Origin of the sequence: Pseudobacteroides sp. (assembly GCF_036567765.1) — a bacterium.
Lineage (GTDB): Bacteria > Bacillota > Clostridia > Acetivibrionales > DSM-2933 > Pseudobacteroides.
This window is the reverse complement of the sequence record NZ_DATCTU010000007.1, coordinates 57,672-227,437: the sequence shown is the minus strand read 5'-3', so window position 1 is coordinate 227,437 and position 169,766 is coordinate 57,672. Positions and strand designations below refer to the sequence as shown.

203 protein-coding genes, 1 other RNA gene and 1 riboswitch (1 of these 205 only partly in view) are annotated in these 169,766 nt (G+C 42.0%); of the genes, 20 read left to right on the top strand and 184 right to left on the bottom strand.

Annotated features, from left to right (window positions below; all coding sequences use genetic code 11):
- Window positions 1-701 precede the first annotated feature (701 nt).
- Window positions 702-935 (bottom strand): hypothetical protein, encoded by a 234-nt coding sequence (locus VIO64_RS02540; RefSeq protein WP_331914813.1) that lies wholly within the window; start codon window positions 933-935, stop codon window positions 702-704.
- A 181-nt stretch (window positions 936-1,116) separates the two neighbouring features.
- Between VIO64_RS02540 and VIO64_RS02535 the strand changes: the two genes are divergently transcribed.
- Complete coding sequence (locus tag VIO64_RS02535) at window positions 1,117-1,464, top strand: helix-turn-helix transcriptional regulator (RefSeq protein WP_331914811.1); 348 nt, start codon at window positions 1,117-1,119, stop codon at window positions 1,462-1,464.
- Window positions 1,465-1,748: 284 nt separating this feature from the next.
- Here VIO64_RS02535 and VIO64_RS02530 read toward each other — a convergent pair whose 3' ends face one another.
- The 6 genes from VIO64_RS02530 to VIO64_RS02505 all read right to left on the bottom strand — a co-directional run bounded on the left by VIO64_RS02530 (window position 1,749) and on the right by VIO64_RS02505 (window position 4,207).
- Window positions 1,749-2,108, bottom strand: a complete 360-nt coding sequence (locus VIO64_RS02530) for an MmcQ/YjbR family DNA-binding protein (RefSeq protein WP_036937338.1) — start codon at window positions 2,106-2,108, stop codon at window positions 1,749-1,751.
- Between the two features lie 77 nt (window positions 2,109-2,185).
- Window positions 2,186-2,518 (bottom strand): hypothetical protein, encoded by a 333-nt coding sequence (locus VIO64_RS02525; protein WP_160317749.1) that lies wholly within the window; start codon window positions 2,516-2,518, stop codon window positions 2,186-2,188.
- An 87-nt stretch (window positions 2,519-2,605) separates the two neighbouring features.
- A complete protein-coding gene (locus VIO64_RS02520) occupies window positions 2,606-3,007 on the bottom strand; it encodes a helix-turn-helix domain-containing protein (protein ID WP_050753683.1) in 402 nt (133 codons plus the stop codon).
- 142 nt (window positions 3,008-3,149) lie between these two features.
- A complete protein-coding gene (locus tag VIO64_RS02515; RefSeq protein ID WP_036937332.1) occupies window positions 3,150-3,353 on the bottom strand; it encodes a hypothetical protein in 204 nt (67 codons plus the stop codon).
- Between the two features lie 138 nt (window positions 3,354-3,491).
- Window positions 3,492-3,827, bottom strand: a complete 336-nt coding sequence (locus tag VIO64_RS02510; RefSeq protein ID WP_036937330.1) for a hypothetical protein — start codon at window positions 3,825-3,827, stop codon at window positions 3,492-3,494.
- A gap of 206 nt (window positions 3,828-4,033) precedes the next feature.
- A complete protein-coding gene (locus VIO64_RS02505; protein WP_154673425.1) occupies window positions 4,034-4,207 on the bottom strand; it encodes a hypothetical protein in 174 nt (57 codons plus the stop codon).
- Window positions 4,208-4,526: 319 nt separating this feature from the next.
- Between VIO64_RS02505 and VIO64_RS02500 the strand changes: the two genes are divergently transcribed.
- Window positions 4,527-4,745 carry a hypothetical protein gene (locus VIO64_RS02500; RefSeq protein ID WP_036937327.1) on the top strand — a complete coding sequence of 73 codons (219 nt, stop codon included), beginning with the start codon at window positions 4,527-4,529 and terminating at the stop codon, window positions 4,743-4,745.
- Window positions 4,746-4,835: 90 nt separating this feature from the next.
- Here VIO64_RS02500 and VIO64_RS02495 read toward each other — a convergent pair whose 3' ends face one another.
- The 60 genes from VIO64_RS02495 to VIO64_RS02200 form a co-directional block, all read right to left on the bottom strand.
- Window positions 4,836-6,425 carry a recombinase family protein gene (locus tag VIO64_RS02495; protein WP_036937324.1) on the bottom strand — a complete coding sequence of 530 codons (1,590 nt, stop codon included), beginning with the start codon at window positions 6,423-6,425 and terminating at the stop codon, window positions 4,836-4,838.
- A complete protein-coding gene (locus VIO64_RS02490; protein WP_036937322.1) occupies window positions 6,404-7,732 on the bottom strand; it encodes a recombinase family protein in 1,329 nt (442 codons plus the stop codon). Before VIO64_RS02490 ends, VIO64_RS02495 begins: the two co-directional genes overlap by 22 nt.
- A gap of 65 nt (window positions 7,733-7,797) precedes the next feature.
- Entirely contained in the window at window positions 7,798-7,953 is a 156-nt protein-coding gene (locus VIO64_RS02485) for an SHOCT domain-containing protein (RefSeq protein ID WP_162838935.1), read from the bottom strand.
- Complete coding sequence (locus VIO64_RS02480) at window positions 7,934-8,359, bottom strand: hypothetical protein (RefSeq protein WP_036937319.1); 426 nt, start codon at window positions 8,357-8,359, stop codon at window positions 7,934-7,936. Before VIO64_RS02480 ends, VIO64_RS02485 begins: the two co-directional genes overlap by 20 nt.
- A gap of 130 nt (window positions 8,360-8,489) precedes the next feature.
- Window positions 8,490-8,774: a DUF6809 family protein gene (locus tag VIO64_RS02475; protein WP_036937317.1), complete on the bottom strand. Its 285-nt coding sequence runs from the start codon at window positions 8,772-8,774 to the stop codon at window positions 8,490-8,492.
- Window positions 8,759-9,157 carry a hypothetical protein gene (locus VIO64_RS02470; protein WP_036937314.1) on the bottom strand — a complete coding sequence of 133 codons (399 nt, stop codon included), beginning with the start codon at window positions 9,155-9,157 and terminating at the stop codon, window positions 8,759-8,761. Before VIO64_RS02470 ends, VIO64_RS02475 begins: the two co-directional genes overlap by 16 nt.
- A gap of 254 nt (window positions 9,158-9,411) precedes the next feature.
- Window positions 9,412-9,558, bottom strand: coding sequence for a hypothetical protein (locus tag VIO64_RS02465; RefSeq protein WP_154673424.1), 147 nt, complete (start codon window positions 9,556-9,558; stop codon window positions 9,412-9,414).
- Window positions 9,559-9,663: 105 nt separating this feature from the next.
- Window positions 9,664-9,861 (bottom strand): holin, encoded by a 198-nt coding sequence (locus tag VIO64_RS02460; protein WP_036937312.1) that lies wholly within the window; start codon window positions 9,859-9,861, stop codon window positions 9,664-9,666.
- A gap of 2 nt (window positions 9,862-9,863) precedes the next feature.
- Window positions 9,864-10,574, bottom strand: a complete 711-nt coding sequence (locus tag VIO64_RS02455) for an N-acetylmuramoyl-L-alanine amidase family protein (RefSeq protein WP_036937310.1) — start codon at window positions 10,572-10,574, stop codon at window positions 9,864-9,866.
- A 12-nt stretch (window positions 10,575-10,586) separates the two neighbouring features.
- On the bottom strand, window positions 10,587-10,889 hold the full coding sequence (locus VIO64_RS02450) for a hypothetical protein (RefSeq protein WP_036937304.1): 303 nt from the start codon (window positions 10,887-10,889) through the stop codon (window positions 10,587-10,589).
- A 23-nt stretch (window positions 10,890-10,912) separates the two neighbouring features.
- Window positions 10,913-11,200, bottom strand: a complete 288-nt coding sequence (locus VIO64_RS02445) for a hypothetical protein (RefSeq protein WP_036937302.1) — start codon at window positions 11,198-11,200, stop codon at window positions 10,913-10,915.
- 12 nt (window positions 11,201-11,212) lie between these two features.
- On the bottom strand, window positions 11,213-12,385 hold the full coding sequence (locus VIO64_RS02440; RefSeq protein WP_036937300.1) for a hypothetical protein: 1,173 nt from the start codon (window positions 12,383-12,385) through the stop codon (window positions 11,213-11,215).
- A gap of 14 nt (window positions 12,386-12,399) precedes the next feature.
- Window positions 12,400-13,512 (bottom strand): hypothetical protein, encoded by a 1,113-nt coding sequence (locus VIO64_RS02435; protein WP_050753685.1) that lies wholly within the window; start codon window positions 13,510-13,512, stop codon window positions 12,400-12,402.
- A 12-nt stretch (window positions 13,513-13,524) separates the two neighbouring features.
- Window positions 13,525-15,984, bottom strand: coding sequence for a hypothetical protein (locus tag VIO64_RS02430; protein WP_036937297.1), 2,460 nt, complete (start codon window positions 15,982-15,984; stop codon window positions 13,525-13,527).
- A gap of 4 nt (window positions 15,985-15,988) precedes the next feature.
- Entirely contained in the window at window positions 15,989-17,413 is a 1,425-nt protein-coding gene (locus tag VIO64_RS02425; protein WP_036937293.1) for a hypothetical protein, read from the bottom strand.
- A gap of 19 nt (window positions 17,414-17,432) precedes the next feature.
- Window positions 17,433-17,783 (bottom strand): hypothetical protein, encoded by a 351-nt coding sequence (locus tag VIO64_RS02420; protein ID WP_036937291.1) that lies wholly within the window; start codon window positions 17,781-17,783, stop codon window positions 17,433-17,435.
- A gap of 11 nt (window positions 17,784-17,794) precedes the next feature.
- Window positions 17,795-20,626, bottom strand: coding sequence for a phage tail tape measure protein (locus VIO64_RS02415; protein ID WP_331914797.1), 2,832 nt, complete (start codon window positions 20,624-20,626; stop codon window positions 17,795-17,797).
- A gap of 33 nt (window positions 20,627-20,659) precedes the next feature.
- The gene (locus VIO64_RS02410; RefSeq protein ID WP_036937285.1) at window positions 20,660-20,923 is read right to left on the bottom strand and encodes a phage tail assembly chaperone; all 264 of its coding nucleotides are present in this window, start codon (window positions 20,921-20,923) and stop codon (window positions 20,660-20,662) included.
- 17 nt (window positions 20,924-20,940) lie between these two features.
- On the bottom strand, window positions 20,941-21,282 hold the full coding sequence (locus VIO64_RS02405) for a hypothetical protein (RefSeq protein ID WP_036937283.1): 342 nt from the start codon (window positions 21,280-21,282) through the stop codon (window positions 20,941-20,943).
- A gap of 5 nt (window positions 21,283-21,287) precedes the next feature.
- Complete coding sequence (locus VIO64_RS02400) at window positions 21,288-21,905, bottom strand: hypothetical protein (RefSeq protein WP_036937279.1); 618 nt, start codon at window positions 21,903-21,905, stop codon at window positions 21,288-21,290.
- Window positions 21,905-22,066: a hypothetical protein gene (locus VIO64_RS02395; protein ID WP_154673423.1), complete on the bottom strand. Its 162-nt coding sequence runs from the start codon at window positions 22,064-22,066 to the stop codon at window positions 21,905-21,907. The genes VIO64_RS02400 and VIO64_RS02395 overlap by 1 nt, the downstream gene beginning before the upstream one ends.
- Before the next feature lie 13 nt (window positions 22,067-22,079).
- Entirely contained in the window at window positions 22,080-22,466 is a 387-nt protein-coding gene (locus tag VIO64_RS02390; RefSeq protein ID WP_050753689.1) for a phage tail tube protein, read from the bottom strand.
- Window positions 22,467-22,471: 5 nt separating this feature from the next.
- Window positions 22,472-22,873, bottom strand: a complete 402-nt coding sequence (gp17, locus tag VIO64_RS02385; protein ID WP_036937276.1) for a tail completion protein gp17 — start codon at window positions 22,871-22,873, stop codon at window positions 22,472-22,474.
- A 5-nt stretch (window positions 22,874-22,878) separates the two neighbouring features.
- On the bottom strand, window positions 22,879-23,325 hold the full coding sequence (locus tag VIO64_RS02380) for an HK97-gp10 family putative phage morphogenesis protein (protein ID WP_331914792.1): 447 nt from the start codon (window positions 23,323-23,325) through the stop codon (window positions 22,879-22,881).
- On the bottom strand, window positions 23,325-23,717 hold the full coding sequence (locus VIO64_RS02375) for a phage head closure protein (RefSeq protein WP_050753690.1): 393 nt from the start codon (window positions 23,715-23,717) through the stop codon (window positions 23,325-23,327). The genes VIO64_RS02380 and VIO64_RS02375 overlap by 1 nt, the downstream gene beginning before the upstream one ends.
- A 3-nt stretch (window positions 23,718-23,720) precedes the next feature.
- Window positions 23,721-24,005 carry a head-tail connector protein gene (locus VIO64_RS02370; RefSeq protein WP_050753691.1) on the bottom strand — a complete coding sequence of 95 codons (285 nt, stop codon included), beginning with the start codon at window positions 24,003-24,005 and terminating at the stop codon, window positions 23,721-23,723.
- 29 nt (window positions 24,006-24,034) lie between these two features.
- Window positions 24,035-24,259, bottom strand: a complete 225-nt coding sequence (locus VIO64_RS02365; RefSeq protein ID WP_036937270.1) for a hypothetical protein — start codon at window positions 24,257-24,259, stop codon at window positions 24,035-24,037.
- 10 nt (window positions 24,260-24,269) lie between these two features.
- Window positions 24,270-25,445, bottom strand: a complete 1,176-nt coding sequence (locus VIO64_RS02360; protein ID WP_036937269.1) for a phage major capsid protein — start codon at window positions 25,443-25,445, stop codon at window positions 24,270-24,272.
- Between the two features lie 5 nt (window positions 25,446-25,450).
- Window positions 25,451-26,263, bottom strand: coding sequence for a head maturation protease, ClpP-related (locus VIO64_RS02355; RefSeq protein WP_081926765.1), 813 nt, complete (start codon window positions 26,261-26,263; stop codon window positions 25,451-25,453).
- A 95-nt stretch (window positions 26,264-26,358) separates the two neighbouring features.
- The gene (locus VIO64_RS02350; RefSeq protein WP_036937268.1) at window positions 26,359-27,591 is read right to left on the bottom strand and encodes a phage portal protein; all 1,233 of its coding nucleotides are present in this window, start codon (window positions 27,589-27,591) and stop codon (window positions 26,359-26,361) included.
- A 97-nt stretch (window positions 27,592-27,688) separates the two neighbouring features.
- Complete coding sequence (locus VIO64_RS02345) at window positions 27,689-29,269, bottom strand: terminase large subunit (protein ID WP_036937267.1); 1,581 nt, start codon at window positions 29,267-29,269, stop codon at window positions 27,689-27,691.
- Between the two features lie 118 nt (window positions 29,270-29,387).
- A complete protein-coding gene (locus tag VIO64_RS02340) occupies window positions 29,388-29,609 on the bottom strand; it encodes a DUF4314 domain-containing protein (RefSeq protein ID WP_036937265.1) in 222 nt (73 codons plus the stop codon).
- Window positions 29,610-29,899: 290 nt separating this feature from the next.
- Entirely contained in the window at window positions 29,900-30,667 is a 768-nt protein-coding gene (locus tag VIO64_RS02335; protein WP_036937263.1) for a hypothetical protein, read from the bottom strand.
- Window positions 30,668-30,867: 200 nt separating this feature from the next.
- A complete protein-coding gene (locus VIO64_RS02330; RefSeq protein ID WP_036937261.1) occupies window positions 30,868-31,332 on the bottom strand; it encodes a hypothetical protein in 465 nt (154 codons plus the stop codon).
- A 44-nt stretch (window positions 31,333-31,376) separates the two neighbouring features.
- Window positions 31,377-31,667 carry a hypothetical protein gene (locus VIO64_RS02325; protein WP_036937259.1) on the bottom strand — a complete coding sequence of 97 codons (291 nt, stop codon included), beginning with the start codon at window positions 31,665-31,667 and terminating at the stop codon, window positions 31,377-31,379.
- Between the two features lie 130 nt (window positions 31,668-31,797).
- Window positions 31,798-32,130 carry a DUF6329 domain-containing protein gene (locus VIO64_RS02320; RefSeq protein ID WP_081926764.1) on the bottom strand — a complete coding sequence of 111 codons (333 nt, stop codon included), beginning with the start codon at window positions 32,128-32,130 and terminating at the stop codon, window positions 31,798-31,800.
- A 98-nt stretch (window positions 32,131-32,228) separates the two neighbouring features.
- Complete coding sequence (locus VIO64_RS02315) at window positions 32,229-34,106, bottom strand: DNA cytosine methyltransferase (RefSeq protein ID WP_331914779.1); 1,878 nt, start codon at window positions 34,104-34,106, stop codon at window positions 32,229-32,231.
- A 15-nt stretch (window positions 34,107-34,121) separates the two neighbouring features.
- Entirely contained in the window at window positions 34,122-35,381 is a 1,260-nt protein-coding gene (locus VIO64_RS02310) for a site-specific DNA-methyltransferase (protein ID WP_010244640.1), read from the bottom strand.
- 23 nt (window positions 35,382-35,404) lie between these two features.
- Window positions 35,405-36,280, bottom strand: a complete 876-nt coding sequence (locus VIO64_RS02305; RefSeq protein ID WP_050753695.1) for a hypothetical protein — start codon at window positions 36,278-36,280, stop codon at window positions 35,405-35,407.
- 175 nt (window positions 36,281-36,455) lie between these two features.
- Complete coding sequence (locus VIO64_RS02300; protein WP_010244643.1) at window positions 36,456-37,817, bottom strand: site-specific DNA-methyltransferase; 1,362 nt, start codon at window positions 37,815-37,817, stop codon at window positions 36,456-36,458.
- A complete protein-coding gene (locus VIO64_RS02295) occupies window positions 37,798-38,733 on the bottom strand; it encodes a phosphoadenosine phosphosulfate reductase family protein (RefSeq protein WP_010244645.1) in 936 nt (311 codons plus the stop codon). The genes VIO64_RS02300 and VIO64_RS02295 overlap by 20 nt, the downstream gene beginning before the upstream one ends.
- A 31-nt stretch (window positions 38,734-38,764) precedes the next feature.
- The gene (locus VIO64_RS02290) at window positions 38,765-39,271 is read right to left on the bottom strand and encodes a hypothetical protein (protein ID WP_010244647.1); all 507 of its coding nucleotides are present in this window, start codon (window positions 39,269-39,271) and stop codon (window positions 38,765-38,767) included.
- 270 nt (window positions 39,272-39,541) lie between these two features.
- Entirely contained in the window at window positions 39,542-40,312 is a 771-nt protein-coding gene (locus tag VIO64_RS02285) for a sigma-70 family RNA polymerase sigma factor (protein ID WP_010244648.1), read from the bottom strand.
- A gap of 67 nt (window positions 40,313-40,379) precedes the next feature.
- A complete protein-coding gene (locus tag VIO64_RS02280) occupies window positions 40,380-40,739 on the bottom strand; it encodes an HNH endonuclease (RefSeq protein WP_010244650.1) in 360 nt (119 codons plus the stop codon).
- Complete coding sequence (locus VIO64_RS02275; RefSeq protein ID WP_010244652.1) at window positions 40,732-41,193, bottom strand: hypothetical protein; 462 nt, start codon at window positions 41,191-41,193, stop codon at window positions 40,732-40,734. Before VIO64_RS02275 ends, VIO64_RS02280 begins: the two co-directional genes overlap by 8 nt.
- A gap of 161 nt (window positions 41,194-41,354) precedes the next feature.
- A complete protein-coding gene (locus VIO64_RS02270; RefSeq protein ID WP_036937252.1) occupies window positions 41,355-41,939 on the bottom strand; it encodes a hypothetical protein in 585 nt (194 codons plus the stop codon).
- A complete protein-coding gene (locus VIO64_RS02265; protein ID WP_010244656.1) occupies window positions 41,869-42,204 on the bottom strand; it encodes a hypothetical protein in 336 nt (111 codons plus the stop codon). The genes VIO64_RS02270 and VIO64_RS02265 overlap by 71 nt, the downstream gene beginning before the upstream one ends.
- Entirely contained in the window at window positions 42,201-43,559 is a 1,359-nt protein-coding gene (locus VIO64_RS02260) for a DEAD/DEAH box helicase (RefSeq protein ID WP_010244658.1), read from the bottom strand. The genes VIO64_RS02265 and VIO64_RS02260 overlap by 4 nt, the downstream gene beginning before the upstream one ends.
- Window positions 43,556-43,870, bottom strand: a complete 315-nt coding sequence (locus tag VIO64_RS02255; RefSeq protein WP_409372119.1) for a VRR-NUC domain-containing protein — start codon at window positions 43,868-43,870, stop codon at window positions 43,556-43,558. The genes VIO64_RS02260 and VIO64_RS02255 overlap by 4 nt, the downstream gene beginning before the upstream one ends.
- 202 nt (window positions 43,871-44,072) lie before the next feature.
- Entirely contained in the window at window positions 44,073-46,445 is a 2,373-nt protein-coding gene (locus tag VIO64_RS02250; protein ID WP_010244662.1) for a virulence-associated E family protein, read from the bottom strand.
- Window positions 46,442-46,711 (bottom strand): sporulation transcriptional regulator SpoIIID, encoded by a 270-nt coding sequence (locus VIO64_RS02245; RefSeq protein ID WP_010244665.1) that lies wholly within the window; start codon window positions 46,709-46,711, stop codon window positions 46,442-46,444. Before VIO64_RS02245 ends, VIO64_RS02250 begins: the two co-directional genes overlap by 4 nt.
- Window positions 46,712-47,788 (bottom strand): DUF932 domain-containing protein, encoded by a 1,077-nt coding sequence (locus VIO64_RS02240; protein WP_010244670.1) that lies wholly within the window; start codon window positions 47,786-47,788, stop codon window positions 46,712-46,714.
- A gap of 14 nt (window positions 47,789-47,802) precedes the next feature.
- Window positions 47,803-49,752, bottom strand: coding sequence for a DNA polymerase (locus VIO64_RS02235; protein ID WP_010244674.1), 1,950 nt, complete (start codon window positions 49,750-49,752; stop codon window positions 47,803-47,805).
- Window positions 49,749-50,297, bottom strand: a complete 549-nt coding sequence (locus VIO64_RS02230) for a DUF2815 family protein (protein WP_010244676.1) — start codon at window positions 50,295-50,297, stop codon at window positions 49,749-49,751. Before VIO64_RS02230 ends, VIO64_RS02235 begins: the two co-directional genes overlap by 4 nt.
- A 24-nt stretch (window positions 50,298-50,321) precedes the next feature.
- A complete protein-coding gene (locus VIO64_RS02225; RefSeq protein WP_010244678.1) occupies window positions 50,322-51,446 on the bottom strand; it encodes a DUF2800 domain-containing protein in 1,125 nt (374 codons plus the stop codon).
- Window positions 51,447-51,800 (bottom strand): hypothetical protein, encoded by a 354-nt coding sequence (locus VIO64_RS02220; RefSeq protein WP_010244682.1) that lies wholly within the window; start codon window positions 51,798-51,800, stop codon window positions 51,447-51,449.
- The gene (locus VIO64_RS02215) at window positions 51,784-52,119 is read right to left on the bottom strand and encodes a DUF4406 domain-containing protein (protein WP_010244684.1); all 336 of its coding nucleotides are present in this window, start codon (window positions 52,117-52,119) and stop codon (window positions 51,784-51,786) included. The genes VIO64_RS02220 and VIO64_RS02215 overlap by 17 nt, the downstream gene beginning before the upstream one ends.
- A gap of 76 nt (window positions 52,120-52,195) precedes the next feature.
- A complete protein-coding gene (locus VIO64_RS02210) occupies window positions 52,196-52,360 on the bottom strand; it encodes a hypothetical protein (protein WP_154673422.1) in 165 nt (54 codons plus the stop codon).
- Window positions 52,361-52,645 (bottom strand): hypothetical protein, encoded by a 285-nt coding sequence (locus VIO64_RS02205; protein WP_010244688.1) that lies wholly within the window; start codon window positions 52,643-52,645, stop codon window positions 52,361-52,363.
- A 21-nt stretch (window positions 52,646-52,666) separates the two neighbouring features.
- Window positions 52,667-52,870, bottom strand: coding sequence for a helix-turn-helix domain-containing protein (locus VIO64_RS02200; protein ID WP_010244691.1), 204 nt, complete (start codon window positions 52,868-52,870; stop codon window positions 52,667-52,669).
- A 241-nt stretch (window positions 52,871-53,111) separates the two neighbouring features.
- On the opposite strand from VIO64_RS02200, the gene VIO64_RS02195 reads away from it, so the two are divergent.
- From VIO64_RS02195 to VIO64_RS02185, 3 genes are read left to right on the top strand one after another with little or no spacing between them, the layout of a single operon-like run.
- A complete protein-coding gene (locus VIO64_RS02195; protein WP_010244694.1) occupies window positions 53,112-53,570 on the top strand; it encodes a helix-turn-helix transcriptional regulator in 459 nt (152 codons plus the stop codon).
- Between the two features lie 20 nt (window positions 53,571-53,590).
- Entirely contained in the window at window positions 53,591-53,950 is a 360-nt protein-coding gene (locus tag VIO64_RS02190; RefSeq protein ID WP_010244697.1) for an ImmA/IrrE family metallo-endopeptidase, read from the top strand.
- A gap of 32 nt (window positions 53,951-53,982) precedes the next feature.
- On the top strand, window positions 53,983-54,336 hold the full coding sequence (locus tag VIO64_RS02185; protein ID WP_010244700.1) for an MmcQ/YjbR family DNA-binding protein: 354 nt from the start codon (window positions 53,983-53,985) through the stop codon (window positions 54,334-54,336).
- 196 nt (window positions 54,337-54,532) lie between these two features.
- Here the strand turns inward: VIO64_RS02185 and VIO64_RS02180 are convergent, their stop codons facing one another.
- Both VIO64_RS02180 and VIO64_RS02175 read right to left on the bottom strand, forming a co-directional pair.
- Entirely contained in the window at window positions 54,533-54,676 is a 144-nt protein-coding gene (locus VIO64_RS02180; protein ID WP_154673421.1) for a hypothetical protein, read from the bottom strand.
- Window positions 54,677-54,751: 75 nt separating this feature from the next.
- Entirely contained in the window at window positions 54,752-54,943 is a 192-nt protein-coding gene (locus tag VIO64_RS02175; RefSeq protein WP_010244702.1) for an aspartyl-phosphate phosphatase Spo0E family protein, read from the bottom strand.
- A gap of 200 nt (window positions 54,944-55,143) precedes the next feature.
- Between VIO64_RS02175 and VIO64_RS02170 the strand changes: the two genes are divergently transcribed.
- From VIO64_RS02170 to VIO64_RS02155, 4 genes are all read left to right on the top strand, one after another.
- On the top strand, window positions 55,144-55,398 hold the full coding sequence (locus VIO64_RS02170) for a helix-turn-helix domain-containing protein (RefSeq protein ID WP_010244704.1): 255 nt from the start codon (window positions 55,144-55,146) through the stop codon (window positions 55,396-55,398).
- Window positions 55,399-55,566: 168 nt separating this feature from the next.
- Window positions 55,567-55,818, top strand: coding sequence for a helix-turn-helix domain-containing protein (locus VIO64_RS02165; RefSeq protein WP_010244708.1), 252 nt, complete (start codon window positions 55,567-55,569; stop codon window positions 55,816-55,818).
- A 193-nt stretch (window positions 55,819-56,011) separates the two neighbouring features.
- Window positions 56,012-56,455 (top strand): helix-turn-helix transcriptional regulator, encoded by a 444-nt coding sequence (locus VIO64_RS02160; RefSeq protein ID WP_010244710.1) that lies wholly within the window; start codon window positions 56,012-56,014, stop codon window positions 56,453-56,455.
- A gap of 151 nt (window positions 56,456-56,606) precedes the next feature.
- Window positions 56,607-57,767: an HD domain-containing phosphohydrolase gene (locus VIO64_RS02155; RefSeq protein WP_010244713.1), complete on the top strand. Its 1,161-nt coding sequence runs from the start codon at window positions 56,607-56,609 to the stop codon at window positions 57,765-57,767.
- A gap of 58 nt (window positions 57,768-57,825) precedes the next feature.
- Here the strand turns inward: VIO64_RS02155 and VIO64_RS02150 are convergent, their stop codons facing one another.
- Window positions 57,826-58,281: an Hsp20/alpha crystallin family protein gene (locus VIO64_RS02150; protein WP_010244715.1), complete on the bottom strand. Its 456-nt coding sequence runs from the start codon at window positions 58,279-58,281 to the stop codon at window positions 57,826-57,828.
- A 41-nt stretch (window positions 58,282-58,322) separates the two neighbouring features.
- A complete protein-coding gene (locus tag VIO64_RS02145) occupies window positions 58,323-58,712 on the bottom strand; it encodes a hypothetical protein (RefSeq protein ID WP_010244718.1) in 390 nt (129 codons plus the stop codon).
- A gap of 254 nt (window positions 58,713-58,966) precedes the next feature.
- On the opposite strand from VIO64_RS02145, the gene VIO64_RS02140 reads away from it, so the two are divergent.
- From VIO64_RS02140 to VIO64_RS02125, 4 genes are read left to right on the top strand one after another with little or no spacing between them, the layout of a single operon-like run.
- Window positions 58,967-60,745, top strand: coding sequence for a spore germination protein (locus tag VIO64_RS02140; RefSeq protein ID WP_331914755.1), 1,779 nt, complete (start codon window positions 58,967-58,969; stop codon window positions 60,743-60,745).
- Window positions 60,742-61,839: a GerAB/ArcD/ProY family transporter gene (locus VIO64_RS02135; protein WP_010244723.1), complete on the top strand. Its 1,098-nt coding sequence runs from the start codon at window positions 60,742-60,744 to the stop codon at window positions 61,837-61,839. Before VIO64_RS02140 ends, VIO64_RS02135 begins: the two co-directional genes overlap by 4 nt.
- Entirely contained in the window at window positions 61,830-63,098 is a 1,269-nt protein-coding gene (locus VIO64_RS02130; protein WP_242853058.1) for a Ger(x)C family spore germination protein, read from the top strand. The genes VIO64_RS02135 and VIO64_RS02130 overlap by 10 nt, the downstream gene beginning before the upstream one ends.
- Window positions 63,098-63,259 carry a hypothetical protein gene (locus VIO64_RS02125; RefSeq protein ID WP_154673420.1) on the top strand — a complete coding sequence of 54 codons (162 nt, stop codon included), beginning with the start codon at window positions 63,098-63,100 and terminating at the stop codon, window positions 63,257-63,259. The genes VIO64_RS02130 and VIO64_RS02125 overlap by 1 nt, the downstream gene beginning before the upstream one ends.
- 24 nt (window positions 63,260-63,283) lie before the next feature.
- On the opposite strand, the gene VIO64_RS02120 is transcribed toward VIO64_RS02125, so the two are convergent.
- The 18 genes from VIO64_RS02120 to VIO64_RS02035 all read right to left on the bottom strand — a co-directional run bounded on the left by VIO64_RS02120 (window position 63,284) and on the right by VIO64_RS02035 (window position 82,151).
- A complete protein-coding gene (locus VIO64_RS02120) occupies window positions 63,284-63,859 on the bottom strand; it encodes a 50S ribosomal protein L25 (protein WP_010244729.1) in 576 nt (191 codons plus the stop codon).
- A gap of 50 nt (window positions 63,860-63,909) precedes the next feature.
- Window positions 63,910-64,995, bottom strand: a complete 1,086-nt coding sequence (locus VIO64_RS02115) for a type I phosphomannose isomerase catalytic subunit (RefSeq protein WP_010244733.1) — start codon at window positions 64,993-64,995, stop codon at window positions 63,910-63,912.
- A 46-nt stretch (window positions 64,996-65,041) separates the two neighbouring features.
- Complete coding sequence (locus VIO64_RS02110) at window positions 65,042-65,557, bottom strand: NDP-sugar synthase (RefSeq protein WP_160317750.1); 516 nt, start codon at window positions 65,555-65,557, stop codon at window positions 65,042-65,044.
- 71 nt (window positions 65,558-65,628) lie between these two features.
- The gene (locus VIO64_RS02105) at window positions 65,629-66,378 is read right to left on the bottom strand and encodes a hypothetical protein (RefSeq protein ID WP_010244739.1); all 750 of its coding nucleotides are present in this window, start codon (window positions 66,376-66,378) and stop codon (window positions 65,629-65,631) included.
- A gap of 328 nt (window positions 66,379-66,706) precedes the next feature.
- The gene (clpB, locus tag VIO64_RS02100) at window positions 66,707-69,298 is read right to left on the bottom strand and encodes an ATP-dependent chaperone ClpB (RefSeq protein ID WP_010244741.1); all 2,592 of its coding nucleotides are present in this window, start codon (window positions 69,296-69,298) and stop codon (window positions 66,707-66,709) included.
- A 21-nt stretch (window positions 69,299-69,319) separates the two neighbouring features.
- Window positions 69,320-70,258, bottom strand: a complete 939-nt coding sequence (locus VIO64_RS02095) for a DnaJ C-terminal domain-containing protein (RefSeq protein ID WP_010244744.1) — start codon at window positions 70,256-70,258, stop codon at window positions 69,320-69,322.
- 66 nt (window positions 70,259-70,324) lie between these two features.
- Complete coding sequence (locus VIO64_RS02090) at window positions 70,325-71,008, bottom strand: zinc metallopeptidase (RefSeq protein ID WP_010244747.1); 684 nt, start codon at window positions 71,006-71,008, stop codon at window positions 70,325-70,327.
- A 108-nt stretch (window positions 71,009-71,116) separates the two neighbouring features.
- Complete coding sequence (locus VIO64_RS02085; protein ID WP_010244750.1) at window positions 71,117-72,391, bottom strand: S1C family serine protease; 1,275 nt, start codon at window positions 72,389-72,391, stop codon at window positions 71,117-71,119.
- 102 nt (window positions 72,392-72,493) lie between these two features.
- On the bottom strand, window positions 72,494-72,958 hold the full coding sequence (locus VIO64_RS02080) for an Hsp20/alpha crystallin family protein (protein ID WP_010244753.1): 465 nt from the start codon (window positions 72,956-72,958) through the stop codon (window positions 72,494-72,496).
- Between the two features lie 45 nt (window positions 72,959-73,003).
- A complete protein-coding gene (locus tag VIO64_RS02075; protein WP_010244757.1) occupies window positions 73,004-73,459 on the bottom strand; it encodes an Hsp20/alpha crystallin family protein in 456 nt (151 codons plus the stop codon).
- 215 nt (window positions 73,460-73,674) lie between these two features.
- Window positions 73,675-74,259, bottom strand: a complete 585-nt coding sequence (locus tag VIO64_RS02070) for a putative ABC transporter permease (protein WP_010244760.1) — start codon at window positions 74,257-74,259, stop codon at window positions 73,675-73,677.
- A 102-nt stretch (window positions 74,260-74,361) separates the two neighbouring features.
- Complete coding sequence (groL, locus tag VIO64_RS02065) at window positions 74,362-75,984, bottom strand: chaperonin GroEL (protein WP_010244763.1); 1,623 nt, start codon at window positions 75,982-75,984, stop codon at window positions 74,362-74,364.
- 15 nt (window positions 75,985-75,999) lie between these two features.
- Complete coding sequence (locus VIO64_RS02060) at window positions 76,000-76,284, bottom strand: co-chaperone GroES (RefSeq protein WP_010244766.1); 285 nt, start codon at window positions 76,282-76,284, stop codon at window positions 76,000-76,002.
- A gap of 66 nt (window positions 76,285-76,350) precedes the next feature.
- On the bottom strand, window positions 76,351-77,715 hold the full coding sequence (locus tag VIO64_RS02055) for a phosphomannomutase/phosphoglucomutase (protein ID WP_010244769.1): 1,365 nt from the start codon (window positions 77,713-77,715) through the stop codon (window positions 76,351-76,353).
- An 18-nt stretch (window positions 77,716-77,733) separates the two neighbouring features.
- The gene (locus VIO64_RS02050; RefSeq protein WP_010244773.1) at window positions 77,734-78,768 is read right to left on the bottom strand and encodes a glycosyl transferase; all 1,035 of its coding nucleotides are present in this window, start codon (window positions 78,766-78,768) and stop codon (window positions 77,734-77,736) included.
- Window positions 78,765-79,940 carry a glycosyltransferase family 4 protein gene (locus tag VIO64_RS02045; RefSeq protein ID WP_010244776.1) on the bottom strand — a complete coding sequence of 392 codons (1,176 nt, stop codon included), beginning with the start codon at window positions 79,938-79,940 and terminating at the stop codon, window positions 78,765-78,767. Before VIO64_RS02045 ends, VIO64_RS02050 begins: the two co-directional genes overlap by 4 nt.
- Before the next feature lie 99 nt (window positions 79,941-80,039).
- Window positions 80,040-81,083 (bottom strand): sugar phosphate nucleotidyltransferase, encoded by a 1,044-nt coding sequence (locus VIO64_RS02040; RefSeq protein ID WP_010244779.1) that lies wholly within the window; start codon window positions 81,081-81,083, stop codon window positions 80,040-80,042.
- Window positions 81,084-81,149: 66 nt separating this feature from the next.
- Window positions 81,150-82,151: a glycosidase gene (locus VIO64_RS02035; RefSeq protein ID WP_010244782.1), complete on the bottom strand. Its 1,002-nt coding sequence runs from the start codon at window positions 82,149-82,151 to the stop codon at window positions 81,150-81,152.
- A 382-nt stretch (window positions 82,152-82,533) separates the two neighbouring features.
- Between VIO64_RS02035 and VIO64_RS02030 the strand changes: the two genes are divergently transcribed.
- A complete protein-coding gene (locus tag VIO64_RS02030; protein ID WP_010244785.1) occupies window positions 82,534-82,812 on the top strand; it encodes a hypothetical protein in 279 nt (92 codons plus the stop codon).
- A 515-nt stretch (window positions 82,813-83,327) separates the two neighbouring features.
- On the opposite strand, the gene VIO64_RS02025 is transcribed toward VIO64_RS02030, so the two are convergent.
- The 17 genes from VIO64_RS02025 to VIO64_RS01945 all read right to left on the bottom strand — a co-directional run bounded on the left by VIO64_RS02025 (window position 83,328) and on the right by VIO64_RS01945 (window position 97,761).
- Window positions 83,328-84,983 (bottom strand): FAD-dependent oxidoreductase, encoded by a 1,656-nt coding sequence (locus VIO64_RS02025; RefSeq protein ID WP_331914723.1) that lies wholly within the window; start codon window positions 84,981-84,983, stop codon window positions 83,328-83,330.
- Between the two features lie 17 nt (window positions 84,984-85,000).
- Complete coding sequence (locus tag VIO64_RS02020; RefSeq protein WP_331914721.1) at window positions 85,001-85,717, bottom strand: metallophosphoesterase family protein; 717 nt, start codon at window positions 85,715-85,717, stop codon at window positions 85,001-85,003.
- A complete protein-coding gene (arsB, locus tag VIO64_RS02015; RefSeq protein ID WP_331914719.1) occupies window positions 85,714-86,793 on the bottom strand; it encodes an ACR3 family arsenite efflux transporter in 1,080 nt (359 codons plus the stop codon). Before arsB ends, VIO64_RS02020 begins: the two co-directional genes overlap by 4 nt.
- A gap of 17 nt (window positions 86,794-86,810) precedes the next feature.
- Window positions 86,811-88,550: an arsenical pump-driving ATPase gene (gene arsA / locus VIO64_RS02010; RefSeq protein WP_331914829.1), complete on the bottom strand. Its 1,740-nt coding sequence runs from the start codon at window positions 88,548-88,550 to the stop codon at window positions 86,811-86,813.
- Window positions 88,551-88,560: 10 nt separating this feature from the next.
- Entirely contained in the window at window positions 88,561-88,926 is a 366-nt protein-coding gene (gene arsD / locus VIO64_RS02005; RefSeq protein WP_331914717.1) for an arsenite efflux transporter metallochaperone ArsD, read from the bottom strand.
- A gap of 28 nt (window positions 88,927-88,954) precedes the next feature.
- On the bottom strand, window positions 88,955-89,281 hold the full coding sequence (locus VIO64_RS02000) for a metalloregulator ArsR/SmtB family transcription factor (RefSeq protein WP_331914715.1): 327 nt from the start codon (window positions 89,279-89,281) through the stop codon (window positions 88,955-88,957).
- 210 nt (window positions 89,282-89,491) lie between these two features.
- Window positions 89,492-89,683: a CooT family nickel-binding protein gene (locus tag VIO64_RS01995; RefSeq protein ID WP_331914713.1), complete on the bottom strand. Its 192-nt coding sequence runs from the start codon at window positions 89,681-89,683 to the stop codon at window positions 89,492-89,494.
- Window position 89,684: 1 nt separating this feature from the next.
- Window positions 89,685-90,101 carry a DUF3842 family protein gene (locus tag VIO64_RS01990; protein WP_331914711.1) on the bottom strand — a complete coding sequence of 139 codons (417 nt, stop codon included), beginning with the start codon at window positions 90,099-90,101 and terminating at the stop codon, window positions 89,685-89,687.
- Window positions 90,102-90,181: 80 nt separating this feature from the next.
- The gene (locus tag VIO64_RS01985; RefSeq protein ID WP_331914709.1) at window positions 90,182-90,940 is read right to left on the bottom strand and encodes an ABC transporter ATP-binding protein; all 759 of its coding nucleotides are present in this window, start codon (window positions 90,938-90,940) and stop codon (window positions 90,182-90,184) included.
- A complete protein-coding gene (gene cbiQ / locus VIO64_RS01980; RefSeq protein ID WP_331914707.1) occupies window positions 90,941-91,750 on the bottom strand; it encodes a cobalt ECF transporter T component CbiQ in 810 nt (269 codons plus the stop codon).
- A gap of 104 nt (window positions 91,751-91,854) precedes the next feature.
- Window positions 91,855-92,907: an energy-coupling factor ABC transporter permease gene (locus VIO64_RS01975; protein ID WP_331914705.1), complete on the bottom strand. Its 1,053-nt coding sequence runs from the start codon at window positions 92,905-92,907 to the stop codon at window positions 91,855-91,857.
- Between the two features lie 202 nt (window positions 92,908-93,109).
- Window positions 93,110-93,715 carry a class I SAM-dependent methyltransferase gene (locus VIO64_RS01970; RefSeq protein ID WP_331914703.1) on the bottom strand — a complete coding sequence of 202 codons (606 nt, stop codon included), beginning with the start codon at window positions 93,713-93,715 and terminating at the stop codon, window positions 93,110-93,112.
- 170 nt (window positions 93,716-93,885) lie between these two features.
- Complete coding sequence (locus tag VIO64_RS01965; RefSeq protein WP_331914701.1) at window positions 93,886-94,461, bottom strand: ferritin-like domain-containing protein; 576 nt, start codon at window positions 94,459-94,461, stop codon at window positions 93,886-93,888.
- A gap of 87 nt (window positions 94,462-94,548) precedes the next feature.
- On the bottom strand, window positions 94,549-94,998 hold the full coding sequence (locus VIO64_RS01960) for a hydrogenase maturation protease (protein ID WP_331914699.1): 450 nt from the start codon (window positions 94,996-94,998) through the stop codon (window positions 94,549-94,551).
- A complete protein-coding gene (locus tag VIO64_RS01955; protein ID WP_331914697.1) occupies window positions 94,995-96,407 on the bottom strand; it encodes a nickel-dependent hydrogenase large subunit in 1,413 nt (470 codons plus the stop codon). The genes VIO64_RS01960 and VIO64_RS01955 overlap by 4 nt, the downstream gene beginning before the upstream one ends.
- Window positions 96,404-97,303, bottom strand: coding sequence for a hydrogenase small subunit (locus VIO64_RS01950; RefSeq protein WP_331914695.1), 900 nt, complete (start codon window positions 97,301-97,303; stop codon window positions 96,404-96,406). The genes VIO64_RS01955 and VIO64_RS01950 overlap by 4 nt, the downstream gene beginning before the upstream one ends.
- Window positions 97,303-97,761 carry a cytochrome b5 domain-containing protein gene (locus VIO64_RS01945; protein WP_331914693.1) on the bottom strand — a complete coding sequence of 153 codons (459 nt, stop codon included), beginning with the start codon at window positions 97,759-97,761 and terminating at the stop codon, window positions 97,303-97,305. Before VIO64_RS01945 ends, VIO64_RS01950 begins: the two co-directional genes overlap by 1 nt.
- A 181-nt stretch (window positions 97,762-97,942) precedes the next feature.
- On the opposite strand from VIO64_RS01945, the gene VIO64_RS01940 reads away from it, so the two are divergent.
- Window positions 97,943-98,257, top strand: coding sequence for a demethoxyubiquinone hydroxylase family protein (locus tag VIO64_RS01940; protein ID WP_331914691.1), 315 nt, complete (start codon window positions 97,943-97,945; stop codon window positions 98,255-98,257).
- 50 nt (window positions 98,258-98,307) lie between these two features.
- On the opposite strand, the gene VIO64_RS01935 is transcribed toward VIO64_RS01940, so the two are convergent.
- From VIO64_RS01935 to VIO64_RS01585, 71 genes are all read right to left on the bottom strand, one after another.
- A complete protein-coding gene (locus VIO64_RS01935; protein WP_331914689.1) occupies window positions 98,308-98,922 on the bottom strand; it encodes a class I SAM-dependent methyltransferase in 615 nt (204 codons plus the stop codon).
- A 36-nt stretch (window positions 98,923-98,958) separates the two neighbouring features.
- Window positions 98,959-99,927, bottom strand: a complete 969-nt coding sequence (locus tag VIO64_RS01930; protein ID WP_331914687.1) for a ketopantoate reductase family protein — start codon at window positions 99,925-99,927, stop codon at window positions 98,959-98,961.
- The gene (locus VIO64_RS01925) at window positions 99,924-100,577 is read right to left on the bottom strand and encodes a DUF6064 family protein (RefSeq protein ID WP_331914685.1); all 654 of its coding nucleotides are present in this window, start codon (window positions 100,575-100,577) and stop codon (window positions 99,924-99,926) included. Before VIO64_RS01925 ends, VIO64_RS01930 begins: the two co-directional genes overlap by 4 nt.
- 40 nt (window positions 100,578-100,617) lie before the next feature.
- Complete coding sequence (locus tag VIO64_RS01920) at window positions 100,618-101,292, bottom strand: DedA family protein (protein ID WP_331914683.1); 675 nt, start codon at window positions 101,290-101,292, stop codon at window positions 100,618-100,620.
- Between the two features lie 24 nt (window positions 101,293-101,316).
- Window positions 101,317-101,592 (bottom strand): hypothetical protein, encoded by a 276-nt coding sequence (locus VIO64_RS01915; protein ID WP_331914681.1) that lies wholly within the window; start codon window positions 101,590-101,592, stop codon window positions 101,317-101,319.
- Window positions 101,593-101,605: 13 nt separating this feature from the next.
- Entirely contained in the window at window positions 101,606-102,337 is a 732-nt protein-coding gene (locus VIO64_RS01910; RefSeq protein WP_331914679.1) for a protein kinase family protein, read from the bottom strand.
- Window positions 102,328-102,597: a hypothetical protein gene (locus VIO64_RS01905; RefSeq protein WP_331914677.1), complete on the bottom strand. Its 270-nt coding sequence runs from the start codon at window positions 102,595-102,597 to the stop codon at window positions 102,328-102,330. Before VIO64_RS01905 ends, VIO64_RS01910 begins: the two co-directional genes overlap by 10 nt.
- 24 nt (window positions 102,598-102,621) lie before the next feature.
- Window positions 102,622-102,990: a flagellar basal body rod protein FlgB gene (gene flgB, locus VIO64_RS01900; RefSeq protein WP_331914675.1), complete on the bottom strand. Its 369-nt coding sequence runs from the start codon at window positions 102,988-102,990 to the stop codon at window positions 102,622-102,624.
- A 42-nt stretch (window positions 102,991-103,032) separates the two neighbouring features.
- Window positions 103,033-104,445, bottom strand: a complete 1,413-nt coding sequence (locus VIO64_RS01895) for a cation diffusion facilitator family transporter (protein WP_331914673.1) — start codon at window positions 104,443-104,445, stop codon at window positions 103,033-103,035.
- 623 nt (window positions 104,446-105,068) lie between these two features.
- Window positions 105,069-105,162, bottom strand: a riboswitch (NiCo riboswitch).
- 225 nt (window positions 105,163-105,387) lie between these two features.
- Entirely contained in the window at window positions 105,388-106,440 is a 1,053-nt protein-coding gene (locus tag VIO64_RS01890) for a recombinase family protein (protein WP_331914671.1), read from the bottom strand.
- 238 nt (window positions 106,441-106,678) lie between these two features.
- The gene (locus VIO64_RS01885; RefSeq protein ID WP_331914669.1) at window positions 106,679-108,196 is read right to left on the bottom strand and encodes a recombinase family protein; all 1,518 of its coding nucleotides are present in this window, start codon (window positions 108,194-108,196) and stop codon (window positions 106,679-106,681) included.
- Window positions 108,181-109,125: a recombinase family protein gene (locus VIO64_RS01880; protein WP_331914667.1), complete on the bottom strand. Its 945-nt coding sequence runs from the start codon at window positions 109,123-109,125 to the stop codon at window positions 108,181-108,183. The genes VIO64_RS01885 and VIO64_RS01880 overlap by 16 nt, the downstream gene beginning before the upstream one ends.
- Window positions 109,103-110,728, bottom strand: a complete 1,626-nt coding sequence (locus VIO64_RS01875; RefSeq protein ID WP_331914665.1) for a recombinase family protein — start codon at window positions 110,726-110,728, stop codon at window positions 109,103-109,105. Before VIO64_RS01875 ends, VIO64_RS01880 begins: the two co-directional genes overlap by 23 nt.
- On the bottom strand, window positions 110,725-112,014 hold the full coding sequence (locus VIO64_RS01870; RefSeq protein ID WP_331914663.1) for a recombinase family protein: 1,290 nt from the start codon (window positions 112,012-112,014) through the stop codon (window positions 110,725-110,727). The genes VIO64_RS01875 and VIO64_RS01870 overlap by 4 nt, the downstream gene beginning before the upstream one ends.
- A gap of 27 nt (window positions 112,015-112,041) precedes the next feature.
- The gene (locus tag VIO64_RS01865; protein WP_331914661.1) at window positions 112,042-112,236 is read right to left on the bottom strand and encodes an SHOCT domain-containing protein; all 195 of its coding nucleotides are present in this window, start codon (window positions 112,234-112,236) and stop codon (window positions 112,042-112,044) included.
- The gene (locus tag VIO64_RS01860) at window positions 112,233-112,646 is read right to left on the bottom strand and encodes an RNA polymerase subunit sigma-70 (RefSeq protein ID WP_331914659.1); all 414 of its coding nucleotides are present in this window, start codon (window positions 112,644-112,646) and stop codon (window positions 112,233-112,235) included. Before VIO64_RS01860 ends, VIO64_RS01865 begins: the two co-directional genes overlap by 4 nt.
- A 219-nt stretch (window positions 112,647-112,865) precedes the next feature.
- Window positions 112,866-113,066, bottom strand: a complete 201-nt coding sequence (locus tag VIO64_RS01855) for a holin (RefSeq protein WP_331914657.1) — start codon at window positions 113,064-113,066, stop codon at window positions 112,866-112,868.
- 1 nt (window position 113,067) lies between these two features.
- A complete protein-coding gene (locus VIO64_RS01850; RefSeq protein WP_331914655.1) occupies window positions 113,068-113,754 on the bottom strand; it encodes an N-acetylmuramoyl-L-alanine amidase in 687 nt (228 codons plus the stop codon).
- Between the two features lie 10 nt (window positions 113,755-113,764).
- Window positions 113,765-114,052 (bottom strand): hypothetical protein, encoded by a 288-nt coding sequence (locus VIO64_RS01845; RefSeq protein ID WP_331914653.1) that lies wholly within the window; start codon window positions 114,050-114,052, stop codon window positions 113,765-113,767.
- Entirely contained in the window at window positions 114,052-114,339 is a 288-nt protein-coding gene (locus VIO64_RS01840; protein ID WP_331914651.1) for a hypothetical protein, read from the bottom strand. Before VIO64_RS01840 ends, VIO64_RS01845 begins: the two co-directional genes overlap by 1 nt.
- Window positions 114,340-114,352: 13 nt before the next feature.
- Complete coding sequence (locus tag VIO64_RS01835) at window positions 114,353-115,525, bottom strand: hypothetical protein (RefSeq protein WP_331914649.1); 1,173 nt, start codon at window positions 115,523-115,525, stop codon at window positions 114,353-114,355.
- A gap of 15 nt (window positions 115,526-115,540) precedes the next feature.
- Entirely contained in the window at window positions 115,541-116,650 is a 1,110-nt protein-coding gene (locus tag VIO64_RS01830) for a hypothetical protein (protein WP_331914647.1), read from the bottom strand.
- A gap of 10 nt (window positions 116,651-116,660) precedes the next feature.
- Window positions 116,661-119,123: a hypothetical protein gene (locus tag VIO64_RS01825; protein WP_331914645.1), complete on the bottom strand. Its 2,463-nt coding sequence runs from the start codon at window positions 119,121-119,123 to the stop codon at window positions 116,661-116,663.
- A 3-nt stretch (window positions 119,124-119,126) separates the two neighbouring features.
- Entirely contained in the window at window positions 119,127-120,554 is a 1,428-nt protein-coding gene (locus tag VIO64_RS01820; protein ID WP_331914643.1) for a hypothetical protein, read from the bottom strand.
- Between the two features lie 3 nt (window positions 120,555-120,557).
- On the bottom strand, window positions 120,558-120,908 hold the full coding sequence (locus VIO64_RS01815; RefSeq protein WP_331914641.1) for a hypothetical protein: 351 nt from the start codon (window positions 120,906-120,908) through the stop codon (window positions 120,558-120,560).
- A gap of 10 nt (window positions 120,909-120,918) precedes the next feature.
- On the bottom strand, window positions 120,919-123,747 hold the full coding sequence (locus VIO64_RS01810; RefSeq protein WP_331914639.1) for a phage tail tape measure protein: 2,829 nt from the start codon (window positions 123,745-123,747) through the stop codon (window positions 120,919-120,921).
- A 34-nt stretch (window positions 123,748-123,781) separates the two neighbouring features.
- Window positions 123,782-124,045 carry a phage tail assembly chaperone gene (locus VIO64_RS01805; protein WP_331914637.1) on the bottom strand — a complete coding sequence of 88 codons (264 nt, stop codon included), beginning with the start codon at window positions 124,043-124,045 and terminating at the stop codon, window positions 123,782-123,784.
- Between the two features lie 17 nt (window positions 124,046-124,062).
- On the bottom strand, window positions 124,063-124,404 hold the full coding sequence (locus VIO64_RS01800; RefSeq protein WP_331914635.1) for a hypothetical protein: 342 nt from the start codon (window positions 124,402-124,404) through the stop codon (window positions 124,063-124,065).
- A 5-nt stretch (window positions 124,405-124,409) separates the two neighbouring features.
- Complete coding sequence (locus VIO64_RS01795) at window positions 124,410-125,027, bottom strand: hypothetical protein (RefSeq protein ID WP_331914633.1); 618 nt, start codon at window positions 125,025-125,027, stop codon at window positions 124,410-124,412.
- Between the two features lie 13 nt (window positions 125,028-125,040).
- A complete protein-coding gene (locus tag VIO64_RS01790; RefSeq protein ID WP_331914631.1) occupies window positions 125,041-125,427 on the bottom strand; it encodes a phage tail tube protein in 387 nt (128 codons plus the stop codon).
- Window positions 125,428-125,832, bottom strand: a complete 405-nt coding sequence (gp17, locus tag VIO64_RS01785; RefSeq protein ID WP_331914629.1) for a tail completion protein gp17 — start codon at window positions 125,830-125,832, stop codon at window positions 125,428-125,430. It abuts the gene before it with no gap.
- A gap of 4 nt (window positions 125,833-125,836) precedes the next feature.
- Complete coding sequence (locus VIO64_RS01780) at window positions 125,837-126,244, bottom strand: HK97-gp10 family putative phage morphogenesis protein (protein ID WP_331914627.1); 408 nt, start codon at window positions 126,242-126,244, stop codon at window positions 125,837-125,839.
- Complete coding sequence (locus tag VIO64_RS01775; RefSeq protein WP_331914625.1) at window positions 126,244-126,630, bottom strand: phage head closure protein; 387 nt, start codon at window positions 126,628-126,630, stop codon at window positions 126,244-126,246. The genes VIO64_RS01780 and VIO64_RS01775 overlap by 1 nt, the downstream gene beginning before the upstream one ends.
- A 4-nt stretch (window positions 126,631-126,634) precedes the next feature.
- A complete protein-coding gene (locus VIO64_RS01770; protein WP_331914827.1) occupies window positions 126,635-126,919 on the bottom strand; it encodes a head-tail connector protein in 285 nt (94 codons plus the stop codon).
- Between the two features lie 16 nt (window positions 126,920-126,935).
- Window positions 126,936-127,157 (bottom strand): Head fiber protein, encoded by a 222-nt coding sequence (locus tag VIO64_RS01765; protein ID WP_331914623.1) that lies wholly within the window; start codon window positions 127,155-127,157, stop codon window positions 126,936-126,938.
- A gap of 7 nt (window positions 127,158-127,164) precedes the next feature.
- Complete coding sequence (locus VIO64_RS01760; protein WP_331914621.1) at window positions 127,165-128,358, bottom strand: phage major capsid protein; 1,194 nt, start codon at window positions 128,356-128,358, stop codon at window positions 127,165-127,167.
- A gap of 13 nt (window positions 128,359-128,371) precedes the next feature.
- The gene (locus tag VIO64_RS01755) at window positions 128,372-129,073 is read right to left on the bottom strand and encodes a head maturation protease, ClpP-related (protein ID WP_414705224.1); all 702 of its coding nucleotides are present in this window, start codon (window positions 129,071-129,073) and stop codon (window positions 128,372-128,374) included.
- On the bottom strand, window positions 129,057-130,301 hold the full coding sequence (locus tag VIO64_RS01750; protein WP_333783857.1) for a phage portal protein: 1,245 nt from the start codon (window positions 130,299-130,301) through the stop codon (window positions 129,057-129,059). Before VIO64_RS01750 ends, VIO64_RS01755 begins: the two co-directional genes overlap by 17 nt.
- Window positions 130,302-130,376: 75 nt before the next feature.
- The gene (locus VIO64_RS01745; RefSeq protein WP_331914617.1) at window positions 130,377-130,709 is read right to left on the bottom strand and encodes a hypothetical protein; all 333 of its coding nucleotides are present in this window, start codon (window positions 130,707-130,709) and stop codon (window positions 130,377-130,379) included.
- A gap of 113 nt (window positions 130,710-130,822) precedes the next feature.
- Complete coding sequence (locus VIO64_RS01740; RefSeq protein ID WP_331914615.1) at window positions 130,823-132,427, bottom strand: terminase large subunit; 1,605 nt, start codon at window positions 132,425-132,427, stop codon at window positions 130,823-130,825.
- Between the two features lie 73 nt (window positions 132,428-132,500).
- A complete protein-coding gene (locus VIO64_RS01735) occupies window positions 132,501-132,947 on the bottom strand; it encodes a gamma-glutamylcyclotransferase family protein (protein WP_331914823.1) in 447 nt (148 codons plus the stop codon).
- A 131-nt stretch (window positions 132,948-133,078) separates the two neighbouring features.
- On the bottom strand, window positions 133,079-133,981 hold the full coding sequence (locus tag VIO64_RS01730) for an amidoligase family protein (protein WP_331914613.1): 903 nt from the start codon (window positions 133,979-133,981) through the stop codon (window positions 133,079-133,081).
- 126 nt (window positions 133,982-134,107) lie between these two features.
- Window positions 134,108-134,338 (bottom strand): DUF4314 domain-containing protein, encoded by a 231-nt coding sequence (locus VIO64_RS01725; protein WP_331914611.1) that lies wholly within the window; start codon window positions 134,336-134,338, stop codon window positions 134,108-134,110.
- The gene (locus tag VIO64_RS01720; protein ID WP_331914609.1) at window positions 134,335-135,009 is read right to left on the bottom strand and encodes a virulence factor; all 675 of its coding nucleotides are present in this window, start codon (window positions 135,007-135,009) and stop codon (window positions 134,335-134,337) included. Before VIO64_RS01720 ends, VIO64_RS01725 begins: the two co-directional genes overlap by 4 nt.
- A 110-nt stretch (window positions 135,010-135,119) precedes the next feature.
- The gene (locus VIO64_RS01715) at window positions 135,120-137,072 is read right to left on the bottom strand and encodes a DNA cytosine methyltransferase (protein WP_331914607.1); all 1,953 of its coding nucleotides are present in this window, start codon (window positions 137,070-137,072) and stop codon (window positions 135,120-135,122) included.
- On the bottom strand, window positions 137,065-138,294 hold the full coding sequence (locus VIO64_RS01710) for a site-specific DNA-methyltransferase (RefSeq protein WP_331914605.1): 1,230 nt from the start codon (window positions 138,292-138,294) through the stop codon (window positions 137,065-137,067). The genes VIO64_RS01715 and VIO64_RS01710 overlap by 8 nt, the downstream gene beginning before the upstream one ends.
- Complete coding sequence (gene metK, locus VIO64_RS01705; RefSeq protein WP_331914603.1) at window positions 138,275-139,453, bottom strand: methionine adenosyltransferase; 1,179 nt, start codon at window positions 139,451-139,453, stop codon at window positions 138,275-138,277. The genes VIO64_RS01710 and metK overlap by 20 nt, the downstream gene beginning before the upstream one ends.
- A 23-nt stretch (window positions 139,454-139,476) precedes the next feature.
- Window positions 139,477-140,016, bottom strand: coding sequence for a P27 family phage terminase small subunit (locus tag VIO64_RS01700; RefSeq protein ID WP_331914601.1), 540 nt, complete (start codon window positions 140,014-140,016; stop codon window positions 139,477-139,479).
- A 125-nt stretch (window positions 140,017-140,141) separates the two neighbouring features.
- Window positions 140,142-140,492, bottom strand: a complete 351-nt coding sequence (locus tag VIO64_RS01695; RefSeq protein WP_331914599.1) for an HNH endonuclease — start codon at window positions 140,490-140,492, stop codon at window positions 140,142-140,144.
- Between the two features lie 122 nt (window positions 140,493-140,614).
- On the bottom strand, window positions 140,615-141,031 hold the full coding sequence (locus tag VIO64_RS01690; RefSeq protein ID WP_331914597.1) for a DUF1492 domain-containing protein: 417 nt from the start codon (window positions 141,029-141,031) through the stop codon (window positions 140,615-140,617).
- Complete coding sequence (locus tag VIO64_RS01685; protein WP_331914595.1) at window positions 141,028-141,264, bottom strand: hypothetical protein; 237 nt, start codon at window positions 141,262-141,264, stop codon at window positions 141,028-141,030. The genes VIO64_RS01690 and VIO64_RS01685 overlap by 4 nt, the downstream gene beginning before the upstream one ends.
- Window positions 141,261-142,619 (bottom strand): DEAD/DEAH box helicase, encoded by a 1,359-nt coding sequence (locus VIO64_RS01680; RefSeq protein WP_331914593.1) that lies wholly within the window; start codon window positions 142,617-142,619, stop codon window positions 141,261-141,263. Before VIO64_RS01680 ends, VIO64_RS01685 begins: the two co-directional genes overlap by 4 nt.
- Window positions 142,600-142,881, bottom strand: a complete 282-nt coding sequence (locus VIO64_RS01675) for a VRR-NUC domain-containing protein (protein ID WP_331914591.1) — start codon at window positions 142,879-142,881, stop codon at window positions 142,600-142,602. Before VIO64_RS01675 ends, VIO64_RS01680 begins: the two co-directional genes overlap by 20 nt.
- Window positions 142,882-143,033: 152 nt before the next feature.
- Window positions 143,034-145,283, bottom strand: a complete 2,250-nt coding sequence (locus VIO64_RS01670) for a phage/plasmid primase, P4 family (protein WP_331914589.1) — start codon at window positions 145,281-145,283, stop codon at window positions 143,034-143,036.
- Window positions 145,276-145,716 (bottom strand): DUF4406 domain-containing protein, encoded by a 441-nt coding sequence (locus tag VIO64_RS01665; RefSeq protein ID WP_331914587.1) that lies wholly within the window; start codon window positions 145,714-145,716, stop codon window positions 145,276-145,278. The genes VIO64_RS01670 and VIO64_RS01665 overlap by 8 nt, the downstream gene beginning before the upstream one ends.
- Window positions 145,717-145,720: 4 nt before the next feature.
- Window positions 145,721-146,482 (bottom strand): phage antirepressor KilAC domain-containing protein, encoded by a 762-nt coding sequence (locus VIO64_RS01660; protein ID WP_331914585.1) that lies wholly within the window; start codon window positions 146,480-146,482, stop codon window positions 145,721-145,723.
- A 103-nt stretch (window positions 146,483-146,585) separates the two neighbouring features.
- On the bottom strand, window positions 146,586-148,526 hold the full coding sequence (locus VIO64_RS01655) for a DNA polymerase (RefSeq protein ID WP_331914583.1): 1,941 nt from the start codon (window positions 148,524-148,526) through the stop codon (window positions 146,586-146,588).
- Between the two features lie 78 nt (window positions 148,527-148,604).
- Window positions 148,605-149,153 carry a DUF2815 family protein gene (locus VIO64_RS01650; RefSeq protein ID WP_331914581.1) on the bottom strand — a complete coding sequence of 183 codons (549 nt, stop codon included), beginning with the start codon at window positions 149,151-149,153 and terminating at the stop codon, window positions 148,605-148,607.
- Window positions 149,154-149,157: 4 nt separating this feature from the next.
- Complete coding sequence (locus VIO64_RS01645; protein WP_331914579.1) at window positions 149,158-150,297, bottom strand: DUF2800 domain-containing protein; 1,140 nt, start codon at window positions 150,295-150,297, stop codon at window positions 149,158-149,160.
- Window positions 150,287-150,631, bottom strand: coding sequence for an rRNA biogenesis protein rrp5 (locus VIO64_RS01640; protein WP_331914577.1), 345 nt, complete (start codon window positions 150,629-150,631; stop codon window positions 150,287-150,289). Before VIO64_RS01640 ends, VIO64_RS01645 begins: the two co-directional genes overlap by 11 nt.
- Window positions 150,594-150,830: a hypothetical protein gene (locus VIO64_RS01635; protein WP_331914575.1), complete on the bottom strand. Its 237-nt coding sequence runs from the start codon at window positions 150,828-150,830 to the stop codon at window positions 150,594-150,596. Before VIO64_RS01635 ends, VIO64_RS01640 begins: the two co-directional genes overlap by 38 nt.
- An 87-nt stretch (window positions 150,831-150,917) precedes the next feature.
- Entirely contained in the window at window positions 150,918-151,448 is a 531-nt protein-coding gene (locus VIO64_RS01630) for an RNA polymerase sigma factor (protein ID WP_331914573.1), read from the bottom strand.
- Window positions 151,449-151,848: 400 nt separating this feature from the next.
- A complete protein-coding gene (locus VIO64_RS01625; protein WP_331914571.1) occupies window positions 151,849-152,037 on the bottom strand; it encodes a hypothetical protein in 189 nt (62 codons plus the stop codon).
- A gap of 197 nt (window positions 152,038-152,234) precedes the next feature.
- Window positions 152,235-152,612: a hypothetical protein gene (locus tag VIO64_RS01620; protein WP_331914570.1), complete on the bottom strand. Its 378-nt coding sequence runs from the start codon at window positions 152,610-152,612 to the stop codon at window positions 152,235-152,237.
- Window positions 152,613-152,728: 116 nt separating this feature from the next.
- On the bottom strand, window positions 152,729-153,928 hold the full coding sequence (locus VIO64_RS01615) for a hypothetical protein (RefSeq protein ID WP_331914569.1): 1,200 nt from the start codon (window positions 153,926-153,928) through the stop codon (window positions 152,729-152,731).
- Between the two features lie 54 nt (window positions 153,929-153,982).
- Window positions 153,983-155,866, bottom strand: a complete 1,884-nt coding sequence (locus VIO64_RS01610) for a hypothetical protein (RefSeq protein ID WP_331914567.1) — start codon at window positions 155,864-155,866, stop codon at window positions 153,983-153,985.
- A gap of 21 nt (window positions 155,867-155,887) precedes the next feature.
- The gene (locus tag VIO64_RS01605; protein WP_331914565.1) at window positions 155,888-157,144 is read right to left on the bottom strand and encodes a hypothetical protein; all 1,257 of its coding nucleotides are present in this window, start codon (window positions 157,142-157,144) and stop codon (window positions 155,888-155,890) included.
- A gap of 31 nt (window positions 157,145-157,175) precedes the next feature.
- A complete protein-coding gene (locus tag VIO64_RS01600; RefSeq protein WP_331914563.1) occupies window positions 157,176-158,123 on the bottom strand; it encodes an AAA family ATPase in 948 nt (315 codons plus the stop codon).
- A 27-nt stretch (window positions 158,124-158,150) separates the two neighbouring features.
- Window positions 158,151-158,993, bottom strand: a complete 843-nt coding sequence (locus tag VIO64_RS01595; RefSeq protein ID WP_331914561.1) for a hypothetical protein — start codon at window positions 158,991-158,993, stop codon at window positions 158,151-158,153.
- A gap of 16 nt (window positions 158,994-159,009) precedes the next feature.
- A complete protein-coding gene (locus VIO64_RS01590) occupies window positions 159,010-160,863 on the bottom strand; it encodes a DNA adenine methylase (RefSeq protein WP_331914559.1) in 1,854 nt (617 codons plus the stop codon).
- Between the two features lie 22 nt (window positions 160,864-160,885).
- Window positions 160,886-161,101, bottom strand: a complete 216-nt coding sequence (locus tag VIO64_RS01585; RefSeq protein WP_331914557.1) for a helix-turn-helix transcriptional regulator — start codon at window positions 161,099-161,101, stop codon at window positions 160,886-160,888.
- Between the two features lie 694 nt (window positions 161,102-161,795).
- Between VIO64_RS01585 and VIO64_RS01580 the strand changes: the two genes are divergently transcribed.
- The 3 genes from VIO64_RS01580 to VIO64_RS01570 are packed head-to-tail and all read left to right on the top strand — an operon-like array spanning window position 161,796 to window position 163,030.
- Window positions 161,796-162,263: a helix-turn-helix transcriptional regulator gene (locus VIO64_RS01580; RefSeq protein WP_331914555.1), complete on the top strand. Its 468-nt coding sequence runs from the start codon at window positions 161,796-161,798 to the stop codon at window positions 162,261-162,263.
- A gap of 17 nt (window positions 162,264-162,280) precedes the next feature.
- Window positions 162,281-162,799 carry a hypothetical protein gene (locus VIO64_RS01575; protein ID WP_331914553.1) on the top strand — a complete coding sequence of 173 codons (519 nt, stop codon included), beginning with the start codon at window positions 162,281-162,283 and terminating at the stop codon, window positions 162,797-162,799.
- Between the two features lie 24 nt (window positions 162,800-162,823).
- Window positions 162,824-163,030, top strand: coding sequence for a hypothetical protein (locus VIO64_RS01570; protein WP_331914551.1), 207 nt, complete (start codon window positions 162,824-162,826; stop codon window positions 163,028-163,030).
- 317 nt (window positions 163,031-163,347) lie between these two features.
- Here the strand turns inward: VIO64_RS01570 and ssrA are convergent.
- The 4 genes from ssrA to VIO64_RS01550 all read right to left on the bottom strand — a co-directional run bounded on the left by ssrA (window position 163,348) and on the right by VIO64_RS01550 (window position 165,740).
- Window positions 163,348-163,728: a transfer-messenger RNA gene (gene ssrA / locus VIO64_RS01565) on the bottom strand.
- Between the two features lie 46 nt (window positions 163,729-163,774).
- Entirely contained in the window at window positions 163,775-164,239 is a 465-nt protein-coding gene (gene smpB, locus VIO64_RS01560) for an SsrA-binding protein SmpB (protein ID WP_036937233.1), read from the bottom strand.
- A 109-nt stretch (window positions 164,240-164,348) separates the two neighbouring features.
- Window positions 164,349-165,194: a PHP domain-containing protein gene (locus tag VIO64_RS01555; RefSeq protein WP_331914543.1), complete on the bottom strand. Its 846-nt coding sequence runs from the start codon at window positions 165,192-165,194 to the stop codon at window positions 164,349-164,351.
- Window positions 165,195-165,257: 63 nt separating this feature from the next.
- Window positions 165,258-165,740, bottom strand: a complete 483-nt coding sequence (locus tag VIO64_RS01550; protein ID WP_331914541.1) for a DUF402 domain-containing protein — start codon at window positions 165,738-165,740, stop codon at window positions 165,258-165,260.
- Window positions 165,741-166,010: 270 nt separating this feature from the next.
- On the opposite strand from VIO64_RS01550, the gene VIO64_RS01545 reads away from it, so the two are divergent.
- The gene (locus VIO64_RS01545) at window positions 166,011-166,328 is read left to right on the top strand and encodes a hypothetical protein (RefSeq protein WP_331914539.1); all 318 of its coding nucleotides are present in this window, start codon (window positions 166,011-166,013) and stop codon (window positions 166,326-166,328) included.
- A 119-nt stretch (window positions 166,329-166,447) separates the two neighbouring features.
- Window positions 166,448-167,143 (top strand): lytic transglycosylase domain-containing protein, encoded by a 696-nt coding sequence (locus VIO64_RS01540; protein WP_331914537.1) that lies wholly within the window; start codon window positions 166,448-166,450, stop codon window positions 167,141-167,143.
- A gap of 171 nt (window positions 167,144-167,314) precedes the next feature.
- Here VIO64_RS01540 and tsaD read toward each other — a convergent pair whose 3' ends face one another.
- The 3 genes from tsaD to lonB all read right to left on the bottom strand — a co-directional run.
- A complete protein-coding gene (gene tsaD, locus VIO64_RS01535) occupies window positions 167,315-168,343 on the bottom strand; it encodes a tRNA (adenosine(37)-N6)-threonylcarbamoyltransferase complex transferase subunit TsaD (RefSeq protein ID WP_331914535.1) in 1,029 nt (342 codons plus the stop codon).
- Window positions 168,344-168,374: 31 nt separating this feature from the next.
- Window positions 168,375-169,163 (bottom strand): undecaprenyl-diphosphate phosphatase, encoded by a 789-nt coding sequence (locus tag VIO64_RS01530; protein ID WP_331914533.1) that lies wholly within the window; start codon window positions 169,161-169,163, stop codon window positions 168,375-168,377.
- A gap of 307 nt (window positions 169,164-169,470) precedes the next feature.
- Window positions 169,471-169,766: the 3' portion of an ATP-dependent protease LonB gene (gene lonB, locus VIO64_RS01525; protein WP_331914531.1), read on the bottom strand. The gene runs 1,384 nt beyond the window's last position; only the last 296 of its 1,680 coding nucleotides appear in the window; the start codon falls outside the window, past its right edge; its stop codon occupies window positions 169,471-169,473.

The window sequence follows — 169,766 nt, the reverse complement described above, 5'->3', positions numbered from 1 at the left end:
GCATTTCCATACCATATGCCTTTGAGGCTCCCAATATTATTTCAGTCATAAGCACAAAAATAAGAATAACTGAAATAAACCTCTTAGTTCCCACAAAATTTCCCCCTTTACTTTTGTGATGATAAATAATTTAGAATAATGCTTCGAATATTGTTTTAGATACCAATATCACATTATATATAAACATCCATATAGTATCAATACCTAAAATCATTGACACATGGAAAACAGTTTATATGTAAATAAAAATATCTACCTGCTTTTTATCTTTTTGCACGAATGAATATAACATATTTTACTTTTTATGTCACCGAAGAATCCCTGCTAATTTTCGTAAATATCTTTTGCGGAATCTAGCAATTTTATTGCGGTATCCCATAAAATGCTGTCATTTACCTCATATACTCGGTCCTTCAGAAACCTGTCCATTAAGATGTTGTGATGTTAACATAGCGTTTGCCTGTATACAAGTTATTTCTGGTTATTTTTGGTTATTTTATCGTTAATTCGAAAAGTACTGATTTATTGGAACCATCCTTCAGTTATCTTCTTTTAATGGTTCTCTTCGCCCACTCTGTAAACTTTTTGTCACATCTTTTTCTATCACAAACAAATACAAGTGCCAACACTCACGTTATCCCAATAAAAGTCAAATTACTTTTTAAATTATAAAATTCCCAAACCATATATACCGCCTCAACCTACGGCTTTTCAAACATTTGAATTTCTAATCCATCCAATAAAACCTTAATAAGTAACAACTGTTCCTGGAACCATTTATTATTGTTAGTTTTAATTGCTTCATTCATTTCATTAAATGTATCTTCGATTGTTGCCATGAGACTAGCCGTTTCTACTTTCACAATCGAAAGAGTGGCTACTTTTTCCTTCAAACTATTGTATCGCTTTAACGCTTCCTCAAAAAGCTGTTTCATATGACCTCCAATTTACAATTCTAAATCAATTAATGTATTGGATATTATATCCATGGTAATATGGTACAGAAACTTATCCCTTATGTCAATATAATTTGTAGATTTAGTATATATTTTTTACATTCCATATCTACTTGTAGCATTCTCGCTAAAAAGTTATTTTTTTCTTAGAGGTGAGCGAATGAGCGAATTGATAAAAAGTATAGGAGCTACAATACGGAAACTTAGAAAAGCAAAGAACTGGAGTCAAGAAGAACTTGGCTTTCAATCAAATGTCCACCCTTCATATATAGGAGTTATAGAACGTGGAGAAAAAAGTATAAGTATAGACAGCTTAGAAAAAATACTTAATGGACTTAATATTACTTTTGAGGACTTTTTTAAGATAGTCGGTTCTACAGAAATTATTAATACTGATTTTACCATTTTGCCTTACATAACACAGAGACTGAGTAGAAGAGATATAAAAGATCAGCGAATAATTATGACTCTTATTGAAGTGTTGTTTCCATGGAAGGATGATGTGTGAGCTTTGATTTAACATTAGGCTTAACCGCCAAAAAGTATGCACCCTTTTATGCTAAAAATCAAATAAAGAGGGTGCATTTTTACCACATATTTACATCACAATCAACTGAGTACACCCAAATTCTCACTCAATTTTACCCCATAAATGCCGAAAAACCCTTATAATAAGGGTTCTCGATTGTATCAAAATCAGAGTCTACTTTTGTCTAATAACTAACTTTTTGATACAATTTATCGCTATGACAAACTGCTGTCGCTTGGAATAGCGTTAAAAAGTATCCCTACTTAACCCCCGACCACTTCTTTTTGAAGCTTTTTACTGAGAGAGGACAAGACCAATGAATAAGATTTGTCCAACATGTCCTTAACAATCTCATCAGAAACCTCGCCTTCTAAATAAATCGAGTTCCAATGTTCTTTATTCATATAATATCCGGGTACAATATCCTTGTACTGCTGCCTTAAAAATTCACCATGTCCAGGTTCTAATTTTACTGTAGCAATTGGTTTTCCTTCTTTATCACCACCCAGTAAAACAAACATTTTACCTTTTATCATATATCTCGTTGCATCCCATTCTAATTTATATTCTTTTTCCACGCCTACTTTTGACAGGCAGTATTCATCCATCCAAGCGTATCTCATTTGCTATCCTCCAGATATTTTTATTGTCTTGCTCTTCCGAAACTATATGCTCCACAATATGTATAAAAACTATAAATTTATTCTTTATTTATATACTTTTCAATTAGCCATTTGGGGCAAGGTGTTGATGCTTGAATGTACTTTGTATAGCCGCACGAGCATATCTGCACCATAAGATTTTCTCCATATAAAGCAATCCCCGTTATAGATTGCTCTAAGTCTGACTCTTTCAGAAAATAGACCTTTACAACACTGCAGAGTTCATGCCAATTATATAATGTAAAGTGTCCTGGGAATGAATCGTCTTTAGATATAAAAGAAAGCACCCTTTTATTATCAATTATCACTTCACCTAGATCGAATTCATTTGACCTAAATACATATGGAACATTAATTATCTTGTCTGCCATACAAAATACAACCACACCCTTTTCAAAACAAAACATAGTTAGGGAAGAGAAGCCAACCTTCTTCCCAACTTGATTCTGTTTATAACATCATTTTGTATCTCCTATTTTTACACCATAAAGTTTCTCCATGGCATTCATTGTAATCAACCACACCTTGCCGCTTTTCCTATAATCAACACCTTCAATAAGTTTTTCGCCAGTAACCTTGTGCCTTAGAGTGCTAGGATCAATACCCCAAATCTCTGCAGCTTCGGAAAATGTAAGTACCTCTGAGATTATGCTAGGGCAGGAGGGACCTTGCGTGGCATTTATCTCTACATGATGCACTTTAAAATTTGAATCAGAAACAGACTCAAACATGATTGCTTGGTAACCATCTTCCTTTATGGCATTAACCTCTCCTGAAATGCTTCTATTGTTTATATTATTAATAGTAAGCTTATCTCCAACCTTAACTACTATTTCTGATATTTTTTGCCTCTTCCCCACTTTTCCTCCACAACCATCACGCAACCGTGAATATTTATTATATATTATCACTCAATCGTGAAAATCGCAATGCTGTTTTCACGAAAAAATTAAAGCTACAGGCATAATATTAACACTCATAGCTGTAGCATTTAAACCATTTTTAACCAACATATTCTTGGCAAAGCATTATTTCTTCAATTTCATTTAATGGTAGCAATCCTAATCTTAACAGTTTTTTAAGTATTTCTGTTGAGGTTTTTCTTCCATTTATAAAATTTAATTCTGCCCTTATACCTGTGAATTTATCATGATAAATGAGCTGATAGCCATTAGTAAGTTTTATTATATTAAACTTGCTATTCACTTTCTAACCGCCTCCAAATATTCCAATAAAATTACTGGATTATATCATCTTTTCACCTTAATTTTACAACAAATCATATCAATTAACGATATTTAATAACAAAAAACTCCCGGCTTTAATTCGAGAGTTCAACTATCTTTATTCAATAAACCTTATGTACTGTTTTAGCCCATCATTTTCTTCTGTTATGTCGATATAACCCTGTTCCTCATAGAAACTACATAGTTTTTTCGAAGGCTTGCATTCAAGCAAAATTAGTCTTCCTCCAACAATATCTCTTGCCTCACTAATAAGCCTGTAGCAATCCTCAAGCATCCTTGTCCCCGGAAGCATACCCTTTGTGTAATGTGTATCTCTTCCCAATTGCCCAATCAGGTATACCACAAGGTTTTGCTCTTTATCCGACTGATTACCCAGCCTTTTTCTGAGCGTTTTAGACATCGTTTCAAAAACAGGAATTTTCATTGTTTTCATTGCGATTGAAAAGTAGCCTATTATTTTAAACTCGCCTGTTTCTTCAAGCCTTGCTTCATCAAAATATACATAAGTACGGCACTTATCCCTTTTTTCATACTCTACCGCCTTATTCCTTATAAAATCTGTTATATCATCATCCTTATCACAACAAAAAAGAGAGAACGCGTCTCTCCATAAATCCTCATTAATATCCTCTGCTTTTATTAAGCTTTGGAGCGAAGCATACCCAATAATTTTTCCTCACTCCTTCTCATATCAGCAATGGCATTTTTAGAATCTATATGCAAAGGCTTTGTAGTGTCAACAGCCTTTTCAAGTCTCTCAACGGTCTCTTTTTTTGTTATAGCAAAATCCTTTGTAAATGAAACAGTAGCCATTTTAAAACACCTCTTTCTATCTTGTGGCTCTAGTATTATTATACGCCAAAGTGAAGAAAAAATCAAAATTTTTATTAATAAATCAAATTTCTTAAGGTCGGTTATAAAAGCACCTCCCTAATTGACGATCATGCTTTTACTTCAATTTATAAAAGCATGATTGTCAAAATAATTTTATGCAATTGCTAAGGCTTTTTCCAGCATAAATACATCAAAAAACTTCTCAAGGAATTCAATACTTGAAACCGCCATTGAAGAATTTGTCCTATCCTCAAAGGAGAAAAAAATCAATTACATTAAATATGTTGCTTGCTACAGGATGTCTCCTATTCAAGCTATAACCCATTATGCAAAGGTAAAGAGCATAGAAGCATCACCCATTAAACCTTCTAAAAAACTGATTACATTTGATGGCTGTCCAATAGAACTTGACTTACCTATAGTTCTTGGGGAGGCAAACGCAAATTCAATGAGGTCTCCAAGATATACTACTCTTGAAAGGCTTATGAACCCAAAGGAAATCTCAGACCTGTTATGAAGCAGAACATTCTAACTCAAATGACCGCAAACGAAAAAATCACCCGCAAAGACGTTTTTGTGTACCATCTTTGCGGGTGATTTTTTCGTTTTATATTTTCCATTCCAGTTCAATACCGTTTTTAAAGGCGAATTTAATCTCACATTCAGAATATACGGTAACATTTTCAACAGTGTTATTCCAAAGTTCCTCGTCAAAGTCGGCCAGAAGCTGGTCACTCTGCCTTATGCTGTTTATAAAGCTTCTCATGCTTTCACGCTTTGCATTACGCTCCAGCCTTTTATCATTGATTTTTGAAAGACCTGTTCTGGCGGTTTCATACCGGTTCGCAAGGGCTGTATATCTTCTCTGGTACTCTTTCTGGTCTAAGGCTGAATGTGCATTTTCCTCCACACATTTTCTTAGAAGTTCAGCCACAACCTCGCATTCACTCTGAAGCTTGGCAGTTTCCTTATCAAGCTCTGAGGTATCCGCCAAGACATTAATTATCTCTTCATAGCACTGTAGTATTTCATCCCTGTTTTTTATTAGGCTGTTGAAAGCCTCCAAAAATGCCCCCTTGATTTTATCCTCATAAAGATGCGGTGTCATGCATTTCCTGTCATTCTTAAACTTGCTGTTGCACTGCCAGATTGTCCTTCTATATTTGCTGGTGGAATGCCACACCTTGCTTCCATAGAAGCTTCCGCACTCACCGCACACAATTTTACCTGAAAAGCTGTTTATACCAGTCTTATAGCCCTTTACTTCTTTTCGTTTTTTAATCTCGTGCTGTACAAGGTCAAAAGCCTCTGCAGAAATAATGGCAGGATGGCTGTTTTCAACATAATACTGTGGAACTTCTCCTTCGTTGAGTTTCTTTTTCTTAGTGAGAAAATCCACTGTAAATGTCTTTTGAAGCATAGCCGCTCCTTTGTACTTCTCATTTTGCAGGATGCTCATAACGGTGCTTTGCTGCCAATTATCTTTACCGGAAGGCGTCGGGACTCCGTTTTCTGTTAAATATTTTGCTATGCCCGATGAGGTCTTTCCTTCAAGGAACATCTTATATATCAGTCTAACAACCGCTGCTTCCTTCTCCACTATTTTCGGCAGGCCGTCTTCGCCCTTTTCATAGCCGAGGAACTGTCCATACGGAAGCATCAGCTTACCATCAGCAAAGCGTTTCCTGTGTCCCCATGTGACATTTTCCGAAATGCTTCTGCTTTCTTCCTGGGCAAGGCTGGACATAATCGTTATCAGCAGTTCACCCTTGCTGTCCAAGGTATATATATTCTCCTTCTCAAAATACACCTCAACGCCCTTTTCCTTAAGCTGTCTGACTGTGGTAAGCGTATCAACGGTATTTCTGGCAAACCGGCTGACCGATTTGGTTATAATAAGGTCTATTTTGCCATTTAAAGCATCGGCAATCATCCTGTTAAAGCCGTCACGTTTTTTAGTGCTGGTAGCTGAGATACCCTCATCGGTGTAAACCTCTACAAACTTCCATGCGGTATTTGACTGTATATGCTTTGTATAATAATCAACCTGTGCTTCGTAGCTTGAAAGCTGCTCATCATTGTCGGTTGAAACCCTTGCATAGGCGGCCACTCTTTTTAACGAAGCCCTTACAGCCGTTGCTGTCGCTAACCTTCCTGTTGTGGCAGGTATGACCGTTACTGCTCTTGCTGGCTGCATATTGAATTCCTCCTCTCCAAGTAATCCAGCTGGCGCATCCTTGCCTTTTCCCGGTCTTCCTCACTCCAGCTTTCACTCCGTGATTTATGCTGCCACTGCTTGTCAATCATTTGTCCGTCTTGAAAAACAAACCTGACCAAATTATGCTCTAATACTTGAATTTCTTTAATTTGCTTCAAAAAATATGTATCATCAAACTCCTGTAGCTCCAAAACCTCTGTCGCTATTGAAAGCAGTATGTCCTCTGGTATTTGTCTGGCATTGCAGGCTTCCTTCCCAAGCTTCAAATAAGTAGAACAACTCCAAGAAGCCTTTCCTTTTCTGTTTTTCCGTTTATAGTTCTTACCGCAATTGGTGCAAACAATCTTAGATGTGAAAGGGTAAACACCTGCAACATTTTTCCCTGCATTTCTTTTTCTATTCCTATCCATAATCTCTTGCGCTTTTTGGAATGTGTCGGGGTCTATAATTGAAGCATGCGTTTCTTCAGCATAGTATTTAGGAAGAACACCTTTGTTTTTCAGTAGTGATTTTGTCAAATGGTTATCTACATATTTTTTCTGAAGCAGGGCATTCCCTGCATATTTTTCATTTTTAATAATATCCGCTACTTTATTCGATGTCCAAGTACCTCCCCTGGGTCTATCAACATTCATTCCCCGGAGTTTCTTGGCTATCAGCGTACAGCCCATTCCGCTGATATAGTCATTAAAAATCATTTCTACAACCTCTGCTTCTTCAGGATTAATTTCAATCTCCCCATTTTTAATATGGTATCCAAAAAGAAAGCGCAGGTTTACTATTTCACCTTCAGCAAAACGCTTGCGTATCCTCCACTTGCAATTCTCGCTGACCGATCGGCTTTCCTCCTGCGCAAATGAAGCGAGGATGGTTAGCATCAGCTCTCCATCCCCGCTCATTGAATGAATATTCTCTTTTTCAAAAAACACATCGACTTCCAAACTCTTTAGTTCCCGCACTGCTTCCAGCATAGTGACCGTATTTCTCGCAAACCTGGAAATCGATTTAGTAATCACCATGTCTATCTTGCCGTTCCTACAGTCTTTCAGAAGTCTTTGGAACTCAGCCCTGCTCTCCTTGGTTCCGGTTACCGCCTCATCCGCATATACTCCTGCATACTCCCAGCCACGGTGTTTTTGTATAAAGTCACTGTAGTAGCTGACCTGTGCCGAGAGGGAGTGCAGCATGGCATCCTTCCCGCTGGACACTCTGGCATATGCAGCAACACGTTTTTTTGACGGGAGCCTTGCTGCCAAAGGCTCTATTTTTCTCACTGTTCTTAGCATAAAAACCACCCCCTTGCTTGCTCCAATGATAACTCTGTTTTTGATACAAAGCAAGCTAAAAAGGCTTATATTCCGCCTATTACAGGCTTATATTCCGTTAAAAGAATTTTGTTGATCCTTTTAAAATCATTCATGGTAATAATGCCTTTTGCCAGCATTGCTTTTGCTATTGACATAGAAACTCTGTAATTTTTCTCACGTTCAAACTGCTCCTTTGTCACATTCATCCCTCCTCGTACCAAACCTGCTGGCTATATAGCATTCATGCCCGCAGAACTTTCGTTTCTGATTGCCATAGCTGTCAAACTTCTTTCCGCAGCAAGCACAGTCAATGGTATACCATGCTCTTTTCTCAATAATTTCTGCATTTGCCTTCCACCATGCTTCCCGGCACTTCTGTGAACAAAATTTTGACGGGTGGCCTACTTTGCCTTTTACCAGCAGCCTTCCGCACTGTTTGCAATAGTCACCCTTTTCATTTAGTTCTCTTCTAACAGAACCAAGATTGTTTCGTATACAATATGATTTAATTGTGTTTTCAGAAATTCCAAGCTCTATAGCAATCTGCCTGTAGCTCTCACCCATGTGCCTCATCCGGCTAATTTTTTCTTTTTGCAAATCAGTCACTTACCTCACCCCCAAAACGTAAAAAAGAAGGCACTAAGCCCTCTCAACCAGATTTCAGACAAAAAAATAGAGGGGTTATTTAAAACCTCTCCAGAAAAGCTTCCTTATTAATGCTATTCCTAATATATTATCATTTACATTTAAACATCATCCTTACTGCTTTGACCCCATCCCTGAATGCATATCGATAAAGCATATCGTGGACAATTCCTGACTGTTCGCTTTCAAAGTCTTCAAGCTTTACAAACATTCCCTGCTGTTCTTCTGTCAGTGTCGCCATGAACTCCTGCTGCAATTCATATGCTTGCACTTTTAACTTTTCATATCTGTTGCTATTTTTCCCAATAAGGTAGCGCAGCTCCTCTACCCTCTTATCTGCAATTTCTTCAAGATATTTTTTTAATCCGCCAGGCATGGTTGAATCCCTCCATTCCTTTTGGATTCAATATTTTCATTATATATGATTAGATGATGGTGTCTGACTGTTCCCTTCATTTCTTGAGCCATAATCACACGAAAACATATGCCTTCCTTCGTTCCATGCAGGTATATGATCTCCGACATGGTGCTCTCCGCTGCTTTCAACCTTTCATTCAAGCTCTCAAAAAGAGCGTCAAATTCAGCTGCAGTTCCTTTGAAATCAAATGCCTTTACGTCTTCTCGCTGCTTATAAAACTTAAGATTTTCCCGGTTCTCCGTTATAAGGCATTTGTTTGCATCTGCCCTCATTCGGTTTACAGCCTTCTCCTCCAGCATTTCCCTAAAGACTTCCTCAAAGCTTTTTAAAATGTTCTGCATAAATTCACGACCCCTTTCATTTTTTATGAAAGGAAAATAAGCAAGGCGCACTGCAGGATTAATGGTAACCCCACACTGCGCCTGTAGTATCATTGTGAAAATTGATAGGATAAAGTATAATATTTACAGGGTCGTTGTGGCAGCAATAGCTGTCGGTGTTAGGTAGTTTGGTTACCTGCATTGGCTTCCGGGTGTTCCTGCACCCGCAAGACACGGCGGCCTTATTTAGTTTCCTTTTGATGCGTTACCTGTTTTCAAGCCATCAGCCTCTTCAGCAAGGCAGGCTTATTGGCATTTGCCAGTGCCCGCCTGAGCCTTAATGACTCTTCATCTGTTTTCTTGTTTTCATTAATTTGGGCTAAAGCTTTTTTCACCAGCATATCCACAAATGCCTGTTTCATGATAGAACACCGTCCTTTATTTTCGCAATTTACATATCCTTCCTGATATATTACTGTACATGATAACTCTTAATGCCTTACAATGCAAGCGTTTCATGACATTTATCAAAAGCTGTCCTTGCTGGTTGGATCATTGAAAAAGGCAAATGCCGAAAGAACACCAAATATTAAAGCAGTAAGCTCTTTAAAGCTATCCTCCGTGAGTCCGACAGGTGCCAACAGTCCGTAATTTTTCAGTACAAATAAAACCAGTGCCACTACGGCACTCCATGCAACAGGGCTTCTCCATCTTGATTGGTTCATTACTAAATTCCTCCCTTCATTAATAAAGCCGCTACCCTTTGTATCAGGATAGCGGCATATTCACCAGCTACATATTTACCTTTTACTGCATTTTCACTCCAATAATCCGGCGACTTTATGATACCGAATTCCTGAAGCACCTCAAGTTCTTTGTCCAAATTCGGACTTTCTTCCTTATATAATATACCGAAGTAATTCAGTATCCCTTTGGCAATGGCAGTCCCGATTGCCTCTATATGGGATATAATCCACTTGGCATCCTCCTGGTTATCATGGTAGGCTGTTTCCACCAATGCGGCAGGCGCTTTGGTATATGCCAGCTCATACATATGCTTGCCCTGTCCATAAAAGTTGTACCCTTCCTTGACTCCTCTATCCGCTGTCGGTGTCAAAGGTGAAAGCTCCGCATATACAGCCCTTGCCAGCTTTTCGCCGTTGCCTCCGAACCTGTGGCAGTAAACCTCGCATCCCCTGCCACCGCCCGCATTGCTGTGAACGGCAAAATGGATGTCGGGATTCTTGGAGTTGCTATCGACCACTACCTGTGAAAGCGGCCACTCCGGCTTATTCCTGTAGACTGTTACGCTATGCCTCTCAAGCACCTGCTGTGTGACATCCGCCACCTGGTTCATCCGCTGCTCTTCTGTGCCATAGCCGCCTGCACCTAGATTGTTTTCCTGTGTAGACGGGCTTAGATAAACGCTTTTAGCCATTGCCATCTCCTCCTATTCATCCGAACCTCGTTTTTCAATAATGTCAATCCTGCGATGTGCTGATTTCGTGCTTTCCTCCACCCTTGTAACCCTCTCTGAAAGAATGGATACGCTCTTGTTGGTGTCCTTTTGCTCCAGAAGGACATCGTCAATCCTTCGTTTGATATACTCGGTATCAGCTTTCAGTTCCCCACGCTCCCTTCCCATAGTGTCACAATCCTTCTGCACCGACCTTTTTAAAGTAATGCCTCCAAAGATGATGCTACATAATGCCGCTACAGCTGCAATAATTGTATAAACCACCTCCGGCTTCATCCTCATCCCCTCCCGTCTTTACGTTACTTTCGCCTTATCCTGAGTCCTATTATTAGCCCGTTGTTAAATCCGTTATTGTAAGCACCGGTTGTATCACCGCCGCCTGAACCAACCTGCGGCATCATAGGAGCAAACTGCTCACCAACAGTCCAATTGCATAGTATGTTATCAACATACTGCTTCAGCCATTCCCTGTAGGAAAAATTATTCTCATCCCACTGGATTGCACCTGTATTTTGTAAAAACCATAAATAAATATCAACAGGACCAGTCTCAAGGGCTGTCTTGCTCTGGTTCACATCATATGCCACAATGCATCACCCCTAAGCTTTAAGAAGGACACGCTGACCGACATTCGCTCCACCTCCAGGCAATTGGATATGGTTGTCGAAGGTGCCCAGCCCGTAATAGCTGTCCCCGTTGATGGTATAGTACTGGTTGCTGACAATAAAGGATTGAGGCACAATGACAAGGTTGGAGGTATACCCTCTCATTCCAAGGTCAGCAACTCCCGCCCAAACCCTCGCCAGCGGAATCTTCTGATTGTAGAAGTTCTTAGTAAAGTTTGTTCCTTCCGGTATAAGAGTGTCACAGGTTATTTCGCATATCTGCCCGAGAGCTTCACCGTTGAACTGTCTGGTAAACCTAGTTTTTGTAGCATCATTCTGTCCAAACATAAACCATGCGTTGGTATCGGTTGCCTCAACAGGCGAGTCCAGCTTAACCACACCATAATAATAGGTGTTGCCGGAGGTCGCTGAGGGATTGGCATCCTTGGAAATAATTTTGTACCCGTTGCTCTTGTCTGCAATAAGTAAAATAATCGTTTCATTGTGATTCAAATATACATTGTCTATGGTATCGGGCTGATACCTTGTTATCTCCCCGTAAACCACCTGCCCGCTTGCTGCATTATTCCTTATCCCAACAACAATAGCGCCATACTTGGTTGTCGAGCCGTCATAGGTTGTGCAAATAACCCAATCAGACTGGCTTTCTGCATGCGTGAAAGTAATTACACCTGTAACAAACCTGTAGCTGCTTGCATCAGGGAATGCCGCTTTAAGCCAATCAGGTACCCAAGTTTCCTTAATGGAGTAGGTGGTTGACGAGGTGGGTGTTGCGCTGAAGTTAGTGTCTACTGTGGCAATCTTGGTAGTACCGTCATACGCTGTTATATTCCTTACATCACCGGCACCCGGTCCTCCCGTCAGGGTTATTTGCTGGCCGACATAGAATCCGTTTGTTGACGAAGCACCCGAAGCAAGCTTGATGGTATTTGCAGAACCTCCATTCTGAGCGGTTCCTGTCACTGCATTCCAAGCCCTGCTTACTGTATCTACATTGGGTGTCTGCGTATTTTTTGTCATGGTCTCCCCACCGGGCATATTGGCATAAAGCCAGTCAAGAAAATCCTTCCCAAATTCAATAATTTTTCCTACTGTAGAAACCCCCACATCTATGTTAACTGTATGTGTATATTTGGTTATAGCCACCTGTCCATCCCTCCTTATGGTTTGTTCCCTGAGTTATAGCTGATGCTTGTGGTCTCGTCAGGGTTTGGTGTTGTATTTACAAGGCTTGTGATTCTTCCCTGGTCATCCTTTACCCAGGAATAATTTGCAGTTGATGAGTCTGAAAAGGTTATAACCACTCCATCCTCATAAAAGTCAATGTCGGCTGCATATACCTTTAAGTCTGCAGAAGCGGCAAAATATGATGCAGGATGCCCTTCAAGCAGGGCCGCATTTGAAGCGTTATCTGCAGAGCCTGCAAGGTCAGCGGTATCGGCATGGCTTGCGTTGTCAGCGGCTAATGCATGCTCTGCATTCTCAACAATACCATCCTCGTCAGGGTCATACACCGATTTTGTCATGTCGCCCGAGCCTGCCCCGCCACCCTGGTCTATATTTTCAAACACTATATTGGTGTTGCCGATTACCACCGTTCCAGCCGTTGTCATATGGAACAGCTTCTTTTTATTTACTGTACCTTCAGATATATAAACAAAAACACCGGCTTTAAAGTCGGAGCTATCATTGAAATCATCCGCCCTTGCCCATGAACCGGAAGATACAATATATACGCCGTTTTCCTTCTGGTCCGTCTGGTTCTTCACAAGCACCCGGTCTCCTGCAGATAAAGATACGCCATCGATGGTTTGCAACCCTGAGAGGCTAATATTGGCTGTAGCTGCCACTCTGCAGCCTAAATGAAGGTGAGCCCCGCTCTCCTTCATATGGTCTGAAGCATCCTGGAGCGAAATCTCGGGAGCAGTCCTCCAATTCCCCTTTCCAGTAATCGTCTTTACCATAGCGGCAAGCCAGCCAAGAAGTGTAGTCAACAGCCCTGTGTTTCCTGTTGGGGAACTGCTGTCATCAATTGTCCTTTCAGCTATCATGCTGTCGGATACGGCTATGGTATCAGCTCCGCCATCCTCGTGGCCGGCATGATGATATTGCGAATGGTGGGCGTCAGGATTGGACACATGGGAGGTTAAGTCAGTAAAGCCTGCCTCCGGCTCCTCCTGCTCCGATCTTACCGGGACAGCCACAGTGCTTTTCTGGTCTCTTGCCCCCATAATTTTAATAATCTCACCCGCTGCATTCCTGTGTCCTGCCAATTCCATCACCTCCTACGTTGTAAGCGGGGTATACCCAACATGAAATGTCTTAAGCTCCATCGTGAATCCATCCGTGGATAAGTCAAAGCTGATGCTTAATATCTTGTATACCTCGGATATAGTGGTGCTGGATTCAACAACCATGATATTGTCGCCTACCTGAAGCCACGGGTTACCTACAGCCACAAATTCGGCACAGGTATACCTCCTGACCATGTCCTGCTTCAAGCGCGCTGCACATTCGTTGCATTCCTCCTGCGAATCAAGGTGCTGGTTGTCTGCAAACAGAACCTTGCTCTTATGGACCTTGCTTGTGTCCCACATGGTAGAAGGAGAGGTTGCAACACCCTCTTTTTTCTTTCCTGCCACCCTTATGGTTCCATAGATATTTCTCCTGCTTACTCCGAATTTAAGGCTGAATATATCCTCACCCTCCCGGAAGACCCAGCCTGCATACACATAGCTTGCCTTTACTGTTGACCCGCCAGGAATACTACTGCCTGAAAGCCTCCGTATTTTTCCGTTTTCAAGGTCTATTTCATAGTCAACATCCCTTGAGTAGGTTACAGCTCCATTTGAAGAGGTAACTTTGTCAGAGCCGGATACCAGATGGTTGTGCTCCAATGACACCCAGGCCGTTCCGTTTAGTGCATGCTGCTCGTTTGTAACCGAAGGCTCCCTGTCTGTAGGGAAGTAAAACCTTGCTATGCCATCCTCGTCAATAAAGAACTCAAAGCCTGAAACGGTACACATTTCATTGATTGCATCCATGTAGGTGGTCTTTTCAAAGGTTGGATCAAGCTTTATTCCTGTAGCCTCTACAATTACATCTGCCGCCTTAAACCCTGCCCTCATGCAGAGGTCTTTGACAATATCGGCAACATCCGGCTTTGTGGACCCTCCTGGCGTAATCCAATACTTTTTGACACCTGAAGGGAGAGGGTACTTAATGTAGTATTTTGTTTTGCCCTGTATGACAAGGCTTATCTCCCTGTCAATAAACCAGCAGGCCAAATCCCTGCAGTCAGCGCTGATATTGTAATCCCTTGGCTGGGCGGACATGGTAACATCATCTATTTCTCCTGTAAAAACTGTGGCAAGGTCTATACCGTATCCTATTTTTGCTACCACCCTGCGGCTCGGAATGATAACGCAGTACCATTCATTCAATGCCTTGTCAAACTCATGCCCGCCACGGTAAGGTGTGTAATATCCCGCATCGGTCGGGTCTGACGGATTGATATTGGGCAGGGAAAAGGTAAGCCTCTGGCTGTCGGCGGCTTCCTCCCTTTGTACGCTTATCTGCTCAACCTGGAGCTTTGCAGCTCCTTCTGAAAGCTCAAACTCAATCAGCCTTGGTGTATAAGACGGTGCCGCCTGGCCGATTCCATACAGCTTGCCTGTTACGCTGAACACAAACAGGTGCTTTATTGCAATGCTCTGCTGCTGGGGTATGTTCATCTGCACCAGCCTTGAGCCGTTATAATAGTCAAGATTTAAGCCGGTTCCTCCAACTTGAGGCGCAATATAAAGCACCTTGTTATGGACAACCGTATCTTCAACCAATGGAGTATATCCGTTTTGTGTTACAGAAACCTTTGATATCGTGCCATCCTCATTTACCTTGTAAACATCGCCGGTATCTCCGTCTACTGCATGAAGCCCGCTATCCAGCCATGCAAAGGTGGAATTCCCTCCCCTGCCGTCCCTGAACACATCCAGCCCCTCAGCGACAGTCTCCCATCCGCTTCCTCCATTGGTGTCATACCTTACAATTGTTACCAAAGAGTCTGCATCCTCCGGATCACTTCTTCCAAAAGCGTAAAGGCAATCATCCTCTGTATTGAACCAGAGCCTGCCGGGAAAGGTCTGGTTTCCCGTTGTGCCGCACACCTTGGACCATCCACCACCAGAGCTTGTATAAAGACAACCTCCCCATTCTTCACCATAGTGGTATATATTAGACAAAGCCCAAAAGGCTCCGTTGGCATATACAAGCCCGACCAAGGGAAGCGAGCCTGAGCCTCCGCTCCCATCAGGATAAGTTGGTGTTTCTGTGATTTCGCTCCATGAGCTTCCACTTTTTACATAGAATTTGTTATCATGAGCACTCAAGCCGTTTGAGCTTAACAGATATATTCCTGTACCATCACTTGCTATCCATAGGTCCGCTGTTACCATGGACGGATTTGCAAACACAACCTGTGCAAGCGAAATATTTCCGTCCCATTCCCACAACCCTCCGTTTTTAGGGAATGTGTCATTGTTGGTGGCTGCTATGTATATCCTGCCGTTATGCTCTATAATATTCCGAAACCATCTGTAATCGGCACTTCCTTCACCCACTGAATCAACTCCGTCAATGGTTGACATGGCTATTTCGGGAAATTCAATCCTGCCTGTCGGGGCATCGCTGCCGATCATGGAGCGTGACTTAAGAAGTGTCATTGTATTTTCCGGCATTATTCTCAAAGGTCTACACCTCCAAAAAGGTTATTTCATAAAAAACAATTTCCGTCCCCTGCTGCCTTGTACCCGAAAGCTCCTCTATTATTGCAGGGTTAATTACCGTACCGTCATGAAACTCCGCTTTGTTTTTCACAAATGCCTCATAATCCGCTTCAAGGCTGTCAAAGTCTGCTTTTAAAGCCCAGCCAGAAACAGTTCTCCTTTCACGGAGCCGTCCTGCCGAAAGGAGCCTGCTCTGCGGCGCTGTTACGGCGGTAAACGGAATCAACTCCTTTTCTGAGGCAAGCATCGCTATTTCGTCACGGTTATACTCGGTGATGTTCAACCTGAGGCTCCCCCACCTGTCGGAATATTCCGCTGGCGCACCTCCTGCAAACCATCCGCAGATATGGGTGTAGTCGTAGTTCATTGCCATTGCGCCGCATACCGTTGAATCCGCCCACACTACCGGATAAGCCCAGCCGCTTAAAGTATCATCGTTGGAGACATTTATTGACTGTTCCCATCCCCCGGCTTCATTAGACATGAGGAAAACCTGCTGGTTGTCAAATCCGGGTGTCGGCGATTGCCCCCAGGCAATGTATATCTTATCATTTGCCGATATGTGGATATTAGGATGAATATTATCTGGCATACTGCTTATCTGCTGCTCCGACCATGAGGCAGATTTCGTAAACAGTGACAGTTCGCTTCCCCTTGCGATGACAATATATGGCTTGCCTGTGCTGTCCACTCCAATGTCAGAGCCGTTTGCATCGTTACCTCCAAAAACCATCTCCCAAGGCAGCCACGCTCCGCTTTTTCCTTTTGTGTAATAGATGTGAAAATCACTGAAGCTCACCATGGTGATATGCATATTATCGTCCTTGTCAATTGCAGCACTGTCCAGGTAGTACCTTGGAACCGAAGGCTGTACTGCCTCATAATTGCTCCATGCTCCCGATACCTTGTTTGAATAATACACCTTCCCACTGGAGCCGCCTGTGGCAAATACAACATGGGGCTTGCCTGCGCTGTCAACCAGCACAATAATATCGGCATCCACATACCCGTTTCCCGGAAGCTGCGGAAGTGTATCAATCGTTCCCCACGCTCCGTTTTCATAAACACAATACTTTATCCTGTTGTTTGAACTGTCATTGGCGGCAAGGTGAATCCTTCCTTCGCTGTCCATTGCCATGTTGGGGTATGCAAAGCTTACCCCTGCTCCCGGTGTGAAGGGAAAGCCGGTATCCTCCCAAGTAACGCCGTCCACACTTTTCATTACAACCGTCTGGTACTGCCAGTCATCATCCCCATAGCGGTCAAAGCAGGCAAACCAGTATCCACCGTTATGGACTAGCTTGCGGTGACCGTACCAGGTTGCATTTGCAAGCGTATATGGTTCATCAGTCCAGATATCAGTTCTTTGCTCCGTTCCGTTCAATACCATTAGATTTGCCTCCCTCCCGCTATGATTCAATAAAGGTCGCCTGGTACCAGACCAGATCGCTTCCCTTTTCCTCTTTGCCTGACAGCTTCCACAGCCTTGCCGTCATGGTAAAGCCGTCATCAAAAGCCAGGGGCTTTGCCTCCGAGCTATGATAGTCTATAAGCAGTTGACTATACTCAAGCCGGGTGCAAAAACCCTCCACCTCTCTTGTTTTTCTCTTTCTTCCTGTTCCCATAAGCACTGAATTGGGTGTCTTTTTATCCCTTGCATCATAAGGAGCCAGAAGCTCCTTTTCGGAAAAATATCTTTCGGCCCCGGCTCTCTTGTATGCTGTTATATTGAGCTCCAATGCTCCCCAAACATCCGCCATTGGTTCACCTCCTACCTGAAGGCTTTGTGTGCGCTTGGATTTTTACCATATCTGTCCTTGTTTGCCGCCAAATCCGCTGCAATTATTTCAACCACACCCATCAGCTCGCCCTTGTCATTGACACCTTTCACAGTAATTGTGCCTGTGTGGTCAACCACCATGCTGCCGTTTGCTCCCCCACCCGCCCCTTCAAACGCAGGCCGGTTGAACTGCGGGTTCAAAACAGCGTTAAGGTTTGCCTCCAAAGCAGGAACACCCGCCTTGATGCCATCCTTCAGCATATTTATTAAATTTGGCGCCCAAGTGTCGGCGTTTGAGCCCGGACCTTCTTTAGTTGGGGAGCCAAAGCCAAGGAAATTCTTGATTTTGTCCGCCACTCCACTGACAGCATCCTTGACTCCTCCAGCCATGGATTTGATTCCATCCACCAGATTACCCATCATGTTTTTGCCCCAGTTCCATGCACTGCCTACAACATCACCTACTACAGACCCTATCTTGCCAAATGCACCGGACACTGCTCCCACTAGGTTACCTACAAAATTGGTGACTCCTGAAACCATATTGGAGAAGCAGCCAAGGACACCGTTTACAAGGTCAGGCACGATGGAGCCTCCGACCAAGGTATACCATAAGCCCTTAAAGAATGAAATGATTCCTTCCACAAAGCCCTTTACCAGATTTACTATGGTCATAAACAGGTTTGACAGCATGCTCCATGCCGCCTTTGCCGCTTCAACAAGGAAATTCCATGCCCCAGCCCAGTCACCGTTAATGATGGCGATGACAAACCCGATAAGGTTGACTATAAAATTCACTGCGCCGAGCACCGCTCGTATGAACGGACCAAGCGCCTGTATGATCCCATTCAGCACACCGACTGCTATTCCGAGTATTACGGCAATAGCTGCTCCAAGGGCAATGAACACCGGTTGAAGCAGCGTCCAAAGCTGTTGTATTACTCCCCATAGCGAGAAAATCAAGGTCTTTATGCTCTCCCAAATCGGGGTCAGATAGCCTGCGAACTGTGCAAAGGATGCAAAAAGCTGTGCAAGTATTGGCTGAATAAAGGCAAGGATGCCGTTGAATATATTGACCGCGGTGTCAATTATCTGCTGACCGTAGGTGTTCCAAAAGTTCCATATGCCTGTAACCACATCGCTTACTATCTTAAAGATTGTCTGCATGACCGGCTGGATTACCGATACCAATCCGTTAAAAATGGTGCTTACTACAGAGCCTATACGGTAAAATGCCGTCTCCCATCCGCTTGCCATGGCTCCGGGATCTCCTGTTCCCTTAAAGCCGTTGATAAACATTTGAAAGGCTTTTATTGCATTTGCCGCAAAATCCTGCAGAAATGCCAGTACGTTGCCAAGCACCTCGGTGAATTTTGCCTTTATACCCGGCAGTACCTCTGCGGTCTTGCTCTGAATGAAGCCAAGCGCTTCCTTGAACTTTGACTGTATTTGCTCCCAAATGGCAAGCACAGAGTTCCTGAAGCCCTCATTGGTTTTCATCAGCCACACAAACCCTGCCACCAATCCTGCAATTGCCACCACAACAAGCCCTATGGGGGAAGCAATGGCGGCAAAAACTCCTGACAGCACCGAAAGCCCTGTTGAAAGTCCTCCCAGCACCATAAGCAGGGGACCGACCGCTGCTACTGCGGCCAGTATGATTGTTACCCATTTGCGTACTTCAGGATTAAGCTCCATATATTTATTGACTAGAATGGTAGCCTTGTCTGCAAGCATCTTTAATATTGGAAGGAATGCCTTGCTGGATACAATCTGCAGCGTTTCAATGGAGCCCTTCAGCTGTTCAAGGGAGCCTTTTAGGTTGTTCATCCTTTCGGCTGCCACCTCTTCAGCGGTTACCTTTCCCATCTCCGACTGCATTTTATTGAAGCCGTCAGCACCTTCCTTATATAAAATATTTGCTGCACGGATAGCATCAGAGCCGAATAGCGTCTCCATTGCCTGCAACCTTTGCGCATCAGTTAGGTTTTTCATGCTTTTTTGCAGCAAGCCTGCAATTTCAGCCATGCTCTTCAGCTTACCCTGAGCATTATAGAAAGCACTTGTACCTTGAGCGGTTGTAAGCCCCAGCTTTTTGAAAAGCTCCACCTGCTTGTCAGTGGAAGGCTGGAGGTTCATCAGCATGGTTTTTAATGATGTGCCTGCATCAGAACCCTTTAGCCCGTTTTGGGCGAATACCGCAAGCGCCGTGCTGGTATCCTTGAAGGACAACCCAACCGCACTTGCTACAGCAGAACACATGGAAAGACTGAATTTCATCTCCTGTACGCTTGTTGCAGATGCATTGGCCGCACCGGCAAGGATGTCGGCAGCCTGTGCAACATTCAGCCCATCAGCCTTGAAGGAGTTTAATACTGTAGATGCTATTTCAGCTGCATCGGCAAGCTCAATTTCTCCTGCCGCTGCAAGAGACAGCGCTCCCTTCAAGCCTCCGCCCATGATATCCTTCACACTGACACCTGCTTTGATTAGTTCTTCAATACCCGATGTGGCTTCCTTTGCTGAATACTTGGTTTCCGCTCCCATTTTGAGCGCCAGTTCTTCAAGCTGTTTCATTTCTTCGCCTGTAGCGCCCGATACTGCTTTTACACTGCTCATCCCGGCTTCAAAATCGGCTCCGGCTTTCAAAGAAGCTGCCGCCATGCCTGCAAGAGGTGCGGTCAATGCAGCAGACATCACCTTTCCTGCTCCCGACAGCTGGCTGCTTACATTCGCCATGGCATCCTGCGCCTCTTGGAGCCCTTTTTTCAAAGCACCGATGTCTGCCGTTATCTTGACTACCAGATTTCGTATGACTGCCATACCCACACCTCCCCACAGGCAGCAAAAAAGGCATTACCATGGTCCGGCAAGCCCTTTCTTCTTTGCAATAAATATTAACTGTTCTTTTGTTAATGTTTGATTTTGAGATTTTGGTTTCCGTTTTTTAAGCAAGGTCTGAAGCTTTGGCAGCCTCTTGGATCTTGCGAAAGCCTCCACATGCCATGCAAGATAGAGAATGTCATTAGTCTTCCGCTCCTCCCTTGCAAGGAAACCTTCAATCATAAGGTTAAACTCATAGGGGGTCAGCTTCCAGAATTCATCCGGTGAAAGCCCCATAATGCCGACAGCGGTTTTTAAGAGCCGGTCCCAGTCCCAGTCTTCTCCTTTCCCGCTGTCAGCTTTTTCCCGTTTTTTCTTCCGAATGCCTCCGTCATTGCCTCGCTCAGCTTTTCAGCAACCGTGTTTATGTCGCTGAAATCATCAATCAGCTCACCCACCTTTTCAGGGGTCAGGTTCTTGTCATCATAAAAAAGTCCAGCATAAATGATGGTTCTCATATCCTTTACACTGATGTTGTCAAGGTCAAGCCTGCTGATAGGCTTTCCTATCATTTCCTCTATACGGACCAGGGCATTAAGCCCGAAGCGAAGGCTTCTCGGTCTGTCCAGCTCCAATATTACGCTTTGTTTTGCCATTTAGTTCAACCCTCCCTATAATACAACGGTCCAACTCCCTGTATCTCTATTGAATCATTCACCACATCATCGGCTGCCGTTTCAATTCCATCCGAGCTAATAATCCCATAGCCCTCATACCGGGTCTTTGAGGCTGTGGTATCAATATATAGTGCAATGATTACCTCCTGACCCAGCCTTGAAAAGAATTCTTCATCGCCCCAGTAGCTCTCCGCTGATGCTGAGTATTCTTTGACAGATGAGATATATTCCTTCCAGCCGTTTGACATAAAGGTTGTGGTCTCAGGTGTCTCCATACCCAGTTCGGCAGACCAATTAAAGAACCCGCCGTGCTGCTCTACGACCAGAGCGCTTCCACTGATTAAAACCACATCATCTCCGTCCTTTGCCTCGTCAAACACAACCACTCCGCCGCAATGCTCCAGCTGATAGCCGGAAAACTGCACCTCCCCGTTTACCTTTACGGTAACAGGTAAGTTTTTATCCCAATAGCGCTTTGCACTATCACTGATTGTGTACCTTGTAAGGCTAAGGTCGGGTGCAGCAGCTTCATCAGTAAATACTTCCGGTGCATCCTCTGTCTGTACAAATACACCGCCAACCCTTCCCGCAACACTCCCCATCACCCATCACCTCCCAAAAGCTCCTTCAGTTTTAACTTGTATTCATCCCGCACATCCTTTGCAATGCGTTCATCCTCAAAAAGCCTTTTTAAAAGCTCTGCAATGTCATGAAACAAATCTGTATCCTTCAGCGAGACGCTTAGTTTAACTCCGTTCTGCATTCAACAGGCCTCCTTATGTGTATGCCAGAGCGCCATTCCCTTGAAACTCAATGGATATGGTTACAATGTCATCCACCGGGTCTTCAATAGACAGCCCTGAGATTAGTGCCTGGCCGCTGTAATAGTTGGTGTTGTTTACATATAGCTTCAAATCCACATCGGTGCCGTTCAGGAACGCATTCTGCAGCGCCGCCTGGCCGTTTGCATCGGTATGAACGTTATATGCGCCTTCTGCGCTTGCCGACCATTCCTTTAAGCCGGATATAAAGTTCTTCCAATCATCCCCGAACGCCGTGGTGTCCAGAGTGTCAATCCCAAGCTCCAGCGACCAGCTGTTCAATGCTGTCACTGAATTGGCTCCGATCATTACCTTTCCTTTCTTTCCTGCTGTCCCAGCCATCCGTGTCACATCCTTTCCTCATAATGAAATTTAAAATCCATATGGTTATACCAGCTGTTTGTATCCGGCTCGTAGCCTTCAACCTCTCCCATTAATAAAACAGCACCGATATCCACTCCATCGGTGCCGCCCATTATTCCTGTAAAATTCTGAAGGCTCAAGCGGATTTTATCTGCAAGCGCCTTGCACTGTGCATAGGTATCAGCCCTTGATGTAACCTGAAAAACAGGAGTTGTGTACCCTGTGTCCCCCTGCAGCGAATGCAGCCGGTCTCCTGAAATCTTTTGATAGGTCACTGCAGGAAGAGTACAGTTTTGGGGCAGCATAAGCGGGTAAACCCTGTCACCAGCCAGTTCATGAATACCCGCATTGTTTATTAAATAGCCGCACAGCACTTCTTCAAACATGGCTGTCACCTTGCCTTTCCCACTGCCTTGCTGATTTCCTCTGTTACAGTATCTGAAATTTTTTTAAGGTTTTCATCCACCGCAGGCCTTAGGTACGGAGTCGCAGGCCGTTCCTTGGTTCCAAGCTCGACAGGTGCAAAATGCCTCGCCTTTCCGCTTTCCCTCGTAACATAGTAAGCTCCCTTGATTTTACGGTTTATGTTCTCAATATCCCCGCCCTGCTTTTTTATACCGCTTTTGAGTATAAGGCTGTTCCGAAGCTCACCTGTGTCTACAGGCGCTTTTCTCTTTGCTGCCGCCAATACAATCTCCGCACCCTTCCTGGCAGCCTGGTCAAGCACATTTACAGCGGCATCCCCCATATCCTGAAGCAAATCCATAATTTCTTCCGCTCCTTCAATGTCAATGCCGCCCTTCATTTTTTTTGCCCTTGCCGAATATGACCTTGCCATCAGACCACCTCCCCGTTCTCTTTGCAGAGCAGATATATGGCAATATTCCTTTCCTCCTTGTTTGAAACATGAAGGATGTCATAGATTTTATTGTTAAACAGAACCCTCATGCTGGTGTTTAACCCACCAAGGTACCGGAGGATAATCTGCGTTGTGGTTTCTGCATGAAGCTGCTGCGCCGTAAAAAGCTCCTTGCCCGACATCGGTTCAACACTTGCAGAAACAACAGCGTAGTCAGTCCATACCTTTACCTCTTCACCAAAGCTGTTTTTTATCGTTGAGTATGACTGGATAGTTATGCGATGTCTGAGCTTGCCGATAGAAAGCAGGGGCTTTACCATGTTTCCCTGTCCTGCATACTGCCTTCTTTGGTTGTTGTTCCTCCATGCCATTCATCACCACTCCTTCCTTCGATAAGATGTTAGGAGCAGGGATGCCGTTTCCGTCAGCTTTCTTATGTCCACATTTTCTCTGAATTCATAAAACTGTGAGACCACATACCACACCGTTGTTTTCACAAGCTCGGGAAGTGTACCGCCGTCAAGAAGAAAATCTGACAAGGGATAGCGGAGGACGCTCTCCACAATATCCTCCGCAGAAGTAATAAAGCTTGTGATAAGAGCATCCTCATGGCTTGAATCAATCCTTAGAAATGCTTTTGTTTCATTAAGTGAAACCAAATCCACCGCCTCCCCTTGTCTTGCGTCCTTTATTCATCGTCCAGCATCAAGCCTGCCGCCTTTAGTTTTGAAAGTAAAGCGTTAAAGTCGGTTTTCAAGTCAGCGATTGTGCTTGCTGTGCTATTGGTCTGGTTTGCCGCAGGCTTTAGTTCTATTCCGTCAAAGGTCACTTTCCCATCGTCAACAACCCTGATTTCGCCACCGACTACAAAAACATCGCCGCCATCCTTATGATAATTTTTAGTTATATTCATCAGGCTTCACCTACGCTTTCATCTGCAGTACCTTGACCGCTTCAGCAAGTGTCAGCTTTCCGTCAACCCTCTGTGTCGCCCTGAAGCCCACCTGACCGTTTACAGCATAAAGCTCATTGAGTCTTTGAAAGCTCCTGCCCTGCCTGTCGGCAATCCAGTAATATTTAAAATCACCAAAGGCAATCGTCTTGGCTGCTGCCTGAATTGTAGGAACAGAAGACGATGTTTTTACAGGCCTGTTTAAAATGGTATCGGGCTGACCTGCCTGTAATGCAGGCTGCCATAGGTACTGCCCGTTTCCATCCTTCAGCTTTCTTATAGCCTTTATGGTAGCATCGTTCATAAGCCATGCCGCATTATTCCTGTAAGGCTCACGCAGTGAGTAATAAAGGTCGATAACTTCATCTAAGGTAAGGACGGTGGAGGATGCGGCTGTTACTCCCACTTCTCCGCTTCCTATAACTCCAGTGGGTTTTGCTGTCCCGTTGCCGTTTATAAAAGCGGCTTCCTCTGCAGCTCCGATCCTTCTGGCAAACTCCTTGGAAATATAGCCCTCAAGGTTGAATACATTGTCATTCAAAAGCTCCTCCGACACCTTGATCATGGTAGCCAGCTTGTGCGCACCAAGGGTGATAAGCCCGAAGCTGTCATCACTTTCAGGGATTGCCCCTTCTTCAGCCACCCAGCTTGCGGTACCTCTGGATGCTACAACAGGAATCTGCTTGTCACCTGATGAGGTGTTAATGATGGTAGCAAGACCTCTCATTATGTTTACATCCTCAAGTGCTGAAACAAGGGTTTTCTCATACTCATCAGGCACGAGATAGCCGCCCTCCGAGTCGGTCCCAATATGCAATGCATTTAAAACATCATAGCTGTTTTTGCTTCTCATGTTCTTCCAGAAGGCGTCATTGTAACCTTTGGAAGCTCTGCCTGTTTTCTCCGACTCCTGCTGAACAATTTCCGGCTTTACGGCGCTCCTTACAGGCTTTGTAAGCTCCATCTCCATTTTCTGCTGGCGCTCCAGGGCTTCAATCTCCCTGCCCATCAGTACGATATCCTCCTCCATTTTCTCGTACTGGCTCAAATTTTCAGCGGTCATATTGCCTTCATGCTCATTTAAAAAAGCCTTGGCATCCTCCCAAAGCTTGCTTCGTTTTTCCCTCAGCTCTAAAATTTTCGACATTATTTTTACCTCCATATTTTTGTAGTTTTGTTTAACAGGTCAAGTCTTTTGCGCAGGCTTTCCACATCGACCTTCCCTTTGAGCTCCTCTGCGACTATCTCCCTCACTGCATTCAAAAGCCCTGCAACATCAAGCTGTTTTTCCGCTTGTATTGCAGGGCTTTTCTTTTCAGGCTTTACCTTTTCCAATTTGCTTGCAAGATTTAATGCCACCGTCCTTTTGTCAAACATATAGCTGTCCATAAGAATCGGCGGTTCCCCACCTCCCTGGTTTTCCACCTTTTCCTTCTGATACAGAATCTTGTCTGCAAAGCCGAGCTCAACAGCCTTTTTAGCATTGAACCAGGTTTCATCGTCCATCATGCGTGATATTTTCACCCTGGACAGTCCTGACTTAAGCTCATAGGCGTTGATAATGCTTTCCTTCACCTGGTTTAACATTTCAATGGCGCCTTCAAAGTCGCTTGCTTCACCGAACGCAATGGTCATGGGGTTATGGATCATCATGAGCGACGGGGGAGACATTTCTATTGTGTCTCCAGCCATGGCAATAACTGATGCAGCGCTTGCAGCAATACCGTCAATCCTTACTGTTACACTGCCGTTGTACTCCTTTAGCATGGTGTAAATTTGGGACGCTGCAAAAACATCCCCTCCAGGACTGTTAATCCAGAGGGTTATATCTCCCTTGCGGCTTACAAGCTCATCCTTGAACAGCTTTGGTGTCACCTCGTCACCAAACCAGCTCTCCTGTGCAATGTATCCGTCAAGGTACAGAGTGTTTTCATCCTCCATCCAGTTCCAGAACTTCCTTTTCATCGGTTTTCTCATCTCCTTCCTGCGTTAACATTTCATATATGTCTTTAAAATGCCTATAAGTGAATCACCACCCTTCATTTCTGTTATACCGTTTTCTATTGCTTCTTTTGAGTGCTGTATTTATCAGCCCATTTACCCACATCCTTCAAGTCAATCATGCTGCCGTTTATCATGTGCCGGTTGCCTCCAAGCTCGTCTGGAATAAGGTTCAAGTCCTCAAGCTCACGCACATCGTTGGGGCTTAAAAAGCCGTTCTGGATTCCAATGCTGTAGCCCTCCTGCCTTGTTTTGAAATCACCCCGGAGGAGTCCGTCAACATTGAAGCGGATAAAGTATTCCTTCTTCTCATCCGGCAGCAGCAATTGATTCTTCATGGCCTGCTCCCACCTCACCAACCACGGTCTTATGGTATGCACAACGAATTCTATGGACTGGTACTCAATATTGCTGAAGGTGGCCCTTTCCAAATCACCGACCATGTGTGGCGGCACCCTGAATATCCTGCAGATTTCATTGGTCTGGAACTTGCGGGTCTCTAAGAACTGCGCCTGCTCTGGAGGTATTGCAATGGGGCTGAATTTCATCCCCTCCTCAAGGACAGCTATCTTATGGGCATTGCTGCTTCCGCGGTAAACCGACTCCCAGCTTTCCCTGAGCCGCTTCGGGTCTTTTACAACACCGGGATGCTCAAGCACTCCGCCGGGATTTGCACCGTTGGCAAAGAAAGTGCTTCCATATTCCTCAGCCGCCAGCGACATCCCTATGGCATTTTTGGCATAGGATATGGGTGACTGGCCTGTAACCCCGTCAAAGGCAAGGCCCGGAACATGAAGCACTTCATCTCGTCTGAAGCTCTGTGTACCATCCTTCGTATCATAGCTGTAAAACAAATCCCCGCCTTCAAGCCTGCCCACCTGCATCTTTTCAGGTCTTAACGGCCAGAGCTCAAGCACCTTCCCATTAGCGTCACGGACAACAAAGGCATAAGCGTTACCCCATATAAGGATTTGTGCCATCATAGCTTCAAAAAATGTGAAGGCTGATATCTCAGAATTGGGTTGGCTGTGAAGGAGCTCGTAAAGATAATGGTCATATGCTTTTTCCTTGCCCCCGGCGGTCCTTCTGTAGGTGTGCAGCGGAAGGCTTGCTATGGTTTCAGCCAGGATTTTAACGCAGGCATATACCGTAGCTGCCTGCATGGCTGTCTGTTCATTCACCTGCTTTCCGCTGGATGAACGTCCGAACAAAGCTCCCATTCCACTCTGGCTTCCGGTTTCCTGCGCAATTTTCCGTGGTATTTTATTGAATATTATCTGAAAAAGGTTCATATCCCGTTCACCGCCAATCGTACTGTTAATTTGATGATTATATCTTTTGGAGAATCCCTGCTCATTCTTTGCCTCCTTTCCATACTCCCATCTTTAGTTAGAGGATTAATAATCCTCTTTCGTTATACACACTCTCACCGCCGCCATCGCTCTTATGTCTGAGTGCCCTGTCAAGCGCCATGATGGCGGCAACCGCTCCGTCAATTCGTTCTGTGGACTTTTCCTTATCGGGCTTGATGTTCCCGGCAGGATCGGTTTTCACAGTTACATTGTCCATCATCCATGCAAGGGCGGGATGGCCGCCATGCGCAATTTTCTTTTCAAGCACCAGCTTCATAAGCTCCTTGGTAGGCGGTGACATTGACGCAAACCCCTGCCCGAATGGTACTACTGTGAATCCCAGCCCCTCAAGGTTCTGCGACATCTGTACCGCTCCCCAGCGGTCGAACGCAATCTCTTTGATGTTATACCGCGTCCCCAGTTCTTCAATAAAGGCTTCTATAAAGCCATAGTGGACTACGTTTCCTTCTGTGGTTTTCAAAAACCCCTTCTTTTCCCACACATCATACGGAACGTGGTCACACCGTACCCTTAGCTCCAGGTTGTCTTCGGGAATCCAGAAGAAGGGAAGCACAATATACTTATCTTCATCATCTAAAGGAGGAAATACCAGCACAAAGGCAGTAATATCAGTAGTGCTTGAAAGGTCAAGCCCGCCATAGCACTCCCTTCCCACAAGCGAGTCTGCATCCACATAAAAGGCACAGGCGTTCCATGCCTCCATTGGCATCCAGCGGACGGTCTGCTTCACCCACTGGTTGAGTCTCAGCTGACGGAATATGTTCTCCTCTGCCGGGTTTTCTCTTGCAGATAAAAAAGCATCCCTTATCCTGTCCAGCTCTATGGTGTATCCAAGGGATGGGTTTGCTTTTTTCCATACCGCTTCATCCGTCCAGTCATCATCATCTGCTGCACCATAAATAACCGGGTAGAAGGTGGGGTCAATCTTTTTGCCCGCAATAATATCAACGGCTTTCTGATGCACCTCCCAGCAGATGCTGTTCCTGTCGGTACCGGCAGTGGTGATTACAAAGTTTAAAGGCTGCTTTCTCGCATCCCCGGAGCCCTTGGTCATTACATCATAGAGCTTTCTATTTGGCTGGGCGTGGAGCTCGTCAAAGATACAACCATGCACGTTATATCCATGCTTTGATGCAACCTCGGAGGAAAGCACCTGATAGAAGCTGCTTAAGGGCTGGTACACCAGCCTTTTTGTTGCAATCAAAGGTTTTATCCTTTTCTTAAGCGGAGGGCACTGCTCAACCATGTCCACGGCGACATCAAAAACGATGGAGGCCTGCTGCCTGTCACAGGCACAGCCGTAAACCTCCGCACCCCATTCGTTGTCTCCGCAGGTGAGAAGCAGGGCAACCGCCGCTGCAATTTCACTTTTACCGGATTTCTTCGGAATTTCAATGTATGCCGTATTATACTGCCTGTAGCCGTTTGTCTTCATTGTTCCGAATACGTCCCTGATGATTTTGTCCTGCCAGGGAAGGAGGTCGAAGTCAACACCGTGCCAGGTACCTTTTGTATGCTTTAAAGAATTAATGAACCGAACCGCATGCTCAGCTTCCTTTTTATCAAAATATGGACCCTGTCTGCCTCCAATTGCCATCCCCTCCCTTCAGAAAAGCATAAAAAAAGAACCCCGTTTCCGAAGCTCTCAATATGTGAACTGTGAATTTTATATTTATTTTTTTGTCAGTGGATTTTGACTTTGTTATTTACCATCCCTATATTGGCCTGCACTTATCTTCTCCATATGCAATCCCAAGGCTTGAACCGCAATCCCAGCTCACATGAATGGTTCCAATATCATCGACCGACAATACCGTTCCCGTTGCACCCTTTGGCAGCTGCGTGTATGGGTCGTTCATGCTAACCAGCTCCACCCGTGTTCCTGAAGGATATTTTTTACGGAGTAAATCCAGTAGTTCCTTTGAAATCATTCTCATTGAAAACACCTCCTGTTTTTCGGGTTTGTTCCCGTAGTACATTAATCACTCTGAACGCACAGGAAAGCAAGTCAATTCTACACTTTAAAGGCACTTTTTCAAAAGCATCCCAGCCTCAAAACCCTTATAAACACAGAGTTTGAAGTCAGTCATCAACACACTTGGCTTTGTGTCCGCGTGTATGGCCCCACGTTCCGACAAAAGCTTTATTGCCTATAAATATGCGTTGAAATTTATATATGGGGCATTTAAGCCCCATATATAAAACATTTATTTCATCTAAAGTCTGTTCATGCGCCAACAGCCTCTTTTTCACCCTTTCCGTTACGGAACGCCGCATTTCCTTCAAGGGACTTCAACAGGGTCTTTCGCGCCTCCTTATATTCATAACCCACAAAACCAAGCCGTATCAGCCAAACCCTCATGGTAAACTTCATATTGTCATCGGCGGAAGGCTTAAAGGAAGCATGCTTTTGTTCCTTTGCGCTTTTATTCAAAAGCGCCACCAGCTTTGTGGCTGCATCCACCTTATCAGATTCTTCAGATCGTATTCCAAACTTGAAAGCTATTGTGTTTTCATCAAAATCAAAGCTTATGCCATGGCATTTGCCTGTGCCTATCCTTCCAGCAAGTTCCTTGAACTGCTCCAGGGTTTTAACGCCCTCAGCATTTAGTACTTCTACAAATTCCGTGCTTACAATATCCGTTTCAATTCCAAAAGCCTTTTTAAGATGCTCCTGCTTGCTGTATACCATGTTCACGATATTGCGGAGTGTTTGTCCTGTGTGGCCCTCCATGGGCACCGATATTTCAAGCAAAACATCCTCTTGGGTTTCTTCTGCGGTAAAGTTATCCTCCGGTATTCCCTCAACAGTCAGCTGGAGTACCGCTTCAAAATCAACCTCGTTTCCAACTCCGTCTTTCATTACACCGTTTTTTGCTATCCTGTAGGTTTCGCCTCTGATTTCAATCTGGTAGTCGAAGCTTGGCGCTCCCATATATTTAGCTTTTGTTCCGCTGTGAGCCTCAAGCAGCCTTATCATTTCTTTACGGTCCATATTGAATCCCTCCTGTACTTATTTGGGTTTCCCCTTAGTACATTAATCACTCTGAATGCACAGAAAAGCAAGTGAATTCTGATTCTTTTTTATACTCAAGACCCTTTATATCAAAGCATTTCAGCACATAATCAAAGGAGTCCTTTAGACCCCTTAATTATCCCAACTATTAATTATTCTGTTTTCAGAAATGCCGTTGGTCAGCTGTTTGAGATTGAAGGCTTCTTGCAGTTCATCAGCGCCCATTCAAACCAGAATTCGTACCATATAAGCCTTGCGTAGAACCAATCATATTGATTGCCTTCCCGTTCATCATTACGATTCAAAGTCGGCTCCTTATCTTTTGTCGGCAGTAATTCCTTGCAGTTCGGATGCCCTTCTTCCCATTTCTCCTTGGCTTTTCTGATGGACTCAAGGTGTTCCTGCCCAATAGGACAGCAACCGGGATGAGTACGCAGCAATCCAGTGTTTTTATCAAAGAATAGTTCATATAACCCTGTTGCTTTACAAAACTCGGTCATCTGAGAATACCCAGGATGCCTGCTGTTACCCCTGCCGCTGATATCTCCAAATCCAAATTCAGGAGCAGCAGCTTGTATAGCTCTTTTAATCCGTATTTCCCCATTTATTGTTTCCGCTTCGCCAATATAAATGTCATAGCCCACTTTCAAAACCCTCCTTTATTTCAACACTCCCGGTCCGTCAACATTCACTTTGCATGCACCGCATAAATAACCTCAGTGCCTGCGCTGTATTCCATATCCGTGAGCTTTATAAATTCCTGTTCATCATCAATGGGGGTAAGCCCGAAGTTAAAGTATTGGCCTTCATGCCTTCTTATGCCGTACACCACATGCTTGTGTCCTTCCTTGAGAAGCTTTTCAGCCTCTAACCTGAATTGCTCCTTTATCATGTTTACTTCCGTCATGGAAAGCCTTTCTGTATATAGCCGTCCCGGAAGCCCAACATCCACAATTTTAATATCAGCCGCTCCGCTCATAAGGCACCTCCAAAAGTTTATTTTGTAGTTACATTAATCACTCTAAAAGCACACAAAGTCAAGCGGTTCCTGCTGTTTATAAAGATGAAGGGAAGACCTTTTTCAGTCTCCCCTCCATCCAAGCCTTTTTTTATTTTTTTATTTCCTCAACGCTTTCTATGTAGCTGGTGTACCTCGGGTAGGAATATCCCTCTGCCTCAACCAATATTCCGTCTGCTCCGTCTTCGGCTTTTATAAGGATACAGTGCCATACTCTATATTCATCCACATACATTAGCGCTTTGTTTTCCTCTATAAAATCGAAGTCCCTGAGAAGGTTGTTTATAAAAAATTCGTATTGGTCTTTTGGCAGCTCCACAACCTTTTCAACCGTAAAGTCTACCTTGTCTCGTTCCAGCCCCGTCCTGTTCTTAAGCTCCTCGATGTTTACCGCTTTCCTTGTAATCAGAACCTTTTTTAACATTGAAACCCGCTCCTTTCATTTTCAGGTGATTCCCTGGTAGTACATTAATCACTCTGAACGCACAGAAAAGCAAGCTAATTATCGATGGAAATGTCTTTTTAAATTACCCATGCAATTCCTGCCAGAACAAAGCAAACACAAGGAAGCGCGACACCGTTGCCCCACATTTTATATTCAGCAGCATCCGAGTAAGGATTCCTAAGCCATTTAATGATCTGGCTTCTGCTTTTGGGCTTTGTACTTGTTCCCATAATTATACGGTGTTCTTCAAAGACCTTGCTCCACCAGTTTATTTCATCTTCTGTTGGATTTTTAGTTTCCAATCTTGAACACCAATCGGCAGGAAAGCCTTGGAGCAATGCACACTCAGTGGGTGTTAATCTTCTTACTGTATATTCAGTTCCTACAACTCCGTTATGGCAGCCGGGATTTGTGCCGTTAACAAGGGTGTTAGCTTTTCCGTCCTGACGAAAGCACTGGCTTTCCGCTTTCATTTGAGGATAAAAGCTGGCCGGCTCGGTTACAATCTGTGCATCCTTGTAATCCCTTGCCATCAGCGGTGCAACAACTTCCTCATTGACTTCTGCATAACAGCCAGTAGTCATGGCAAATGCCACGGCATGCCGGTCTATTGTATTTAAGGTGAAGCTTATATCCTCATTGATTCCATCACCCCGCGGGCCATTTTTATCTTCTCTGCCGATCATGTTCCCCTGCAGTGCAACCACTGCTATCCCTCCCTGGTTGCATGCCGGATTTCCACCCGTACCGTCAAGTGTCCTGCTGGTGTCCGCTTCATAGATACCGCTGTTCGGATTATCAGAAAGCATCGAATTGCTCTTGTCGGAGCAGATGCCGTAAGCTTTGACAATAAGTTCATTCGCCCTTTGCTCCCCTACATCAAAGGTATTTATTGTGTTTGCCTTTTTAGCATGATCCCATTTTTGTGCTTCTTCCTTATTATGAGGTCTTGTTCCTTTGCAGAATGGAATATTAACACACTGCTCATTGTGAATGGGAGGAGCAATTTTATCATTTTCCTTGCATTCATTCATGACAAGGGGAACATTCCCGCCTCCAGTTCCCATCCGTCCGGTCAGGGTTTGGATGGTTCCGCTGTCATCAATGCCTACTCTGCTATCAGAAGGATGATTTTCAATTGCAACAGCAAGCTGATTGTCACCCATTTGCGCCCGAAGGCTGCAGGTGGAATTATCCCAATAGTGTCCTCCTAATCTTGAGGCGGCTCCAGGTTCAAAGCTGACTGGCATTCCAATGCAATCCTCAGCATTTCGGGAAGCTGTTTCCCACGGGCAGACGCCCTTCGGAGAATACCCTGACAGGCCTTCGAACTCAAATAATATTTTTCCGGCACATCCTTCTGCAAAATCTGCGACAAGGTAGATTCTACGGCGTCTCTGGGCGACTCCCCAAAATTGGGCGTCAACAGTTCGCCATGCAATGGAAAAATCATCTCCCAAGACCTCTCCTGCGCACAGCCATTTATTTTTGTCAGGCAAAGGAACATGAGCGGCTTCATCCTTGATTTTTGCGATTTCGTCAAGGACTGCCCTAAAATCCTCTCCCTTTCCGCTTGAGAACGCGCCCGGCACGTTTTCCCACACGATGAATCTTGGATACATTCCATTGGTTTTACACCTCATTTCCTTGATGATTCTGATGGCTTCATGGAAAAGCACCGACTGCTTTCCGTCAAGCCCGGCTCTTTTCCCAGCTACCGACATATCGGTACAGGGTGAGCCGAAGGTTATAATGTCCACTGGCTCTATCTCCGCACCGTTTATTTTTCGTATATCACCATAGTGTTTGACAAACGGAAGTCTCTTTGTTGTCACCCTTATAGGAAATGGCTCAATTTCACTTGCCCATATGGGGACGATACCGTTTAGCAGTGCCCCTAGAGGAAAGCCTCCGCTTCCATCAAACAAACTACCCAGTGTCAGCTTATCACTCATATCCTCACCACCCACTTACTGTTTAATTGTCTGTTTTTCTTTTTCAACTTCATCCCATGAAAGCTTACTTCCATTCCTTAGTAGGAAAACATCATCGGTTCTCTCAGCTTGGTTGATAAATCTTTTTACAATTACATCGCAGTATTTCTCATCAAGCTCCATGGTGTTGCAGATACGCCCCAACTGCTCACTGGCAATCAGAGTTGAACCGCTACCTCCAAAGGGGTCCAGCACGATACAGTTTGAAAGGCTGCTGTTTTTTATAGGGTAAGCTACCAAGTTAACAGGCTTCATTGTCGGATGCTCCACATTCTTTGACGGTCTGTCAAAGTTCCAGATAGTGGTCTGCTTCCTGTCTGAATACCACTTATGGCTACCTGTCGGCTTCCAACCATACAACACAGGCTCATGCTGCCACTGGTAGTCGCTCCTACCGAGTACCATGGACTGCTTAACCCATATACATACATTGGCAAGGTGGAATCCAGCATCCTTGAAAGCCTTCCTGAAGTTCAAACCTTCGGTGTCCGCATGGAACACATAAATGCCTCCGCCGTTATCCAATACTTCAAATACATTTTTAAAAGCCGAAAGCAGAAATTCATAGAATTTTCCGTCCTCCAGCCTGTCGTTCTTTATTTTCAGAGCATCCTTGGTAGCCCCGGTGTAGTCTACATTGTACGGAGGATCGGTAACACAGGTATTAGCCTTTTTACCGTCCATCAGTGTAAGCACATCCTGTAAAATGGTGCTGTCTCCGCACATCAGCCTGTGCTTCCCGAGAAGCCAAATGTCTCCATTTCTTGTAACAGGGTTTGATATTTCCTCCGCAGCCTTATCCGCGTCAAAATCGTCCTCCTTGACTTCTTTGTCACCGCCTTTTCCGAACAGCTCGTCAATATCGGCGGCATCAAAGCCGGTAAGTGAAACATCAAACATTTCTTTGTCCAGAGAATCAATCAATTCTTTCAAAAGGGGTATGTCCCATTCGCCGGAAATCTTGTTGAGGGCAATGTTTAGCGCCTTCTCCTTTGTCTTGTCAAGCTCCACCACCACACAGTCAATTTCCTTGTATCCCAAGTCCTTGAGAACCTTCCAGCGCTGGTGGCCCCCTACAATTGTAAGGTCGCTGTTGACGATCACAGGGTCCAAATATCCGAACTCCTTTATACTGCGCTTTATCTGTTCATACTCCCTGTCTCCCGGTTTAAGGTCTTTTCTCGGATTGTATTCTGCAGGCTTTATTTTCAATGTTTCAATTTTCCGTATTTCCATATCACAAGTCACTTCCTTCGAATTTAAATATATAGCTCTATCAAATCTCTGTAGGCTTTTTCATTTTCTGGCCGTTTCAAAAAATCCTCAAAGCTGATTGCCTGAAACCAGCTGTGGTTATTCGCCCATCTTGCGATGGGAATATACACCCTTTCCCGTTTGTACCGCATGACATAGGCATTTTGCTTAAGCTCCCTCAATACCCTGAGCCGGTGCAAATCCTCTTGTATGGTTGTGTTATAGCCTACAAGGACATAAAAGGTGCTTCTTTTGATACCGTTTCCTATAAGAGTGGCTGTCTTTTCTCTGATTACCGGCTCAAGTCCTGGATAATCAAATGCAAAATGATACTCTTCATGTTTGATTGAGGCAAGCTCTCTCGTCATTTCCTTTGTTATGAGCCGAATATCCAGACCCTGGTTGTAGTCAACCTTGAGATTTTCCTTGCGTATCTGCCCGCATATTTTGTAAAACTGCTCGGGCAGTGCGGTGAGGTTGTTGTCTAAAATAATGATTTTCTTTGACACACCGTCCCAAAAATCGTAGATATCTCCCACCGCCCGAATTGCACCTTCCTTTTTCGGCACCACACAAAAACCACAATTCCGTATACAGCCCCGTGTGGTAAAACCAATATTCAGCTTTGGTTTCATCTCCTCAACCTCAGGAGGCAGCCTGCTTGTAATATCAAATCCCGTGCCGCCGCATACGGCATCCGTGGGAACTTGGGTTTTGTCGGTAAAGCTGAAAATGCTGCTGCAGTAAATTTTGTCATAACAGTCCCTGCTTTCCGGCATATAGTCCTCCACGCTGTCTCCGCTGCATTGATGGAACAGCCTCAGCTTTTCTATTGCAATATTGATGTACTGCGGCTCCATATTAATCAAGCCCACCCTCAAAGCATCCACCTCCCCCGGCGCAAAATAAAAAGAACCCACCAAATAAAAGTGAGTCCCCTTCATATGTCCGCAGGTCTTTTTGAGGACACAGTGGGAAAAGGAGTAAACCAGCACCCGCCCGGAGCGGTTGGCGGTGTGTTTGCACTGTGTCCCCAAAGAGACCTGCGGCGGTCTCCTATTTTAATTCTGAATACGGAATTTTATCATTGCCTCGAAGCAGAAATACTTCATCCTCCCCGCCGGTAAACTGTACCCAGCGCTTAACCGCAAGGTCGACATATAACGATTCCTTCTCCATGGCATGGCAGACCCTGTCGGTCTGCTCACAGGCAATAATTACCGTACCGTTACCTGAGAACGGCTCAAGCACTATTCCGCCCCTGTCACTGTGAAGCTTGATGCACCGCCATGGCAGCTCCACCGGAAATGTTGCAGGCTGACCCTCCCTCTTTTGCACAACAGCAATCTGCCATATCTTCTTAAAGCCCCAGGCTTTACGCTCATCCTTGGTCAGCCTTTTAACAAACCTGTATGCATGCCCGGCAAAGCCATAAACCCCGGCATACTCATCAACCGCACACTCCACTGTTTCGCCGTTCATGGTAAAGGCAATGATATCCTCGCTCTGCGGCTGCGGCTTATTGCTCACAGTATGGTAGGAAGGCATGCCTGACGATATACCCTGCTTCTGCCAGATACGCTTCCATATGGGACGAAACCCGTTTTCCCTAAACAGCTGTATGCTGTAGTCACTGGTCGGCTCTATGAACTGGCTTCCCGTCACCATTAAATCGTCAATGCTTATAACTGCGATATCCGAATGCCTACATATGTTGCCTATGGCTGGCCGCATTGCTTCAAACCAAGCATCAATACCTTTTTCCTCATAATCCTTTATACATCCCACTGGTGGAGAAGCCACACAAAGCTGTGCATGCTTTCCATCCATCAGCCTTATAACATCCTCCTGGCTGCCGCTGTATCCACACATCAATCTGTGCCTTCCAAGCATCCAAATATCACCCGGCTTTGTTTTAGCACCCTTTGCCTCTATTTCCGATTTGGCTTTCCCAGTGTCAAAGTCATCCTCCACTGCATGATCTGCAGAAGCACCGTTCAGCAAATCAAATATTTCCTCCTCCGAGAAGCCTGTCAGGGACACATCAAATCCCGTTTCTTCAAAGCCTGTAAACAGTTCAGCCAACAGCCCTTCATCCCAAAAGGTCTCATCCTGCAGGCGGTTGTCTGCAATCAGATATGCTGTAGCCCGTTCACCCTCCAGGTCTAAAAACAGCGCAGGAACCTCGGTGATTCCCATCCGCTGTGCAGCCTTTACCCTGGCATGACCTGCAAGAATGTATCCGTCCTTACTGACAAGGACGGGATTTGTCCAGCCGAACTGTGCAATTGACACCTCAAGCTTTTTTAGTGCCGAGTCGGGATGCACCCTTGGATTTTTGGGATGCTCTTTCAGTTCGGATATTTTTATTGTTTTTAATTCCATATCTCCAGCTCCTTTACAGCATATAGTTTTCATAGGGTACTCCCATATAGTCAAGCACCTGTCGAAGTCCAAGACCGCCGTCCTCCCAGTCCCGCATACAATAGCGCCATAGCTTTGGATGAGTTTTCTGCAATTTTTGAAAGCGGTTGGGCTGTTCCTCAAGGTGGACACCGAACATGCAAAAAACACATCCAGTCCTTAAATAGCCTCCGAATTCGGGTTTATATATTTTGCAGTACGGCACATCAAATATATTGATGTATTTCCATATGTCATCTTCCATCCAGAATGAAAGCGGCTTTGATGAAATTTTATTTCCGTCAAACACATTACATCCGGTTTGAAGCCAGGAGGTCTGCCTGAGCATACTCTCACATGCCATGGTCCCAATATAGGGAAATGTACCGCTTTCCTTGTAGAAGCTGTCCATAGGCATTTTTTTAGTTATCTTGCAGCATTGGCAGCTTATCTTAAATGGTGCCGACAGCAGGTACTTCCACTGCTCGGATATCTTGTACTTTGTGGGACTCCCATCCTCATTAAGCCCTGTTAATGCCTGCCGTATCTTTTTGCCTGTTGCCCCATTCCGTACCCTTTCAATAAGGTCGGCCTGTTCCTTGCTCACAACAGGGTAGCCATATTTCTCTATTACCTGCCGAAAGCTCATGTCAGGACGAACCCATGTTACATTTTCAATTGTCTTTACAAATTCTTTTATTTCTATAAATTCAAGCCCGGTATCCGAGAACACTGCACCCACCTCTGGATATATACTCCGCACCAGATGGAGGAGCACGGTGCTGTCTTTCCCGCCGCTGAAGCTTACCGTAACCTTGCCGTTGAAGTGTTCATAAAACTCCCGGATGCGGAGCCTACTCTTTTCTATCTTCACTTCCAAAGGCAGGCTCTGCATCTGCCGAAGTTCCCACAGTTCATGCCTGTTACCCATTGCATCGGCCTGCCTTTCAATATTTTTTTGGTTATGCCTTTTTCCTTGAGAGCAGGGCTTCCATTACACTGTCATTCGGTGTATAGCCGTCATATTGCTTAAGCTTGCTTTCCCTTACAACCGCATAAATTTTTGTCCACACCTCGTTGGTAAGCTTAAGGTACTGATGCGCCATCTGTACATATGGAGAGGTTGTTGCCTGGCCCGTTACAGGGTTTTTCACAAGAAAGCCGTGCTTGGTGTTCATTTGCTCCAAAGCCATCCATCTTGCCTTGAGGAATGCGTACTCTTCAAGATTGTACGGCAGTATCCCCTTGGTGCAGCCTATCTGCTTAAGCCACTCCAGCACCTTTGAATAAATCGCCTTTGCATCATCCGGCAGATAATCAGGCGGTGTTTCCGGCAGTTCCGGCAGCTCCGCCCCCTGACCGAAATCAAGTATATGTATAGGACGCTTGCCGCGATTCCCCTCCAGTATTTTTTCCGTAGCTGCCTTTTTAGGTCTCCCGGCACCGGGTCTGCTTCCTCCGCTCCCCATTTCTCTTCATCCTCTCTATGAAATCAAAAATAAATCAAATATTTTTGATTGTTTTGATTTTATTTTCAAAACTCCAATGTGTTTATGTCCTGCCAAATTACTCAAAACCTCTGCTATGCATCGCCCCGAAGGTTTCATTTTGATTTTTCCTTTTTGATTTTTGATTTTGCGAATTTATTTGTTTGAGGGGCCGCCCGCCTTACAGGCTCAAAAGTTGTAGCTTTTTGACCCGGTGGGGGCTTATCAAAATATGCATAAATATTCCATTTATTAGCCAGCTTTTGGAATAGAATTCAATCCTCTTATATTCTTAAGACTCAAGCCTTTATCATAGCAATCCTTTACATACCGGCAGAGTTCCTTTATCTTTCTAATCCGTCTGCTTATATTCGCCTGGGACATTCCAAGCATTGTTTTCATTTGGGTTTGTGTTTTCTTTTGCAGATAAAGGTTGAATATTTTACGGTCTGACTCAGAAAGTATATTTTTTACATGCCTCAGTATTTCTTCAAGCTCCAACCAGTCCATAGCTTCTTCTTCAAGATTAAAATCATCGGCAGTGATATCCCCTCCGGTTAACGGAGTTCCGCTGTCATTGTCATATATAACTGCATCCAACGAATAGCCAGGCTCCATTGCATTTATCACCTTATTCAACTCCGCTGAATCCACCCCCAGCTCCCTGCATGCCTCAGCCTCAGCAACTCCTCTATTCCTTAACGCTTGGTACCTATAATATTTATCCTTGATATTCCTTGATGAATGGATGCCGCTTGCACAGTAGTCCCTTCTATACCGCATGATCTCACCCGCTATCAATGACACCGCATAGGTTGAAAAAGCCGTTCCGTATTCAGGCTTGAACCGTTTTGCCGCGTTGACAAGCCCGATGCATCCCGACTGGAAGTAATCCTCATATTCAGCTGTGTTGTATACATAGCTGAATTGCTTCCTGATAACCATACTAACCAGTCTCTGATTTTCCCTGATAAACTCCTCAAGAAGGCTTTCGTCCTTTTTCAAATCGTTAATTGTAATCATACTACAGCTCCCTTCTCCTCTTTCAAAGCATAAAAAAAAGCACTCGACCTTGTTTAAAGTCAAATGCTTATTTCCTGTTGAACCGCTCCATTGCACCTTTTCGTTCATGGCATGTCTTGCAAAGGCTCTGCATGTTCTCCAAATCCCAAACCTCTCCGCCGTCCTTGATGGGAATAATATGGTCAACAACGGTTGCTGCAGCCAGCCTTTCCTCTTTCATGCAAAGCTCACAAAGTGGGTTTATCATAAGCTTCCTTTCCCGCACCTTCCTCCATGCCCTGCTGCTATAAAACCTTTTACTGAACTCATCTCGATAAAACCTATTATATGTCTGCCATTCCTCCCGTTGATGCTCCTCGCAGAACCTCTCATGGGTAAGCCTTGGACATCCCTGCTTTGCACAGGGCTTCGGTGGTTTCTTAGGCATCCTTACCAACCCCATTAAAAAAGTCCCCTGAAATTTTCAGAAGACTCTTATCAAACAGCTTTTCATATGCTTTATCCAAATAATGTCCAACTTCCTTTTTTTCAGCCTCTTCAATCAAAGCACGGAACTGGTGTATGATTGCAATATACTGATCTCTCTTTTGAACTTCCTCATCGGCAAGCTTCTCCAATGCTTTGTTAAAATCCTCTAGCTCTCGCCGAATAAAGCTTTTCCTGGCAAATATGTAATGGCAGTCTCCTCCGCCTTTACTATAAGCAATATAGTCGGGGTCAACCCAGAAGGTAAAATTGTCAACAGATATTTTCACAGGACATTCCATGATTCTGTTCAGCCTGCGCCTTATCTTCGGTTCATTTATGTCTTTGCCCGCAAGCCCTTTTACAGCCTCACGCGTAATCAGCATCACATCATCATTTCCTATATGCCTCTTCATAAAATCCCCCCAAAAACAAAAACCCCTCGATTGTCAGTCGAAGGGCTGCTCTTTTTTGATTATAAAATTCGATACTAAAATCATATCACATTTAAAAGCTCATGAAAAGGCCGCAAAAAGACCGCAAAAAGTTCACAAAAAGACCACTTTTATTTTCCTCTTTATGTGGCATCGCCCCCGAATATAGCCACTTTCAAGGCATTTACCAGCCTGTTGCGATTCCTCTTGACAGTGCTTTCCCCACAGCCTAATTCCAATGCTATTTCCTCTACCGATAAAGGCTCAAATTCTGCCAGCCTTTGTGAAAGATTTTCTCCTTCCCAGTCAAAATTCTCGGGAGGTATGCCGTATTTTAGCTCTACAATCCGAAAGTACCTGTCGGAACGGAATCGATCAATGCCTCTTTCAATTTCCTTCACTCTTAGCTTTGTCCTTTCCATGCTGGCTCTGCGGCTTCTGTAATACTCCTCAGCCACCTGGTCTTCCGGCGGCTTTGCTCCTCCATTCCCGGAAAAACGAATAATGTCCTTTGATTTTTCCTTTAGACGGATTTCGCCCTCTTGTATATCCCTTTCATCTTCAATCACCTTCTGCTTTAAAACCGAGTATTTGTAAAGCAGGCTCTCGGTTTCCTTGTAGTAATCCCGACTTGCCTTGTTCACTGCAGAGGTCAGCTCAACAAGGACTCTTTTGAAGCTCCGGCTGCATCCTTTTTCTACGATTGTTTCCAGTGCTTTTTTGTCCACAGTGCTTCTCCTCCTTCCTGCTTTCAAATCCTGTAACTTCCCATTTCCTTTCATCCACCCGGTTCAGAAGTACAGTCCTTTTATAATCTAAGTTTAGTTTAAGACTATCGCCAAAAACTCTGCCTGCCTCTTCATGTTTTCGGATGAAATAGGTCAACTCGCACTCAATCTCCATTCTGGGAAGCCTGCCAAAAAGCTTCCTGCATTGCTTTACTGCCTCTTCGGATATTCTTATGCATACCGGGTATTCGCATCTTGGTATCATACAGCCACTCCTCCTTTCATCCTTGCCCTCACTGCATTTATCAAAGCCGTTTGCCCTGTCTCCTTTCGGTTTAAGGCCGCCATCACCTGTTCATCCATTGTTCCTGCCGTTATGATGTGGTTCACTATCACTGTCTCGGTCTGTCCCTGTCGGTGGATTCTCCCGTTGGCCTGCTGATATAATTCAAGACTCCATGTAAGCCCGAACCATATGATGGTGCTGCCGCCTGCCTGAAGGTTCAAACCGTGTCCGGCAGATGCCGGATGTGCAATTGCAATTCCGATCCTTCCATCATTCCAGTCGCTGATATCCTTTGGTGTATCTATATCCCTTGCCTTAAAAGCTTTTAGAATCCTTTCCCTGTCATGCTTATATGCATAATATACAAGCACGGGTTTTCCGTTTGCTGACTCTATCAAGTCCTCCAGCATTTCAAGCTTTCTTCTGTGAATGCTGCGTACCCCACCGTTTTCATCATATACCGCTCCATTTGACATCTGCAGAAGCTTTCCTGCCAGAACCGCCGCATTTACCGCATCAACATCACCGTCTACAAAAGGCAAGAGTGCTTCCCTTTCAAGCTTTCTATACAGTTCTTCCTCCTTCTCGGACATATGAACCGGTACAAAATTGTCTATCCGCTCCGGCATTTTCAAATGGTCACAGGCCTTCATGCTGATACAGATGTCGGATATCTTCCTGTAAATCTCCCTTTCTGCACCATCTTTGGGCTTGTAGCTGAATATTACGTTTTGACTCCGCTTGTCAGGAAGGAAGTACTTTTCACGGTAACCGCCCAGTGTTTTTTCAAGCCGCTCCCCTCTGTCAAGGAGATACACCTGTGACCACAGGTCGATTAATCCGTTGGGTGCCGGAGTTCCTGTAAGCCCCACAATCCTCTTGATATATGGCCGCACCTTCCGAAGCGCCCGGAATCTTTTTGCCGTTGCCGACTTGAAGCTTGAAAGCTCGTCTACCACAACCATATCATAAGGCCAGCTACCCTTGTACAAATCAACCAGCCATTCAACGTTTTCACGGTTGATAATATAGATGTCAGCTTTGGTGTTTACAGCCTTAATCCTCTTTTCTTCGTTTCCTAGAATTTTGGATATCCTAAGCTGCTTCAGATGGTCCCACTTTTGGCACTCCCTTCCCCATGTGTCCTGTGCCACCCGAAGGGGCGCGATTACCAATACTCTTTTCACCTCAAAGCTGTCATACAGAAGTTCGTTTATGGCAGTCAATGTTATTACTGTTTTTCCAAGCCCAAGGTCAAGCAGAAGCGCTGATGCCGGTTTGTCTATAATAAAATCGTGTGCGTATTTCTGGTAATCATGAGGTTCGTAAATCACAGTCCCACCTCCCGAAGGAAGCCTTCAAGGCTGCTTGCAGAATCAATACAGTAAACCTTGAAACCAAGCATCTCAAGCTGTTGCTTCCTCTTTTGCTGCAAAGGCCGCAGTTTCTCTCCATGCCTTTTCAATTCAGAGAAGTATATTCTACCGTTAGGCAGAAGCACCATTCTATCAGGTACCCCTGCCATACCGGGTGATACGAATTTAAGAGCCAGGCCTCCTATTGCTTTTACAGCTGTTCTCAATTTTTTCTCAAGTTCTTTTTCCAGCATGTTTATCACCTCGCATCTGGTAAAAAAACAGTTCATTTTCAGTTGCTGCTTAAATGCAGTATTTTCAGTGCTTTTATTCTTATTGCAACTGTTGAACTCAAAAATCCCTATTATATATATACGTGTATATGTGTGCATGCCCGTGTGCCTTATTCTTATAAATATACATATTTTATTTATATATATATTTGGTTTCGTTGGTTTCACACAACTGCTAAAGCACTACCGTTATTTACTTTCACGGTTTAATGCTTTTTGCTTCCGGTTGCGCCCGTTCAAACACCTTCTGCCTGCCATAGGGTCCACAGGTAACAATCCTTCCTTTGTATTCCCAGCCCTTCAGCTTCCTCATAATACCGAATATTTCATAGGAGTCTGTACGCTTTAAGGTTCCGGGAACATTCCCAAAGGCCTCGCACCATATTTCAAGGACACTTGCTGTCTTTCTTTCCGTTTTTCCCTTTGGCAGTACGGAGTCCTTCTCGTCATATTCACGGATATACTCCTTGCGCCTGTACATATCCCAATTCTGCCAGTTTTCAGGCAAAAGCTTGTCAAGGTACGCTTCGATCACACCCTCACGTTCATCTGTTTCCATAGCCTCACGCTGCATCTCTTCCGCATACCTTTCAGCTTCTCCCTTTAGGCACAAAAGTTCATTGGCTCTATACCTCACCATGACCTCGGCCCATACCTGCCTTACTTCCTCCAGCGTTATATCCCTGGGGTCCTTCTTTCCCATTTGAACCTTAACAGGCCAAAACCTCCTGTTTCCGGTGATATCCCGCAGGAATCCCCTGTCACTGTTGGTAGTACCGACAAATATACACTGTCTTGGGTGCGGTACCGCCCTTTTTCCGAAGGTGGCACGGTACACATCCTCCTGCCTTGTGATAAAGGCCTTCAGCGTTTCAATGTCGGTCTTTTTCATTCCCGCCATCTCGCTTACCTCAAGTATCCAGTATCCTTGGAGTTTCTCCGCAGCGGTCTTGTCATGGGTGTCCGAAAGCTGCAGGGAGTCGCAGAACCATGGACTGCCCAGCTTTCTAAAGAGCGTACTTTTCCCGATGCCCTGCTTGCCGTTCAAAACAAGCATATAGTCAAACTTTATCCCCGGTTCAAACACCCTTGCTACCGCTGCACAAAGGGTTTTTCTTGTAACCTCCCTGACATATTCGTTATCCTCTGCATCGAAATACTCTATGAGAAGGGTGTCCGCCCTCGGTACCCCATCCCATTCCGGCAGACCGTTTAAGAAATCCTTTATCGGATGGTACGAGCGATCATCACTAACCTTGGTAACCGCAATGTTATACTTGCCTTTTGAAAACAATCCGTAGGTTCTGTCAATGTAGCTTATTAGCTGGGCGTCATCAGCGTCCCTCCACCAGCGCTCTGGATGTTTCCAAGGAACCTCTCCCGTGATTTCCATGCCGTCAATATGCTGGTTGAACACGATGTTTTTCAGCATAGGATCGTGGCTTAGTATGAGGATGAGGTTGGTGAGAGAATCCACTACCGTTCCCTTTTTGTTAAGCTCCAATGCATCCTGCCAGTTCTCTTCGTCAAACTCATCCTTCGCTTCTTTGGTCCTTTCCTCCGCAAGCAGCTTTTTTACCTCGGCATCCTTTGAAGCAAACTCCTGCATGGCGATAAAAGAAGGCAGCTTGCCTATAGGAGTATCCTCCGAAGCTTTCTCGTCAAGCTCTCCAAACCGATGTATCCTTACCAGGTCGAATGAATTGCAAAGCTTTCCGCATGCAGGGTCGGAGGCATGGTGCGAGTATGCGAACTTCCCGTCATAGACCAGCACCCCGGCAGTACTGTCTGCTGGGATATAGCTGTACCTTCCGGGGAAATACCCACAAGGCTCATACACATCTTCAAGGAATTTTTCTATAACATCTTCAATACTGTAAGTACGGCAGAAGGCTCCGACAATACCCGGCTTCTCCAATGGGTCCGCTTGTTTATCAAGAGTGCTTTTTATAAGCTTCCTCTGGCGATCAGACACAGGCCATTGGGAGCTGTCCCGCCAGTCTTTATACATGGCCAGTATTTTGTCAGGGTCAAGAACTCCTGCATCGCTTTTTTCAAACACGAACTCCCCGTCACTTGATGTGGAAGGCCAGTACATCAGCCTTGAAGGCTCATAGGTGGTATCATCAAACATCTCAAGTCCGATATCCTTTGCCACCATTCTTGCCACCGCCGGATACTCTTCCTCAGACACAGCCCTCTTCAAAAGCACCACTAGCCTGAGTCGGGGCTTTTCTTCAGTATGCTTATGTGTACTGTAGATGCAGCAGGTGAATTTATCCTTAACGCAAGACCAGAAGTCGGAACTTGCGTAATCCGCATCAAGGGTTAAAATTGAACGCGACTCCACATGCCCCTTCTTGCGTCGGCCGTCTTTCAAGGCTCCTCCTACAAAACCACCGATGTCCTTTACGGCATCCTGCTGTGCTTTGGGCATATTCCGGTATTCCTGAACCGTTTCTCCAGTGCGGTAGGTGCTACTCAATCTATAAGTCAGCTCATCCCACGAAAGATCCCTGTTTCTCCAGAATTTCTCCATCCTGCTGTTTGCCACTGCTATTTTTATCTTCATACCATTAAAACCTCCCTGTCATTTATGCTCCGTTTCTTCTGCCAGACTGCAAGCCCGCCTCTTCTGGCCCGTGCCTCTCTGTTTTCCTGCAAAACTCCGCTTACCTCATGCGCCCTTCCAGTATCAATCTGCTTCAGTCTTAGGGTCACCGCTGAATGCACTCCTGACTTGGAAACTCCGAATTTTGCCGCAGCCTGTCTCACAGTAGCCCTATTTATAATCATATACTCTGCCAATAAAATCAAATCGTCATCTGACAGTACCATTCATACCACCTCCGAGTTAACCCTTGCCCACAGGTCCTTTGGCATATTGATGATCTGCCAGCCGATTCCCTCAAGCTCGGAAGCCCGGTCATAGCTTTCAACCTCCTGGCTTTGACGGGTTACTGCATTAGCAAATCCGTAAAGGCTCAAATCTCCGCCTTCTATGAGGTGCTGAAGTATCCCTTTTTCCTCGTTGGCAGTAATGCCAAATTCCCGGCTTGCAAGCTCCACCACCTGTGGAACATGCCCCGTTATTTTCACTTCCGTTGTTTCCTTCAGCCTGTCTACAACCACCTTGAATTTTACTTCATCCACTGCTGTCCTTACCAAGTCCTGCACCTTCAGCATGAAGACCTTGTCATCGGCTTTAAGGGTTTCATCGCTGAAAAGGGAATAATCCTCGTTGGCTTGGTTCATCCGTCCCGCATGATACCGTCTCTGTCCAAGGTCATTTACTGTCATGCCATTAAGGCAGACCAGACGATATACCAGCGGCTGTACTGAAACAGCACCCAAGCCGACCTCCGAATTGCTGATGACAATGCCGGCCTGTACAATATCACCCTTTTTAACCTCAGCCTCAAGCCTTGGGTTTACCACCTTCAGATACATACGGTTTTCGGTAAGCTCGCAGGATTCCACTCTTGCATCGGGCATCTCTCGGATTATGGGAAGTACCGCCTGTGCAATATCATAATTGTCTATTCTTCTGTATCTGTCACTTAGAAAAGCCCTGGCATGACCATCAAGGGTACGCACCATCCTTCTTGATGGTTGCTCTCTGAACCAGCTGTTGGTGTTATGGATGAGCAGCTCCGGGTTTTCCTCCAACATACGGTCATAATATTTTGCTGGTATTTCTAACGTCTCTCCGATCTGCCTATGGGCGAGACGGGTGATAGAAAACCCGTCATCAAATACTCCTGTCACAGGGTCCTCAAACCTGAGCCTTATCCTGTTGGTATCCTCCTCCACATCCATCAGAAGCTTTGGTGTATCCACTAAAAAGTCACGCTTTACGATGTTCTGCCAATTAAGCTCACGAGCTAGTTCATTTATGGTTTTTCCTGTTTTCATCGACTCATCACTCCTTACTCTTTTTTATAGAACATGGTTTCAAATCCGTCCGCCCTTAGCGGAAGCCCTAATGCCCAAGGTATCTCCTGTCCCATAATGCCACACAGCTCTTCAAGGGAGCCCTGACCTTTCCGCATCTCGGTGATTATTTCATCATGTACATGACCTACAATTTTATAGCCCTTTGCATCCACCCTCAGCATTGCCTCCGCAAGGCAGTCTCGGGCTGCTCCTTGCACTATATTTTCGACCAGGCGGCCTCCGTATGTCTTCTGCCTCCACCACTGCTTGTTAATCCCCAATCCTTCATATGTGAGTCCGTCCTTGTCAAAACGCAGGTCTTTTTCTATTTTGGGACGTATATATGCAAGCCTTCTTCCTGACGGAAGGGTTATAAAAAGTATGCCGTTCTCAACCTTAAACCTTAAAATACCTACCCTTTGAGGCTCTCTTTCCCGTACTGCGAGAACAGCAGCCTTTTCAACGTCATACCAGAACCTGACGATTCTTTGATTGGCGCTTCTCCAGGCCCGAACAATGTCATCCAGTTCAGTATCGCTTAAGCCCATCTTATCTGCACCCATCGCCTTTAAAGCATTAACTCCTCCTTGGTAACCGCATGCCAGAACCGCCACTTTGCCCTTTGCCCTCAGCTCATACTCGGGATTGCCCTTTGCAATTTTTTCAACCGGCACTCCGAACATACGGGAGGCTGTCTGTTCATATATCTTGCCGTGGCCTTTGAAGGTATCCAGCACCCATGCTTCGTTCGCAAGCCAGGCAAGCACCCTCGCTTCTATGGCAGAAAAGTCGGCTACGATGAACCTGCACCCTTGTTCTGGAATAAGAACTGTCCGTATAAGCTCCGACAGCACAATGGGGACGCTTTCATACAATAGCTCCAGTTCTTTAAACCTTCCTTGCTTAACAAGCATCCGTGCAATCTCCAAATCCTTCATATGGTTTTGGGGTAAATTTTGAATTTGAAAAATTCTACCGGCCCATCTGCCGGTTCTATTTGCCCCGTAGAATTGGAACAGCCCTCTTACTCTGCTGTCAGGACACACCGACCGCTGAACGGCTGCATACTTTGCAATGGATGACTTCGCCATTTCCTGTCTTAATGTGAGTAGCCTTTCAATTTCGCCATCTGCATCGGTGAGAAGATTCTGCACCGCCTGCTTTGACAGGCTCTCCACCTCCAGCCCCTGCTCCTTCAGCCATTCCTTCAGCTGTGCCACACTATTTGGATTATCAAGCTTTGTAAGTGTCTTTGCTTCAACCTCAAGCCTTGATGAATACTGTGTGTCACATTTTACCGCTTGATTTACAAGAGCCATATCCACAAGCACTCCTGTGTCATTTATTTTTTGGTCCAGAAGCCAAAGCTTCAGTTCCTTTTCAGGAATAGGGTAGCGTTCGATTTTTCTTCTGACCTCACGCTCTACCTCTACATCCCGGACACAATAATCCTTGAACTTCTGCCATTTCTCAGGTGCGTGGTGCGGAAGGTTTCTTGTTCTTCCTCCGTTTGACTTGGTTGATTTGCAGGGAATTGAAAAATATCGAATAAGGTCCTTACCCGCTCTGTCCTTTTGTACCTTAAGCTTTAATGCTGTGCCTACTCCATCAAGGTGAAGGGGCAGCCCAAGCATTGCCGCCTGGATCGCCGTACATCTCCACGAATCTGCTTTCAAATGTTTATTTAAATGCTTTGACAGGCATATCCGTTCAAACCCTGCATTGAAGGCTGTCTTTATAACCTCGGGGCTTTCAATAGCATTTACTATCGCATCCGGCAGCCGTTCTCCGCATGCAAGGTCTATGAGTTCTACCGGATCATCGTCCCAGGCATAGCCGAACAGTAATATCTGAAAGTCGGGGGCTGCGGTATATGTATATACACCGCAGCTTGTCAAATCAACACTGCTGAAGGTCTCAATGTCGATTGCCAGCGTTCTCATGACAATAAATCATCTTCATCGTCATATGGCAGATCGTCAAAATCATCTTCTGCCCTGCCTCTTCCGCTGAGCGGTTCACCGTCTGCCAGCTTCTGCAGATGGTTCAAGCCGCAGGCGATACCCTTGTTGCCGTTTGTATTAAACGGGTAGAAGGTGACGCTCGCCCTTCCGTAACAACCGCTGTACACCTCGGTCTGGTCGAGGATTTCTTCCTTCTGCCTGTTGATGATACCGGGAGCTGTTGTTGAATTCGCATTGATAAAATATGCGTTTTCATAGTTCTCATCGTCCGCCCTGTCGGTATCTCCGTCACGCAGCGGCAGCTTGAGGTTCCCTGACAGGAATTTCTGTCCGAACTTTTCAGCCCCGGCTTTCTTCGCTTCCTCAACCGCTTCATTAATCTTCCTGATGGTATCCTTGTCGGACTTGGGTATGATCAAGCTGACCGAGTATTTTTCTTCTCCGCCGTTGATGCTCTTTGGCTTCCATACATTTGCATATGAAAACCTTACCTTGCCGGTAGTAACTTTTTGTTTATTATCCATATCACTCATCCTCCATAATTTTTATTAATCAAAATCAGCTGCCGCACGGTTCCATTCCTGGCGCTTATCCGTCTCAGAAACAAGTGCAGGCTTCCCTGCGGGCTTTTCAATATAATCCTTCAATAGCTCTTCAAACCGCTTCTTCCCGGTCAGCTTTTCCATGTCTCCTATCCCCAGCAGCTTTTTGTTGAATATCTGCTTCTCGGTGTAGCCATTCACCAACAGTACTTCCGCCGCCTTTTCCTCATCGCTGTACCTTCTGTTGGACCGTCCAGCCACAACCTTGAAGCCGGGCCACTTCTTCCTTCCTGCGATTGCCTCTGCCTGTGCGTATTCCCATAGGTCCGACACCCATGCCTGCAGCTGCTCCGCCTTGGCGAGAATTTCACCCATTTCCTCATCCGACAAAAGTTCAGGGTCTGCAAAATCATACTTTGCAAGCTCAAGGTTAGCCTTGGCTCTTGCCCTGCAGACAGCCTTGGCTCTGCAGAACCGGCAGTGCTCTCCAGGCTTAAACTCCCCTTCACCCCTTGACGCCATTTCAGCTTTGGGTTTAAGTTCATTTTCCGCCCAGGACATAAGCTCATCTACAGTCATTTCGTAGGTGGAAACATTGTCAAGCCTTGGCTGGAATATAGTCATGCGCACTCTTTCGATCTCGTATATCTCCTCAAACAATCCGTATGCACCCAGGGCATACAGCTGCATCTGCGGATTGTGTTCTGCGGATACCGGCACACCGCGTCCATACTTAAGGTCGCATATATCCATAATTCCATCAGCCACAATCACCAGGTCTGCAGTTCCAAAGCCCTCCGGTACAAACCTGCTGAAATCAACCCTCTGCTCAATCAGGATAACGGCATCCTTTGTCCTTGCTCTGGCTTCAGCTATACACTCACAAGCAAAGGTAACATACTGGTCGGTATAGTCCTCAAGCTCCTGTGAATCATACTGGCTTACTGGCTTTTTGCCTGACTTGATTTTCAGAAGCCTTTTGAGCTTGTATTCCGATAAAGCGTGTGCTGCAGAGCCTTCATCCGCATATACACTGTTAGCTTCAGGGAAGGAGGCCTCAAGTTCAACACAAGGAGTACATTCCATCCAACGGTGGGAGGCTGATGCGCTTAGTTTAGCATGCTCTCCCATTTACACCGCCTCCGCATCCTTCATGAATGCCGGGTAGTCCTCCTCCTTCACTCCTGAAAGGTTGCTGGCTCCGTACTTGGTAAAAAGGTCTTTTAAAACCTTGTCCTGGAGTTTTTTCTCAATGAGCACCGCCCTTATCATTTCCTTGGTGACTTTAGGCTCGTCTTCTGGTTTTTCTATCTTTTCTGTTTTTTCATCCTTTACTGCTTTACCGCTGTCCTGTTTACTCTTTTTCTCTGCCTTTTCGGCAGGCGCAGTCATAACCGCAGTCTGCATCCTGTCCACTGAAAAGCCTTTGACTGCCTCAAACAGCTTTTCTCCTTCCTCCTGTGTCAGTTCAAGCCATATCCTCATGGATTTCTCCTCCTCTTTCCTTGAAATACCTGATTTTTATTCCGCTCTTCTCTGCAGCTTCAAGCTCAGCCTTCATACCCTCGCTGATCCTGTCTCCGAACACCCACAGCTCATCGCAGCGCTTTAAGAGCTCCGTCCCAAGGTGCATCGCTGTTTCCCTTTCTTCCGGGATGTCATCATCCAGGAACTGAGGGTATATCAGGTGCGGAGCAATGGGTACCACTCCCTCTCTACAGGCAAACCTGCAGTAGCCTCTGGCCTTGGCGGCATTGGATTCGGTATCTCCCCGGTACGGACTGCAAATATATATAAGCTTCAAATTAATCCTTCCTTCCGATTATTTAGTAACCTTTTCAGAAAACTTCATGGTATAATGTTGGTGGAAAAGTATTTTCCTAATGGACGGGCTGGCTTTCATCTTGGCGGGTGGAGCCGGCCTTTCTCATTGACTGTTCGTATTCCTTATGCATCTGCCAGCCGTGGGCTGCGCATGCAAGTCCGAACATGAGGATTTGTAATATTAGCTGTTCAGGAAGAAGCCTGAAAAATTGCCTTTGCATTTAGTTCACCTCCTTTTCATCAGGGTGTAGATGTTCGGCCGGGCATGCGGCCAAGGTTACTCCGTCAACGGCCTCTCCTGTGCCTGGATAGATAAGTCGTCCGTCTTTTTGCACCAGCTTGCTTTTGAACTCATCCCAGGCAACCCTTGTGGTAGTAATGACATACTCTCCAAGGTTTCTTTGCCTGAGCCAGTACAGGAGCCTTGCCTCATCATAAGCAATCTCTGTTGAAAGTTCTGTTCCAGTCTCTGGTGTATCTGGTTTTGAAGCATAGCCTACCGTCATGGGTGTTTCCCTCCCTTCCCCTCAACCTACCAGCCTCTTCACAGGACACTTCAAAGCCCCTGCGATATTGTACAGGAGGTCCATGCTTGGATTCCTTGTCCCGTTTTCAATCCTGCTGATGTACTCCTGCGTTGTTCCTGCCAATCCGGCAAGCTCTTCCTGGGACATCCGCTTTCTATCCCTTTCCTTTCTTATGTTTTGTCCAACTTCCTTCCTAATTGGCATAATTATTTCACCTCCTTGGTATAGATTTTATTCCAGCGGCTTGGCATAATACAAAGTCTCTTTTCTGCCATATATACCATTTAGGTTTAAATTTCTTCTGTTTTCAACGTATATTTTACAGTATTTTGGAAATACTTTTTATTTTTATGCCATATAGGCATATTGTGTTGTTATGCCATATTGGTATATAATAAGTGTGGAAAATATGCTATTTACCTGCATATGGATTGGAGACTTAAAAATGACCGTTGCAAACGGAAACGAACTGGCTGCAAGGCAAGGTGAAAAAGTCCGTGAATTGAGGGGTCAGCTTTCAAGGGAGGACTTTGTCGCCGGTATTGAAAACATCATCACCGCCCAAAGCCTTTACAGGATCGAAGCCGGTTTGAGGAGGGCGTCCGACAAGGTTCTTGCAAAAATAGGAGAGAAGTACGGCAAACCGCTTTCGTGGTTTTATGACGATGACGATACGAGTGAAAGCTTCAAGCTTCAGATTCATAACGAAATGGCAAGGCTCAAGATCATGGATGCGCTTCAGACCGATCCTGAATTGATTGGATTTTGGGAAAGCATGGTAGGACGTGAGGATCTGAAGCTTATGTTCAAACAAGTGAAAGACCTTTCCCCCGAATCAATCAGAAGGCTTATCCGGGTAATAAAGGCCATCGAGGATGAGGAATCGGGAGGGTCCGAGGTGTAGGTCAGAGGAGGATTCACGCTATGATGCTGCCTGATGAAAGCTACAAACTTATAAGGTCCTTGTATGATCCTGAATGTGATTTTGATGAGCTTTTGCGCGCCCACGGAATCAGGCTTCATGAGATTGCTTTCAAGCCTGATCTCTGGGGGGCCGTGTACATAAGCCGCAAGGGGATTTACCATGTGTTTATAAATTCGATACTGCCCCACGGCACAAAACAAAAAACCTTCCTCCATGAGCTGAAGCATATTATTTTTGATGCTCCCAAGGAGAATTACATTATTGGAATGGACATGCAGTATGATACAATGGAAACTGAAGCGGATGATTTTTATAAGATAGCTGAAAGCATGGCGAGCTATAATGATTCACCGCAGTGAATAATGCAGTGTATGGAGAGGTGGAATTATATTTGGATTCAAAAGCAGTAAAGGAATACTGCCTGTCAAAGCCGGGAGCTACGGAGGATTTTCCGTTTGGTCCCGATGTTCTTGTTATAAAGGTGGGTTCAAAAATGTTCGCCCTTGTTTCAGGAAGGGAAAACAGGATTAATTTATCATTAAAGTGCGACCCCTTTGTCGCGGAGGATTTAAGACAGAGGTACCCTGCAGTCACCGCTGGCTATCATCTTAATAAGAAGCACTGGAATACGGTTGTTATTGACGGCTCGGTGCCGGACAACGAGATGGCATGGATGATAGACCATTCCTATGAGCTTGTCATAAAAAGCCTATCACAAGCCGTGAAAGAATCACTCTTTGAATAACCTGTCTGTAGCTGCACATAGAAAATGAGCCTTCATCAAGTTCAGGATGAGACTCATTTTCTTTATTGTCACCTGCCATAGGCACCCTTCAACCATTCTCCCTGTAGTTTCAATCCGTTGTGCGTCTGTACAGGCGGCAAGCATGAATTGTAATTGAAGATTACATATTCGGGAAAGTATTACCAGTACCTTCCTTTTAGTTTTTCTTTCGTTCTTTCCACTTGATGTATATGACAATTGCTGCGATTGACAAAACGGCTGCTGCTGTCCAAAGAGTAGTCGCTACAGGATTCTTATGGATTTGCTCTATATATGCCTCGGCTAACTTATAGCTTTCCATATTGCTCCTCCTTCCTCCGCTTTTTTTATAAACTGTATCTCATGCATAAAGCAACCAAAGCAGAGATACTTGCATTCATAAACTTTCGCCAAACTTTGATTGATAATCCGAAGGCTTGTTTTTCAATAACGAACCAGAGTTTATCAGCTTAAGTATTTCTTCATCAAGCTCCCTGCTTTTTTGTAAAATCTCATCTGCATTTCCCTTATCTATTGCATTATGGAGTTCTTCACGCAAAGCCTCGATTCTCTTTAATATTTCCAACATCAAATCACCTTCTAAGTTTCATCATTTGCAGTTTGCCTAAACCATTATTTGATATACTCCCTGCTACATTGTCTATCCGGCATATCAACCCATTGACCTGCTCAATTTAAAATTTACCACACTTGCTCATTAAGCAAATTTTACCGTAGTACTTGCTTTATAATCAAGTTAATTATTTTGAAAGCAGGAGCGGTTAAATTTTGATTACAGACCCGGTAAATAAAGCAATCCGCAATTTAATAGGCCCAAGGGTCAAGCAAGCCAGGGAGAATGCAAAGCCCAAGATCACCCAGTCCGACCTGCTAGCCAGGCTTGCAGTGAGAGGCGTGGAGCTTGAAAAAACAACAATCTCCAAAATAGAGGCTCAAACACGCCCTGTTACCGATATTGAGCTGGTTGCCCTCTCCGATGCATTGGGTGTTAGCATACCGTGGCTTCTCAATATCGAAAAGTAGTTCTTTTTTCATAAATTTTATTCTCACAGCTCCTTTCCACTCCAAAAATCTTCTATTCTGTTTGCCAACCTATATAGTTAATGTAACTCTTTAGAACAATTATAATTAATTATCCCTGTATAATCAATATATAAAAGTTCTACTTTAGAACAACAAGGCGGTAGGAAAATGAAAATTTATTGGCATAATGGCTCTAAAAACATAATAGGCAAACGAGTGCGAGAAGCCCGTTTGAAGTCCAATCCTCAAATATCCCAGCAGGATTTGTCCGCCAGGCTTGACGTACTGGGTTATCATATAGATAGGGTGTCCATAACAAAAATCGAGTCAGGTGATAGGTTTGTAGCAGATTATGAAGTAGTCGCTCTTGCCAACGCACTCAATGTTTCCGTTGAATGGCTGCTTTATGGTAATCCCTAAGCTTTTAGCCGTTAAGGCTTTGTGATTGCATTTTAATATTTGCTCATTAAGCAACTTGACGATTTTTAAAGATATGCTTCATTATTTTAAGCTTTTATGGTATAAAATCTTTGTTTTCTGCTTTAATTAGTTTGTATACTTATTCCAAAAGGGTATATAATAAAGCTGAAATCAAAATGATTGAGGTTGCAAAATGAGTAAATGTGAAGACCAGGTTCTAGCCAAAAGAATAGGAGCCAAGATACGTGGTATAAGAGGAAATCTATCGCGCGAAGAGTTTGTCGAGGCTATTGACAGAATAGTCACCCCTCAAAGTCTTTACAGAGTTGAGAAGGGTCTTCGTAAAGCATCTGACAAGGTGCTTCAAAAGATATCTGAAAAATTCAACAAACCCCTGTCATGGTTCTACGAGCCAGATTGTGAAACAGAAGCTATTCAAGCTGAATTTTCCCGTTTAAAAATACTGGAGGCTATCCAAAACGATCCGTCTCTTCTTGAGTTTTTTGAAAAGCTTTCCCAAAGAAGCGATTTGAAAATAATGTTCAAACAGGTTAAAGATCTTTCTCCAGAATCTATTAAAAGACTGATAAGAATTATTAGAGCGATTGAGGACGAAGAGGATGAAAATCCAACCTAGCAATTTTATTCTTATTATACTTTCCCAATAGGGCTGTCATCCTATTTTCCTATGTAATTAGTAAAATAGTATTATTTTACCAAGTGCATGTTTTTGATATAATTATACTTTGAAGGAATCGTTTTTTGTTTTTTACAAAGGAGCAGTTGTCATGAGTCAATTTTTAAATCAAATTATTAGCCTTTACGAGCAGCTAAACACAGGTATTTCAATTAGCGAAGCGTTGACATATGTCTTTGACACATTCAGAAAGTATATACCCTTTGACAGGATTGGAATAACCCTTTTAGAAAGCGATGGTTCCATATATGCCTATGAGGTTCGTACAAACCATTCTCCCGTTTTGGACGAAGGATACTCTGAAAAATTATGCAAAACTTCTCTCAATACAATTGTAAAAATGAAAAAGCATAGGATTATAAACGATTATAAAGAGTATTTGAAACTTCATCCAAAATCGGCTCCAACCAAACTGATGGTGAGTGAGGGGATAATGTCAAGCCTGGCATGTCCTTTAGTCGTCAACAGCATATGTATCGGGGTATTATTGTTCTCTTGCAGGAGGAAGAACCGGTACAACGAAAGTCATGCGGCGATGGCAAAAATCATCAGCAGTAACATGGCAATAATTCTTGAACGAAACCTTCTTGTAGATGACTTGATATTGTCCTCTGTAACAGGCTTAGCCAAGCTTGTAGAGGCTAAAGACAGCGATACCGGCTTTCATCTTGAACGCATGCAAAGCTATTCAAAAATTATTGCTCAAGCATTGGCTTCAAAAGAAAAATATGCAAACATTATTGATAAGCACTTTATTGAGAATATTTTCAAGTTCAGTCCCCTTCATGATATTGGCAAAGCAGGCATTGCAGACGGGATTCTCCTGAAGCCGGCAAAGTATACTCCCGAAGAATTCGAGGTTATGAAAAAGCATACGGTGATCGGTGCTGAAATATTAAGAAAATCCAGTAGTAATCTATTAAGGAAAGGAAAGCATTTTTTTGATTTTGCCATTCAAATCGCTGAAGGACATCATGAAAAGTACAATGGCAAAGGCTACCCTTACGGTTTGTCTGGCGACAGCATTCCTCTTCCTGCCCGAATTGTTGCAATAGCTGATGTTTTTGATGCTGTGACTTCCAAGAGGGTGTACAAGAATGCCTATGATATAGAAACTACCCTGCAGATTATTGACAAAGAAAGTGGAAAAAGTTTTGACCCTGATGTTGTTGAAGCCTTAAATCACAATATAGAACAAATAGTGCAGGTATATAAGAAATACCATGAACAGATTGATTTGGAAATCCGTTAAACAGGAATAGCAAGTCTTGCATGTTTTCTATAATGTAGGACTTGCTATCTTGAGAACCTTACTGGATATCTATCTTTTTACCTTTTGCCTTAGCCTGCTCTACCTTTGGAACAGTTATGGACAAAATACCGTCTTTATATTCCGCTTTTGCCTGCTCCGATTTTATTTCCACAGGTAAAGGTATCGTCCTGGAGAAGCTCCCGTAGTACCTTTCCGTTCTATAAATGTTTTCATCCTTGTATTCATTGTCTCGTTTAGATTGTCCCGACAACCTTATGGAGTTTTCGTCAACATATACATTCAAATCCTCCTTGGTTATTCCGGGGATTTCCGCCTTAACCACTACATCAGTATCCGTCTGGAATACATCAACTCTCGGCGAGTTCATCCCACCAAAAAATCTGAAGGGTGAAAAATCAATCAAGCTGCTTATATCCTTGCTGAAATTATCCATTTCCCTGAATGGATTCCATGGCACAAGACTCATATCATCACTCCCAAATATATTATTCATGCCTATTTTTTCCCTTTGAGAGAATTTTATTCTTTACAGCTTTAGCAAATGGAATATTCCACTCCAATGTTGTGAAGCTCCTGTAAAAACTCTATGTATCTCTTCAGTGCCATGAACGTTTTTTGCTTTTTTCCCTCTCCGTTTTCTGAGTAAAACACCTTGAAATTATTAGCCGACTCAATTTCATGAAGTAGTCCGCACTCCAGCAAAAGACCGTATATTTCGTACAAAAAATCAAACTTCTTCTGAAGCACCCCATGGGCAATGGCACAGCTGCAAATTATGGTAAAAAACATTTTATTATCATGCATGCCTTCATTTTCCTTTTGCATGACTAATACTGCATTCAAAGCACCTTCAGGGCTATATCCGTATTTTTGTGAAATTGTGCACAATTTATGTATTAAATCATTATACTCCTCACATTTCATCCTCTGTTCAACACCTTCAAACAAAACTGTACATTAAAATTGTCAAAAGCTGTGAATGCCATACTGACAGATAGGCTTGTTAATGCAGCGGTCCTAGTCTGCCACCATAGGCATTCATAATAATTTTAAAATAAGAAAATTTCAATTTCAAGAAATAATTTTATAAAAGTGTAATTCTCAATCAGCAAGTATTTTTCTCGGTATACATGACATAAAATCAGTCAATAATTTTACAAGGAACGGAGGGGATTACATTGAGAAATCTGTTAACCAATATCAGAAAGCTGTTTACATATAGGAGACCTGTTGACACAGAAGGTGGATTTGAACTTCTTGAGGATGAATTCGAGAAGTCCGATACCGAAGAAGTACCTTCTGAAAAATACGGTGTGAATACCGGGAATCCATCTAATCAGGAAAAATCAAAAAAGGGGGCCACGGTTAAGCAACCTATAAAAGTTGAGCAATGGAACAAACAAAAAAACAATCAAGGTGGAAAGATACCAACTTCAAACATGAGACAAAATATCATTTCCACTGACCTAAATGTGAACAAGGAATACATCCGTCAGAGCTTTAGCATGCCAAAAAACCAGGATATAGTGATTCGTGAGTTCCGCATCGCCAGAAAGCTGAAAGCATTTATTGTTTTCATCGATGGAATGGTAGATAAAACCTCTATCAATCAATTTGTGCTGCCCCAGCTAATGAACCCCGAATGCTTGGCTGGCTTCAGCGGAGATTGCCCATTGGATTATATCATGGAAGATGTCCTGTCCATTACTCAATTAACAAAAACTGCAGATTTTAATATTACAAAGATACAAGCCCTCAATGGACTATCCATACTTTTTGTTGACGGATGTCCCGAGGCCTTGATGATTGAAACCCGCGGCTTTGAAAAACGCGGCATCGACAGGCCTATTACCGAGCAGGTGGTCAGGGGCTCCCAGGAGGGCTTCACGGAAAATCTGCGCACAAATTTGACACTGCTGCGAAGGATAATCAAGAATGAAAAGCTTATCACAGAGGTTATTCCTGTCGGCAAGCTGAACAAAATCAACTGTGCAATCCTTTACATTGAGGGTGTAACGAACCCCAAAATTGTCAGGGAGGTCCGGCGTAGAATAAAAGGCATCAATATAGATTTTATTGAAGGCAACGGGATGCTTGAGCAGCTTATTGAGGATAATCCCTTCATGCTTTTTCCCCAGGTTGTGACAACAGAAAGGCCGGACAGAGCATCCTCCTTCCTTGCCGAAGGACAGGTTGTAATCATTACCGAGAGCGACCCCTTTGCCATAGCCGTACCCATGTCCTTTTTCAGGTTATTCCATTCCTCGGAGGATTCCATGCTGCGCTGGGAATACGGCACATTTCTGCGCATGATCCGGCTTGTTGGTGTTCTTTCAGCGCTGATGATACCGGGCATGTACGTGGCGTTGGCATTGTATCACCATGAAATGATTCCTACACCCCTGCTGGAATCCATAGCCCGAATGCGTGAAAATGTCCCATTTCCTACAATTATTGAGCTTATATTAATGGAAATTTCCTTTGAGTTGATTCGTGAAGGCGGTGTACGCATACCCGGTGTTATCGGTCAAACGCTTGGTATTCTGGGCGCTCTCATATTAGGGCAGGTAGCGGTGGCTGCGGGATTGGCAAGCCCTCTCCTCATTGTTATAGTGGCGCTTACGGGACTTGGCAGCTTCACCATGCCCAATTTCTCCATGGCTATATCCATAAGGATTCTGCGTTTCTTCTTTATTTTCGCCGGAGGAATTGCAGGATTTTACGGTATTTCCCTTGCCTTTATCCTAGTTGCTGCGATTGCTTGCCATATGAAATCCTTTGGAGTCCCTTTTTTAACTCCTGTCGCCCCAAGGGTTAAAATAAATCCGGACGTCATCATCCGCCACCCCATATTCAGACAAAAAATGCGTTCCGATGGCTTTAACACCCCTAACAGGAAAAGAGCAGGGAATAACGCAATGGAGTGGACCAAGGAGAAAGGGGGAGATGACCAATGATAAAGGATGGAAAGTTCGGTGTACATGAAGCTGTATGGCTGTTAACCATTACCATTACTGCAAAGGTGTTTTTCTCAAGCCCTTCTCTGGTAGCTGTCGTGGCCGGAACCGCAGGCTGGTATATGACCCTGGTTTCTATGGGGGGAGCTTTTATAGCCCTTGCTCTGCTTTGTACTTTGTTGAAGCGCTTTCCGGGAAAAAACCTGTTGGATATATATGAAGCCATCCTTGGCAAACCAATAGGTGTGCTTTTTTCATTACTGCTGTTTGCCATTCTGTTTGTTACCGCAATAGCAAACCTGCGGGAGTTTATTGATGTGTTGAAGGTATATGTGCTTCCGGCAAGCCCTCCAAGCTATTTGCTTATTTTGTTTATATCCGTTGCTTCGGTGCTGGCTTTTCTGGGTCTGGAAACCCTCGCACGTTTTTCGAAGCTTATAGCTTATATATTGCTGGCCGGATTTGTTATTGTTTTAATCCTCGCCATACCCCTGTATGAGCCGCACCGCCTTTTCCCCATACTGGGGCATGGGCTACGGGATACAATTACCCATGGATTGCGAAGAAGCTCTGCCTATGGTGAAATCATCATTATCGGAATAATGGTCAACTCCCTCCAAGGTGCAAGGCATGCCAAACGAGCGGCATATATCGGTCTTGCTTTATCAGGACTGATTGTATCCTCCGCCCTGCTTGCATTTTCACTGGTGTTCCCCTATTATACCGGCCAGGAAATTACTGCACCCATATACCTTATGGCCTCACTCATTGAATATGGGAATTTCATTCAAAGGATTGAGCCTGTTTTCTTTTTCATCTGGAATATAAGTACAATTATCTCGGTGGCAGTCCTTTTTTACTTATCCCTGGTTGTATACTCTCATGTGTTCCGGCTTGATGATAAAAGGCCTCTTATAATTCCCTTTGCCATCATATTGCTTGTATTATGCATGCTTCCCATGAGTATAACACAGGTCACCGACATTATGGTTCAGTTTTTAAGGGAATACGGATGGCTTTTCTTCTATATCCCTCCTGCCATCACTTTGCTGGCAGCAAGCATACGAAAAAAAGGGAGGAATATATGCCAATGAAAAAAACAGGATTGCTGCTCATTTTTATTCTTTTCGCTGCTCTTTTAACCTCCTGTTATGATGCACGGGAGGTAACCGATACTGCATATGTTCAATTTATCGGTATAGACAGGGGCGTAAAGGACAAATGGCGCTTAACCTTAAAAATCGCTACTCATAGCTGCAGCAAGGATAGCAGCGGCAGTGGAGGGGCTCAGCCTGCTGAAAGCAAATCCGTCACTATCGATGCTCCTTCCTTTTACGGAGGAGTAAACCTGTTAAACACAAATGTGCCGCAAAAGCTTGAATTTGCGCATGCCAAGCTGCTGGTTATTTCTGAGGACCTCGCACAAAGCGGCCTGGTGGGCGAGTATATTGCTCCTTTAATTCGTTTCCGTGAAATCAGGCGAACGCTGGATGTGGTGGTTTCACAAGGCTCTGCCCAGGATTTTGTGGAAAAGACAGAGCCTTATCTGGGTGGAAGTCCCATTGCCGCAATTGAGGATTTAACCTTTGAAGCGGAGAATACCAGCTATTTCCCCCATGTAACGCTGAATGATTTCTACAATGCCGTAAAGTCCACCTATCGCCAGCCGGTTGTAACATTGGGCGGGCTGCATGACCCTGCCAATTTTCAGCAGAATGGAGAAAAATGGGGAAGCAAATTCAATCTAACAGGACGGTATTTTGCCGGAGAAGTCCCCAGAAAAGGCGGAAATTCCATTGAGTTTTTGGGAAGCGCTCTTTTTGACGGCGACAGGATGGTTGGCAAGCTGGATGGTCATGACACACGGATGATGCTGCTTGCAAGGGGTGACTTTCAAAGGGGTATATTTACAATACAGGACCCTAAGGCTCCAGAGCTTATCATCCCCATTGAGCTTCAGCTTTCACGCAAACCGCAAATAAAGGTCAGCTTTGAAGGAGCTGTTCCGCTTATTTCCCTTGCCCTTGATACAGAGGGAGATATTCTCGCCATACAAAGTCGGATTAATTATGAAAAGCCTGACATGCTGCCTCTCTTGGAAAAAGCTGTGGGAAACCATCTCAAGAAGAGTCTGGATGAGGTCATATCAAAATGCCAGGCCTTGAACTGCGATACCTTCTTTTTCGGGCGGACAGCAGTTAGACATTTTTGGACCATAGAGGAATGGGAGGCATATCACTGGAACAAGCATTTTAAGGAAGCAAAGGTTTCTACAAAAGTCAAATTTAAAATAAGGAGAACCGGCGGTCTTTTAAAAAGCTCTGAAATCGTCACATCGGAGGGGAAGGAATAATGAAAATCTTAATTATGCTGCTTGTTATTTGCCCTAATATATATACGTTCAGCTATGCCAGGTATGCCTGGGAAAGTAAAAACAAGGCAGGTGCTGCAGGCATCCTGATTCTGATGCTTGCAGCGCTCCTGCTTCCGTTTTTTATCATAGTGCTCAGATGATTGTATAATCAACACTTAACGCAATTAGACGACAAACTCGTTCTGAACAGGCAGGGTAGGTTGAGAGGCCTCTGATGCCCGTACCACTACCTCATCCTTTCTGGACAGAAGCCTTATGCCTTCAGGCAGGGCGATATCCTCCATCGTAATTACACTGCCGTCCTTCATTAATGAAACATTTATCTCAACAAATTCAGGCAGATCCTTCAATACCCCTTGAATTTCAATTTCATCCTCGAGAATATTCAAAACAAGCTTGTTACTGAATAGCTGCTCCTTTCCTTTAAACTTAAAAGGTACTTTTACTTTTACAAGCTTATCCTCTGAGGAAGCATAAAACTCGATATGCATAGGCTTGCTGCTTATTGGCTCATACTGTATGCTCTTTATGACACATGGCAGCTCGCTGGCATTAATTTTCACCTTAGCTTTTGCACCTATAGAATGGCTTTTCAAGAACCTGTTTATTTCCTTATCCTCAATCTGGATATCCATGTTGCGGTCGACTCCCGATCCGTAAATGCTGCAAGGAACATACCCCAGTTTCCTGATTCTTTTTGCACTTTCCTTCCGTTCCATAGCATCTAATAAAGTAATCATGAATAAACCCCTCCAATTTTATCAGTAGTTTTTATTTTGAGCTTTTCTTTTCAAACCGCTGTTTTCAATGGTACACAAAGGTTTTCTGCCCCTGCTATGCAATTAAATATTTCTTCACTAGAGAAGCCCTCCTCCATTAAAGAGGCATATACATCCATCACAGAGTCTGGTATGAAAATCTGAAGTGCAGAAAATTCACCATCAATTTTATAGCTTCCCATATATGCGGGAATAAAGACTGTTTCCAGCGCATCAACGTGTAATTTTTCAGTATCATACATTATTTCTGCTTCACCGGTTATAAACATGAAGGCTGAAAAGGAACCCTCTGCAAACAATTCTACCGGTGTACCATTACCCTCAAGCTGTCTGACACAGAAATATTCGCTTAAGGCTAAATACTTTGTCACTATTTTGTCATAGCATACCGTAAGGCCCTTGTACAAAGCCTTGCGGTTTTTATAGTCAAGTACATCAAGAGCCTTGTTTATATGGAGCGGTCTTTTCTTTCCGGCGGCATCCGTCCTGTCATAATCGAACAGCCTGTAGGTCAGGTCTGAGTGCTGTTGTATTTCAGCTACCACCAGCCCATCATTTAAGGCATGTACCGTGCCTGCTGGAACAAAAACCACGTCACCCTTTTTTACCTTGACCTCTCTATACAAGCCTCCATGCTTGTACTTTAGAATACAGTCACGAATCCTGCCTTTATCATAGCCTTCAGAAAAGCCATGGAAAACAGAAGCCTCCGGTTTTGCATCTATGATGTACCACATTTCGGTTTTCCCCATTTTGCCATGCTCACATTCTACAGCATATTCATCATCAGGATGAACCTGGATGGAAAGCCTGTCGTTTGCATCAATAAACTTTAATAGCACCGGCAGCCCTGCATTAATTTTTTCCGATGCGAACTTATCTCCAAGCACCAGCCTGCCGTATCTTCTTATTACCTCTGTCAGAACTTGTCCTTTTAGCGGACCGTTGGCTATTTTACTTTCACTTCCTGATATGCCCGACAACTCCCAGCTTTCTGCCACCTGTCCATCCGGTATGGATTTACCCAGCTTTCTTAGATTATGTCCTCCCCATATGTAGTCCTTGTATACGGGCATCATTTTATACGGATAAAGCATATAAACACCTCTTTTGCTGTTTATTAATTAATTGATTTTCATATGTTTAAATGGCGATATCTTTCAAATCATGACCTGTAAATATGACATTCTTATATTTATATCTTTTATCTACTCTGGCATTTGAGGTAACAATGGTATTGATAATTCTGGAGTCCCGCTCTACCATAACATTGTCCCATATAATGCTTCCTATGATCCGGCTGCCCATATTGATACGCACCTTGCTTCCAATAACGGTATCCGGTCCTATGGGCCCAATCTCAACATTATTGCCGATATAGACAGGGCCTGTAATTCTTGCATCGGGGTGTATCCTGCTGTTGACACCTTTTATTATGATATCTTGTGAGAGTGTAAGTCCTGGTATTTTATACAGGCCGCTCAGCATATCCCTATGAACCTTTATGTAATTTTCTATTGAGTTTATATCAATAAAGTAGTGCCCGCTTTTATAAAGCGCCACGTTGAAATTATTTTCAACAAGCCTTGGAATCACATCCTCTTCAAAGGACAAAATCCTTTTATCAGGCATTTTAGATATGACAGACGGGTTGACCACATAAATGCCGGCATTTATATACCGAAAGAATATATATTTTTTTATCTATCGTATGAATGGGCTTACGGTATTTAATGGGGCATAAGCTTGCCTTTTCCATATTTCCATATAACAAACGCAGCTACTGCCACCCCTGCAAGCAATAATATAGCTCCTGCTATAGGAACAGTATATTTATACTCGTTTATCATACCAAGTATTTTCTGCTTTGCAGCAGCCGGCTTTCCAACAGTCTCCACCCATGCCTCAAAGGCTTTTTGATCCTCCAAAGCCAACGGCTTTGTTGAGTACCCTGGAACATCAAACACAATATTTTTCCCGTTATTTGACATGGACATCCTTATTTCGGTGTCCCCCTCCTTGTAAGTAAACCTCCCATAAGGACCGCCGCTGAACTTTAGCTTGTATTCCTTTGCCTTAAAGTCAGGACGTGTTTCAGCATCCTTCTGAATAAGCGGGGGCTGAAGCTTCGGGCTGAGCTCCTTTGTACTGATTTTGCCGTTGCCTGTTGCAATGGTCTCAATCTTTAATGTGGCCTCAGAGTATTGCTCACCTTTTAAAGCACCTACGTTATAAAATTCAAGCGTATATTTCTTTTTATAGGGTATACTGGTTCTGGCTCCTTCAAAGAGCGGACCGGAAAGCTTTCCTCCAGTACCGTCAGGCAAAAGATCCAAAAAGCTGCCTGGATGCTCCTCTTCAAGAGTCGCAGTAAGCTTCCTTGGTTCTATACCATTAGGAATATCCTGGGCAAAAGCCTGTACAGAATTGAATATGAGAATGAAACACATAGTGGATATAAATATCACTTTTCTTAACATGATAATCATCTCCTTCCGTACACTACATAGATTTCAACAAACCAATCAATAATGCTTTAATTTTCTAATCATCTTTAGTTTTTATAGTGCTTACCTAAAACATTGGAACCACCTCCCCTGCCAGGATACAAAAAATGCCTTACTATTCCACACTTTTAAGGTTAATAGCGTTTTAGACCCCGCTGATAAGCTTAGTCAATGATAGAATATTAAAGCATCACTTAGCACTCACTCAATTAGAGTGCTAATAATATGATATAAAATCTCAAATTTACTGTCAAGGCTGCTCAAATTTTTTTTAAAATTTTTAATATTTTTCCTGAAAGCCTTAATCTATATGGATTTTCAGCGTATTGTCCAAAACGTCTATATGAATATTTTTACCCTCACTTACCTCGCCATTTATAATCCTTTTACCTATCTCGGTTTCAATGAATTTCTGCATGTACCGTTTTACAGGTCTTGCACCAAACACAGGATTATATGCATTTTGAGCCATGTACTGCTTTGCTGCCTCCGATACCTTAAGCCCTATGCGCCTGTCATCCAGCCTTCTTTGGATGTCCGCCAAGGCCAGGTCGATAATCTTAACAATTTCTGCCTTTCTTAAGGGCTTGAACAGCACAACCTCATCTACACGGTTTAAAAACTCAGGCTTGAAGTGCCTGTTCAATTCTCCCAGTACATACTCTCTTGTGTTTTCATCAATTTCTCCATCTGCTCCTATAGCATTCAATAGGTGCTGGCTTCCTATGTTGGAGGTCATGATGACAACCGTATTCTTGAAATCCACCGTCCTGCCCTGGCTGTCGGTAAGCCGGCCATCGTCCAGTAATTGAAGAAGCACATTGAATACTTCAGGATGTGCTTTTTCGATTTCATCAAAGAGAATCACACAGTAGGGCTTTCTCCTTACAGCCTCGGTTAGCTGTCCTCCCTCTTCATACCCTACATAACCAGGTGGTGCACCAATAAGCCTTGCAACCGCATGCTTTTCCATATACTCCGACATATCAATTCGCACTACATTCTCATCGCTGTCAAAGAGGGCCTGGGACAGTGCCTTGGCAAGCTCGGTTTTACCTACTCCGGTGGGGCCAAGGAATATGAAGGAGCCTATAGGCTTTCTCGGGTCCTTCAAGCCCGACCTTGCACGAATTACTGCATTGCTTACTGCTGTAACCGCTTCGTCCTGACCTACCACACGCTTGTGCAGAAGTTCTTCAAGGTTTAAAAGCTTATCCCGTTCATTCTCCACCAGTCTTGTTACAGGTATCCCTGTCCATCGTGAAACAATTTCAGCAATTTCCTCCTCGGTAACCTCTTCCTTCAGCAGTACACCTTCGTTCGATTTCTTACGCTGTTTTTCCTCCTCAAGGCTCCTCTGGAGTTCAGGAAGCCTTCCGTGCTTCAAGACTGCCAGCTTGTCAAGGTCGTAGGACCTTTCTGCTTCTTCTATCTGCCTTTTTACCTCCTCAATCTGCTCCTTTAATTCCTTCTCTCTTTTTATATTCTCTTTTTCCATCTCCCATTGTGCTTTCATGCCGTCAGATTTTTCCTTCAGGGATGAAATTTCCTTCTCCAGGGTTGAAAGTCTTTCCCTTGAAGCTTCGTCTTCTTCCTTTTTAAGCGCCTGTCGCTCAATTTCCAGCTGCATGATTCGCCTCTGTATTTCGTCCAGTTCAGTGGGCATGCTGTCAATTTCAGTCCTTATCATAGCCGCAGCTTCGTCCATCAAATCAATGGCCTTGTCGGGAAGGAAGCGGTCGCTGATATACCTGTTTGACAACACACTGCATGCAATGATGGCGCTGTCGGTAATTCTGACTCCATGATGGATTTCAAAGCGCTCCTTAAGGCCTCTTAATATGGAAATGGTGTCCTCTACTGTGGGCTGATCCACCACAATGGGCTGGAACCTTCTCTCAAGGGCTGCATCCTTTTCGATATACTTCCTGTATTCATCCAGCGTGGTTGCACCTATGCAGTGAAGCTCTCCTCTGGCCAGCATAGGCTTTAATATATTTCCTGCATCCATTGCCCCTTCCGCTTTTCCTGCTCCCACAATGTTGTGAAGCTCATCTATAAATAAAATGATCCGCCCATTTGACTTGTTGACATCATTGAGTACAGCCTTAAGCCTTTCTTCAAATTCACCCCTGTATTTCGCCCCTGCAATCAGTGCACCCATGTCAAGGGCGAAAATAGTCTTATCCTTTAAGCCCTCGGGGACATCCCCCTTCAATATCCTCTGAGCAAGTCCCTCCACTACGGCAGTCTTTCCGACACCCGGTTCGCCAATCAATACAGGGTTGTTCTTGGTTCTTCTGGAGAGTATCCTTATGGCCCGCCGGATTTCAGCATCCCTGCCGATAACAGGGTCAAGCTTTCCGCTTTTTGCAAGCTCCACCAGGTCACGTCCGAACCTTTTTAAAGCATCATAGGTTTCTTCCGGGTTTTTTGATGTAATTCTCTGGTTGCTCCGTACCTTGCCAAGAGCCGCCATAAATTTCTCCAGTGTAATCCCAAAACGTATGAATATGGTCTGTGAAGGAGTATTCTTTTCCTTCAGCAGCGCCATATAAATATGCTCCACGCTTGTATACTCATCCTTGAACCGCTTCGCCTCATCCTCCGCATGGATCAGGACTTCGTTGAAGCGCCTTGTGGCATACAGGCTTGAGGCTCCGCCACCGTATACCTTTGGTAGCTTTTCAAGCTCTATCTCAATATCCTTTATATATAGCTGGACATCCTGCCCCATATATCCTAAGAGCTTTGGAATAAGGCCGTCCTCCTGGGCTGCCAGTGCAAGGTGGATGTGCTCTCCGTCCACCTGCTGGTGTCCCATTCTAACTGCTATGTCCTGAGCTGCTGAAACCGCAGCCTGGGCTTTTTCTGTGAATTTATCTATATTCATGGCTTACTCCCTCCTATTCTTTTACATAGCCCTGACCCTTGATGCCTGCCTGAGCTTTTCATAAAGCTCCTTCATTTCGTTGGTCAGATGGCTTGGGTTTACAATCCGTATTTTGAGGTATAGATCTCCTCTTCTGCCTGTTCTGTCCACATACCCTTTTCCTGAAACACGTATTTTGCTGTCGGTTTGTATTCCTGCCGGTATCTTTACTAAAATCCTGCCATCTATGGTATCAACCGCTGTTTCGCTGCCCAGGGCAGCATCCCACGGCATTATATTCACTGTCATTGTCAAATCGTTACCCTCAAGAGTAAAGCGTTCACTGGGCTTTATCCTGAGGGTAAGAAATAAATCTCCGTTTTGTCCTCCATTAAAGCCTGCCTCTCCTTGCCCTTGAAGTCTTACCCTTTCTCCGTCTCTCACACCCTTGGGGATTTTAAACGAAAGGCTTTTTGTTCCACCCTGTCCCCTGATAGATATCCTTTTTTCCACTCCTTGAAAACCTTCCTCGGGAATGATTTCCAATTCCGCCTCAATATCTTCCCCATGATATGAAGACCGTCTGCTCCTGTTATTTACACCTGCATGGTCAAAAAAGCTGTCAAAGCCAAAGCCTCCTCCTCCAAAAAACATATTGAAGAAGTCGCTGTGATCCATTCCCCCGCCTGTCCTGAACTCATACTTCACATTCTTTCCAAACCCGAACTGTGACGGGTCAAAATCATAGCCGTTCTGGAAATTGTATTCATTACCGAAATTATCGTATTTTTTTCTCTTCTCAGGGTCACTCAAGACCTCGTATGCCTCGTTGACATCCTTAAATTTTTCCTCTGCCTGCTTGTTTCCGGGATTGGTATCAGGGTGATATTTTTTTGCAAGCTTCCTGTAGGCCTTTTTTATATCCTCCTGGGAAGCATTTTTATCAAGTCCTAAGATGCTGTAGTAATCCTTGTACTGCATGAAGTACACCTCCTTCCGTTTTGTTTATGAACCATACCATATATATTTTGTATGCATCAATATATTTTATGCCTCCTCATCCCGGCTTCCTGCCAGAAGCACCAGCCTAATAAGGTTTGCCATTGCTACTGCGGCAGATGCAACATATGTCATTGCCGCGGCTCCCAGCACTATCTTTACCGGCTGTACTTCAGCATAATTCAATACATATTCACCCTTCAGCATTTGTATAGCCCTCTTGCTGGCATTGAACTCAACCGGAAGCGTTATGAGGTAAAAGGCTACAGCTCCAATAAAAAGAATGATCCCGAGCTGTAACAGATACGGCATGTTAAGCATCAGTCCAAACATAGCAAGATACGGTCCCACTGCCGAGCCTATGTTTGCAACAGGCACAAGGCTGCTCCTTAGTACCAGCGGCATATACCCTGCTGCATGCTGGACTGCATGTCCTGTTTCATGGGCGGCAACCCCGAGGGCTGCCAGAGACGTGCTGTAATATACACTCTCTGACAGCCTTACTGTCTTGGTCCTGGGGTCGTAATGGTCGGTCAGCTCTCCTGGGACAGGTTCCACACCAACATCGTAAAGACCGTGACGATCAAGGAGCATTCTAGAGGCCTGTGCTCCTGTCATATACCGGTTGTTGGGCATATCGCTGTATTTTCTAAATATACTTGTTACCTTGAACTGGGCAAACAACGAAAATATAAATGCCGACAATACAAGGATTATATAATACATATCCATAAGCATACCTCCCTCCTATCACATGCCTTTCTAATTATCCGGCTTTGTTCATCCCCTGGTGCATTAAAAGCAGTAATAGAGGATTTCTTTTGGTGAAGCCGTCCGTTATTAGCGTTCTTCTGAGAAGGTTAGCGAAAGCTTCACCTTACTGCCATTTCTGACCACCGTAACATCTACACTGTCTCCCGCTTTATAGTTCTTCTTGATATTGTCCACCTCTTTCATGGTGCGTACATCCTTGCCTGCTATTGAAACAAGAATATCTCCTTTTTGAATTCCTGCTTTAGCAGCACCGCTGTCAGGTGTAACCTCAAGAATGTAGATACCTACCGGAAGATCATACTGGCGTGCAATTGCATCTGTAATTTCTCTTCCTGATATACCTATAAACGGTCTGCCCTTGACATACCCGAACATCATCAATTGGTCGACAATGGGCTTCGCATCGTTGATGGGAATGGCAAATCCAAGTCCCTCAACACCTGAAACCGATATTTTCACTGTATTGATTCCAACAACCTGCCCTCTTGAATTGACAAGAGCACCGCCGCTGTTGCCAGGATTTATGGCAGCATCCGTCTGGATCAGGTTCAAGGTTTTGTCATCAACGCTCACAGTTCTGTTAAGAGCACTGATTACACCTGCAGTTACTGAACCCTGGAACTCAAGGCCTAATGGATTTCCGATTGCAACTGCCAGCTCGCCGACCTCAAGGGTTGCTGAGTCTCCGAGTTCTGCCGCCGTCAAATTATCCATATCGATTTTTATCACCGCAAGGTCATTTTTGGGATCGCCACCGATAAATTTTGCCTTTGCTTGCCGTTTATCAGCCAAAAATACTTCCAGTGTCGTATTTTTGCTTCTCGAATTCTTCGGGTCAGCATACTGAACAACATGGTAGTTAGTCATTATATATCCATCTGCGGTTATTACAATCCCCGAGCCTTCAGCCTTGGATTGAGCCATTTCATCATCAAAATACCAGCTTCGCGGGCTTTGTGTCAGCATTCTTATACCAACAATGGAAGGCCCGACCTTCTTTGCTATATTAGTAACAGAAGAGCCGCTATCTGATGCAAGCTTCAATGCACTCTCAAGGTTTACCGCTCTATTCCCTATAACCGTATCCGCTTTTGCCTGGTTTGCTGACAGCATGGTTAGCTCTTTTATATCGTTGGAAAGCTTCATATATAATCCGCCACCCACCATAAGACTTGTCAATATGCAGCATACCAGCACCAAAGCGACAGTCCTGTATACTCTTCTGCCATCCCTGCTCCGGTCATCATATTTACCATCCCTTCTGTAAGCAGAGTTAAAATTCATAAATTTTTCATAATTGTCATAGCCTCTTTTTAGGAGTCTTTTACTGAAAAACCTCATGCCTATCACCTCTCTTAACCTATGTATACTTTATATAGCTGCAAACCCCTTATCATGAAGATAAAGGGGCTTGCAGTCTTTCCAACATACATCGGGCAGTAATTATGAAATATCGATTTTCCTTCCCTTGGGTTTGGTTTCTTCCTTTTTTGGGAGTATCAGTGTGAGAATACCATTTTCATGCTTTGCCGTAATCTTGTCGCTGATAATATTCTCAATGGAAAAAGACCTGACCATGGAGCTTGTTCTTCTTTCCCTTCTTAAGTAATTATCCTTCTTTTCCTCTGCCTTTTCATCCTTCTTCACGCTGATTGTCAGTCTGTCGTCATGAACCTCCAGGTTGATTTCGTCCTTTTTAACCCCTGGCAGCTCTGCCTCAAGGATATATTCCCTGTCATTTTCACTGATGTCCACTCTCATCTGTCCGCTGTTATTGAAGTGAGATGGAAAAACCGTGTCGTTGAAGAAATTTTCAAATACCCTGTCCATATCAAAGAGATCGAACAGACTGCCATTTTTTCTTTGTACTCCATTGTTTTTCCTTTCAAACGGTATCAAGCTTGACATACATAACACCTCCATAATGATTGAATTAAAGTTTAGCTTGTGGTTTTATTTAATATCAATTTTCCTGGTTTTTTGCTGTACCTGCTCCACCTTGGGCAGTGTAACGGTGAGAATTCCATTCTCCATTTTGGCGGATATCTTATCCGTTGCAATATTTGAAATTGCAAAGCTTCTTTCCATTGCCAGCGCTTTTCTTTCCTTCCTTACATATACGTTTTCAGCTTCTCCCTTCTGTTCCTTTCCTTTAACCGAGATAGTAAGCCTGTCTTCTGTTGCATCTATATGGACATCTTCCTTGCAAAAGCCTGCAAGCTCTGCCTCGAGAATAAATTCCCTTTCGGTTTCCCTGATGTCCACTTTCATCTGGCTGCTGTTTCTGTAGAAGGAAGGAAGAACCGCATCGTTGAAGAAATTCTCAAAAATGCTGTCAATGTCAAAATAGTCACCGTTTCTCCTTTGAACACCTCTGCCCTTTCTTTCAAATGGAACCAATCCGAACATAAACAACACCTCCAATCATCTCAGTTCATTTTTATTCTTATTCGTTCCTTACACTATTAGTTATACAATTTTCATATTGCTTTTTCAACTTTCGACTTTGACTATCTTTGACTTTTATTTGCACTGAGTTTGATTTTTATAAGTTTATCTTCTGAAATCTCAAAATTTCTTAATTTTTTGGAATATTTTATCTTATAAAGGGTTAAGTATTAAAGCTACACTTTAAAGGACTTCTGTCTGTGAAAATACGCCGATATTTTAAAGTCACCAATGCTCTGCCTTACGGTATCCATTCTGACCAATGCTTTAGCGGTATGGATTATTATCATACCAAGCAACAGCACGGCAATAATCTGCTTGATTGGCTGAGCTGCTGCATTCACATATATCGAGAGCACAGGCTGCAGGACTGTCAACTGCACATATGCAAGAATTCCCCAGAACAAGGAAAACTTAAGGCAAATCCGGCCATGCAGGTTCAATACCTCTCCACTGTAATCCCAAGCCTTGATATCCAGGAGCTTTTCCATAACGTATCCTGTTACATACTCCAGAAAGGTTGTAATAACTACTGCTGAAGCTATACTCATGTAAAAAGGCATTGACCCGGACTTGATAAACCTATCAAGCCCCAAAATCAATAGAGCTCCAAATCCATAGATGGGACATATGGGTCCGGCCAGAAAACCCCTGTTTACAAACCGTTTTTCCTTGTAAGCAGCATAGGCAACCTCAACAACCCAGCCAACAAACGCATACAGCATAAAGTAGATGACAGTATCATAGAAGCCGCCCCACATATATCTTCCTCCTTCCGCTCCACCTTCATGGGAGGAAAGCCAGCCACCAGTACCTCCAGTACCTCCAGTGGCTGGCGTATATTTCCTATCCCACTATAAGTCTTAATAATCCATATCACCAGCAGGCATAGAAGGTGCTTTCTTCTTCTCAGGCTTTTCAGCTACAGCACTTTCGGTAGTCAGAATCATAGCTGCCACCGAAGCCGCATTCTGTAGCGCAGACCTTGTAACCTTGACAGGGTCTACAATACCGGCCTTGAACATATCCACATACTCTTCCTTAGCCGCATCAAAGCCTATTCCTTTATCGTTGTTCTTCACTTTTTCAACAATAACTGAGCCATCAATCCCGGCATTTATTGCAATCTGGCGGAGAGGCTCTTCAAGAGCCCTGAGTATGATGGACGCTCCAGTCTTCTCATCCCCATGGAGAGTGTTAACCAGCTCTTTGATGTCTGGAAGTGTATTGATATATGCTGTACCGCCGCCTGGAACAATACCTTCCTCCACAGCAGCCCTGGTTGCATTCAAGGCATCCTCCACCCTGTATTTCTTTTCCTTCATTTCTGTTTCGGTAGCTGCTCCCACTCTGATGACAGCTACACCTCCCGCAAGCTTAGCCAGTCTTTCGTTGAGCTTTTCCTTGTCGTAGCTTGAGGTGGTAAGCTCGATCTGCTTCTTGATGGATTCCACCCTGTCACGGATGGCCTTGGAATTTCCTGCACCATTTACAATAATGGTGTTTTCCTTTTGCACCTTGACAGATTTCGCCTTACCAAACCATTCTAGCTTGATTTCCTTTATGTTCATGCCAACCTCTTCTGATATGACTTCACCGCCTGTAAGGATAGCAATATCCCGAAGCATTTCCTTCCTTCTGTCACCAAAGCCCGGTGCTTTCACAGCCACACAGGTGAATGTGCCACGAAGCTTGTTGACCACAAGGGTTGCCAGTGCATCCCCTTCCACGTCCTCTGCGATCAGGAGCATTTTGCCGCCGTTTTTTACTACCAGCTCAAGGGCAGGAAGCAAATCCTGAACATTGTTTATCTTTTTGTCGGTAATGAGGATGTATGGGTCTTCCAGTAAAGCCTCCATTTTTTCATTGTCTGTAACCATATAGGGAGATACATAACCTTTGTCAAACTGCATTCCCTCGACAACTTCAATAATGGTGTCAGATGCCTTGTTCTCTTCAATGGTGATAACTCCCTCTGCTGTTACCTTTTCCATTGCATCTGCAATAAGCTGGCCAATTTTTTCATCCCCTGATGAGATGGTGGCTACAAAAGCCATGTCATCCTTGCCCTTCAGCTTCTGGCTGTTCTTTTTTATGCTTTCAACCGCTTTTTCAACTGCCTTTTCCATTCCCTTTTTCAATATAATGGGATTAGCCCCGGAGGCAACATTTTTAAGCCCCTCCCTCACAATAGCCTGTGCAAGAAGTGTAGCTGTGGTTGTTCCGTCACCGGCAATATCATTTGTTTTGCTGGCAACCTCCTTTACAAGCTGCGCCCCCATATTCTCATAAGGGTCTTCCAGCTCAATTTCCTTTGCTATGGTAACACCATCGTTGGTAATGGTAGGAGAACCGTATTTTTTCTCCAGCACCACATTTCTTCCTTTGGGTCCCAAGGTAACCTTGACGGCGTCTGCAAGCTTGTTTACACCTGCTTCAATGGATCTTCTCGCCTTTTCATCAAATGCAATTATTTTTGCAGCCATTATAAATCAACCTCCTTACTCGATTACTGCCAGGATATCATCCTGCTTCGCTAAAAGATATTTTTCGTTATCCAGCTTGACCTCTGTTCCGGCATATTTGCTGTAAAGAACCCGGTCACCTTTTTTCACAACCATTTTAATTTCCTTTCCATCCTTCACCTCACCCGGACCGATTTCAACCACCTCAGCCATATAGGGCTTTTCCTTGGCGTTGGACGGAAGCACAATTCCGCTTTTTGTTGTTTCTTCACTTTCAATTTCCTTCAAGAGTACCCTGGTACCCAGCGGTTTAATGTTCATAAATCAACCGACTCCTTTCGTATGCTTTTTATTTAAATTTAGTATATTGTTAAAAGCTTGATGCTTTTAAGCCACCTTCAACGGGCAGATTGAATCGGATATTTCCTTTTTTATCTGCTCAAGACGCTCGGGAGTTCTGGCCTCGCACCGCACGATAAGCTCAGGACCTGTATTTGACGCTCTGACCAACCCCCAGCCGTCACCAAACTGTACACGAACTCCATCTATATCAATGATGTTATTGCCTGAAGCCTTAAAATATGTTTTTGCCTTGCCCACATAAAAGAGCTTTTCTTCCTCTGTGCACTCAACCCTGATTTCAGGGGTTGCATAGGTTTTAGGCACATCTGCCAAAAGCTCGCTTAAGGACTTGCTGCTTCCAGACAGGATTCTTAATAGCCTTGCACATGCATAGAATGCATCATCATACCCGAAATACTCATCCGCAAAGAACATATGTCCGGACATTTCTCCGGTAAATACTGCATTAATTTCCTTCATTTTTGCCTTTATGAGAGAATGGCCGGTCTTGTAGAATATAGGCTGCCCTCCGAGTCTTTTTACCTCGTCCACCAGTGTTTCGGAGCACTTCACCTCAACAATGGCAGGAGTGCCTGGGTGCTTGGGCAGTATCTCCCTCCAGAAAAGGATCATCAGCATGTCTCCCCATATGATGTTACCCTGGTTGTCAACAACCCCAAGCCGGTCTCCATCCCCGTCAAAGCCTACCCCAAGATCTGCCTTGTTGGCCTTGACAGCCTTTATTAAATCCTTTAGGTTTTCCGGCTTTACCGGGTCGGGAAAATGGTTGGGGAAATCCGGGTTGGAATCGCAATAAAGGGGTATAGCCTCACAGCCCAACTCCTTAAGAAGCTTGGGTGCAAAAAGCCCCGCTGTACCATTGCCGCAGTCTACCACAACCTTGAGCCTACGTCCCGGAAGCTTGATTTTTTCCTTTACCATACTTATATAGTCCTTCACAGGAGATTGTACAGTCAGCTTTCCCTGTCCGCTATCAAAATCATCCTCTTGAATCATCCTTTTGATATCCTGTAGCTCTTCACCATATAATGTCCTGCCGTCATACTGCACCTTGAAGCCGTTATATTTTGCAGGGTTATGGCTTGCCGTAATCATAATGCCTGATTTTATGTTATATAGGTGTGTGGCGTAGTAGAATATGGGGGATACCACCACTCCGATATCCTTTACATTTATGCCTGTATCCAGAAGCCCCTTTACCAAGCTGTTGAAGAGCTCGGGAGAGGATTTCCTGTTATCCTTACCTACAACAGCTTCTATCTCCCCTTTTCTTTTGATATAGGTTCCAAAGGCTTTTCCGATAAGCTCTGCGTCCTTTGCCGTCAAATCTTCATTGTATATACCCCGTATATCGTATTGTCTGAAAATTCCTTCGTTTATACTGCTCATTTTGCCTCACTCCTTTTCTCACACATTAACCTCAGATATTTTCATATACGATATTACATACGAAACAAGGCTTTCCGCTCCCATATTCAGGTTTACACCCTGCTGGGTCAGTCCGTCATAGCAGCCTCCCGTTTCGCTGTCGACAAGGCTGATTCCCTTGGAGTTGACACCCTCGTACCATGCATGACAGCTTTTCGCCTTATGTAAATATTTCTTTTTTCCGGTTGCTTCATAAGCCTCCAGATAGGTTAAAACTCCTTCACAGGCTTCCACCGTCTGCTCATCGAACTCAGCCGGGTGCCCTCCCTTCAAAAGCCATCCATTACAGCCTACAGGCTTGAAATATCCATCCTTAAAGGTTACCCCGCCAAGAAACTCCAGGCTTTCCTCGGCTATATCAAGAAATCTCTTTTCTCCTGTAGCCCTGTAAGCAGATATGAGCGACCATGGAAGAACATTATTGCAATATGCTACAATATTCTCAAACCACTTCCAATCTCCGTCCCTGTACTCCTCATACTGGCGGCAAAGGGACTGAGCTGCTTCAAAAACAAGCCTTCTCGCATCTTCGCCTTCAAGGTGGGAAAGACCTATGATGGAATATGCCTTTGCCCTTGGTGAATTGAGAGAAGTCACATGAGGCATCGCATTTTTTAGTATATGTGCAAGCCCGTACTTAACCCCTTTAGGGGTATATTCATTGAAAAGCGCAAATCCCAACGCCCACAGACATCTACCAAAGCAATCCTCCGAGCCTTCCTCCTCAAGCCATTTCCTGTCATAGCTCATAAAGTTTTTAAATTTGCCCTCTTTATTTTGTGCGTTTAATATAAAGGATGCATACCTATAAACAAGATCAAGGTATTTCTTCTTTTCATATCTGCCATACAGCATCAGTGCCATAATCAATGCTCTGGCATTGTCATCAGTTGTATAGCCATGGTTCGGGTCTGGAATGGAATATTTTGAGTGCTGCAGCATTCCGGTATCATCGGTTAGCCGGAAGATGTGGTCGTCCTTCAAAACTTCACTAATATAAAGCCTTCCCATCATACCACCATGCTGCCCACAAGCTTCATTTCTTCAAGAGTATCTATAAAGAGCTTTGTATAATGATTTGCAACATTACCCCACATCATAGTCCTGCCAACACTCAAGGTCCGTCTTTCCATTTCCTTTTTAGCTTCTGGATTTTTTAATACATACTTGATATGTCTTGCCAGTGAATGGGCATCGTTAAACTCTGCCAGAAGTCCTCTGCCCTCTGAAAGCATTTCCTTTGCATAACTGTAAGGTGTGGATACTATGACCCTTCCATACCCGACAGCGTAAGCCAGGGTTCCGCTGACTGCTTGATCTTTTCCAAGGTACGGTGTCATGTAGATGTCCGACAACTGGAGATAGTGTATAATTTCATCCTTTGAAAGGTATTTATCTACAAACCATACATGCTCCTTTATTCCTAGCCTGTCTACCAATTCCATCAGCTTTTCCCTGTATTCTTCGCCCGACTCTTTTTTTACACATGGGTGTGTCTGTCCAAGAATCAGGTAGACAATGTCCTTATGCTCCTTAGCCACCTTTGCAATGGCTTCTATGCCATATTCCAGCCCTTTGCCTGGACTTAAAAGTCCGAAGGTGCTGACAACGCTACGACCCGAAAGACCTTGCTTTTCTTTCAGAGTATCTCTTGACTCGAGAATCCTGTAGGGTACACCATGGTGTATCACCTCTATTTTTGACGGGTCTATACCATAAACCTTCTCAAGGATAGGCTTTGTATTTTTTGCCATAGTGATAATCTTAGCACTTTTTTCGCCAAGCAGCTCCAGTATTTCCCTTTGCTTTTCAGAAGGTCTGGGAAGTACTGTGTGAAGTGTGGTGACAAATGGTATTTGCAGGTTGTCAACCAGGTCAAGTATGTATTCGCCTGCCTCTCCACCAAATATGCCGTACTCATGCTCTATTACAAGAAGCTCTATATTTGAATTGTTAATAGCCTCTGCTGTGTTGATATAGCTTTCCCTGTCATGCTGCCAAAGCTCCATGATAACCCTGTCGCTGTAGCTGTAATCATTATTACTCACGGCGATAACCTTTGGCTTATTTAAAAGACTAACGTTATCAAGCTCCCTTACAAGGTCCTGGGTAAAGGTTGCAAGTCCGCATTCCCTTGAAGGGTAAGTACTTAAAAATGCCACATTCCGTATTCTGTTTGAAACCATGCCCAAACCTCCTTTTTATTGTTGTAAGAGACACACCTCTCTGAAAGTATTCCTTTTACGTTGAGGAATGTCCACATTTTTTCGCTAAAGCTGTCTTTTCTACACTGCTATCGGATGACTGAAGTTTTCTGTCAAAACAGTATTATACTCTTCACTATTTCGATCAACTCTGCAATTGGACATAACCACTGAGTTTACAACCGATGCTCCGCCTCCGACATGAACATGATCCCAGACCACACTTCCTACAACCTTGGCACCCATGCCAACTGAAGAGTCATCGCACAAGGCAGTATCCGGGCCTATAACTGCAAAGGAGCCGATTTCAACATTATCCCCTATATACACTGGCCCGATTATCTTTGCGTTATGGCTTATCTTCGCCGTCTTGCTGATGCATTGCAGATTTTTGTTAAAGTCATGGTTACCAATCTGCAAATTCCCTTCAAGGATATCATTATGAGCCTTAAGGTATTTTTCGGGTGTACCCAGGTCAAGCCAATAGGAGCACCGGTTATAAACTGCTATCTTAAATCCTTTTTGAAGGAGCAGCGGATATGTTTCCCTTTCAATGGACACTGCCCTTCCAGAAGGAATTTCGTCCAAAAGCTGCGGTTCAAATATATACACACCTGCATTGATCAGGTTGGAGCTGCTTTCATGGGGCTGGGGCTTTTCCTTGAAGGCAGTAACGAATCCGTTTTTATCATGCTCAATCACTCCATAGGCTGAAGGATTGTCAACCTGCGTTACCGCAATGGTTGCAAGGGCTCCCTTTTCCTTGTGGAAACGTATCATTTCAGAGATATCAATGTCGCTTAGGATATCTGCATTAAATACCAGGAAGGTGTCATTGAAAAATCTCTGTGCATTTTTGATTGCACCAGCGGTGCCCAAAGGCACATCCTCGGAGATATAGCTGATTTTCACTCCCAGTTTTCTTCCGTCTTCAAAATACTTCTCAATTTTATGAGGCTTGTAGCAGGTGCTCAGTACAATCTCATCAACACCATGCTTTTTAAGGTTTTCAATATTCCTTTCTAAAAGAGGCTTGCCCATAATTGGCACCATTGGCTTAGGCAAGTCATCTGTAATTGGTTTTAATCGGGTTCCTAACCCACCTGCTAAAAATAATGCCTTCATATGTATTCCTCCCATCTTAGTCAGTTAGTATATAATTACATTATTGCATTATGTGTAATACAAGCTTTACATATTAGCTTTTGGCTCAGGACACTTTTTGATATATTCCAGCAAATCCTTCAGATTGGTGGTTGCCATGGCAATACAGGTGTCTGCTGCACCATAATACATCTTGATTTCCCCTGTTTTTTCGTCATATACCCACCCACAGGGGAACACTACATCATCTACGTCCCCTTCTCTTTCATAGAACTCATGGGGGCCAAATACCCACTCATCACTTCTCCGCAATACCCTGAAGGGGTTTTCAAGGTCCAAAAGGGCGAGTCCAAGCCTGTATATGGCTCCGGCTGCAGTCTGTCGTACTCCATGGTAAAGTATGAGCCAGCCTTCAGGAGTTTCAAGGGGAGGTGTGTTAAGTCCCACCTTGTTTGCATCCCACCATCCGCCTTGTCTTGCATCAATCAGTATCTGGTGTTCTCCCCAATATTTAAGGTCATCCGACCGTGACACCCATATATGAGCACCCGGTCCATGGTGTGCAGGAATGGGTCTATGTATAAGCAGCCATTTACCGTTAATTCTTTTCGGGAACAGTGCAGCATCCTTGTCCTCCGGCGGCATTACAGGTCCCAATCTCTCATAGCTTTCAAAATCCTTCGTTAAGGCCATTGAAACCAAGGGGCCGCCTTTTGAGTAGGCAGTATATACAACAGCATACTTCCTAAGCTCCTCCACCCAGGTAATCCTCGGGTCCTCAATACCCCATTCCTCCTCGGGATATCTCTCCGAATCAGGCTCGAGGGTGGGCTTTTCATCTATCACCCAATTGTTTATACCGTCATCGCTGACAGCCTTCGTTAGATGAGAAAATCCTCTCCTATCCTCAACCCTTGCCAGAAGCAGAACCTTGCCGTTATACATGGTTGCTGCAGGGTTAAATACTGTATTTGCAGCATAGGGCCAATCCTTTGATGAGAGAATTGGATTGCCGGGATTCCTTTTAAAAAGCTCCCTATAGGAATGCCTGTCAGAGCTGATAAGCTTTGTCTCAAACCTGTTTGTCATCAGCATTTCACTCCTCTGTACAACATCATCGTAATTGCGTTTTAAGTATTTCATGCGTTTTAATATTCCATAATCAAAAAAGCGCTTTAAAACCCCCTCTAGTTTTAAGATAAAATATCGATAACGAATTAACGCCATAAATATAAGTATCAAAAGTTAAAAGGAATATTAAAACGCTTTATTAGCACTCAACGCCATCGAGTGCTAATAATATTTTATTAAGTTCATTTTTTTCTGTCAAGATATTTTTAAAAAATTTTATAATTTTTTATGTCATTTTTTTTGCTAAGTTTGTTCTCCTTCAAAAATCACATAATAGAAGAAAAGATTTCACGAAATAAAATACTCGTTTTATGTACATACTGTATTCAGAGGTGATGTTATGACTTCACAATTTGAAGTTGACAAGTGGATAGATGAGTTAAAAAAGGATGCTAAGTTTAAAAGTCTTTGGGAATACTCTGAAAAATACGATAGCCCACAAATTGAAAAAATAAGAAGAAAACATATAAAAAAAAAATGGATAATCGGCTCTTCTCTGAATAAATGCTATTTTTTAACCATAGCAACTGATTTAGCTGGCTTTGGACATCTTGACTTAGCCAATTTTAATCATCTTTACAGCAAAATATATATATATTATAGGGAGGCTTTGGTGTAGTTATAAGATATGAAAGAAAGAGGTTATTCCATTAGAGAAATTGACTTTGCAGGAAAGGTATAGTGGTAAGGAGTTCAGTATTGTTGCTCCCGGAACAAGGCTTTCACAATTACCTTTTAAAGCTAAAAAGCTATATAAAAATCAACCTAAACAATTCATAAGGCCAGTTTCCAATGCTTTCGCAGCCCCAGTCCAGGTTCATTAAAGATAATGCATACCCCTATTCAAAATTTAAGATTTTTGAATAGGGGTATGCATTATCTTTAAAAAAAGACCTCAAACAAGAGCAAAACGAGCAAAATTTTGTTTAGAGATTGCCCATAAAACAACGAAAGCCACTGAAATCAGTGACTTTGCATTGTATTAAAAAGTTTGTTATTATTTGTCTAATAACTATAATTTTGATACAATTTAACGGAAATCGAGTTCTGCTAAAAGGTTTGATTAACGCTAAAAAGTATAGAATTTCCGCTAAAAGGTTTGATTATTGCCAAAAGGTTTGAACACCCTTTACTTTATTTTGAACTATTACCATTTGACCTCCATTTACTAAAAGTTTTGTGTCCTCCCGAGATATTGTATACCCTATTAAATCCCTTGTTAATCAGTATATTCTGAGCTGCATTGCCTGTAACACCTTTATTGCAGTATGTAATTGTGATTAAATCTTTGTCCATTTCTTCAACTCGGTTTCTTAATTTTTCATGTGGAATATTAACAGCCGTATCAACATGGTCTTTATCATATTGCTTTGAAACTCTTGCATCCACCAAATTATATTTTTCACCGGAAGTAATAAGAGTATCAAGCTCCTTGGCTGTAATTAATGGGCGTCCCTTATTAATTGCATTGTCAAGAATCATACCCGTATACATGACAGGGTCTTTTGTGGTTGAGAAGGGTGGTGCATAAGCCAAGTCCAGATGGAACAAGTCCTCTGCTTTAGCCCCAAAGGTTATAGCTGTGACAAATACATCAATTCTCTTATCGACTCCATCTTCGCCAATAATCTGTACGCCCAAAAGTCTACCAGTGTTTCTATCGGCAACAGCCTTGATGACAATCTCTTTACCACCCATGTATTCAGGTTTATTAGGCTTAATATTATGGCACACCTGGACATCCAATCCCAGCTCTATTGCTTCACGTTCTGATAATCCTGTCTGCGCGACAGCCAAATCAAACATCTTAAAAATCCCTGTACCAAGAACTCCTCTGAATTCAAGGGAGCCCCCTGTAACACAATCTCCGGCAATTCTTCCTGTTTTATTGGCAGTAGAACCAAGTGGTCTATAAACTGGTTTACCTGTCACAAGCTGATATTGCTCAATACAATCACCACAGGCATAAATATCTGAGTCACTTGTCTGCATCATTTTATTTACCTTGATGGCTCCAGTGTGACCAAGTTCAAGGTTTGCAGATTTTGCAAGTTCAACATTTGGTCTCACACCGGTAGCTATAATAATTATATCCGCTGGTATTTTTTCTCCGTTTGATAGAAACACCTCATTATCACTTATCTCTATCACTCCGCTATTTGTTAAAACCTTAACACCTTTGCTTTTTAGATGCGCTTCAACATATACTGCCATATCCGAATCGAGTCCCGGTGTCACTTGTGGCAGCTTCTCCACCAGAGTTACCTCTAAACCAATATCGGACAAGTTTTCACATACTTCCAAGCCTATAAAGCCTGTTCCAACAATCACTGCTTTTTGTGGAATATTTTCAGCGATATATGTGGCTATCTTATTCATGTCTATAATATTTCGCAAGGTAAAAACATTACTTTTTTCAACTCCTGGAATGGGAGGAATAACAGACTTGGCACCTGTCGCAAGAACAAGCTTGTCGTAGTTATCAGAAAATACTTCATTTGTTTCCAGATTCCTAACTTTCAATTCCTTTTTTGATGGTTCAATTGATAAAACCTCGTGCCTTGTTCGTATATCAACATTGTATTTACTTCTAAAAAATTCAGGATCACGCGGAGTCAATTCTTCAGCCTTTTCAATATGCTTACCTAAGTAGTATGGCATACCGCACCCTGAGTATGAAATGAAGCTATCTTTTTCATATATAATTATTTCTGCATCCTCGCTATTTCTTCTTGCTTTGGCGGCTGCCGATGTTCCAGCAGCAACCGCACCAATAATCAGTATCCTCATACACAATTCCTCCTTCATCAATAACCCTTTAACAGCATGTCACAAAGCTTTTTATCAAACATATTACCTTGTTCCACTACCTTTATTATCTTTTCAACCTCATATTTAACCTCGATTATATCAACAAAAATATTATCTTTAGAAATATCAACAATCACATAAGTCGCATTTGCATTCCCATGCTTTGGCTTTCCTACTGACCCAGCATTTATAAAGTGCTTGACAATTATTTCTCTATGAAAAGGTATATGCGTATGTCCGCAGATAATAATATCCTCCTCTGACTGTTCTGCAAGGACTTTCAGCTTTTCAACATCATCATAGACATATTCATCAATTCTTTCAGGACTTCCATGAACTAATAAAACAATCTTATTTTTAATGGTAAGTTGTAATTTACTTGGCATGTTTCTTAAATATCTTCTATTTTCATCTGTAAGTGTCATATTGGTAAATGCAGCAGACGCATTTGAAACCAGTTCCTGTTCTGACATTCTACTGATAATTTCTGAATTCACCCTCACGCAGGAACCTATATATTTATCATGATTTCCCTGAATGGAAAGAATTCCTCTTTTCCTAACCATCTCAACCACTTCATTTGGAAAAGGTAAATAACCCACCAGATCTCCAGTTGATAAAACGAAATCAACCTTCTTACTATCGATATCCTTTAATACATTTTCGAGGGCAACAATATTGCTGTGAACATCACCTAAAACCGCAAATCTCATGTCCCCACCTTTTTTGGCACTCCGTTATCAGCAAAAAACTTCTTTCTGAAGAAAAGTGCCGCATTTACCAAAGCTATCATTACTGGAACTTCAACAAGTGGTCCAATAACTGCAGTGAAAGCAACATCCGATGCAATACCAAATACTGCTACCGCAACAGCAATTGCCAATTCAAAATTATTACTTGCAGCTGTAAATGCCAGGGTTACCGTCTGATCATATTTAAATCCACCCTTGTAAGACATATAGAAGCTTACAAAGAACATAATTGCAAAGTATATCAATAATGGTATAGCAATTCGGATTACATCACCGGGATTTTTAATGATCTGTTCTCCTTTAGTAATGAACATGATTACAATTGTATAAAGCAAGGCTATTAAAGCCAGCGGAGATATTTTGGGAATAAAAACGTTTTCATACCACTCTTTTGTTTTAGCCTTAATTAAACCAAGCCTTGTTATAAATCCAGCAGCAAAAGGAATACCAAGATAGATAAGCACACTTTTTGCAACTTCCATCATGGATACATCAACAACCTGACCTCCCCATGAAAGACCTAACCATTTAGGAAGAAGGGTTGCAAAGAAATAAATATACACAGTATATAAAAGTATTTGGAATATAGAATTTAGAGCTACCAATGCCGCACAGTATTCATTATCACCTTTGGCAAGGGTATTCCAAACTATAACCATTGCAATACATCTTGCAAGGCCTATTATAACAAGCCCAATGGCAAAACCAGGTTTATCCCCTAGCATTAAGGCTGCTAAACCAAACATTAAAATGGGTCCAATGATCCAGTTTTGAATAAGTGAAAACGTAAATACTTTTTTATTTTGAACAACCTTGCCAATCTCTTCATACTTAACTTTTGCAAGGGGCGGATACATCATAATTATTAGACCAATTGCTATCGGCCATGAAATTGTTCCTGTACTAAAATTACTAAGTGATTTTGCTAAATCCGGGAAGAAGTATCCCCCTACAACGCCTATAGCCATTGCGATAAAAATCCAAAGTGTTAAAAACCTGTCTAAAAACGACAATCTCGCTTTATTTTCATTTTCCATTTGAATAACATTCCCTTCTATATACTTTTAATAATACGCTCAATTGAAGCATCCTCAAGCCACGGTATTGCCACAAAGTTTCCTGCGCTTATACCATTTACTTTTTCGATCCACTGGGTTTCAGCTTCAGCGCGAGCAATTAGCATTGGATTTTTCGTATCTGTCATTGAAAGACATTGATTAACAACCCACCAATTGTTTTTTATCCCGGCACGACCTAAGTCTTCTTTGAGTCTCATGGCTTCAAATACAGGTGTAGCCTCAGGTAAAGTAACAATAACCACTTCAGTTAGTTTGTCATCTCTAAGTCTTGGTAGTAATCTCTGAACTGACACAGGAGTTTCACCCTTTGTTCTTTGAACCTCTCTGTGATAACTTTGTGTAGAATCAAGCAGCAAAAGAGTATGCCCGGTCGGTGCTGTATCGATAACTACAACCTCTTTCTCGGACTTATCAACTATTTCAGCAAATGCTCTGAACACAGCAATCTCTTGAGTGCAAGGAGATCTCAAATCCTCTTCGACATATGCAATGTCATCCTCACTCATAGTTTCACGTGCCTTGCTCAACACCTCATTTTGATATTTTAGTAACTCTTGCTTTTCATCAATTTTGCTGAGGGTTATATTTTCAGCACCTTCTATGACATATTTAAGATGGTCTGCCGGGTCAGTAGAAGTCAGGTGCACCTTAACACCTTTTTTACCCAGAGCAATTGCTATTGTCGCTGCAATAGTTGTCTTTCCAACCCCACCCTTGCCCATGGTGAAAACAACCTTTTTCCCAGTTGTATAAATATCATCAATTAAAGCATTGATATGCTTTAATTCATTTGATTTTATTTCCATGTTAATGTTTTTGTAGCTGTCATTGTTGAAAAATGCTCTTATTTTATCGAGACCTAAAATATTGTAGGAACGAAGTGGAAGTGTATATGTCTTAAATTTCTTTAGTCCTTCAGGCATACTACTTATGGCATTTTGCTGTTTATCAAATATTTTATTTGATAATACATCAGAAGCTTCACCCAAAACTCCATTTATAATTAGAAGCTGATTATTAATGCCTAAATCGCTAAGTTCAAGACTTGAACGTTCAGCTTCAAGTAATGGAGTTTCCTCAGGTCTAGAAACAAGAATCAATGTTGTTTTATCCTTATCTGAAAGGTTTAATACAGCTTCCTTATATATACCTTTTTTAGCTTCAAGCCCTGATAACTGCCCTAAGCAAGATGCACCATGGGTACTTTCACTGATGAAATTACTCCAAGCTGAAGGTAACTGAAGCATACGAAGGGTATGTCCTGTTGGAGCAGTATCAAAAATGATATAGTCATATTTATTTTCTGTTGACTTATCTGTTATAAAGTTTGAAAACTGGTCAAAAGCTGCTATCTCCACAGTGCATGAACCTGAAAGCTGCTCCTCCATATTTACGATAACACTATCCGGCAGTTTTCCCCTGTAAGGAGAAATAACTGACTCCCTATATTCTCTAGCTGCTTCCTCCGGATTAAGATTAGCAACAGTAAGACCTGGGACACCATCGATTGGGACTCCTTTGCCATCAAGTTCTGTATTGAAAACATCCTGTAAATTCGATGCCGGGTCTGTACTAATAAGAAGAACCCGGTTTCCTTTATCCGCCAAATTTACAGCAACGGCACAAGCGGTTGAGGTTTTACCTACACCGCCTTTTCCAGTGAAAAACAAGTATTTTGTTAGATTTATTTTATCTATATTAAAGACTTCAAACATGGTGTTCATCCTAACAACACCCCTTAGGTCCGCAACAGCAGCCTCCACTTTTCTTAGGTTTCTCTGTGTTTATTTCTACTTCCAACCATTTTGTAAGTTCCTCATTAGTAGGATAATCTTTCGTTTTAGCAATTTCACCATCTACAATAGTAACAGGTAAAACGTCCGCTCCCTCTTTTTGAAGAATATCACTTATAACTTTGTTAGAAATAAAATCCTGAGGCTCACTGGATAAACCATGTCTTTTGATGATAATTCCTTTTTCCTTAAGTGTATTAATAGTTGTCGCAATTCTCATAAGTTCAGGGTCAATAGAGGGTCCGCAAACTCCTGTAGAACAACACATTGCAGGGTCAAAAATCTCAATTTTCTTCATAATAAAATCTCTCCTTTAAATTAAATAATTAAATATTACAATCTTTGTTTCCATTTTTCTTGCAAATACAATCTTCCTTTTCATTTGTTATCTCAGTTAAAAATGAGAGAACTACATCTGAATTCTCTTTGTTAAGCGTATATCTCATCCAAGCGCCATCGCGAACTCCATTTACAAGTCCACTATCTACAAGGGTTTTCATGTGATAACTAAGAGTTGATTGGGATATGCTGAATTTTTCCAAAATGTCACAAGCACACATTTCTCCACATGATAACATATCAATAATCTTTAATCGGGTCTCATCTGATAATGCCTTAAACGCAGGAACATATTCAGCATGCGAGTGCTTCATAAAATCGCCTCCATTATATTTATATACTTCGATAACATCGAATGTTCTCGATATGATAAAATAATAGTATCACTCACATCGATAGTTGTCAATGTGATTTGTAAAATTGTAAATTCTAAAGAACAAGAAATCCGCAGGTGATGATGTTAATCACACCATTACCTGCGGATTTAGGCAGTTATTCATTAAAATGTCTTTAACTTTTGAATTTCATTCTTCCTCTAGTACAATTCTGTGCTCTACTAATGCCATTTCTTTAATTCTTGCCTTCACAGTTTTTCTTTGACTAAAAATATTCTCAAGTAAAACTTCTTCTCCCGAAGGAACAACTTTGTCTACTGATTCTAATACTAGTCTTTCGTTTCCATCTTTACCTAATAAATAAACATTTGCTTCACACATCTTAATTACCTCCCATAAAGCTCCTAATCATTTCAATAGCATCTTCTATAAAATGGGGAAGTGGCTCGCTTTTTACTCCAGCCACAAAAATATTACATCTGTTTAATGGTATCAAAACCTTTTTAGCCGAACTTTCTGCAACAGCCTTAGCCATCAAAGGCGATAATTCTCCAAGCATTGAATTGGCAGAAATTATTCCGATACTTCCAATAATCAAATCAACTTTAGGAGCATTTACAACAATAGCATTTTCACCAGAAGCTCCCTCATTAGCTCCAGACTTTAGCATAAGGGCAGTGGCAAGAGCATTAGTTCCTAGAGCAAGTATTTCTATTTCATCGCCAAAGCAAACTCTTAGTTTTTCAACAATTGCCTTCCCAATACCTCCACCTTGACCATCTATAACTGCGATTCTCAATTCGTTTCACTCCAATCATAAATCTTTCAACTATATTATAGCAAAAAAACAAGCAAAATGATTGGATTATTGGAATCAAATCATTTCTTTGAAATCCCGCAAGCAGGACAATTTTGAATAGAAAGAGGGACTTCTAATCCGCAGTTGTCCAGCAATTCGGCGTTTGTTAAAACATCTACTGTTGCTCCATCTGCGACAACTTCGCCTTCTTTTATCACAATAATTCTTTTACAAGTCTCAAACATCATGTCTAAATCATGGCTGGTTATGATTTTTGTATGTTCAAAGCTTTTCAACAAAGCCATGACTCTCCGTCTTGACTTCGGATCTAAAGCTGATGTTGGCTCATCCATAATCAATACATCAGACTGCATTGATAAAACAGTAGCAATAGCTGCAGACCTTTTTTCACCGCCTGATAATTTAAAAGGTGCACGATTTTTTAAATGGGGTATTCCCACCAACTCCAAAGCTTCTAGTACTCTGCTTTCCACTTCCGATTCATCAAGTTTGTAATTTCGTGGACCAAAGGCTACATCATCAAAAACAGAGGTCATAAACAACTGATCATCGGGGTCTTGGAAAACCATTCCCAGCCGCTGCCTTATCATTGGCAATGTCTTTTTAGTCACATGAATATCTCCAACAAGAACTTCACCTTTATCCGGAAAGAGGACACCCATCAGTAACATTAGCAGAGTGGACTTCCCAGCTCCATTGGCACCAATAATACCAACAGATTCACCATGATGAATTGTAAAGGATATATTCTTGACCGCTTCATGTCCATCTGGATATGAAAAATAAAGGTTTTTTACCTCAAGTTTATGATGACTCATCTATTTAATCACTCCTGTAAACAACGAACCTATCAACATAGGTATATTGTAAATTCTCGCTATAATAAAAAATAAACTCCATCCTGTCAGATAAGCAAAATCTTTCAAGCCAACCCTTGAAACATTTCCAGTGTTGTATTCGCCTGTAAAGCCTCTCAAACTCATTGATTGATGTACTCTTTGTGCTCTTTCAAAAGTTCTTAGTATCAATTGCCCTGCAAAAGAACCCCAAACATTTCTATGAACTCCTTTATGTCCGGGTGCCCTCATAGTATAAGCCCGCTGCATTCTGAAAACCTCTTCAATAAGTACAGAAATATACCTATAGGTTAATAGTAGTTGTAAAACAAAAATCTTAGGGATTTTGAGCATTCTTAATGCTGTAGCCAGTTTATCCATTCCTGTAGTTGCAACAAGCAGTATGCTGACTACAACCGTCAAACCACATTTTATAAAAATTGAAAGGAATGTAATCCAGCCTCGTGATATGGCAACTCCGCCAATCAACAGAGTATAATTATCAAACAACGGATTCAAGATACCTATTCCAATAATAAAAGGCTCGACAAGCAAAACCCTTTTTAGAATTGGAGCTACAGGTAATTCCGCAAATGTAAAAATTAGTACCGGATAAAAAACATAAGGCAAAAGGCTTCCAATTTCATACCTTCCAAATGAAACAACCATAACCAAATAAACTATTGTGGTTACAAGCTTAACAAGTGGATGCACTCTATGTATGGAAGATTCCTTCTGCGCCAAATCATCCAGAAGCCTCATATTATATAATGAACTTATCATCTTAGACATATAAAACCAAATCCTATACAAAATTTAAGGGCAGGGTTTTATGCCCCGCCCAGGATGCATGGGCGAGCAGCAAGCATACTTGCTTGCGACCAGCCCAGCTTTAATCATGCGGTAACTTTTCTTTTCTTCCTTTTGGTCATGCTAATAATTAGCCCCATTAATGCTGCCAATGCAAGTGTCATTGTTCCACCCACTATGCCGGAAACACTTGTGCCTGCATTAACTGAAGGCCATGCATTTTCTTCTGTCGCTTGATTTTCACTATTTTCACCTTCATTTGTTTTAAAGCTGTAATTAGGTAAAAATGCTGTTTTGCTTTGTACTTCAGACAATGTTTTATGTATTCCATCTTGTGCTTCAAGTTCAGTTTTCCCTGCGGTTTTAAACATAGACCATTCAAGTCCATCAGGGTTTGAAGAAGCAAACCATGAAAGGGCACCACCAACCACAACTACTGCAATCAACAGTCCCGTCAAAACTTTCTTTATAGATATGTTTCCAAGAGCTTCTCCAATAGCCGCTTTTTCAATGATTTCAGGTCTTGCCCTCCAGACAAAAGTAACAATCGCTGATGTTACAAGACCTTCAACAACACCTATCCCAAGGTGTATTGGTTGCATTAAAAGGACAAATGTTCCAAAAGGCAATTCAGTCTTTCCTGAAAATAGCGTTTCAAGTACAACGCTAAAGGCTCCCATTTGGAGACCAATCAGTGCAGAAGTCATTGATGCCCCAAAAATCCTTTTTGAATTCACACCTTTTCGTGTAAACCACTTGTAAATATAAGGATAGGCAATGAAGCAGGTATAAAATCCAAGGTTAAATACATTGCACCCATATGCAAGCAATCCACCGTCACCAAAGAATAATGCCTGAATAAGTAGAATTGAAGCCATTGTTAGAAAACCAGCATAGGGTCCTAACAATATTGCAAGCAACATACCTCCTCCGAGATGTCCGCTTGACCCTGTTCCGGGTATTGAAAAGTTAATCATTTGAGCTGCGAATACAAATGCTCCCATAACTCCCATGAGTGGGATTTTCTTTTCATCAAGATCGTTTTGAATTTTTTTGATTGAATATGCTGCAACTCCAACAGTAACAGCAAGCATGGTTCCACCCACTACTGGTGAAATCAAGGCATCAGCCATATGCATACTATCGACTCCTTTACAAAATAAAATACCCATGAAGGGTGTAATAAATCTTAGCCCCTTCATGGGTCTGCTTTTATATTTGTTTTGAATCAATCAATACTGCTGAAACCTTCTTGGTCTCAATTCTTAAATAAATATATCACAAAATTTCAATCTTTGTCAAAAGTTTTTTAAAGTTCCAAAATCCCCAAAAAACACTTATCTATCTCATGCCTATAAGCACTTGCCCAAACATACCAAATTTCTTAACTTTCAGATTGACAAACCCTTGTTCTTGAAAGAACGCCATAAGTTCATTCTTTCCATATACTTTTACATCGCCCATTTTCAAATGCGGAAGAACAAGATTTGCTAATTGTCTTGCAATAGGAGGCATATGTATATCAGCCAAATAGATGTACCCACCTGGCTTTAGAACCCTTTTCGCCTCAGATGCAAACCTTTGTGGCTCTGTAAAATGATGAAATGCTGCACAAACCGTTATTACATCAAAGAAAGAATCTTCAAAGGGCAATTTTGAACTGTTTGACGAGACAAACTGCATTTCTGGATATCTACACTTAGCTTCCTTAATCATGTTTTCGGAAATATCCACTCCATAGGCTTGAATTCTATTTTTCCCTGAAAGCATTTTCAGCATGTTGCCATTACCACATGCAACATCAAGAACTTTGAAAGAGTTGTTAAGGTGAATCACATTGGCTATTTCCTCTTTGAATCCTTTGGTAAATCTACCATCAAAGGTATTATCATATTCTGCAGCTATTTTATTATAGTTAATCATTGATTGTTCTGTTTTTTTATCCATATAATTATCCTGTCTCAAAAAATATTGAAAGTATCAAAAGTCCAATAAAAATAATTGTACCATAATATACTCAGGCTGACATGAAAATTCACAATCAATATATGTAAATAAGCCACTATGTGAAATGCTTTAACTTCCACCAGCAGCTTATAAATATGTGTACAGAAGCACTACACCCTGCATCCGTTTTTTGAATACAAATAACTGTATAAGATTCCATGCCTTATCTCATCAGTAATAATCCCCGTTAGGATATTGATTTGAACCCTATCCTGCAACGCATAGAGTATCTTTCTGTATTTTCTCACAGCGTTTTGTTCTCCTTTAAGAGCTCTTTTTACTCCTTCACAGTAGGATGCAGGCTTCTCAAAGGTTACATCCTGTGGTGGCGGCAGCATCCGTCCTGTCAATTGAAAATAAACCTGTCTGAATAGGCTGAAATGACGGATTTCATCATCACGAATCCCCATGATTATTTCTTTGTCTTCTTCAGAAGGTGCATTATCAATCAGGTATTGATAAAACATTCTATCTTCCGCTTCCCCGGCAACAGCTTCCTGGATTAGCTTTAAAGCACCAGGAACATTTTGGGGATAAGTGTATTCTTCTAATCCAGCCATAGTCTGGGGATTATTCGGCATCTGATATTGTACAGGCATCATCATTTCCGGTGCAGTTTGCGGCATCTGATATTGATTTTGCATCATGCAAGGCGGCATATAGGGCATACTGCTATAACTCTGCATAAAAGAATCCTCCTCGTTATAACTTTACATAATATTTTATGCAGAGAAGATTAAAAAGGTTCTTGCGTCAGGATTATAAATGCGTCCTTATAGAATATGGGAATTAATTATGTTTTCTATTTCCTCAACAATTTTAAAATACTGTTCCTGAAGAATTGCTGACAAACCAAAGGAATACTTAATCTCATATGGTTCAAGGCCAATAAACAGACCTTCAATGCTTTTACCTGTAATTTCAATTTCGCTGAGTAAATGTGAGTCATGAATTGACATTGGTTGTATGGGATTTTTAAAGACTTGCTCAAGAGGAATGATACTTATTTCTCCGGGCCCTTTACTAAAACAAGCTGCATCCACAATAATTATATAGGATGCATTTTCGATTTGATTCAAACAAAAATAAGTATCAGTTTCTCCAATGACATAGCGGATATCGGGATTTGTGTTTCTCTTTTCCAACTCTTCTACTACATACACACCAATCCCGTCATCCAGCATTAACCGGTTTCCGATTCCAAGGACAATCACTTCTTTCATGGTATCACCTGTATGCTTTTAATACACTCCCCCTTTGAATACACATGGGTTGCACAGGATACGCAAGGATCAAAGGAACGGATGATCCTCCCCAGTTCAACCGGGTTGTCAATTCTCTGTATTACAGTACCCACTAATGCTTGTTCAGCGGTTCCTCTTAAATTGTTATTCCCCCTTGTGGAAAGGTTCCATGCAGAAGGGGTTATTATCTGATAAAAAGAAAGCTTTTCTTTATCAATTTTAAGCCAATGTCCAAGAGCTCCCCTTGTTGTGTCTATAAGACCTGCCCCTGAGGAGGAAGTTGGAATAGCATATTCCTTCTGTACAGATACTCCAGGAATTAAGTTTTCTATAAGTATGCTGATGATTTCAGCGATTTTCTTTGCTTCCAGAACCCTCGCAATAGTTCTATCCATTGTTGATATTCCATTTCTATATTCACCGGAGAGCCATTGTCTTGCCAGTGGTCCTACTTCATAGGGCAACCCATTATACCGGGGAGCCTTTACCCAGGAATACGCCTGCCTTTTGCTCATATCTGCTTCCGGCACTGTATCCATAGGCTTATACTCATCCATCTTATCTTGGTACCATGAGTAATCAATCTCCTCAGTTATTTCACAAGGATTAAACACATTCACCTTTCCCTGTGAGTAGACCAAGGGATTAACATAAAGAGTCCCAAGCTCCTTATATCCGTTAAAACAGCCATAGCTCAGAAGGTTTCCATAGCCTCCGCCCATCTTGTAGTAGTCACTGTAATATTGAGCAATGGTGTAAGCATCCGGTATCATTCTACTGACTATAAATTGCTGTATGCTATGTAATATGGATTTGATTTTGATAATTCTGTCAGTCGTTGCCTGAGTAGTAATTCCACCCACAAAAATCCCATGATTATGTGGTGCCTTCCCGCCGAGTACTGCCAGCATTTCATGAGCATTTCTGCTTATATCCAGGGACTCGAAATAGTGTGAAGCTATCTCGTCATTTTTGTGTTTAGGAAGTCTGAAATCATTATGATCCGTCACGTATAGCGGGTACTTGTCTGGCAGCCTAACGAAATCAGGGATGGTGTACTGATAAAAATGTCTGATATGATTTTGTAGAAACTCACACCCATGAAGGATATCACGCAGATACCTTCCTTGCTCGGTTGGAATTACACACATCGCTGCTTCAAGCGCAAGGGTTGATGCCATGGAGTGGGCTGTAGAGCATATGCCGCAGATGCGCTGCGTAAAATATACAGCATCAAAAGGATTTCTTCCTACAAGCATTTTTTCAAACCCACGGAAAAGCAGTCCCTCTGTTTTAACATCCACTACTGTATTATTTTCAATTGTTGCATCGATCTCCATGAACCCGCTGATTCGAGTAACCGGGTTTATAACAATCCTCTTTGTCATTCCTTTACCCCTCTTGTAGTGTTATAGGTGATGAACGGTTCCATTTGATCTGGAAATCCGAACTGGGCACAGCCTATGCATGGTGTGTCATCCTCGATGGGCCAGTTAACATATTGATTCCATTTTCGTATCGGGCAATCTATACGGGTAACAGGTCCCCTGCAACCCAGCTTGAACATGCAGGTGCTTTCTCCCAGTTTTTTTGCAAAAATTCCTTTATCAAAAAATGACCTTCTTGGACAGCGGTCATGGATTAAGGTACTGTAAAACAATAACGGTCTATCTCTGCTGTCAAGCTCGGGTTCACCATATAGAAGGATATGTGCCAGTGTTCCTAAAAACCAGTCCGGATGGCAAGGGCATCCCGGAAGCTTTATGACCTTTCTTTTTAGTACACTTTGAACACTGACACAATCGGCAGGATTTGGTTTAGCTGCAGAAACACCCCCATGAGTGGCACAAGCCCCAAGCGCTATAACATGTGAAGCTTTTTCTCCCAGCATCTTGATTGCCTTAAGGGCAGTAACCGGCTCGCCCTTCCAGCGGCCGATAACATTATATAGACCGTTGTTTCTAGTTGCCACCGCTCCCTCTACTGCAAGAATATACTCTTTATCAGTAGTGTCCATTAATTTCTCCATGGCACTTTCACCTTCAGCTGCCATCAAGCTATTATCATAGACAAAGTCGGTCATCTGAGAGATTAAATATTTGAAATCAGGATTTGACCCATCCAAAAGTGAAATGATATTGCCTGAACAACCTGTTAATTCGAGCCAAACCAGATTCTTCTTAACCAAGGTACCATTCCTGATTTCACCTTCAACTTTATTAAATAAATCCGATGCTGTCTGAAGACGGACAGCATACTCCGGACAAGTCTGTGTTGTATTCATCAAATCAACTTCCCTACTACTTTTAATTTGTTTAATATGGTCTGTCCTGCATGGCATGAGGCAAATTCACTTGTTAAGTCTTTTCCCGCCGTAAGGCCAAAGTGTGATGCAGCAGCCCAGGCAGCATTCTTTGTGACATCATATACTGTTCCGTTTACTGCCACATAAGCAGGATTTCCATCTTTCCCGTTAAACTTCGACAGTTCCTGAAGTGTAAGGTCTCTTTGGTTCTGCTGGTTCTGTTGTGGCAACGCTGAAGAGCTTACCTGCATCTGGTTCATCTGGCAGCATATCATGCCACTTAAAAAATCAATCTCGTTCATTTTTGCCCTGAGTTGGTACAGAAGCATATTTCTGGTGTATATACAGGGAGCTGCATATATTAAATTGATATAGTTCTCCGCTTCAGCGGTAATTGTTTTTATCCTCTCGCATATAGCGTTATCATAGCAATTCATAAAACCCACTCCTACAAATCTATTAGTTCAATTGAAAATTTATTCGTTCAAATAAAAAAGAACAGATATACATAATATAACCTATGCTGTTCTTATTGTTTCAGTTACTCAATTTAATGCATATAAATTTGTACTTTGCTAATGATAACTGTGAGACTTTTATAAAAAAGGATGTGTTTTTATGGCACTATTAGGAAACCCCTTTGTAGCAAACGTACCAAGACAATTGACCAATGAAGAATTAGCTCAAGCCCTTCGGGTAGATATGGCCGGGGAGCTGGAAGCCATTATTGGTTATGAAGCTCATGCAATGGCAACCAATGATGATAGAGTGAAAAAGATTCTTTATCATATTGCTGATGAAGAGAGAAAGCATGTTGGTGAATTACAGCAATTACTTTATATTATCAGCCCCAAGGATGCAACCCAAACAGAAAAGGGCAAACAGGTGGTCGAACAACAGCAGTCCCAGAATTTCAGTACACCTATACAGTAACAGAGTAGGGCCGTGTTCATTTTTTAAGCACAGCCCCTACTTACATATAATTAATTTACTGACTTTTCAAGAAGAATGTTTCTATAATTACCGCCCATCATTAACGCGTCATCTCTTATTATACTAAGCTGCATCCCAGACACCATTACTTCAAACTCTCTATTTATGTCTGTGCCAATGAAGGCAGTTATCTTGCTGACTAGTCTACGTATAATTGTAATTTTCCCTTCCTTTTTCAAAAATTTATCAAATACGATAATCTGTCCATTTCCCTTAAGAATTCTATTCGCTTCGCTTAATACTTTATCTGGATTTTCGGCAACACTAAGTATAAGGTTGAGAATAACAAAATCAAATGTAGAATCTTGAAAATCAACTTTTTCTGCATTCATATTAAGAAACATCACATTTAAATGCCCAGCTTTTTTCCTTGCTCTTTCAAGCATGGACTCTGAAATATCAATGCCTATGCACATGCAATCCTTTGGTATATACTTGATATCTTCCCCGGTGCCAACTCCCATAAGTAAAACCTTACTACCCTTTTTAAATTCAATTGACTTAAAAACTTTAATCCTTGCAGAAGCAAGAATTTTCCCAAAAACCAAATCATATACCGGTGCAAGTCTTTTATACTTTAAAATATTTGTAGAATTCTTCATCATGGCTAATATTCTCCCTTCTTCTTTTATGGATAGTCCTTAAATATTTAATAATCTGTCAAAGCTATCTTTAAAGCTTTTGTATACCGGCATATCTATTCCGTACTTCTCCCCGGCCTCCAAAATATCGTAATACATGGTCTCCATTTCCTCTGGAGAACCAGACACATGCCCCTCAAACATTCTTTTCATATCTTCTGAGTCAAAAAGCTTTTGTGAAAAAGGTACTAATAAAAACAAAGGAAAATAATAGTAACTTGTAGGAGCAATCCTTGCAGGGTTTATACTTTCTGCCCTACAGGTTTCAAATGCTTCTCTCATTCCTATGTATAGTTGTCTCATAATCTCTTTATTGCATACCAATTTTTCATATGTACCAGCCTTGGCATAAGCTCCGAGAATAGTTGCCGCCCAAACATAATGGCAACGGATATAAGGAATAATTTTTGTAGTCACTTTAGGATTTAGCTTTGCCGTTTTAATCAAAGTATAGATTTTATTGAGCCTTTCGGATTTTCTGCCGTCTTTTTCCCCTAACATGGTGTTGGTAAATGAATTGCCAAATATAACACATCTTATTACATTGTCTTCTTTGCCTCCGCCTGCTTTGAAAGGATATCCAAAAAAATATTGGGTTGGCTTCAAATACTGTTCTATAAACTTTTCTTCGCCCGGTCTTATATTCTGAAGAAAAAACACATCTACTCCCTGAGAATTCTCTTTAAGTAGCTCCAAGACTGGAACGAGTTGATCACTCCCAACAGAAACCAAAATCAAATCATACTCTGATAAAAGTTTTGGATTATCAATGAATTTCGGCATATAGTGTACTCTATTTTCAGTACTCTTCGAATGCCTTGTATCAAGGCACTCAATTTCTATTCCTTCTTTTTCATAGAAGTCTTTTTTACCTTTTCGCACATAATGCGTCAATTCACAACCTATTCCTGAAAGTTGCCAAGCATATGTTGTTCCAATTACCCCTGTTCCAATTACCAAAATCCTCATTCAATCCGCCCTCCTTCACAAAAGTATCTGGATTTTCTTTTTGAGTTAATCAAATATACTACTGCATATAAACCTGATATAAATAATATTAAATCCTCATAAACATTAAACATTATTGATTTAGGTAGTCCTGTAAATGCCCACACAAGCAAAAGTAATAATAGCAACTTATTTATTTTTCCTTTTGCTGTACAAACAAGTGTTAGTGCCACTACAACTAATGGACACGGCATTATGAGTGTCACAATTGATGGATATCTGCCCCCTAATACAAAACTTAACACTGGATATAATGCATACAATAAAATAAACAATAACGTAAAAAGCCTTGGAATTTTCATCTTATGCAATTCAAACACCATATTTTTCTTTATTGAATCTACAAGAAATAATACACCGACAAGAATATATAAGGGACCTGCAAAAAACCGTCCAACAGCACTTTGGTCATAAACCCAAAAGAATATGATACCAACCCACGAAAAGACTACAAAAAGGCTGACTTTCAATGCGACTTGCATCCATTCTTTCCCTATAAACAAAGCCATAAGGACAAGGCTCATTAGCATTATAACCATAGGTATCTGCAACCACATGGTCTGCTGATTATAAGTAGAAATTACATTCCAAAACTGTTCCGCAGACTTCATTCTGCATTCACCCCACAATTCTTGTTTTATGCAACCGACCTTATTCTTCCTGTAGTGTAGCAGTTGTCTTTTCTCTTTTTGCATTAATAGCAGTAACAATTGCAGGAAGAAGCGATACAAAAATAATCCCAAATATGACGTAGGTAAAATTGTTTTTTACTACAGGGATATTGCCAAAGAAGTAGCCCCCAAACATGAATATCAATACCCATGCAATTGCTCCAACGGCGTTATAAATTGTAAACTTTACAAAATTCATTTTTCCTATTCCAGCCACAAATGGAGCAAATGTTCTTAATATAGGCAGAAACCTTGATAAGAGTATTGCTTTCCCACCATGCTTCTCATAAAAAGCATGAGCCTTATCAATATATTCCTTCTTCACAATCCGTCTGATAAATTTATACCTCGTACTTTCAAGAATCCGATTTCCAATTGTCTTACCAATGAAATAATTCAAAGTATTTCCGCCTATAGCTGCAATAATAAGAAGTATTAAAGCAAGCTTGAAATCCATTACCCCTGAAGCGCCTAGTGCTCCAATTACAAACAAAAGCGAATCCCCAGGAAGGAATGGTGTTACAACCAGTCCTGTCTCACAGAAAATTATGAGAAACAGTATCAAATATGTCCATGCTCCATAATCCTGCATTAGCTCTGCCAAATGCTTGTCTATGTGTATTACAAAATCAATCAATTGTGTTATTAATTCCATCTTGTCCTCCTCATTTGTTGACTACTATTCACCATTAAATAAATTCTTTAAAAAATTATCCGCAATTTGTTTGAAAAATCCCCTTATCACATTATCCGGAGAATCTCCAAATATAAAATTGATAATTCTCATGAATCCGTCATAAATCTGTGTGTGGTACTTGAATGCCAGGATTGCTGCGATAATTATCAAAACTATAAAAACGGCTACAATAAACAGGCAACCTGTAAGGAGCACCTTTAATGCCTTTTTGCTAAAACGATTCCGTTTCAGATAGTAAAGAATATCTTCAATATCCATATATTCACCACCTCTATGGTTTGCATCCAATAATTTTATAAAAATCCGTTTCCACTTCCTCAATCCTGCAATAGCGTTTTTCAACACCCATCAGCCTTTTCAGGAAGAGCCGTTCAGTATCAGAAAGCTCCAGCTCATCAAACCAGGGTCTTTTCTTACCATTTTCATAATCAAAAGATGAGTAATACAAATGCAGCAGGAAATCACCTAAAAAGGCGAAATCCATGTCTGCTTTGTATTTTCTATCATTAATCCAGCGGGCAAGTCCAAAATCCACAAGGTTTACATTTTCACCGTTATAAAGGGTATTAGGCACACGAATATCCCTGTGAACCACGCCTTTTGAGTGAAGATATTTCAACAATTCAATCAGTTGTCCTGCAATCCGGTATATCTCATCTTTTTCAAAAGCTTTCTTGTCAAGATAGATGATATCCTCAAAGGTTCTTCCCTCTTTGAATTCCAGCACATACCCATAGAAATGGGCATCCTCGATTTTATCAATGAACTGAGGAATGGATTCATGATGTAATTCTTGCAGTATTTCCTCTTCAAACCGAACCTTCCCCTTTGATTTTTTTAGCATGCCAGGCTTCAACTGTTTTAAAATAAACTGTTTTTGGCAGCATGAAACCTGATAACAAATGCCAAATCTGCCCTCGCCAAGGATTTCTATTATTTCATACCCTTTAATCTTTTCTCCCTGCCTGTAAATCCTGTCCTTATTAAACAGATTTAGGACCATGAGCTTTTGCGGCGATGACGGTCAGGATAATGGCCATTGTTCTGATTAGGATGGTATCCTCCCTGATTATGGCCATGGTGGTCTGAATAATGCCCGTCATGACGGTTCGAATATGACCTTGAATGCCTCTTTGAGCCGGTCAACGCATCAAATATCTTGCCAAGTATCCCTCCTGAACCATGCGGTCTTTTATAATACTCACCACCGTGATTATTGTTGGGGTAGTGCCCCTTGCTTCTTGATCTTGAAAAAAAACTCATAATAAAATCCTCCTCGATTATTTGTTATTTGCCTTCCTTTATAACCATCTTTAGCTTATCAAAGCCTGCCATTTGAACAAGTGCATTATACTTTATTGTATTTTTTGCAAGCTCGGCCATTTCGGCTTCGATGTCCACATTATTGCCGTCCAGCCTCATGCTTAGATTTTTATTTTCCTCTACAACCTTTATTTCAATCTGGTCAACATCACTTTTTTTGAAGTCCTTGCTATCCATCGCCTTTCTCAATTCATCCTCAAAAGATACGGATTTCCTTTTGTATCCCGGTGTGTCAACATTTGCAATGTTTTGAGCAATTGCTTCATTTCTTTTCCATGATGCATCCAGAGCCTTATGAATAATTTTTTTGCCGTCAAAAAGTTTATCCAGCATAGAGACTACTCCTTTCAATCATGAAATTTCAACATGCTATTTTCACCTATTCTCCTCAAGTGGTTCAAAATGTATGTGTACATTTTCCAAACGGTTCACATTTTTCCTCAATTCATTTTTTATTGTCCTTGATATCACTTCCAGCTTATCAACTGTAAAATCTCCCATTACACCGCAGTGCAAAAAGGTAGAAATCTTGTCTCCCTTGCTATAAAGCTTTATTTCATGACAATCGACATCTTCATTTATTTTACTAACAGTTTCACAGATGCTGGCAACAATTTCGCTTCTTGATTCAGTAATATCCTTTGTCAGTACTACTTCTTCAGCACATTCGAAATAGAGATTTACATTATCAATCCCCTGCATCGCCTGCTGAATCCTATTTGAAATAAGGTGCGACAATTCATGGGATTCTCTTAATGTAAGATTTTCTGTTAATTCTATATGTGCAGTAATATTTTTCTTGCCTTCGAGGTCATACACATGAATGTTATGAATATTGGAGCAATCCGGTATTTGTGAAACTATTTCCTCAAGAGTCAGATTTATATTCAAATCTGTAAGCTCTGCCCTACGATTTAGAGGAAAGGTGCTGACCATAATATCACATCTTTCTACTTTCTCGGAAATCCTCTCCCTGATTTCATGAACTATGGAATGAACTGCCTTGTGGCTTTGATTTGGATCTATCCCAACATTAACATCAATGTACTTAATTGCTCCCGATGGTCTAATTCTAATATCTGCAACCTGCAGGATGCCAGATATTTTACTGACTTCCTTCTCTATGATTTCTTTCATGCCTTTGGGTGCAGTATCAAGCAGTACATCAATTGTTTCCTTACCCAGCTTGAAGCTAACCTTTATAACAAGAAGAGCTACACCTAATGCCGCTATCGGATCTGCATACTTCAGTACTGGAATGTTGAAATAATCTCCTATACCAACAAAAATCAAGCCGACAATTACCACCGAAGAACTCCAGACATCACTGCTGAAGTGTAGAGCATCCGCTTCCAATGCCTGACTTCCATGCTCTTTTGCCGCTTTTTTTAGCACTTTAACTCTTGAAACATCCACGATTATGGAGATGATCATTGTTAAAACACCCCATTGAACTCCAATTAACTCTGCACCCTTTCCAAAAAACAGTTTTTCAACCGCTTCATAAATAATCCATCCACAGGTAATAAAAAGTAAAACTGTTTCTATAAGTGCTGAAAAGCTTTCAATTTTCCCGTGTCCATAGTGGTGCTTTGAATCTGCAGGCTTATCAGACACCTTAACCGCAAAAAATGTGATGGCAGCTGCACATAAATCCAAACCGGAATGTAATGCTTCAGATAGAATTCCCAAGCTCCCAGTAAAAAGACCCACCACTATTTTCATTGTTGTGAGAAAAACTGCTGCAAAAACAGAACTTAATGCTGCCTTTTGTTTGTCAATTGTCATAATCAGACCATCTCCCATATACTTTATAAATCAATTCTATAGAATAATTTTGGATTTTGCGCATGATTAAAACACTCCTTTGTCCTGATTCAATCAGACTTATTCAAATAGACAGCTAAGTCATAAGAATAAGCGTTCAAATCAGAATAATATCTATAGCATTATTATCCAAACTGCTAAAGATATCACTTCAGAGTGTTACACTACAAACTTGTATTTGCTACCGTGAAAATAGAAACACAGTATCGACTCCAAGAGCCGAACTGATACTTTGAAAGAGAATATAACAAAAAAGATTACATGAGCATTTACTTTTAGGAAATTGCACCCTATTAGCTTTGACATCCAGAAAACTTTGAGAATCAGTGCTTTTAATTTCTTTAATATTTTTCTAAACCTGATTACCAGCTTGTTATTGTTTATTGCGTGGCAATATAAGCCTTCTATTTCATGGTGTTCATGCCCTTCAACAAAAGCGTGTGGCATAAAAATTGAAGACAAAGAAAATAGTAGCATCAAGAAAACTACACATATTTTATTTTTCTTAAAAAGCTTGTTAGACAGCATGTTCATGTTCAACCTCGCTATATAAAAATACCTGTGGCACCATAATTTGTTTAAATTATAGTCCCACAGGTATTTTCCCTGCTGCCAGCTAATTGCCAGCCCAGCCCCACACACTTCATAAAAGTGTATCGCCTGCTCTATTAGTAAATATTTATTTGCCACATCTATAGTTTATGCTATTTAGAATCAATTTGTCAATTTTTTTTTGCCTTTTTATTCTTAGGTTTTACAATAATAATATAATCACCATATAATTATCTTAAAAAAATCTTTATGGTTCATGAATGAATTTTATTTCTTTGCCCACAAACAATTTATCCAGAAAAGTAAAAACACCCCCATAAAACCGCACAATCACAGTTTTATGGGGATGTTTTATATATTCACTTCAAACTCCAAACCATCCTTGAATATAAAAATCAACTTTTTCTCTTGATATACCATCACATTCTCAATAGTAGCATTCCAGACTTCCTCATCAAACCCATCCAGTAAGGTATCATTTTTCTCAATCATCCTCATGAAATCCTTTATGCTTTCCTTTTTGGCATTACGCTCTTGCCGCTTGTTCAGATTGTCATCTATCGCCATCTTTATTTCTTCATAACGTTCCACCAATCCGGTATATCGTTCCTGGTATTCTTGCTGATCCATGACCGTACCTGCATTTTCCTCCACACATTTCCTGACAAGCTCTGCTACAACCTCACATTCACTCTGAAGCCTGGCATTTTCCTTTTCAAGTCTGGAGGTATCTGTCAGAGTTTCAATAACTGCTTCATAGCCTTCCAATATTTCATCCCTGTTTTCAAGGAGGCTGTTGAAAGCTTTGATAAAGGATGATTTCAAATCTTCCTCATAAATATGTGGTGTTTTACATTTTTCCTCATTCTTAAACTTGTGATTGCACTGCCAGATGACTCTCCGATATTTACTGGTGGAGTGCCACACCTTGCTCCCGTAAAAGCTACCGCATTCACCGCAGATAATCTTCCCCGAAAAGCATCCTCCCCCGGTTTTATATCCTTTGGCATTTTTCCTTTTTCTAAGTTCATGCTGGGCAAGGTCAAACACCTCCGGAGTTATGATTGCAGGGTGGCTGTTCTCAACATAGTATTGAGGAATCTCGCCCTCGTTGACCTTCTTTTTCTTTGTCAAAAAGTCCACTGTGAAGCTCTTTTGCAGCATGGCAGCACCCTTGTATTTCTCGTTTTGAAGAATGCTTGTTATGGTACTGGACTGCCATTCATCCTTACCGGACGGTGTAGGGATTTTTTCTTTAGTCAGGTATCTTGCAATTCCGGAATGGGTTTTACCCTCAAGAAACATCTTATAAATCAATCTGACTGTTTCAGCTTCCTTCTCAACGATTTCAGGGAAACCATCCTCTCCCTTTTTGTAGCCAAGAAACTGACCATATGGGAGCATTAGCTTTCCATCTGCAAAGCGTTTCCTGTGTCCCCAAGTAACATTTTCTGAAATGCTCCGGCTCTCCTCTTGCGTAGTGAGTTAGTCGCTGATACAATTTAATTTTGCACCTGCCTTGCACCCCCCACAGGGTGCAAATGCACACGCCCCACCAAAATGCTGAAAACAGCGGAGTTCAAGCACTTATCTGCCTAATTACCGCTGTTTAAATATGTTTTTCTATTGCCACAGAATCATATTAAAATGTAATTTTAATTCCTGTTAGAAAGATTACACTTAACTTCCCGTCAAGTGTGACTTCAATATGGTCGAGTAATTTTAAGGATAAAGGGTAGTCAAACTCAACCAATCTTTGCCCGTTTTCTATGAAGTGTGACATTTCTTTAACCCTATATTTCATTAACAAATCATCAGTTTTATTACCTATTCGGTTAAGGCTGGCGAGGTATCTTGCCCTGTGTGAAATTAGCTGATTACAAGCCTTTACAAAAACTTTCTCCGGCAACCCTGCTTCAATTTGTATATCAGTGCAGAGCATTGGCCGCTCCTGTGGCAGCTTTCGGTTTTTTACACGATACTTTGCATGACGGCTATCAGGGTTTTTAGTCCAGAGTGCCATAGGTGGTGGCGTAAATGTTCTGCCATCAATAACAGTACCGTTCTCACCAATAAAGCTACTGCATCTCCAAAATTTGCGTCCTTCCTCACCAACCCTTTTGGATTTCAACATCATATAAGTAGACCCGCATACCGGACAGATTATTCTTGCCGACAGCGGGTTTTCTTCGTTGCTCCTATGATAAGTACCAATATGGTGGTCATGACAATATTGCTTTTGCCGCAAAAGTTCTTGTTGGACACATTCCCAGATATCCTTATCTACTATAGGTTGATGGCTGTTTTCAATATAATATTTGTGAAGCTCACCATTATTCTTCACTCGCTTTTTTGTTAGATGGTCTACGTTATAGGTTTTCTGAAATAATGTATCCCCTTTATATTTTTCATTGGTGAGCATTTTCCGAATACTGCTTAGGTTCCATATTGTGTTGCCACGCTCGGATGGAATGCCATCAGCTGTTAATTTGTTTGCAATTTGAGAAAATCCATAACCATTAATGAAGTCCCTATAAATTCTGCGGATAACATCGGCCTGCTCCTCATTGACAACAAGTTGTCCGTCAATCTTGTCATAGCCGAGAAATTTGCCACAAGGCACACTCTTTATAGAGCCGTTCTCGTATTTACGGCGGATTCCCCATTTCACATTATCCGACTGGGTAAGGCTCTCATTTTGAGCAACAGCAGAAATCAGTGTAAGCAACACCTCACCCTCGCTGTCAAGGGTATGGATATTTTCCTTTTCAAAATAGACATCAATTCCGAGGGATTTGAGTTCACGAACATACTTTAAGGTGTCAACAGTGTTTCTGCCAAAGCGAGAGACACTTTTTGTCACTACCATATCAATGAGTCCATTTCTGCAATCCTCAATCATTCGGTTAAAAGCATCACGCTTAAGGGTGAGAGTACCGCTGATACCTTCGTCAGCATAGATACCTATAAACTCATAGTCTGGATTTGATGTGATGAACTCCTTGTAATAGTCAACCTGCGCCTTGACGCTATGCAGCTGTTCATCACTGGCACTGGAAACACGACAATAAGCAGCTACCCGTGCCTTAATGGATTCTTTAGTATTATCATCAATAGCAATAGCCGATGTTGGATATAATGTAATTATTTTTCTCGACATCGCGCACCGCCCTTCTCAGGGAAGTATATCTTCCTGCGACTATTCCGTATCTCCTGTGCCATGAGCCACTGCCCTTTATCAATTATTGGCGGATGATGATTTTCTATATAGAACTTATCGCACTGACCGTAGTTCATGACCTGTTTGCCGTTTTCGTTTACAAAAGACTTCTGCATCAGGCAGGCACCCATATATTTTTCATTAGAAATAATTCGTAAGATACGATGAGATGACCACTGCTTATTATTATAGGTAGAAACTTCTGCTTTATTGAGTTCTATTGCAAGCCGATAGCCTGAAACACCCTCTAAATACCGCTTGAAAATCAACCTTACAACCTCTGCCTGTTCTTTATTAATTATAAGTCTGCCGTTTTTGTCTTTGTCATAACCAAGCAAACGGTCTGTGTTTATCATTGGGTTACCACGCTCAAAACATTTCCGAATTGACCACTTCACATTGCTGCTGACAGCTTTTCTTTCTTCCTCGGCAATCGAAGCAAGGACGGTAAGCATTAACTCACCGTCCGAAGATAGAGTATTGATTTTTTGGTCTTCAAAAATAATGCCAACGCCTAATGCTTTGATTTCACGCACTGTTTTAAGTAGTAGTACAGTATTTCGTGCAAAGCGTGAGATTGACTTGGTTAGAACTAAATCCACCTCACCATTTCTTGCAGCTTCAAGCATCGCAGTGAACCCCGGTCGGTTCTCTTTTGCTCCACTTATGCCAGAATCGGAATAGATACCGCAAAATTGGTATTCTGGATTAGCCGTGATAACCCGTTTATAGTAGCTCGTCTGATTTTCAAGTGACAGCAGCTGTTTTTCATGACCTGTGGAAACCCGCACATAGGCACAAACTCTAAGCCTTTGAGGTAATGCGGTTGCTTGCGGAGGTGTGATATTATGTACTATTTTTCTTGACATATTTACGCACCTCACAATCCACCGACCAAGTTAGTTCTGTTCCATCTCTGAAAACAAAGACCGCCTTACCATCATTTAAGATTTTCATATGGTTAAGAGTGGCCTGCCAAATACGGTCATCAAAATCAGCAAGCGGTGTGTTGTGCTTTTTCAGTTCCGAAAGGAAAGCAGAGACGGTAACCCTCTTGGCGGCGCACTTGGCTATTTCAGAACCAAGTTCCGCTCTGCGTTTTTGTAGCTTATCATATCTTGCAACATAGTTGTTATAACTTTTATTATACTCATCCTGCTCAAGCTGGGTTCTTGCATTGGCTGCTATCAGCTTCTCAATAAGAGTTTCTATCTCGGAACACTGCTTGTCAATTTCCTTAATCTCACTACGGAAGGTACTGTCATCGGTTATGGCATCAAGGCATAGTTCGTAGTTTTCAAAAATCTCTGCCTTGTTATCAATGATATGGTTAAAGGCTGCAACAAAAGCTTTCTTGATTGCTTCCTCCTTCAGGGTTGGTGTAGAGCAATACTTACGTTTTTGAAATTTATTGTTGCAATGCCAAACTGTTTTTGCATATTCACTCCCAGCATGCCATACCTTCCTTCCATAAAACCCTCCACAATCTCCACAAACAATACGTCCCGACAGTATACTACAACTTATCATTTTACCGCCCTCAGCCCTGCGGGCAAATTCCTCTTTGACCATTTCAAAGACACAAGGCTCAACAATTGCAGGATGGCTGTTCTCAATATAATATTGAGGTACTTCACCCTCATTGATTTTCTTTTTCTTGTTGAGAAAATCAACAGTGAAGGTTTTCTGCAATATGGCATCACCTTTATATTTTTCATTGGTTAGTATGCTCTGAACAGTATGTGGCTGCCAATTTTGACAGCCACCCGGAGTGGGTACGCATTCTTCAGTAAGGCGTTTTGCAATATCATTGGCTGTTTTGCCCTCTAAAAATTCATTGTATATCCTGCGGACTATCACCGCTTCACTCTCAACTATTTGCGGTAAGCCATCTGCACCCTTCTCATAACCTAAGAATTTTGAATATGGAAGGCTGACTTTTCCATCTGCAAAAGACTTTCTACGACCCCACTGGATATTTTCACTCATGGACCTGCTTTCCTCTTGCGCAAGTGAGGACATGATTGTAATAAGCAATTCCCCCTTAGAATCAAGGGTATAAATGTTCTCCTTCTCGAAGAAAACCTCCACACCTTTCTCTTTGAGTTTCCGCACTGTTGTAAGGGTGTCAACGGTGTTTCTGGCAAAACGGCTAACCGATTTTGTTAGAATAAGGTCAATTTTGCCATCAAGGGCATCCGCTATCATTCTCTTAAAGCCTTCACGCTTTTTGGTGTTGGTGGCACTTATACCCTCATCAGAGTAGATGCCTGCAAAGTTCCATTCGGGGTTAGACTTTATGTGCTTAGTGTAATGATCAACCTGTGCCTCATAGCTTGTCTGTTGTTCTTCTTTATCGGTGGACACTCGGGCATAGGCGGCAACATTACGTTTTCTAGTCACTCCTTGGTTCTGTGCCGAAAACCGCGGCTTGTTCGCAGGAATAATTGTTACTTCTCTTACCATACTCATTTTGACCTCCTAATTGCATTTCGCTTGGCAGTTTCCCGCATTTCTGCTGTCCAACTTTCTGCCCTTGAAGGGTTTTCCCAAGTGCGAAGAACCTCACTGCCATCGTTAAACACAAATATTACTGTGCTGTTTTCTGGCACTTTAATGTGTTCAATTTTTGCAGCAAAAACCTCTTTATCATATTCAGTCAATCCAAGGACTTCTGCTGACAATTCTTTTAATATGGTTTCTGGTATTTGCTTGGAAGCACAATACTTTTTCCCTTTGGTGCTATAGGTCGAACAGCACCAAACAATTCCTGACTTTGTTGTTTTCCTGCGATAATTAGCACCGCATTTATTACAGTGAATAACCCCAGTGAATTCTGTAAATTTACTTGCTTTATCAGATTTTATGTTTCTACGGCAAGCAATTTCTTCTTGAACTGCATCATAAATGTCTTGTTCAATAATTGCTTCGTGGGTTTTTGCTACATGATACATAGGAAGGCGGCCATCATTTATTTTTTTAGTTTTTGTGAGATGGTTTTGTGAATATGTCTTTTGTAAAAGCATATTTCCTGTATATTTCTCATTTGATAAAATTGATTTAATTGTACTTTCAGACCAGGTTCCTCCATTCTTGGTTGGTACTCCAAGGGATATAAGCTTACGCATAATCGCATTTTTGCCCATTCCATTTAAGAAGTCGGAATAAATCATACGAACTATTTGTGCTTCAGTTTGGTTAACTACGAGATTTCTATTTATATGGTCATAGCCATAAACCCTTAATGTGTTTGGAATCCCTTTTCTAAAATCATTCTGAATTCTCCATTTACAGTTTTCTGAAACTGACAGGCTTTCCTCTTGAGCAAACGATGCCATAATAGTAAGCATCAACTCACCATCACCACTAATTGAATGAATATTTTGTTCTTCGAAAAATACATCAACCCCTATATCCTTTAATTCTCTCACCGTTTTCAGCATAACCACCGTATTGCGAGCAAACCGTGAAATGGATTTTGTAATAATCATATCAATCAAACCATTTTTACAATGTTCGAGCATTTCCTTAAATCCTGCTCGCCTGTCCTTTGTTCCTGTAATAGCCTCATCTGCGTATACCCCAGCAAACTCCCATTCAAGGTTTTGCCGTATATAGGTTTTGTAATAATCAACCTGTGCTGCAAGGGAATGGAGCATAGCGTCTTTCCCATTTGACACACGGGCATAGGCAGCAACCTTCTTTTTTTGTGTTGAAAGTGGCATAACAGGAGTAATATCTTTGATGTTTTTTCGCATATGGATACCTCCTTGTAGTGTCACATATTAACTCTGATTTGTAGTATTATCAACGCTATTTGGCGATATATATCCTACAAATATTGGTCGATATTTTCCCCTTAGAATTGTATCAATCACAGCATAGTCCTCAGATGAGATTTTTCCCGCTTCAAGCATATTTCGGAAAGGTGAAATACTGGTTTGATATTTGATTTCGTTTTGCAATTGAGAATTTGTCACTTACCATCACCAACCTTCCCGAAGCGGTCAGTGATGTAACAATCATGGCAACAATAACGCCTGTTTTTATTTCCATAGCTTTCAAAGTCTTTGCCACAATAAGAACAGGTTAATGTGTAAACAGCTTTTTTAGTTACCTTATCAAGATGGCTGTTCCACCAAGTTTGCCTACAATCATCTGTACAGAATTTTCGTTTTTTTGTCCCTTCCTTTTGGACTATTGGATTTCCACAATGCAAACAAATATTATCTTGAGGAGCAACGCCGCCTACCTCATTACGAGGAATATTATTTCTCCTGCAATATGACTTCACGGTATTTTCAGACAACCCTAATGTCTGTGCCACCTTTATGTATCCCATTCCATCCAAACGGAGTCTCTTAATCTGCTCTTTTTGAATATCATTCATGACTGTGCCTCCTGCACCTTGGCTTTGACAAGGTATTAATTTGAGGACTTAAATTTCACTCCTCAAGTCACAGTCAAAAAAATCAGTGTCTTTTTTAACCCTCTCTTCAAAAAACATAAAAAAACACCCACGGAAGTGAAATATCACAACCGTGGGTCAATAATTTTGATATTAAATTTTTAATTTCTTATTTATCCATCAAAGCTTGCGGCTATTACCTTAAAAACTGTCCTTGCTCGTTGGATTGTTAAACACTCCAAAGGCAAGCGCCACGGCAAAAATCAGAGCCGTCAGTTCCTTGAAGCTGTCCTCCGACAAGCCGATTCCATCAAGCAGTCCATAGGTTTTCAAAACAAAAAGCACCAGTGCTGCCACCGATGCCCAGGCTGCCTTGCTTCTCCATCTTGATTGTATATTCACCTTAATTTCCTCCCTTCAAAACTAATGCCGCCCTCTTGATCAGAGTAGCGGCAAAGTCACCTCTAACAATTCTCCCCGGCACTGCATTTCCAATCCAATAGTCGGGGTCTGATATAATTCCTTTTTCCTTCAGAACCTTTACCGCCTGTTCCAGTTCGTAGGTTTCAGAAACAAACTCAATGCCAAAATACTTGAGAACTCCCTTTGCAAGAGCAGTGCCTATTTTTTCAATGTTAGCTATGATCCATTTAGCATCATCTTCATTATCATGAAATGCAATTTCTACAAGCACCGCAGGCGCAGTGGTTTTCCTCAGTTCATATAACTCTGGCCAGAACTTCACACCTCTGTCTGCAGTGGGTGTTATAGGTTCAAGTTCTGAGTAGATTGCTCTTGCTGCTTTTTCACCTTCACCGCCTGGAGCGTAGGCATAAATTTCTCCGCCACACCCACCACCGGCATTACTATGAATCGCAAAGTGGAGGTTCGGTTTCTTGTTGTTGCTGTCCTGTGCCACCTTCTGAAGAGTCCAATCAGGTTTATTCCTATAAACATTAATTCCATGCCTTGTTAAAACCCGCTCTACAACATCAGCCACCTGATTCATTCTGACTTCCTCTGTTCCGTAACCTGCCACACCCTCATTATGCTCCTGCATGGAGGGACTTAAATAAACACTCTTTCCCAAAATAAAAACCTCACTTCCCTAGAATTTTAATTGCTCCGACAATTGCGCCAAGTATAGTAATACAAAGACCTATCAGCTTGATGAGTTCAATCATAATCGGCTGCCATACCTTTGAGGACTCATTGTTATTTCCGTTTCCTCCGATATTCGGAGGTGGCCTGTTTTCTTTTAAAGAAGTCTTGATTTCCTGAATATCCTCTCTGATATCCCTTACATACACACGCATCTCAGCCTGTCCTGTCTCAAGGTTTCGGATGCGTTCATCCTGAATACATCTGTGCTGCTGTTCCACTACCATCACCTCCGTTTCAATCTCAATCCAATAACAAAACCATTGTTAAATCCGTTATTGTAAGCACCGGTTGTGTCACCACCACCCGAGCCGACTTGCGGCATCATAGGTGCATACTGGTCACCGAAAGTCCAATCTTCTGATATGCCGTCAACATACTGCTTCAGCCAGTCCCTATAGGAAAAATTGTTCTCATCCCATTGAACCGCTATTGTGTTCAGTAAAATCCAAATCGGTACCTCAATAGTTCCTGCTTCAAGAGCGGTTTTACTCTGAGTCACATCATAAGCCATTGCAATCCACTCCTTATGCTTTTAATAGAACACGCTGACCGACATTGGCACCTCCGCCCGGAAGCTGAATATGATTGTCAAAAGTACCAAGTCCGTAATAGCTGTCTCCATTTATGGTGTAGGTCTGATTGCTGATGGTGAAGGACTGGGGAACAATGACAAGATTTGTGGTATACCCCCTCATACCAAGGTCGGCAACACCCGCCCATACCCTTGCCAGTGGAATCTTCTGATTGTAAAAGTTCTTTGTAAAATTGGTACTCTCGGGAATCAGAGTGTCGCAGGTTATTTCACAAATCTGACCTAAAGCCTCTCCGTTAAACTGCCTTGTAAATCTTGTTTTGGTGGCATCATTCTGTCCAAACATAAACCAAGCATTTGTATCGGTGGTTTCAACAGGGGAGTCCAACTTCATAACCCCAAAGTAATAAACGTTTCCAGAAGTTGCAGACGGGTTTGCATCCTTTGCAAACACCTTGTATGCTCCTGCCTTGTCGGCAATCAGCAGTGTCAGGGTTTCATTGTGATTTAAATAAACATTATCAACAGTGTCCGGCTGGTATCTTGTGATTTCACCGTAGACCACCTGCCCGCTTGAAGAATTATTCCTTATTCCTATAATCACCGCTCCGTACTTTGTGGTAGAGCCATCATAGGTTGTGCATATAACCCAATCCGACTGGCTTCCTGCATGGGTGAAGGTGATTGCTCCTGTTACATATCTATAGTTATTGGAGTCTGCATAAGCAGCCTTCAACCAATCAGGCACCCAAGTTTCCTTGATGGAATATGTGGTGGAGGAAGTCGGTGTTGCACTGAAGTTTGTGTCCACAGTTGCAATCTTTGTTGTTCCGTCATAAGACGTAATATTTCTCACGTCTCCTGCACCGGGTCCTGCTGTAAGCGTTATCTGCTGACCCACATAGAACCCGGTTGTTGCAGAAGCTCCCGTGGCAAGTTTTATTGTGTTTGCTGAACCGCCAGTCTGCGCTGTGCCTGTAACCGCATTCCATGCTCTGCTTGCCAAATCCACATTAGGAGTTTGGGTATTTTTGGTCATGGATTCTCCACCCGGCATATTGGTATAAAGCCAGTCCAGAAAGTCCTTACCGAATTCAAGTATTTTCCCAACAGTAGAAATACCCACATCAATATTTAAGGTGTGGGCATATTTTGTAATAGCCATATTCAAAATCCTCCTTTATGGTTTTACTCCGGGATGATAGGTCACACTGGTTACTTCATCCGGCTCGGGTGCGGTGTTTGAAAGGTTTGTAATTCTGCCAAGTTCATCTTTAACCCAAGTGTAATTTGCAATTGAGGTATCAGAAAAAACAACCACCACTCCATCGGTATAAAAATCAAACCCGGTGGCATAGACAGTTAAATCTGATGCTTTTGCAAAATATGAGGAAGGGTGCCCTTCAAGTTTATTTGAATCAAGTGCCGTGTCTGCTGTCAAAGCAAGGTCTGCCGTATCGGAATGTCCTGCGTTATCAGCCACCAAGGCATGTTCAGCACTATCCACCACACCATCCTCATCAGTGTCATAAACTGATTTTGTCATATCTCCCGAGCCTGCTCCGCCGCCTTGGTCTATATTTTCAAATACAATAGCCGATGTGCCGATTGTTATCTCTCCTGTGGTTGTGAGGTGGTATAGTTTCTTTTTATTGACGGTGCCTTCCGATATATAAACAAAAACCCCGGCTGTGAAGTCGGAGTTTTCATCAAAATCAGCTGCCCTTATCCAGGCTCCCATTGCAACAACATACACACCGTTTTCCTTCTGGTCTGTCTGGTTTTTCACCAAAACCCTATCACCGGCTGAAAGGCTCACCCCATCAATCGTCTGTGTATCTGCAAGAGCAATTGTTGCCAGAGTGGCACATCGGCAGGCAAGGTGAAGATGCGCTGTTGATTTTGTTATATGGGCATTTGCAACCTCAAGGGTTGTAGCAGGAGTAGTCCTCCAGTTTTCCTTTCCGGTCACAGCTTTTATCATAGCTGCAAGCCAGCCAAATAGTGCGGTCAGCATTCCTGTATTGCCTATGGGCATGGACGAATCGTCTATTATCCTTTCACCAAGCATACTGTCTGACACAGCCAATTGGTCTGAGCCGCCATCCTCATGCTCCTCATGGTGAAGCTGTGGATGGTGGGCATCGGGATTGGATGTATGACTTACAAGGTCGTTGTAATCTCCATCATCTTCCTCCTCTGAAAGTACTGGCTGTGCCACCGTGCTTTTCTGGTCTCTTCCTCCAAGTATTTTATATATTTCTCCTGCTGCACTTCTGTGTCCCGGCATATTATTCACCTCATTCCGTAGTCAGCGGTGTATAACCTACATGAAAAGCCTTGATTGCCATGACGAATCCATCAGGTGACAATTCAAAGTTTATGCTGAGAACCTTATAAACTTCTGAAACCGTTGTGCTTGATTCCACGATCATGATGTTGTCACCGACCTGAATCCAAGGATTGGCGACTGCATCAAACTCCGCACTAGTGTATCTTCGGAGCATATCCTGTTTCAGCCTTGCAGCGCACTCGGCACATTCCTCTGATGTTTCAAGACTCTGATTGTCTGCAAACAGCACCTTGTCCTTTGGCACCTTGCTTGTATCCCAAAGGGTGGAGGAGGTACTTGCCGAACCCTGTTTCTTTTTACCAGCCACACGGATGCTTCCGTAGATATTTCTTCTGCTGGAGCCGAATTTCAGACTGAAAATGTCCTCACCCTCACGAAAGCACCAACCAGCATAAACATAGCTGACTTTTACAATACTGTTATTTGGTATGGCACCACTGGAAATCCTTCTTATTTTTCCGTTCTCAAGGTCTATGGCATAATCGGCATCCCGTTTATACGTTATGCTACCGCTTTCATTTTTTACAACATCAGAACCCGACACTAAGTGGTTGTGTTCAAGGTCTGCATAACTTGTGCCTGAGAGATAAATCTCCTCATTTGTAATTGAAGGCTGCCTGTCAGTAGGAAAGTAGAACCTTGCCTTCCCATCCTCATCTACAAAGAACTCAAACCCGGAAACAGTGCATACTTCGTTGATGGCATCCATATAAGTGGTCTTTTCAAACTTAGGTGCAAGTTTAATATTGGTCTTTTCAACAATCACATCTGATGATGCAAAGCCTGCTCTCATGCAGAGGTCTTTCACTATGTCAGAAATATCCGGTTTGGTTGTGCCTCCGGGAGTGACCCAATATTTCTTTACCCCCGATGGTAGCGGATATTTGATGTAATACTTGGTCTTGCCGCTTATAGATATTGAAATACTTTTATCAATCAGTTTGCATGCCATATCTCTGCAATCGGCACTGATGGAATAGTCCCGTGGCTGTGCTGACATTTCCATATCATCAATTTCACCGGTGAATACAATGGCAACATTGTCTCCATATCCCATTTTGGCTACTACCTTGCGGCTTGGAATAATCACACAGTGCCATTCGTTGATTTCCTGCTCAAATTCATTGCCGCTCCTGTAGGGATTGAAATACCCAACATCTGTTGGGTCGGCAGGATTTACATTGGGTAGTGAGAAGGTCATTCTTTGACTGTCCGCTGCTTCTTCTCTCTGAATGGATATCCTGTCCACTTGAAGCTTTGCCGCACCCTCTGAAAGTTCAAACTCCAATAGCCTCGGTGTTGCTCCTGTTGAAGCCTGACCAATTCCATAGAGTTTTCCTGTAACAGAAAATACAAAAAGATGCTTCACCGCAATGCCATACTGCTGTGCAATATTCAGCTGCACAAGTCTTGAACCATTGTAATAAGTAAGGGCTACACCGTTTCCGCCAATTTGCGGAGAAATATAAATGGTTCCATTTCTTGCAGCGGTATCCCAAACTAATGGAGTATAACTGCTTTGTGTGACCGACACTTTATCAAGGAAACCGTACTCGTTCATTCTATAGATATCGCCAGTGTCTCCGTCAATTACATGAAGCGTTTCATCAATCCATGCAAAAGTTGAATCACCACCCCTGTTATCCCTGAAAACCTCATAACCCCAATCTACCCATTCCCAACCCGAGCCTCCATTGGTGTCAAATTTCAGTATATTCACAAGGGAGCCTGCATCCTGTGGATCTTCTCGTCCGAATGCATAAAGGCATCCATCGGCATCGTTGAACCAAAGTTTGCCTGGATAGGTTTGATTGCCTGTGGTCCCACATACCTTTGTCCATGCTCCGCCTGTACTGGTATAAAGACAACCACCCCATTCCTGTCCGAAATGATAGATGTTGGATAGTGCCCAAAAGGCTCCGTTTGCATAAACCATCTCAACCAAGGGTAATGCACCAGCACCACCGCTACCATCAGGGTAGGTGGGTGTCTCACAGATTTCAAGCCAGCTGTTTCCGTTCATTTTATAGAACTTATTATCATGACTGCTAAGACCGTTGCTCCGAAGCATGTAAATATCCGTACCGTCACTGGAAAGCCATAAGTCATCCGTCACAAGTGCCGGATTGGCACCCACAACCTGTGTAAGAGACACACCGCCATCCCATTCCAAGAGTCCTCCATTTTTCCGAAAAGTATCATTGTTGGTGGCTGCTATATATAGCCTTCCGTTATGCTCGATTATATCCCTGAACCATCTGTAATCAGAGCTGCCTTCTCCAACGGAATCTACACTCTGCACCACCGACATCCTTATTTCGGGAAACTCAATCCAGCCAGTTGGTGCATCATCACCAAGCATGGAGCGTGATTTCAAAAGCTGTCTTGCATTTTCAGGTATTATTCTCACGCTTCACACCTCCAGAAAAGTAATCTCATAATACACAGCCTGTGTGCCTTTTTGTCGCATGGCTGATAATTCTTCTATAATTGCAGTATTAATGATAGTGCCGTCATGGAATTCTGCCTTTTTCTTTGCAAAGGTTTCATAGTCATTTTCTATCTGGTCAAAGTCCTCCTTGGTTGCCCATCCTCCAACACTTCGCCTCTCCCTTGACTGTCCTGTTGAAATCAGCCTGCTTTGCGGAGCGGTTATTCTTATATATGGGATCAAGCTTTTTTCAGTAGCAAGCTGTCCGATTTCATTTCTGTTGTACTGAGTAAGATTCAGTCTCAGAGTACCCCATTTGTCGAAATATGTCGCAGGAGTTCCACCGGCAAACCAACCACAGATGTGGGTATAGTCATAATTCATCGCCATGACTCCGCAGACTGTAGCATCAGCCCATACAACCGAATAAGCCCATCCGCTTAAGGTATCATCTCGAGTGATGTTAACAGGCTGACTCCAGCAACCTTCATTGGAGCAAAAGAAAATCTGTTGGTTGTTGTAACCTTCAGTAGGTGATTGACCCCATGAAAGATAAATCTGGTCACCATCTGAAATATGAATATTTGGGTGTATATTATTTGGCATACTGCTGATCTGCTGCCCAGTCCATGAAGTATTTTTTGAATACAAAGAAACCTCAGTACCTCTTGCCAGTACCACATAGGGTTTTCCTGCACTGTCAACACCAATATCAGAACCGTTGGCATCATAACCGTCAAACACCTTTTCCCACGGGGACCATGCTCCGGCTTTGCCTTTGGAGTAATAAATGAAATAATCGGTCATGCTTACCATGCAGATATGGATATTGTCGTTTTTATCAATTACAGTGCTGTCCAGATAATACCTTGTAACAGTTGGCTGTACTGCTTCATAAGCATTCCAAGTTCCTGAAACCTTGTTTGAGTAATATACCTTTCCAGTTGAACCGCCTGTGGCAAACACCACATGAGGTTTTTCAGCACTATCTACTAAAACAATAATATCTGCGTCAACATAACCGCCACCCGGCAAGGAAGGCAGTGTCTCTACAAATCCCCATGCATCATTTTCATAAACACAGTATTTTATTGTGTTATTTGTATTGTCACTGGCACAAAGATGAATCCTGCCCGATGCATCCACAGCCATGTTCGGATATGCAAAGCTGACTCCACCATTAGGGGTAAAAGGAAAGCCTGTGTTCTCCCAGTTGACTCCATCCGTACTTTTCATAACAACCGTTTGATAACTGTAATCCTCATCACCATAGCGGTCAAAGCAGGCAAACCAATGAGTAGCATTCCTCACCAACTTCCTGTGCCCATACCATGTTGCATTCGCAAGGGAGTAGGGTGTATCTGTCCATATATTCCTTTTTTCTTCAGTTCCGTTTAATATCAAAATCATCACCTAACTTTCAATGAAAACCGCTGAATACCAAACCTTCTCATTGCCCAGTTCTTCTTTGCCCTCAAGTTTCCACAGCCTTGCGACAAAATTAAAGCCATCCTCAAAGGAGGCTGACTTGGCTGTTGCATTTAAGAAATCAAGAAGCAGGGCTGCATAATCCGCTCGGCTTGCCCAACCATCAACCTCACGGATTTTTCTCTTACGCCCGGTTCCCATCAACACTGTATTTGGTTTTCCTGCCTGTCTTGCGTTATAAGGAGCGAGCAGTTCCTTCTCTGTAAGATAATTCTGCGCTCCGGGTCTTTTGTATGCTGTTATGTTAAGGGACAATTCGCCCCATGTATCTGCCATGTAACCACCCCTATCTAAATGCCTTGTGGGCGCTTGGGTTTTTACCGTATCTGTCCTTGTTGGCAGAAAGGTCGGCTGCAATCAAATCCACCACACCCATTAGTTCACCCTTGTCATTTACACCCTTTACAGTGATTGTTCCGGTATGGTCAATCATAAGGCTTTCGTTCATTCCAACTCCTGCTGCTTCAAGTGCAGGCTTTCTGAACTGGGGATTCAAAACCGCCTGAAGGTTTGCCTCCATAGCAGGAATTCCTGCCTTGATTCCGTCCTTCAGCATATTGATGAGATTGGGTGCCCAAGTATCCGCATTGGAGCCAGGACCCTCTTTTGTCGGTGATCCGAATCCTAGAAAGGATTTTATGCTGTTTGCAACACCAGTTACTGCATCCTTTACTCCGCCTGCCATGGACTTGATTCCGCTCACTAAATTCCCCATCATGTTTTTGCCCCAATTCCATGCATTGCCTACAACATCACCAACTACCGAGCCAATCTTTCCGAATGCTCCCGAAACTGCTCCGACAAGGTTACCCACGAAATTTGTAACCCCTGAAACCATATTTGAGAAGCAGGAGAGAACCCCATTTACAAGGTCGGGAACGATTGAACCGCCAACCAAGGCATACCACAAACCTTTGAAGAATGAGATAATTCCTTCAACAAACCCCTTCACCAGATTGACTATGGTCATGAACAGGTTTGACAGCATACTCCATGCCGCCTTGGCGGCTTCCACAAGGAAGTTCCACGCACCTGCCCAGTCACCGTTGATGATGGCAACCACAAAACCGATGAGGTTTACAATAAAGTTAACCGCTCCAAGCACCGCCTGTATAAATGGCCCCAGTGCCTGAATAATTCCGTTCAATACTCCCACAGCTATACCCATCACCACAGCAATTGCCGCTCCTATTGCTATAAATACAGGCTGCAAAAGTGTCCAAAGTTGCTGAATCACACCCCAAAGTGAAAATATCAGAGTCTTGATACTCTCCCATATGGGGGTAAGGTAGCTTGCAAACTGAGCAAAGGATGCAAAAAGCTGTGCCAGTATTGGTTGAACAAAAGCAAGGATTCCATTGAAAATGCTGACCGCAGTATCAAATATCTGCTGTCCGTATGTGTTCCAGAAGTTCCAGATGCCTGTCACCACATCACTGACAATTGTAAAAATGGTCTGCATCACCGGTTGTATAACCGAAATCAGACCATTGAAAACTGTGCTGACCACTGCACCGATTCTATAAAAAGCAGTTTCCCAACCACTCGCTGTGCTGCTTAAGCCACCGCCTTTGAACCCGTTAATAAACATATTGAAGGCTTTTACTGCATTTGCTGCAAAACTCTTTATAAAGCTGAGGACATTGCCAAATACCTCGGTAAATTTTGCTTTTATGCCGGGTAACACCTCGGCAACCTTGCCTTGGATAAAACCAAGCACCTCCTTGAAGGTTGCCTGTATGTCACCCCATACTGATAGCACTGAATTCCTGAACCCTTCATTGGTGTTCATCAGCCAGATGAAGCCTGCCACCAATCCTGCTATCGCCACCACAATCAAACCTATGGGTGAGGCAATAAAAGAAATTGCTCCTGCAAGCACTGACAGTCCCGAGGATAATCCACCCAAAATCATGAGCAAGGGTCCAACCGCAGCAACCGCAGCTAAAATTATGGTGACCCATTTACGGATTTCGGGATTCAATTCCATGTATTTGTTCACAAGAATGGTTGCCTTGTCGGCAAGCTGCTTTAATATAGGAAGAAAGGCTTTACTTGAAACAATCTGCAGGGTTTCAATGGAGCCTTTTAACTGTTCGAGTGAACCTTTAAGGTTGTTCATTCTCTCTGCTGCAACATCAGTAGCAGTAACTTTGCCCATCTCGGCTTGCATCTTGTTTAAACCGTCTGCACCCTCTTTGTATAGGATATTGGCTGCACGAATAGCATCCGAGCCAAATAGAGTCTCCATTGCCTGAAGTCTCTGTGCATCGGTAAGATTTTTCATACTACTTTGAAGTAACCCTGCAATTTCAGCCATACTCTTCAACTTGCCCTGAGCATTGAAGAAGGCACTTGTGCCTTGTTCTGTGGTAAGTCCTAGTTCTTTAAACAGCTTTGCCTGTTTGTCTGTGGAGGGTTGGAGGTTCATAAGCATTGTCTTGAGTGAAGTTCCTGCATCCGAACCCTTCAAGCCGTTGTTGGCAAATGCCGCCAAGGCAGTGCTTGTATCCTTGAAGGATAGTCCAACAGAACTCGCCACAGCGGAACAGGCTGATAGGCTGAACTTCATTTCAGACACACTTGTTGCAGAGGCATTCGCCGCTCCGGCTAATATATCAGCCGCCTGTGACACATTAAGACCATCGGCTCTGAAGGAATTTAAAACTGTTGAGGCAATTTCAGCAGCATCCGCAAGTTCAAGTTCACCAGCCGCCGCCAAAGATAATGCACCTTTTAGTCCACCACCCATGATGTCTTTTACACTTACACCAGCCTTGATGAGTTCCTCAATGCCAGATGCCGCTTCCTTGGCGGAATACTTGGTTTCTGCACCCATTTTAAGTGCCAAATCCTCAAGCTGTTTCATTTCCTCGCCAGTGGCACCCGATACAGCCTTTACGCTACTCATCCCGGCTTCAAAATCTGCTCCGGCTTTAAGTGATGCCGCTGCCATTCCTGCAAGAGGAAGTGTTAACGCAGCAGACATTGTTTTTCCCGCACCTGAAAGCTGTTTTCCCACATTTGACATGGTATCCTGTGCTTCCTGCAATCCTTTCTTCAAACTGCCTATGTCTGCAGTGACTTTCACCACCAGATTCCTTATTACTGCCATCCGTCCACCTCCTTCCAAGCATCAAAAAGGGACTTTACCATGGTCCGGCAAGTCCCTTCTGCTTTGCTATCTTTATTAGTTCTTCCTTTGTATATGCTTTCTTCTGTGCTTTAGGCTTTCGCTTTTTCATTAATGTCTCAAGCTTTGGCAGCTTCTTGGCTCTTGCAAAGGCTTCCACATGCCATGCAAGGTAGAGAAGATCACTGGTTTTTCGCTCCTCTCTTGCAACAAACCCTTCAGCCATGAGATTGAATTCAAAAGGTGTCAGCCTCCAGAATTCATCCGGCGAAATACCCATAACACCGACCGCAACCTTTAGGAGTCTGTACCAGTCCCAGTCTTCTCCTTTGCCGCTGTCGGCTTCTTCCCGTTTTTTCTTCCGAATGCCTCGGTCATCGCCTCGCCCAATTTTTCAGCCACCGTATTGATATCTGAAAAATCGTCAATCAGTTCTCCGACCCTTTCTGGTGTAAGGTTTTTATCCTCATGGTACAACCCTGCGTAGATAATGGTTCTCATATCTTTCACGCTGATGTTGTCCAAGTCCAGCTTACTGATTGGCTTTCCAATCATTTCTTCCACACGAACCAGTGCGTTGAGTCCGAAACGCAGACCCCTCGGTTTATCCAGTTCCAAAGTCACACTCTGTTTTGCCATTTTTGTTAACCCTCCCTGTAATATAGGGCACCAACACCCTGAATTTCTATTGATTCATTCACCACATCATCAACGGCAGCTTCAACTCCATCTGATTTGATGATTCCGTAACCTTCATACCTTGCCTTTGAAGCGGTAGTATCCACATAAAGTGCAATGATTACCTCCTGCCCAAGCCTTGAGAAGAATTCATCATCGCCCCAGTAGCTTTCAGCTGAGGCAGAAAACTCCTTGATGGAAGTGATAAATTCCTTCCAGCCGTTAGACATGAAGGTGGTGGTCTCTGGTGTTTCCATGCCAAGTTCGGCAGACCAGCTGAAGAAACCGCCATGTTGCTCCACGGTTACTGATTTCCCGCTGACCAGAACGATATCCTCACCATCCTTTGCTTCTTCAAAGACCACAACCCCGCCACAGTATTCAACTTCAAAGCCTGTGGTCTGAACCTCTCCATTCACCTTAACTGTAACTGGTGAATTCTTATCCCAATAGCGTTTGGTGCTATCTGAAATCGTAAATTTTCTTAAACTTAGGTCTGCCGTTGTTGCTTCATCTGTAAATGTTACTGGTGCATCATCTGTTTGAACAAATACACCGCCAACCTTTCCAGCTATTTCACCCATCTAAAAGCACCTCCTATGTGTAAGCCAATGCGCCATTACCCTGAAACTCTATGGAAATGGTCACGATGTCATCCACCGGGTCTTCCACCGACAGACTTGAGATGATTGCCTGCCCGTTATAATAGTTGGTGTTGTTGACATACAACTTCAAGTCAACCTCGGTTCCGTTTAAAAACGCATTCTGCAGAGCCGCCTGTCCATTGGCATCCGTGTGTACGTTATACGCCCCCTCAGCACTTGCCGACCACTCTTTGAGACCTGCGATGAAATTTTTCCACTCATCACCGAAGGCTGTGGTCTCCAAGGTATCAATTCCCAGTTCCAAAGACCAGTTGTTTAGAGCGGTTACCGCATTGGCACCAATCATGACCTTTCCTTTTTTTCCTGCTGTTCCAGCCATTTATATCACCCTTTCTTCATAATGAAATTGAAAATCCATGTGGCAATACCAGCCACCAGTGTCTGGCTCGTAGCCTTCAACCTCTCCCAGCATTAGAACAGCACCTATGTCAGTTCCATCAGTGCCGCCCATAAGCCCTGAGAAGTTTTGAAGGCAAAGCCGTATTTCCTCTGCCAGCGCCTTGCACTGGGCATATGTTTCAGCCCTTGCCGATATTTGAAATACCGGTGTTGTGTATCCGGTATCACCTTGTAATGAATGAAGCCTTTCTCCCGATATCTTTTGATAAGTCACGGCAGGAAGGCTTTTGTTTTGAGGGATCATCAAAGGATAAATCCTATCCTGAACAATCGCCTTCACTCCAACTACATTGCTTAAATGTGTATATAAGGCTTCCTCAAACATCCGATCACCTCGCTTTTCCGACTGCACGGCTGAGTTCACTTGTTACCTTTTCGGATATTTTCTCCTTGTTCTCATCCACCGCAGGTCTCATGAACGGTTGTGCAGCTTGGTTTTCAGTGCCAAGTTCGACAAAAGTGCCGTAGTATTCTTCCTTGCCCGGCTTTACCCTTACATCTGCTTTATAGGGTGTGCTTTTTCCAACCTCAAGCTGAAGGCTGCTTTTAAGCTTTCCAGTTCTAACAGGACACCTTCTTTTAGCATCATCAAGAGCAATTTTCCCTCCTGCCTCCGCAGCTTGAAGCAGAACATTTTCAGCATTCTGCCCCATTTCCTTCAGAATTTTTATAATTTCTTCCGCACCCTCAATCTCGGCTTTAACCTTTTTTGCCCTTGCTGAATAACTCCTTGCCATCAGACCACCTCCTCATGCTCCTTGCAGAGTAGGTACAGTGCAATATTTCTCTCATCCTTGTTGGAAACATGAAGGATATCAAGGCTTTTCTCCTTGAACAACACTCTCATTTGGGTGTTAACTCCCTCAACATACCGTATGATGATCTGCACCGTACTTTCCGCATGAAGCTGTTGAGCGGCAAATAACTCCTTGCCCGACAAAGGTTCCACACTTGCTGATACCTCTGCAAAATCACTCCATACTTTTCTTTCCTCTCCAAATGAATTCTTTGAGGAGATATATGTCTGAAGCTTGATTCTGTGTCTTAGCTTCCCGATGGAGAGCAGAGGCTTTGACATGCTGCCTTGCCCGACATATTGTCTTTTTTGATTATTCCAAGCCATAGCCTCACCACTCCTTATTCCGGTATGCCGTCAGCAATAGTGCCGAAGTTTCCTGTAGTTTTTTTACATCCACATTTTCACGAAACTCATAGAACTGTGACACCACATACCAGATTGTTGTTTTTACAAGTTCCGGCAGCACTCCATCATCTTCAGTAAAATCTGAAAGAGAGAAGCGGAGGACACCTTCTACGATATCCTCCGCCGCTGTTATAAAACTGGTTACAAGGGTGTCCTCGTGGTCTGAATCAAGTCTTAGAAATGCTTTTGTTTCTTCTAATGTGACCACCAAAGCCAACACCTCCTTATTCTGAAGCCATGACTCCCGCAGCTTTCAGCTTTGCAAGAAGGTTATTAAAATCCGATTTCAAATCGGAAATTGTTGTGGCGGTACTGTCAGACTGTGTTTCAGCAGGCTTCAGTTCATCACCATCAAAAGTGAGTTTCCCTCCGGCGGTAATCTCAAGAGTACCGCCGATTACTGTCTTTTCGCCACCTTGCTCGGTATAGTTTTTAACATTACTCATGGTTCACCTACGCTTTCTGCTGAAGAACCTTGATGGCTTCAGCAAGAATCAGCTTACCGTCAACCCTCTGTGTTGCCATGAAACCAACCTGGCCGGTTGCTGCGAACAATTCGTTCAATCTCTTAAAGGCTCTGCCTTGACGATCTGCAACCCAGTAGTAAGAGAAGTCTCCGAATGCAATAGTCTTGGCTGCAGCCTCAATTGTTGGCACAAAAGAAGATGTCAGCACAGGTCTTGTCAGAATTGTATCGGGAGTTCCTGCTGTCAAAGAAGGAGTCCACAAATACTGGCCATTGCCGTCTTTCAACTTTCTGATTGCTTTGACTGTGGCATCGTTCATCACAAAGGTTGCATTCTTACGGTATGGTGCTTTAAGGCTGAAGAATAAATCCATAACCTCATCCACCGTAATCGCAGTTGCACTTGCAGCAGTCACGCCAACCCCTGCACCACCTGTTGCATTGAAAATACCCGTAGGCTTTCCTGTACCATTTCCAATGAAGAATGCTTCCTCTTCCTTGGTCCCGATTCTTCTGGCAAACTCCTTGGCAATATAGCTTTCAAGGTTGAAAATGCTATCGTTCAAGAGTTCCTCTGAAACCTTAATCATGGTTGCAAGTTTGTATGCTCCAATTGAAACCTGCCCAAAGCTGTCATCACTTTCTGGAATTGCACCTTCCTCATCAACCCATGAAGCATTGCCTTTGGTAGCCACAACAGGAATTTTCTTATCTCCGCTTGATGTGGTGATTACCTTGGCAAGCTTCCTGAAAATGTTTTCCTCAAGCAAGGCTTCAACCAAGGTGCGTTCAAATTCATCCGGCACCAGGTAACCGCCTTCCGAATCAGTTCCAATCTGCAAAGCGTTCTGGACATCATAGCTGTTTTTATTTCTCATAGCTTTCCAGAAGGACTGTCTGTATTCATCGGTTGCCCTTCCTGTCTTTTCAACTCCTGCTCCAGCAGGTCTGTTGGTAATAGGAGCATTAACAGGCTTTGAAAGTTCGATATCCAGTGTCTGCTGTCTTTCCAGCCTGTCGATTTCCTTGCCAAGATTTACAACCTCAGCTTCCATTTTTTCATAGGTTGCAGTATCCTCTGCAGAAACTATGCCGTCATTGCCTCTCTTGGCATCAAGGAATGCTTTTGCAGCTTCCCATGCCTTCGCTCTCTTTTCAACCAGTTCTAAAATTCTGTTCATATTGGGTTCCTCCTTAAATTTTTAAGAGGTCAAGCCTCTTGTATAATGTGTTTGCATCTGTTCCATCCTGCTTTGCCTTTTGCGGCAGCTTGCTTATAAGTGAATTGGTCACTGCCATTCTGCTGAATATGACACCCTCTGGTGCTGACGCCTTACCGCTTTCATCAGAAAAAAGAATCCCATCCGCAAAGCCTAACTCCACAGCCTTATTGGCATTGAACCAACTTTCAGCATCCATCAGATGTGAAAGCTTTGCTCTTGAAAGTCCGGTTTTGAGTTCATAAGCATTGATAATGCTTTCCTTGACTTCGGACAGCATAGCGATTGCTTTTTCCATTTCAACCGTGTCTCCAAAGGCAATGGTCATAGGGTTGTGAATCATAAAAAGTCCGGTGGGAGAGATAAGCACATCTCCACCTGCCATTGCAATTACAGAAGCTGCACTTGCTGCGATACCGTCAATCTTTACAGTGACCTTGCCCCTGTAGTCCATCAGCATGTTGTAAATCTGGCTTGCAGCAAAAACATCACCACCCGGAGAGTTAATCCAGATGGTGATGTCACCAGTTCCATTCATTAATTCATTTTTGAATTGCTTGGGTGTCACCTCATCCCCAAACCAAGTCTCCTCGGCTATTGCACCCTCAAGGTACAAGGTTCTTGAGTCATCCTCATTTTTGACCCAGTTCCAAAATTTCTTATTCAAGTTTTCCATCCTCCTTTGCTCCAGTATTTGCACCAGCAAATGCTCCGGCATCTGCAAGCTTTGTCATGTTTCCGTTTATCAGATAGAGATCACCTCCAAGTTCCTCCGGTATCCTGTTGAGATTCTCCAGCTCACGAATATCATTTGAGGAGAGCCAGCCATTCTGTCTGCCGACTGAATAGCCATTCATCCTACTCTGATAATCACCCCTTAAAAGTCCATCCACATTAAACTTCACGAAATAGTCACGTTTTTCCGTTGGTAGAAGCAAGGCTCTCTGCATTGCCTGTTCCCAACGCACCACCCAAGGGTCAAGTGTGTATTTCACAAACTCAAGGCTCTGCTGCTCAATATTGGAGAAACTGGACTTTTCAAGGTCGCCAATCATGTGTGGCGGTATCCTGAAAATGCGAGCAATCTCATTCAGCTGAAACTTCCGGGTAGCAATAAACTGTGCTTGTTCGGGAGGTATCCCTATCGGAGAAAACTTCATACCTTCCTCCAAAACAGCTACCCTGTGGGCATTTCCACTACCCTGATACACCGAATTCCAACTCTCACGCACACGTTTTGGGTCTTTCACCACTCCCGGATGTTCAAGAACTCCTCCGGGATTAGCACCATTGGCAAAAAACTTGGCTCCGTATTCCTCGGTGGCTATAGCCATACCGATGGCATTCTTGGCCATGGCTATGGGGGAATAACCCATAAGACCATCAAATCCAAGTCCCGGAATATGCAGAACCACATCACTTTTTAAAGTTGCTGTACCTGCATCCGTTTGGTACTGATAAAAAACCTGTCCTTTGGAATCCCTGTCCACCGTCATTTTGTCTGGGAGCAGGGGATAAAGTGCTAAAACCCTGCCGTTTCTATCACGGACTATCTGGGCGTAGGCATTTCCCCATAATAAAAGATGACTCATCAGTGTTTCACGAAACACAAATGAAGTCATCTCGGGGTTTGGCTCGTCATGTAGCAAGTAGTATAGCTGATGGTCGATTGCTTTATCTTTTCCCCTGTCAGTATACTTGTAGGTGTGGAGCGGTAGGCTTGCCAATGTTTCAGCAAGAATTCTGACACAGGCATAAACTGCGGTTGTCTGCATCGCCGTTCGCTCATTCACAGCCTTACCACTACTTGTGCTACCAAAGAAAAAACTGTAGGCAGAACCTAAAAGGCTGTTGCTTGGCTTGTCTCTCGCTTTGAAAAACTTATCAAAAATTGGTATCTGCATTTGCTCACCTCCTAAAAATGGGCAAGAAAAAAGCACCTTCGTTTTTGAAGATGCTCAGTTTTTATTAATACTTAATTAGTTTGTACACAATTTCTCCAACAGCTTATTTGCTTCAATCACTGCCTCTGGAAAGTCTTTTTTAACTCTACTTGAATCTATGATTTTCTCAAGTGCCTCAATAATTCTTCTGCTGTTGATAATTCTCATGAGTGAATTTACTCTAACATTTGTTCCAGTTTCATTTTTATCTGGACCGTTTCCTTTGCTGTAGATGCTTTGGATGAATTGTTTTTTAAATTCCCTGTCATCATTTAGTTTTTCAATATTAGCTAATACCACCTCAGAATATAGTCCAACAAACCATGCACCTGCTGCAGTAAAAGCATCATCAAATTGCTTGTCTGTCATTTCAAACACCTCCTGCAAAAACTATATCACAGAAAAGTGCTGTTTGTTCTTAGCAAATATAATTGTTAACAACCGTCTTTAATCAGTTGTGATTATACTCGGCTGCAAGTTTTTTATAGAATTAGAATCCCTCTTTCATCATACACACTTCCACTGAAGCCACCATGCCGAATTGCCCTGTCAAGTGCCATGATTGTTGCCACAGCACCGTCAATTTTTTCAGTAGACTTTTCCTTGTCCGGCTTTATATTTCCTGCCGGGTCAGTTCTTACAAAAATATTATCCATCATCCACCGAAGAACAGGATGACCTCCGTGCGCCAATTTTCCTTCAAGTGTCAGCTTCATCAATTCCTTTGTTGGCGGAGACATATCTTTGAAACCCTGTCCAAAAGGTACCACTGTGAATCCCAAACCTTCAAGGTTCTGAACCATCTGCACCGCACCCCATCGGTCAAAGGCAATTTCCTTTATGTTGTACTTAGTTCCGAGTTCTTCAATAAAGTTTTCGATAAAACCATAATGGACCACATTACCCTCAGTGGTTTTCATATGCCCTTGTCGCTCCCACACATCATAGGGAACATGATCCCTTCTTACCCTCAGGTCTATATTATCCTCCGGAATCCAGAAGAACGGCATAACCACATACTTGCCATCATCGTCTATAGGTGGGAATATAAGCACAAAAGCCGTAATATCGGTTGTGCTTGAAAGGTCAAGTCCACCATAGCATTCCCTACCAAGGAGTTCATATGGGTCAACTCTGAAATCACATTTATCCCATTTCTCCATCGGCATCCATCTGACAAATTGCTTCACCCACTGGTTCAGCCTAAGCTGCCGGAACAGATTCTCCTCTGCCGGATTCTGTTTTGCATTTTCACAGGCAATCTGAATTTTTTCTATATCAACAGTTATGCCGATAGATGGATTTGCCTTTGCCCATACCTTTGGGTCAGTCCAATCATCGTTTTCACCTGCACCATAAATAATAGGATAGAAGGTGGGGTCGATTTTTCTTCCTGCCAATATATCCTCAGCCTTTTGGTGTACCTCCCAGCAAATAGAGTGCCGATCTGTCCCAGCTGTGGTGATCAGAAAATATAATGGTTGCTTTCTTGCATCCCCCGAGCCGTGGAGCATAACATCATAAAGGTTTCTGTTGGGCTGTGCATGAAGTTCATCGAACACAACACCGTGAACATTCAAGCCATGTTTGGTATAAGCTTCAGCTGAAAGCACTTGATAGAAGCTTCCAAGCGGTTTATATACCAACCGCTTCTGAGACAGCACTGGCTTTATTCTTGCTTTCAGAGCCGGGCATTGCTCCACCATATCTACAGCCACATCAAAAACAATGGATGCTTGCTGTCTGTCCGAGGCACAACCGTAAACCTCACCGCCATGCTCATGGTCACCGCAGGTCAATAATAGAGCAACCGCAGCAGCCAATTCAGACTTTCCTTGCTTCTTGGCAATTTCAATATACGCAGTATTGAACTGCCTGTATCCGTTTGGTTTCATCACACCAAAGAGGTCACGGATTATTTGCTCCTGCCAGTCAATAAGTTCAAAGGACTGTCCATGCCATTCACCCTTGGTATGTTTAAGGCAATTTATAAATGCAACAGCATTATCTGCTGAATCTTTTTTATATACCGAGCCATCCGCTTTGAAGATGGTCGGTTTGTATTTTTTCAGTTTTCGTATAACCATCCTCCTCCTTCAAAGAGATGAAAAAAAGAACCCCGGCTTGGAGTTCTTGAAAACATAATTTTTACTTTAATTTCTACAATGCTTGTTTTGCTGAATTCCTTACTGCATCATCGAGGAGGTTACTGTCAAAACCTGCAGAATTGTATCCCTGCAAGATGGTGTTGTAGTAATATCTACTTGGAGAACCAAGCGGTCTGCCATCATTCATGATATACACAATGACCTTGACCCATTGCTTTCCCATTCTCACCTTCAACCATTCCTTCCTGTAGAAGTGTGGCCAACCTTCATAACGGTCAAGAGCCGCTTCATCCGAAGGCTCGAGTTCCCAAACCAACACCGGAACTGAACTATCCTTTTTCTTTTCAACCGTGGCAACCGCTCCACCATTTCCGCCTCTGAAAAGAAGTTCATACCCATTCAGTTTTGCATTCCCAATAACCTTTGCAGTAGGGCATCGGTAAGCCATCTGCTCTAAATTGAGGTTACTGCCGTAAGCTATATATTTAATTTTTCCCATAATCACTTCACCCTTTCCGTTACCCTGTGGTGTCTTTGTACCAAGGGCATCTTGAAACCCTATACTTCCCCAAGCAGGAATTGCTTCTGCCAACAGAGGCGGTTTGAGCGCCCCTGTTGGCAAGGATTCATCTATGCCGCTGTGCGAAATCGCCAAGCGGCTGACCCGCTGAGTGCCTTGCAAAGATGCTCTCTGCAGTTTTTGAACTCGTCTCCGATAAGTCCTATGCGGTTTAAGTAAGTCCTCATTGCGAACTTTTCGTTTTCGGTTTGGTTTTTCCTGCTACTTGCACTCTTTTGGGTCAGTGCCTGCTTGTTCAAGGCAAGGGCAAGGATTATGTAGCTTCTTATTTTTCCTGCATGCAAGGTGCTGTTGAATCCCCTGAGTTCGACCGTATGGTTGCCGGTGAAAAAGCTGTGGAGATTCAAAAAGTGGTATCGGCTTGAATGGTAGTGTCTGTCCCTGTTTTCATTGTAACCGCTATACCAAATCTTCTCAATGGCATCCATGGTCTTTGGCTTTTTGCGGTTCATGGTGCTTACAAGGCTTTCATCCATCTTCTTGCAAAAACGCATTCTGTCGGGTTCAATCTCAAGTGCTTTGTAGAAAAGGTCGTTCTTGCTTGCGATGATATTTATAAAGTTTTTGATGCTCCTTGGGTTATGGTTTCCGCCGTCAAGGTGTATGTGAATTCCGCAGGTGCTGTTTGTGAAGGCTCCTGCTTTTCTAAGCTGTCTGACCATCTCCTGCAGAGTTTGAATATCGCCCTCATAGGTAAGGATGGGGCTGACCAGTTCAACCTTGTAGGTGTCGCCTGCTGATTGCGTCCTGCCGTTTTCCTTTGTCTCAGGTCTTACGCTTGCATCGCTCATCACCTGCCAAACCCTACCGTCCGGTGCTGTGATTTTTCTGCAATCGTAGCCATTGTTTGTACATTGGATGGTTCCGTTTAAGAATTTACCTACTGCCTCTGCAGCCTTAGCCCTTGTGATTCCTGTAAATTCAATTTCGATTCCAAACCTTGTGTTTTTCATAACCTTGCCACCTTTCAAAGTGTGTTTTTCCCCTTCGGGTATATACATATATCACTCTAAAAGGACTATATAGCAAGGCAATAAGGCATAATAAAACACACTTTATTATGCCTGTATAGCTTGACTTTACTGTGTTTCTATCACTCTGCAGCTATCCTCTCCATAAACAATTCCAAGACTTGAACCCGAGTCCCATCTCACATGAATGGTTCCAATGTCATCCACTGAAATTACAGTTCCGGTTTCTCCCCTTGATAGGTCGGAATATGGGTCATTCATTCTTAACAGTTCAACCCTCGTTCCGGGAGGATACTTTTTTCGAAGAAGCAGAAGTTGTTCCTTTGAAATATTGCTCATGCCGATGCCACCTCCTGAATACTATGCTGTTCACTTTTGAATGCAGCATTGCCAGAAAGTCTGCCGAGAAGGATTTTCCTCTCGGTTTTATATTCATCCCCGATGAAACCTAATCGGAGGAGAAAGCACCTCATTGCATATTTTTCATTTTCCACAGCTTTCTCTTTTGCCGAGCAGTATTTAAGTGCCTTTGCCTGCTGACTCAATTTTTCTGCAAGAAGGATGAATGCCTTTACCTCGTCAAAATTTAATGTTGCATTAAAAAACGTAAATTTAATTTCTGATTCTGTATCTAATGAAACTGTCCAATCTTGCTCTGCAGGTCTTGAAAGTGATTTTTCAAGCAAATTTGCTTTGCTTTTTATTAGTGCTGACAAGTTTTGAAGCGTCACTTCATTGTGTCCTTCAGTAGAAAATGTAATGCAAAGGTCACCCTCGGCTGTCAATTCTGGAAGATTCAAAGCATCAAGCACTTTCTTATAATCTAGGATTTGGTTTGTGTCAAAGGTTGGGGAATAAACAATTCCGTCTCTGTCTATACTCCAGCCACCAATTTCGTAAGCATAAGATGGAACACCTGAGTATTTCACCTGCTGACCGGTTGCTTCGGCAATGATTGCAGCCATTCCTTTTCTTTCAACACCTGTTACCTTTTGAGAAAATTTAACCATTTACCTCGCTCCTTTCAATTAAAGTAATTTCAGCACTTTTGAGCATAAAAAATACCTACCTTTCTTTCTTGGTAAGTACATATATCACTCTAAAGCTGTGAAATAGCAAGTCATTCATCACTATTAATTTTGTTTTCATGCACCCAAGCAATACCAGCGAGAACAAAGCATACACACGGAAGTGCAACACCGTTACCCCACATTTTATATTCCGCAGCATCAGAGTAAGGATTTTGAAGCCACTTTATAATCTGACTTCTGGTTTTGGCTTTCGTGCTTGTTCCCATGATATTTCGATGTTCCTCAAAAACTCTGCGCCACCAGTCGGTTTCCTCATCTGATGGATTCTCTGTTTCAAGGTTCAAACACCAATCTGCAGGAAATCCTTGTAGTAATGCACATTCAGTAGGGGTAAGCCTTCTGACTGTATACTCAGCTTCAACTACTCCATTATGACAGCCGGGGCAAGTTCCATTAACCAGAGTATTGGCTTTTCCATCCGTTCTGAAACACTGGCTTTCAGCTTTCATATAGGGATAGAAGCTTCCCGGTTGTGCCACAGCATGGGGACCCTTTGCAACAAGTGTCTGTGATTGCTCCTCCTGAATACTTATATCAAATTGGGCATTCTGACCTTGATTAAAACTTGCCCTGTCCAAGCTATAAGCAACAGCATGGCGGTCGGCAGTATTTAAGGTAAAGCTGACATCTTCATTGATGCCATCACCCTGTGGTCCATTTTTATCGGCTCTCCCAATCATGCTTCCTTGAAGGGCAACCACGGCAATTCCGCCTTGATTGCAGGAAGGATTTCCACCAGTTCCGTCAAGGGTTCTGCTCGTCTCGGCTTCATAAATTCCACTGTTGGGATTGCCCGAGAGCATTGAATTGCTTTTATCAGAGCAGATGCCATAAGCTTTTGGCACAAAAACCGTCTGCTCATTATTACAAGAGAGGGTTGCCGATTTATCCTCCTGCACCAATGCACCTTTCCCTCCACCTTCACAGCCGGAACGAATTTTCATTGTTGCAGGCTTCAGATCACAATTCGGTTCAAAAACACACTGGGTTCCTTTATAGTCGGTGCCAGTAAGTGTGTTTGCTTTGTCCTCGGTTACGGTCAGAGCGTATTGACGCTCATTCATAACCAACGGCACATTTCCTCCACCGGTACCCATACTGGAAGTTAATGTTTGAATTTTACCACTGTCATCAATCTTAACTCTGCTGTCTGCAGGATGGTTTTCAATGGCAACCGCAAGCTGATTATCTCCCATATCTGCTCGTAGGGTACAGGTTGAGTCCTTCCAACAGTGACCGCCTAATCTTGAAGCCGCTCCCGGTTCAAAGCAGACTGGCGCTCCAATGCAACCCTCAGCATCTCCGGTAGTTGTTTCCCTCTGTTGGATGCCCTTCGGAGAATACCCTGACAAGCTTTCGAACTCAAATAATATTTTCCCGGCACATTGGTCTGTAAAATCTGCGACAAGGTAGATTCTACGGCGTCTTTGGGCGACTCCCCAAAATTGTGCATCAATGGTTCGCCAGGCAACAGAAAAATCATCTCCCAAGATTTCTCCCGCACACAACCATTTGTCCTTTTCAGGCATAGGAACATCAACGGCTTCATCTTTAATCTTTGCGATTTCGGTAATGACTGCCCTGAAATCTTCTCCCTTTCCGCTTGAGAATGCGCCCGGCACGTTCTCCCACACGATAAATCGTGGATACATTCCATTGGTTTTACACCTCATTTCCTTGATAATTCTGATGGCTTCATGGAAAAGAACTGACTGTTTTCCTTCAAGTCCCGCTCTTTTTCCTGCCACAGACATGTCGGTGCAGGGTGAACCGAAGGTTATAATATCCACTGGCTCAATTTCTGCACCATTTATTTTTGTTAAATCCCCATAGTGTTTTACAAATGGGAGCTTCTTGGATGTCACTCTGATAGGGAAGGGTTCAATTTCACTTGCCCATACAGGAATTATTCCGTTTATCACCGCACCCAAAGGAAATCCTCCGCTCCCATCAAAAAGGCTGCCAAGTGTAAGATTACTCATCGGCAGCCACCACCTTGCTATGTGGAATTTCAACACCATCCCTCATAAGGAACACATCATTATCCGAACCCTGCTGTTCTATAAACCGCTTCACAATCACATCTGCATATTTTTCATCCAACTCAATGGTGTGGCATATTCGCTCCGTCTGTTCACAGGCAATCAATGTTGAACCACTTCCGCCAAAAGGATCAAGTACAATGCTGTTGGTAAGACTTGAATTCATTATTGGGTATGCCACCAAAGCAATGGGCTTCATTGTCGGATGGTGCTTTGATTTGGTTGGTCTGTCAAAGTTCCAGGTGGTACGCTGCTTTCTGTCCCCATAGAATTTATGTCCTGCGGTTGGCTTCCAACCTACAAGAACAGGCTCATGACTGTATTGATAATCACAGCGTCCTAAAACAGGAGAATTCTTAATCCAAATGCAGGTCTGATGACAGAAGAAACCCGCATCCTTAAATGCTGTTCTGAAATTCACTGTCTCCCTGTCTGCATGGAAAACGTAAATCGAACCACCATCTGCAAGGCTGTCATACATACCTTTGTAAGCCGAGAGCAGGAAATCATAAAACTTTTTGTCATCCATGTTGTCATTCCGAATTGTTCCGGCAGTACCTTCATAAGCCACATTATACGGCGGGTCTGTTACAACAAGGTTTGCTTTTTTACCGTCCATCAAAGCTTTATAGGTTTCAGCCTTTGTGCTGTCACCGCAGATAAGCCTGTGCCTTCCAAGAATCCAGATGTCTCCCTGTTTGGTAACGGGGTTTTCAGGAAGAGGCTCGTCAAAGCCATCTTCCTTGATTTTGTTATTTATCTTATCTTTGAAAAGTTCATCAATTTCAGCAGCATCAAAACCTGTCAATGAAATATCAAAGGCACTGTCATTCAAATCTGAAATGAGCAGTGCCAGTTTTTCATTGTCCCATTCTCCGCCTATTTTATTAAGAGCGATATTTAATGCCTTTTCCTTTTGTTCATCCAGTTCCACCACCACGCAGTCCACTTCCTCGAAACCCATCTGGTGAAGGATTTTCAATCTCTGATGTCCTCCCACCACATTGCCTGTGGTCTTGTTCCAGATAACCGGTTCCACATATCCGAATTCCTCAATGGAACGCTTCAACTTTTCAAATTCCGCATCGCCCGGCTTCAGGTCTTTCCTTGGGTTATAGTCTGCCGGGTTTAGAATATTGGTTTTAATTCTCTGTATGTTCAAGCTTTTTCACCGCCTCTTTCAGATCATATTTTTTATTTGTCCACTCCCAGTGATTTAAAAAGTTACTGAAATGTCCATAAACAGCGGTGTCTGCAAATCTCGCATCTCTTAAATGCAGCTTCTCAATGATTGCAGCAGGCCGTAAGTTGAAAACCTCAAGTACCGCATCACGGATTACAGAATCCGAAACAGTACCTGTCCCAAAGGTACAAACATCAACAGCCACTGGGTCAGCTTTGCCGATTGCATAAGAAATGCTTACCTCACACTTTTTGGCAAGATAAGCATCCAATACATTTTTAGCAATATACCGAGCCATATAGGCACCGGAGCGGTCAACCTTTGTTCCGTCTTTTCCACTGAAGGCTCCTCCACCATGGGAGGCAAGTCCTCCGTAAGTATCAACCATCAATTTTCTTCCTGTTAATCCAGTGTCAGCTTCGGGACCACCAAAAACAAATCTGCCGGAGGGATTTACAAGAATCTCCGTTTCCTCATCAAAGGGAAATGAGTCAAATGCATCCCACAGCACCCACTGAATTATGTCCTTCCTTAGCTCCTCCTGTGATTTCTCCGGAGAATGCTGAGTGGAAACAATAATGGTTTTGACCCTCTTGGGTATTTCATTTTCATATTCAATGGTAACCTGTGCTTTTCCATCAGGCATCAAGCCTTGAACCAAGCCATCTTTACGCACCTTGGTCAATCGCCTTGTGATATTGTGTGCCAGAACAACAGGGAGAGGAAGGTACTCTCTTGTTTCATCAGTTGCATATCCATATACAATACCCTGGTCCCCAGCTCCAATTTCCCCGTAAGGTTTGAATTCACCACCCCTTACTTCAAGTGCAGTGTCCACACCCATTGCAATATCAGTACTTTGATTATGAATATGCTCTACAATACTAAACCTCTTGGGGTCATATCCGACATCCTTCAAAACCACTCTGATAACAAGGGGAATATCAATTTTTGTTCTACAGGTGATTTCGCCCGCAACAACAATTTTGCCTTTGGTAGCCAACACCTCACAAGCCACACGGGATAGCTTGTCTTTTCTCAAACACGCATCCAAAATGCTGTCTGCAATAAGGTCGCACAGTTTATCGGGATGTCCCTCAGTCACACTTTCAGCGGTCAAATACTTTTTATTATTCATCTTCAGTCTCCAATCATAATTTTTTACCCTTTCCGGGCAGTCAGAAGTTTTTCCATCACATCGTCATGGGGATTGCTGTTTTTATAGTCTGTTGAACAGTTCTCACGAACCACTTGGTAAATCTGATACCAGATATTGTTTGCCTGCTTCATAAAGCTTTGGCTCGCTGAAACATAAGGTGACAGCATTGCATTTCCGGTCGTGGGGTGCTTTGCCAAGAAGCCAAATTCCGTAATGCATTCTTCGCACTGAATCCACCGGGAAACGCTCATTGCATATTGCTCCAGCATCTGTGCCGGGATAAGCTGTGAGCAATTTCGCTCTGACAGCCAGTTCCATGTTTTTTCATAAATATCTACAGCCATTAGGTCTTTACCGTTTTTCTGCTTGGCTGCAAGATACTCTCTTGGCGGTGGCATTGCCAACCCTTCCAGATTTGCTGTGTCAGAAAACTCAACAACAGAAAGCTTCCTCTTGCCGGGGTTTCCTTCCAGTAATTTATCAGCCAGTGCTTTCTTTTTTTGACCTGCACCGACTCTTGCACCGCCATGTCCATTTGCCATTTTTCATCACCTGCCTTTCCAAGAATCAAGCCGGGGGTATATACCCTTCTTGAAACTGCAATTTTTCGTGCGAAGGGGGGCGCCCGTTGCCCTGTGCAAAGGTAACAGGGATTTTGGCCCCCCCCCTAGCCCCATCTGCCACCTTCCTTTGCAGTGATAGTGCTGTGACAACTACTGCATAATGACATTAAATTCTCATCACTGCTGTCACCACCTTTGGACAGAGGTTTGATGTGATGCACCTCATTGGCAGGGGTTGTCTTCTTGTTTTTTAAACACTCCTCACAGAGTGGGTGAGCCTTAATGTATCTGTCTCTGATACGCTTCCATGCTCTGCCGTAACGCCTTTTCATAAGAGGCTGACGTTCTTTGTTGTACTGTCTGTCAATTTCCTTTTGATGCTTCTCGCAGTATCTGCCATTGGTAAGTTCAGGGCAGCCATTGATACTGCAAGGTCTTTTAGGTTTTAAAGGCACCTATTTCACCACCTTTTTAGGGCATAGAAAAAGCCACCAAAGATTTCTCTAAGATGGCTCGGTCTTGATGCTATTTTTCTACTCTAACAATAACAGATTTAAATACTGTATTTCTCTGTACTTTACTGTAATGTTGCAGGAACAACGATATAGGATAGTGCTTTTTTATGAACCTTGAATACATTATCGATACTGTAATTCATATCCACAGCAATCTGCTCGAAGGTCATAAAGCAGAGATACCTTTTTTCCAAGAGGGTTTGGTACTCTGTATTGCGAATTCTTTTTATAACCATAACAATCTCATGCTTCAGCCTTACAAGGCAATCGATATCATTGTTTATTTCTGCTTGCAAATCTATGATTTTACCCACTGCATCTGCCATTGTAGATGTCGCACGGTTTGGATTCCGTGGCATATCACTAAGAGTGGCGGTCGCTTTTGTTGCAAGAAGGTTCAAAGACTCAACTTGTCCTAGCTTAGAATTGATGCGCTGGTCAAGGCGATAAGCCTGGCCAAGGTATTCTTTTGCTGTCATATCGCTACCCCCTTATTTTTCATTTCTTCGTTCAGTTTACCGATAAGCATTTCACCATCAATACCAGTAAGCAGCTTGTAGAACTCTGAACGAAAAAACTGTTCAATTTGCTTTATTTGGTACTTTGCAGTTCTATCTTTAGGGTAAAGTGTAAGTGTTTGCAGTCCTTTTCTATAATCATTAACTGCCGATAACACAATGGCATTCGCTAAATTTTGATAATTATCGTTCATACATTAACTCCTTCCAAACTGGCTTTTACTGCAGCAATCAGTGCAGATTGTGCTTTATCTTTTTTCTCAAGTGCCATCATAATCCGTTCGTCAATGGTGTCTTTTGTTATGATGTGGTGTATTACAACAGTATCCGATGTTTGACCTTGCCGCCAAAGACGGGCATTGGTCTGTTGGTAAAGTTCAAGGCTCCAAGTCAGTCCAAACCATATCAAAGTGGAGCCTCCACTTTGAAGATTAAGTCCATGTCCTGCAGAGGCAGGATGGATAACAGCTACAGAAATATTGCCATTGTTCCAGTCGGAGATGTCTTTGGAAGTCTTAATCTCACGAACTTTGAATCGCTTTTGAATTCTATCTAAATCATGTTTAAACCAGTAAGCTACTAAAACAGGCTTGCCATTGGCGGATTCCAATAAATCCTCAAGGGCATCCAGCTTGCGATCGTGTATTTGAAAGACCTGCTTGCTCTCACCATACACAGCACCATTTGCCATTTGGCATAGTTTATTGGAAAGTGCTGCCGCATTGACTGCATCAATCTCCTCACCCTTAAGGGATAATACCAAGTCCTGCTTCAAGCTGTTATAGGCTTTGAGTTCCTTTTCTGAAAGAGTGACTTCTACTCGGTTGTTTAAACATTCCGGCATTTGCAAATAATCGGTACTCTTCATACTGATTGTGATGTCTGAAATAAGGCGATAGATTGCATCTTCAGCACCAACCTTCGGTTTATAGCTAAACACCATCTGCTGATTACGTTTGTCGGGGTCAAAGAAGTTGCTGCGGTAGTGAGTGATAAATCTTCCAAGTCGCTTGCCCATATCAAGGAGCCTGAACTCTGCCCATAAATCCATCAAACCATTACTGGAGGGAGTCCCAGTCAAACCAACAATGCGTTTTACCGTAGGTCTAACTTTCATAAGGCTTTTGAACCTTTTTGCACTATAGGATTTGAAGGAAGATAACTCATCTATGACCACCATGTCATAGTCAAATGGTAAGTCACTTTCATTTATCAGCCAGTCCACATTCTCACGATTAATAAGGTGGATATGAACTTTTTGCATGAGTGCCGCTTTTCGTTGAATCTCGCTGCCTACTGCCACTGAAAATGTAAGACCTTTTAGGTGATCCCATTTTTCAATTTCTGCAGGCCATGTATCCCTTGCAACCCTAAGTGGCGCAATAACAAGAACTTTGCAGGTTTCAAAGAAATCCAGGCAAAGGTCAAAAATTGCTGTTAGAGTTATAACGCTCTTGCCAAGTCCCATATCAAGCAGTACCGCTGAGATTGGGTGTTCTAATATGAATCTTGTTGCAAAAGTCTGATAATCATGAGGATTGTATTTCACTTAGAACCCCTCCAATCTGTGCGATATCGTCAATGCAGTAAACTAAAAAACCTAGCTGCTCCAGTTGCCTTTTTCGTTTTACTTGCAAAGGCCTTAATTTCTTCTGTGGTGCTTTTATTTCAACAAATGCAAACTTCCCTTGAGGTAAAAGCACCAAACGGTCAGGCACTCCATCCAAACCGGGAGATACAAACTTGGGGCAGATACCTCCCATATTTTTCACTGCTGTTACCAGCTTTTTTTCTATTTCTTTTTCAAGCATTTTCTGCCTCCTTCAAGCATCAGTGAATAATTGAGGGGTGTTTATGTAGGTCTTGAATGGCATTTTCCTAACTTTATATATAGTAAAATTTTTATTTCTTAAGAAAAGTTATATAATAGACCATCATGACCTACATATTTATAAAAACTGTCTTATTCCAGAAATTCAGATTTCAGCCTAAACCCTTTAATAAAGACACCTTTAGGGGTCCTGCGTCTTTCAAAACCCTCTACATCAAGTGCAGTATAAAAATCTGTCGTACTGCGGATATATTCACCCGTCTGCATACAGAAAGAACGATACTCGTTATAAACCTCTCCGGACTTTGCCGAGTATGTTTCATCAACTTCACAACGTTCCATGAAAAAATGTGAAAGCCAGTCATTGTTGTCCTTGTATGCCTGAATGGCATCCTTTACCTTTTGAGGAGGTTCGATTTTATAATTGTCTTCGATTACCTTTTTTGCACCCTCGATCACCCAAGCGAGAACTGCACCACCTGCATTCTCAAAAAGATAATCCGCATAGTTCTTCACATCCTGCTTGCCTTCGATCTTTGCATGAAAAGGAATCACAATGAGCCTTCGCCATGTGCCTTTATCAATCGCCCCAACCTTTGGCAGGTGATTGGTATATAGCACCAATGTGTGGCTGGGAGTATAGCTGAAGGGATCTTTATATTTCTTTTCTGCATATATTTCATCTGTGGAGCAGAGTTGTTTTACATTTGAGGTGTTAAGGCGCATCCCTTCTTCGAGTTCAGCAGCAATCAATAATCTTTTGCCCTTTGCCTCTGCAAGTTCTGGTTTCACATTCCTATGACAACCTACGGTAAGCATATCTGCAGAAATATTTCCGCTATATGTACCAAGAACTCTGGACACTACATTCCAAAAAGTGGACTTGCCATTTCGCCCCTCACCATAAGCAATAATCAATGCCTCCACATATACCTTGCCAATTGCGGAAAGACCCACGATTTTCTGAACATACTGGGTGAGTTCTGCATCATTGCAGAAAAATGTCTTTAATGCATCCTCCCATATTTCTGCACCTTCATTACCGGGGTCCACCGTTGTTTGTTTTGTAATAAAGTGTAGGGAGTCATGCTCCATTAAAACACCCGCACCTTTTCGCAAATCATAAGTAGCAGAGGGTGTATTCAACAAAAATTCATCTGAATCAAGTGTCCGTTGCTCAATTAAAAGCTGTGGACGAGCCTCTTTTAATGCTGATGTAATATATTTAGAATCCCTGCGTTTAATGGCATAGTTCCTATAAGCCGTTGCCGCCTCGTAAACATCAAATGTGTGTCCCTGTTGTTTATTAAAAGCATTAGCTGCCTTCTTTGCTCCCATTGCCACCAATATTTCTGCCGCACCGTTTTTAAGCATTTCAGCCATTGCTTTTTTTATTTCTGCTTCAGCCTCCTCAAGCTGTCTGGTAGTAAGTTCCTGTGCTACCGCCTGCGACTTGGGTTTTGATTCCTCCCAAAAACTGCCGTTATATACGATATAGTCTGTTGCAGGTGAATACCTGAGTGCGTTGATATACTCCCTTGCAAGAACAACCGCCTGACCCACATCAGAGAAATCATCCGGCTTTAACAATGAGTTAGTGTTATATTGCTCCGGTGGAATGTACCCCTCTTGAGAGGCAACACGCTTTCCAAAATTAATAGCACTGTTCCATATGACTTTCAGTTCGATTTCATCAAGTGGGGGAACACACTTTTCAGCTACTTTCAGAAAGCGAGCATAAGCCTCTTCGTTATTGCCATAACGCTTGATGATTTTCCCGGCAAAATGGGACATGGTGCTGTTACGCTTGCCCTCCGGGATTTGCTCCTGTTCGTTATCCCAATTTTCAAAAGCCATTTCATTGAGAAACTCAACAATATTTTTATTGCCATTGTAAATCTCAACCTCGGCATTATCAGTACCATAAAGAAATCTGGCAATGTCAAGAGCCTTGCTATCAAAGTAAGGAAACTCATCTGAAATTCTCTGTTTTAATCCTGCATATTCTACTGGGTCTGTTATCATTGGAGTCATAAAATACACATGAAATCTTGGACGGGCAGATCTATTACCTTTTTGCTTCATATGATTTCTACTGTAAACAACCACAAAAGGTACATTTTCAAATGCTGTGGCAACATCAACTGAGGTCACCCAATCTTTGGGGTCATCTGAGTGGTCATTATCACAATCAAGTGGCACATTATCCGCACTTATAAAATTATCATTGCTGCGATAGTTATTCTTATATCTTGCCGTTACATGGTCATGGGAGATAGCTGCAAGAAAACTTTCCTTGTCAGTAACCACCACTTGATTGGGATACAGACAATTTGCACTGTTGCCAATGCAGTCTGCAGTGTATAAAGTGAAGTTAAGCATATTCTTCAACCTCCTTCATCTCCCAGTTGAACCATTTAATTTTCATTCTGCGTTTCTTTGCTACACCAATTTCACGAGCCATACCCTTACTGATAACTCCGCCAAAGACCCATAACTCATTACATTTTCCAAGCAACACATAATTAAAGTGCATTGCAAGTTCCCGTTCTTTCTCGATATCATCATCCATAAACTGCGGATACATAAGATGAGGAGTGACAGGAATACCACTTTGTTCTGCTGTGAATCTACTATACCTCTTGGCATTGTTTACATTGTTTTCAATATCTCCTGCATACGGGCTACACACATACACCAAAGGGCGATAGGCAGCCTTTTTATCAGCTACCATCTCCTCACGGTGGATATTGGTAAGAGCCTCATATGTGGTTGGGTCAAAGTACCCTTCGTGATTGAACTTATCAATACCCATCCTGTTACACCTCCTGTTCAATTAGTGGAGGCATTCCATCTGCCTTCATTAATCCGTAAATGAAAAGTCTCCCTTTTTGTGTCCAATAGGTATGAACCTTGATATGTTGATCACCTTGAGTTCCCAAATAACTGTGGGTTTTGGTGCTGGTATACCCTTTTTCAGCAAACTTCTGATACAACAGCCAAATCTCACCTTGCTTGAACTGCACACCTTTTTCATGAAGATAACGATTCATCCAAATTGCTGATTTCCCATAATCCTTTGCAATTGCTGATGTAGAAATAAGGTCTTTACAGTTAAGCACCACATCGTAATAACTGGCTTTCGGTTTCATCTCTGTAATCTGCTGATTCTGAATTGCCACAGTATCAACAAGTTCTGCATTTTGCTTTTTCATCAATGCAAGTTGATTATTTGCAAACTGTAATGCCCTTGCCATAACAGCCTCTGGCGAGTTCCATGCCTCTTCTACTTTGATGAAATACTGACGGAACTTTCTGCCAACCTCAGTACGCTGAATCATACAAAGTTGCTTTGCCATATCAACAGTAAGTTGATGATCTACCTTGTTCTGACCTCCATGCATCTCGCTTCCCAAATTTGAGAAGCAAGTTTTATAGTCACTTCCTTCTGCAAATCCGTACTCACACATACGTTTCATCCAGTCTGCATATTTTGTCCCCACTTCCAAAGCAGCATATAATTCTCGTCCACTCACAGTAGGGCGGTCACTGTCAAAACTGATTCTGATTAATTCGTTCATTACGAATTACCTCCTGAGATTTATTTGAAGGTCTCTACCTTCCTAAATCCCAGTCAAAAAAAAGCAAGGAGTTTTTAACCCCCTGCTAAAAAAATATTTATAATTAATCTTTTTTATAAAATTGACATTCAAATCCATCGGCACGAAGCAGCAGGCCTTTTGCCCACAGAGGTGTTCTACCCATCTTTTCACAAACATCCGCCAGCTTAACATTATGGTCAGCCTCTATGATAATTTCATCATGCACATGCCCCACAATTCTATAGTTGCAAAGATTCTTCAATGCATAGCACAAAATATCACGGCTGATAGCCTGAACTATGTTTTCCACGAATTTCGGGCCATAACTTTCCAACCTCTCCCACTTTTTTGTGGCTCCAATGCCCTCATAGTTAACAGACTCACCACCAAATACATTTACACCCATGCGAGGTTTCACATAACAAAGCCGTCTTCCGGATGGGAGTGTAATAAACAGCATTCCACTTTTATAACTGACTCCAATACCATTAATTTCATCGGGTATGCGATTTTTTACACAGTTTTTTACTACACGGTCAACATCCCACCACAGCTTTGTAATATTAGGATTGGAATCTCTCCACGCCTTAACCAGTGGCTGCAATTCATCTTCTGCAAGGCCCATTTCAAGTGCGCCCATAGCTTTTAAGGCACCAACGGAGCCTCCATAACCCAAGGCTAATTCCGAAATTTTTCCTTTTTGTCTTAAGTGGCCATTGGTACCGTTTTTCTCAACAGGGACATGGAACATCCTGCTTGCACTACTGCAGTAAATATCTCCACCGTCTGCAAACACATCGAGCCTCCACTGTTCTCCTGCAAGCCAAGCAATAACACGAGCCTCAATTGCAGCGAAGTCTGCCACAATATATTTCCTGTTGTTTTGTGGCACAAATGAAGTGCGAATGAGTTCTGATAACACATCCGGGACAGAATCATAAAGAAGGTTCAGGGCATCAAAGTTGCCACTGCATACCAAACTCCGAGCCTGCTCCAAATCGGGCATATGGTTTTGGGGTAAATTCTGTAATTGTATAAGCCTGCCACTAAAGCGTCCTGTGCGATTTGCACCGTAAAATTGAAACATACCTCTTGCACGGTGATCCTTGCAGACTACATTTTGCATTGCCGTATATTTCTTTACACTGGACTTTGCCAGTTGTTGACGCAGTTCCAATACCTCTCCCAGTTGTTCTGGTGCAGTTTTTATCATCTCTGCCACAGCCTTTTTCCCAAGGGTATCTGTTTCCAATCCGTTATCTGCAAGCCAATTCTTCATTTGCAATACAGAATTCGGATTGTCGAGATTTGTCGCTTCTTGCATAAGTGCCGTCAGCTTTTTGTTAGAATAATCATCAATGGCTATAGCCTGCTTCACAAAAGTCATGTCAACACCAATGCCACGGTCATTTATTTCCTGGTCCAGATGATATTCATTCCAAATAGCATCCTGCACTGGAAACTTGGATAATTTCTCTTGTATTGCCAACTCCACTTCAACATCACGCAGGTTGTATGATTTAAACTGCTGCCATTTATCGGTATCATGCTCTGGCAGATTTCTAGTTCGACCACCATTAATTTTTGTGGCAGTGCAAGGGACACAGAAGTATCGAATAAGGTTTTTACCCTCGCTTAATTTTTGTTTCTCAAGACCAAGCACAGCACCGACACCCTCCAAAGAAAGAGGCAAACCCAATGTTGCCGACCACACCATAGTGCAATGCCATGATGTTGGTTCAAGATAACGTCCTGTTTGCATACCGAGGAATCTGGATAAGCATATACGCTCAAACTGAGCATTGAATGCCCATTTTTGAACGGCATTATCAGAAAGTGCATTCATTATTTCCTCCGGTATCGTTTCACCACGAGCAAGGTCAACAACCTTTATATCACCACCATCTACGGAATATCCAAACAACATGATTTCAAAATCACTGCTTTCGGCATAGCGGTAAACTCCTGACTTTTGTAGATTCACACTAGAAAATGACTCAATATCAATTGATATGGATTTCATTTATATAACCACCCTTTCAAAGCGAACAAGGTGACGAAGATAATCCTCCGTCACCCCGTCCGTACAGTTATTTTGCAATTATGCCAAGAAATCATCATCCTCAACAGTAGTGAAATCATCAGCAGCATTGGTTCTACCGCCCAAAGGCTCTCCGTCCCTGACTTTCTGAATGTTACCCAAACCGCAGGCAACACCCTTATTTCCGTTGGAGTTGAAAGCGTAGAAGTTCAACGATACTCTTGCATAGCAGCCGCTGTAAACTTCACCCCTATCAAGAATCGGTCTGACAGCTTTATCCACAATCTGAGGAGCGGTAGTGCTGTTGGCATTAACGAAGTAATGTCCCTTATAGGCATCATCGTCACGTTCCACATCCCCGTCACGAAGAGGAATTTTAATAGCTGACTTGTTTGGCTTTTTACCGCCAAACTTAGAAATACCTTCTTCGATTGCAGCATCAATTGCCGCATTGATTGCGTTGATGGTTTCGATGTCATCCTTTGGAATAAGTACCGATACACTAAATTTCTCCGCACCGCCGTTAATTGATACTGGCTCCCAGCCGTGGAAGTAGGAAAGGCGAGTGTTTTTACCTGTGATAACTTTTGTATTAGTCTGATTTTTCATAATATTAATCCTCCATAATTTCGTTAAATTCGTTTTTTACATCTGATACATTGATAGCCGCACGTTTATCCGTTATTGGAACCAGTGTAGGCTTGCCCGGTGGTTTATAAATGAGATCACCGAGAACCTCTTCAAATTTTTTCTTGCCCATCAGTTTCTGCATTTCGGTTAATGTAATAAGGCTCTGACAGTAGATGTCCTTATATCCATTGGCCTTGGCTGTTTCTGCCACAGCTTCTTCATCCTTGTACTTACGTACAGATCGACCCTCTACTACCTTAAAACCGTTCCACAGCTTGCCATGATTGATGGCGGCGTCCATTGCGTAGGCCATGATTTCATTTGCCCATTTTGTAAGGTCAGGTAGCTTTTCAAGGACCTCTTCAATTTCAGAATCCGAGAGCAAAGGGGGTAGCTTGAACTCCAATTGAGCCAGTTTTAAATTTTCCTCTGCTCTTGCACGGCACTTGATAGCTGCACGGCAGAAAGTACACCACTCACCGGGTTGGTATTCCCCCTCGCCCTTAATAGCTATTTGAGCCTTTGGTTTCAGTTCTTTTTCCGCCCAGTCCGTTAATTCTTCCACAGAAATAGTCCATGTGCTGACATTCTCTCTTCGTGGCTGGAAGATGCTCATTGACACCTCTTTAAAATCATAAAGGCTGTCATAGATTTCCAAAGCGCCTAGTGCATACAATTTCATCTGCGGATTTTCTACCGAATCCACAAGCACTCCCATACCATATTTAAAATCGATAATGTGCAGTTTTTTGTCTGCAATGATGATACAGTCAACCGTACCAAAGCCTTGAGGCACATAACGTGAGAAATCAAGTTGCTGTTCAATTATCACAATTGGATCTTTGCAATCCTGCTTTGCCAGTTCCAATTGCTCCAATACAAACTCCACATAGCTGTCACTGTGTTCTTCCATTTCGTCAGAATCAAACTCTGAAACAGGACGCTTGCTCCTTATATGTAGTGCCTTCCGCAGTTTGTGTTCACAAAGCGCATGAGCGGCAGTACCTTCAGCAGCAGCCGTGCTTTCCTTTTTTTCAAAACATTTCTCCAACATGGCAGATGGTAGACAGTTTAGCCACCTGTGAGAACCCGATGCTGAAAGGTCTGCGTGACTATTTCCCATTAGCAGCTTCCTCCACGTCTTTCAAAATGTTAGCGTAATGCACAGGGTCAACATCACTCAGTTTAGTGCCACCATACTTTTTGATAATGTCACGCACTTCAGCCGTCTTTCCTGCTTGGCTCATATCAGCCAGTTTTGCTCTGACATCTTCAAGCTTGATTTCCTTTGCTTTCTTTTTTTCCGTTTTCTGTGCTGCTTGCCCGTTAGCAGGAGCAGGCTCTTTGACTGATGCGGTAGCCTCAGTTTCCGCCATTGCATCACAAAGCACCTGTAGGCTATCTGCCAAGGAGCGAACATCAGAAATTACATCCAACAGCAGCTTTACTTTGCTCATTTTGCACCTCCTCAACTATTTCATGGATTTCAACCGACTCAACGGACTGTCCGGGTGTTAGCACCAAGATTTCTGTGTTCTCCCCCAAAAGAGCAGTTAACAGTTTTCTTGGAATGCTGCGGATACCGCCTTTTAGAACCATTTGCTTTTGACCCTTTGGATCAGTAACATTGATGCAGACCTTATGTTTTAAGCCCATCTTTTTCACCTCTTCCTGTGAGGTAATCACCTTCACAAATACCAGTCAAAAAAATGTAGGGGGTTTTTAACCCCCACATAAAACTTTTCAAAATTTCTTTTTTATCTGCTCATAAATACGATTTATACGCTTGTGAATATTGGGAATACTTGTCCCCAATACCTCCGCTGCCTCAGTAAGGGTCATACTTTGAATGACTACCATTTGGTAAAGTTCCTGTTGCTCCTTGGTCAGCGTTTCTACAACATCACGCAAACGCTCTACTGCAGGCGATACCTCTTTTTCTAAAGAATAATATGCCTCTTCAAGTACTTTACTTTTGTCCTGTGAAGTACCATCTTCACCATCAGAAGCATCAATAGAGATATTCCAGTTCTTTGGTGCAACCTCACCGGGATGAGCCTCTTCCCATTCTTTAACCGCTGCCTTTTCCTGCTTATCCATCTTAGGCCTGCTGTTTTTGATGTTAGTGTAAACTTCGTTGTCATCCAAACTGTGTAATAGTTTAATGTCCACCTCTGTAATACCGTCCTTACCTGGCCTGACCGTGACCTTCCCATTGACACCATAATAGGTGTATGTACCTCTCTTGTTACTCGGTGTTTTCTTAAATTTCATTTTGTATTCCTTTCCGTCCTGGCATTGAGCGGCGGAATACAAAAAGAGCCTGTAAAAAAGATGTCCACAGACTCCGCTTGTCCTTAAAATGGGCGCACGAAATCACGGTGGGTGCATCTTCATTCCAAACACAGACCTTATTGCTGTGTTCTGAACTCTCTATGCATCCCGCCGTCCTAATGCGCATCTCGGACATTGAGATTTTATTTTGAAAGCATTTTTGCTATCTATAAACTTAATGTATCACGGAATTTTTTTTAAAAATGGACACGCTGTGTCCGGTCAAAATCTGCGAAAATAAAAAAGCCAGAGTTATCTTTTTTCAGCCTTTATGGCTTACTTAGATAACTCCGGCTTTTTGTTCCACGATTGTTTACGGGACAGGGTGCGGTAGTTTCCACTATATTATTTTATTTACGGCCTTTGCAGCCTCTACTTGATAGACCACATCTTCCCAAGGAATTTTTTCATATTTGTTTTTGTCTATCTTTTTTTCAAGAAAAACCTTACCGTTTTCAATCACAACATCACAAAATCGTGTGGGTACCTGCTTATCACTATGCAGGATTCTGATTGGAGTTTTTATCAATCTGGTTTACCTCCCTTTACATATTTTGAAATCAGTTGATGTATTTTAGGTGTAATTTTCGCATCATATTCAGAGGTTTCAATCAAATCATACAATTTATCATCACCTTCGAATCAATGGCAAAATTGCCCATGTCGGGCGAACTATACTTTGAACCATAAAATTTCAATGATCCGAAGGATATAATTCAAAAGAAATTATTTTATCTTATTTGCTGCCGCTAGCCATTTCTCAAGGGATTCATCATCGATTGTGTAATAGATCTCACCAGACAAGCCTATGTTTTCAATAACATTAACCTCTTTTGGAAGAGTGTTTTTTATTGCGTTCACACGCCCGGCAGTCAATCTGCCCCAATTATCCTTAAAGAAACGGTCTACCCAGACTTCTGCGTAAACTCCATTTACAACTATACCCAATGTAATTCGTGATGGTTTGTATTCGGTTGCCCAGCCAAACCCCTTAGGATTAATGTATTTGCCACTCTTATTATGCTTTTTCTCATAACCCTTGTGTCCTTGGGTCACGGCGTATTCACCAGTTTCATAATAAAACGAGATAATTTTTGCTTCCATAAAAAAATCGCCTCCATACTGAAATGTATCCGCGTGGCCACTTGGATTAATACCAGTATAAAGGCTAATTTTCATCTAGTCATTCAATGTGCAAATTTCAAAAAATCTGCACGGTACTATTTTAATAATTCATGAATTGCTCTTCCGACAAATTTGTCTACAACAGCTTCTATTTCATGATAATCATTGTCTATTTTTTTGCAATGTTCAACATACCTTTGTTGAATGTCCTGTATCAAATCACTCTTTTCATCTTCGTTTTTCTGTTCTTTTAGTTCTGTTAAAAGGTTCTTATACCGCTCTAATTCCTTCTCACATCTATGAATATTATTTTCAAGAATTTTAATTTTTTCGGTAACCGATTTCTCTTGTGGTTCACAAAAGTTCCCTTCAGATATCTGCGTTGCTATATCTTTCCACTCTGCATTCTTATTCCTTGTATGTTCCAAAACATGCTGATTATTTTTTAGCAAATTTTTATTTGCAGAATAATTAACCTCTAGTTGATAATATAATTCTTTTTTCATGGTAGGGGATGCTTGATTAGGATTACCACACGCAGCCCATCTCATAAAATCATTATCCTCAAATATATATTCCTTAAAATTGGAATTCCTGACCTCTTTTGACTTTGGCAGATACCAGCGAATCATTTCAGCAATAAGCCTATCGATGCTTATGTTATTTTGGTGCAATTTTTTATCTATTTCTTTGTGATAGTCATCATCTAGAATGCCCTGTCTTTGCAATTCTTCGATATTAGAATCATAAGCTAAAGACATTACAGATTCACCTCTAAAGAGATAATAATTCATAGAATCAAATTGCTTCGTAAATTGTTTTAATGATTCGCCAACATCCTGTCTTTTAAGTGTAATAAGATTTACTAAAAATCGGGTCATTTGTTTTACAAACCGCTCCGTCCAATCGGTTACATTTTGAGCAACAAGATGACTTTCCAAGCAAATAATTGCTTCAGCCACAATCGTACGAACTTCTTCGTCTATATCATTAATTACATCTTTGTAATAATCACTAATAGAAGTCCCAGAAATCTCATCCACCTTTGCATTCGTTCTTTTTAATGGGTGCCCTTTAAGGTTTCGCAACAAGATAGCTATTAAATCCGCCACTTCTGGAATAAAAAAGAATTCACTATTGATATTGCCTTCTTCAACTTTAAAATCATCTATATCAAAACCGTACATCTCACATATTCTTACCAAGCCTCTTCTAAATTGATCCCTAGAAAGACCTGTCATCACCATCATTTCTTCTTGTGTATAATCAATAACTCTTCCAGACGTTTTAGGCATTAAATCACCCCCATAAAAAACGGACACACCATGTCCGTTTTTCTAAAAATTTTTTTATATTTCTACCCCATATTGGGACAAATACTCTTGAATTGCCCATAAAGGCTCTGGATATTTAACGTGAAGAGCCTCATTTATCCATTGGTGATTAGGGTTCATGGGATTCAACGGGCAACCAAGAACCGCCATCAATTTTTCACTGATGACAGGAGGGAGATTTAGTCCAAAGCAGATAAGAGCTGCGGTCTCTACCTTTGGTGCTGTTTCGCCTTTGACAGTACGGCTGATTGTTTTAGGATCACGGTCTATAGTGTCACCGAGGTCGGTGTACTTCATCTCACGCCAATCAAGAATTAACTTCATGCATTGCTCTGGGTCATCAGTCATTTTGCGACGAATTTCCATAGCTTCAGCTTGCTGTTTCTTTCGCATAGCGACTTGACGTTCCTGCGGTGCATTTTCAAACCCATTATGATACTTTATTTCAAACGTAATATCACTTGGTTCACGGTTTAAAAAACACGCAGTATGATATGTGTTGTCGACCTTGCTAGTGATGCTCATATCAAATACAAGACAACACTCATCCATATGAGAACGGGCATATCCAGTTAAATCAAGTTTACCATTTGCATCACGCTCTACGTAAAGCGGTGCATTATACACGAAGTGGTTATCTATAAATAGATAATCTCCATTTTCAGTTAATGCACGAAGTTCCGCATTCATAAAACGCTGAATAGCAGCATCCTGTGAACTTAAAGAAAATGTCTGATTAACCTTGATGGAACCTTTGCGGAAGCTATGAGGTTTTACATAATGACCATCTAGATATGTATAAGTTCCAATTGCCTCTTCAAAATCTAATTCAACAAGACGAATTTTTGCTGCTTGCCTTGACACCCCAAAATTTGTAACTAAAGCAGTAATTACCTTTTCCATCACATCTACAGTATGCCTAGCATTGGTTTCACGCATAAATTTTGAGATGTATTCAATTGTTTTTGCCCGGAAAGAATCTGCCGGCATTTGAATTCTAGGAGTAAGCTGATTTGCTTGTTTTTCCATAAATTCAGTAGATTTTCGTGCAATTGCCGATGCAGCACCTCCAACCACTTCACAACTAATATAAGAAGCTGTAGTGTTATACAGTTTTTCAAGTTCAAACACCTTTCGATGTTTAACCCAATGGACACACTCATGTACAATCGTATTATTAACAGAACCAAGATTTCGGAGCAAAAACATTTTCGGATCCACAACGATAGTTTTCCCGTCAATGTGTACTGGAACATTGCATTCTGTATTTACATCATACATTTCAGTATCTGTATCTATAAAATATAACTGTCCAAACACCGATGTGTCTTCTCTTATACATTGAGTCTGGATCGTTAATCCTAGTCTTTCAGTTAGAACATTAGGGTCAACCCATACAGGTGGCTGACCATAAGGAGTAATCTTTAGTGCTTCAGGATAATATTCCTTTAAAAATTCATTGGCTACTTCATCAAGTTTTTCATATGGAATAAAGGGGACAAGTGAATCATCCATCGGGTTTTTAGTACGGTTCTTTCCATTGTAGCCCGATACATCATAAATCTCAAAGTCTTGCAGACTGCAAGCAAGGTCTCCACGGCAACGAACCATTATCCAAATTTTCTTTTCCTCAGAATTATCATAATGGTAATCAGCTTCTGGAATTTCAAATATAACGGACAATGCCACATCAAACTGAATTTTCATTTCCGGCAAATCATCAACCCAGACATGTTCAACTTTAATTTCAGCAATTTCTGGCTCTCCAGCTTTATGAATTCTGTACAGTTCAAGATCTAAGGAATCCATGTTTTCATGTAAATATTGCTCGGTCACTGCCCAGAATTGGTTATCAAATGTCTTTGCCACATATTCTGTAAATGAACGATTGACCGCCATATGAACTCCCCCCTACATCGATCAATTTAATATATAAGTTTGCATTACTTCCTTGATATTCAAATACTGTTCAATTATTTTTGTACCTGTTATTCGATCTCCTAAATAAGCAGGTGATAATGAAAAATGCAGATTTGAACATGTACAATTATATGGGAGTATTAAGGCACTATATATTTTAGCGCTCTTCGAAATCCCACCTCTAAGTATCTCATTATATGAAAATTGCTTATAATTTAAATCCGAGACGCTATAATAATATTTAGAATCAAAAATATAAATAGAATCATCTTGTTTTGCATGATGATCTAACCGTATTTTAAACTGGTGTGAAGAATCATCAATTGAAAATTCTTTTGCTTCAAATCTAAAGGGCGATGCTACAAAACTTGTATCAAATATAATAGAATTGGAAACTTCTTCAACACATTTAAAATACCTATTAAGGTACGTTGAAACCATCCGCTCCCATATTTTATCAAAATAATTGATTTTGATATGTATATCACCGCCTTTTGGTGATTTCTTATATTGTTCAAAAAAACTGATTAAGTGTGCTATCAATTTTTTATGAGTATCTTTAAAAGTTTTACTATTAATTTGACGCAATTGTTGCAATGTATATTCTCTATGTTTGATAAAGTCAAAAGAACTACTCTTGTAACCAGTTTTGGGTAAGCTAATAAAATATGGAAAACTATTAATCGTGTGATCGATAACAAATACCATGCATTCACTCAGGAAAACATTCTGTTGCTTTTTTTTCTTTCTAAAAAGGGGAGAGAAAACCAAGTTGCCTTCACTAACTATAACCTGTGCCTTTTGAATCGTTTTTTTCCATGCAACTGATCCATGTGCATTAGGTTTGATTTCTATATTACTTTCACGATAAATACCATAATGACGAAAATATTTATAAACTTCAAAAAAAGACGCAAAAGGGTAGTCGGATACAAACTCCGGTTTTTCTCCGATGTATTTAGTCGCTTTGGCAGTAATAGATACTTCCTTTGTATATTTTACGATCACATCAAATAACAACTTTATATCATCTAAATTCGCTTTTTTGCCTTGATTCAAATCTTTCAACTCTAAATCATTGTAAAAATGTTTCGGAAAAACAGATAGCAAATTATCTTCATCTAAAACAAAGCCAACAAAATCAAACACTTCTTTATTATCAGACTTTAAATATTTTGTATCACCTTTTTCGAGATTAAAAGGTAATAAATCTATGCCCTCAACGTTATAATAATCTTGACCACTAAGAAACTTCATTAGATTAGCACCACCTCTATTCACCAAGGAATCATAAACTACCTCTTAGCCACAGTTCTATGCATTCTAAAAACTTATCACTAAAAATCTTTCTATCCCTTTCATAAGCATCGTACAGTTCGGAAAAACTTGTAACCGATGAATCAAACAAACTAATCCCAGTACTATAGCATGATTTATGAATATCACTCCATAAATAATGCAATAGTTTATTTTTTACTTGATTTTTATGTTCGCTTGGTGTTCCACCAATTTTAAATTCTATAAAGAATTGACCTAACTGCTTGTCTTCGCCAAGGCCTAAAAATCTTGAGTCAGAGATGAATTTATTTAAAGTACCGTAAATGTCAACCCACTTAACTATCTTTTTGGTTCCTGCATTATCTATAACTTCAAAGTCAATATTGTTTTTATATGGTCCCCCTACCGGTTCAGGCTTAGTGCTTATATAATGCCATTCAAATCTTCTTTTAAATGCTGTATCCATAACAAATACATTCTGATCACTTGTATTAACGGTTCCCAAAATATTGAAGTTAGGAGGTAATTTAATTTTGTCATCAGTAATTGCTATTATGTCTTTGGCAATGACATCATTGTTTATAAAATATTTACTATAACCTTTTTCTACACCGGAAGACTCTCTGTCCAGTAATTGAAAAATGTCCCCAAAAATAGCAGCACAATCTCCTCTTGACATTTCTTCAATTATTAGAAATACCTCTTTTGATGTATCTTCATATGCTTTTTCTAGTGCCCTTGTAAAAACTCCTTTTGTGAATTCATAGCTGATACTAGTGACGCTGCTCGCTGTTTTCTGAACTTTAGGTAGTAATTGTCCAACGAAATCATTATATGTATATTCGGGGTGAAATGTAGTTCTAAAAATTCTATCATCACCAACACCAGATGTTTTTACTAGTTCATCTACACTATAGCTTTTTCCTGTACCTGGCGCACCATAATAAACTATTTGCATTTTAGTATTCTCCTTTTTAATTAATCCTTATATTTTCAAAATATAATCTCTAATTGTAGGAATATCTCCATCATTTAAACCAGTTAACGAAGTAGTATTAATTACATATTTTTCTTTAGCGGCCAAATATACCGCCGGTATAACCCTTAAAAACCATCTATATATATATGCTGTATCATTTGTTCTTCCTAACATATTTGAACATATAATACTAATTTCTCTGGTAGTTACATCAAGCGTAAAATAATCATTAGAACCATCTTGCAATATTAATTCATTTAATTGTTGTATTGTATTAATTGACGTTATGATATCATCATCACCACTATTAATTACATCGTATAATCGGTTATCAAATATGTCTAAATAGTTTATTCCCATAGTTTCTGCACAAATAATCTGACGTTTTACAGAGGCATTATTCACTCTACTTGTTGTACACAAACTAATCGCAAATATTGGCATATTATTAATATGTAGATCCTTGGTCACATTCGCATAGTTATTATATATACCAATTATTACAGGCGGTATCTTACTTGATAAAAAATCATTAGCATTTCCTGCATCAGGATCTACATAAAAAAACAAACCATCAACATTCTTTTTTTCATTTTCTAAATACCCAGCAAAAATAGATACTCTACTTGAATTATTAATTCTCTCTTTTATAACTGTTTTATTTTCAACTCTAATGCCTTGTATGTTTAACTTTTCATACTTGTTATTTAGTCGATTAATTATGTAATTTAACATATCATCTACAGTATCCACGCCAATAGCTAACCATTTATCATGTGTGCCTGGATCACTGTGTGCAGTTCTCAGTTTTGTTATTAATTCTTCTGGAACAACTAACACATGACTCATATTATTTCTCCTTCTTCTAATAGTTTACTATTAAGACCTCATTTTTTGCATATCTCCATCCACTAATACCAATGTCAATAATTCTAAATCCATGTTCTTCCACCCACTTCAATAGTAAATGATTTGTTCTTTCTTTGTGATTAATTACATTGGATAACATAAATTTATAGCCTAATGAATCAATATAGCTTAAAGTATTTAATAGTTCCACTTCTTCATCGGCAGACCACCCTTTCATTCCTCTCTTCCCATCGTTATAAGCTGCACTTGTAATAAAATAAGGAGGGTCAAAATAAAAGACTGTATCCGAAGGATATTCACTCCAATTTATTGATGTATAGTCAACATTCATCATTTTCAGATTTTTCGCTTTTACTTTAAAATTTAGTATTCGTTGTTTTATGTCTTCACTATAACCTGCCACTCCAATTGGAGTATTAAACTTATGTTCACTATTGAATCTAATCATATTTTGAAATGAATACATATGAAGCAAATACAAATTTAGGGGGCACTTATCTACTTCATTATAAGCCAACCGAAGTTTATCAAACGGTCCCTTTTTACCTTTTTCCAACTTGTAATCAGCTATTCTTTTTTCTATACCTTCCACAATTTCGGTTTTATCCGTTTTCAGTAGCCATTCAATAATTTCATAAACATACTGGTTGAGTTCATTATAAACAATACAGTCTGTAGCTACGATGTTTGCCCCAACGTTAAATGCTCCCCCCATAACATCAACAAAAGTATTAATGGAAGAAGGAAGTTCTTTAACTATCGCGGGAAGCAAAGTATCCTTGCTACCAGAATAATTGAGCGGAGATTTATTTAAAGAGACATCTTTTTGAAAATATATTATCACCTCGTTGAGGGATTCACCATTCCGCTTGTTGCTTGACCGATGATTTTGGTACTCTCGATAGTCTATGCTTTCTATGTAAACTCTACCGTCTTTGGCGAATAACTCTGCCAATTCAACTAGGTCTTCTATACTAACAAGGCCTTGATTACTATAACTTAACAGTATATGTTTGTAATTAATCTGTCTAAACAAATCCTCAAATGCTTGAAAAGCTTTTGTTCTCTGAGCGTATAATGAGTTTTTATTGCCCCTTCCTCTTTTTCCTCCTACCCCTTTTATATCGGGTGAATCATACTTAGCAATAGTCTCAAACATATGATATGCTGAAACATATTGAGTTACAGTATATGGAGGATCGATATATGCTATATCTCCTTCAATTCGCCTAGCTAAGCTATTTGTTTCTTCATTATAAACATCGTTTTGTGCAAAAAGTTCTTGTTGATTTATTTCAAGTGGCTCGATTATAAAATCTTTTGTTGCTCTTGAGTCCCAAAACTTAAAGAAAGCTTCATATGTGCCTGAAGTGTTCGAAACCTTAGTGGTACTCTCAATAAGCGATGCTAATAGAAAAAAATACTCATTTTCAGAAACAATTTGCTCCCTATAAAGATCCTCAATTTTTATTCTAATACCATCAATCTTTTTCCCATTTTCCTCTGTAAAAAACATTCTCCCACCAATTGGAGTGTAGTTATTATAAATAAAATAATTAGTATCTGCAGTAAATTCAATAGAATTAAGCCAATCAAAAATGTTCCTTTTATACTCCTTAGTAAAATTTGAAAAAGAGGGAGTCTTGCTATTAGTTAATTTTGCTCTACTCATAACATATGAAAAGTATAAAAAATCGTTAGATTGAATTTTATATCTATCCTTAAAATAGTCACCCACACAGGATGTTCCTGAAAACAAATCTGCAAACGTATAACCTTCAATGTCATATTTCTTAATAATATCTTCTATAGTATTCAGCAATTTTATTTTGCTGCCTAAATATCTCATTTTATCACCTTTTCTATTTATGCTAATTTATTTCTTCATCCGCTTGATATTCAAGTAAATCACTTAGTCCGCAATCAAGAGCCTTACAAATATTATTAAGCAAATCCAAATCAACCCTTTTAACTTTTTCATGGTACAAATCACCAATAGTGTTTGGACGTACACCGACTAACTCAGCAAGAGCTTTTCTTGTCATTTTATTTTTACCTAGTAATTCAGACAATTTTATCTTAATCAACGATATCACCTCAGGATATTAAATATCAATTTTCGTTAGATTATAACGAAACTCATCATATCATAACGATATTCGTTTTTCAATAGGCTATTCAAATGTTCATATGTTTTTTAAGATATGTTTTTTAATAAATAAGCTTTTTTCAACACAATAGATTTAAATATAGCTACTGCAGTCGAATTTAAAAGTCTTCATTATCACTCAGGAGAAAAGGCTACACATCCTTCGCCCTTAGCGATATACAATCCCAAAACTCTTCAAAAACCAAAGTGCATTAGCAGTTATGTAATACAAATCCACTCTTAAATAAAAGAAGCACTCTCAAACGAAGCCTATTTTTACAGTTTTGATATCCACCTATTAAAACAAGCAGACTACATATCACGTAGTTTCCCATAAATAAAAAAGCCTCCGTTGGTTGTCATACAACCTCCGAAAGTCCTTGAAATATTGTGTTTATTCAGATAGTTCATGCTGCTTTATTCGGTATCGTTTGTATCAAATCCAAGAGGTTTTGGTCAGGAACGGCTCAGAAATCATAGAGTAAGACTGCAACTAAACTGCGCTCCTTCGATCGGGCTGTTTTTTTTATATTACTTCGGCCAAAAGAATATACGCGCAATTTTATTCAGTAAAATTATTTGACTATGTAAAATATGCGTGTTATAATTTCAATCATGGAGGTGCACTTATTATGTCTGATAAAATAAAAGAACGAGAAATCCAGATTAAAAGACTACAGCAGAACCTATCTCCCATCAGGAAGATTGCCGGGTGGACTGCAGAAGTGTTGGGCGATAAAATTGGTGTAACCAAGCAGACCATCAGCAATCTTGAAAACAATAAAACGCCAATGAACTTTACTCAATATATCGCAATCCGCTCAGTCCTTGATTATGAGATTGCAAACAATAAGGAAAACGAAGTCCTGCCGAAGGTTGTAGCTCTTTTATTAGATTGCGAACAAGAACTGGATGAAACAGATTATTCAAAGGTTCAGGATGTTGTTGGAACTGTTGCCGCAACAGCGGCTGGTGGTACATCAACAGATAAACTTGATATGGTTTTCGATGTGCTTATAAAATCACTTCCGTTTGTAGTTCCGATCATTGGAACGATCATTGGAACATCGACCAATTGGCCCAAAAAACTATTCAAATAAAAAGAGAGGTGGCTTAAATGGCAGGAAATGCGGGACACCCGTTTTTCGGAAATCAATATGTTAGTAGCAGCTATACAGGTGGTTATCATTATGATTGGATACCAAATTCAAATGTAACAGAAGTCTTTACACATTCGGCTAAAACTGTATCCGATAACATTAAAAGTATTTCATCAAGTGCTGTACTTCCCCAGAGTGCAAAAAAAATTCTACCAAGGGCATCGAAGTGCGTAAAAAGCGGAAAAGGCGCAATGATTGCAGTGGTTGTCGTTTCAGTAGTCGCTACAATTGGAACAGGTGCATACTTCCTATACAGACACATAAACAAAAAGCATAAATCAGAAGAAGCTTTTCAAGCAATCGAATTAGAAAATGTTGGTACTTGTAAAAAATGCAATGAACCACTAAGCGGCGCTGAGTATGTTGATGAAAACACATCAGACTCGCATACTGCATACATAATTTGCAAGAAATGTGGCGAGAAGAATTATGCTTGGTATCCTGATGATGAAAATAGTCAGAAACTAAGCCAATAAAAAACAATCGAAAGGAGAAAGCTTATGAAAAAGCAACCTACCATTTATACCGACAATAGTGACTTGTACGATGCTGATAAGGCTGTAAAAGATTTCGTAAAAGTTCACAAGGGCAAACTTAACGAAGAAGATAGAAATACACTTGGTGACTTGTTAGGCCGCAGAGCGGCGGCTATTTCAGATGTCCTTGGTGTTAAAGTAAGTTCCGTCGGTGCCCATAAAAAAAAATAAACATCTATCACACCATCTATCGGGTTGTTATTACTGATTAGGCTAAATTTTTATTATCTATCCAATTTAGATGTAAATCTACTGAAAATCACTAAAATTATACCTTTTAACGATTACTAGACTTTTTAATTATTCTACCAATCGTTAAAAAGTAAGTGCATAATTAAATTTTTAGGGTGCAGAGATTTGCATTGGCACAAGGCATCTGCAGCTTAAGAAACCTTCACAACGGCAAGAAAGGCTTGAAATCAAGTTATTTCAAGCCTTTCTTGCACAGAAAAATAGCAAGCCAATGTATCATTGACTTGCTATTTTCATGGTGGAGGCGAGGGGAGTCGAACCCCTGTCCGAAACCATATCCACAAAAGCTTCTACGAGTGTATCCCTCAATTTAGCATTCCTGACAAGCATCCCCCAAGGGCAGGGTCTACTCTACCGTAGCCTTTAAGTTCCGCTGCGGCTCAAGGCTACTACCACAGCAGTTCTAGCATTTAACCTTCCTATGCAAAAGGCCTGACTTATCGACGCCTAGGCCCCCAGGTGCAGGAACCTGGGCTAGACGCACACGGCATTAAGCCGCGTAAGCTAAATTATCGTTTTTAGCGTTTAATTTTATGTTCTCGTTTTTTAAGAGGCCTACGAGAATCCTCTACTCGCTACTTATGTCTCAACAATCCCGTCGAAACCATTACGCCCCCATGTAACGGAATGAGTTAAGAATTACTTCTTGAACATTCCAAAATTTTACCTGTTATTTTCCTTAAGCCTTCTGTCAATTTCCCTTTTAGCGTCTCTTTCCGCGATGTCGTCTCTCTTGTCGTGGAGCTTTTTACCTTTGGCAACCCCAAGCTCAAGCTTAACCTTGCTGCCTTTAAAGTATAACTGAACCGGAACCAAAGTCAACCCTTTTTGCTGAACATAGCCTATAAGCCTTCTGATTTCGTACTTGTGGAGCAAAAGCTTTCTGTCCCTTATTGGGTCCTTATTGAATATATTGCCCTGCTCATAAGGACTAATATGCATACCACTTAAAATAACTTCCTCATCTTTTATAGAGGCATAGCTATCTTTTAGGTTTACTTTGCCCTGACGAATGGACTTAACCTCTGTTCCTGACAAGACTATCCCAGTCTCAATGGTTTGCTCTATAAAATAGTCATGTCTTGCCTTTTTATTTTGTGTTATTGGTTTTATTGATTCTTTATCCATTGTCCATTCACCTGCCAGTACGATAAAAATAACCCTTCTTTGTGAAGGGCATTTTTTACACAAAACCGATATCAATTACTCTATTATTATATCACGTTAAAATTAGGTGTCAAGTGCCCCCAATTATCCTCATTTTGTCAAGAAGTTCGTATGGTATTTTGAGATTACCTCTTCCCTTTCCTATTTCAATCGCAGGCTTTAAACTGCCGTGATAATCGCTGCCGCCCGTTACAAGAAGGTCATACTTTATTGCCAGCCTCAGAAGGTTTCCTGTGTCATCAATTGTATTATCAACATAGTGGGCTTCAATTCCCTTTAACCCATAGGAAACAAGATCCTTCAAAAGCTTATCCAGTCGTTTTTGATTAAGATACAGGTATATGGGATGTGCAAGAACAGGGATTCCACCTGCCCCAAGTATTTCCTTGATACCCTCCTCCGGGGTATACTTGGATTTTGGAAAAAATGCAGGCTTGTCGGCTGCCAGATACCTTTCAAAGGCATCCTGAACACTCTTCACATATCCTTTTTTAAGTAAAACCCTGGCTATATGGGGCCTTGCAACCACCTTACCTGCCGCCTCGCCGATTACTTCCTCCATTGTTATGTGACATCCCAGCTCATTGAGCTTATTAACAATTTTGGGATTTCTCTCATTTCTCTTCTTGATTAGTCCATCCAATACCTTTGTTATGTTCATGTATGTATCGTTAAAAAAATACCCAAGCATATGCATTTCAGGGTTATATTCAACACTTATTTCCAGGCCTGCTATTACCTCAAGCCCAACCTTTCTTCCTTCATCAAAGGCTTCCTCTATCCCGTCAATTGTATCATGGTCTGTAAGTGCTATTGCAGAGAGCCCCATATTTTTCGCATGTCTTACAAGCTCTCTTGGTGTAAGGCTTCCGTCTGAAGCGGTTGAGTGGGTATGCAAATCAATGAATTTTCCCATTTATATTCTCCTTAATAGCTGTATTAACTGTATTAAAAATATTAATAAATATTTACATATGCTTTAAACCTTCCAGTATTCCTTATCCCTGGATTCCTTAGGAGGAAACTCGTCTTTATAAATCATATCCAAAAGCTTATGAAGTTTTCGCAGTGAATCACTTGCTTGCTTCTTTGTTATTATATTATCGTCAAGTGCATCTGCTACCTCATCCACATCCAGAATCCTTACTTCTCCATCGGGAAATATTTTTACATCAACAAGCAGATCAATCAGTGTATATGCATCCTTCTGACTGTCGTACTCCACGTCAATAATATCACAGTACCAGTATACGAAGTTCCCTTGGGGGTCATAAAACCTGCTTATCTTATAACCATCCTTCAAAAACGCAAAGGAAACACCCCTGTCGATATCCGTCCGAGGCTTTATTACCTTCCATCTGGTAATAATGAGATTGTCGTCCCTAAATAGCATTTCATCATCGGAAATATCAACTGTTTCAAATGGTATAAAACGTTTTCTTAGTATTGTCGGCTTTTTCATGACTTATTCTCCCAAAAATTATTTTTTAAACTATACCTTCAATTAAAGATAGTAATTTTTTATAAAGTATATTATATATTACCCAAACTTAAATATAAACCATCATTAAGTAATCATTAGCAATAACATTTTATAAAATTCATTATACATTCTCATGTATTATTATGACTATTCTTGTCAAATAATTTTATTACCCATTTTATACCACACAACTTTAATCAGTGTTATAATATATCTACCATTTATTACTATAATCAGAGGAGAAGAACATTGTTACAAAAGAGAACATGCAGTAACTGCATACGAGGAACAATTATTACTGTTAATAATGATGTGTTATGCAGACATAATGGTGCTGTTGCCCCAGATTATAGCTGCTCCAAACACAAATTTGCACCTTCTTTACTTGCTGAAGCCAAAAGCCAGTTAAGGTGCATAAACTGCGAAAACTTTATATTAAAAATAGCAAGTTCAAAAGAGCAACCCTCAATTGGGCTGTGCCAGCTTTTTACCGTCCGCCAGTTTGACGGTAAGAAAAAGAACGCTTGCTCTAAGTTCGTGAAAAGAAAGAATCTTGAGGTTTCATAATTTCCCAGACATAAATAGGGTCTAAAGCTTTTTACAATTAATCCGATATATATAATACTAAAAGTGATATATTTATCACTATTAATATTTTAAGAAAGTATATGGTTGGAGGAGCTTTTATGCCATTAAGTGTGAACGACATCTTTACCCAAAAACTAAATGATATTCAGAGCAGAGTTCCCATAAGGATGAATATGCCTTCAACTCAAAACTCATTCCAGAAACTCCTTGAAGAGGAGACAAACAAAGAAACCGAAGCTGAATTAACAGCATCAGAAAAAATATTAAACGAAAAAAGAATATCACCCCAGAAAATAGCAGCACCTGCAGTACCTTACAATTCCATGGATAATAGCAGACTTAAAGCTGAGCTTAACAAAGCAAATAGTGCAGCTGCTGCTCCAAAGGACAAAATAAAGCAGATGGAGCTTATAAATTTAGCTATTAACGATGCATCTCAAAAATATGGGGTTGATGCAAATCTCATTAAAGCTGTGATAAAACAGGAATCAAGCTTTAACCCATATGCCCTTTCCAGTGCCGGAGCTCAGGGACTTATGCAGCTCATGCCGGGAACCGCTGATTGGCTGAATGTAACCAACCCTTGGGATATTCAGCAAAACATCGATGGCGGAACCAGGTACTTAAGAGATCAGTTAAATGCATTCGGCGGAGATTTGAAGCTTGCTTTGGCAGCTTATAACGCAGGTCCCAATAATGTGAAAAAGTACAATGGAGTTCCACCATTCAGCGAAACTCAGCATTATGTAAAGGTAGTTATCAACAATTATAACGATTACAAAAATGAAAAATGAGTTATCCACAGCAGTAATCCACATTATCCACAAACTTATACACAGCTAAAAATGTCATATTTTGCTGGACTCTAGGATTATTTCCACATAATTCACATCCTACAATTCAACATATTAACATTGTTATGCCTTGATTTATTTGTCCAATTATGTAAATCCAGAGGATAATTACTATTTTTCTCCCAGCCGTAATCCCGGAATTGCATTCAATCTCAAGTCACACATTGTCCCGTTTACAAAGCCATAATATGCAGCACATGCAATCATAGCAGCATTATCTGTACAAAGTATCGGACTTGGATATAAAACTTCAATACCCTTGGCTAGAGCCTGTTCCTTCATTTGTTTTCTCAAACAACTGTTGGATGCCACACCTCCTGCCAGGGTTATTTTATTTACCCCTTTGTTTATTGCAGCTGTTATGGTATTCTTGACAAGAACATCCACAATTGCCTGCTGAAAGCTCGCTGAAATGTGGTTTATGTTGTATGCCTCGCCCTTTTGCGACAGGTTATGCAGATAATTAAGTACAGCAGTCTTAAGTCCGCTAAAACTGAAGTCTAATGAACCTCCCTCAAAATAAACCCTGGGGAAGTTTATTGCTTTTGGATCTCCTTCTCCTGCAACCTTGTCAATTAGCGGTCCTCCAGGATATCCAAGACCTATTGCCCTGGCAATTTTGTCAAAGGCCTCACCGGCAGCATCGTCCCTGGTTTGTCCCAATATTTCAAACTTTTCATAGGATTCGACATAAACTATATGGCTGTGGCCTCCTGAAGCAACAAGGCACACAAAAGGCGGTTCCAGTTCCTCATGCTGAAGATAATTTGCAGCTATATGCCCCTCAATATGATGAACCCCCAAGAGAGGTTTGTCCGCGGCAAATGCAAGGCCTTTTGCTGCTGAAAGCCCTACCAGAAGAGCACCAACCAATCCAGGTCCGTATGTAACCCCTATTGCATCCAAATCCTTAAGTTTAATTCCTGCTTTGACCAGAGCCTCATCTATAACCGGAATCATAAGCTCAACATGCTTTCTAGAAGCAATTTCCGGAACAACTCCTCCATATTTTTGATGTAAATCTATTTGTGACGATATTATATTTGAAACAACCTTCCTGCCGTTTAAAACCACTGATGCCGAAGTTTCATCACAGCTTGTTTCAATTCCCATTATCAGTATATCTTTTTTTGTTTCCATCTTTTTTATACTCCCTTAAGCCTACATACTTCTAAAAGTAAATGTGAAAAAACAATTGATCAAGAACAATTAATCCACCTAAAGCAAATACATAATACGAAAACGATCTCAAATTTCCTTTTGAAAGAATTTTAAGCATAAACTTTATTGCAAAATATCCTGAAATTGCGGCTGCTACCATCCCTAAAACCAAAGGCATCATACCGATTGCAACTGTGCTTGAACTTTTATAAAGGTCAAGGGCTTCATCAGCTGCAGCTGCAAGGATTATGGGTATTGAAAGCAGGAATGAAAACTTTGCTGCAAACTCCCTGTTGAGCCCTCTAAACAGAGCCCCGGCAATAGTAAGTCCAGACCTTGAAATAGCCGGCATGATTGCAATACCCTGAGCGATACCTATAAGAACTGCATCAGCCATTGATGTCTCTTTTAAACCTTTATCCTTGGTCTTTATAGACTCTGCAAACCACAGTATAAGACCTGTAATAATAAACTCTATACCTAGTGACGCACCGGAGTGCAAAAGATCTTCAATAATATTTTTCAAAGCAAAGGCAATTGCCAGTGTTGGTATGGTTCCAACCACTATTAAAAGGGTAAGCTTACTGAAAGGATTTTTAATAACTTCGATAATATCCTTGCGGAACACTGCAACTACGGCAATAAGGGTGGCAAGGTGAACTGCTATGTCAAATGTAGCAACACCTTCCTTAAGCCCGAAAATCTGTTGAAATAGTACCAAATGCCCTGAACTGCTTATTGGTAAAAACTCTGTTAAACCTTGTATTATTCCTAATATAATGCCTTGTAAAATGTCCATTATTCCCTCACCTCGTTAATTTTCTCTTTTTTTACAACAACTATTTTATAGCAAAACGTGTTAAAATGCAAAATTATTGTACTTATAGATTATATGTTACTGTTCTCAAATGTATTAAGGAAACTCAATTTGGTTTTTGCAGCCTTGGTTATTGTCGTGAGAAACTGTGGTGTCGAATACAAATAATTTCCCACATATAGACGACTAGAACTATATTAAAAGCCATTAATCCATATTAAAATATCTGTCCCTTTTAATATAGTCATTAACTGTACTTTTAATATAGTTCTAATTTTATAAATCATAATTATAATTGTGCTTGTGCAGTCAATATATTTAAAGACGGGCTTTGGATTATTATCTCGTCAGAAACAGTCTCCTTTTTGTTTAAAACATACTCAACAACCTGACCAATATCCTCAACAGGAATAACTTCGATTCCTATGTCATTATATATTTCCTGCCAATTTTCCTTTGGAATGAGCACCTTTTTAACTCCAGCCAGCTTTGCAGCTTCAACTTTTGCAGTAACCCCTCCTACCGGCTTAACCTTTCCCTTTATTGATATTTCACCTGTCATGGCAATCTCACTACTTACAGGTA

Excerpts from the sequence above, each read along its gene's own strand:
- VIO64_RS02190 (WP_010244697.1), top strand. The coding sequence starts at position 53,591 with ATGATGCTGCCTGATGAAAGCTACAAACTTATAAGGTCCTTGTATGAT.
- VIO64_RS02280 (WP_010244650.1), bottom strand. The coding sequence starts at position 40,739 with ATGCCTAAGAAACCACCGAAGCCCTGTGCAAAGCAGGGATGTCCAAGG.
- VIO64_RS02175 (WP_010244702.1), bottom strand. The coding sequence starts at position 54,943 with ATGTTGGAAATATTAAAGAGAATCGAGGCTTTGCGTGAAGAACTCCAT.
- VIO64_RS02230 (WP_010244676.1), bottom strand. The coding sequence starts at position 50,297 with ATGGATAATAAACAAAAAGTTACTACCGGCAAGGTAAGGTTTTCATAT.
- VIO64_RS02075 (WP_010244757.1), bottom strand. The coding sequence starts at position 73,459 with ATGTTCGGATTGGTTCCATTTGAAAGAAAGGGCAGAGGTGTTCAAAGG.
- VIO64_RS01945 (WP_331914693.1), bottom strand. The coding sequence starts at position 97,761 with ATGAATTGCTATGATAACGCTATATGCGAGAGGATAAAAACAATTACC.
- VIO64_RS02295 (WP_010244645.1), bottom strand. The coding sequence starts at position 38,733 with ATGGGTAACAGGCATGAACTGTGGGAACTTCGGCAGATGCAGAGCCTG.
- VIO64_RS01555 (WP_331914543.1), bottom strand. The coding sequence starts at position 165,194 with ATGGGAAAATTCATTGATTTGCATACCCACTCAACCGCTTCAGACGGA.
- VIO64_RS02315 (WP_331914779.1), bottom strand. The coding sequence starts at position 34,106 with ATGAGTGATAAGCTGACACTGGGTAGTTTGTTTGATGGAAGCGGAGGC.
- VIO64_RS01660 (WP_331914585.1), bottom strand. The coding sequence starts at position 146,482 with ATGAACGAATTAATCAGAATCAGTTTTGACAGTGACCGCCCTACTGTG.
- VIO64_RS01800 (WP_331914635.1), bottom strand. The coding sequence starts at position 124,404 with ATGGCAAAACAGAGTGTGACTTTGGAACTGGATAAACCGAGGGGTCTG.
- VIO64_RS02360 (WP_036937269.1), bottom strand. The coding sequence starts at position 25,445 with ATGTCGAAAATTTTAGAGCTGAGGGAAAAACGAAGCAAGCTTTGGGAG.
- VIO64_RS01915 (WP_331914681.1), bottom strand. The coding sequence starts at position 101,592 with ATGGATATTGAAGATATTCTTTACTATCTGAAACGGAATCGTTTTAGC.
- VIO64_RS01840 (WP_331914651.1), bottom strand. The coding sequence starts at position 114,339 with ATGGCTTATGATGTGACTCAGAGTAAAACCGCTCTTGAAGCAGGAACT.
- VIO64_RS02380 (WP_331914792.1), bottom strand. The coding sequence starts at position 23,325 with ATGGCAAGGTCATATTCGGCAAGGGCAAAAAAAATGAAGGGCGGCATT.
- VIO64_RS01985 (WP_331914709.1), bottom strand. The coding sequence starts at position 90,940 with ATGAGTCATCATAAACTTGAGGTAAAAAACCTTTATTTTTCATATCCA.
- VIO64_RS01640 (WP_331914577.1), bottom strand. The coding sequence starts at position 150,631 with ATGAGCAAAGTAAAGCTGCTGTTGGATGTAATTTCTGATGTTCGCTCC.
- VIO64_RS01820 (WP_331914643.1), bottom strand. The coding sequence starts at position 120,554 with ATGATTTTGATATTAAACGGAACTGAAGAAAAAAGGAATATATGGACA.
- VIO64_RS01970 (WP_331914703.1), bottom strand. The coding sequence starts at position 93,715 with ATGGATAAAAAAACAGAACAATCAATGATTAACTATAATAAAATAGCT.
- VIO64_RS02020 (WP_331914721.1), bottom strand. The coding sequence starts at position 85,717 with ATGAGATTTGCGGTTTTAGGTGATGTTCACAGCAATATTGTTGCCCTC.
- VIO64_RS01895 (WP_331914673.1), bottom strand. The coding sequence starts at position 104,445 with ATGACAATTGACAAACAAAAGGCAGCATTAAGTTCTGTTTTTGCAGCA.
- gp17 (WP_036937276.1), bottom strand. The coding sequence starts at position 22,873 with ATGTTTGAAGAAGTGCTGTGCGGCTATTTAATAAACAATGCGGGTATT.
- VIO64_RS02475 (WP_036937317.1), bottom strand. The coding sequence starts at position 8,774 with ATGCCTGGCGGATTAAAAAAATATCTTGAAGAAATTGCAGATAAGAGG.
- VIO64_RS02145 (WP_010244718.1), bottom strand. The coding sequence starts at position 58,712 with ATGAAATGTGAGGAGTATAATGATTTAATACATAAATTGTGCACAATT.
- VIO64_RS02210 (WP_154673422.1), bottom strand. The coding sequence starts at position 52,360 with ATGCAAAGGCAATTTTTCAGGCTTCTTCCTGAACAGCTAATATTACAA.
- VIO64_RS02495 (WP_036937324.1), bottom strand. The coding sequence starts at position 6,425 with ATGCAGCCAGCAAGAGCAGTAACGGTCATACCTGCCACAACAGGAAGG.
- VIO64_RS02415 (WP_331914797.1), bottom strand. The coding sequence starts at position 20,626 with ATGGCAGTCATACGAAATCTGGTAGTCAAGATAACGGCAGACATCGGT.
- VIO64_RS01910 (WP_331914679.1), bottom strand. The coding sequence starts at position 102,337 with ATGGTCCTAAATCTGTTTAATAAGGACAGGATTTACAGGCAGGGAGAA.
- VIO64_RS02120 (WP_010244729.1), bottom strand. The coding sequence starts at position 63,859 with ATGATTACTTTATTAGATGCTATGGAACGGAAGGAAAGTGCAAAAAGA.
- flgB (WP_331914675.1), bottom strand. The coding sequence starts at position 102,990 with ATGCTGGATAAACTTTTTGACGGCAAAAAAATTATTCATAAGGCTCTG.
- VIO64_RS01835 (WP_331914649.1), bottom strand. The coding sequence starts at position 115,525 with ATGGCTATTACAAAATATGCCCACACCTTAAATATTGATGTGGGTATT.
- VIO64_RS01655 (WP_331914583.1), bottom strand. The coding sequence starts at position 148,526 with ATGAAATCCATATCAATTGATATTGAGTCATTTTCTAGTGTGAATCTA.
- VIO64_RS02200 (WP_010244691.1), bottom strand. The coding sequence starts at position 52,870 with ATGCCAATTAGGAAGGAAGTTGGACAAAACATAAGAAAGGAAAGGGAT.
- VIO64_RS02095 (WP_010244744.1), bottom strand. The coding sequence starts at position 70,258 with ATGCAGTACAAGGATTACTACAGCATCTTAGGACTTGATAAAAATGCT.
- VIO64_RS02055 (WP_010244769.1), bottom strand. The coding sequence starts at position 77,715 with ATGAGCAGTATAAACGAAGGAATTTTCAGACAATACGATATACGGGGT.
- VIO64_RS02155 (WP_010244713.1), top strand. The coding sequence starts at position 56,607 with ATGAGTCAATTTTTAAATCAAATTATTAGCCTTTACGAGCAGCTAAAC.
- VIO64_RS02525 (WP_160317749.1), bottom strand. The coding sequence starts at position 2,518 with ATGGCAGACAAGATAATTAATGTTCCATATGTATTTAGGTCAAATGAA.
- VIO64_RS02205 (WP_010244688.1), bottom strand. The coding sequence starts at position 52,645 with ATGACGGTAGGCTATGCTTCAAAACCAGATACACCAGAGACTGGAACA.
- VIO64_RS02500 (WP_036937327.1), top strand. The coding sequence starts at position 4,527 with ATGTCTCCTATTCAAGCTATAACCCATTATGCAAAGGTAAAGAGCATA.
- VIO64_RS02345 (WP_036937267.1), bottom strand. The coding sequence starts at position 29,269 with ATGGCAATTGGAGGCAGACAGGGTCCATATTTTGATAAAAAGGAAGCT.
- tsaD (WP_331914535.1), bottom strand. The coding sequence starts at position 168,343 with ATGGAAACAAAAAAAGATATACTGATAATGGGAATTGAAACAAGCTGT.
- VIO64_RS02465 (WP_154673424.1), bottom strand. The coding sequence starts at position 9,558 with ATGAAACAGGCATTTGTGGATATGCTGGTGAAAAAAGCTTTAGCCCAA.
- VIO64_RS01975 (WP_331914705.1), bottom strand. The coding sequence starts at position 92,907 with ATGCATATGGCTGATGCCTTGATTTCACCAGTAGTGGGTGGAACCATG.
- VIO64_RS01880 (WP_331914667.1), bottom strand. The coding sequence starts at position 109,125 with ATGTCAAGAAAAATAGTACATAATATCACACCTCCGCAAGCAACCGCA.
- VIO64_RS02450 (WP_036937304.1), bottom strand. The coding sequence starts at position 10,889 with ATGAAGCCGGAGGTGGTTTATACAATTATTGCAGCTGTAGCGGCATTA.
- VIO64_RS01905 (WP_331914677.1), bottom strand. The coding sequence starts at position 102,597 with ATGAGTTTTTTTTCAAGATCAAGAAGCAAGGGGCACTACCCCAACAAT.
- VIO64_RS01580 (WP_331914555.1), top strand. The coding sequence starts at position 161,796 with ATGTCTGATAAAATAAAAGAACGAGAAATCCAGATTAAAAGACTACAG.
- VIO64_RS02240 (WP_010244670.1), bottom strand. The coding sequence starts at position 47,788 with ATGAAAACAGGAAAAACCATAAATGAACTAGCTCGTGAGCTTAATTGG.
- VIO64_RS02390 (WP_050753689.1), bottom strand. The coding sequence starts at position 22,466 with ATGGCTGGGACAGCAGGAAAGAAAGGAAAGGTAATGATCGGAGCCAAT.
- VIO64_RS02490 (WP_036937322.1), bottom strand. The coding sequence starts at position 7,732 with ATGCTAAGAACAGTGAGAAAAATAGAGCCTTTGGCAGCAAGGCTCCCG.
- VIO64_RS01575 (WP_331914553.1), top strand. The coding sequence starts at position 162,281 with ATGGCAGGAAATGCGGGACACCCGTTTTTCGGAAATCAATATGTTAGT.
- VIO64_RS02115 (WP_010244733.1), bottom strand. The coding sequence starts at position 64,995 with ATGCTTTATCCGTATAAAATGATGCCCGTATACAAGGACTACATATGG.
- VIO64_RS01595 (WP_331914561.1), bottom strand. The coding sequence starts at position 158,993 with ATGAGTCATGTGTTAGTTGTTCCAGAAGAATTAATAACAAAACTGAGA.
- VIO64_RS02050 (WP_010244773.1), bottom strand. The coding sequence starts at position 78,768 with ATGATGGGAAGGCTTTATATTAGTGAAGTTTTGAAGGACGACCACATC.
- VIO64_RS02060 (WP_010244766.1), bottom strand. The coding sequence starts at position 76,284 with ATGAACATTAAACCGCTGGGTACCAGGGTACTCTTGAAGGAAATTGAA.
- VIO64_RS02130 (WP_242853058.1), top strand. The coding sequence starts at position 61,830 with ATGCCAATGAAAAAAACAGGATTGCTGCTCATTTTTATTCTTTTCGCT.
- VIO64_RS02105 (WP_010244739.1), bottom strand. The coding sequence starts at position 66,378 with ATGTTAAGAAAAGTGATATTTATATCCACTATGTGTTTCATTCTCATA.
- VIO64_RS02365 (WP_036937270.1), bottom strand. The coding sequence starts at position 24,259 with ATGAATATAACTAAAAATTATCATAAGGATGGCGGCGATGTTTTTGTA.
- VIO64_RS01795 (WP_331914633.1), bottom strand. The coding sequence starts at position 125,027 with ATGGGTGAAATAGCTGGAAAGGTTGGCGGTGTATTTGTTCAAACAGAT.
- VIO64_RS01540 (WP_331914537.1), top strand. The coding sequence starts at position 166,448 with ATGCCATTAAGTGTGAACGACATCTTTACCCAAAAACTAAATGATATT.
- VIO64_RS02040 (WP_010244779.1), bottom strand. The coding sequence starts at position 81,083 with ATGAAGGCATTATTTTTAGCAGGTGGGTTAGGAACCCGATTAAAACCA.
- VIO64_RS01995 (WP_331914713.1), bottom strand. The coding sequence starts at position 89,683 with ATGTGTGAAGCAAATGTTTATTTATTAGGTAAAGATGGAAACGAAAGA.
- VIO64_RS01635 (WP_331914575.1), bottom strand. The coding sequence starts at position 150,830 with ATGGGCTTAAAACATAAGGTCTGCATCAATGTTACTGATCCAAAGGGT.
- VIO64_RS01940 (WP_331914691.1), top strand. The coding sequence starts at position 97,943 with ATGGCACTATTAGGAAACCCCTTTGTAGCAAACGTACCAAGACAATTG.
- VIO64_RS02180 (WP_154673421.1), bottom strand. The coding sequence starts at position 54,676 with ATGGAAAGCTATAAGTTAGCCGAGGCATATATAGAGCAAATCCATAAG.
- metK (WP_331914603.1), bottom strand. The coding sequence starts at position 139,453 with ATGAATAATAAAAAGTATTTGACCGCTGAAAGTGTGACTGAGGGACAT.
- VIO64_RS02355 (WP_081926765.1), bottom strand. The coding sequence starts at position 26,263 with ATGAAAAGGAAGTTCTGGAACTGGATGGAGGATGAAAACACTCTGTAC.
- VIO64_RS01670 (WP_331914589.1), bottom strand. The coding sequence starts at position 145,283 with ATGCTTAACTTCACTTTATACACTGCAGACTGCATTGGCAACAGTGCA.
- VIO64_RS02340 (WP_036937265.1), bottom strand. The coding sequence starts at position 29,609 with ATGAGAATGATTTCAAAGGAACTACTGGATTTACTCCGTAAAAAATAT.
- VIO64_RS02540 (WP_331914813.1), bottom strand. The coding sequence starts at position 935 with ATGAAACAGCTTTTTGAGGAAGCGTTAAAGCGATACAATAGTTTGAAG.
- VIO64_RS02125 (WP_154673420.1), top strand. The coding sequence starts at position 63,098 with ATGAAAATCTTAATTATGCTGCTTGTTATTTGCCCTAATATATATACG.
- VIO64_RS02530 (WP_036937338.1), bottom strand. The coding sequence starts at position 2,108 with ATGAGATACGCTTGGATGGATGAATACTGCCTGTCAAAAGTAGGCGTG.
- VIO64_RS01775 (WP_331914625.1), bottom strand. The coding sequence starts at position 126,630 with ATGGCTTGGAATAATCAAAAAAGACAATATGTCGGGCAAGGCAGCATG.
- VIO64_RS02275 (WP_010244652.1), bottom strand. The coding sequence starts at position 41,193 with ATGAAGAGGCATATAGGAAATGATGATGTGATGCTGATTACGCGTGAG.
- VIO64_RS02325 (WP_036937259.1), bottom strand. The coding sequence starts at position 31,667 with ATGAGCGGAGCGGCTGATATTAAAATTGTGGATGTTGGGCTTCCGGGA.
- VIO64_RS02250 (WP_010244662.1), bottom strand. The coding sequence starts at position 46,445 with ATGAAGATAAAAATAGCAGTGGCAAACAGCAGGATGGAGAAATTCTGG.
- VIO64_RS01615 (WP_331914569.1), bottom strand. The coding sequence starts at position 153,928 with ATGCCTAAAACGTCTGGAAGAGTTATTGATTATACACAAGAAGAAATG.
- VIO64_RS01890 (WP_331914671.1), bottom strand. The coding sequence starts at position 106,440 with ATGCTCCCATATGGTCAGTTTCTTGGCTACAAAAAGGGAGAGGATGGT.
- VIO64_RS01930 (WP_331914687.1), bottom strand. The coding sequence starts at position 99,927 with ATGAGGATTTTGGTAATTGGAACAGGGGTAATTGGAACAACATATGCT.
- VIO64_RS01735 (WP_331914823.1), bottom strand. The coding sequence starts at position 132,947 with ATGGGAAAAATTAAATATATAGCTTACGGCAGTAACCTCAATTTAGAG.
- VIO64_RS01950 (WP_331914695.1), bottom strand. The coding sequence starts at position 97,303 with ATGAATACAACACAGACTTGTCCGGAGTATGCTGTCCGTCTTCAGACA.
- VIO64_RS02320 (WP_081926764.1), bottom strand. The coding sequence starts at position 32,130 with ATGTTAAAAAAGGTTCTGATTACAAGGAAAGCGGTAAACATCGAGGAG.
- VIO64_RS02245 (WP_010244665.1), bottom strand. The coding sequence starts at position 46,711 with ATGGTACTGTCAGATGACGATTTGATTTTATTGGCAGAGTATATGATT.
- VIO64_RS01715 (WP_331914607.1), bottom strand. The coding sequence starts at position 137,072 with ATGAGTAATCTTACACTTGGCAGCCTTTTTGATGGGAGCGGAGGATTT.
- arsB (WP_331914719.1), bottom strand. The coding sequence starts at position 86,793 with ATGGAAAATGAAAATAAAGCGAGATTGTCGTTTTTAGACAGGTTTTTA.
- VIO64_RS02265 (WP_010244656.1), bottom strand. The coding sequence starts at position 42,204 with ATGATACCAAGATGCGAATACCCGGTATGCATAAGAATATCCGAAGAG.
- VIO64_RS01955 (WP_331914697.1), bottom strand. The coding sequence starts at position 96,407 with ATGACAAAGAGGATTGTTATAAACCCGGTTACTCGAATCAGCGGGTTC.
- VIO64_RS01665 (WP_331914587.1), bottom strand. The coding sequence starts at position 145,716 with ATGGGTATTGATAAGTTCAATCACGAAGGGTACTTTGACCCAACCACA.
- VIO64_RS02085 (WP_010244750.1), bottom strand. The coding sequence starts at position 72,391 with ATGAGGTTTTTCAGTAAAAGACTCCTAAAAAGAGGCTATGACAATTAT.
- arsA (WP_331914829.1), bottom strand. The coding sequence starts at position 88,550 with ATGTTTGAAGTCTTTAATATAGATAAAATAAATCTAACAAAATACTTG.
- VIO64_RS01570 (WP_331914551.1), top strand. The coding sequence starts at position 162,824 with ATGAAAAAGCAACCTACCATTTATACCGACAATAGTGACTTGTACGAT.
- VIO64_RS02420 (WP_036937291.1), bottom strand. The coding sequence starts at position 17,783 with ATGGCGGATGTTTGGGGAGCATTGGAGCTCAATATAACAGCATACAAG.
- VIO64_RS01815 (WP_331914641.1), bottom strand. The coding sequence starts at position 120,908 with ATGGCAGATACATGGGGCGAATTGTCCCTTAACATAACAGCATACAAA.
- VIO64_RS01845 (WP_331914653.1), bottom strand. The coding sequence starts at position 114,052 with ATGGTAGTGGAACAGCAGCACAGATGTATTCAGGATGAACGCATCCGA.
- VIO64_RS01690 (WP_331914597.1), bottom strand. The coding sequence starts at position 141,031 with ATGACAGCAAAAGAATACCTTGGCCAGGCTTATCGCCTTGACCAGCGC.
- VIO64_RS01790 (WP_331914631.1), bottom strand. The coding sequence starts at position 125,427 with ATGGCTGGAACAGCAGGAAAAAAAGGAAAGGTCATGATTGGTGCCAAT.
- VIO64_RS01805 (WP_331914637.1), bottom strand. The coding sequence starts at position 124,045 with ATGGGTATTTCGCCGGATGAATTCTGGAGGCTGACACCTTTTGAATTC.
- VIO64_RS01725 (WP_331914611.1), bottom strand. The coding sequence starts at position 134,338 with ATGAGCAATATTTCAAAGGAACAACTTCTGCTTCTTCGAAAAAAGTAT.
- VIO64_RS01920 (WP_331914683.1), bottom strand. The coding sequence starts at position 101,292 with ATGGAATTAATAACACAATTGATTGATTTTGTAATACACATAGACAAG.
- VIO64_RS01650 (WP_331914581.1), bottom strand. The coding sequence starts at position 149,153 with ATGAAAAATCAGACTAATACAAAAGTTATCACAGGTAAAAACACTCGC.
- VIO64_RS01830 (WP_331914647.1), bottom strand. The coding sequence starts at position 116,650 with ATGCCGGGACACAGAAGTGCAGCAGGAGAAATATATAAAATACTTGGA.
- VIO64_RS01875 (WP_331914665.1), bottom strand. The coding sequence starts at position 110,728 with ATGAGTATGGTAAGAGAAGTAACAATTATTCCTGCGAACAAGCCGCGG.
- VIO64_RS02025 (WP_331914723.1), bottom strand. The coding sequence starts at position 84,983 with ATGAGGATACTGATTATTGGTGCGGTTGCTGCTGGAACATCGGCAGCC.
- arsD (WP_331914717.1), bottom strand. The coding sequence starts at position 88,926 with ATGAAGAAAATTGAGATTTTTGACCCTGCAATGTGTTGTTCTACAGGA.
- VIO64_RS02290 (WP_010244647.1), bottom strand. The coding sequence starts at position 39,271 with ATGGGGAGCGGAGGAAGCAGACCCGGTGCCGGGAGACCTAAAAAGGCA.
- VIO64_RS02455 (WP_036937310.1), bottom strand. The coding sequence starts at position 10,574 with ATGGCTAAAAGCGTTTATCTAAGCCCGTCTACACAGGAAAACAATCTA.
- VIO64_RS01720 (WP_331914609.1), bottom strand. The coding sequence starts at position 135,009 with ATGGTTAAATTTTCTCAAAAGGTAACAGGTGTTGAAAGAAAAGGAATG.
- VIO64_RS02045 (WP_010244776.1), bottom strand. The coding sequence starts at position 79,940 with ATGGTTTCAAACAGAATACGGAATGTGGCATTTTTAAGTACTTACCCT.
- VIO64_RS01530 (WP_331914533.1), bottom strand. The coding sequence starts at position 169,163 with ATGGACATTTTACAAGGCATTATATTAGGAATAATACAAGGTTTAACA.
- VIO64_RS02470 (WP_036937314.1), bottom strand. The coding sequence starts at position 9,157 with ATGCAGAACATTTTAAAAAGCTTTGAGGAAGTCTTTAGGGAAATGCTG.
- VIO64_RS02150 (WP_010244715.1), bottom strand. The coding sequence starts at position 58,281 with ATGAATAATATATTTGGGAGTGATGATATGAGTCTTGTGCCATGGAAT.
- VIO64_RS02160 (WP_010244710.1), top strand. The coding sequence starts at position 56,012 with ATGAGTAAATGTGAAGACCAGGTTCTAGCCAAAAGAATAGGAGCCAAG.
- VIO64_RS01780 (WP_331914627.1), bottom strand. The coding sequence starts at position 126,244 with ATGGCAAGGAGTTATTCAGCAAGGGCAAAAAAGGTTAAAGCCGAGATT.
- VIO64_RS01810 (WP_331914639.1), bottom strand. The coding sequence starts at position 123,747 with ATGGCAGTAATAAGGAATCTGGTGGTGAAAGTCACTGCAGACATAGGC.
- VIO64_RS02000 (WP_331914715.1), bottom strand. The coding sequence starts at position 89,281 with ATGAAGCACTCGCATGCTGAATATGTTCCTGCGTTTAAGGCATTATCA.
- VIO64_RS02400 (WP_036937279.1), bottom strand. The coding sequence starts at position 21,905 with ATGGGGAGTGTTGCGGGAAGGGTTGGCGGTGTATTTGTACAGACAGAG.
- VIO64_RS01700 (WP_331914601.1), bottom strand. The coding sequence starts at position 140,016 with ATGGCAAATGGACATGGCGGTGCAAGAGTCGGTGCAGGTCAAAAAAAG.
- VIO64_RS01745 (WP_331914617.1), bottom strand. The coding sequence starts at position 130,709 with ATGACAGACAAGCAATTTGATGATGCTTTTACTGCAGCAGGTGCATGG.
- VIO64_RS01610 (WP_331914567.1), bottom strand. The coding sequence starts at position 155,866 with ATGGCGGTCAATCGTTCATTTACAGAATATGTGGCAAAGACATTTGAT.
- VIO64_RS02035 (WP_010244782.1), bottom strand. The coding sequence starts at position 82,151 with ATGACAAACAGGTTTGAGACAAAGCTTATCAGCTCTGACAGGCATTCC.
- VIO64_RS02080 (WP_010244753.1), bottom strand. The coding sequence starts at position 72,958 with ATGTCAAGCTTGATACCGTTTGAAAGGAAAAACAATGGAGTACAAAGA.
- VIO64_RS02135 (WP_010244723.1), top strand. The coding sequence starts at position 60,742 with ATGATAAAGGATGGAAAGTTCGGTGTACATGAAGCTGTATGGCTGTTA.
- VIO64_RS01870 (WP_331914663.1), bottom strand. The coding sequence starts at position 112,014 with ATGCGAAAAAACATCAAAGATATTACTCCTGTTATGCCACTTTCAACA.
- VIO64_RS01860 (WP_331914659.1), bottom strand. The coding sequence starts at position 112,646 with ATGAATGATATTCAAAAAGAGCAGATTAAGAGACTCCGTTTGGATGGA.
- VIO64_RS01740 (WP_331914615.1), bottom strand. The coding sequence starts at position 132,427 with ATGGTTATACGAAAACTGAAAAAATACAAACCGACCATCTTCAAAGCG.
- cbiQ (WP_331914707.1), bottom strand. The coding sequence starts at position 91,750 with ATGTCTAAGATGATAAGTTCATTATATAATATGAGGCTTCTGGATGAT.
- VIO64_RS02030 (WP_010244785.1), top strand. The coding sequence starts at position 82,534 with ATGACTTCACAATTTGAAGTTGACAAGTGGATAGATGAGTTAAAAAAG.
- VIO64_RS02395 (WP_154673423.1), bottom strand. The coding sequence starts at position 22,066 with ATGCAGAACGGAGTTAAACTAAGCGTCTCGCTGAAGGATACAGATTTG.
- gp17 (WP_331914629.1), bottom strand. The coding sequence starts at position 125,832 with ATGTTTGAGGAAGCCTTATATACACATTTAAGCAATGTAGTTGGAGTG.
- VIO64_RS01685 (WP_331914595.1), bottom strand. The coding sequence starts at position 141,264 with ATGAACGATAATTATCAAAATTTAGCGAATGCCATTGTGTTATCGGCA.
- VIO64_RS02535 (WP_331914811.1), top strand. The coding sequence starts at position 1,117 with ATGAGCGAATTGATAAAAAGTATAGGAGCTACAATACGGAAACTTAGA.
- VIO64_RS01645 (WP_331914579.1), bottom strand. The coding sequence starts at position 150,297 with ATGGGAAATAGTCACGCAGACCTTTCAGCATCGGGTTCTCACAGGTGG.
- VIO64_RS02310 (WP_010244640.1), bottom strand. The coding sequence starts at position 35,381 with ATGGAAATACGGAAAATTGAAACATTGAAAATAAAGCCTGCAGAATAC.
- VIO64_RS02335 (WP_036937263.1), bottom strand. The coding sequence starts at position 30,667 with ATGGACCGTAAAGAAATGATAAGGCTGCTTGAGGCTCACAGCGGAACA.
- VIO64_RS02220 (WP_010244682.1), bottom strand. The coding sequence starts at position 51,800 with ATGAGGATATGGCTTGAACTGACACAGGAGGAAGGAGAAAAGCTGTTT.
- VIO64_RS02195 (WP_010244694.1), top strand. The coding sequence starts at position 53,112 with ATGACCGTTGCAAACGGAAACGAACTGGCTGCAAGGCAAGGTGAAAAA.
- VIO64_RS02225 (WP_010244678.1), bottom strand. The coding sequence starts at position 51,446 with ATGGGAGAGCATGCTAAACTAAGCGCATCAGCCTCCCACCGTTGGATG.
- VIO64_RS02405 (WP_036937283.1), bottom strand. The coding sequence starts at position 21,282 with ATGGCAAAACAAAGCGTAATATTGGAGCTGGACAGACCGAGAAGCCTT.
- VIO64_RS01630 (WP_331914573.1), bottom strand. The coding sequence starts at position 151,448 with ATGAAATTTAAGAAAACACCGAGTAACAAGAGAGGTACATACACCTAT.
- VIO64_RS02510 (WP_036937330.1), bottom strand. The coding sequence starts at position 3,827 with ATGAAAACAATGAAAATTCCTGTTTTTGAAACGATGTCTAAAACGCTC.
- VIO64_RS02235 (WP_010244674.1), bottom strand. The coding sequence starts at position 49,752 with ATGAGAACGCTGGCAATCGACATTGAGACCTTCAGCAGTGTTGATTTG.
- VIO64_RS02070 (WP_010244760.1), bottom strand. The coding sequence starts at position 74,259 with ATGTGGGGCGGCTTCTATGATACTGTCATCTACTTTATGCTGTATGCG.
- VIO64_RS02410 (WP_036937285.1), bottom strand. The coding sequence starts at position 20,923 with ATGGGGCTTTCACCGGATGAATTCTGGAAGCTGACCCCCTATGAGTTT.
- VIO64_RS02285 (WP_010244648.1), bottom strand. The coding sequence starts at position 40,312 with ATGATTACAATTAACGATTTGAAAAAGGACGAAAGCCTTCTTGAGGAG.
- VIO64_RS01925 (WP_331914685.1), bottom strand. The coding sequence starts at position 100,577 with ATGAAGTCTGCGGAACAGTTTTGGAATGTAATTTCTACTTATAATCAG.
- VIO64_RS01750 (WP_333783857.1), bottom strand. The coding sequence starts at position 130,301 with ATGCAGATACCAATTTTTGATAAGTTTTTCAAAGCGAGAGACAAGCCA.
- VIO64_RS01765 (WP_331914623.1), bottom strand. The coding sequence starts at position 127,157 with ATGAGTAATGTTAAAAACTATACCGAGCAAGGTGGCGAAAAGACAGTA.
- VIO64_RS02255 (WP_409372119.1), bottom strand. The coding sequence starts at position 43,870 with ATGAACTGTTTTTTTACCAGATGCGAGGTGATAAACATGCTGGAAAAA.
- VIO64_RS01960 (WP_331914699.1), bottom strand. The coding sequence starts at position 94,998 with ATGAAAGAAGTGATTGTCCTTGGAATCGGAAACCGGTTAATGCTGGAT.
- VIO64_RS01605 (WP_331914565.1), bottom strand. The coding sequence starts at position 157,144 with ATGAAGTTTCTTAGTGGTCAAGATTATTATAACGTTGAGGGCATAGAT.
- VIO64_RS02350 (WP_036937268.1), bottom strand. The coding sequence starts at position 27,591 with ATGAACCTTTTTCAGATAATATTCAATAAAATACCACGGAAAATTGCG.
- smpB (WP_036937233.1), bottom strand. The coding sequence starts at position 164,239 with ATGGATAAAGAATCAATAAAACCAATAACACAAAATAAAAAGGCAAGA.
- VIO64_RS01755 (WP_414705224.1), bottom strand. The coding sequence starts at position 129,073 with ATGGAAAACTTGAATAAGAAATTTTGGAACTGGGTCAAAAATGAGGAT.
- groL (WP_010244763.1), bottom strand. The coding sequence starts at position 75,984 with ATGGCTGCAAAAATAATTGCATTTGATGAAAAGGCGAGAAGATCCATT.
- VIO64_RS01590 (WP_331914559.1), bottom strand. The coding sequence starts at position 160,863 with ATGAGATATTTAGGCAGCAAAATAAAATTGCTGAATACTATAGAAGAT.
- VIO64_RS01760 (WP_331914621.1), bottom strand. The coding sequence starts at position 128,358 with ATGAACAGAATTTTAGAACTGGTTGAAAAGAGAGCGAAGGCATGGGAA.
- VIO64_RS02460 (WP_036937312.1), bottom strand. The coding sequence starts at position 9,861 with ATGAACCAATCAAGATGGAGAAGCCCTGTTGCATGGAGTGCCGTAGTG.
- VIO64_RS02165 (WP_010244708.1), top strand. The coding sequence starts at position 55,567 with ATGAAAATTTATTGGCATAATGGCTCTAAAAACATAATAGGCAAACGA.
- VIO64_RS02505 (WP_154673425.1), bottom strand. The coding sequence starts at position 4,207 with ATGGCTACTGTTTCATTTACAAAGGATTTTGCTATAACAAAAAAAGAG.
- VIO64_RS01935 (WP_331914689.1), bottom strand. The coding sequence starts at position 98,922 with ATGATGAAGAATTCTACAAATATTTTAAAGTATAAAAGACTTGCACCG.
- VIO64_RS02425 (WP_036937293.1), bottom strand. The coding sequence starts at position 17,413 with ATGGTATTGAACGGAACGGAGCAAAGAACTGATATCTGGACTGATGAA.
- VIO64_RS01965 (WP_331914701.1), bottom strand. The coding sequence starts at position 94,461 with ATGCAGAGTTATAGCAGTATGCCCTATATGCCGCCTTGCATGATGCAA.
- VIO64_RS02375 (WP_050753690.1), bottom strand. The coding sequence starts at position 23,717 with ATGGCATGGAGGAACAACAACCAAAGAAGGCAGTATGCAGGACAGGGA.
- VIO64_RS02090 (WP_010244747.1), bottom strand. The coding sequence starts at position 71,008 with ATGGATATGTATTATATAATCCTTGTATTGTCGGCATTTATATTTTCG.
- VIO64_RS01675 (WP_331914591.1), bottom strand. The coding sequence starts at position 142,881 with ATGCTTGAAAAAGAAATAGAAAAAAAGCTGGTAACAGCAGTGAAAAAT.
- VIO64_RS01620 (WP_331914570.1), bottom strand. The coding sequence starts at position 152,612 with ATGGAAGCAAAAATTATCTCGTTTTATTATGAAACTGGTGAATACGCC.
- VIO64_RS02300 (WP_010244643.1), bottom strand. The coding sequence starts at position 37,817 with ATGAAAACTATATGCTGTAAAGGAGCTGGAGATATGGAATTAAAAACA.
- VIO64_RS01730 (WP_331914613.1), bottom strand. The coding sequence starts at position 133,981 with ATGAAAAACACAAGGTTTGGAATCGAAATTGAATTTACAGGAATCACA.
- clpB (WP_010244741.1), bottom strand. The coding sequence starts at position 69,298 with ATGAATATAGATAAATTCACAGAAAAAGCCCAGGCTGCGGTTTCAGCA.
- VIO64_RS01550 (WP_331914541.1), bottom strand. The coding sequence starts at position 165,740 with ATGAAAAAGCCGACAATACTAAGAAAACGTTTTATACCATTTGAAACA.
- VIO64_RS01600 (WP_331914563.1), bottom strand. The coding sequence starts at position 158,123 with ATGCAAATAGTTTATTATGGTGCGCCAGGTACAGGAAAAAGCTATAGT.
- VIO64_RS01885 (WP_331914669.1), bottom strand. The coding sequence starts at position 108,196 with ATGTCGAGAAAAATAATTACATTATATCCAACATCGGCTATTGCTATT.